The 226,750-nt window shown below is 73.6% G+C and carries 202 protein-coding genes and 12 pseudogenes; 107 read left to right on the forward strand and 107 right to left on the reverse strand.

Going from position 1 to position 226,750, the window contains the following annotated elements:
* The 6 genes from IF01_RS0132355 to IF01_RS0132380 all read left to right on the forward strand — a co-directional run.
* Positions 1-3,529 (forward strand): type I polyketide synthase (locus IF01_RS0132355; protein ID WP_037781999.1); only part of this gene is annotated, 3,529 nt, incomplete at its 5' end.
* A 31-nt stretch (positions 3,530-3,560) separates the two neighbouring features.
* Positions 3,561-10,010, forward strand: coding sequence for a type I polyketide synthase (locus tag IF01_RS0132360; protein ID WP_030397159.1), 6,450 nt, complete (start codon positions 3,561-3,563; stop codon positions 10,008-10,010).
* A 17-nt stretch (positions 10,011-10,027) separates the two neighbouring features.
* Positions 10,028-10,897 carry a 3-hydroxyacyl-CoA dehydrogenase family protein gene (locus IF01_RS0132365; protein ID WP_030397160.1) on the forward strand — a complete coding sequence of 290 codons (870 nt, stop codon included), beginning with the start codon at positions 10,028-10,030 and terminating at the stop codon, positions 10,895-10,897.
* Positions 10,898-10,950: 53 nt separating this feature from the next.
* Positions 10,951-11,232, forward strand: a complete 282-nt coding sequence (locus IF01_RS0132370; RefSeq protein WP_030397161.1) for an acyl carrier protein — start codon at positions 10,951-10,953, stop codon at positions 11,230-11,232.
* Positions 11,225-12,340, forward strand: coding sequence for an acyl-CoA dehydrogenase family protein (locus IF01_RS0132375; RefSeq protein WP_030397162.1), 1,116 nt, complete (start codon positions 11,225-11,227; stop codon positions 12,338-12,340). Before IF01_RS0132370 ends, IF01_RS0132375 begins: the two co-directional genes overlap by 8 nt.
* Positions 12,341-12,375: 35 nt before the next feature.
* The gene (locus tag IF01_RS0132380) at positions 12,376-13,506 is read left to right on the forward strand and encodes an HAD-IIIC family phosphatase (protein WP_051756633.1); all 1,131 of its coding nucleotides are present in this window, start codon (positions 12,376-12,378) and stop codon (positions 13,504-13,506) included.
* Positions 13,507-13,582: 76 nt separating this feature from the next.
* Here the strand turns inward: IF01_RS0132380 and IF01_RS0132385 are convergent, their stop codons facing one another.
* Entirely contained in the window at positions 13,583-14,245 is a 663-nt protein-coding gene (locus tag IF01_RS0132385; RefSeq protein ID WP_030397164.1) for a class I SAM-dependent methyltransferase, read from the reverse strand.
* Between the two features lie 137 nt (positions 14,246-14,382).
* Positions 14,383-16,296 (reverse strand): AfsR/SARP family transcriptional regulator, encoded by a 1,914-nt coding sequence (locus IF01_RS0132390; RefSeq protein WP_279617282.1) that lies wholly within the window; start codon positions 16,294-16,296, stop codon positions 14,383-14,385.
* Between the two features lie 515 nt (positions 16,297-16,811).
* Between IF01_RS0132390 and IF01_RS0132395 the strand changes: the two genes are divergently transcribed.
* From IF01_RS0132395 to nadE, 7 genes and pseudogenes are all read left to right on the forward strand, one after another.
* The gene (locus IF01_RS0132395; RefSeq protein ID WP_030397166.1) at positions 16,812-17,573 is read left to right on the forward strand and encodes a thioesterase II family protein; all 762 of its coding nucleotides are present in this window, start codon (positions 16,812-16,814) and stop codon (positions 17,571-17,573) included.
* 32 nt (positions 17,574-17,605) lie between these two features.
* Positions 17,606-17,986, forward strand: coding sequence for a helix-turn-helix transcriptional regulator (locus tag IF01_RS0132400; protein WP_030397167.1), 381 nt, complete (start codon positions 17,606-17,608; stop codon positions 17,984-17,986).
* 559 nt (positions 17,987-18,545) lie between these two features.
* On the forward strand, positions 18,546-19,838 hold the full coding sequence (locus IF01_RS0132405; protein WP_051756635.1) for a class I SAM-dependent methyltransferase: 1,293 nt from the start codon (positions 18,546-18,548) through the stop codon (positions 19,836-19,838).
* Positions 19,839-19,925: 87 nt separating this feature from the next.
* Positions 19,926-21,110, forward strand: coding sequence for a macrolide family glycosyltransferase (locus tag IF01_RS0132410; protein WP_030397169.1), 1,185 nt, complete (start codon positions 19,926-19,928; stop codon positions 21,108-21,110).
* A 90-nt stretch (positions 21,111-21,200) separates the two neighbouring features.
* Positions 21,201-21,329 (forward strand): annotated as a pseudogene (locus IF01_RS50400) (VOC family protein); the annotation flags it as partial.
* Positions 21,330-21,385: 56 nt separating this feature from the next.
* Positions 21,386-21,916: a chloramphenicol phosphotransferase CPT gene (gene cpt / locus IF01_RS0132415; RefSeq protein WP_030397170.1), complete on the forward strand. Its 531-nt coding sequence runs from the start codon at positions 21,386-21,388 to the stop codon at positions 21,914-21,916.
* Positions 21,917-22,010: 94 nt separating this feature from the next.
* Positions 22,011-22,835, forward strand: a complete 825-nt coding sequence (nadE, locus tag IF01_RS0132420) for an NAD(+) synthase (protein WP_030397171.1) — start codon at positions 22,011-22,013, stop codon at positions 22,833-22,835.
* A gap of 45 nt (positions 22,836-22,880) precedes the next feature.
* Here nadE and IF01_RS0132425 read toward each other — a convergent pair whose 3' ends face one another.
* Both IF01_RS0132425 and IF01_RS0132430 read right to left on the reverse strand, forming a co-directional pair.
* Positions 22,881-23,522, reverse strand: a complete 642-nt coding sequence (locus IF01_RS0132425; RefSeq protein WP_233290374.1) for a response regulator — start codon at positions 23,520-23,522, stop codon at positions 22,881-22,883.
* 5 nt (positions 23,523-23,527) lie between these two features.
* Entirely contained in the window at positions 23,528-24,772 is a 1,245-nt protein-coding gene (locus tag IF01_RS0132430; RefSeq protein ID WP_030397173.1) for a sensor histidine kinase, read from the reverse strand.
* Between the two features lie 174 nt (positions 24,773-24,946).
* Between IF01_RS0132430 and IF01_RS51195 the strand changes: the two genes are divergently transcribed.
* The 3 genes from IF01_RS51195 (at position 24,947) to IF01_RS0132440 (ending at position 28,257) form a co-directional block, all read left to right on the forward strand.
* Positions 24,947-25,081 carry a hypothetical protein gene (locus IF01_RS51195; protein ID WP_279617283.1) on the forward strand — a complete coding sequence of 45 codons (135 nt, stop codon included), beginning with the start codon at positions 24,947-24,949 and terminating at the stop codon, positions 25,079-25,081.
* Positions 25,078-27,321: an MMPL family transporter gene (locus tag IF01_RS0132435; protein ID WP_063764349.1), complete on the forward strand. Its 2,244-nt coding sequence runs from the start codon at positions 25,078-25,080 to the stop codon at positions 27,319-27,321. The genes IF01_RS51195 and IF01_RS0132435 overlap by 4 nt, the downstream gene beginning before the upstream one ends.
* A 78-nt stretch (positions 27,322-27,399) precedes the next feature.
* Entirely contained in the window at positions 27,400-28,257 is an 858-nt protein-coding gene (locus tag IF01_RS0132440) for an S-methyl-5'-thioadenosine phosphorylase (RefSeq protein WP_030397175.1), read from the forward strand.
* Here the strand turns inward: IF01_RS0132440 and IF01_RS0132445 are convergent.
* Both IF01_RS0132445 and IF01_RS0132450 read right to left on the reverse strand, forming a co-directional pair.
* Positions 28,223-28,699: a hypothetical protein gene (locus tag IF01_RS0132445; protein ID WP_063764350.1), complete on the reverse strand. Its 477-nt coding sequence runs from the start codon at positions 28,697-28,699 to the stop codon at positions 28,223-28,225. The genes IF01_RS0132440 and IF01_RS0132445 overlap by 35 nt on opposite strands.
* Positions 28,696-29,832 carry a molybdopterin-dependent oxidoreductase gene (locus tag IF01_RS0132450; RefSeq protein WP_078880523.1) on the reverse strand — a complete coding sequence of 379 codons (1,137 nt, stop codon included), beginning with the start codon at positions 29,830-29,832 and terminating at the stop codon, positions 28,696-28,698. Before IF01_RS0132450 ends, IF01_RS0132445 begins: the two co-directional genes overlap by 4 nt.
* A 174-nt stretch (positions 29,833-30,006) precedes the next feature.
* Between IF01_RS0132450 and IF01_RS47825 the strand changes: the two genes are divergently transcribed.
* From IF01_RS47825 to IF01_RS0132465, 3 genes are read left to right on the forward strand one after another with little or no spacing between them, the layout of a single operon-like run.
* Positions 30,007-31,371, forward strand: a complete 1,365-nt coding sequence (locus tag IF01_RS47825) for a glycosyltransferase 87 family protein (RefSeq protein WP_106981254.1) — start codon at positions 30,007-30,009, stop codon at positions 31,369-31,371.
* 53 nt (positions 31,372-31,424) lie between these two features.
* Positions 31,425-32,138 carry a molybdopterin-dependent oxidoreductase gene (locus IF01_RS0132460; RefSeq protein ID WP_167349787.1) on the forward strand — a complete coding sequence of 238 codons (714 nt, stop codon included), beginning with the start codon at positions 31,425-31,427 and terminating at the stop codon, positions 32,136-32,138.
* A complete protein-coding gene (locus IF01_RS0132465) occupies positions 32,122-32,802 on the forward strand; it encodes a cytochrome b/b6 domain-containing protein (protein ID WP_063764352.1) in 681 nt (226 codons plus the stop codon). Before IF01_RS0132460 ends, IF01_RS0132465 begins: the two co-directional genes overlap by 17 nt.
* 40 nt (positions 32,803-32,842) lie before the next feature.
* On the opposite strand, the gene IF01_RS0132470 is transcribed toward IF01_RS0132465, so the two are convergent.
* From IF01_RS0132470 to IF01_RS49410, 3 genes and pseudogenes are all read right to left on the reverse strand, one after another.
* Entirely contained in the window at positions 32,843-33,517 is a 675-nt protein-coding gene (locus IF01_RS0132470) for a class I SAM-dependent methyltransferase (RefSeq protein WP_037782003.1), read from the reverse strand.
* Positions 33,514-34,134: a TIGR04282 family arsenosugar biosynthesis glycosyltransferase gene (locus IF01_RS49405; RefSeq protein WP_375341013.1), complete on the reverse strand. Its 621-nt coding sequence runs from the start codon at positions 34,132-34,134 to the stop codon at positions 33,514-33,516. Before IF01_RS49405 ends, IF01_RS0132470 begins: the two co-directional genes overlap by 4 nt.
* 6 nt (positions 34,135-34,140) lie before the next feature.
* A pseudogene (locus tag IF01_RS49410) lies at positions 34,141-34,869 on the reverse strand (glycosyltransferase family 2 protein); the annotation flags it as partial.
* Between the two features lie 169 nt (positions 34,870-35,038).
* On the opposite strand from IF01_RS49410, the gene IF01_RS0132480 reads away from it, so the two are divergent.
* Positions 35,039-35,797, forward strand: coding sequence for a response regulator transcription factor (locus IF01_RS0132480; RefSeq protein ID WP_037782006.1), 759 nt, complete (start codon positions 35,039-35,041; stop codon positions 35,795-35,797).
* Complete coding sequence (locus tag IF01_RS0132485; protein WP_030397184.1) at positions 35,794-36,924, forward strand: sensor histidine kinase; 1,131 nt, start codon at positions 35,794-35,796, stop codon at positions 36,922-36,924. Before IF01_RS0132480 ends, IF01_RS0132485 begins: the two co-directional genes overlap by 4 nt.
* Before the next feature lie 2 nt (positions 36,925-36,926).
* On the opposite strand, the gene IF01_RS0132490 is transcribed toward IF01_RS0132485, so the two are convergent.
* The gene (locus IF01_RS0132490) at positions 36,927-37,982 is read right to left on the reverse strand and encodes an NAD-dependent epimerase/dehydratase family protein (RefSeq protein ID WP_030397185.1); all 1,056 of its coding nucleotides are present in this window, start codon (positions 37,980-37,982) and stop codon (positions 36,927-36,929) included.
* 264 nt (positions 37,983-38,246) lie between these two features.
* On the opposite strand from IF01_RS0132490, the gene IF01_RS0132495 reads away from it, so the two are divergent.
* The gene (locus tag IF01_RS0132495) at positions 38,247-38,618 is read left to right on the forward strand and encodes a hypothetical protein (RefSeq protein ID WP_157855406.1); all 372 of its coding nucleotides are present in this window, start codon (positions 38,247-38,249) and stop codon (positions 38,616-38,618) included.
* A 103-nt stretch (positions 38,619-38,721) separates the two neighbouring features.
* Here IF01_RS0132495 and IF01_RS0132500 read toward each other — a convergent pair whose 3' ends face one another.
* Together IF01_RS0132500 and IF01_RS0132505 are read right to left on the reverse strand one after the other, a co-directional pair.
* Entirely contained in the window at positions 38,722-39,636 is a 915-nt protein-coding gene (locus IF01_RS0132500) for a LysR family transcriptional regulator (protein WP_030397187.1), read from the reverse strand.
* A 120-nt stretch (positions 39,637-39,756) separates the two neighbouring features.
* Positions 39,757-40,746 (reverse strand): aldo/keto reductase, encoded by a 990-nt coding sequence (locus IF01_RS0132505; protein WP_030397188.1) that lies wholly within the window; start codon positions 40,744-40,746, stop codon positions 39,757-39,759.
* A gap of 224 nt (positions 40,747-40,970) precedes the next feature.
* Here IF01_RS0132505 and IF01_RS0132510 point away from each other — a divergent pair, with 224 nt between their 5' ends.
* On the forward strand, positions 40,971-42,503 hold the full coding sequence (locus IF01_RS0132510) for an AMP-binding protein (RefSeq protein ID WP_030397189.1): 1,533 nt from the start codon (positions 40,971-40,973) through the stop codon (positions 42,501-42,503).
* A gap of 34 nt (positions 42,504-42,537) precedes the next feature.
* Here the strand turns inward: IF01_RS0132510 and IF01_RS0132515 are convergent, their stop codons facing one another.
* On the reverse strand, positions 42,538-42,912 hold the full coding sequence (locus IF01_RS0132515) for a hypothetical protein (RefSeq protein WP_030397190.1): 375 nt from the start codon (positions 42,910-42,912) through the stop codon (positions 42,538-42,540).
* Positions 42,913-43,221: 309 nt separating this feature from the next.
* Between IF01_RS0132515 and IF01_RS0132520 the strand changes: the two genes are divergently transcribed.
* Complete coding sequence (locus tag IF01_RS0132520) at positions 43,222-43,707, forward strand: hypothetical protein (RefSeq protein WP_030397191.1); 486 nt, start codon at positions 43,222-43,224, stop codon at positions 43,705-43,707.
* A gap of 77 nt (positions 43,708-43,784) precedes the next feature.
* Here the strand turns inward: IF01_RS0132520 and IF01_RS0132525 are convergent, their stop codons facing one another.
* Complete coding sequence (locus IF01_RS0132525) at positions 43,785-44,279, reverse strand: DUF1269 domain-containing protein (RefSeq protein WP_233290373.1); 495 nt, start codon at positions 44,277-44,279, stop codon at positions 43,785-43,787.
* Between the two features lie 276 nt (positions 44,280-44,555).
* Between IF01_RS0132525 and IF01_RS0132530 the strand changes: the two genes are divergently transcribed.
* Both IF01_RS0132530 and IF01_RS0132535 read left to right on the forward strand, forming a co-directional pair.
* The gene (locus IF01_RS0132530; protein WP_030397193.1) at positions 44,556-45,458 is read left to right on the forward strand and encodes a polyphosphate kinase 2 family protein; all 903 of its coding nucleotides are present in this window, start codon (positions 44,556-44,558) and stop codon (positions 45,456-45,458) included.
* Between the two features lie 153 nt (positions 45,459-45,611).
* Positions 45,612-48,335, forward strand: a complete 2,724-nt coding sequence (locus IF01_RS0132535; protein ID WP_030397194.1) for a cation-translocating P-type ATPase — start codon at positions 45,612-45,614, stop codon at positions 48,333-48,335.
* 30 nt (positions 48,336-48,365) lie between these two features.
* On the opposite strand, the gene IF01_RS0132540 is transcribed toward IF01_RS0132535, so the two are convergent.
* On the reverse strand, positions 48,366-48,605 hold the full coding sequence (locus IF01_RS0132540; protein WP_037782009.1) for an amphi-Trp domain-containing protein: 240 nt from the start codon (positions 48,603-48,605) through the stop codon (positions 48,366-48,368).
* 423 nt (positions 48,606-49,028) lie between these two features.
* Here IF01_RS0132540 and IF01_RS0132545 point away from each other — a divergent pair, with 423 nt between their 5' ends.
* Both IF01_RS0132545 and IF01_RS42660 read left to right on the forward strand, forming a co-directional pair.
* On the forward strand, positions 49,029-51,626 hold the full coding sequence (locus tag IF01_RS0132545) for a collagenase (RefSeq protein ID WP_244215697.1): 2,598 nt from the start codon (positions 49,029-49,031) through the stop codon (positions 51,624-51,626).
* Positions 51,627-51,976: 350 nt separating this feature from the next.
* Positions 51,977-52,321 (forward strand): 5-carboxymethyl-2-hydroxymuconate Delta-isomerase, encoded by a 345-nt coding sequence (locus IF01_RS42660; RefSeq protein ID WP_037782013.1) that lies wholly within the window; start codon positions 51,977-51,979, stop codon positions 52,319-52,321.
* A gap of 43 nt (positions 52,322-52,364) precedes the next feature.
* On the opposite strand, the gene IF01_RS0132560 is transcribed toward IF01_RS42660, so the two are convergent.
* Positions 52,365-52,619, reverse strand: coding sequence for a hypothetical protein (locus tag IF01_RS0132560; RefSeq protein ID WP_030397199.1), 255 nt, complete (start codon positions 52,617-52,619; stop codon positions 52,365-52,367).
* Positions 52,620-53,370: 751 nt separating this feature from the next.
* Between IF01_RS0132560 and IF01_RS0132570 the strand changes: the two genes are divergently transcribed.
* Both IF01_RS0132570 and IF01_RS0132575 read left to right on the forward strand, forming a co-directional pair.
* Positions 53,371-54,588, forward strand: coding sequence for a hypothetical protein (locus IF01_RS0132570; protein WP_208624379.1), 1,218 nt, complete (start codon positions 53,371-53,373; stop codon positions 54,586-54,588).
* A 145-nt stretch (positions 54,589-54,733) separates the two neighbouring features.
* Complete coding sequence (locus IF01_RS0132575; protein ID WP_063764353.1) at positions 54,734-56,944, forward strand: tetratricopeptide repeat protein; 2,211 nt, start codon at positions 54,734-54,736, stop codon at positions 56,942-56,944.
* Between the two features lie 97 nt (positions 56,945-57,041).
* On the opposite strand, the gene IF01_RS0132580 is transcribed toward IF01_RS0132575, so the two are convergent.
* The 4 genes from IF01_RS0132580 to IF01_RS0132595 form a co-directional block, all read right to left on the reverse strand.
* Complete coding sequence (locus IF01_RS0132580) at positions 57,042-57,551, reverse strand: DUF6545 domain-containing protein (protein WP_149030554.1); 510 nt, start codon at positions 57,549-57,551, stop codon at positions 57,042-57,044.
* Positions 57,544-58,095, reverse strand: coding sequence for an ImmA/IrrE family metallo-endopeptidase (locus IF01_RS42665; protein ID WP_030397203.1), 552 nt, complete (start codon positions 58,093-58,095; stop codon positions 57,544-57,546). Before IF01_RS42665 ends, IF01_RS0132580 begins: the two co-directional genes overlap by 8 nt.
* A gap of 91 nt (positions 58,096-58,186) precedes the next feature.
* Entirely contained in the window at positions 58,187-58,654 is a 468-nt protein-coding gene (locus IF01_RS0132590; RefSeq protein ID WP_051756639.1) for a helix-turn-helix domain-containing protein, read from the reverse strand.
* A gap of 151 nt (positions 58,655-58,805) precedes the next feature.
* Complete coding sequence (locus tag IF01_RS0132595; protein WP_030397205.1) at positions 58,806-59,513, reverse strand: SDR family NAD(P)-dependent oxidoreductase; 708 nt, start codon at positions 59,511-59,513, stop codon at positions 58,806-58,808.
* 259 nt (positions 59,514-59,772) lie between these two features.
* Here IF01_RS0132595 and IF01_RS0132600 point away from each other — a divergent pair, with 259 nt between their 5' ends.
* The gene (locus IF01_RS0132600) at positions 59,773-60,255 is read left to right on the forward strand and encodes a GNAT family N-acetyltransferase (RefSeq protein WP_030397206.1); all 483 of its coding nucleotides are present in this window, start codon (positions 59,773-59,775) and stop codon (positions 60,253-60,255) included.
* 27 nt (positions 60,256-60,282) lie between these two features.
* On the opposite strand, the gene IF01_RS0132605 is transcribed toward IF01_RS0132600, so the two are convergent.
* The 3 genes from IF01_RS0132605 to IF01_RS0132615 form a co-directional block, all read right to left on the reverse strand.
* Positions 60,283-60,654 (reverse strand): hypothetical protein, encoded by a 372-nt coding sequence (locus IF01_RS0132605; RefSeq protein WP_030397207.1) that lies wholly within the window; start codon positions 60,652-60,654, stop codon positions 60,283-60,285.
* Positions 60,651-60,902, reverse strand: coding sequence for a plasmid mobilization protein (locus IF01_RS0132610; protein WP_030397208.1), 252 nt, complete (start codon positions 60,900-60,902; stop codon positions 60,651-60,653). The genes IF01_RS0132605 and IF01_RS0132610 overlap by 4 nt, the downstream gene beginning before the upstream one ends.
* 68 nt (positions 60,903-60,970) lie before the next feature.
* Entirely contained in the window at positions 60,971-62,206 is a 1,236-nt protein-coding gene (locus IF01_RS0132615) for an FAD-dependent monooxygenase (protein WP_063764354.1), read from the reverse strand.
* A gap of 134 nt (positions 62,207-62,340) precedes the next feature.
* Here IF01_RS0132615 and IF01_RS0132620 point away from each other — a divergent pair, with 134 nt between their 5' ends.
* A complete protein-coding gene (locus tag IF01_RS0132620; protein ID WP_037782016.1) occupies positions 62,341-62,937 on the forward strand; it encodes a TetR/AcrR family transcriptional regulator in 597 nt (198 codons plus the stop codon).
* Between the two features lie 120 nt (positions 62,938-63,057).
* Here IF01_RS0132620 and IF01_RS0132625 read toward each other — a convergent pair whose 3' ends face one another.
* On the reverse strand, positions 63,058-64,539 hold the full coding sequence (locus tag IF01_RS0132625) for a purine-cytosine permease family protein (protein WP_030397211.1): 1,482 nt from the start codon (positions 64,537-64,539) through the stop codon (positions 63,058-63,060).
* A 262-nt stretch (positions 64,540-64,801) separates the two neighbouring features.
* On the opposite strand from IF01_RS0132625, the gene IF01_RS0132630 reads away from it, so the two are divergent.
* On the forward strand, positions 64,802-65,539 hold the full coding sequence (locus IF01_RS0132630) for a VOC family protein (protein WP_030397212.1): 738 nt from the start codon (positions 64,802-64,804) through the stop codon (positions 65,537-65,539).
* 45 nt (positions 65,540-65,584) lie between these two features.
* Here IF01_RS0132630 and IF01_RS0132635 read toward each other — a convergent pair whose 3' ends face one another.
* Positions 65,585-66,799, reverse strand: a complete 1,215-nt coding sequence (locus IF01_RS0132635; protein ID WP_030397213.1) for a saccharopine dehydrogenase family protein — start codon at positions 66,797-66,799, stop codon at positions 65,585-65,587.
* Between the two features lie 300 nt (positions 66,800-67,099).
* Between IF01_RS0132635 and IF01_RS47830 the strand changes: the two genes are divergently transcribed.
* The 5 genes from IF01_RS47830 (at position 67,100) to IF01_RS44515 (ending at position 71,437) form a co-directional block, all read left to right on the forward strand.
* Positions 67,100-68,485 carry an NAD(P)/FAD-dependent oxidoreductase gene (locus IF01_RS47830; protein ID WP_063764355.1) on the forward strand — a complete coding sequence of 462 codons (1,386 nt, stop codon included), beginning with the start codon at positions 67,100-67,102 and terminating at the stop codon, positions 68,483-68,485.
* A gap of 5 nt (positions 68,486-68,490) precedes the next feature.
* Positions 68,491-69,015, forward strand: coding sequence for a nuclear transport factor 2 family protein (locus IF01_RS47835; RefSeq protein WP_030397215.1), 525 nt, complete (start codon positions 68,491-68,493; stop codon positions 69,013-69,015).
* 309 nt (positions 69,016-69,324) lie between these two features.
* The gene (locus tag IF01_RS0132650; RefSeq protein ID WP_030397216.1) at positions 69,325-69,885 is read left to right on the forward strand and encodes a dihydrofolate reductase family protein; all 561 of its coding nucleotides are present in this window, start codon (positions 69,325-69,327) and stop codon (positions 69,883-69,885) included.
* Between the two features lie 227 nt (positions 69,886-70,112).
* Positions 70,113-70,355: a DUF397 domain-containing protein gene (locus IF01_RS0132655; RefSeq protein ID WP_369826281.1), complete on the forward strand. Its 243-nt coding sequence runs from the start codon at positions 70,113-70,115 to the stop codon at positions 70,353-70,355.
* Between the two features lie 122 nt (positions 70,356-70,477).
* On the forward strand, positions 70,478-71,437 hold the full coding sequence (locus IF01_RS44515) for a Scr1 family TA system antitoxin-like transcriptional regulator (RefSeq protein WP_030397218.1): 960 nt from the start codon (positions 70,478-70,480) through the stop codon (positions 71,435-71,437).
* A gap of 27 nt (positions 71,438-71,464) precedes the next feature.
* Here IF01_RS44515 and IF01_RS0132665 read toward each other — a convergent pair whose 3' ends face one another.
* Positions 71,465-72,292: an SAM-dependent methyltransferase gene (locus tag IF01_RS0132665; protein ID WP_030397219.1), complete on the reverse strand. Its 828-nt coding sequence runs from the start codon at positions 72,290-72,292 to the stop codon at positions 71,465-71,467.
* 211 nt (positions 72,293-72,503) lie between these two features.
* Positions 72,504-72,950, reverse strand: a complete 447-nt coding sequence (locus IF01_RS48635; RefSeq protein WP_157855407.1) for a hypothetical protein — start codon at positions 72,948-72,950, stop codon at positions 72,504-72,506.
* 823 nt (positions 72,951-73,773) lie between these two features.
* Here IF01_RS48635 and thpR point away from each other — a divergent pair.
* Complete coding sequence (thpR, locus tag IF01_RS0132675) at positions 73,774-74,391, forward strand: RNA 2',3'-cyclic phosphodiesterase (protein ID WP_051742387.1); 618 nt, start codon at positions 73,774-73,776, stop codon at positions 74,389-74,391.
* Positions 74,392-74,622: 231 nt separating this feature from the next.
* A complete protein-coding gene (locus tag IF01_RS0132680; protein ID WP_078880526.1) occupies positions 74,623-75,696 on the forward strand; it encodes a zinc-dependent alcohol dehydrogenase family protein in 1,074 nt (357 codons plus the stop codon).
* A 67-nt stretch (positions 75,697-75,763) separates the two neighbouring features.
* Here the strand turns inward: IF01_RS0132680 and IF01_RS0132685 are convergent, their stop codons facing one another.
* Together IF01_RS0132685 and IF01_RS0132690 are read right to left on the reverse strand one after the other, a co-directional pair.
* On the reverse strand, positions 75,764-77,149 hold the full coding sequence (locus tag IF01_RS0132685) for an amidase family protein (RefSeq protein WP_051742382.1): 1,386 nt from the start codon (positions 77,147-77,149) through the stop codon (positions 75,764-75,766).
* 126 nt (positions 77,150-77,275) lie between these two features.
* Positions 77,276-77,635 (reverse strand): hypothetical protein, encoded by a 360-nt coding sequence (locus IF01_RS0132690; RefSeq protein WP_244215698.1) that lies wholly within the window; start codon positions 77,633-77,635, stop codon positions 77,276-77,278.
* Positions 77,636-77,959: 324 nt separating this feature from the next.
* On the opposite strand from IF01_RS0132690, the gene IF01_RS0132695 reads away from it, so the two are divergent.
* Positions 77,960-79,435: a glutamate synthase subunit beta gene (locus IF01_RS0132695; RefSeq protein WP_030397225.1), complete on the forward strand. Its 1,476-nt coding sequence runs from the start codon at positions 77,960-77,962 to the stop codon at positions 79,433-79,435.
* Here IF01_RS0132695 and IF01_RS0132700 read toward each other — a convergent pair.
* Positions 79,425-80,021, reverse strand: a complete 597-nt coding sequence (locus tag IF01_RS0132700) for a TetR/AcrR family transcriptional regulator (protein WP_051756643.1) — start codon at positions 80,019-80,021, stop codon at positions 79,425-79,427. The two genes, IF01_RS0132695 and IF01_RS0132700, sit on opposite strands and share 11 nt — an antisense overlap.
* Positions 80,022-80,126: 105 nt before the next feature.
* Here IF01_RS0132700 and IF01_RS0132705 point away from each other — a divergent pair, with 105 nt between their 5' ends.
* Positions 80,127-80,597, forward strand: a complete 471-nt coding sequence (locus tag IF01_RS0132705; RefSeq protein WP_030397227.1) for a nuclear transport factor 2 family protein — start codon at positions 80,127-80,129, stop codon at positions 80,595-80,597.
* Positions 80,598-80,615: 18 nt separating this feature from the next.
* Here the strand turns inward: IF01_RS0132705 and IF01_RS0132710 are convergent, their stop codons facing one another.
* The 3 genes from IF01_RS0132710 to IF01_RS0132720 all read right to left on the reverse strand — a co-directional run bounded on the left by IF01_RS0132710 (position 80,616) and on the right by IF01_RS0132720 (position 83,775).
* Positions 80,616-81,047 (reverse strand): hypothetical protein, encoded by a 432-nt coding sequence (locus IF01_RS0132710; protein ID WP_030397228.1) that lies wholly within the window; start codon positions 81,045-81,047, stop codon positions 80,616-80,618.
* Between the two features lie 182 nt (positions 81,048-81,229).
* Positions 81,230-81,970: a class I SAM-dependent methyltransferase gene (locus IF01_RS0132715; RefSeq protein ID WP_030397229.1), complete on the reverse strand. Its 741-nt coding sequence runs from the start codon at positions 81,968-81,970 to the stop codon at positions 81,230-81,232.
* 221 nt (positions 81,971-82,191) lie between these two features.
* Complete coding sequence (locus IF01_RS0132720; RefSeq protein WP_030397230.1) at positions 82,192-83,775, reverse strand: FAD-binding oxidoreductase; 1,584 nt, start codon at positions 83,773-83,775, stop codon at positions 82,192-82,194.
* 66 nt (positions 83,776-83,841) lie between these two features.
* On the opposite strand from IF01_RS0132720, the gene IF01_RS0132725 reads away from it, so the two are divergent.
* Positions 83,842-84,465, forward strand: a complete 624-nt coding sequence (locus IF01_RS0132725; RefSeq protein ID WP_030397231.1) for a TetR/AcrR family transcriptional regulator — start codon at positions 83,842-83,844, stop codon at positions 84,463-84,465.
* A 107-nt stretch (positions 84,466-84,572) separates the two neighbouring features.
* Here the strand turns inward: IF01_RS0132725 and IF01_RS0132730 are convergent, their stop codons facing one another.
* From IF01_RS0132730 to IF01_RS0132745, 5 genes and pseudogenes are all read right to left on the reverse strand, one after another.
* Entirely contained in the window at positions 84,573-89,303 is a 4,731-nt protein-coding gene (locus IF01_RS0132730; protein WP_030397232.1) for a DUF7927 domain-containing protein, read from the reverse strand.
* A gap of 100 nt (positions 89,304-89,403) precedes the next feature.
* Positions 89,404-89,559, reverse strand: a pseudogene (locus tag IF01_RS51625) (hypothetical protein); the annotation flags it as partial.
* Between the two features lie 52 nt (positions 89,560-89,611).
* Positions 89,612-98,131: pseudogene (locus tag IF01_RS47080) on the reverse strand (hypothetical protein); the annotation flags it as partial.
* 257 nt (positions 98,132-98,388) lie between these two features.
* Positions 98,389-98,988 carry a fasciclin domain-containing protein gene (locus IF01_RS0132740; RefSeq protein ID WP_051742378.1) on the reverse strand — a complete coding sequence of 200 codons (600 nt, stop codon included), beginning with the start codon at positions 98,986-98,988 and terminating at the stop codon, positions 98,389-98,391.
* Between the two features lie 162 nt (positions 98,989-99,150).
* The gene (locus tag IF01_RS0132745) at positions 99,151-100,668 is read right to left on the reverse strand and encodes an MFS transporter (RefSeq protein ID WP_078880506.1); all 1,518 of its coding nucleotides are present in this window, start codon (positions 100,666-100,668) and stop codon (positions 99,151-99,153) included.
* A gap of 804 nt (positions 100,669-101,472) precedes the next feature.
* On the opposite strand from IF01_RS0132745, the gene IF01_RS0132755 reads away from it, so the two are divergent.
* From IF01_RS0132755 to IF01_RS0132775, 6 genes are all read left to right on the forward strand, one after another.
* Positions 101,473-102,651 (forward strand): serine hydrolase domain-containing protein, encoded by a 1,179-nt coding sequence (locus IF01_RS0132755; RefSeq protein ID WP_051756646.1) that lies wholly within the window; start codon positions 101,473-101,475, stop codon positions 102,649-102,651.
* 1 nt (position 102,652) lies between these two features.
* Positions 102,653-103,222 (forward strand): hypothetical protein, encoded by a 570-nt coding sequence (locus IF01_RS50405; RefSeq protein ID WP_279617284.1) that lies wholly within the window; start codon positions 102,653-102,655, stop codon positions 103,220-103,222.
* Positions 103,179-103,577 carry a DoxX family protein gene (locus tag IF01_RS46210; protein ID WP_078880507.1) on the forward strand — a complete coding sequence of 133 codons (399 nt, stop codon included), beginning with the start codon at positions 103,179-103,181 and terminating at the stop codon, positions 103,575-103,577. Before IF01_RS50405 ends, IF01_RS46210 begins: the two co-directional genes overlap by 44 nt.
* Before the next feature lie 100 nt (positions 103,578-103,677).
* Positions 103,678-103,875, forward strand: a complete 198-nt coding sequence (locus tag IF01_RS0132765; RefSeq protein WP_030397238.1) for a hypothetical protein — start codon at positions 103,678-103,680, stop codon at positions 103,873-103,875.
* A 65-nt stretch (positions 103,876-103,940) separates the two neighbouring features.
* Positions 103,941-104,447: a hypothetical protein gene (locus IF01_RS0132770; protein ID WP_030397239.1), complete on the forward strand. Its 507-nt coding sequence runs from the start codon at positions 103,941-103,943 to the stop codon at positions 104,445-104,447.
* A gap of 18 nt (positions 104,448-104,465) precedes the next feature.
* Positions 104,466-105,020, forward strand: coding sequence for a MepB family protein (locus IF01_RS0132775; protein ID WP_030397240.1), 555 nt, complete (start codon positions 104,466-104,468; stop codon positions 105,018-105,020).
* Positions 105,021-105,260: 240 nt separating this feature from the next.
* Here IF01_RS0132775 and IF01_RS44520 read toward each other — a convergent pair whose 3' ends face one another.
* The 8 genes and pseudogenes from IF01_RS44520 to IF01_RS0132805 all read right to left on the reverse strand — a co-directional run bounded on the left by IF01_RS44520 (position 105,261) and on the right by IF01_RS0132805 (position 110,858).
* Complete coding sequence (locus IF01_RS44520; protein ID WP_030397241.1) at positions 105,261-105,893, reverse strand: hypothetical protein; 633 nt, start codon at positions 105,891-105,893, stop codon at positions 105,261-105,263.
* Between the two features lie 248 nt (positions 105,894-106,141).
* Positions 106,142-106,280, reverse strand: a pseudogene (locus tag IF01_RS50410) (IS630 family transposase); the annotation flags it as partial.
* A 45-nt stretch (positions 106,281-106,325) separates the two neighbouring features.
* A pseudogene (locus IF01_RS51410) lies at positions 106,326-106,379 on the reverse strand (hypothetical protein); the annotation flags it as partial.
* 188 nt (positions 106,380-106,567) lie between these two features.
* Positions 106,568-106,825 (reverse strand): hypothetical protein, encoded by a 258-nt coding sequence (locus tag IF01_RS0132785; protein ID WP_149030551.1) that lies wholly within the window; start codon positions 106,823-106,825, stop codon positions 106,568-106,570.
* Between the two features lie 87 nt (positions 106,826-106,912).
* Entirely contained in the window at positions 106,913-107,815 is a 903-nt protein-coding gene (locus tag IF01_RS0132790; protein ID WP_051756649.1) for an alpha/beta fold hydrolase, read from the reverse strand.
* A 6-nt stretch (positions 107,816-107,821) separates the two neighbouring features.
* The gene (locus IF01_RS0132795; protein ID WP_051756651.1) at positions 107,822-108,511 is read right to left on the reverse strand and encodes a dihydrofolate reductase family protein; all 690 of its coding nucleotides are present in this window, start codon (positions 108,509-108,511) and stop codon (positions 107,822-107,824) included.
* Between the two features lie 143 nt (positions 108,512-108,654).
* Complete coding sequence (locus IF01_RS0132800; protein ID WP_030397245.1) at positions 108,655-109,650, reverse strand: alpha/beta hydrolase; 996 nt, start codon at positions 109,648-109,650, stop codon at positions 108,655-108,657.
* Positions 109,651-109,790: 140 nt separating this feature from the next.
* Complete coding sequence (locus IF01_RS0132805) at positions 109,791-110,858, reverse strand: alcohol dehydrogenase catalytic domain-containing protein (protein WP_030397246.1); 1,068 nt, start codon at positions 110,856-110,858, stop codon at positions 109,791-109,793.
* A gap of 134 nt (positions 110,859-110,992) precedes the next feature.
* Between IF01_RS0132805 and IF01_RS0132815 the strand changes: the two genes are divergently transcribed.
* Positions 110,993-111,691, forward strand: a complete 699-nt coding sequence (locus IF01_RS0132815; RefSeq protein ID WP_051756653.1) for a CGNR zinc finger domain-containing protein — start codon at positions 110,993-110,995, stop codon at positions 111,689-111,691.
* Between the two features lie 22 nt (positions 111,692-111,713).
* On the opposite strand, the gene IF01_RS42685 is transcribed toward IF01_RS0132815, so the two are convergent.
* The 3 genes from IF01_RS42685 to IF01_RS0132825 all read right to left on the reverse strand — a co-directional run bounded on the left by IF01_RS42685 (position 111,714) and on the right by IF01_RS0132825 (position 113,464).
* Positions 111,714-112,586: a Fic family protein gene (locus tag IF01_RS42685; protein ID WP_244215700.1), complete on the reverse strand. Its 873-nt coding sequence runs from the start codon at positions 112,584-112,586 to the stop codon at positions 111,714-111,716.
* An 8-nt stretch (positions 112,587-112,594) separates the two neighbouring features.
* Positions 112,595-112,891: a hypothetical protein gene (locus tag IF01_RS50420; protein WP_244215701.1), complete on the reverse strand. Its 297-nt coding sequence runs from the start codon at positions 112,889-112,891 to the stop codon at positions 112,595-112,597.
* Between the two features lie 108 nt (positions 112,892-112,999).
* Positions 113,000-113,464, reverse strand: coding sequence for a hypothetical protein (locus tag IF01_RS0132825; RefSeq protein ID WP_030397248.1), 465 nt, complete (start codon positions 113,462-113,464; stop codon positions 113,000-113,002).
* A gap of 453 nt (positions 113,465-113,917) precedes the next feature.
* On the opposite strand from IF01_RS0132825, the gene IF01_RS0132830 reads away from it, so the two are divergent.
* Positions 113,918-114,670 (forward strand): DUF4232 domain-containing protein, encoded by a 753-nt coding sequence (locus IF01_RS0132830; protein ID WP_030397249.1) that lies wholly within the window; start codon positions 113,918-113,920, stop codon positions 114,668-114,670.
* Positions 114,671-114,694: 24 nt separating this feature from the next.
* Here IF01_RS0132830 and IF01_RS49415 read toward each other — a convergent pair whose 3' ends face one another.
* On the reverse strand, positions 114,695-115,444 hold the full coding sequence (locus tag IF01_RS49415; RefSeq protein ID WP_030397250.1) for a hypothetical protein: 750 nt from the start codon (positions 115,442-115,444) through the stop codon (positions 114,695-114,697).
* Between the two features lie 555 nt (positions 115,445-115,999).
* Between IF01_RS49415 and IF01_RS51415 the strand changes: the two genes are divergently transcribed.
* Positions 116,000-116,131: a hypothetical protein gene (locus tag IF01_RS51415; protein WP_341845514.1), complete on the forward strand. Its 132-nt coding sequence runs from the start codon at positions 116,000-116,002 to the stop codon at positions 116,129-116,131.
* A 40-nt stretch (positions 116,132-116,171) separates the two neighbouring features.
* Here the strand turns inward: IF01_RS51415 and IF01_RS0132845 are convergent, their stop codons facing one another.
* Positions 116,172-116,909, reverse strand: a complete 738-nt coding sequence (locus IF01_RS0132845; protein WP_157855408.1) for a hypothetical protein — start codon at positions 116,907-116,909, stop codon at positions 116,172-116,174.
* Between the two features lie 719 nt (positions 116,910-117,628).
* Here IF01_RS0132845 and IF01_RS0132850 point away from each other — a divergent pair.
* Complete coding sequence (locus IF01_RS0132850) at positions 117,629-119,995, forward strand: FdhF/YdeP family oxidoreductase (RefSeq protein ID WP_030397252.1); 2,367 nt, start codon at positions 117,629-117,631, stop codon at positions 119,993-119,995.
* 87 nt (positions 119,996-120,082) lie between these two features.
* A pseudogene (locus tag IF01_RS46225) lies at positions 120,083-120,271 on the forward strand (ISAs1 family transposase); the annotation flags it as partial.
* Between the two features lie 291 nt (positions 120,272-120,562).
* Here IF01_RS46225 and IF01_RS0132860 read toward each other — a convergent pair.
* Positions 120,563-121,645 (reverse strand): RICIN domain-containing protein, encoded by a 1,083-nt coding sequence (locus IF01_RS0132860; RefSeq protein ID WP_157855409.1) that lies wholly within the window; start codon positions 121,643-121,645, stop codon positions 120,563-120,565.
* Positions 121,646-121,735: 90 nt separating this feature from the next.
* Positions 121,736-122,014 carry a DDE transposase family protein gene (locus IF01_RS0132865; RefSeq protein ID WP_051756655.1) on the reverse strand — a complete coding sequence of 93 codons (279 nt, stop codon included), beginning with the start codon at positions 122,012-122,014 and terminating at the stop codon, positions 121,736-121,738.
* A 493-nt stretch (positions 122,015-122,507) separates the two neighbouring features.
* On the opposite strand from IF01_RS0132865, the gene IF01_RS0132870 reads away from it, so the two are divergent.
* From IF01_RS0132870 to IF01_RS0132880, 3 genes are all read left to right on the forward strand, one after another.
* Entirely contained in the window at positions 122,508-122,909 is a 402-nt protein-coding gene (locus tag IF01_RS0132870) for a hypothetical protein (RefSeq protein WP_157855410.1), read from the forward strand.
* 63 nt (positions 122,910-122,972) lie between these two features.
* The gene (locus IF01_RS0132875) at positions 122,973-123,362 is read left to right on the forward strand and encodes a hypothetical protein (RefSeq protein ID WP_030397256.1); all 390 of its coding nucleotides are present in this window, start codon (positions 122,973-122,975) and stop codon (positions 123,360-123,362) included.
* 62 nt (positions 123,363-123,424) lie between these two features.
* Positions 123,425-123,736, forward strand: coding sequence for a hypothetical protein (locus IF01_RS0132880; protein ID WP_157855411.1), 312 nt, complete (start codon positions 123,425-123,427; stop codon positions 123,734-123,736).
* A 14-nt stretch (positions 123,737-123,750) separates the two neighbouring features.
* Here IF01_RS0132880 and IF01_RS0132885 read toward each other — a convergent pair whose 3' ends face one another.
* Both IF01_RS0132885 and IF01_RS0132890 read right to left on the reverse strand, forming a co-directional pair.
* Entirely contained in the window at positions 123,751-124,635 is an 885-nt protein-coding gene (locus IF01_RS0132885) for a DMT family transporter (RefSeq protein ID WP_030397258.1), read from the reverse strand.
* A 50-nt stretch (positions 124,636-124,685) separates the two neighbouring features.
* Complete coding sequence (locus IF01_RS0132890) at positions 124,686-125,492, reverse strand: alpha/beta fold hydrolase (RefSeq protein ID WP_030397259.1); 807 nt, start codon at positions 125,490-125,492, stop codon at positions 124,686-124,688.
* A gap of 391 nt (positions 125,493-125,883) precedes the next feature.
* Here IF01_RS0132890 and IF01_RS0132895 point away from each other — a divergent pair, with 391 nt between their 5' ends.
* Positions 125,884-126,939, forward strand: coding sequence for a serine protein kinase RIO (locus tag IF01_RS0132895; RefSeq protein ID WP_030397260.1), 1,056 nt, complete (start codon positions 125,884-125,886; stop codon positions 126,937-126,939).
* Positions 126,940-127,042: 103 nt separating this feature from the next.
* Here the strand turns inward: IF01_RS0132895 and IF01_RS0132900 are convergent, their stop codons facing one another.
* From IF01_RS0132900 to IF01_RS0132955, 12 genes are all read right to left on the reverse strand, one after another.
* A complete protein-coding gene (locus IF01_RS0132900; protein WP_030397261.1) occupies positions 127,043-128,143 on the reverse strand; it encodes an LLM class flavin-dependent oxidoreductase in 1,101 nt (366 codons plus the stop codon).
* Between the two features lie 6 nt (positions 128,144-128,149).
* Positions 128,150-128,722, reverse strand: a complete 573-nt coding sequence (locus tag IF01_RS0132905; protein ID WP_078880509.1) for a flavin reductase family protein — start codon at positions 128,720-128,722, stop codon at positions 128,150-128,152.
* Positions 128,719-129,561 (reverse strand): alpha/beta hydrolase, encoded by an 843-nt coding sequence (locus IF01_RS0132910; RefSeq protein ID WP_051756665.1) that lies wholly within the window; start codon positions 129,559-129,561, stop codon positions 128,719-128,721. Before IF01_RS0132910 ends, IF01_RS0132905 begins: the two co-directional genes overlap by 4 nt.
* Positions 129,558-130,733 carry an LLM class flavin-dependent oxidoreductase gene (locus IF01_RS0132915; RefSeq protein WP_030397264.1) on the reverse strand — a complete coding sequence of 392 codons (1,176 nt, stop codon included), beginning with the start codon at positions 130,731-130,733 and terminating at the stop codon, positions 129,558-129,560. Before IF01_RS0132915 ends, IF01_RS0132910 begins: the two co-directional genes overlap by 4 nt.
* Before the next feature lie 119 nt (positions 130,734-130,852).
* On the reverse strand, positions 130,853-132,061 hold the full coding sequence (locus IF01_RS0132920; protein ID WP_030397265.1) for an acyl-CoA dehydrogenase family protein: 1,209 nt from the start codon (positions 132,059-132,061) through the stop codon (positions 130,853-130,855).
* Entirely contained in the window at positions 132,058-133,119 is a 1,062-nt protein-coding gene (locus tag IF01_RS42690) for an ABC transporter ATP-binding protein (RefSeq protein WP_078880510.1), read from the reverse strand. The genes IF01_RS0132920 and IF01_RS42690 overlap by 4 nt, the downstream gene beginning before the upstream one ends.
* Positions 133,116-134,261 (reverse strand): ABC transporter ATP-binding protein, encoded by a 1,146-nt coding sequence (locus IF01_RS0132930; protein WP_051756667.1) that lies wholly within the window; start codon positions 134,259-134,261, stop codon positions 133,116-133,118. The genes IF01_RS42690 and IF01_RS0132930 overlap by 4 nt, the downstream gene beginning before the upstream one ends.
* Positions 134,242-135,294, reverse strand: coding sequence for an ABC transporter permease (locus IF01_RS51200; protein ID WP_030397268.1), 1,053 nt, complete (start codon positions 135,292-135,294; stop codon positions 134,242-134,244). Before IF01_RS51200 ends, IF01_RS0132930 begins: the two co-directional genes overlap by 20 nt.
* Entirely contained in the window at positions 135,291-136,364 is a 1,074-nt protein-coding gene (locus tag IF01_RS0132940; protein ID WP_030397269.1) for an ABC transporter permease, read from the reverse strand. Before IF01_RS0132940 ends, IF01_RS51200 begins: the two co-directional genes overlap by 4 nt.
* Entirely contained in the window at positions 136,361-137,911 is a 1,551-nt protein-coding gene (locus IF01_RS0132945) for an ABC transporter substrate-binding protein (protein ID WP_030397270.1), read from the reverse strand. Before IF01_RS0132945 ends, IF01_RS0132940 begins: the two co-directional genes overlap by 4 nt.
* A gap of 677 nt (positions 137,912-138,588) precedes the next feature.
* Positions 138,589-139,452 carry a DsbA family oxidoreductase gene (locus IF01_RS0132950; protein ID WP_051756708.1) on the reverse strand — a complete coding sequence of 288 codons (864 nt, stop codon included), beginning with the start codon at positions 139,450-139,452 and terminating at the stop codon, positions 138,589-138,591.
* A 110-nt stretch (positions 139,453-139,562) separates the two neighbouring features.
* Positions 139,563-139,982 (reverse strand): RrF2 family transcriptional regulator, encoded by a 420-nt coding sequence (locus IF01_RS0132955; protein ID WP_030397272.1) that lies wholly within the window; start codon positions 139,980-139,982, stop codon positions 139,563-139,565.
* Positions 139,983-140,214: 232 nt separating this feature from the next.
* Between IF01_RS0132955 and IF01_RS0132960 the strand changes: the two genes are divergently transcribed.
* Positions 140,215-140,775: a cupin domain-containing protein gene (locus IF01_RS0132960; protein WP_051756669.1), complete on the forward strand. Its 561-nt coding sequence runs from the start codon at positions 140,215-140,217 to the stop codon at positions 140,773-140,775.
* Between the two features lie 19 nt (positions 140,776-140,794).
* On the opposite strand, the gene IF01_RS0132965 is transcribed toward IF01_RS0132960, so the two are convergent.
* Entirely contained in the window at positions 140,795-141,673 is an 879-nt protein-coding gene (locus tag IF01_RS0132965) for a TauD/TfdA family dioxygenase (protein ID WP_030397274.1), read from the reverse strand.
* A 215-nt stretch (positions 141,674-141,888) separates the two neighbouring features.
* Between IF01_RS0132965 and IF01_RS0132970 the strand changes: the two genes are divergently transcribed.
* Both IF01_RS0132970 and IF01_RS0132975 read left to right on the forward strand, forming a co-directional pair.
* A complete protein-coding gene (locus IF01_RS0132970; RefSeq protein ID WP_030397275.1) occupies positions 141,889-142,473 on the forward strand; it encodes a DinB family protein in 585 nt (194 codons plus the stop codon).
* A 140-nt stretch (positions 142,474-142,613) separates the two neighbouring features.
* The gene (locus IF01_RS0132975; protein ID WP_051742360.1) at positions 142,614-142,919 is read left to right on the forward strand and encodes a UBP-type zinc finger domain-containing protein; all 306 of its coding nucleotides are present in this window, start codon (positions 142,614-142,616) and stop codon (positions 142,917-142,919) included.
* A gap of 22 nt (positions 142,920-142,941) precedes the next feature.
* On the opposite strand, the gene IF01_RS0132980 is transcribed toward IF01_RS0132975, so the two are convergent.
* Genes IF01_RS0132980 through IF01_RS51205 form a run of 5 tightly spaced genes read right to left on the reverse strand, consistent with a single transcriptional unit; the run spans position 142,942 to position 146,765 of the window.
* On the reverse strand, positions 142,942-143,460 hold the full coding sequence (locus IF01_RS0132980; RefSeq protein ID WP_030397277.1) for a dihydrofolate reductase: 519 nt from the start codon (positions 143,458-143,460) through the stop codon (positions 142,942-142,944).
* Positions 143,457-144,254 (reverse strand): thymidylate synthase, encoded by a 798-nt coding sequence (locus IF01_RS0132985; RefSeq protein ID WP_030397278.1) that lies wholly within the window; start codon positions 144,252-144,254, stop codon positions 143,457-143,459. The genes IF01_RS0132980 and IF01_RS0132985 overlap by 4 nt, the downstream gene beginning before the upstream one ends.
* A gap of 48 nt (positions 144,255-144,302) precedes the next feature.
* Positions 144,303-146,120: a hypothetical protein gene (locus IF01_RS0132990; protein ID WP_030397279.1), complete on the reverse strand. Its 1,818-nt coding sequence runs from the start codon at positions 146,118-146,120 to the stop codon at positions 144,303-144,305.
* A gap of 46 nt (positions 146,121-146,166) precedes the next feature.
* Positions 146,167-146,640 (reverse strand): hypothetical protein, encoded by a 474-nt coding sequence (locus IF01_RS0132995; RefSeq protein ID WP_208624380.1) that lies wholly within the window; start codon positions 146,638-146,640, stop codon positions 146,167-146,169.
* Positions 146,637-146,765: a hypothetical protein gene (locus IF01_RS51205; RefSeq protein WP_255360276.1), complete on the reverse strand. Its 129-nt coding sequence runs from the start codon at positions 146,763-146,765 to the stop codon at positions 146,637-146,639. Before IF01_RS51205 ends, IF01_RS0132995 begins: the two co-directional genes overlap by 4 nt.
* A gap of 1 nt (position 146,766) precedes the next feature.
* On the opposite strand from IF01_RS51205, the gene rho reads away from it, so the two are divergent.
* The 6 genes from rho to IF01_RS42705 all read left to right on the forward strand — a co-directional run bounded on the left by rho (position 146,767) and on the right by IF01_RS42705 (position 151,742).
* The gene (rho, locus tag IF01_RS0133005; protein WP_167349788.1) at positions 146,767-148,758 is read left to right on the forward strand and encodes a transcription termination factor Rho; all 1,992 of its coding nucleotides are present in this window, start codon (positions 146,767-146,769) and stop codon (positions 148,756-148,758) included.
* A 112-nt stretch (positions 148,759-148,870) separates the two neighbouring features.
* Entirely contained in the window at positions 148,871-149,719 is an 849-nt protein-coding gene (locus tag IF01_RS44525) for a hypothetical protein (RefSeq protein WP_244215702.1), read from the forward strand.
* A 132-nt stretch (positions 149,720-149,851) separates the two neighbouring features.
* Entirely contained in the window at positions 149,852-150,658 is an 807-nt protein-coding gene (locus IF01_RS42695) for an LD-carboxypeptidase (RefSeq protein ID WP_244215703.1), read from the forward strand.
* Positions 150,555-150,800 carry a hypothetical protein gene (locus IF01_RS50430; protein WP_244215709.1) on the forward strand — a complete coding sequence of 82 codons (246 nt, stop codon included), beginning with the start codon at positions 150,555-150,557 and terminating at the stop codon, positions 150,798-150,800. The genes IF01_RS42695 and IF01_RS50430 overlap by 104 nt, the downstream gene beginning before the upstream one ends.
* Positions 150,801-150,938: 138 nt before the next feature.
* The gene (locus tag IF01_RS42700; protein WP_094745699.1) at positions 150,939-151,265 is read left to right on the forward strand and encodes a hypothetical protein; all 327 of its coding nucleotides are present in this window, start codon (positions 150,939-150,941) and stop codon (positions 151,263-151,265) included.
* 183 nt (positions 151,266-151,448) lie between these two features.
* The gene (locus IF01_RS42705; protein WP_037782026.1) at positions 151,449-151,742 is read left to right on the forward strand and encodes a hypothetical protein; all 294 of its coding nucleotides are present in this window, start codon (positions 151,449-151,451) and stop codon (positions 151,740-151,742) included.
* Between the two features lie 160 nt (positions 151,743-151,902).
* On the opposite strand, the gene IF01_RS0133030 is transcribed toward IF01_RS42705, so the two are convergent.
* On the reverse strand, positions 151,903-152,388 hold the full coding sequence (locus IF01_RS0133030; protein WP_030397285.1) for a hypothetical protein: 486 nt from the start codon (positions 152,386-152,388) through the stop codon (positions 151,903-151,905).
* Positions 152,389-152,678: 290 nt separating this feature from the next.
* On the opposite strand from IF01_RS0133030, the gene IF01_RS0133035 reads away from it, so the two are divergent.
* From IF01_RS0133035 to IF01_RS44530, 5 genes and pseudogenes are all read left to right on the forward strand, one after another.
* On the forward strand, positions 152,679-153,287 hold the full coding sequence (locus IF01_RS0133035; protein WP_030397286.1) for a VOC family protein: 609 nt from the start codon (positions 152,679-152,681) through the stop codon (positions 153,285-153,287).
* Between the two features lie 73 nt (positions 153,288-153,360).
* A pseudogene (locus IF01_RS51800) lies at positions 153,361-153,852 on the forward strand (ATP-binding protein); the annotation flags it as partial.
* Positions 153,853-154,020: 168 nt separating this feature from the next.
* Positions 154,021-154,248: pseudogene (locus tag IF01_RS51805) on the forward strand (response regulator transcription factor); the annotation flags it as partial.
* Positions 154,245-155,315, forward strand: coding sequence for an alpha/beta fold hydrolase (locus IF01_RS0133045; RefSeq protein WP_030397288.1), 1,071 nt, complete (start codon positions 154,245-154,247; stop codon positions 155,313-155,315). The pseudogene IF01_RS51805 and the gene IF01_RS0133045, both read left to right, overlap by 4 nt.
* A gap of 153 nt (positions 155,316-155,468) precedes the next feature.
* On the forward strand, positions 155,469-156,500 hold the full coding sequence (locus tag IF01_RS44530) for a polyprenyl synthetase family protein (protein WP_078880513.1): 1,032 nt from the start codon (positions 155,469-155,471) through the stop codon (positions 156,498-156,500).
* A 43-nt stretch (positions 156,501-156,543) separates the two neighbouring features.
* On the opposite strand, the gene IF01_RS0133055 is transcribed toward IF01_RS44530, so the two are convergent.
* The 3 genes from IF01_RS0133055 to IF01_RS0133065 all read right to left on the reverse strand — a co-directional run bounded on the left by IF01_RS0133055 (position 156,544) and on the right by IF01_RS0133065 (position 160,875).
* Complete coding sequence (locus IF01_RS0133055) at positions 156,544-159,324, reverse strand: helix-turn-helix transcriptional regulator (RefSeq protein WP_030397290.1); 2,781 nt, start codon at positions 159,322-159,324, stop codon at positions 156,544-156,546.
* A gap of 122 nt (positions 159,325-159,446) precedes the next feature.
* Positions 159,447-160,211 carry a DUF8817 family protein gene (locus IF01_RS0133060; protein ID WP_051756678.1) on the reverse strand — a complete coding sequence of 255 codons (765 nt, stop codon included), beginning with the start codon at positions 160,209-160,211 and terminating at the stop codon, positions 159,447-159,449.
* A gap of 199 nt (positions 160,212-160,410) precedes the next feature.
* On the reverse strand, positions 160,411-160,875 hold the full coding sequence (locus IF01_RS0133065) for a hypothetical protein (RefSeq protein ID WP_030397292.1): 465 nt from the start codon (positions 160,873-160,875) through the stop codon (positions 160,411-160,413).
* Positions 160,876-161,196: 321 nt separating this feature from the next.
* Here IF01_RS0133065 and IF01_RS0133070 point away from each other — a divergent pair, with 321 nt between their 5' ends.
* A complete protein-coding gene (locus tag IF01_RS0133070) occupies positions 161,197-162,600 on the forward strand; it encodes a CLIPPER-2 domain-containing protein (RefSeq protein ID WP_030397293.1) in 1,404 nt (467 codons plus the stop codon).
* Between the two features lie 80 nt (positions 162,601-162,680).
* Here IF01_RS0133070 and IF01_RS0133075 read toward each other — a convergent pair whose 3' ends face one another.
* Both IF01_RS0133075 and IF01_RS44535 read right to left on the reverse strand, forming a co-directional pair.
* Positions 162,681-163,322 (reverse strand): hypothetical protein, encoded by a 642-nt coding sequence (locus IF01_RS0133075; RefSeq protein WP_051756679.1) that lies wholly within the window; start codon positions 163,320-163,322, stop codon positions 162,681-162,683.
* A 301-nt stretch (positions 163,323-163,623) separates the two neighbouring features.
* Positions 163,624-165,102, reverse strand: coding sequence for an insulinase family protein (locus IF01_RS44535; RefSeq protein WP_030397295.1), 1,479 nt, complete (start codon positions 165,100-165,102; stop codon positions 163,624-163,626).
* Between the two features lie 143 nt (positions 165,103-165,245).
* On the opposite strand from IF01_RS44535, the gene IF01_RS0133085 reads away from it, so the two are divergent.
* Together IF01_RS0133085 and IF01_RS47090 are read left to right on the forward strand one after the other, a co-directional pair.
* Positions 165,246-169,313: an NAD-glutamate dehydrogenase gene (locus IF01_RS0133085; protein WP_030397296.1), complete on the forward strand. Its 4,068-nt coding sequence runs from the start codon at positions 165,246-165,248 to the stop codon at positions 169,311-169,313.
* Between the two features lie 146 nt (positions 169,314-169,459).
* Positions 169,460-170,374 (forward strand): LolA-like protein, encoded by a 915-nt coding sequence (locus tag IF01_RS47090; RefSeq protein WP_030397297.1) that lies wholly within the window; start codon positions 169,460-169,462, stop codon positions 170,372-170,374.
* An 83-nt stretch (positions 170,375-170,457) separates the two neighbouring features.
* On the opposite strand, the gene IF01_RS0133095 is transcribed toward IF01_RS47090, so the two are convergent.
* Positions 170,458-171,228 carry a hypothetical protein gene (locus IF01_RS0133095; protein WP_030397298.1) on the reverse strand — a complete coding sequence of 257 codons (771 nt, stop codon included), beginning with the start codon at positions 171,226-171,228 and terminating at the stop codon, positions 170,458-170,460.
* Positions 171,212-172,453, reverse strand: a complete 1,242-nt coding sequence (locus tag IF01_RS0133100) for a hypothetical protein (protein WP_030397299.1) — start codon at positions 172,451-172,453, stop codon at positions 171,212-171,214. The genes IF01_RS0133095 and IF01_RS0133100 overlap by 17 nt, the downstream gene beginning before the upstream one ends.
* 420 nt (positions 172,454-172,873) lie before the next feature.
* Here IF01_RS0133100 and IF01_RS0133105 point away from each other — a divergent pair, with 420 nt between their 5' ends.
* Positions 172,874-173,371 carry a phosphoribosyltransferase gene (locus IF01_RS0133105; protein ID WP_030397300.1) on the forward strand — a complete coding sequence of 166 codons (498 nt, stop codon included), beginning with the start codon at positions 172,874-172,876 and terminating at the stop codon, positions 173,369-173,371.
* Between the two features lie 78 nt (positions 173,372-173,449).
* On the opposite strand, the gene IF01_RS0133110 is transcribed toward IF01_RS0133105, so the two are convergent.
* Both IF01_RS0133110 and IF01_RS0133115 read right to left on the reverse strand, forming a co-directional pair.
* Complete coding sequence (locus IF01_RS0133110) at positions 173,450-174,400, reverse strand: CU044_5270 family protein (RefSeq protein ID WP_157855412.1); 951 nt, start codon at positions 174,398-174,400, stop codon at positions 173,450-173,452.
* The gene (locus IF01_RS0133115; RefSeq protein ID WP_051756683.1) at positions 174,397-174,981 is read right to left on the reverse strand and encodes an RNA polymerase sigma factor; all 585 of its coding nucleotides are present in this window, start codon (positions 174,979-174,981) and stop codon (positions 174,397-174,399) included. The genes IF01_RS0133110 and IF01_RS0133115 overlap by 4 nt, the downstream gene beginning before the upstream one ends.
* A gap of 347 nt (positions 174,982-175,328) precedes the next feature.
* Between IF01_RS0133115 and IF01_RS0133120 the strand changes: the two genes are divergently transcribed.
* Positions 175,329-175,544: a DUF6243 family protein gene (locus IF01_RS0133120; protein ID WP_030397303.1), complete on the forward strand. Its 216-nt coding sequence runs from the start codon at positions 175,329-175,331 to the stop codon at positions 175,542-175,544.
* A 356-nt stretch (positions 175,545-175,900) separates the two neighbouring features.
* On the opposite strand, the gene IF01_RS0133125 is transcribed toward IF01_RS0133120, so the two are convergent.
* Positions 175,901-176,836 (reverse strand): helix-turn-helix domain-containing protein, encoded by a 936-nt coding sequence (locus tag IF01_RS0133125; protein WP_030397304.1) that lies wholly within the window; start codon positions 176,834-176,836, stop codon positions 175,901-175,903.
* 129 nt (positions 176,837-176,965) lie between these two features.
* Here IF01_RS0133125 and IF01_RS0133130 point away from each other — a divergent pair, with 129 nt between their 5' ends.
* Positions 176,966-178,009: a saccharopine dehydrogenase family protein gene (locus IF01_RS0133130; RefSeq protein WP_030397305.1), complete on the forward strand. Its 1,044-nt coding sequence runs from the start codon at positions 176,966-176,968 to the stop codon at positions 178,007-178,009.
* 25 nt (positions 178,010-178,034) lie between these two features.
* Here the strand turns inward: IF01_RS0133130 and IF01_RS0133135 are convergent, their stop codons facing one another.
* On the reverse strand, positions 178,035-179,660 hold the full coding sequence (locus IF01_RS0133135; RefSeq protein WP_063764358.1) for an SMI1/KNR4 family protein: 1,626 nt from the start codon (positions 179,658-179,660) through the stop codon (positions 178,035-178,037).
* Between the two features lie 345 nt (positions 179,661-180,005).
* Between IF01_RS0133135 and IF01_RS47095 the strand changes: the two genes are divergently transcribed.
* Together IF01_RS47095 and IF01_RS0133145 are read left to right on the forward strand one after the other, a co-directional pair.
* Positions 180,006-181,499 carry a hypothetical protein gene (locus IF01_RS47095; protein ID WP_030397307.1) on the forward strand — a complete coding sequence of 498 codons (1,494 nt, stop codon included), beginning with the start codon at positions 180,006-180,008 and terminating at the stop codon, positions 181,497-181,499.
* Positions 181,500-182,305: 806 nt separating this feature from the next.
* Positions 182,306-183,124: a hypothetical protein gene (locus tag IF01_RS0133145; protein ID WP_063764359.1), complete on the forward strand. Its 819-nt coding sequence runs from the start codon at positions 182,306-182,308 to the stop codon at positions 183,122-183,124.
* Positions 183,125-183,222: 98 nt separating this feature from the next.
* On the opposite strand, the gene IF01_RS0133150 is transcribed toward IF01_RS0133145, so the two are convergent.
* Entirely contained in the window at positions 183,223-183,576 is a 354-nt protein-coding gene (locus IF01_RS0133150) for a hypothetical protein (RefSeq protein WP_244215704.1), read from the reverse strand.
* Between IF01_RS0133150 and IF01_RS0133155 the strand changes: the two genes are divergently transcribed.
* Complete coding sequence (locus IF01_RS0133155; RefSeq protein WP_037782124.1) at positions 183,575-184,132, forward strand: hypothetical protein; 558 nt, start codon at positions 183,575-183,577, stop codon at positions 184,130-184,132. The two genes, IF01_RS0133150 and IF01_RS0133155, sit on opposite strands and share 2 nt — an antisense overlap.
* 867 nt (positions 184,133-184,999) lie before the next feature.
* On the opposite strand, the gene IF01_RS0133160 is transcribed toward IF01_RS0133155, so the two are convergent.
* Positions 185,000-186,193, reverse strand: coding sequence for a hypothetical protein (locus IF01_RS0133160; protein ID WP_157855413.1), 1,194 nt, complete (start codon positions 186,191-186,193; stop codon positions 185,000-185,002).
* A gap of 244 nt (positions 186,194-186,437) precedes the next feature.
* Here IF01_RS0133160 and IF01_RS51210 point away from each other — a divergent pair, with 244 nt between their 5' ends.
* Positions 186,438-186,563, forward strand: coding sequence for a hypothetical protein (locus IF01_RS51210; protein WP_279617285.1), 126 nt, complete (start codon positions 186,438-186,440; stop codon positions 186,561-186,563).
* Positions 186,564-186,605: 42 nt separating this feature from the next.
* On the opposite strand, the gene IF01_RS0133170 is transcribed toward IF01_RS51210, so the two are convergent.
* Entirely contained in the window at positions 186,606-187,190 is a 585-nt protein-coding gene (locus IF01_RS0133170) for a winged helix-turn-helix transcriptional regulator (protein WP_341845515.1), read from the reverse strand.
* A 93-nt stretch (positions 187,191-187,283) separates the two neighbouring features.
* On the opposite strand from IF01_RS0133170, the gene IF01_RS0133175 reads away from it, so the two are divergent.
* The 5 genes and pseudogenes from IF01_RS0133175 to IF01_RS0133195 all read left to right on the forward strand — a co-directional run bounded on the left by IF01_RS0133175 (position 187,284) and on the right by IF01_RS0133195 (position 191,738).
* Entirely contained in the window at positions 187,284-188,678 is a 1,395-nt protein-coding gene (locus IF01_RS0133175) for an MFS transporter (protein WP_157855414.1), read from the forward strand.
* Positions 188,679-188,959: 281 nt separating this feature from the next.
* Positions 188,960-189,142, forward strand: coding sequence for a hypothetical protein (locus tag IF01_RS48645; RefSeq protein WP_157855415.1), 183 nt, complete (start codon positions 188,960-188,962; stop codon positions 189,140-189,142).
* Positions 189,118-189,366 (forward strand): annotated as a pseudogene (locus IF01_RS0133180) (transposase); the annotation flags it as partial. The gene IF01_RS48645 and the pseudogene IF01_RS0133180, both read left to right, overlap by 25 nt.
* 825 nt (positions 189,367-190,191) lie before the next feature.
* Complete coding sequence (locus tag IF01_RS0133190; RefSeq protein ID WP_030397316.1) at positions 190,192-190,665, forward strand: hypothetical protein; 474 nt, start codon at positions 190,192-190,194, stop codon at positions 190,663-190,665.
* Positions 190,666-190,841: 176 nt separating this feature from the next.
* Positions 190,842-191,738, forward strand: coding sequence for a hypothetical protein (locus IF01_RS0133195; RefSeq protein ID WP_030397317.1), 897 nt, complete (start codon positions 190,842-190,844; stop codon positions 191,736-191,738).
* Between the two features lie 187 nt (positions 191,739-191,925).
* Here the strand turns inward: IF01_RS0133195 and IF01_RS0133200 are convergent, their stop codons facing one another.
* The gene (locus IF01_RS0133200; protein WP_030397318.1) at positions 191,926-192,255 is read right to left on the reverse strand and encodes a putative quinol monooxygenase; all 330 of its coding nucleotides are present in this window, start codon (positions 192,253-192,255) and stop codon (positions 191,926-191,928) included.
* A 58-nt stretch (positions 192,256-192,313) separates the two neighbouring features.
* Here IF01_RS0133200 and IF01_RS0133205 point away from each other — a divergent pair, with 58 nt between their 5' ends.
* Complete coding sequence (locus IF01_RS0133205) at positions 192,314-192,673, forward strand: MerR family transcriptional regulator (protein ID WP_030397319.1); 360 nt, start codon at positions 192,314-192,316, stop codon at positions 192,671-192,673.
* On the opposite strand, the gene IF01_RS50435 is transcribed toward IF01_RS0133205, so the two are convergent.
* The 5 genes from IF01_RS50435 to IF01_RS0133235 form a co-directional block, all read right to left on the reverse strand.
* Complete coding sequence (locus IF01_RS50435; protein ID WP_078880519.1) at positions 192,670-192,915, reverse strand: restriction endonuclease; 246 nt, start codon at positions 192,913-192,915, stop codon at positions 192,670-192,672. The genes IF01_RS0133205 and IF01_RS50435 overlap by 4 nt on opposite strands.
* Before the next feature lie 263 nt (positions 192,916-193,178).
* Positions 193,179-193,646 (reverse strand): hypothetical protein, encoded by a 468-nt coding sequence (locus tag IF01_RS0133220; RefSeq protein ID WP_030397322.1) that lies wholly within the window; start codon positions 193,644-193,646, stop codon positions 193,179-193,181.
* Between the two features lie 663 nt (positions 193,647-194,309).
* A complete protein-coding gene (locus IF01_RS0133225; RefSeq protein ID WP_051756687.1) occupies positions 194,310-195,407 on the reverse strand; it encodes a hypothetical protein in 1,098 nt (365 codons plus the stop codon).
* Between the two features lie 65 nt (positions 195,408-195,472).
* Positions 195,473-197,110 carry a M48 family metalloprotease gene (locus IF01_RS0133230; RefSeq protein ID WP_063764365.1) on the reverse strand — a complete coding sequence of 546 codons (1,638 nt, stop codon included), beginning with the start codon at positions 197,108-197,110 and terminating at the stop codon, positions 195,473-195,475.
* 585 nt (positions 197,111-197,695) lie between these two features.
* Positions 197,696-198,178: an RrF2 family transcriptional regulator gene (locus IF01_RS0133235; RefSeq protein WP_030397325.1), complete on the reverse strand. Its 483-nt coding sequence runs from the start codon at positions 198,176-198,178 to the stop codon at positions 197,696-197,698.
* Positions 198,179-198,286: 108 nt separating this feature from the next.
* On the opposite strand from IF01_RS0133235, the gene IF01_RS0133240 reads away from it, so the two are divergent.
* Both IF01_RS0133240 and IF01_RS0133245 read left to right on the forward strand, forming a co-directional pair.
* Positions 198,287-199,024, forward strand: a complete 738-nt coding sequence (locus tag IF01_RS0133240) for an SDR family oxidoreductase (protein WP_030397326.1) — start codon at positions 198,287-198,289, stop codon at positions 199,022-199,024.
* 332 nt (positions 199,025-199,356) lie between these two features.
* A complete protein-coding gene (locus tag IF01_RS0133245) occupies positions 199,357-199,869 on the forward strand; it encodes an SMI1/KNR4 family protein (RefSeq protein WP_341845516.1) in 513 nt (170 codons plus the stop codon).
* A 473-nt stretch (positions 199,870-200,342) separates the two neighbouring features.
* Here the strand turns inward: IF01_RS0133245 and IF01_RS0133250 are convergent, their stop codons facing one another.
* On the reverse strand, positions 200,343-200,777 hold the full coding sequence (locus tag IF01_RS0133250) for an Hsp20/alpha crystallin family protein (protein ID WP_030397328.1): 435 nt from the start codon (positions 200,775-200,777) through the stop codon (positions 200,343-200,345).
* Between the two features lie 109 nt (positions 200,778-200,886).
* Here IF01_RS0133250 and IF01_RS0133255 point away from each other — a divergent pair, with 109 nt between their 5' ends.
* The 3 genes and pseudogenes from IF01_RS0133255 (at position 200,887) to IF01_RS0133260 (ending at position 202,815) form a co-directional block, all read left to right on the forward strand.
* Entirely contained in the window at positions 200,887-201,570 is a 684-nt protein-coding gene (locus tag IF01_RS0133255) for a hypothetical protein (protein ID WP_030397329.1), read from the forward strand.
* Positions 201,571-201,606: 36 nt separating this feature from the next.
* A pseudogene (locus IF01_RS51810) lies at positions 201,607-201,774 on the forward strand (IS256 family transposase); the annotation flags it as partial.
* 3 nt (positions 201,775-201,777) lie between these two features.
* Positions 201,778-202,815 carry a GNAT family N-acetyltransferase gene (locus IF01_RS0133260; protein WP_051756691.1) on the forward strand — a complete coding sequence of 346 codons (1,038 nt, stop codon included), beginning with the start codon at positions 201,778-201,780 and terminating at the stop codon, positions 202,813-202,815.
* Between the two features lie 30 nt (positions 202,816-202,845).
* On the opposite strand, the gene IF01_RS42720 is transcribed toward IF01_RS0133260, so the two are convergent.
* From IF01_RS42720 to IF01_RS0133290, 6 genes are all read right to left on the reverse strand, one after another.
* Positions 202,846-203,601 carry an oxygenase MpaB family protein gene (locus IF01_RS42720; protein ID WP_157855417.1) on the reverse strand — a complete coding sequence of 252 codons (756 nt, stop codon included), beginning with the start codon at positions 203,599-203,601 and terminating at the stop codon, positions 202,846-202,848.
* Between the two features lie 59 nt (positions 203,602-203,660).
* Complete coding sequence (locus IF01_RS0133270) at positions 203,661-204,383, reverse strand: DUF2071 domain-containing protein (protein WP_051756693.1); 723 nt, start codon at positions 204,381-204,383, stop codon at positions 203,661-203,663.
* Between the two features lie 245 nt (positions 204,384-204,628).
* Positions 204,629-204,916: a hypothetical protein gene (locus IF01_RS0133275; RefSeq protein WP_051756695.1), complete on the reverse strand. Its 288-nt coding sequence runs from the start codon at positions 204,914-204,916 to the stop codon at positions 204,629-204,631.
* Between the two features lie 142 nt (positions 204,917-205,058).
* A complete protein-coding gene (locus IF01_RS0133280) occupies positions 205,059-205,361 on the reverse strand; it encodes a DUF3040 domain-containing protein (RefSeq protein WP_030397333.1) in 303 nt (100 codons plus the stop codon).
* A 115-nt stretch (positions 205,362-205,476) separates the two neighbouring features.
* Complete coding sequence (locus IF01_RS0133285) at positions 205,477-206,991, reverse strand: cryptochrome/photolyase family protein (protein WP_030397334.1); 1,515 nt, start codon at positions 206,989-206,991, stop codon at positions 205,477-205,479.
* Positions 206,988-207,521, reverse strand: coding sequence for a DUF4383 domain-containing protein (locus tag IF01_RS0133290; RefSeq protein WP_030397335.1), 534 nt, complete (start codon positions 207,519-207,521; stop codon positions 206,988-206,990). Before IF01_RS0133290 ends, IF01_RS0133285 begins: the two co-directional genes overlap by 4 nt.
* A 332-nt stretch (positions 207,522-207,853) precedes the next feature.
* Between IF01_RS0133290 and IF01_RS0133295 the strand changes: the two genes are divergently transcribed.
* The 10 genes and pseudogenes from IF01_RS0133295 (at position 207,854) to IF01_RS0133335 (ending at position 217,062) form a co-directional block, all read left to right on the forward strand.
* Positions 207,854-208,072, forward strand: a complete 219-nt coding sequence (locus IF01_RS0133295; protein WP_030397336.1) for a DUF6480 family protein — start codon at positions 207,854-207,856, stop codon at positions 208,070-208,072.
* Complete coding sequence (locus tag IF01_RS0133300; protein ID WP_030397337.1) at positions 208,066-209,115, forward strand: MerR family transcriptional regulator; 1,050 nt, start codon at positions 208,066-208,068, stop codon at positions 209,113-209,115. Before IF01_RS0133295 ends, IF01_RS0133300 begins: the two co-directional genes overlap by 7 nt.
* Positions 209,116-209,224: 109 nt before the next feature.
* Positions 209,225-209,490: pseudogene (locus tag IF01_RS50445) on the forward strand (sigma factor); the annotation flags it as partial.
* A 7-nt stretch (positions 209,491-209,497) separates the two neighbouring features.
* A complete protein-coding gene (locus IF01_RS0133305) occupies positions 209,498-210,187 on the forward strand; it encodes an anti-sigma factor (RefSeq protein WP_051756717.1) in 690 nt (229 codons plus the stop codon).
* Between the two features lie 339 nt (positions 210,188-210,526).
* Complete coding sequence (locus IF01_RS0133310) at positions 210,527-211,861, forward strand: NAD(P)/FAD-dependent oxidoreductase (RefSeq protein ID WP_051756697.1); 1,335 nt, start codon at positions 210,527-210,529, stop codon at positions 211,859-211,861.
* A gap of 362 nt (positions 211,862-212,223) precedes the next feature.
* Positions 212,224-213,513, forward strand: a complete 1,290-nt coding sequence (locus IF01_RS0133315) for a class I SAM-dependent methyltransferase (RefSeq protein WP_030397340.1) — start codon at positions 212,224-212,226, stop codon at positions 213,511-213,513.
* Complete coding sequence (locus IF01_RS0133320) at positions 213,510-214,778, forward strand: class I SAM-dependent methyltransferase (protein WP_030397341.1); 1,269 nt, start codon at positions 213,510-213,512, stop codon at positions 214,776-214,778. The genes IF01_RS0133315 and IF01_RS0133320 overlap by 4 nt, the downstream gene beginning before the upstream one ends.
* Positions 214,775-215,584: a DUF1295 domain-containing protein gene (locus tag IF01_RS0133325; protein ID WP_030397342.1), complete on the forward strand. Its 810-nt coding sequence runs from the start codon at positions 214,775-214,777 to the stop codon at positions 215,582-215,584. Before IF01_RS0133320 ends, IF01_RS0133325 begins: the two co-directional genes overlap by 4 nt.
* Positions 215,585-215,664: 80 nt before the next feature.
* Positions 215,665-216,309 carry an alpha/beta fold hydrolase gene (locus tag IF01_RS0133330; protein WP_051756698.1) on the forward strand — a complete coding sequence of 215 codons (645 nt, stop codon included), beginning with the start codon at positions 215,665-215,667 and terminating at the stop codon, positions 216,307-216,309.
* A gap of 390 nt (positions 216,310-216,699) precedes the next feature.
* Positions 216,700-217,062 (forward strand): sigma factor, encoded by a 363-nt coding sequence (locus IF01_RS0133335; RefSeq protein WP_051756700.1) that lies wholly within the window; start codon positions 216,700-216,702, stop codon positions 217,060-217,062.
* An 80-nt stretch (positions 217,063-217,142) separates the two neighbouring features.
* Here IF01_RS0133335 and ppnP read toward each other — a convergent pair whose 3' ends face one another.
* Positions 217,143-217,427, reverse strand: a complete 285-nt coding sequence (ppnP, locus tag IF01_RS0133340; RefSeq protein ID WP_030397345.1) for a pyrimidine/purine nucleoside phosphorylase — start codon at positions 217,425-217,427, stop codon at positions 217,143-217,145.
* 718 nt (positions 217,428-218,145) lie between these two features.
* On the opposite strand from ppnP, the gene IF01_RS0133345 reads away from it, so the two are divergent.
* Positions 218,146-219,348, forward strand: a complete 1,203-nt coding sequence (locus IF01_RS0133345) for an IS110 family RNA-guided transposase (protein ID WP_030397346.1) — start codon at positions 218,146-218,148, stop codon at positions 219,346-219,348.
* 300 nt (positions 219,349-219,648) lie between these two features.
* Here IF01_RS0133345 and IF01_RS0133350 read toward each other — a convergent pair whose 3' ends face one another.
* Entirely contained in the window at positions 219,649-220,410 is a 762-nt protein-coding gene (locus IF01_RS0133350; protein ID WP_030397347.1) for a class I SAM-dependent methyltransferase, read from the reverse strand.
* A 284-nt stretch (positions 220,411-220,694) separates the two neighbouring features.
* Positions 220,695-221,894: a hypothetical protein gene (locus tag IF01_RS0133355; protein ID WP_244215706.1), complete on the reverse strand. Its 1,200-nt coding sequence runs from the start codon at positions 221,892-221,894 to the stop codon at positions 220,695-220,697.
* Positions 221,895-222,229: 335 nt separating this feature from the next.
* On the opposite strand from IF01_RS0133355, the gene IF01_RS49425 reads away from it, so the two are divergent.
* Positions 222,230-222,412, forward strand: a complete 183-nt coding sequence (locus IF01_RS49425; RefSeq protein ID WP_030397349.1) for a hypothetical protein — start codon at positions 222,230-222,232, stop codon at positions 222,410-222,412.
* Positions 222,413-222,631: 219 nt separating this feature from the next.
* On the opposite strand, the gene IF01_RS0133365 is transcribed toward IF01_RS49425, so the two are convergent.
* Both IF01_RS0133365 and IF01_RS0133370 read right to left on the reverse strand, forming a co-directional pair.
* Positions 222,632-223,402, reverse strand: coding sequence for an MBL fold metallo-hydrolase (locus IF01_RS0133365; protein ID WP_030397350.1), 771 nt, complete (start codon positions 223,400-223,402; stop codon positions 222,632-222,634).
* 95 nt (positions 223,403-223,497) lie between these two features.
* Positions 223,498-224,475, reverse strand: a complete 978-nt coding sequence (locus IF01_RS0133370; RefSeq protein WP_030397351.1) for a GlxA family transcriptional regulator — start codon at positions 224,473-224,475, stop codon at positions 223,498-223,500.
* 291 nt (positions 224,476-224,766) lie between these two features.
* Between IF01_RS0133370 and IF01_RS50450 the strand changes: the two genes are divergently transcribed.
* Entirely contained in the window at positions 224,767-225,048 is a 282-nt protein-coding gene (locus IF01_RS50450) for a hypothetical protein (protein WP_244215707.1), read from the forward strand.
* A 143-nt stretch (positions 225,049-225,191) separates the two neighbouring features.
* Here IF01_RS50450 and IF01_RS0133380 read toward each other — a convergent pair whose 3' ends face one another.
* On the reverse strand, positions 225,192-225,830 hold the full coding sequence (locus tag IF01_RS0133380; protein ID WP_030397352.1) for an endonuclease: 639 nt from the start codon (positions 225,828-225,830) through the stop codon (positions 225,192-225,194).
* Between the two features lie 129 nt (positions 225,831-225,959).
* Between IF01_RS0133380 and IF01_RS0133385 the strand changes: the two genes are divergently transcribed.
* A complete protein-coding gene (locus IF01_RS0133385; protein ID WP_030397353.1) occupies positions 225,960-226,565 on the forward strand; it encodes a DNA polymerase ligase N-terminal domain-containing protein in 606 nt (201 codons plus the stop codon).
* Positions 226,566-226,750 lie beyond the last annotated feature (185 nt).

Genomic DNA, 226,750 nt, shown 5'->3' on the forward strand with positions numbered 1-226,750 from the left:
GCTCGCCTTGTGGGCGGGGCGGTTGTCGGTGGCGGCGGTGAACGGTCCGTCGTCGACGGTGGTGTCGGGCGACGCGGACGCGGTCACGGCACTCGTGGACGCCCTGGTCGGCGAGGGTGTGCGGGCGCGGCTGATCGAGGTGGACTACGCCTCGCACTCCGCGCACGTGGAGGAGATCCGCGAGCGCCTGCTGTCCGACCTGGAGGGAATCGCTCCGGTCTCGGGTTCGGTGCCGTTCTTCTCGACGGTGACGGGCGACTGGTTGGACACGAGGGTGTTGGACGCCGGGTACTGGTACCGGAACCTGCGGGAGACGGTGGAGTTCGGGCGGGCCACGGAGTCGTTGTTGGGGGAGGGTTTTCGGTTCTTCGTGGAGCCGAGTCCGCATGCGGTGCTGGGCGTGGCGGTGGGGGAGTCGGTGGATGCCGCGGGCGTGGATGCGGCGGTGCTGGGGACCTTGCGGCGTGGGGAGGGCGGCCCGGAGCAGGTGCTGCGTGCGGTGGGCCGTGCGTGGGAGCGGGGGTTGGGGGTGGACTGGTCGGGTGCGTTCCCGGGGGCGCGGCGGGTGGACCTGCCGACGTACGCCTTCCAACGCACCCGCTACTGGCCCGAGCCGGCGCCCACCGCGGCGGCCGATGTGGGATCGGCCGGGCTCGACCCGACCGACCACCCCGTCCTCGGAGCGGCCGTCGAGCTGGCCGACACGGGTGAACTGCTGCTCAGCGGAAGGCTGTCGCTGCGTACCCACCCCTGGCTCGCCGACCACGCCGTGGCCGGTACGGTCCTGCTGCCCGGCGCGGCCTTCGCGGAGCTCGCGGTACGCGCCGCGGACGAGGCCGGATGCCGCACGGTGGAGGAACTGACGCTCCAGTCACCGCTGTTGATACCCGTCGACACCGCCGTCCGCCTGCAGGTGCGGGTCGGCGCGGCGGACGCGCACGGCAGCCGCTCCCTGGACGTGTTCTCCTGCCGCGAGGACGCGGCGACCCCGACCTGGACCGCGCACGCGACCGGCGCACTCACCACCGACGCCACGACCCGCGAGCCGTCGCCCGCACCCGGACCGGACGACGCCGGCTCCTGGCCCCCGCCCGGCGCCGTCCCGATCCCCGTCGACGACCTGTACGAGCGGTTCCACACCGCCGGCTACGGCTACGGCCCCGCCTTCCGCGGGCTCACCACCGCCTGGCGCCGGGGCGAGGAGATCTTCACCGAGGTACGCCTGCCCGAGGACCAGCACCGGTCCGCCTCCGCCTTCGGTGTGCACCCCGCCCTCCTGGACGCCGCCCTCCAGGGGCTGTTCCTGCGCGCCCGGCCGGAGACCGGACCGGACCCGGACCCGGACTCGGACCGACCGTCCGCCGGGCTGCCGTTCTCCTGGGGCGGGGTCAGGCTGCACGCCTCCGGAGCCACCGCGCTCAGGGTGCGGCTCGGCTTCGGGCCGGACGGATCGACGTCGATCCACGCGACCGACCCGAACGGCCTCCCGGTCGCGTCGGTCGAGGCGCTCGCCGTCCGCCCGATCGACCTCGATGCCCTCCGCCCGGGCGGCGGCCCGGAATCCCTCTACCGGGTGCGGTGGTCGGCGGCGCCCACCACCGCACCTGCCGAGCCCCTCGGGCACGTCGCTGTGCTCGGGGGCGGGGAGCTCTTCCCGGACAGCCGTCCGGACCTGGCCGCGCTCGGTGCCGCGCTGGAGGCGGGGGCGCCGCCGCCCGCCGCGGTGCTGGCCTGGTGCGGCCGCACCCCGGACCTCCCGTCCCCGCCCGACGCCGCATCCGTGCACACCGCACTGGACGACGCCCTGCGGCTCGTCCAGGACTGGCTGGCCGACCCGCGGTGGGACGACGGCACCCGGCTCGTCCTCGTCACCCGGGGCGCGGTCTCCACGGCAGCCGGTGAGGAGGTCACCGACCTCGTCGGCGCCGCGGTCCGCGGCCTCGTCCGCTCCGCCCAGTCCGAGCACCCGGACCGCTTCCTGCTGATCGACACCGACGACCCGGCCGCCGTGACCGGCCTGCTGCCCCGGGCACTGGCCGGAACGGAACCCCAACTGGCGATACGCGCCGGACGACTTCTCGCCGCCCGCCTCACCAGGGCCACCGTCGCCACGGACCCGACCCCGACCCCGACCCCGGGCACGGACACGCTCGCGGGCCAGGCCCCGGCCGCCGCACCGTCCGGCATCGCCGCGGCCGGGGGGACCGTCCTGGTCACCGGCGCCGGCGGCGCGCTCGGCGGCCTGGTCGCACAGCACCTCGTGACCGCGCACGGCGTACGGAACCTGCTGCTCGTCGGCCGGCGCGGCGCGGACGCCCCGGGCCTGGCCGACCTCGCCGCCGAACTGCGCGGACTCGGCGCCCGGGTGGACGTGGAGGCCTGTGACGTCGCCGAGCGGGACGCGCTCGCCGCCCTGCTCGCCGGCATCCCCGCCGACCGTCCGCTGAGCGCGGTCGTCCACGCGGCCGGCGTCCTGGACGACGGGACGGTCGAGTCGCTGACCCCCGCGCGGATGCGGCACGTACTGCGGCCCAAGGTCGACGCGGCCCTCAACCTGCACGCCCTCACCCGCGACCTGCCGCTGTCGGCCTTCGTCCTGTTCTCCTCCGCGTCCGCCACGGTCGGCAACGCCGGGCAGGGCAACTACGCGGCCGCCAACGCCTTCCTCGACGCGCTCGCCCAGCACCGCCGGGCCCTGGAACTGCCCGCCCAGTCGCTCGCCTGGGGCCTGTGGGCACGCCGCAGCACCATGACCGGCACGCTCACCGCCGCCGACCTGCGGCGCATGTCCCGGGGAGGCACCGCGGCCATCGGCAGCGAAGAGGGCCTGGCCCTGTTCGACGCGGCGCTCACCCTGGACGAACCGCTGCTCGTCCCGGTCAGGATCGATCTCGGCCGACTCCGGGCGGCGGCCCGGACCGCACCCGTCCCGGCCCTGCTCTCCGCCCTGGTCCCCGGCACCGCACGCCGCCCCGCCTCCGGGGCGGACGCCGCCGAAGCGGACTCGCTGCGCCGCCGGCTGACCGGCCTCACCCCGGAGGAACGCGTCGCCACCCTGCTGGACCTGGTCCGGAGCCGGAGCGCCGACGTCCTCGGCCACGGCGGGGCCGGGGCCGTCGACCCGGACCAGGCGTTCAAGGACCTCGGCTTCGACTCGCTCACCTCCGTCGAACTCCGCAACCGGCTCAGCGCCGCCACCGGCCGCCGGCTGCCCGCGACCCTGGTCTTCGACCACCCCACCCCGGCCGCCGTCGCCGCCCACCTCACCAGGCTCCTGGTGCCCGACGGGCCGGGCGGCCCCGCCGCCACCGGGAAGGCCGCCGGGACGCCGGGCCGGACGGACCGGGAGGACCACGAGATCAGCTCCCTGCTCGCCGCGATCCCGCCCGCCGCACTGCGCCGGGCCGGTCTCCTCGACGCGCTCCTGGACCTCGCCGACCGGCCTGGGACACCGGCTCCCGCCGCCGACATCCATGACATGGCGGTCGACGAACTCGTCCGGATGGCCCTGGGCGGCGAACGTGACTGACCGACAGCCGCAGAAGGAGAAGGCCAACCCCATGCCCACCGACACGGACCAGGTGGTCGCCGCCCTGCGTGCCTCGCTGCTGGACAACCAGCGCCTGCGGCAGGAGAACCGGCGGCTCCGCGACGACTCCGCCGAGCCCATCGCCATCGTGGGAATGAGCTGCCGCTACCCCGGCGGTGTGCGCACCCCGGAAGACCTGTGGGACCTGCTGGTCGAGGAACGCGACGCGGTCTCGCCGTTCCCCACCGACCGCGGCTGGGACGTCGAGGGCGGCTTCGACGCCGACCCCGACGCCCCAGGCACGTTCTACGTCCGTGAAGGCGGCTTCCTGCACGACGCGACGGGCTTCGACCCGGGCTTCTTCGGCATCTCCCCGCGCGAGGCCCTGGCCATGGACCCGCAGCAGCGGCTGTTGCTGGAGGCGTCCTGGGAAGCGGTGGAACGCGCGGGCATCGACCCGACGACCCTGCGCGGCAGCCGCACCGGCGTCTACACCGGAGTGATCTACAGCGAGTACGGGTCCCGGCTCGGCCGGGTTCCCGACGAGCTGGAGGGCTTCCTCGGCACCGGCACCATCCCCAGCGTCGCCTCGGGCCGGATCGCCTACACCCTCGGCCTGGAAGGCCCGGCGGTCACCCTGGACACCGCCTGTTCGTCCTCCCTGGTCGCCGTCCACCTCGCCTGCCAGGGGCTGCGCTCCGGGGACACCACCCTCGCCCTGGCCGGCGGGGTGACCGTGATGTCCACCCCCGGCCTGTACGTCGGGTTCAGCCGCCAGCGCGGCCTGGCACCCGACGGGCGCAGCAAGTCCTTCTCGTCCACCGCGGACGGTGCCGGGTTCGGGGAGGGTCTGGGCCTGCTCCTGCTGGAACGGCTCTCGGACGCCCGGCGCGCGGGGCATCCCGTCCTGGCCGTCGTCCGGGGTTCGGCCGTCAACCAGGACGGCGCCAGCAACGGGCTGACCGCCCCGAACGGGCCCGCGCAGCAGCGCGTCATCGGCGAGGCGCTCGCCCGTGCCGGACTCGCCCCGTCCGAGGTGGACATGGTGGAGGCGCACGGCACCGGCACCGTGCTCGGCGACCCGATCGAGGCCCAGGCGCTGCTGGCCACGTACGGTCAGGACCGGCCCGCCGGGCGTCCGTTGCGGCTGGGGTCGTTGAAGTCCAACCTGTCCCACACCCAGGCCGCCGCGGGCGTCGGCGGGGTGATCAAGTCGGTGCTGGCGATGCGGCACGGCGTGATGCCGCGCACTCTGCACGTCGACCGCCCCTCGCCCCGTGTCGACTGGAGCGAGGGAGCTGTCTCCCTGCTCGCCGAGGCCGCCCCCTGGCCGGAGACGGGACGGCCGCGCCGGGTCGGGGTGTCCTCCTTCGGTGCCAGCGGGACCAATGCCCACGTGATCCTCGAACAGGCCGTCGCCGGGCCGGTCGACGCGACCGCGCCGACCTTGACTGCGCCGACCGACGCGACGGCCGCCACCGACAAGCCGGTCGACCGGCCCGCCACGTCGGAACCTGCGCTCGCCACCGTCCCCTGGATCCTGTCGGCGCGCACGCCGGACGCGCTGCGCGCCCAGGCGGCGGCGCTGCACGAGCGAGTGGTGGCGGAACCGGGCCTGAGCGTGCTGGACGTCGGTCATTCGCTGGCGGTCGGACGTTCGCGGTTCGCGGAGCGTGCGGTGGTGGTGGGGGCGGACCGGGACGAACTGCTGGCCGGTGTCGCCGCCCTGTCGCGGGGCGTGGGCTCGAAGAGCGTGGCCGTCGGCAGTGGGCTGCTCCCGGGCCGTTCGGTGCTGGTGTTCCCGGGTCAGGGTTCGCAGTGGGTGGGGATGGCCCTGGGGCTGCTGTCCGGGTCGGAGGTTTTTGCGGAGCGGATGGCGGAGTGCGAACGGGCTCTGGCGCCTTACGTCGACTGGTCGTTGGCGGAGGCGCTGGGTTCGGAGGCGCTGTTGGCGCGGGTCGACGTGGTGCAGCCGGTGCTCTGGGCGGTGATGGTGTCGCTGGCGGAGGTGTGGCGTTCCTTCGGCGTCGTCCCGGACGCCGTGGTCGGCCATTCCCAGGGCGAGATCGCTGCCGCCTGCGTGGCCGGCGGCCTGAGTCTCGACGACGGGGCCCGGGTGGCCGCGCTCCGGTCCCGTGCGGTGGGGGTGCTGGCGGGCCGTGGCGGTATGGCTTCGGTGCCGCTGCCGGTGGACGCCGCGCGGGAGCGGATCGCCCCGTGGGGGGAGCGGCTGTCGGTCGCGGCGGTCAACGGTCCGTCGTCGACCGTGGTGTCGGGCGACGCGGACGCCGTCACGGCGCTGGTGGAGTTACTCCTGGAGGAAGGAGTGTGGGCGAGTCGCATCGAAGTCGACTTCGCGTCGCACTCCTCGCAGGTGGAGGAGATCCGCGAGCGGTTGCTCTCGGATCTGGACGGCATCATCCCCCGCTCGGGTTCGGTGCCCTACTACTCCGGCGTGACCGGCGACCTGCTGGACACGAAGGCCCTGGACGCCGAGTACTGGTACCGCAACATCCGGCAGGGCGTCGAGTTCGAGCGGGCGACCCGCTCGCTCCTCGCGGCCGGGCACCGCGTGTTCATCGAGGCCGGTCCCCAGCCCGCCCTGATGTACGCGATCGAGGACACGGCCGCCGACGCGGGCGCCCCGGAGACGCTGGTGCTCGACACCCTGCGGCGCGGGGCCGGAGGGCTCCGCCGGCTACAGCTCGCCCTCGCCGAGGCACACGTCCGGGGCCTGCGCGTCGACTGGGAGCGGCTGTTCGCGGGAACCGGCGCCCGGCGCGTGGACCTGCCCACGTACGCCTTCCAGCGACGCCGCTACTGGCTCGACGCCCTGCCGGCGGACCACGATCAGGCGTCTGTCGGCCAGTCCGCCGTGGACCACCCGCTGCTCGGCGCCGCGGTCGAACTGCCCGACGACGCGGGCACCCTGTTCACCGGCCGGCTCTCCCTGACTACTCACCCCTGGCTCGTCGACCACGCCGTGGCCGGAGCCGTGATCCTGCCCGGCGCGGCCCTCGTGGAGTTGGCCGCGCACGTGGGCCGCCGCCTCGGCTGCGCTCTCGTGGAGGAACTGACCCTCGCCGCCCCGCTGCTGCTGCCCGGCGACGCCGCCGACGACCACGCCGTACAACTGCGGGTACGGGTGGGTGCCGAGGACGGCACGGGGCGGCGTCCGGTGGAGTTCCACTCCCGGCCCGAGGCCACCCCCGGTGCCGCGGACCGGCCCTGGACCCGGCACGCGACCGGCACGGTCGGCCCGCTGGACCCCTCGGCCGACCGGGACGACACGGCCGACCGGAATGCCACGGCCGACCGGAACGCCACGGACGACACAGCCGATCCGGCCGAGACGGCCGGTACGTGGCCCCCGTCCGACGCCGTCCCCCTGGACGTGGAGGAACTGTACGGGCTGCTCGAAGCCCGCGGCGTCGCCTACGGCCCGGCGTTCCGGGGCCTGCGCGCCGCGTGGCGCACCCCGGACGCGATCCACGCCGAAGTGGCCCGGCCCGACGGCCTCCCCGGCACCGGAGCGGACGGCTTCGGAGTGCACCCGGCCCTCCTGGACGCCGCCCTCCAGACGACCGGTCTGCGCGAAGGCGCCGCGACCGCGGAGTCCGCCGACGGCGTCCCCCTGCCGTTCTCCTGGCAGCGCGTCGCGATCGGGGCCTCCGACGCGCCGGTTCTGCGCGTCCGGCTGCGCCCCGACGGTCCCGATGCCGTCACGGCGCGGATCACCGATCCCTCGGGGCGCACCGTGGCGACGGTCGGCTCGCTCACCCTGCGCACGGCGTCCACCGCCGCACTGCGGGCGTCCGCCGGCTCCGTCTTCCACGTCGGCTGGACGCCGGTCACCGCCGGGCCCGGCCCGCGCCCGGTCACCCGCTGGGGCCTGCTCGGCCCGCGGGACGAGCGGCTGCTGCCGGCCGGCTTCCCCGCCGATCCGCTGTCCGCGACCCCCGACGCGCTGCTGATGACCTGCCCCCCGTCCACCGGCACCGTGACCGGGGACGCGGACCCCGCAGTGGTGCACGCGGTCGCGGCCGAGGTCCTGGACCGTCTCCAGGCCCACCTGGCCGACGACAGCACCGCCCGTACGCCCCTGGTGGTGCTCACCCGGGGGGCGACCGGCCCGCTCGGTGCGCAGCCGCAGCCGGCCGACCTCGGCGGTGCGGCCGTCTGGGGCCTGCTGAGGGCCGCTCAGCTGGAACACCCCGACCGGTTCGTGCTGCTGGACACCGAAGGGCCGGGCCCGGACGGTCTCGGCGACGCGCTCACCGACCTCCTCGCCACGGGCGAGCCGCAGGCGACCCTGCGCGGCGGCGTCCTGTACGCGCCCCGACTGGTACGGCCGCCGGCCACCACTGCTGCGACCGTCGCACCCCCTTCCACGACCCGGCCGGCCGGCCCGTTCGGGCCCGCCGAGGGGACGGTACTGGTGAGCGGCGGCGGCTCCCTCGCGGCCGTCCTGGCGCGCCACCTGGTCGCCGCGCACGGGGTACGCCACCTCCTCGTGCTGAGCCGCCGCGGCGCCGAGGCCCCCGGCATACCGGAGCTGACGGCGGAGCTGGCCGAGGCCGGTGCCGAACTGACGTCCTTCAGCTGCGATGTGTCCGACCGTCAGGCCCTGGCCGCCGCCCTGGCGGCCGTCCCCGAAAGCCGTCCCCTGTGTGCTGTGGTCCACACCGCCGGAGTACTCGACGACGGTCTGCTGGACGGGCTGACGGGGGAGCGGATGGCCGCCGTCCTGCAGCCCAAGTTCGACGCCGCCCGCCACCTCGACGAGCTGACGCGCGGAGCGGACCTCTCCGCGTTCGTCGTGTTCTCCTCCGCCGCGGGCGTGCTGGGCAGCCCCGGCCAGGCGGCCTACTCGGCCGCCAACGCCGCGCTCGACGCCCTGGTCGCGGAACGCCGACGGCTCGGACTCCCCGGCCTGTCCCTGGCCTGGGGCCCCTGGGAGCGGGTGAGCGGGATGACGGCGGAGCTCGACGGCCCCGACCGGCGGCGCATCGACCGGCGCGGCGCCCGCGGCCTCTCCGACGAGGAGGCCATGGCCCTGCTGGACGCCGTGTGCGCCGCGGACGCCGCCCCGCCGGGGGACGGGAGCCCCGTGGTGCTGGCCCACCTCGACCTCACCGCGCGCGGCGACGACCCGGTGCACCCGATGCTGCGCTCCCTGGTCCGGCGCAGCCCGGTCGCGACGACCGGAGCGCAGAGCACGCCGACCGCCGCCGCAGCGCTGCGGCGCCGGCTGGCTGCCGCCGCCGACGACCAGGAACGCGAACTCGTCCTGCGCGAACTCGTCCTCGCCCAGGCCGCCGAGGTCCTCGGCCACACCGACTCCGGGGCGCTGTCCGCGACGGTGCCCTTCCTCTCCGTCGGGTTCGACTCGTTGACCGCGGTCGAGCTCCGCAACCGGCTGGCCGCCGCCACCGGACTGCGGTTGCGGCCCTCCGCCGTCTTCGACAGCGGCACCCCCGCCGCGCTCGCGACGCGCCTCGCCACCGAGGCCCGGACGGAGGACACCCCCCGGCCCGGAACGGCACCCGCACCCGGAGCCGACGCACCCGCAGCCGCCGTCCCCGGCAGCGACGCCGACACCGCCGACACCGACCCGGTGAGCGTGCTGTTCCGCCGGGCCTGCGTGCTCGGGCGGATCGACGAGGGCATCGCCCTGCTCAAGAACGCCTCCGCCCTGCGCCCGGCCTTCCACAGCGGCGGCGACCTCGCGGCTGCCGGCACCGGCCCGCGGCTGCTGCGCCTCAACGAGCGCGCCGACGCCCCCGTGCTCGTCTGCTTCGGCTCCATCGTGGCTCTCGGCGGCGCCCACCAGTACGCCCGCTTCGCCTCCCGCTTCCGGGACCGTTACGCGGTCGCTGCCCTGGACGCCCCCGGATTCACCCCCGAGGAGGAACTGCCCGCCGACATGGCGGCCCTGCTGGACTTCCAGGCGACGACACTGCTCCGGGAACTGCCCGGACGGACGCTCGTCCTGGCCGGCTCCTCCTCCGGCGGCACGCTCGCCCACGGGGTGGCCGCCGAGCTGGAGCGGCGCGGCGAGGGCCCGGCGGCCGTGGTGCTGCTGGACACCTACCTCTCCGACAACCGGGGCATCACCCAGTTCAACGACGTCCTGCTGGGCGGCATGTTCGCCCGCGAGGACCGGGCGGCCCCGATGGACGGCGCCCGGCTGACCGCGATGGGCGGCTACTTCCGTCTGCTCGACGACTGGAAACCCCCGGCGGTCGCTGCCCCGCTGCTGCTGGTCCGCGCCTCCACCCCGCTCGGCCGCCCGTCCGCCGAGGCCGGTGACTGGCGCTCGACCTGGGACGGCGCCGACACCGTCGTCGACGTTCCCGGCGACCACTTCTCGATCATGGAAGAGCATGTCGCGACCACCGGCGACGCCGTCGCCGACTGGCTCGGCAGCACCCTCCGCACCGCCCTCCGCACCACCCTCCGTACCCCCGACGACCTGTGAAGACGAAGGAGAACCCGTTGACCGCGGCCCCGTACGACGATCCCCCCGCACGACCCGCCCTCACCGTGCTGGGAGCCGGGGTGATGGGCGTCGGAATCACCGTCCTCGCCCTCGGACACGGCCTGCCGGTCCACCTGGTCGACATCGACCGGGAACGGCTCGACCGGGCCTCGGGCCTGATCGACGGCGAACTCCGGCTGGCCGAGCTGATGGGCGCCCTGCCCGCCGGGACGGCCCTCGGCACCCTGGCCACCGGCACCTCGCTCAAGGCCGCCGCCGGAGCCACCGCCGTGGTGGAGGCGGTCACCGAGAACGCCGCGATCAAGGCCGCGGTGCTGTCCGAGGTCTCCGGACTGGTCCGGCCCGGAACCCTGCTGATCACCAACACCTCCTCCATCCCCGTCGACGAACTGGCCGGGGCCCTGGAGCGGCCGGAGGAACTGGTCGGCACCCACTTCATGAACCCGCCCTACCTGATCGGCACCGCCGAAGTGGTTCGCGGCGCCCGGACCGGGGACGCCGCGATGGCCGCCGTGGCGGCCCTGCTGACGACCCTGCGGCGGCGCGCGGTGGTCGTCCGGGACGCACCCGGCTTCGTGACCAGCCGCATCCTGCACCCGATGATCAACGACGCGGCCCGGGTCGTGGAGGAGGGCACGGCGACCGCCGAGGACGTCGACGCCCTGATGCAGGGCTGCCTGGGACACCCCACCGGCCCGCTGCGCACCGCGGACCTGATCGGCATCGACAACCTTGTCGACTCCCTCACCGTCCTCCACGAACGCACCGGCGACGACGGCTGCCGCCCCGCCGAACTGCTGCTCCGGCTGGTCAGCGAGGGGCGGCTGGGCCGCAAGTCCGGGCGCGGCTTCTACGACTACGGCTGAGCACCGTGCCCGAGCCGAGCACCGCACCCGATCACCCCGACGAGGAGAAGGCCATGACCACAGCGAACACGCCCAACACCCACGACCTGGAGAAGGAGCTGCTGGGCTTCCTGGAGGCGCGCACCGGAACCGCCTGGGACGCCGACACCGACCTGTTCGACGCCGGCGGCCTGTCGTCCCTGTTCGCCATGCAGGTGGTGGTGCACCTGGAGCAGACCTACGCCATCGCCGTCCGCGGCGCGGACCTGCGGCTGGACAACTTCCGCACCGTCCGGCGGATGGCGGAGCTGGTGGACCGGCTCCGGGTGCCCGCCGCCGGGGGCCTGAATGGGTGAGGACCTGCGCGGTGCCATGACCTCCGTCACCCTGCGGGCCGGCGACCTGGCGGGGGAGTGGGACCGGAGCGGCCTGATCCCGCGGGCCCTGCTCCGCGAACTCGGCGCCGAGGGCCGGTTGTGCGCCGAAGTCCCGGAGCAGTACGGCGGCTGGGGGCTCAGCAGCACGGACAGCGGCGCGTACACCGCCCATGTGGGCGGGCTGTGCAGCTCGCTGCGCAGCGTGATGACCTCCCAGGGCATGGCGGCCTGGACCATCCAGCGCCTGGGCACCGCCGAGCAGGCGGCCGCCCACCTTCCCCGGCTGACCGGCGGCGCACTGGCGGCGGTCGGCTTCAGCGAGCCCGGTGCCGGCAGCGACCTCTCGGCGATGACGACGACCGTCCGCCGGGACGGCGACGCGGTCGTCGTCGACGGGCACAAGAAGTGGGTGACCGCCGCCCACTACGCCGACCTGCTGGTCGTCGTCGGCCGCTACGAGGACGGCGCGGTGGCCGTCGTGGTGCCCGCCGACACGCCCGGCGTCCGGATCGAGCGGATCGCCGACCCGCTCGGCTGCCGCGCGGCCGGGCACGCCGACGTCCACCTCGACGGGGTGCGGCTGCCGGCCGACAGCGTCCTGGGCGGTCACGGGCTGCCGCCCGCCCTGCTGGTGACGACCGCGCTGGCCTACGGGCGGATGTCCGTCGCCTGGGGGTGCGTGGGCATCCTGCGGGCCTGTCTGGCGGCGGCCACCGCACACGCCGCCGGACGGGAGCAGTTCGGCCGGCCGCTCGCGGAGCACCAGCTCGTCGCCGGACACCTCGCCGACCTCTACACGGCGGAGCAGGTGGCCACGCGGGCCTGCGAGCACGCCAGCCGCTGCTGGGACGAGGGGTCGCCGGACCAGGTGGTGGCGACCGTACTGGCCAAGCACGTGGGTGCGACCCAGGCCGCGCGGGGCGCGGCGACGGCCGTCCAGGTACTGGCCTCGGCCGGCTCCCGGGACGGGCACACGGTGGCCCGGGCGTACCGGGACGCCAAGCTGATGGAGATCATCGAGGGCAGCAACGAGCTGTGCCGGCTGATGCTGGCGCAGCACGCCCTCGCCAGCGCGGGGGCACCGTGAGCGGGCCCGCGGCCGAGAGGACGAGGAAGGACGACATGGCCGACACCGTCAAGTGCCTGGTCTGGGACCTGGACGACACCCTCTGGCAGGGCACGCTGCTGGAGGACGGCGAGGTGCACCTGCCGGACGAGGTGCGCAAGGTGGTGATGGAGCTCGACTCCCGGGGCATCCTGCAGTCCGTCGCCAGCCGCAACGACCACGAGCACGCCTGGGCCCGGCTGGAGGCGTTCGGCCTGGCCGAGTACTTCGTGCTGCCGGAGATCGGGTGGGGCGCCAAGTCCGAGTCGGTGCGCCGGATCGCCGACCGGCTGAACTTCGCGCTCACGACCGTCGCCTTCGTCGACGACCGGCCCGCCGAGCGCGCCGAGGTAACCTTCCACCTGCCCGACGTCCGGTGCTACCCGGCCGAGGAGGTCCTCGCCCTCCCCGGACTCGCCGAGTTCACCCCCGCGACGAGCACCGTCGACTCCCGGCGGCGCCGCGAGATGTACCAGGCGGGCTTCCTCCGTGACGCCGAGCGGGCGGCCGCCCCCGGCCCCGACGAGGAGTTCCTGCGCTCCTTGGACCTGCGGATGCGCATCGGCCGGGCCACCGGCGAGGAGCTGTCCCGGGTCGAGGAACTCACCCTGCGCACCAGCCAGATGAACGCGACCGGGGTCCACTACCCGGACGCGGTGCTGCGCGGCCTGATCACCGACCCCCGGCACGAGGTCCTGGTGGTCACCCTCACCGACCGGTTCGGCCCGCACGGTGCGGTCGGCGTCCTGCTGCTGGAGCGGCACCCGGGTCTGTGGCACCTCAAGCTGCTCGCCACCTCCTGCCGGGTCGTCGCCTACGGCGCCGGCGCGACCCTGCTGAACTGGCTGGCCGACTCCGCCGCCCGGTCCGGAGTCCACCTGGTCGCCGACTTCCGGGAGACCGAACGCAACCGGATGATGGAGATCGCCTATCGGTTCGCGGGCTTCGAGGGCCTGGACGAAGCCCCGTGCCCGTGTGCCGCCGTCCTCGCACCGGCTCCGGAGGACTCCGGGCTCCAGCGTCTGCACCTGGTCCCCGGCCCGCGTGTGGTGTCCACCGTCGTCACCGTGGACGCGGTCGACCTGGGCGTGCCGGACCTGGGCGTGCCGGACCTGGATGTGCCGGACCCGGGCGTGCCGGGGAGCTGAACGTGCCGGAAAGGAGCCCGGGAACGTCGTTGACCGCCGCGGCGGTCCGGCGCTCCCGGGCTCCGGCCAGCCGCCCTCAGCGCTTGCGGACGAGTGTGATCCCGTCGGCCATCACCAGCAGCGACAGCTCCACCCGGGGGTCCTGGTGCAGCAGTCGGTTCAGGGCCCGGACCCCGGCGGTGTCCGGGTCCGTCGCGGCCGGATCGGCGACCCGGCCGAAGAAGAGGGTGTTGTCGACGACGATCAGGCCGCCGGAGCGCAGCAGTGCCAGCGAACTCTCGTAGTAGGAGACGTAGTTGGTCTTGTCCGCGTCGACGAACACCAGGTCGAAGCTCGCCGGCCCGCGTTCGGCCAGCAGCGCGTCCAGGGTGGCGGAGGCGTCGCCGATCCGCAGGTCGATCCGGGAGTCGACCCCGTCGCGCTTCCAGAAGTCGGCGCCGATGGCCGGCCACCGGTCCTCGATGTCGCAGGACACCAGCACTCCGTCGGCGGGGAGCGCGCGGGCCATGCACAGGGTGCTGTAGCCGGTGAAGGTGCCGATCTCCAGCACCGCCCGTGCCCCCGTCAACCCGACCAGCAGGGCCAGCAGTTGGCCCTCCTCCGCCATCACCTGCATGGCGGTCCCGCCGGGCAGGTCCGCGGTGGTCTCCCGCAGCTCCCTCAGCAGGTCGTCGTCACGGAGGGAGACTTCCCGGACGTAGGCGAGCAGGTCGTCGGTGGCTGTTGTCTGGTCGGCCATGGCGAGGGGGTCCTCTCGAAGGGGATCGGAGCGAAGCGGATCGGGGCGGAAAGAATCGGCGTGAAAGTGGTCAGCGGGAGAGTGCCCGGGCGATGGGGGCCGGGCCCCGGGCGCCCGTCGCCGGGCCGCCGGCGCGGTCACCCGGCGCGCCTGTACGGGTGGTCGTGCCGGCCCACGGCGGCCGCCTGCGCCTGCTCGAGGGCGTACGCCTGCAGCAGCGCGTCCAGCCGGTAGCGCCCCTCCGCCGGCGCACCCAGCAGGTTCGCCTCGACCAGGGCGTCCAGGGCCTCCTCGGCCTGCGCCTCGGGACAGCCGAGCATCACCGCGACCCGGCTGCTGGAGACCGAACGCGCTCCGGCGGCCCCCAGCGCGGTGAACACCTCGGCCGGGTCGACCGCCGCCGGGCCGGCCTCGGCCGGAGCCGTCCGCCGGAGCCCGCCATGGTCGGCGTCGAGGGAGGGCCGGACACCGAGGTCGCCCGCGAACAGTTCGTCCAGCAGCCGCGGGGCCTCCGTGAGCCGGCGGGCGAAGTGCCCGATGCTCCAGTGCGGGCGCTCCAGCAGCCGGGTCCCGGCGATCCGGATCGCCAGCGGCAGGCCCGCGCAGACCGTCAGCACCGAACGGGCCGCCCGCGGTTCGGCGCCGATCCTGGCCGGGCCGACGATGTTGCCCAGCAGTTCCAGCGACCCGGCGTCGTCCAGCGGGTCGAGCAGAAGGGTGCGCGCCCCCTCCAGATCGGCCAGCCGCCGTCGGCTGGTCACCAGCAGCCTGCTGCCCCCGCTGCCGGGTATCAGCGGCCGCACCTGCGCGGTGCTGGAGGCGTTGTCGAGGACCACCAGCAGCCGGCGGCCCGCGGTGAGCGAGCGGTAGAGGCTCGCCCGTTCCGACTCCTCCTCGGGTATCTCGTCCCGGGGCACACCGAGGTCCGCCAGGAACCGCGGCAGCACCGCCCGGGCGGTCAGCGGCCGCGCGGCTCCGCCGAGGTCCGCGTAGAGCTGGCCGTGCACCGAGGAGCCGCGCACGGCGTGCGCCGCGTGCAGGGCCAGCGCGCTCTTGCCGACACCGCCCCGGCCGGTCACCACAGCCGTCGCCACCATGCCCGCCGGCATCGTGCCGGCCGTGAGGAAGTGCTGCAGCCGCGCCAGCGCACCGGAACGGGCCGCCAGCGGCAGCGGGACCGAGGGGAGCTGCGCCGGACTCGGCCAGCAGGACCTTTCCCAGGCGGTGGGCGGCACCGTCGCGACGGCCGCCTCCGGGGCCGTCGCGGGCTGCGTCAGCGGGTCGGGCGTACGGGGCCGGTCGTGGGCCGCGAGGATGCTCCGGTGGACCGCCCGCAGTTCGGCGCCCGGCTCGGCGCCGAGCTGCTCGACGAGCAGCACCCGGGTGCGCCGGTAGAGGTCCAGGGCCTCCGACTGCCGTCCCGAGCGGAACAGCGCCAGCATCAGTTTGCCCACCAGGGCTTCCCGCAGGGGGTGCTTGCGCACCAGCCGCGTCAGCTCCGGCACGACCTCGGCGTGCCGCAGCAGCGACAGCTCCGCGTCGAACCGCAGCTCCGTGGTCTGCAGGCGGAGCTCCTGGAGGTAGCGGCCCTCCACATCGCGCAGCGTCCGCGACGGGATGTCGACCAGCGGCTCCTCGCGCCACAGGGCGAGCGCCTCGGCCAGCTCGGCGGAGGAGCCCTCCAGGTCTCCGCGCTCGGCCAGCTCCGCGGCGCGCCGGCGGTGGGCCGTGAACTGTCCGAGATCGCTCTCGTGCTCGCCGAGTTCGAGGAGGTAACCGGGCGCCCGGGTGAGGATCCGGGCGGAGGCGTGCTCGCCCAGGGACTGCCGCAGGCGCATCACATAGGTGCGGACGGTCGCGGCGGCACTCGGCGGCGGGGCGTCGTCCCAGACGTACTCGGCGATCCGGTCCACCGAGATCACCCGGTTGGCGTTGAGCAGGAGCGCCGCCATGACCACGCGCTGCCTCGGCGCCGACACGTGCACCTCACGTGCGTCCAACCGGACCGAAAGCGGGCCCAGCAACAGGAAGTTCAAGGGAGTCCTCTTCATCGCACGATCGGTGGGCAAGACTGCCACCAGCGTCTTGGGTGGCCTTGTGCGGGTCAACGCGGTCCTGTCGTGTCTAGGTGTATTCCTAGAGCACAGGTCTTGCGCTCATGCCGGGTTTACGCTGCGCGGCACCGTCACGGCAGTCGGGACAGGCCGGCGCCCGGCGCCGCCGCTCTCCGGACGGGGAGCCCTGGCGCAGCACCTGATCGGGCTTGCTCCACTGTTCCACCGGGTACCCGTGCTCCGCACCACAACGTTCCCACCATTCGCTGGCGAAACAGCCGGAATCGAACCGGACATGAGCGGTCGGGTGCGGTCCGATGCGTACTTGCTGATATTCCGATGGACATGGCAGGCTGTCATATGCCGCGCTCGTGACTCGCCGAGCGCCGTCGATCGGAGATTCCCGTATCAGCAAGTACCAGTCGGCCACCGTTGCCGAGGGTGCCCCACGTGGTCACCACACCCCGCCCGCAGGCACCGCGCGGATTTCTCGAAAGGAATGAAAGGCCGACATGACCTCCCTCTCCTTGGGCAGCGACCTGTGGTGCCGCCGCTTCCATCCCTCGCCGACAGCCACGCGCCGACTGGTCTGCTTTCCGCACGCCGGCGGCTCGGCGAGTTTCTACTTCCCGGTGTCCGCCGCGTTGTGCGGCCCGGTCGACCTCCTGGCCGTGCAGTACCCCGGCAGGCAGGACCGCCGGGAGGAACCCGGGGTCCAGGACCTGCACCGCACGGCCGACGAAGTGGCCGAAGCGCTGCGCCGCTGGGACGACCTCCCCCTGACTCTCTTCGGGCACAGCATGGGTGCGCTGGTCGCCTTCGAGGTGGCGCGGCGGATCGAGCGCGCGGGCGGTCGGATCGACCACCTCTTCGTCTCCGGTCGGAAGGGGCCGTCCGCGGACGGGCCCGAGCTCGCCCACCCGCTCGACGACGAGGGCATCGTGGCCGAAGTCAGAGCGATGAGCGGCACCGACGCCCGGCTCCTGGAGGACGAGGAGTTGCTGGGGATGGTGCTGCCCGCGCTGCGCGGCGACTACCGGGCCCTGGGGGCCTACCGGGCCGACCGCGACGCCGCGGTCGACTGCCCGGTCACCGCCGTGGTCGGGGACCGGGACCGCTGGACCCCGGTCCCCGAGGCCGGGCGCTGGCGCGACCGCACGACGGCGGCCTTCGACCTCAAGGTCTTCCCCGGCGGGCACTTCTACCTCAGCGACCGGGCGGACGAGGTGACCAACATGCTCCGCGAGCACCTCGCCGGCACGCTTCGGGCCTGAGACCACGGACGACAGGAAAGGAAGACCGAGGAGTGACACCGGCAGCGACCTCCGAGGAGATCAAGCCCGCGCCGCGGCCGACGCGGTCCGAGCCCGCCGACGACGCCGGTCCGACGGGCGGGCACCTTGCCGGCGGTGCGGACGTCCGGCGGCTGACCGCCGTGGACGTCCGCATTCTGGAAGGCGTCGCGATCGGCACCTCGACCGCACGGCTGGCGGCATCGCTCTATCTGAGCCGGCAGGGCATCGAGTACCGCATCGGGCTGATGATGCGCCATTTCCAGGCCGCGAACCGGCCCGCCCTGGTCTCCCGGGCGCACTCCCTCGGTGTGCTGAGCGTCGGGGCATGGCCGCCCCGCGTTCTCCCGGAATTCCACGAGTCCGAGAAGAAGGTGGCGCGCACTGTTCCCTGAACTTCCCCGTGGGCCCCGCCCGGGCGGACAGGCCGAAATCAAATCATTTCCGAGGGCGGACAATGCATGCCGATGGTGTGCTATCGGCCATTTTTTCAGACCCGGATAGCGTATCGATATCGCGTCACGAGACAGGTTCCCGAACCTCCGGTCGAACGCCGTATTCTGCGTACTGTCCTGTCGTGCCCACTTCTGCCGCACCACGCACGGTCCGCACCACCAACCCCTCCTTCACACCGCGGCACAGGAGCTGTCAGGAGTTCGGGGTACCTGTTTCGGCGGCGGCGTCGGGGCCGAGCCGCACGGCCTGGAGCTGTACCGGACCTCCCGGTCCGTGCAGGGGTGGTTCGAACAAGTCTCCGTGCAAACCCGGTCCGGTGGTCAGTCGGAGATCCTGACCACCGCCTAGGGCCTCGGCATCGACCTCTCCGGCGCCCCGGCCCTGTTGTGACCGCCGCCACTGCGCCGACTCCGGCGATGACCGACGGCGTCACCCCGGCCCGGAAGAAGCCCCGATCCGTTCCCCGTCCTCTCGACTCCCTCGTGGAAAGGCTCACGCATGACCGCCCTCACCGGACAGCACGAGAACGGACAGCACGAGAACGGCCCGTCGGACCACGACTCGGACCCGCACGAGACCGGCCTGCGCCGGATCCGCGCCCTGATCCTGGCGGCGGACGGGCCCGAGGCGCAGCTTGCGGCGGTGATCAGGTCGGCGGGCGCCGAGCAGACGGCCGCCGACCTGGTGGACGAACTGGCCGACCGGGCCGACCTGAGCGAGCAACTCGCGGCCGCAGCCGCGGTGGTGGAGTTCGCGCTCGCCTTCGACGGCCAGGTGCTCCGGCACCACCTGCTGACCGGCCCCAAGGCCGAGCACCGCACCGGGCCGGCCGACGAGCCCAGCGCCACCGTCGAGCTGGACCTGCTCGACCTGGCCCGCGCCGTCTTCGGCGCCCGGCACACCGCAGGCAACCGCACGCCCAGGATCACCTGGCACGGCATCGAGGACCCGGCTCGGCTGATGCACGTACTGCCGGCCTTCCCGGTCGTCCAGCAACTGCTCCGCGGCCTGGTGGAACAGCCGCTCGACCTGGCCGAGTTGTCGCTGCGCCACGGGTCGGACAAGTGGGGGCTGCACTACTACACCGAGCACTACGCCCGGCACTTCGCCCCGCTGCGGGACCGGCCGCTCACCGTCCTGGAGCTGGGGATCGGCGGTTACGCCGATCCGGCGGCGGGCGGTGGCTCGCTGCGGATGTGGAAGCGGTTCTTCCGGCGGGGTCTCGTCTACGGGGTCGACGTCTACGACAAGACGGCGCTGCGCGAGCAGCGGATCCACACCGTCCAGGGCGACCAGGCGGACCCGGCCTTCCTCACCGCGCTGGCCGAGCGGATCGGACCGATCGACATCGTCATCGACGACGGCAGCCACTACTGCCCGGACGTCATCGCCGCCTTCGGCGCGCTCTTCCCACACGTGGTTCCGGGCGGGCTCTATGTGATCGAGGACCTGCAGACCTCGTACTGGCCGGGCTACGGCGGCAGTTCGGAGCGGCTCGGCGACCCGACCACCAGCATGGGATTCCTCAAGCAACTGCTCGACGGCCTCAACCACGAGGAGCACGAGCCGCCGACCGCGTACCGCCCGAGCGGGACCGACCGGACGCTGGCCGGCGCGCACTTCTACCACAACCTGGCGATCCTCGACAAAGGCCGCAACGAGGAGGGCACCGTTCCCGCCTGGATCCCGCGACGGCAGCTGAGCGCCGAGGAGATCGCGGGCGCCCAGTGGGTCGCCGAGCAGCAGTCCGCGCAGCAGTCCGAGGCCGGCCCGGGCCAGGACCCCAGTTGAGCCGCGCGGCCTGCCGCGCCCCTTCCCCCTTCCCGCATCGCGCTTGCCTCTTCCTTCTTCCCTCCTCCCGACACCGACGGAGTAGCAGTGAGCCACATCCTGATGGTCAACATCCCGGCCCACGGCCATGTCTTCCCCACTCTGGCGGTCGTCGGTGAACTGGTACGCCGCGGGCACCGGGTCACCTACGTGGCCGTCGACGAGTTCGCCGAGGCACTGGCCGAGGTCGGCGCCGAACACCTGCGCTACGACTCCACCCAGCCGCTGGACAGCGTGGGCGGTCCCGAGAACGGGCGCACCCCGCTGATCTTCCTGGACGAGAACATCGCCATCCTGCGCGCGGTCCAGGAACGGTTCGGCGACGCCAGGCCCGACGCGGTGGTCTACGACGCCGTGGCCTTCCAGTCCGGCCGGGTGCTGGCCCACACCTGGGGGATCCCGGCCGTCCAGTCGACGCCGTTCTTCGCCTCCAACGACACCTACTCCTTCGTGCAGCAGATGATGGAGGCGGACGGCGCAGTCCCGCTCACCGAGGAGGTGATGGTCGAATTCGGCGTCCGGATGGCCGAGTTGCTGGCCTCGTACGGCGTCGACGAGCCGGTGCACGAGTTCATGATGCGCACCGAGAGCCTCAACCTCGTCCACGTGCCGCGGTTCTTCCAGCCGTACGGCGAGAGCTTCGACGAGCGCTTCGCCTTCGTCGGGCCGTGCCTCACGGAGCGCGCCTTCCTGGGGGAGTGGCAGCCCCCGGCGAGCGGCCTGCCGGTGGCGCTGGTCTCGATGGGGACCGTGCACAACAAGCATCCGGAGTTCTTCCGGCTGTGCGTGGACGCCTTCGCCGAGTTGCCCTGGCACGCCGTCGTCTCGGTGGGCAGGGGGATGGACCCGGCCGACCTCGGTCCGCTGCCGGACAACGTCGAGGTCCACCGTTGGGTCTCGCACCTGGAAGTGCTCCGGCACGCCCGGCTGGTGATCACCCACGGCGGCATGGGCGGCGTGCTGGAGTCCCTGGACGCCGGCTGCCCGATACTCGGAGTGCCGTCCTGGCCGGACGTCGCGGCCAACACCGCGCGGGTGGCCGAACTGGGCCTCGGCCGGGTACTGCTGCCGGCGGAGGTCGACGTGAGCCTGCTGCGGGCCGCGATCACCGAGGTGGCCGCCGACGCGGCCGTGCGGGAGCGGGGAACCGAGGCGCAGCGGCTCATCCGGGAAGCGGGCGGTGCCACCCGCGCCGCCGACGAGATCGAGGGCTACCTGAAGCGCACGACCTGACCACACCGCAGGGCCTCCCCGACGAGAAGCGGAACGACCGACGGCCGCCCGGGGGACCCGGTGTGCGGTGCGCGCCGCCATGGCGGGCCGATGTCATCGATCAAGCAGTTCCAGGTCACCTTCGACTGTGCGGTACCCGAGCGCCTCGCCCGTTTCCGGTGCGAGGCGCTCGGGTACGTCGTGCCGCCGCCACCGGAGGGGTTCGCCACGTGGGAGGATCCGCCCGCCAGGAGTCCAAGCTCGCCGGGCCGCTCTCCCACCGTAGGCTGCGCCCTGTGCGCACACAGGTGATCGTCCTCAACGGGGGCTCCAGCTCCGGCAAGACCACCCTCGCCCGGACCCTCCAGAACCTCCTGCCCGGCCCATGGCTCGCCTTCAGCGTCGACACCCTCGTCGACGCCCTGCCGGCCAGGCTGCGCGACGGGGCCGAGGGCATCGCCGTCGACACCGAGGCCGTCACCGTCGGGGACACCTTCCGGCTGCTCGACACCGCCTGGGCCCACGGCATCGCCGCCATGGCCCGGGCCGGCGCCCGTGTCGTCGTCGACGACGTCTTCCTCGGCGGCCCGGCCTCCCAGCAGCGCTGGCGCGAGGCCCTCGACGGCCTGGAGGTGCTCTGGGTCGGTGTCCACTGCGCCCCGGAGACCGCCGCCGCCCGCGAAGCAGCCCGTGGCGACCGCGCGGCGGGCATGGCCGCCGCGCAGGCGGTCGCCGTCCACCGGGGTATCGGATACGACCTGACGGTCGACACCGGCACGCACCCGGCCGAGCGGTGCGCGGTACTCGTGGCGGCCCGGGTGGAGTGAGCGTCGGGGGCGGCCGTGGGCGGCCGGGGGGCTCCTCTAGAGTTGGGGGCCGGTCCGGTGAACGGGGGCCGGTGGGCAAAGTGAGGAGCAGGTCGTGAGCGACGTGGCGGCTGTGCAGCAGGAGATCGCGCGGGAACTCCAGGTGGGGTCGGAGTTCGACGCGGCGGTGGAGATCGAGCGGCGGGTGGCGTTCCTGGCGGAGCGGCTGACCTCGACCGGCCTGCGGTCGCTGGTGCTGGGGATCAGCGGCGGCGTGGACTCGACGACCGCCGGCCGGCTGTGCCAGCTGGCGGTGGAGCGGGTGCGGGCGGCCGGGCACGAGGCGACGTTCTACGCGATGCGCCTGCCGTACGGCACCCAGGCGGACGAGGCGGACGCCCAGCTCGCGCTGGAGTTCATCCGCGCGGACCGGGTGCTCACGGTCGACGTGAAGGCGGCGAGCGACGCGGCGCTGGCCGCGGTACGGGCCGGTGGGACGCAGTTCCGGGACGCGCACCACGAGGACTTCGTGCAGGGCAACATCAAAGCCCGGCAGCGGATGGTCGCGCAGTACGCGGTGGCCGGCGCGTACGACGGCCTGGTGGTGGGCACCGACCACGCGGCGGAGGCCGTGTCGGGCTTCTTCACCAAGTTCGGCGACGGCGCGGCCGACGTGGTGCCGCTGACCGGGCTGACCAAGCGCCGGGTGCGCGCCGTGTCGGAGGCGCTGGGCGCGCCGGCCGCGCTGGTCTGGAAGACGCCGACCGCCGACCTGGAGACGCTGAAGCCGGGCCTGCCGGACGAGGACGCGCTCGGTGTGACCTACGACGAGATCGACGACTTCCTGGAGGGCAAGCCGGTGTCGGAGGAGGCGTTCGCCGCGATCGTCCGCCGCTACCGGCTCACCGAGCACAAGCGGCAGCTGCCGATCGCGCCCTGACGGCTCGGCGGCCCGGCCCGCCCCTCCTCGGCGCGGGCCGGCCGGTCAGGGGGCGGTCAGGCCCCGCTGGATCGCCAGCACCGCCAGCCGTACCCGGTTCGGGCTGCCGGTCTTGGTCATCAGGTTGGACACATGGGTCTTCACCGTGGTGATCCCGATGTGCATCCGTTCGCCGATCTCGGTGTTGGAGAGTCCCTCCGCGACCAGTCGGAGGACCTCCTGCTCGCGGTCCGTGAAGTGCACCGCGTCGCGCCGCCGGTCGCCCTCGGTGTCCCAGGCCGAGGAGGCCCGGGACACCACCCTGCGCAGCACGCTCGGGCTGTACGGGCTCTCCCCCTGGGCCGCCCGGCGGATCGAGTCCAGCACCGACTCCGGGGACACGTCCTTCGCCAGGAAGCCGCAGGCGCCCGCGGCGAGCGCCGGGTAGAGCCGGTCGTCGTCGTCGAAGGTGGTCAGCACCACCACCCTGGTGGCGGGCCGGACCCGCAGGATCTGCCGGGTGGCCGTGATGCCGTCCGTCCCGGGCATGTGCAGGTCCATCAGGACCACGTCCGGGTCGAGCCGCTCGGCCAGCCGCAGTGCCTCGGCGCCGTTCACCGCCTCGCCGGCCACCGTGATGTCCGCCGTGGACTCGCAGAGCATCCGCACACCCGCCCGCACCAGCTGCTGGTCGTCGGCGATCAGCACGCTGATCACGGTCGGCCCCGGTCCGGTGCCGAGGCGGCCGAGGCGGGCAGGCTGGCGGTGAGGCGCCAGCCGCCGGGGACCTTCCCCACGTCGATGGCGCCTCCGACCAGCGCGACCCGTTCGCGCATGCCGAGCAACCCGTAGCCGGCGCCCTCGTACTGCGGCAGGCCCGCACCGTCCGGCCCGTTCAGCTCGTCCGATCCGTCCGGCCCGCGTCGTCGCGGCAGGTCGTTCTCCAGGTCCAGCTGCAAGGTCCCCTCCTCCATCCCCACCCGGAGCCGTACGGCGGCGTACGGCCCGGCGTGCTTGGTCACGTTCGCCAGCCCCTCCTGGACCAGCCGCAGCACGGTCAGGCTCCGGATCGCGTCCAGCTCCGAGATCCGCGGGCCGATCTCGGCCTCGATCCTCAGCCCGGCCTGCCGGGACCGCTCCACCACCCCCTGCACCGCGGCCGGCAGGCCGGCGGTCTCCGCGAGCAGCGGTGCCAGGTGCTGGGGCGGCAGGTCCTGGTCGGCGGGTTCCCGCAGTGCGGTGAGCAGCCGTCGCAGGTCGGTGAGCGCGGTGGTGGCGCTGGCGTGCACGTCGTCCAGTACCTCGGCGAGCCGCTGGTCGGTCCGTGGCAGGACGTGCCGCGCCACGCCCACCCGGAGCACCGTGGACGCCAGATGGTGCGCCACCATGTCGTGCAACTCCCGGGCGATCGCCGCCCGTTCGCCCATCCGGGCGCCCCACTCGGCGAGGTCCCGGCTGTGCTCGGCCTCGCGGGCGCGCTCCTGGGCGGTGCGGGCCGCCGACTCGGCCGAGCGGATGTAGCCGGCCAGCAGGACCGGGACGCTGACGATCACCGCCGCCCGGTAGAGGGCGGAGCCGATGCCGCCGGCGGTATGACCGGCGGAGACCAGCTGGGCGGCCAGCAGTGCCGCCGCTGCCACCGTCGTCGGTCGGCCCCACCGGCGCACCGCCAGTTCGAACAGCGCGGCGCTGGCGCCGACCTTGACCTCGACCAGCACGGTCGGCGCGTACAGCTCGGCCAGCGCCAGCATCCCGGCCTGGCCGAGTGCCACGGGCAGCAGCCGGAAGCCGCCGACCGAGGCCAGCACCAGTACGGCCAGGCCGATCGACCAGTCCGCCGCCCCCAGCTCGGCCGGCCTCCGCAGGAGCAGCAGATAGCCCAGGCCGAAGGCCACCAGTGCCAGCCGCATCGGCCCGAACCGGCGGTTGAGGAGACGTCTGATCCATTCCCGTGCCACAGACGGGACTGTACGGCGAGGGGCGCCTTTCATGATCCTCCCCGAGGGGGAGGGCGGCCTCCTCCTTCCGGCCACCCGGTCCGGCTCTTCGGGCCGTCGATCCGGCCCCTCCGGCCGCCTGTTCCGACCGGTCGCCCGAAGCCCACGCTCCTGCCCCGCCGGAAGGCTGGGTACATGACCAAGGCTCAAACTCCCGGCGCCCCCTCGAACGCGGCGCCGCCCCCGCCGCCGGCCCACGGCGGCCCGGCGCGCGCCCTCACCGCCCTCACCGCCCTCTCCTCCCCACTCCCCGAAGGAGCGCTCAAGTGATCGCGTCGATCGGGAGGTTCGCCGCCGCGAACCGGCGGTGGGTGCTGATCGCCGCGGCCCTGTTCACCCTGCTGGCCGGCGCCTGGGGCACCGGCGTGTTCGGTGCCATCACGGGCGGGGCCGGGTTCGACGACCCGGCCAGCCAGTCCGCCCGGGCCGACAAGGTGCTCGCCGGACCTCTCGGCCGGCAGGCCGACGATGTCGTGGTGATGTACCGCAGCGCCGACCGACCGGTCACCGACCCGTCCCTCGCCGGACCGATCCGGGCCGCGGTGGCGGCGGTGCCCCGAACCGATCTGGCCCGGGTGGACACCTACTGGTCCACCGGCGGCAACCCGGACTTCCTCAGCAAGGACGGCCGAGCCACCTATGTGGCGCTGCAGTTCAAGTCCTCGGACGACCAGGAGCGGGTCAAGGCGCTGAAGGCCGTCGAAGGCAGCTTCGAGGTCCCGGGGACGGAGGTCCGGTTCGGCGGCGTCACCGCGATGACGGCGCAGGTCAACGGACTGACGGGGAAGGACATCGGACGGGCCGAGATGCTCTCGGTGCCGTTGCTGCTGGTGCTGCTCGTGCTCGTCTTCCGCAGTGCCGTCGCCGCCTCCCTCCCACTGGCCGTCGGCGCGGTGGTGGCGCTCGGGTCCTTCGCGGTCCTGCGCGTGCTCACCCTCTTCGTCGCCGTCTCCAGCAGCGTGATCAACGTGATCACCATCCTCGGGCTCGGGCTCGCCATCGACTACGCGCTGATCATGGTCAACCGGTTCCGTGAGGAGCTCGCCGCCGGAGCGTCGGTGGACGCCGCCGTCGAGCGCACCAGCGCCACCGCGGGCCGCACGGTGGCCTTCTCCGGTCTCGCGGTCGCCATCTCCTTCGCCGGTCTGACGCTCTTCCCGTCCCGCTTCCTGAGCTCGATGGGCTATGCGGCCGTCTCCGTGGTCGCGTTCGCGGTGATCGGCTCGCTGACCCTGCTCCCCGCGCTGCTCCGGGGCACCGGCCACCGGATCGACTCCTGGCGGGTGCCGATGCCGTGGGACGGACGGGGCACGGCGCCCCGGCCGGAGAGCCGGGGCCGGTGGTACCGCACGGCGAAGGCCGTGATGCGCCGTCCGCTGCTGACCACGCTCGCGGTGGTCGCCCTGCTGGTCGGCCTGGGGGCGCCGATCCTGGGCGCCAACTGGGCGCGCCCCGGCGACTGGGTGCTGCCCGCCGGTGCGGACGCCCGGGTCGTCACCCGGGAGTTCGCCACGGACTTCCGGCAGGACCCGACCAGGACCGTCACCGCCGTCGTCACGCTCCCCGGCGCCGCGAGCGCCGAGACCGGACCGCTCGGCGAGTACGCCGCCCGGTTGAACTCGGTGCCCGGTGTACGGGGCGCCGCGGTGACCAACACCCACGAGAACCTGGCCCGGATCACCGCGTACTACTCGATGGACCCGATGTCGGTGGAAGCCCGCGCCATGGTGGACGGCCTGCGGGCCCAGGCGCCGCCGGCGGCCGCCACCACCCGGTTCACCGGAATGCCCGCCTCCCGGGTGGACATCGTCGACATGATCGCTTCCCGGGCGCCGTGGATGGCCCTGTTCGTCGCGGTGGTCTCCGCCCTGGTGCTCTTCCTGGCCTTCGGCTCGGTGGCCATTGCGCTCAAGTCGGTGCTGCTGAACCTGCTGTCGCTCTCGGCGGCGTTCGGCGCGATCAAGCTGATCTTCCAGGACGGCTGTCTGCACGAACTGTTCGGCTTCACCCCGATCGGCGCGATCGACGCCGACTTCCCGGTACTGATCGTGGCGATCGCCTTCGGACTGGCGATGGACTACGAGGTCTTCCTGCTCTCCCGGATCAAGGAGGCCTACGACCGCACCGGCGATCCGGGCGAGTCCGTCGCGCTCGGCCTGCAACGGACCGGAAGGATCATCACAAGTGCCGCTCTCCTGATGGTGGTTGTCGTCTGCGGATTCCTGGTCTCGTCCATCGCCTTCATGCAGATGATCGGCGTCGGCCTGGTGATCGCCGTCGTGGTGGACGCGACCCTGGTCCGGGCCGTGCTCGTGCCGTCGACGATGAAACTGCTGGGACACCGGGCCTGGTGGGCGCCGACTCCACTGCGGCGGCTCCGGCGGCGCCTGGGCCTCCCGGACGGCGAGCGGCGGGAGCGGGGCCCGGCACCGGGGATCCGGGCGGAGCGCGACGCGGGCGGCGAGCTCCTGCTCCTCGCCCGCCGCACGGGGGACGTTCGCGATTCGTAAGGACCGGCGGCCCGGATCCGGCACGGTCCGTTCCTACAGTGGCCCGGAGGCTGTTCCCGAGGAGAGAGGCGGACCGCGATGACGGTCGACCAGGACGTCCTGCCCACCGCCGAGGTGGGCGTGATCGGCGGATCCGGGCTCTACGAGCTGCTGGACGACGTGACCGAGGTGCGGGTGGACACCCCCTACGGTGAGCCGAGCGACGCGCTGTTCGTGGGCGAGGTGGCCGGCCGCCGGGTCGCGTTCCTGCCGCGGCACGGACGGGGCCACCGGCTCCCCCCGCACCGGATCAACTACCGGGCGAACCTGTGGGCGCTGCACACCCTGGGCGTGCGCCAGGTGCTGGCGCCCTGCGCGGTCGGCGGGCTGCGGCCGGAGTACGGGCCGGGCACCCTGCTGGTGCCCGACCAGTTCGTCGACCGGACCTCGGGGCGCCCGCAGACCTACTACGACGGCCTGCCGCTGCCGGACGGCACGGTGCCGCAGGTGGTGCACGTGTCGACGGCGGACCCGTACTGCCCGGCCGGGCGGCGGGCGGCGACGGAGGCCGCCCGGGAGGCGGCCTGGGAGCCGGTCGACGGCGGCACCCTGGTGGTGATCGAGGGCCCGCGCTTCTCCACCCGCGCGGAGTCCCGCTGGTTCACCGCCAACGGCTGGTCGGTGGTCGGCATGACCGGGCACCCGGAGGCTGTCCTCGCCCGTGAACTCGGGCTCTGCTACACCTCGGTGGCCCTGGTCACCGACCTCGACGCGGGCGTGGAGAGCGGTGCGGGCGTCACCCACGGCGAGGTGCTGCAGGAGTTCGCCCGCAACGTCGACCGGCTGCGCACCGTGCTGTTCAAGGCGGTGGAGCGCCTCCCGGTGGTGCGCGACTGCCCGTGCCCGCACGCCCTGGACGGCCTCACGACCGGTCTCCCCGGGGTGCCCGGCGCCTGACGGCCCGATCGCGGAACCCGACGGCCCGGGCCCGGCGCCCGACGGCAGGATCCCGGCGCCGCCACCGCCCGACCAGCGCGACCAGCAGCGCGAGTCCGGCGGTGGCGGCCAGCACCAGCAGCCAGTTGCGCAGGTACGGCAGCGGCAGCACGGACGGGTTGCCGCCGTCGTCCCCGGCGCGCAGCACGGCCGGCAGGCCGACGGCGGTGACGGCCGCCGCGACCACCAGCCAGCCGCGCAGTACCGGCCCGCGCACCAGGAACGCGCCCAGCAGGCACAGCAGCGGCACCCACAGGCCGTCGTGGAGCACCAGCCCCCCGAACCCCCAGACCAGGACGTCCACCGGGTCGGTGATGTACGGGTCGCCGAGCAGCCCGTACAGGCCGTAGCCGATCAGGCCGAGGCCGGCCGCCAGCAGCAGACCGCGGAGCGCGGTGCTCATGCGACCACCTCGATCCGGGCGACCCACTTGGTCTGCAGGACACCGGGCCGGTTCGGGGCGACGATCCGCGCCGGGAACCCGTGGTCCGCCGTCAGCACCTCGCCGTTGACCCGCAGGGCCAGCAGACTGAGCGGATCGTCCGCGTACTGCGCGGGCATCTCCATCACCCGGTAGGGCCCCTCGGCCTCCAGGGAGGTGACCCGGGCGTCGGATCCGGTCGGGGCCCCGGCCCGCGCCAGCAGGTCGGAGACCCGCACCCCGCCCCACTGGGCGGTGGCGCTCCAGCCCTCCACGCACGCGATGGGCAACTCCACCTCGTACTGGGGGAGTTCGCCGAGCTCGGCGAGGGTGAGTTCGTACGGCCTGGGCCCGTCGACGACGAGGCGCCAGCCGGCCGGCACCGTGAGCGTGCCGGCCTGGGCGGCGGTGCGGTTCACCGGCAGGCCCTGGGCGCCGAGGTCGGGGCGCCGCGGTGCCAGCAGGTCCAGGGCGCGCAGCCAGGGCACGGTCTGTCCGGCCGTGACCAGGGTGACCGCGCCGGTGGCGGCGAACACCGAGGTGAGGAACGCCCGGCGCCCGGCCGGCACGGGCGCCGCCCGGCGCCACCAGTTCGCCGCGATCAGCGGCGCCTTGACCGCCAGGTGGACCAGCAGCCCGCCGGTGGCCAGCCAGCCCAGCCAGAAGTGGGTCTGCCGGAACGGGAACGGCCACGGGTACCACTGCAGGGTGTTCAGCAGACCGGTGAACAGCTCCAGCAGGACGGCCGCGACCAGGACGGCGATGCCGAGCCGCTCCAGGGCGTGCAGCACACTGCGCGCCGGGGGCCACTCGAACAGCCGGGGGTAGACCGCCCACAGCTTCGCGCCGACCAGCGGGATCGCGGCCAGACCGGCGATCACGTGCAGGCCCTGGGTGACGCGGTAGCCGTTCACCGGGCGCGCGGGCAGGTGGGGGGCGAGCCAGGCGGGCGGGTCCTGGAGCAGATGGCTGACGAGGCCGGTCAGGAAGCACAGCAGCAGGGCCGCGCCCAGCCACCGTCCCACCACGACCACCGTCCGCGGCTCGTGCAGCGGCGAGGTGAACGCGTTCGCGCGGAACGGCCCGCGCCGGAGGAACGACGGGGGAGCGGGCAGCGGCGGGTCGTAGCGGCGGCGGGCGGCCGGAGTGCCGGAGTCGGCGGGTTCGGATTCCACGTGTCCATCGAAGCGCCCGGACGGGCCCGACCGGTGCTCCGACGTGCTTACGGAATCCGAACGGCGGCCCCGCCGCCCGGCCCGCCGGCCCCCGGCGGTGGGAGGGTGGCCGACGTGATCCCCCGTACCTCGCTGCGCTGCCTCCTCGCCCTTGCCGCCCTGGTCACCGCCCTGGCGCTGACCGTCGCCCAGGCCGGCGCCCTCCCGCGCCACGGCTGGTACCTCCTCGACGTCGCGCTCTTCGCCCTCGCGGTACTGCTGCTGCGCAGGGTGCCCGGCCGGCAGGTGGTGCCACTGGTCCTGGCGGGCAGCGTCGCGGTGGCCGCCGTCGGACTCCTGGCCCCGCCGCGGACCAGCGACGACGCCTACCGCTACGTCTGGGACGGGCGGGTCCAGGCCGCCGGGATCTCGCCCTACGCGCACACCCCGGACGACCCGGCGCTGGCCCGGCTGCGCGATCCCGGGCTGTTCCCGGAGGGCGCCGGCTGCACCGGCTGGGACGAGCGGCGGACCGCGGCCGGGGACTGCACCCGCATCAACCGGCCGGCCGTGCACACCGTCTACCCGCCCGTCGCACAGGCCTGGTTCCTCGCCGTGCACCCCTTCGGGGGCGGGGTGCGCGGGGTCCAGGCCGCCGGGGCACTGCTGGCGGTGGCGACCACCGGGCTCCTGCTGGGAACGGGGCGGGCGCCGTGGCGCGCCGCGCTGTGGGGGTGGTTCCCCGGCGTGACCGTGTGGGCGGTCAACGACGCGCACGTGGACACGCTCGGCGCGCTGCTCACCGTCGCCGGGCTCGGCTGCGCGGCCCGGGGCCGAGCCGTTCGCGGGGGACTCCTCCTTGGTGGCGCGACCGCCACCAAACTGCTGCCCGCGCTCGCCCTCCCCGGGGCGCTGTCCGGCCTGCTGGCCCGCCGCCCGACCCGCCGCGACGTCCTGCTCCTCGGCTCCGCGCTGGGCGCGTTCGCCCTCTCCTACCTGCCGTACGTCGCCGCCTCCGGCACCTCCGTCCTGGGCTACCTGCCGGGCTACCTGCGCGAGGAGGGCTACGAGCAGGGGCACATCGACCGGTTCGGGCTGCTGCGCCTGGTCCTGTCGGACCGCCTCGCACCGTGGGCGGCGGGGCTGGTGCTGGCGATCGTGGTGGTCCGGGTGCTCCTTCGGGGCGACCGGGAGCGGCCCTGGGAGGGCGCGCTGCTCGTGACGGGCACCGCGCTGCTGCTGGTCGCGCCCGGTTACCCGTGGTACGGGCTGCTGGTGGTCGCACTGGTCGCCCTCGACGGCCGCTGGGAGTGGCTGGCCGTCCCGGCCGCCGGGCAGGCGCTCTACCTGACCGGAGGGCAGAGCGCGCAGCAGCTCTCCTACGGGACCGCGCTGTGCGTCGTCCTCCTGGTCCCGCTGCTGCGGCAGTACGTCGAGGGGCGGGCAGCCGTGGCGGAGGGAAGCCGTGGCGGCGGGCGGCCGGAAATGACGAAAGTCTGACGGGTGGGGGCGGACTCTGGCCCCTCGGCCCGCCGGCTGGTCGGATCGGCAGTGTGAGCGAACAGAACGAAGAGGGCCGGGGCACTCCGGTCGGCCGCCGCGTGGTGCTCGGCCTGCTCGGGCTCGGCGCGGCGGGAGTCGCGGCCGGCCCGTACCTCCTGCGCGCCCAGGAGGCGGTGGCCGGCCGGGACCCGACGGGCCTCACCGGCCTGCTGCCGGGAGGAGGCGGCTTCCGGTACTACTCGGTGGTCGCCTCGGTGCCGACCCGCGACGCGGACACGTACACCCTGACCGTGGACGGGCTGGTGGAACGGCCCGGCCGCTACCGACTGGCCGACCTGCGGGCGATGCCGCAGCGCCGGATCGTGCGGGACGTGCAGTGCGTGACCGGCTGGCGGGTGCCGGACACCCCCTTCGAGGGTGTGCCGCTGGCCCACCTGCTCGACGCCGCCGGCGTCACGGCGGGCGCCCGGGCGGTGCGGTTCAGCTGCTTCGACGGCGAGTACACCGAGAGCCTCACCCTGGAGCAGGCCCGGCGGGACGACGTCCTGGTCGCGCTCAAGCTCCGGGACGCCCCGATCTCCCACGCCCACGGCGGCCCGGTGCGGCTGTACGTGGCCCCGATGTACTTCTACAAGTCGGCCAAGTGGCTCTCCGGGATCACCGTCACCGACACGGTGCGGCCGGGCTACTGGGAGGAACTCGGCTACGACACCGACGCCTGGGTCGGCCGCTCGAACGGACGTGACGATGCGCCGACCGCCTGACCTGCTGCTCCGTTTCACCCGGGCCGAGCGCCTGGTGCACCGCGCCACCGCCGCGCTGATGCTGACCTGCCTGGCCACCGCCGGCTGCCTCTACCTGCCGCCACTGGCCGAACTGGTCGGCCGCCGGAGGCTGGTGGTCACCGTGCACGTGTGGTGCGGCCTCGCGCTGCCGGTGCCGCTGCTGCTCGGACTGGCCTTCCGCGCGGTGCGTGCGGACGTGTCCGGGCTGAGCCGGTTCGTTCCCGCGGACCGGGCGTGGCTGCGGGCCGTACGGGCGCGTGCGTCGCGCCGTCCGGCGGGGAAGTTCAACGCCGGGCAGAAGCTGTACGCCCAGTGGACGCTCGGGTCGATGCTGGTGATCGTCGGGACGGGGCTGGTGATGTGGCTCGTCCGTCTGACGCCGCCGGCCTGGCGGACCGGCGCGACCTTCGTCCACGACTGGTTCGCGGCGGCGATCGCCGTGGTGATCGCCGGGCACGTGCGGATGGCGGTCCGCGATCCCGAGGCCCGGCGCGGGATGCGGACCGGGCTGGTGGACCGGCGCTGGGCCGAGCGCGAGCACCCGCAGTGGGTGCCCGCGCCGGCCCCGGACCAGGAGCAGCCGACCCAGGAGCAGCCGGTCCGGGAGCAGCCGGTCCGGGGCGGCGGCGCGCCCCGCCCGTGAGGCGCCGGCCGAGGGGTGTACCCCGGTAGGTCGGACGGCCTCAGCGGGCGGGTGCGCCGCCGCACCTGCGCAGGGCGAGGAAGCGCCGGCCGTGGGAGGTCCACCGCTCCGCCTCGACCAGCCCGGCGCCGCGGGCCCGCCGGACGGCGGCCCCGGCGCCGAGGCGCGCCCAGGCGAACGGCGGCCCGAGCCGGCCGTCCGGGCCCTCGACCCGGACGGTGACGCGCTCGTCGACCTCCTGCGGTTCCACCTCCACCAGCAGCAGCCCGTCCGGCGCGATCAGTTCGGCGGCCCGCCGCAGCAGGGCCTGCGGGTTCCCGCCGATGCCGAGGTTGCCGTCCGCCAGCAGGGCCGCGCCCCAGCGGCCCTCGGCCGGCAGCCGGTCGAACACCGACCGGCAGAGCGCCGCCCCGCCGAGGCCCGTGGTGCGGCTGACGGCCGCCGGGGTGACGTCGACACCGAGGGCCGGGACCCCGAGGGCGAGCAGCGCGGCGACCAGCCGGCCGGGCCCGCAGCCGAGGTCCACGACCGGCGCGGTCAGGTCGAGGCAGCGCAGCAGCAGGCTGTGGTCGCCGCCGGCGGCGGGCGCGCACCAGCGCTCGATGTCCAGCGGGATCCGGTGGCCGTCGTCGCCCCGCAGCCACAGCGGACCGCGTCCGGTGCGGACGGCGTCGGCGAACGGGTCGTCGATCCAGGCCGTCGCGGTGCCGCTCAACCCGCCACCTCGGGGGCGGTGCGGAACGAGTGCAGGCGGGCGGCGAACCGGCTGCGCGGTGCCTGGGCGGCGACCAGCCGGGCGTCCTCGACGGTGTCGACGTCGGTGGCCTCGGGCAGCAGGCGGACCGCCAGGCCGGCCACCGCGAGCCGGTCGAGGAGCATCCGCCCGGTGTCCGGGGTCGACATCGGCACCCCCAGGAGGAGCCGGCGGGCGAGGTCCTCGGTCGGCCGGGCCAGGCCGAGGGCCCAGAAGCCGCCGTCGGACGCGGGCCCGTACCAGGCGTCGGCCCCGGCCCGGCGCACCGGTGAGAGCGGCTCGGCCAGGGTGGCCGCGTCCACCTGCGGGGTGTCCATGCCGACCAGCAGCGCGGGCGCGTGCGGGGCGAGCCGGGCCGCGTGGCCGAAGGCCGCCGCCAGCCGGGCGTCCAGGCCGCCGCCGCTCTGCGGGACCACCTGCCACCCCGGTGGCAGCCAGCGGCCCGGCTCGCCGTCCAGGACCAGCAGGCGTCGCCCGGCCGGTACGGTCGCCAGGGTGTGCAAGGTGTCCACCAGCGCGGCCTCGGCCAGCGCCGCCGCCTGCTCGGGCGTGCAGGCCGGGGTGAGCCGGGTCTTCACCCGCCCGGGCGCGGGAGCCTTGGCGATGACCAGCAGGGTGGGCGGCGGTGCGGCCAGGACGGCCCGCATGTCGCGGATCGCCTGCCGGGTGCCGCGCAGTGTGCCGGTGACCTTCGACCGGCCGGCGCGCGGCAGGTAGTCGACGGAGGTCTCGGCGATCCGCATGCCGGCGGCCGAGGCGGCGAGCACCATCTCCAGCGGATAGCCGGAGCGGCGGTCGCCCAGCCCGAGCGCGAGCAGGCGCTCGCGCCGCGCGGCCCGCATCGGCCCCAGGTCGTGCAGCGGGGCGCCGGTGCGGGCCCGCAGACGGTGGGCCAGCACGGTGTTGGCGAGCCGGGCGTGCAGGGGCCAGGCGTTCACGGTCGCAGGCCGGCGGCGGCCGAGCACGAGGTCGGCGCTGCCGTCGGCCACCGGAGCGGTCACCCGGGGCAGTTGGGCGGGATCGAGGGAGCCGTCGCAGTCCATGAAGCAGACCAACTCGGCGGTGGCGGCGAGGAGTCCGGCGTGGCAGGCGGCGCCGAATCCGCGCCGGGACTCCTCGACCACGGTCGCCCCGAGCGATCGGGCCAGCTCGGCCGAGCCGTCGCGCGAACCGTTGTCCACGACGATCGCCCGCCAGCCCGGCGGGATCCGCCCGAGCACCCAGGACAGGGCCGCCGCCTCGTCGAGGCAGGGCAGCACGACGTCGACACCGGAGGAAGGAAGAAGAGGGGTAACGGAGGTCACGCCGGTCACGCTAGGGGCCGTTCGGCCCCGCGCGGCGGCGCCGCAGCCTTACGGAAGTCGAACGTCGCGCCGACGGCCCACCGGGGCGCCGTCGCGGCAGCTCCCCGGATCTTACGGAGGTCGAACGGAAGCCGGCCGCGGCGTCCGCACCGGTGCGGGGGCACCTATCCTCGGCGGGGTGAACGAGCCCTCCGCCACCACCGGACCCCCGGCCGCCGGCCGCGTCCTGGTGATCGACGACGACCCGACTGTGGCCGAGGTCGTCGCCGGTTACCTCGCCCGAGCCGGCCACCAGGTCGACCACGCCGCCGACGGCCCGCAGGGGCTCGCCCTCGCCCGCGCCCACCGCCCCGACCTGGTGGTCCTGGACCTGATGCTCCCGGGCATCGACGGCCTGGAGGTGCTGCGGCGCCTGCGCGACCAGGACACCGGTGCGCAGCTGCCGGTCGTCATGCTCACCGCCAGGGGCGACGAGGCCGACCGCATCCTCGGCCTGGAACTGGGCGCCGACGACTACGTCACCAAGCCGTTCAGCCCGCGCGAGCTCGTCCTGCGGGTCCAGTCGGTGCTGCGGCGCGCGCGGGCGGGGGCGCCGGCACCCGGTACCCCGGCCGGGCCCGTCCGCTCCGGGGACATCACCCTCGACGGACCGGCCCGTCGCGCCCACCGGGCGGGGAACGAACTATCGCTCACCGCACGGGAGTTCGACCTGCTGGCGTTCCTGCTGCGGCACCCCGGGACGGTGTTCTCCCGGCAGGAGCTGATGGCCCGCGTCTGGGGCTGGGACTTCGGCGACCTCTCCACCGTCACCGTCCATGTCCGGCGCCTGCGCGAGAAGATCGAGGACGACCCCGCCGCGCCGCGGCTGATCAGCACGGTGTGGGGCGTCGGCTACCGCTACGACCCGGCGCAGCGCGCCGAGGAGGACCGCTCGTGAAGGACCTGCTGCTGATCGCGCTGTTCGCCGCCCTCGGCGCCGGCGGCGCGGGCCTGCTCGGCTGGCCCGTCGTCCGGCTGCTGCGCCGGCGCTCGATGGCGCTCTCGCTGTTCTGCGTCGCCGTCGTCACCGTGCTCGCCGTCACCTCCGGGACCTTCACCGTCGCGCAGGCCATGTTCCTCTCCGCCCACGACCTCGGCGTCGTGATAACGGTGCTCGCCATGGCCGCCGTCGTGTCCCTGTGCACGGCCGCGCTGCTGGGGCGGCAGGTGGTCGCCGGCAGCCGGGCGCTGACCGAGGCCGCCAGGACCGTCGGCAGCGACACCGGCTTCACCGCGCCCGCCCACCCGCTGGGCCGCGAACTGGCCCAGCTCAGCGGGGAGCTCGCCGCCACCAGCGCCCGGCTCGCCGAGTCCCGGGCCCGCGAACAGGCCCTCGAACAGTCCCGGCGCGAGCTGGTCGCCTGGATCTCGCACGACCTGCGCACCCCGCTCGCCGGACTGCGGGCGATGGCCGAGGCACTGGAGGACGGCGTCGCCGAGGAGCCCGAGCGCTACCTCCGGCGGATCCGCACCGAGGTCGAGCGGCTCACCGGCATGGTGGACGACCTGTTCGAACTCTCCCGGATCCAGGCCGGCAGCCTGTCCCTCTCGCTCTCCCGGGTCTCCGCCTACGACCTGGTCGACGACGCCCTGGCCGGCGCCCACGCGCTGGCGCGCCAGCGGGGCGTCCGGCTGGAGGGCCGGCAGGTGGAGCCGGAACCGGTCGAGGTCGACAGCCGCGAGATCACCCGGGTGCTGGGCAACCTGCTGGTCAACGCGATCCGCTCGACCCCCCAGGACGGGGTGGTCGCGGTGTCCGCGCGGCGGGAGGCCGACGAGGTGGTGCTCTCCGTCACCGACGGCTGCGGCGGCATCCCCGCCCAGGACCTGCCCCGGGTCTTCGAGACCGGCTGGCGCGGCACCGCGGCCCGCACGCCCAGGCCGGCCGAGGCCGGCGGCAGCGGCGCGGGCCTCGGCCTCGCCATCGTCCGCGGCATCGTCGAGGCCCACGCCGGGCGCGCCCGCGTCCACAACGTCGCCGGCGGCTGCTGCTTCGAGATCGCCCTGCCGTCCGCCCGCGGCTGACCTCAGACCCGCAGCGGCGCCGCGGCGAACTCCGCCATGCCCCGGTCGAAGGACACTCGCGGCAGCCAGCCCAGCTCGGTGCGCAGCCGGGCCGAGTCGGCGGTGACATGGCGCACGTCGCCGAGCCGGTACTCGCCCGTCACCACCGGCGCCGGGCCGCCGTGGGCCGCGGCCAGCGCGGCCGCCATCCCGCCGACGGTGCGCACCTCGCCGCTGCCCACGTTGTAAGCCCGGGCGCTGCCCGGCGGCCGGTCGCCCACGGCCGCCAGCGCCGCGAGGTTGGCGGCGGCGACGTCCTCGACGTGGACGAAGTCCCGGCGCTGGCCGCCGTCCTCGAAGACCCGGGGCGCCTCGCCCCGGGCGAGGGCCGACCGGAAGAGCGAGGCCACCCCCGCGTACGGGGTGTCGCGCGGCATCCCCGGGCCGTACACATTGTGGTAGCGCAGCGTCAGCACGGCCCCGCCGCAGGCACGCGCCCAGGCCGCGGCCAGGTGTTCCTGGGCGAGCTTGGTCACCGCGTAGACGTTGCGGGGGTCGGCGGGCGCGCTCTCCGCGACCAGGTCCGGCCGCAGCGGAGCGTCGCAGACCGGGCAGGGCGGCTCGAACCGCCCGGCGTCCAGATCGGCCGGCCGCCTCGGCCCCGGTGCCACCTCGCCGTGCCGCGCACAGCGGTAGCGCCCCTCCCCGTAGACCACCATGGACCCGGCCAGCACCAGCCGCCGGACACCGGTCCGCGCCATCGCGGCCAGCACCACCGCCGTGCCGAGGTCGTTGCAGCCGACGTACTGCGGCGCGTCGTCCAGGTCCAGCCCCAGCCCGACCATCGCCGCCTGGTGACAGACCGCGTCCACCCCGGCCAGCGCCCCCTCGACGGCGGCCGCGTCCCGGACGTCCCCGCGCCGGAAGTCGACACCCGGGGGCAGCACGGGCGCCCTCCCGGCCGGATGGACGGCCGGCAGCAGGGCGTCCAGCACCCGCACCTCGTGCCCGGCCGCGACCAGGGCTCGTACCACGGACACGCCGATGAAACCGGCACCGCCGGTGACCAGGATTCTCATGCCGCCGACGCTAGCGGCCGCCCGGACCCGCGGCGCCCCGACACGGGGCGGCGTCAGGGAACGGTAAGACGCGGGCGGGTGCCACGACGGTCGGGCGGAACGCCTGGCGCAGGTGTTGCGACCGACCGGGGTGGACGCCGCGCCCGCCCCGGTCGGCGGTCAGCGGCTCGGCTCGGCGGGCCGGCCTGGAAGAACGGGAACCGAAGGCGACTTCATGATCGTCTCCAGTTCCGGTACGAACGGACGATCGAGCGGGGGACGGGCATGGCGAGGACGACGGGCGTGGTGCCCTGCTTGCTGGCGGCGGGTGCGGTCTGGCTGCTCGGCATGATGTCCGGCATCGAGACCCGGCCGACGCGGGCCTGCGTCACCGAGCTCTACGGATGGGACCCGGCGGAGTACCGGGAACCCGAGCACAGGGACATCCGGATCGAGGAGTCGTTCTTCCCGCCCTCGCACGTCTGCCGCTGGCCGGACGGCCGCTCCGTCGATCTGGTGCCCTGGTGGAACGCCCCGCTCCTGTTCGGCGCGCTGGGCGGCGCCGTCCTGCTGCCGGCGTACCCGCTGGCCCGGCGCGCGGTCGCCCGGCGGCGGGGTCGCAGCACGCCGTCGCGGGCCGTTCGCACCGAGAGGTAGACCGACAGGTCGACGGACGGCGGCGGCCGGACCGCCGGCACGGCCTGCCTCCGGGTGCGGCGGCCTCGTCCGGCGTCACCCGCCACACCGAAGCGAGGGGCCGTCAGGGGGCGGTCGGCGCCGCGAAGAGTGGCCGGATGGTCTCGGTGGCGAGCTTGCGCAGCCAGGTGTGGGCGCGGTCGTCGTCGTAGCGCTGGTGCCACAGCAGGTGCAGCGGGACCTCGGGCAGTGGGAGCGGCAGGGGCAGGGTGACCAGGCCGAGCCGTTTCCGGGCCGTGCGGGTGACCGCGTCGGGGAGGGTGACCACCAGGTCGCTGTCGAGGGCGAGTTGCAGCGCGAAGGCGGCGGTGGGTCCGGCGGCGACGACGTGGCGTTCGAGGCCGCGGTGGGCCAGGGCGTCGTCGATCGGGGAGTGCAGGCTCCCGCGTCGCGAGACCGTGAGGTGTTCGGCGGCGGCGTAGCGCTCGACGGTCAGCGGCTCCTCGGTGAGGGGGTGGCCCGGGCGGACGGCGACGGTCAGCCGGTCCGTGCCGATCAGGTGGTGGCGGATGTCGGGGAGGGTCGGAGTGCCGGAGCCGGATTCGAGGTCGACCTCGCCCCGGCGCAGCTCGGTGTCGTCCGTGCCGGGCTCGGCGGACAGGCGCAGCCGGACGCCGGGTGCCTGGCGGCGGACGGCGGTGATCAGTGCGCTGCCGCAGGCGGCGGTCAGGGTGTCGTGCCAGCGCACGGTGAACACCCGTTCCAGTGAGGCGAGTTCGATCTCCTGCTGGGCCGACAGCAGCTGCTGGGCCTGCTGCACGAGGGTGTGGACCTGGGCGCGCATGGCGAGCGCGCGGGTGGTGGGCACCATGCTGCGGCCGGTGCGGACCAGGATCTGGTCGCCGGTGGCCTTGCGGATCCGGCCGAGCGAGCGGCTCATCGCCGGGGCGGTGACGTGCAGGCGGGCCGCGGCGCCGGCGACGCTGCCTTCCTCCAGCAAGGCGTCCAGGGCGGTGAGGAGGTTCAGATCCAGTTGCATGACAGTCACTCTACAAGTGCACAGAATGCACTCGTTGTTAATGGCTGAGGGCCCTGCCTGCGAAGCGCGGGCGCCCATCACGGCACGGGCACCTGTGCCGGTGCCGTGATGAGCGGTGGTTCAGCGGTTCACCGCGCGCATCCCGTCCTCGTCGTAGCGCTCGCCCTCGACCGCGGGCAGCTCGGCCTCGATGCGGGCCAGGTCCTCGGCGGTCAGCTCGACGTCGACCGCACCGGCGTTCTGCTCCAGGTAGCTGCGGCGCTTGGTGCCCGGGATCGGCACGAGGTCCTCGCCGCGGGACAGCACCCAGGCGATCGCCAGTTGGGCCGGAGTGATGTCCTTCTCCGCGGCGATCTCCTTCACCTTCCCGGCGAGCCGGAGGTTGGCCGCCAGATTGGCCTCGGTGAAGCGCGGGTTGGTGCGGCGGAAGTCGTCCTTGTCGAGCTCGTCCGGGGAGCTGAAGCGGCCCGCGAGGAAGCCGCGGCCCAGCGGGGAGTACGGCACGAAGCCGATTCCGAGCTCCCGGCAGGTGGGGAGCACCTCGGCCTCCACGTCCCGGGTCCAGAGCGAGTACTCGGTCTGGACGGCGGTGACCGGGTGGACGGCGTGGGCGCGGCGGATGGTCTCCGCGCTCGCCTCGCTCAGCCCGATGTGGCGCACCTTGCCCTCGGCGACCAGTTCGGCGAGCGCGCCGACGGTCTCCTCGATGGGCACGGTCGGGTCGACCCGGTGCTGGTAGTACAGGTCGATGCGGTCGGTCCCGAGCCGCGCCAGCGAACCGTGGACGGAGCTGCGGACGTGCTCGGCCGAGCCGTCCTGGCGGCCCACGGTCGACATGTCGCCCGGAACGGCTTCGTCCATGCGGTAGTTGAACTTCGTGGCGATCACGTACTCGTCACGGTGCCCCCGGACGGCCTCGCCGACCAGGGACTCGTTGGTGAGCGGCCCGTAGACCTGCGCCGTGTCGAGAAAGGTGATGCCGAGGTCCAGGGCACGTCGGACGGTCGCGACGCCCTCGTCCTGGTCGGCGGTGCCGTAGAAGGCGGACATCCCCATGCAGCCGAGGCCGATGGCCGAAACCTGGAGATCCCGCAGAGTGCGCTGTCGCATGTGGCGACCCGGCCCTTCGTCTCGTTCTTGCCGTTGGTTCCTGGTGAGGCCCCGACGCCGGCACCGTTCCGGGGCCCGGTCCGGCGACCGCTCGGCCACGTCTCCTCGGAGAGGACCCTACGGTGCGCCCCGCTCCGGGGAACTGACCTGGCGTCGGTTCGGCGTGCCGCCCGGTGCGCGGTTAGCCTGGGTCCGTGGTTGCTGCCTACCAGGAAGAAGTGGCCATGAGCGTAGCGGAGTTCATCAGCGCACCCGCCCTCGTCCTGAGGTCCCTCGCCCGGGACCCCGACCGGCCGGCCGTCACCACCGCCGACGGCACCACCCTCACCGCCGGAGAGTTGGCCGCCACCGCCTACCGCCTCGGCCACGAACTCGTCGCCCGCGGCGTCACCCGGGGCGACACCGTCGCCCTGCTCACCGGCAACACCCCCGAAGCGCTCGCCGCCCGCTACGCCGCCGGGGTCGCGGGTGCCCGGGTGGTCAGCTTGTACGAGGGCATGAGCACCGCCGTCCTCGCCGGGATCGTCGCCAGTGTCGACACCGCCGTCCTCCTCGTCGACGCCGAACGGTACGCGGAAGCAGTGGAGTTGACCGCACTGACCGACGTGCCGACGGTGCTCGCCCTGGGCCCGGGCCCGGCCGCGGTCGGTGAGGACGCGATCGCCGCCGCCGCCCACCGTCCCTCCGAGCCCCCGGCCGTGCGGATCGGCCCGGAGGACCACCTGGGCATCCGCCACACCGGCGGCACCACCGGCATCCCCAAGGGCATCCTCAGCCTGCACGGCCCCTACCGCCGGGTGTTCGACATCCCCTTCGGCCCGGACGGGAAGGCGCCCCGCTTCCTCGCGGCCACCTCGCTCGCCCATCTGGCCGGAGTGCTCTCCGATCTGACGCTCCATCACGGTGGATCGGTCTTCCTCCAGCGCTCCTTCGACCCCGGCGAGGTGCTGGCCGCCGTCGAACGCGAGCGCATCACCGACCTGTGGGTCCTGCCGCCGCTGCTCCACCGGCTGCTTGACCACCCCTCGATCACCGGCACCGACCTCTCCAGCCTGCACCGCGTCAGCTACGGCGGCTGCGTGGCCTCCCCGACCCGGGTCCGCGAGGCCATCGAGGTGTTCGGGCCGATCCTGACCAGTGGCTACGGGATGTCGGAGGCGCAGAACATCGCCGTCCTCACCCCGCAGGACCACGACCGGACCGGGCCTGACGGACAGCTCTCCGTCGGCCGCCCGCTCCCGGGCGTCGAGGTGGTGATCCGCTCCGCCGACGGCGCCCCGCTGCCGGCCGGCGAGCAGGGCGAGATCCACGTCCGCTCGCACTCCCTCATGGCGGGGTACTGGAAGCGCCCGGAGCTGACCGCGGAGGTGCTGCGCGACGGCTGGCTGCGCACCGGGGACATCGGCCACCTCGACCAGGACGGCTACCTCTACCTGGCCGACCGGCGCACGGACCGGATCATCGTGGTCGGCGGCCACGTCTACCCGTCGGAGGTGGAGGAACTGCTGCTCACCCACCCGGACGTGGCCCAGTGCGCCGTCCTCGGCGTGCGCGACGCGCAGCAGACCGAGCACGTCCACGCCGTGGTGGTCCCCGCGCCCGGGCGGCACCCGGAACTGGAAGACGTCCGCGCCTTCGTCACCACCCGCAAGGGCCGGATCTACGCGCCGGACGCGCTGCACCTGGTGCCGGAGATCCCGCTCACCTCCGCCGGCAAGCCGGACAAGAAGCACCTGCGCGCGACCCTCGCGGGCTGACCCCGGGCCGGGGGCCGACCCCCGGTCGGCCGCCTCACAGGAGCGTGAGCACATCCTGGTGCGCCCCGTCGAGGACGAGGCCGTTGTCCCACCGGACCCGGACCGTCACCCGCTTCCCCCGCTCGCGGTGGGCGGTCCACTCCGGTTCCAGTTCGGCGATCTCCGCCTCCAGCCGCTCCCGGCTGCCCGCCGGCATGGTGTGCCCGTAGTCCTCGAACAGTGCCTTGAGCCGCTGGTACTCGCGGACCTCGTGGCTCTCCGGGAGCTCCCCGTCCACCCGCTCGACGGTGCCCTCGATGCCGGCGCCCAGTGCGAGGAACCCGACCGCGGCCCCGGGCTCCCCGGCGAAGGCCTCGCCGATCCCGAGGTCCTCCGCCAACCGGACCCGCCGGCCTTCCTCCAGGGTCATCCGTCCGCTGCCTCTCCGTCGATCCGTCGTGGTTCCGCCGTTGTTCCGCTGCCGCCGCCGACCCGGCGGGCCCGCGACCAGGCCATTATCCGCGCTGCCGACCCTGCCCCTGGCCGGGGCCCGCACCGGGCGGTACTGCGTACGGCCGGCCGTCACGCGAAATTCACAAACCGGCATCTACTCGCATAGACCGACGGTGGGTCATCCTGGTGCGGCATTCGCGGGCGAGTCCGAGGTCCACCACACCCTCACCTGGAGAAGCCGATGAAGCTCATGAAGCTGACGAGGCCCATGACGCCGATGAAGCCGATGAAGCCACGTACCGCAGCAACCGCAGCCACCGTCGTCGCCCTGGCCCTGGCCGGCCTCGCCGTCTCGGCGCCCACGGCCGGCGCCAGCGGCACCAAGCTGTCGCAGGCGACGGCGGCCGGCCAGTTCCGGAGCGCCGGCATCACCTGGAGCTCCAGCGGCGGCTGCACCACCCGCTCCAACTCCACCTGCACCTCGTTCGAGCAGATCAACTCGGGCACGGTGAGCACGATCATCACCCTCAAGCAGTCCAGCGGCTGCGCCATCAACATCACGGGCGGGACCGAGGTGGGCCACGCCTCCGGTACCTACAGCCACTACAACGGCTACAAGGTCGACATCTCCCGCAGCTCCTGCATCGACGGCTACATCCAGAACAGCTTCACCTACATCGGCCTGCGCGGCGACGGCTACCCGCAGTGGAAGGCAGCCTCCGGCAACCTGTACTGCAACGAGGGCAGCCACTGGGACATCCTGGTCTACTGACGCCGGTCCACCGGGGGGCCGGCCGCTCCGGCCGGCCCCCGTTGGCCCCGGCCGCGCTCACTCGCTCTCGCCGGCGCTCACTCGCCCTCGGTGAACGCCTCCCGCAGCCGGGCCTCCTCCTCCGCCGAGAGGTTCGTCTCCAGGAGCTCGGCGTGCCGGCCGGTGAACTCCGTCCTGACCCGGTCGACCACGGCGTCCGAGCTGAGCACGAACAGCGCCGAGGTGCCCGGGGTGACCTTCTCCCGCACCTGGCGCACGAAGTCGTCGTCGATGCCGACGTGCGCGAGGTGCCCGCCGAGCGCACCCCCGGCCGCGCCCAGCGCCGCGCCGAGCAGGGGCACGAAGAAGATCAGCCCGAGGATGAAGCCCCAGAAGGCGCCACCGACGGCGCCCATCCCGACGAGGTCGCCCAGATGACGGGTCCTGGGCTTCCTGGCACCGTCCGGCCAGCTGACCACGGCGCCGTCCTCGACCTTGATCAGTTCCTGCCGCTGGAGCTTCTGCAGGGTGTCGAGGGCTTCGTCCGCCCCGGTCGCGGTGGGGAAACGCCAGACCGTCAGGGTCGCCATCATGGTCTCCGATCGCAGGGGAATGCCCGAAGCCCCATCGTCGTCCCGGGCCCGGGCCGCCGCCACGCACGGCCGTCGGACGGGCGACCGGGGTGACCCCTGGCTGCTCGTGGGCCCCACCCCCGGACGGGCGAAGACGGATTGACGCCGCCACCGGGCGGCCACAGCGTGGCAGATGGCACTCCCTCCGCAGACCCGCCCGGCCCCGCCGGCTGTCCAGGTCCACCCGACCGCGCGGACGGAGCGACCGGCGGGCTGCGAAAGGAACCGGTGCGCGCGATGTCGGACGGACGGGCGGCCCAACGCGTCGCGAAGTTCATCAAGCCGCTGCGGGTGAAGCCGGGGTCGACGGTGGACCTCACGGAGGACTTCGATCCCCGGTACAAGGCGGGCATGAAGAAGAGTGAAGGCGTCGAGCTGCTGCGCACCGGGGTCTCGCTGCTGGCCGACCTCCAGGCGCGGCTGGCCGCCCAGGACACCTACGGCGTGCTGTTCTGCCTCCAGGCGATCGACGCCGGCGGCAAGGACGGGACGATCCGCCACGTCATGAGCGGGGTGAACCCGCAGGGTGTCCGGGTGAGCAGTTTCAAGGTGCCGTCCGCCGAGGAACTCGACCACGACTACCTGTGGCGGTACGCGCAGCGGCTCCCGTCGCGCGGCGAGATCGGCATCTTCAACCGCTCGCACTACGAGGAGGTGCTCGTGGTGCGGGTCCACCCGGAGAACCTCGACCGGCAGAAGCTGCCCGAGGAGGCGAAGGGCCCGGACGTCTGGCGCCGCCGCTACCGGGAGATCAACGACTGGGAGCGCTACCTCACCGACAACGGGATCAAGGTGGTGAAGGTCTTCCTGAACCTCTCCAAGGAGGAGCAGCGCCTGCGCTTCCTGAAGCGGATCGACCGACCGGAGAAGAACTGGAAGTTCTCCGCGGCCGACGTCCACGAGCGGGAGTACTGGGACGACTACCAGGAGGCGTTCTCCGAGATGCTGTCGGCCACCAGTACGCCGTGGGCGCCCTGGTACGTGGTGCCGGCCGACCGCAAGTGGTTCGCCCGGATCTGCGCGGCCGGGGTGCTCGCGCACACGCTGTTCGGGATCGACCCGCAGTACCCCACGCTCGACGGGAAGGCGCGCAAGGAACTCCTCGCCGCCCGGCGCGGGCTGGAGTCGGAGGCGCCCTGACCGGGGCGCCGGGTCGGTCCGACACGTGCCCGGACCGACGGACAGGTCCCCGGTCCGTCCGGCGCGTCCCCGGACCGGCCCGAGCGTCCCGACCGTCCCGAGCATTCCGACCGTCCTGAGCGTCCCGACCGTCCCGATCGTTGAGGAGTGAAGATGGCGGAGCAGCCCGGCGGGTCCGGACCGCAGGAGGCCTGGCACACCCTGACGCCGGAGCAGGTCGCCGCCCGGCTGGGCGTCGACCCGGCGGTCGGGCTCGGCGCCGCCCGGGCGGCCGAACTGCTGGCCGCCGACGGCCCGAACACCCTCCCCGAGGAGAAGCGGAAGCCGGACTGGCTGCGCTTCCTCGACCAGTACCGCAGCTACATGCAGATCATCCTGGTCGCCGCGGCGGTGGTCTCGATGGCCATCGGGGAGTGGACCACGGCGATCCTGCTGATCGTCCTGACCCTGCTCAACGCGCTGGTGGGCCTGCGCCAGGAGGGCAAGGCCGAGAGCGCGATGAACGCGCTGAAGTCGATGATGGAGGCGACGGCGCGGGTCCGGCGGGACGGCGCCGAGGCCGAGATCCCGGCCGAACAGCTGGTGGTCGGCGACATCGTGCTCCTCGCGGCGGGGGACGAGGTCCCGGCGGACGGGCGGATCGTCGTGGCCGGTTCGCTGCAGATCGACGAGTCCGCGCTGACGGGGGAGAGCGTCCCGGCCGCCAAGGACGTGGGCACCCTGACGGAGGCGGACCTGGGGCCGGGGGACCGGACCAACATGGCGTTCATGAACACCCCGGTCACCCACGGCAGCGGACTGCTCGTCGTCACCGCGACCGGCGCCGGGACGGAACTGGGCCGGATCTCCCGGATGCTGTCGGCGACCAGGAAGGAGCAGTCGCCGCTGACCCGCGAGCTCAACACCCTGACGCTGTGGATCGCGGCGGCCGCCGGCCTGACCATGGTGGTGATGTTCGCCCTCGGCCGCAGCCGCGACCAGGCGTGGGACACGCTGTTCGTCAGCGCGGTCTCGCTGGCGATCGCGGCCATCCCGGAGGCGCTGCCGACGGTCAGCCAGGTGATCCTCTCCGTCGGCAGCCTCAAGCTGGCCGAGCGCAACGCGATCGTCAAGGAGCTGCCGTCGGTCGAGACCCTCGGCTTCACCTCGGCCGTCAACTCCGACAAGACCGGCACGCTGACCATGAACCAGATGACGGTGGTGGAGGTGGTCAGTCCCACCGACCGCTACACCGTGTCCGGCACCGGCTACCGCCTGGAGGGGCGGATCCACCACGCCGCCGGATCCTCCCCGAGTATCGAGGACGCAGTGCTGCCCTACCTGGTCGCCAACGACGCCGAACTGGTCGACGGAGCGGTGGTCGGCGACCCGACCGAGGGCGCGCTGCTCGTCCTCGGCCACAAGGCGGGCCTGGACATCGCGGCCACCCGGGAGCGCTTCCCCCGGCTGGCGGTGCTGCCGTTCGACCCCGGCTACAAGCTGATGGCCAGCTTCAACGAGGCGAAGGACGCCGACGGCCGGCCGGTGGTGCGGTGCTTCGTCAAGGGCGCGGCCCCGGCGGTGACCGCCCGCGCCGCCACCGCGCTCGCGGACGGCGCGGGCATCCCGTGGGACGAGGAGCTCGCCGGCCGGGCCCGGGCGCAGAACGAGCGGATGGGCGCCGAGGGCCTGCGGGTGATGGCCGCCGCCTACCGCGATCTGGACCCGGCGGACTTCGACCCGGCGGGTGACCTGCTCGGGTACGTCACCGAGCTGCGGATGACCAGCCTGGTGGGCATGGTCGACCCGCCGCGCGAGGAGTCCAGGGCCGCGATCGCCGACGCGCAGGCCGCCCACATCCGGGTGCGGATGGTGACGGGGGACGACGTCACGACCGGCGCCGCCATCGCCCGCCAGCTCGGCATCGGCGGCGAGGCGGTGCTCGGCGCCGAGTTCGCGGCCTGGTCGGAGCAGGAGCGGCTGGACCGGATCGACGGCATCGGCGTGGTCGGCCGGGTCGCGCCCGAGCACAAGGTGCTGCTCGCGGCCACCCTCAAGCAGAAGGGCGACGTCGTCGCGATGACCGGCGACGGGGTGAACGACGCCCCGGCCATCAAGGCCGCCGACATCGGCATCGCGATGGGCAGCGGCACCGAGGTGGCGAAGAACGCGAGCCGGATGGTCCTCGCCGACGACAACTTCGCCACCATCGTCTACGCGGTGGAGGAGGGCCGGAAGCTCTACGACAACCTCACCAAGTACATCCGCTTCGTGCTGGTGCTGCTGGTGACCTTCGTGCTGACCTTCCTCGGCGCCGCCGTCCTGAACATCGCGGCCGGCGAGCCGTTCACCCCGCCGCAGGTGCTGTGGATCCACTTCGTCGTCAACGCCCCCTTTGGCTTCGCGCTCGGTTTCGACCGGGCGAGCCCGGGCCTGATGCGGCGCACCCCGCGCCCGCGCGGCGAGTCCGTACTGACCGGGCCCGTCCTGATCACCGTCGGACTCGCCGGACTCGCCGTCACCGCCGCCCTGCTCGGCCTGATCAAGCTCGGTGAGCGGCACTACGACAGCCTGCCGATCGGCAACTCGATGGCGTTCACCGCCTTCGCGCTCTGCCTGGTCGTGGCGGCCTACGAATGCCGCAGCGAGCGCGGCTCGGCGCTCGGCGTCAGCACCTTCGACAGCAAGCAGATGAACCGGGCCGCCCTCGGTGAACTCGTCCTGGCCGTCCTGGTCACCCAGATGGACGTCTTCCACCGCATCCTCGGCACCACCGACCTCGACGCCCGGCAGTTCGGCTGGGCCCTGCTCGCCGCCGTGACCCTCCTCGCCCTCTGGGAACTCGGAAAGCTCCTCGCCCGCGCCCTCTCCGGCCACCACCCGTCACCCGCCGGGTGACGCGCGGCTCCCCGGCCGGGGCGGGGGGCGTCAGCGGTCGGTGGGTTCGGTGTGCCAGGTCAGCTCGACCTCCAGCTCGATCTTGCCGTCCTCCAGCTCGACCTCGATCTCGGTGGAGAGCTCGTCGGGGATCCGCAGGGTCAGCCGTCCCGGTCCGAGTTCCAGCTCGGCCTGGCCGCCGCGTCTGAGCGCGGCCGCGAGGGCTTCCAGCTGAGCGGCGGCCTCGGTGCGCGACAGGGTGCGCTTCTGGGTGAACTCAAGATCCTTCACGGGTGCCTCCCGCTCCCAGGAGAATCAGCGGCATCCCCCCATTCTGGTTCCGTTTCCTCCGGTCGGCCCGCCGGGGCGGCGGGACGCCGACCGGGCAGCGGGGCGGGGACATGTCCACGGGCTGGGACGGGCGGCGAGTACTTTTCGTGTTCCGCCGGTCGCGCTCGGGAAAGCCGTACACATGCCTTCGGGTGCGGAGCTGCGGCGCTCGCGGGGGCGGTCCGGGCCCGGTGTCACGGTGCGCCGGAAGTCGAGGACCTGGTTCCGTTCCACGTCTTCCACGGCAATGTGAAGTATGCAATTGTACATGCCACACTTCACCGAACCGATGGTGTGCCGATCCCCGCGGCCTGCCCTTCGACGGTCCCCACCCACGCCCGGTCGTGACCCCACGACGCCCGGGTACAGCTCGGAGGCCCCCACTTGAGTCCCACCCGGATACCCGGCCTGCCGCAACTGGCAAGGCTGCTGACCCTCGTTCTGGCGCTGTGCACCGTGCTCGCCGTGTTCGCCCCCGGCAGCCACGCCGCCCCGACGGCCGCCCCCACGGCCCCGGCCGGCACCGGCACCCTGGCACCGCAGCCCGCCGCCGGAACCTCCCCGTACACCGGGGAGGCCGACCGGGGCACGCCCGTCCCGGCCAGGAACCGGGCACCGTTCAACGCCCCGCTGGACGCGGTGGCTTCCGCCCAGTCCCTGGGTCTGAACACCAGCACCATCGGCCGGGCCCCGTCCGCCGGGAGCGCCGCGAAGTCCCTCGGCAGTGCGGCTCCCTCGGCCGCCGCGGCCGCCGAAGCCGCCTGCAACGTCTCGGACTTCACCTCCCGCACCGGTGACGCCCTGGTCCAGCAGGTCAAGGCCGCCACCAGCGACTGCGTCAACCAGCTGTTCAACCTCACCGGGAACGACGCCTACTGGGCGTTCCGCGAGGCCCAGATGGTGAGCGTCGCCGACGCGCTGCGCTCCTCGGCCTCGGTCTACCCGGGCGACAACAGCACCTCGGTCGCGCAGTTGGTGCTCTTCCTGCGGGCCGGCTACTTCGTGCAGTGGTACCACGCGTCCGACGTCGGCACCTACGGCACCGCCCTGCAGAACTCGATCCGCGGGGCGCTCGACTCCTTCTTCAACAGCGCCCGTTCGCGCGACCTGACCGCCGCCAACGCCGCGATCCTCGGCGAGACGGTCACCCTGATCGACAGCGCCCAGGAGAACAGCCGCTACCTGCCGGTGATCAAGCGGCTCCTGACCGACTACAACCCCGCCACCCACAACGGCGTCAAGGGCATGGCCGGAGCGGTCAACAACGTCTTCAGCGTGCTGTTCCGCGGCCACCAGCTCGCGGGCTTCCCGGCCGCCGTCGCCGCCGACCCTTCGCTGCTCGACACCCTCTACAACTTCGCCGCCGTCAACGGCTCCCTCTACGGCACCGACTTCGGCTACCTGCCCTACAACGCGACCCGTGAACTCGGCCGCTTCGTCCAGTACACCGCGCTGCAGCCCAAGGTCCGCCCGCTGCTCAAGGGCCTGGCCCAGCAGAGCTCCCCGAGCGGACGGACGGCCTACCAGTGGGCCGCCGTCGCGGAGATGGCCACCGAGTACGACGCCGCGAACAGCGCCTACTACGGCACCACCGACGCGGCCGCGCGCCTGCGCACCGGCCTGCTGGCGACCAACTTCACCTGCTCGTCGAGCATCCGGATCATCGCCCAGCAGGCGACCTCCGACAACCTGAACGCCGCCTGCCGCAGCCTCACCTCCCAGGACGCCTACTTCCACACGGTGGCCAAGGACAACGGCGCGGTCGCGGACGACCGCAACACCACCATCGAGGTCGTCGTCTTCGACAGCCCCTTCGACTACCAGGTGTTCGCCGCCTCGATCTACGGCATCAACACCGACAACGGCGGGATGTACCTGGAGGGCAAGCCGAACGCGGCCGGCAACCAGCCGCGTTTCCTCGCCTACGAGGCGCCCTTCGCCAAGCCCGCGTTCGAGGTGTGGAACCTCAACCACGAGTACACCCACTACCTCGACGGCCGCTTCGACATGTACGGCGACTTCGACGCCGGCGTGACCACCCCGACCATCTGGTGGATCGAGGGCTTCGCCGAGTACGTCTCCTACTCCTACCGCAAGGTCAACTACGACGCGGCGATCTCCGCCGCTGGCCTGCACACCTACAAGCTCTCCACCCTCTTCGACACCACCTACGAGAACACCAACACCGAGCGCACCTACCGCTGGGGCTACCTCGCCGTGCGCTACATGCTGGAGCAGCACCGCAACGACGTCGACGCCGTGCTCGCCAAGTACCGCACCGGTGACTGGAACGGCGCCCGCGCCGTGCTCAAGACCACCATCGGCACCCGCTACGACGCCGACTTCGACACCTGGCTCACCGCCTGCGCCGCCGGCGCCTGCGCCAACACCACCCCGCCCGCCAACCGGCCCCCCACCGCGGCCTTCACCGCCTCGGTCAACGGCAGCAGCGTCAACCTGACCGACCTGTCCACCGACCCGGACGGCACCGTCGTCGGCCGGACCTGGAGCTTCGGCGACGGCACCGGCTCCACCGCCGCCAACCCCTACAAGACCTACCAGAGCCCCGGCACCTACACCGTCACCCTGACCGTCGTCGACGACAAGGGCGCCAAGGCCACCACCAGCCGCAGCCTGGTGATCACCGCCGCGAGCGAGTGCGCCAACCCGGACGTCCGCGTCCTCGACCGCAACTGCGCCCGCAGCAACGTCTCCGCGACCACCGGGAACTACGCCCACTTCTACCTCTACGTGCCGGCCGGCACGCAGAACATCACCGTCAGCACCAGCGGCGGCACCGGCAACGCCGACCTCTACTACGACTGGGGCAGCTGGGCGACCAAGAACAGCTACGTCACCCGCTCGGCCAAGGCCGGCAACACCGAGTCCCTGACCATCACCAACCCCCCGACCGGCTACGTCTACTTCAGTCTCCTCGCGGAGGAGGGCTTCAACGGAGTGACCGTCACCTCTCGCTACTGAGCCCCGGCCCCCTGACGCCGGCCCCCTGACGCCGGCCCCGTGACCCGGGCCACGCAGGTCCACCCTTTCCCCGGCAGGCGGCCGGGGAACGGGCCCCCGGGACACCACCGGCCGCCCGCCCCCTCCCCGGGGCCGGGCGGCCGGTGCCGTCCGCGCCCGGGCGCGGGCCGTCAGGCGCGGGCGGCGAGGATCGCGACCCGCACGTGTTCGGTGAACGTCTCCTGGCCGGCCGGCAGGCACCGCCGGACGTACTCGGCGAACGCGGGGCGGTCCGCGGGCGCGGGCGTGGGGCGGTAGCGTCGCGGGCACCGCCCGCCGGGCCCCGGCGGGTCCTGTCTCCGGAGGTTCCCTTGCCGCAGATCCTGGTCGACCACTCGGCCGAGCTCGACTTCGACCGTGCCGTCTTCGCAGAGGAGGTGCACCGGGCGATCACCGAGGTGATCGACACCACCGTGCCGGACTGCAAGACCGTCTTCCGCCCGGCCGCGCGGTACGTGGTCGGTGACGGGACGACGGGGGAGGCGGTGGTGCTGGTGGAGATCAAGATCCTGGCAGGCCGCAGCGTGGAGCAGCGCGCGGAGCTGACCGCCCGGGTGCTCGCCGTGCTGGAGTCCTGCGTCACCGTGCCGGCCGCGATCGGGGTCGAGGTCACCGAACTGGACCGTGCCACCTACCGCTTCGTCCACCACCGGTAGTGGGTCCGGCGCCCCGCCGGGCGGGGCGCCGTGCGAGGTCCGGTCAGCTCACGCAGGTGAGGATGACCTCCCAGTAGCCGGGGGCGATCACCTCGACCTCCGAGCTGCACTGGGCGTCGGTGTAGCCCGCGGCGTGCGCGGCGGCCCAGGCCCGGTTGGTGGCGGCGGACGGGTTGGGGCCGTAGGCCCTGAAGAGCTTGGTCGCGGTGACCGATGCCTCGGCGGCGGTGCCCGCGGCGCCGAGCAGGGCCACGGTGGCGAGGGTCACGGCGGCGATGCGGCGAGGAAGCGAACCCATGGCTGTTCTCCACTGTCCTGGATGGATGGTGCGGGAAACGGCACGTGCGCTGTCGTTGCAAGCAGGGACTGTAGCAATCGATGTGACGGTCCGACAGACGCCGGACGGTCGGGATCGATCGAGGGCGGAGGGCGTCCTCGCCCCGGGGTCCAGGAGCGCGTCGGCCGCCGGGTGTAATTCATTTCAGTTTATATTCTGGCGCGGCATCGAAGCCCGCCCGGCGGCCGCAAGCGGACTTCGTCGCCCCCGGCCGGCCCCGTGGAAGTCGGCCCTGACCTGCGCGCTCGACCTCGTCTTGCCCGGGGGTTTGCCAATCGCCGGTGTGCCGTTCTCTTGACGCGGGTGACGGGGGTTCATCACTCTTGGCCTCGGCCAGCTGGTGTGGCTGAGATGGAGAACCACATTCATCTCAGCTCATGCCTCCTCATGGCCTCGACCACTAGTCGTGGAAGGAGGTGTCCGTCATGAAGAAGATCGTCGTCCGCAAGGCCGGCCCGGTCCGCCTGACCAGCACGGCGCGTGCGCTGTACCTGCCGTGGGACTGCATGGTGCAGGTCTGATCCGACCCCGAGGGCAGGGGACGGCGGTGCCGGTCGGGCGCATCACGACCGGCACCGCTCCCTCCGACCGCTCAACCGGTCGAACCGCTCCACCCGTTCACACCGTTCACCCCGTTCCACCCCGTTCCACCCGTTCACCCGCTCCATCCGTCCGTTCCCTCCGCCCGCCCCACCTCCCGCAAGGAGGCCCCGTGCACTCCCCGGTGGACAGCAACTCCGACGCCCCGGGCCTCGACCTGGACCGACCGCTGCCCCTGCGCCGGCTCGTCTACCTGGAGGAGGCCGACGAAGTCACCATCGGCAGCCCGGAGACCGACACCTACGCCGTCTTCCCGGCCGACGGCGCGGAACTGGTCCGGATGCTGGCCGACGGCCTCACCCCGCGCGAGGCGGCCGAGCGCTACCGGACCGCGCACGGCGAGAGCGTGGACATCGCCGACCTGGTCGAAGTGCTCGCGGACCTCGACCTCCTCCGCCCCGCCGACGCGCCGACGGTCGAGACCGCGCCGGTGCGCTGGCAGCGCCTGGGCGGAATCGTGTTCGGCCGCCCGGCGCTGGTGGGTTACGCACTCGTGACGGCCCTCGCCGCGGTCGAGATGGTCCGGGTGCCCGCCCTGGTCCCGCGCACCGACAACCTGTTCTTCACCACGTCCTACACCCTCGTCGTCCTGCTCCTGTTCTTCGGCCAGGCGCCGCTGCTGGCGCTGCACGAGGCGTTCCACGCGCTGGCCGGGCGCCGGCTGGGACTGCGCTCACGGCTCTCGGTCGGGCACCGCCTGGTGTACCTGGTGCTGGAGACCTCGCTCGACGGCCTGGTGAGCGTGCCGCGCCGACAGCGCTACCTGCCCATCCTGGCGGGCATGCTGGCCGACGTGCTGGCGATCGCCGTCCTCACCCTGGTCGCCGACGCGACGCGCGGGGGCGCCGCCACCGTCGCCCGGCTCTGCCTCGCGATCGCCTACGCCACGGTGCTGCGGCTGGCCTGGCAGGGCTTCTTCTACCTGCGCACCGACCTCTATGTGCTGCTCAGCACCGCGCTCGGCTGCGTGAACCTGCACGCCGCCGCGGTCGACGTGCTCCGCAACACCGTGGGGCGGGTCACCGGGCGGCCGCCGGTGGACCTGGAGGTCCACCATCCCGTCGACCGGCGGGCCGCCCGCTGGTACTCCTGGCTGATGGTCGTGGGCTACGCGTTCACCCTGACGATGTTCGCCGGCGTCGTCGTACCGACGGCGTACCGGCTGCTGCACGACGTGTGGCTGCGGATGACCGGCCAGGGGTCGACGGCCGCCCGGCTGGACTCGATCGTCCTGCTGCTGCTGAGCCTCGCCCAGACCGCCGCCGTCGTGGTCCTCGCCGTCCGGGAGCGCCGCGCTGCCCGGCGCCCCGCCCCCGCCCGGTCGGCCTGACACGGACGGCCTCGCCCCGGACGGCCCGACACGGACCGCCTCACCCCGGGACGGCCTCGCCCCGGACGACCCGCCCCACCGTTCGCGTCACCACCCGCGACCACCTGCCCCACCTCCCCGTCACCGCACGAAAGGCAGCTGTGCCATGGCCGAACACCGCCACCACTGGGTCCGCGCCGCCGGGCGCCCCGCCCGCGCCGCCGCCCGCGCGACGCTCGACCTGCCGCCCGTGCTCGCCGTGGTGAACGCGGACCGCCGCCTGCGCGGGCCCTACACCGCCGTCGGGTCGATCCTGCGGGCGACCCTCCCCGACGCGCTCGCGCGCTGCCCCGAAGCCGTCGCCGGGCACGACATCGAGCTCCTCTCGACCACCCCCGAACTGCGGGACCTGGTGCCCGCCACCCGCGAGACACTCACCTCGCTCGCCGTGCCCAAGGAACGCACCCGCTTCTACTCCGCGCTGCGCACCCTGCGGATCGCCCACGGCCTGGTCGAGTTCCTGGAGGCGTACCTGCGCGCCCTCGGCACCGGCCCGCACACCCTGCTCGTCGAGGACGCGCACCGGGCCGATCCGACCGACGGCGAATTCCTCGCCGTCCTGCTGCGACGGATCGACCCGGCACTGCTGACCGTGGTCGTGACCACCGGCACCGAGCCGCTGGAGCGCCCGGACGGTCCGGGCCGCGAGACGCTGCCCGACGCGCTCGCCGCCCACTGCGCGGCGCACGACCAGGACGATCCGGTACTCGACCGGGCCGACCCGGGGCCCGCGACGCGCGGGCAGGCCGAACTCGGCCGCGCCCACATCGCCGCCGACGGCATCGGTGACGACGCCGACGTGCTCGCCGCCTACCTGGCACTCCCGGCCGACGAACGCGCCCGGCTGCACGACCTGCGGCGCGCCGAACTGGAGACGGCCGGCGAGTCCTCGCTGCGGCTGGGAGCGATCGCCTGGCACGCGGAGCACGGCAGCGACCCCGCCGGCATCGGGGCGGACGTCCTGCGCCACGCCCTCGACCACTGCATGGACCTCGGCTACTACCACGCCGTGGTGGACCTCGGCGAGCGCGGCCGCCGGCTGGTGACGCACGAGAGCAACCCGAACCACTGGTGGGCCTTCACCACCAAGATGACCACCTCCTACGCCGCGCTCGGCCTGGCGGAGCGGGCCCTGCCGCTGTACGACGAGGCCCGTGCGCTCAGCGCCTCGCCCGAGGTCCACATGCAGGCCGCGTACGCCACCGCGATGCTGCACACCCGGCACTTCGAGGCCGGGCGCCGCGACCACCAGCTGGCCCGAGCCTGGGTCAACCAGGCGATCGCCTTCGCCCGTTGGCACCCGGACCCGAAGGAGCGGGAGGCGCGGGTCGTGTTCAACCGCAACGGGCTCGCGCTGATCGAGGTCCACCAGGGGCGCCCGGCCGCGGCGCTGGAACTGCTGGACGCCTGCATCGCCCGGCTGGACGAGACCCTGGAACCCGACGAGCACGCGCTGCACCGCTCGGTGCTGCTCTACAACCGGGCCCAGGTGCACGCGGCACTCGGCCACCACACCGAGGCCGTCGCCGACTACACCGCGGTGATCGAGTGCGACCCCAACTACGCCGAGTACCACTTCGACCGGGGCATGCTCTGGCGCGACCTCGGTGAGCCGGAGCGGGCCCTGGCCGATTACGAGCACGCCATCCGGCTCTCCCCGCCGTTCCCCGAGGCCTACTTCAACCGGGCGGACGTGCTGGCCGAGCTGGGCGAGACCGAGGCCGCGGCGGCGGACTTCGGCTATGTGCTCCAGCTCGACCCGGAGTTCGACGAGGCCCGGATCAACCGGGCCGCTCTGCTGATCGAGACCGGCTCCCACGACCTCGCCCGGGCGGACATCGGCGCCGGGCTGGAGCGGAACCCGAAGAACGCCCGACTCCTCTGCCTGAAGGGGCAGTTGCTGGCCGCGGAGGAGGACCTCGCGGCGGCGGCCGGGGCCTACGCGGAGGCCGTCGACGTCGACCCCGGCTCCGCCGAGGCATGGGCGCTGCTCGGCGAACTCCGTTATCAGGAAGGTGACTTGGACGGCGCGGGCAGCCACCTGGCGCGCGCGGTCGAGCTGTCGGCGGAGCCTGGCATCCGGTTCAACCTGGCCGTGGTCCACCACGACGCCGGCCGGTACGGGGAGGCCGTCCGGCTGCTGGACGAGGTGGTCGAGGCGACCGAGGACGTCGACGCGCGCCTTCAGCGGGCCCGTTGTCTGCTCGGGCTGGACCGTCCCGAGGCGGCCAAGGCCGATCTGCTCGCCTGCCTGGAGGCCGATGCCGGGGCGGCGGAACAGGTGTACGGGCTGATGCCCGAGCTGGCCCGAGGCTGAACCAGCCCTCCCGACAGCACCGTTGGAGTACGCCGCACCAACCGCCCCGCCGCCCCGTCGCACGTCCGGCGGGGCGGCCGGGTCGGCGCGTCGGACGTCACCGCGCCGTCGCGACCCCGGCCAGCTCCGCCCGCACCCGGCGCCGGACATGGGCCATCACCGGTGAACGGCGATAGGCGGCGGCCACCTCGACCAGCCACGCCGCCTCCTCGCGCAGACCGGCCGTGAGCTGGTGCGGCACCCACCCCTCGGCGGGGCCGACGGGGAAGCGGTGCCCGGCGCGGGCCGCCTCCAGGGCGGCGGCGATCGCGGCGGCCTCGACCACGATCGCGAACTCCTCCGTCCCGATCGGGCGGACCACCTCGCCCACCCAGAACGGCACCCGGGGGTGCAGATACGGGCGCAGCGACAGCTGGCCGTCGCGGATCTCGATGATCCGCCGGAACAGCGCGAACCGGACGCCCCCGCGCCGACCGCCCCCGGGTCCGAACCACGGCTCGGGGGTGACGAGTTCGATCTCCGGACGCTCCGCCCGCAGCGCCGACCAGAGGGGACCGAGCCGGTGGAGGTCGGCCCAGTCCCGGACCGGTCCGCCCCCCTCACCCATGCCGCGCCGTTCCACGCGCCCGCGTTCCGCCGCGTCCGGCTCCCAGCCGGAGGACGCCCTCGGCCAGCTGCCCGACCACCGAGGACCGTTGACGCCGCAGCACCCGGTGCAGGGCCAGCGAGGCGACGAGCTCCGCCTCCTGCTCCTGCCGCTGGGTGTACGCCGACCGTCCGAGCACCCGGCGGACCAGCTCGTCCGACAACCGGGGCGTCAACGCCTCCCGGACGTCCTCGCCGAGCACGGCGCCGTCCCCGGTGTGCCGGCAGAGGAGGTGGCCGATCTCGTGCAGCACGATGTGCTGCTGGTGCAGCGCGGTGGTGTCGACGGCGTAACCGATGTAGTCCGCGCGGTCGGTGCTGATCAGCACACCGCAGGGCGAGTGCGCGGGGCCGGAGAGCGGGACCAGTTCGATGGGTCTGCCCCGCAGCCGGGCCAGCGAGTCCGTCAGCGCCCGGATGTCGAAGGGCTCCGGGAGCGGTATCGAGTCCGCGACGCCGCGACATCGACGCCAGAGCCCGCGCTCGACCCCATCCGGATGCCCCACGTCCGTACCCCCTGCTGCTCCACCGCCCGAGTCGGGAGGCGATCCTACGGACGGGGGCGCCCGGGGAGAACCGCTTCGACAACGATTGCCGCTACCTGCCGCCGGCCCCGCCACCGACCCCGCCACCGGCCCCGGCGTCGGGCCTGCCGGCGGCCTCGCGGCGGGCGATCGCCTCGATCATGTCGCTGATCGTGCCCAGCCCCTCGGGCGACAGGGCCACCGCGCGCAGCGCCACGTCCCGCACCCCGGCGTCCCGCAGCGCGCCGAGCAGCGCCAGCTCCTCGGTGATCCGCACGCTCTGCCGGTCGTCGAAGAAGTACGCGGGCGGCACCTGGAAGAACTGGGCCAGCGCCTCCAGATGGCGCTTCGTCGGATTGTCCCGGCGGCCGGTGCGGAGCTGCCACAGATAGGTCGCCGAGAAGGTCTCGCCGGTCGCCTCCCGGCAGGCCCGGGCGACCTCCTCGTGGCTGTACGGCTCGCGGTCGGGACGGCGGACCACGTCGAACAACCGGTCCAGCTTCGCGGCGAGCGTGGACGCACCGGAGTCTGCTTCGGGCACGGCGCACCTCTTCCCTCACCCCGCGGACACGCCCCGTGCGTGTGCGGAACCACCACTCGCGACCGATCACCCATTCTAGGGGCCGCCGTCAAACCCCCTGTCCGTGGGACGGCGACGGTGCATACCCCAACTCCCCGGCCGGGCGGGCCGCCTACCAGTCCAGCGGCTTCCCGTCGCGGAAGAACCCGCCGGTCGGGCCGGAGTCGGGCAGGGTCGCGGCCCAGACGACGCCGGCGGCGCCCCGGTCGACGGGCGCGCCGCCGGGGCCGCCCATGTCAGTGGCGATCCAGCCGGGGCAGACGGCGTTGACGAGGATCCGGTCGGCGCGCAGCTCGGCCGCGAGCTTGCGGGTCAGCGCGTTGAGGGCGGCCTTCGAGACCCCGTAGGCGGGCGTCCCGCCCGACATGTGGGTCAGCGATCCGGACTCGCTGGACACGTTGACCAGGCGCGGGTGCGCCGACCGGCGCAGCAGCGGGAGGAACGCCTGCGCGGTGCGCCAGGCGCCGAACAGGTTGGTCTCCAGGGTGCGGGCGACCTCGTCGAGGTCGACGTCGGTGGCGCGTCGCCCGGTGTCGTAGTTGACGGCGGCGTTGTTGACGAGCACGTCGAGGCGGCCGAACCGCCCGTCGACGGTGCGGGCCAGCGCGTCGACGCCCTCGGCGTCGGTGACGTCCAGCCGGTACGGCAGCAGTGTGCCGGGGACGCCGGGCGCCAGTTCGGCCGCGGCCCGTTCGGCGTCGGCGGCCCGGCGGGCGCACAGCAGGACGGTGTGGCCGAGCCCGGCGAGCTGACGCGCGGTCTCCCGGCCGATGCCCCGGTTGGCGCCCGTGGCCAGCGATACCGGCGGGGTGGTGCTCATGCGCGCTCCTCGGCAGGACGATCGGGACCGGAGGCACGACGTCCGTCCCCCGGCGGCCACCGCAGTGTTCCACGCCGGGCGTACCGAAGGGCCTGCGACCCCCGTGGCCGGCGGTCGTGGCGTGATCTTGGCGGTCCCGGGCGTTCACGCCACTCGTGCGAGCCGGACCGGGGACCGCAGGATGGGGTCCTGGCCGACCGGGGAGTCCGGCGCGGCCCGCCGGATCCCGCCCCGACCAGCAGGAACACGAGGTCACCCGATGCCCGCCACCACCCCCGCCACCACTACCGCCAGGGCCGGCGCGATCCGCCCGGCCGTGCCCGCCGACCTGCGCGCGATCGCGCGGCTCTGCGCTGCCCACGCCGCCTTCGAGGACGCCGGACCGGTGCCCGCCGACCTCGCCTCCCGGCTGGAGCCGGCACTGTTCGGGCCCGACCCGAGGGCCTGGTGCCTGGTGGTCGACCGCGGCGGCGAACTGCTCGGCTACGCCTCCTGGTCCCGGGAGTTCTCCACCTGGCAGGCTGCCGAACACGTTCACCTGGACTGCCTGTTCGTCACCGAGCCGCACCGGGGCGAGGGCTGGGGGCGCGCCCTGCTTGACGCGGTGAAGGACGCGGCTCAGGCCCAGGGCACCGCCGAGGTGCAGTGGCAGACCCCCGACTGGAATACCGACGCCGTCCGCTTCTACCACCGCGCGGGCGCGCTGGGGCGGCCCAAGGTCAGGTTCTCGCTCGCGCTCTGACCGCCGACAGGCCCGGCCCGGCCCGGTTCAGCGGTACCAGGCGCGGATGGCGGTGGCGGTCTCGCGGACGTCGGCCCGGCCGTCGCGGATCCGCGCGGCGAGGTCGACGGCCGCCTTGGGCTCGGCGGTCACGATGACCCCGGAGGCGCTGAGGTAGGACGCGGCGACGACGGCCGCGAAGTGCTCGTTGGCGAACTCCAGCGCGGGGACGCGGATGAGCTGGTGCATGAGGGCGGCCGCGCGCTGGTGCACGGCGCCGTACACCGCCACGTCCATCACCTCGTCGACATGGCGGGCCACCGCCGCGGCGAGGGTGCCGTAGTCCGTGACATCGGGATCGGCACGCAGGAACTGCTGGGCGACCTCCAGCAGCCAGGTGCGGTCGACGCGCAGGATCACGCCGCGTCCGCCGTTCCGGACCGGTGCCCGGCCCCGCCCTGCGGGTAGGGGCCGAACTCGGCCTCGAACGCCGGCGCCCACACCTGGGAGAAGTGCGCGGCGGCGGTGAGGAACCGCTCGCGCCGCTCGTCGGCCTCCTCGGCCAGGACCTTGCGGGCGTAGTCCGGCAGGCTCATACCGGCCGCCTCCGCCCGCTGCTCCAGGGCCTCGTGGGTTTCCTCGTCGATGCGCAGGTTCAGTTGCTTCACGCGTGGCAGCGTAGCGGCGCGTACATCTGGCTACAAGACGAGCGTGCCCGGGCGGGAGCCCGACCCCCTCAGGCCGAGGCGTCGAGGGCCGACGTGCCGAGGGCCGGGACGTCGAGGGCCGACCCACCGAGCGCCGGGGGCCGCCAGTCGTACGTCGGGCCGGAGCGGCCGAGCAGGGCGCGCGCGGGCAGCAGGCCGGCGAGGGCCAGGGCGGTGTCGCGCAGGAAGGCGGCGGTGGGGGTCCGGAGGGCGACGAGGTCGCCGACGCGCCGGGAGCCGGCGACGATGCCGGTGGTGCGCGGCAGGCGGGCGGCGGTGTAGCCGGGGAGGGTGGCGGCCGGGTCCGTGGACGGCGTGAGCGGGGCGGCGAGGACGACGGCGTCCTCGATCGCCTGGCAGGCGCCCTGGCCCTGGAACGGGCACATCGCGTGGGCGGCGTCGCCGAGCAGGGCGACCCGGCCGAGGTGGTGGGCGGGCAGGGGATCGGCGAGGTCCCAGACGTCGTGGCGCAGGACGCGCCCGGGTTCGGCGAGCGCCAGTAGCTGGGGCACGGGCGCGCACCAGGTGCCGAACCGGCGCAGGAGTTCGGCCTTCTCGTCGCCGTCGGCGGCCCGGGCGCCGGCCGGGGCGAGCGCCGCGCCGTACACGTAGACCCTGCCGTCAGCGAGCGGTACGACGCCGGCGAGCTGCCCGCGTCCCCAGATCTCGCCGGCCGCCTCCGGCCGGCGGGCGGGGGTCACAATGGTGCGCCAGCTGGTGAAGCCGCTGTAGCGGGGGCCCGGGTGCCCGGGGAAGAGCAGGTCCCGGCTCGCGGACCGGATGCCGTCGGCGGCGACGACCAGCGCGGCGGACTGGTCCCCGTCGCCGGTGCGGACGACGGCGGGTTCGGTGTCGCTCCCCGGGGTGACGAGGGCGGCGGGCGAGTCGGTGCGGACAGTGCCCTCGGGAAGGGCGTCGACCAGGGCGGCGACGACCTCGGCGCGGGCGACGGCGGCGACGGTGTCGCCGAAGCGGGCCTCGAAGGTCGCCGTGTCGATGCGGGCGAGCCAGCGGCCGGAGGGGCGGCGCAGGCCGATCGCCGGATGCGGGGCGGCCAGGGCGCGCAGGCGCTCGCCGACGCCGAGCCGGTCGAGGGCGCGCAGGGCGTTGGGGGCGAGGGCCAGTCCGGCCCCGACGGGTTCGAGCGATGTCGCGCGCTCGTGGACGGTCACCGGGATGCCCTGCCGGTGCAGGGCGAGGGCGGCCGCGAGCCCGCCGATCCCGCCGCCGATGACGATCGCCGGGCGCGCGTCCGTGGTGAACATGGTGAGCCCCTTCTCCCCGCCACTACGGCTGTAGTGGCCTCTGGGCAGTACCGTACTACACCTGTAGTGGACGTGGACTACTCTTGTAGTGAGAACATTTCGAGCCCCGGTCGGGGCAGCCCGAGGGAGGGGCCATGATCGGATCCATGACGCCGCACCGCCCGACACTGATCGCCGACACCGCCATCGCCCTGATCGCCGAACGCGGCCTGCGCGGGCTGACCCACCGCGCCGTGGACGAGGAGGCCGGACTGCCCGCCGGCTCGACCTCCAACCTCGCCCGGACCAGGGCGGCCCTGCTCGACCTCGCCCTCGCCCGCATCGTCGAACGGGAGACCGAGGGGAGCCCGGTCACGGCCGGCGAGCTCCCCGACGGCGCCGAGGCCCGGGAACTGCTGGTCCAGGGCGGAGCGGACCTGCTGCACCGGGCGCTCACGGTCGGCCGCACGCTCACCCTGGCCCGGCTCGAACTCGCCCTGGAAGCCACCCGCCGCCCCGAGCTGCGCACCGGCTACGACCGGCTGGGCGCCCGCTTCACCGACCTCGCCACCGCCCTGCTGGCGCGGTGCGGCTCCGCCGATCCGGCGGGCGACGCCCGGCGGCTGATCCGCTGGTGCGACGGGGTGCTGTTCAACTCGACTGCCGGCAGCGGGCACGACCGCGTCCCGACGGCGGAGGAACTGCGCGACGAGGCTGCGCGGTACCTGGCCGTGCTGCTCGACCACGGCTGAGCGGCCGCCCCGGCGCCCCGCCCCGGACACGCAGGACCGCCCCGGACACGCAGGACCGCCCCGGCCGAAGCGGCCGGGGCGGTCGGAGCCGAAGGGCTCGGGGGTGGCAGGAGCCGGGGGTCAGACGGCGACCCGTTCGGGCCGCTCCTCCGCCGCCGCTTCGGCGGGCCGCTCCGCGTCGACGGGCGTGTTCTCCCGGGGGACGGGCAGAACGGCCATGATCACGCCGGAGACCACGATGGTCGCCGCCCAGGCGAGGCCGTACCGGCCGACGGGGGTGTCGGACAGCGGCCCGGCGAACCAGTCGCACTTGGTGAAGGCCAGCCCGACCAGCAGCGCCAGCACCCACGACACCATCGCCTGCCAGCAGAAGCCGCCGACGTACCAGTACCGGCTGCTCCGGCCGGTGTCCATCAGCGCGGCGGCGTCGTAGCGCACCGCGCGCGAGCGGCGGCGGAACATGTCCACCGCGTAGACGCCGATCCAGGCCGAGAAGGAGACCGCGAGCAGGATCAGGAAGGTGATGAAGGAGCCCAGGAAGCTGGTGGCGACCAGCATCAGCAGCAGGCCGCCGACCAGCGAGATCACGGCGTTGATGCTGACGGCCATGGCGCGCGGCAGCTTGACGCCCATGGTCTGGGCGGTGAAGCCGGCCGAGTACATGGAGAGGCTGTTGATCAGCAGCATGCCCACGATCGCGGTCAGCAGGTACGGCACGGCCAGCCAGGTCGGCAGCAGGTCGCCGAGGAAGGAGACCGGGTCCGCGGCCTCGGCCAGGCCGGGGGAGGCCACCGCCATCACGGCGCCCATCAGCACCATCGGCACCATCACCAGGCCGGCGCCGGAGACCGTCACGCCGACGATCTTCCGGCCGGAGGCCGAGTGCGGCAGGTAGCGGGCGAAGTCGGGGCCGGTGGGGACCCAGCTGATGCCGCCGGCGGCGATGGTCCCGATGCCGGCGACCATCATCGCCGTGGTGCCCGCGGGCTTGGCGAAGACCTCGCTCCAGTCCATGGTCGCGACCAGGTAGCCGAGCACCAGGACGCTGAAGACGCCGAAGAGGTAGGTCGACCAGGTGTTGCAGACGTTCAGCGCCTTCCGGCCCAGGCCGGAGACCAGGAAGGTGCAGGCGACGAAGAGGAAGAGCGTGACGACGATCAGCGCGGTGTTGCTCCTGACACCGAGGAGCAGGTCGAGCACGGTCAGCACCGCGTAGGCGCCGGTGACGGCGTTGATCGTCTCCCAGCCGAACCGGGCGATCCAGAGGATCGCGCCGGGGAAGAGGTTGCCCCGCACGCCGAAGGTGGCCCGGGAGAGCGTGGCACCCGGGGCCCCGCCCCACTTCCCGGAGACCGAGAGCAGCCCGACCATGCCGAAGGAGGCGAGCGCGGCGCACGCGGCGACGATCAGGACCTGCCAGAAGTTCAGCTGGTTGAACACCACCAGGGCTGCCCCCATGGTGAGCAGCAGGACGCTGATGTTCGCCGCGACCCAGGTCGGGAAGAGCTCGCGCACTCTGCCCCGGCGCTCGTGGTCCGGGACGGGTTCGATACCGCGGGTCTCCATCGCGCCGTCGGTGTCGGCGGTGGACGGGTTGTCCATGAGGGTGGCTCCGTGCGTGTGAAGCGGGAGATTAATCGGTCAAAGTCGAACATTTATGGAAGTCTTCGCGCGTAGCGCGAAGGTTGGGTCATCCTACTTTGCCCGCTACGACCTGGAACGCGGCCCCACGTCCGGGCCCCACCTCCGGCCCCGGCCCCGGCCCCGGCTCCAATCCCGCCCCGCCCCGGGGTCCGTTCCCGACTCCTGCACCGCCCCGGAATCGCCGTCGACGGATCCGGGGACCGCTCATATGATCTTGGTCATGGCAACACGACTTGTGCAGATCAACATGAAGGCCCAGGACGACACCGCGCTGGGCCGGTTCTGGGCGGAGGCGCTCGGCTGGGGGATCGAGAGCGAGGGCCCCGGGGTGACCAACCTCGAACCGGTGGGGCTGCCCTACCCGGACCCGTCGGTGCTCTTCATCGACCTCGTCGCCCGTCCGGAGCCCAAGCTCGGGAAGAACCGGGTGCACCTCGATCTGGCCACCACCTCGGCCGCCCACCAGGCCGAGCTGGTCGCACGCCTGAAGGACCTCGGCGCGACCCTCGCCGACGTGGGCCAGGGCGACGTCCCCTGGACGGTCATGGCGGACCCGGAGGGCAACGAGTTCTGCGTCCTGGAGCCCCGCCCGGTCTACGGGGACACCGGGCCGGTCGCGGCGGTGGTGGTCGACTGCGCCGACCCGCGCGAGATGGCCCGCTTCTGGGGCGAGGCGACGGACTGGACGGTGCACGAGGTCGCCGACGACCACGCGAGCCTGCGCTCCGCCCAGGGCGTCGGCCCGTACCTGGAGTTCGTCCGCACCCCCGACGCCAAGACCGGGTGGAACCGCGTCCACCTCGACGTCCGCCCCTACCCGGGTGGCGACGTGGAGGTGGAGGCGGCCCGGCTGCGCGCCCTGGGAGCCACCGATCCGGGGTTCGACCGGTCCGCGATCTCGTGGACGGTCCTGGCCGACCCGGAGGGCAACGAGTTCTGCCTCCTCAGCCCCAAGTGAGACCGGGGGGCGCCCCCGACGGACCTCGACGGACCCCGGCGGCCCTCAGCGCCCGGGCGCGCCCGTCGGCGGGGCGTCCAGGACCCGGAACGAGAGCCCGGCCGAGGCCAGCCGGTCGATCAGCGGACGTCCCATCGCCACGGCCGTGGTCAGCTGCCCGGCCGTGGACGGCAGGTCGTCGTAGGCGAGGCAGAGCGCTGACTCGGCGAGCATGACCGCGGTCTCCTGGTAGCCGGGATCGCCCCCGGACACCTCGGTGACCAGCGGCCGGCCGAGGCCCGTCCGGGCCACGAACCGCACGGTGAACCAGGACCCGGCCCGCTGCCGCTCGCCCGGGCCCTCGCCGGGCTTGCGCAGCCCCTCCAGCGCGCGGCGCAGCGGCCGCAGCTGGGCGGCGAGGGCGAGCGCCGCGACCGCGACGACGCCGCCGACCGCGATCGGCAGCCGCCGCACCGCGGCGTAGTGGGTGTAGCCGAAGTCCGGGCCGTAGGCGTCCAGTGCGGCGGCCGAGCGCCCCACCACCTGCGGGTCGATGGTGGGCAGCGGCAGCGCCCAGGCCCGGGCCGCCCGGGAGCGGTGCGGGCGGCCGGCCGGTGTGCGGACGCGCCGTCCCGCGGGCCGCGGATCGGCCGCGCGGCGTTCCCGGGCGGCCCGCGCCATCGCGCGCGGCCTGGAGAAGGCGGTCATCGCCGAGGCCAGCGTTCCGCCGGAGACGGTTCCGGCGACGCGGACGAAGCCCTCGACCGAGATCCGCTCCGGCTGCGCGCCGCGGCGCAGCAGTTCCTCGACGGTGAACAGCACGCCGAGGTCGTGCGGCACCGAGTCGAAGCCGCAGGCGTGGACCAGCCGCGCGCCGGTGGCCACCGCCCGCTCGTGGTGGCGCAGATACATCCGGTCGACGAACTCCGGCTCGCCGGTGAGGTCCACGTAGTCGGTGCCGCTGTCCGCGCAGGCGGCCACCAGCGGCTCGCCGTGGCGCAGGTAGGGGCCGACCGTGGAGACCACCACCCGGGCCGAGGCGGCCACCTTCCGCAGGGCCTCGCGGTCCCCGGCGTCGGCGACCAGCAGCGGCAGCCCGGCGCAGCGCGGATCGATCGCGGCCAGCGCGGCGCGGACGGCGGCGAGCCGGTCCGCGTCCCGGCCGGCCAGCGCCCAGCGGCAGCCCTCGGGCGCGGCCCGGGCCAGGTACTCGGCGGTGAGCCGGCCGGTGAACCCGGTGGCGCCGAACAGGACGAGGTCGTACGGGCGCGCTGCGGCCATCAACAGTCCCTACTCGTGGGTAATCGCCCGCGCCACGCTAGGAGCCCGCCGCGGCACTGTCAACGAGGCGGCCTCGGGCGGCATGCGTCCGGTGCCTCGGTCCCACGGCGGGCCGCGTCCGTCCGGGCCGGGCCGATCGGCCGTCGCAATGCCGTCGCATGCCGTCACCCGCCCCGGCCGAGCGACCGTCGTCCACCGCCGTCACCCGGACGCGCGGGTGCCCGAGGGTGTGGGCCGGGTGCGGAACGGGAAGGTGGGACCGCGCGCCCGACGGCAGGAAACCAGCGATCGGAGCCGACCGTGAAGCCAGCGCCCGTCCGCAGCCGCAGGGGAACGAACCACGCGATCGTGCTCGGTGCGGGCATCGGTGGCCTGTGCGCCGCCCAGGCCCTGTCGGGGGCCTTCGAGCGGGTCACCGTCGTCGAACGGGACACCTTCCCGGCCGTCCCCGAGGTCCGGCGCGGAGTGCCGCAGGGGGCGCACGTCCATTCGCTCACACCCGGTGGCGCCGAAGTCCTGGAGGAGTCCTTCCCCGGCTTCGTCGAGGAGCTGGCGGCCGCGGGCGGTACCCTCGCCGGAGCCCTGGACGAGCTCGACATCGTGTTCTTCGGCTCGCGCCTGCGACAGGTGCCGCTCGGCCGGGTGCTCCAGGTGAGCCGGCCCTTCCTGGAGGAGCGGCTGCGCGCCAGGGTCCGGGCCCTTCCGAACGTCGACCTGCGGACCGGACTCGAGGCCACGGCTCCCGTCGCCGCCGGCTCCGCCGGCGTGACCGGCGTCCGGCTGGCCCGCCCGGCGGAGGCCGGCTCCGTCGAGACCGTCGACGCGGACCTCGTGGTGGACGCGACGGGGCGCGCCGGAAGGGGCGCCGTCTGGCACCGGGCCCTGGGCTACCAGGAGCCCGTGACGCGGCGTCTCCACGTCGGCGTCGCCTACGCCAGCCGCCGCTACCGGGTGCCGCCGGGCGCACTGGGCGCTGCCAAGGGCGTCCTGATCGGCGCCACCCAGGCCCGCCCGCGGGGCGCCGTCCTCACCCAGCAGGAGAACGACGCCTGGGTCCTCTCCCTCTACGGATTCGGCAAGGACAACCACCCACCGGGCACGCCGGAGGAGTTCCTCGGCTTCGCCGCAGGACTGCTCGCCGCCGACACCCGGGCCGCCCTGCGCGCCGCCGAGCCCCTCTCCGGGGTCTCCTCGTTCCGCTACCCGGCCTCGGTCCGCCGGGACTTCCACCGGCTGCGCCGGCTCCCCGAGGGACTGCTCTCGGTCGGCGACGCGGTGTGCAGCCTCAACCCGATCTACGGGGCGGGCATGACCGTCGCCGCCCTGGAGGCGAAGGCCCTGCGGACCTGCCTCGACGACGGCGGCGTCGACGGCCTTCCCCGGCGCTTCTACCGCGAGGCCGCCCGCGCCGTGCGGCTCCCGTGGCTGTTCTCGACCATGGCCGACCGGTCCATGCCGCAGGTCCCGGGCACCCACCCCGTGCTGGCCCGCCTGCTGGCGCACTCCTTCCGGGCGACCATGCGCGCCGCGGCCGCCGACGCCGGGGTGGCCGCCGCAGTCTGGAACGCCGTCAGCCTCACCGGCTCCCCGGCGGAGCTGGCGCGGCCGAGGGTGCTGGCCTCGGTGCTGCGCCACTGGTCACCGCCCCGCACCACGACCGTCGGCGCCCTTCCCGGAGAGGACTGATCCCCGTGCCGGAATTCGACGTGCCGGAATTCGACGTGCCGGAATTCGACGAGAGCGAGCGGAAGGCGTTCGTGGAACGCTGGGTGGCGATGTGGGAGTCCCCGACGGCACCCGCCGACGCCCTGGCGTACTACACGGAGGACGCCGTCATCGAGGACATGGCGTTCGGCCACACCTACCGGGGGCACCGGGAGTTGCACGAGTACTTCGCCCGGGCCGGCACGCTGTTCTCCGACATCCGGTCCGTCAGCGCGGGCGTGCTGGTCGGCCGGTCGCACGCGGTGGCGCACGTGCGGTACGGCGCCACGATCAGGGAGCCGTTCCTCTGCCTTCCGCAGTCCAGCCGGGGGAAGAGCTTCTCGCTGTACGTGATGAGCCAGCTCGAATTCGCCGAGGACGGGCGGATCGTCAGGTCGGTGGACGCGTACGACTGCACCGCGGTGCTCCAGCAGCTCGGCGCCCTCCCCGCCACCCTGCTCGCCCCGGCCGAGGTCCGCACCCCCTTCTCCGGTACCGCACCCTCCGCCTGAGCGTTCAGCGTCGGACCATTGCAATGGCTGGACCCCTTTTCGTTGCATTGAATTCAGGCCCGTTGCAATGATCATGGAGCCATTGACCTGCGGAAATGCTTGATATGTGGCGCATGTGCGTTGTGAAAGTTGGAAAAGCAACCTAGCTTCTGCGTTGTCAGAACGCGGGCGGCGGCCGCCGGGCACGGGGGTGCGGCGGCCCCGCGCGTGCTCCGGAAGAACTTTTTCCGCCGGGACCGATGAGTTCCGCCCCGCCGGCCGGTCTGACCGTATGAAAGCAAGCAACCCCCAAGACACAGGGAGATCCTGATGCGCAAGCTCACCGCAGGTCTGTTCATCGCCGCCGACGGCGTGGTGGAGAGCCCGGAGCAGTGGCACTTCCCCTACTTCGACGCGGAGATGGGCGCGGCGGTCGGTGCCCGGCTGGCGGAGGCGAACACCGTGCTGCTCGGCCGCGCCACCTACGACACCTTCGCCGCGACCTGGCCGCACCGTGAGGACGCGGGCGGCGAGGAGGGCGGGATGGCCAAGGCGCTCGGGGACGCGCGCAAGGTCGTCGTCTCCCGCTCGGAGCTGGAGCTGACCTGGCGCAACTCCGAGCAGCTGAAGGGCGGGCTGGTCGAGGGCGTCACCGCGCTGAAGCAGGAGGAGGGCGGCCCGATCGGGATGTCCGGCTCGGTCTCGGTGGTGCGGGCGCTGCTGGCCGCCGGGCTGATCGACGAGCTGCACCTGCTCGTCCACCCGATCGCGGTCGGGCGCGGCATCCGCCTGTTCGAGGAGGGCGTCGACCCGATCCGGCTGAAGCTCCTGAGCAGCACGGCCTTCGCCAGCGGTGTCCTGAACACCGTCTACGGCCCGGCGGACCGGTAGCACGCGGTCCGTCCGACAGTGCTATCAGCCGCTGACAATAGGTATGCATAAAGCGATCCGCATTCACCCTATTAGGGGGTGGCGCTGTTCGATTGTCGAGGTGAATGATTCAAGTCGCCCGGCGTGCGCAATCCCGCACGGGATTGCGCAGGAGTCCCACCAGGGCACTTCTCCGTGCCGTATGAAGATCGGAGGAGCGGGCGCCCATCGGACAGTGGAGATGGCTGATCGTGATCGACTACTTCAACGGCATGCCGGCCGACGTCATCGAGGCGACGGACGGCTGGCAGAAGGCCCGGGCCAGCCAGGGCACGGGCGCCTGCGTGGAGCTGCGGAAACTGGACGACGGCCAAGTGGCCCTGCGCAACAGCCGCTTCCCGAGCGGTCCGGCCCTGGTCCTCACCGCGCCGGAGATCGCGGCACTTCTCAGCGGCGTGAAGAACGGTGAATTCGACCGTCTGGCGGTTTGAGTTCGTAGTACCGGCACCCGGGTCCAGCGGTCCGGCGTGACGACGGAGCCCCCCTTGTGTGAAGCTGAACCCGACCGTTCGGGGTGAGCTTCGAGATTGTGCCCAAGGGGGGCCCTTTGCCCATGGAGGACCGTGCAGTTCCGTTCGGGCGTCCCGCGCCCGACCCGCCGGGGTCCTGGGGCGTTCCCGCCCTGCTCCTGGGTGCGGAGCTGAAGATCGAACGCGGCACCCTGACCCAGCGGCAGGTGCTGCAGCGGACCAGGGTCAAGGTCTCCACGTCGGTCTACAGCCGGATCGAGAACGGCGAGATGCGGATCGACAAGCCGGCCGTGGTCGAGGTCCTCCTGGACGCCCTCGGGGTCCGGCCCGGGCCCCGGCGCGCACAGTTGCTCCAACTCGCCCACGACGCCTCGGCGGAGGGGTGGGCCAACTCGGTGCGGACCCGCTCCCGCGCCGCCTACCGCGAGGCCGTGCCGGACTCCATGCTGCGGCTCACCAGCCTGGAGGAGTGGGCCGCGCGGCAGGTCATCATCGACACCAATGTGATCCCCGGGGTGCTCCAGATCCCGCGGTACCGCGAGGTGGTGACGGGCCGGACCCTGCTCGCCAGCCAGCGCAGGCTCGCCGACCGGATCATCGAGGTCCGGGGCCTGCGCGCCGACCGCTTCGCGCGCCGGCTCCCGAGGTCGACCTTCTTCGTCCAGCGCGGCGCCCTCTACGCCGACTTCGGCGAGCCCCGGATGATGGTCGACCAGCTGTCGGTGCTGCTGCGGCACGTGGACGAGGAGCGTTCGCCGGTCGCGGTCAGGGTGATCGCGGCGGAGAACCCCCTCGCGCTCCAGGTGACTTCGCTGATCCGGCTCAGCTTCGAACGGGGCTCGTTCGCGGCCCCGGACGTCATCTACACCGAGGCCGGGGGGCGGGCCGAGTTCCACCGGGGCCCGATCGCCGGCGAGGCGGCGGACAGCGACTACCTCGACTACCAGGACCTCAGCGACAGCGTCATCCGTCAGGCTCCCGGGCCGGTGCCGAGCCGTGAACTGGTCGCCGAGGCGCTCGACTGGCACCGCGCCCGCCTCTGACGCCGCCACCGCGACCGGCCGGGGGCCTCAGTGGACGGTGGCCAGGCCTCCGTACTCGATCCACTCCTGGGTGGCCTGGCGCCGGACCAGCTCGGTGTCCGGCCGCCAGTCCGTGACGTCGAGCAGGCCGACCTCCTCCTCGATCCGGAGCCGGGGGACGGTGAAGAGCTCGGCCACCTCGGCCTTGGTCCGCACCCGGCCCCAGCGGCCGCCGGTCTGCTCCCGCATCAGCTCGGTGACCGCGTCCCGGATCCTGGCGTCCTCGCTGACCAGCTGGCAGATCACCACGACACTGCCGGGGGCCAGCAGCCGCACGGTGTCCTCGACCATCCTGCGCGGGTTCCCCCGGTCGTCGTCGGGGACGCAGTGCAGCACCGACACGAACAGCGCGGCCACCGGCCGGCGGAAGTCGATGATCCGCGCCGCGTCGGCCGCGATGGCCGCGGTCTCCCGCATGTCCGAGGGCAGGATGAGCACGTTCCGGTTCTCCTCCAGGAACGCGCGTCCGTAGCCGAGGACCAGCGGGTCGTTGTCGATGTAGACCACCTTGCTGTCCGGATCGACGCTCTGGGCGACCTGGTGCACATTGTTCTGGGTGGGCAGGCCCGAGCCGTGGTCCAGGAACTGCCTGATCCCGTAGCGCCGGGCGATGTGGCGCACCACCCGCTCCAGGAAGGCCCGGTTGTTGAGCGCCAGCTCCCGGGTGCTGGGGGCGGTCACCAGCAGTTGGTCGCAGGCCTCGCGGTCGCACGGGTAGTTGTAGTGCCCGCCCAGGAGGTAGTCGTACATCCGCGCCGCGCTGGGCGTGTCCGCGTCAACGTAGTGCTCCCGCGATTCGGCCCTCGCGTCGTTCACGGTACCCCCTTGGGTGTGCCGAAGTTCCTTGTCGACAAGCCATTGTGATGACACGTCATCCTAGGTCGGCCCGATCGCGGTTGAAACAACCCGGGTGGGTGAACTGTGGCGGGGCATGGCGATGCCGTGGCGCACCGGCGTCCGCGGGGGAGCGGTCGGGCGTGCCACGGTGGGGCGGCGTCTTCGAGGGGCGTCTTCGAGGGGTGTCCGGTCAGGCGCCCCCGTTCCGGCCGCCGGGGTCGAGTTCGGCCAGGATCCGGCGGGCGGCCCGGAGTTGGACCTGCAACTCGGGTTCGCCCAGGCCCATCAGGGCGGCGGCGGCCTTGGGCGCGAGGCCCAGGCGCTCGTGCAGGAGCGCGGCGTCGGCCGGCCGGTCGGGCAGCGCCCGGTGCAGGTCGTCCGCCGGCGCGTCGGCGGCCTCGGCCCGGGCCGAGGTGACGCTCTCCCTCAGCACGTCCCAGGTGAAGGCGGCGGGGTCCCCGCGGAGTGCCGCGCTCCAGTCCAGCTCGGCCCGACGCAGGACCCGCGCGACGACCGTCGCCGCCAGCGAGCGGTCGCCCAGGCGGGCGCGGGCGTACTGCTCGTAGCTGTGGCGGTGGAGCTGGACGAAGGCCGCGTAGCCGGCCGGGCCGGTCGCGGGCCTGTGCGGACTGGGCACCGTGCCTCCGATCGGGGTCGGGTCGCAGGTGTGCGGGGGCAGTCGGGTGGCTCGGAAGGTGCGCGTGGTGCGCGGGGCGCGCGCCGGGGCCGGAGTTCCGGGGCGGGGGCGCGTGCCGTCCGGCCTCCGCCAGGAGGGGGCCGGATGCTCTTCGTTCGGCGGTGGCGGGTCCGGCGGGTCGGTCGCGGCCCGGGTCCGGGCGGTCCGACCCGCCCTCAGCAGGCCGGGGACCGTCGCGAGGTGTTCCCGCACGGCCGCGCCGCCGGCGTACGCCGCCCGGTCGGTCGCGAACAGGACGGGCGGCCGGTCGAGTCGGCCCCGCCAGGGGTGGCGCGCAGGCTGCGAAATCCCGTGGCCGCGCTGCCGCCCCTGCTAGCGTGGGAGATCACCGGGGGCAGGTCCGCCCGCCCCCGGGAGGGTCGGTCATACACAGGTGTGCCTCATCTTCCTTGATCGGCCCGTGCGCCCCACTCGGTGTGCTACCACTGGGTGGGGCAACCCCATTACGGGGAAAGGCCGTTGAGCAGAACCGTACCGTCCGTGCGGGCGCGTTCCGGCCGTTCCGGACCGCGCGGGATCCCCCGGTCGGATCCGGTCGCGACCCGGTCGAATCCGGGCTGGCGTCGGCCCCGACCGCCCCCTCCCGACCAGGTACGATCGCCCGCCGTTCCCCCTCGGGGACGACAGCACCCCCGCGGCGCCCGCGCCCCGCCCCTCCTGCGCCGGCACCTTGTTCCTCCGGCGGCCGCACTCCGCCCTTGCGGCGCCCGCACCCCGGGCACCGGTGGGCCGGGCCGCTCCGGCCTGGGCTAACCTCCCCTTCGTGAACGATCACCCCGAGCCCTCGACCCTGCGCGTGTTCGTGGCCCTGGCCCCGCCCGACGACGCCAAGGACGAACTGGCCCGGGCCCTGCGCCCCGCCTACGAGACCTTCCCGGGACTGCGCTGGAACCGGATCGAGGACTGGCACATCACCCTGGCCTTCCTCGGCGAACTGCCCTCCACGGCGGTGCCCCCGCTGCGCGCGGCCCTGGCCGCCCCGGCGGCCTCGCGCCCCGCCCTGGACCTGCGCCTGCGCGGCGGCGGCCACTTCGACGAGCGCCTCCTGTGGAGCGGGATCGACGGCGACCTGGAGGGGCTGCACGCCCTCGCCGCCGACGTCCGCGCGGTGGTCGGCTCCTGCGGCATCACGTTCAGGGACCGCCCGCTGCGCCCCCATCTGACCCTGGCCCGCTCCCGCCGCGACGACGCCACCAGCGTCCCGCTGGCCGCCGCCGGGCTCACCGGCTTCGAGGGCCGGCCGTGGCCGACCGAACGGCTGCACCTCGTCGGCAGCAACATCGGCCGGGGCCCCGGGCCGATCCGCTACCGCGACATCGAGGCATGGCGGTTCGGCTCCGCCGTCCCGAGCGGCGGCGAGGGAGCCCCCACCGCCCGGTAGCCGGGAGGACACGCACCCCACCGCCCCGGCGGCAGGGACGGTCAGGGCAGTCTGCCGGGTCGCGGGGCGACGGCCGCGCATTGTCACCCGAACGGGCGAAGCGCCCGGGGGAGGGCCGCGGGCCGATCGGGGAGGTGCCGGTCGTCATTCCCGGCCGGGAATTGAGCGGAGACCGGGGTCGGCGGCACGGTGGAGGCACACAGCGAACACCTCACCACCGGGGGAACGACCATGACCACCACCGCGCCCGCCGCGACCACCGCCGTCCCGACAATCGCCGCCGCGTTCCCCTCCACGGTGCGCAGCTACCACCTCGGCGAGGGCGGCGGCCTCGACCGGCTGTCGCTGCGCACGGCCCGGCCGAGGACCCCGGGGCCGGGCGAGGTCGCGGTCGCGGTCCGCGCGGTCTCGCTGAGCTTCCGGGAACTGCTGGTGCTGCGCGGCCAGTACGTGCTGCCGGTCAAGCCGGACCTCGTCCCGGTCTCCGACGGCGCGGGCGAGGTCGTCGCCGTCGGACCGGGCGTCCGGTGGGCGCGCCCGGGGGACCGCGTCACCGCCACCCTGTTCCCGCACTGGCGGGACGGCCGGCTGGCGGCGGACCTGCTGCCGCAGCTCGGCGGCTCGCTGGACGGGATGCTGACCGAGCTGGCCGTCCTCCCCGAGCAGGCCCTGCTGCCGGTCCCCGCCCACCTCTCCTACCAGGAGGCGGCCACCCTGCCCTGCGTCGGCCTCACCGCCTGGAACGCGCTGACCGGCGACGGCCGCGGCGTGCGCCCCGGGGAGACCGTGCTGACCACCGGCTCCGGGGGAGTGTCCCTGTTCGCGCTCCAGTACGCCCACGCCCTCGGCGCGCGGGTGATCGCCACCACCGGCAGCCCGGCGAAGGAGCGGCGACTGCGCGAACTGGGCGCCGACGAGGTGGTGAACTACCGGGACCGGCCCGACTGGCACACCGCGGTCCGGGAGCTGACCGGCGGACGCGGCGTCGACCGGGTCGTCGACACCGCCGGTTCGCTGGAGCAGTCACTGAAGTCGCTCGCCGTCGACGGCCACCTCGCCCTGGTCGGCTCCGTCTCCGGCGACTGGCCGCCGCTCGACCCGCGCCTGCTCTTCGGCGTCGCCGCGACCGTCCGCGCGGTGGCGGTCGGCAGCCACGCCCAGTTCGCGGCCATGAACGACTTCGTCGCCGAGCACGCCCTGCGCCCGGTCGTCGACCGGGTCTTCCCGTTCGAGGAGGCCGCGGCGGCCTACGAGTACTACGAGCGGGCCAACCCGCTGGGCAAGGTCGTCATCGCCGTCGGCTGACCGGCACCCCGTCCCGACCGGCCACGGGGGTGCCGGTCGGGACGCGGGCCGCGACCGCCCCACCCCGTCACGGGCGAGCGTCCCCGGGCTCCCCCCGTCGCAGCAGGGCGTCGATCCGGGCGGCCACGGCCAGCAGCCCCCGGTCGCCGCCGCGCGGACCGACCAACTGGAGGCCGACCGGCGGTGAGCCGTCGACCGGCAGCGGCACCGTGACCGAGGGCAGCCCCGCGGTGGCCGAGGGGGAGGTGTTGCGGATCAGCGTGGGGAAGGTGGGCACCTCCCGGCCGTTGAGGCGCAGCGACGCCTCGTGCCGGTGCAGCGGCCGGGCGCACACCGGCACGGTGGGGCAGAGGATCGCGTCCACGCCGCTCACCGCGAAGAGTTCGGCGTAGGCGGCCTGCATCGCGCGGCGCTCCACGACCGCCCCGCGCAGCGCGGCCGGTCCCGGGTACGCCGGGCCGGTGGGCAGGGCGGCGGCCCCGAGCAGCTCCGCCACGGCCGGGTCGGCGGCCGCCCCGACCACCTCGGCGGTGCTGCGCCCGATCCGGTGCCCGGCCAGGTAGCGGTCGAAGGCGGCGGCGAACTCCCCGAGCACGAGATGCATCCCGGCCCGGGCGTCGAACTCCACCAGGTGCCCGGTGTCCACCGGGACCCAGACGGCCCGCGCCGTGCCGAGCCGCTCCACGGCCGCCTCCCACGCCACCCGGACCGGGGCCTCCAGGTCCTCGGTGAACACATGCCTCGGCAGGCCGAGCCGGAGCGTGCGGTCCGGGGGCAGCGCCGCCCCGGCGCGGCCGGTGAGGAAGCGGCCGGTGACGAAGGCGTCCAGCGCGGCGAGCCGGTCCAGGGTGCGCGCCATCGGCCCGGGGGTGTCCCGGGTGACCGACAGGGGCGTGACACCGCCCGAGGGGTAGCGCCCGGCGCTGGGGCGCAGGCCGTAGATCCCGTTCAGCGCGGCCGGGATGCCGACGGACCCGCCGGTGTCGGTGCCGAGCCCGGCGTCCACGATGCCCGAGGCCACCGCGGCGGCCGTACCGCCGCTGCTGCCGCCCGCGAACAGGGCCGGGTCGGCGCCGTTGCCGACCGCGCCGAAGGTGGGGTTGCCGGAGGTGACCCCCAGCGCCAGTTCGTGCATGTTGGTCTTGCCCAGGACGATCGCGCCGGCCGCGCGCAGCGCCGCGACGACGGGCGCGTCGGCGGCGGGGACGAACCCGGCGAGCCCGGGGGTCCCCGCCGTGTTGGGCAGGCCCGCGACATGGACGTTGTCCTTGACGGCGAGGCACCAGCGGCGGGCGCCGCCGCCGCGCCGGTCGTGACGGGCCGCCTCCGCCGCGGCCCCCTCGCCGTCGAGGGTGATGAAGGCGTTGAGGTGCGCGACGGCGGCGGCGCGCTCCAGGGCCGCCGCCACCGCCTCCTGCGCGGGCCCGCGGCCCGCCGCTCCCTGCCCGACCATGCGCGGCTCCCTCCGAACGACCGGTGCGCGTGCGGCACGACCGCGCACCAGTCTGACGGGAGGACGGGCCAGGCGCGGCCCGCTCCGGGTGGAGCCGCCCCGGACGGACGCCGCCCGGGGGCACCGTCAGGCCGGGACCACCCGGTAGCTCCGCGCCGCGGCCGGAAGGTCGGACTGCACCAGGGATCCGGTGGCCCACGGGTGGGCGCCGGTGCAGCCGGCACCGGGGTAGAGCAGGACGGACGCCGAGCCGGAGGCGACCTGGACCGACCGGGCGGGCGCCGCCAGGGTGTGGCAGGTGCCGAGGTCGGACAGGTCTACCGAGGTGACCGTCCCGGTGCCGGCGGTGCCGGAGTACAGGTACCCGCCGTCCTGCAACGGAGGCCAGCCGGCGGCGTGGGCGGCCCCGGTCCCGACGGTGGCCAGGGCGGCGGCAGCGGCGGCGGCCGTGAGCGTGCCGCGCAATGTCGTCATCAGGGTGGCCAAGCAACTCACCTCGTCCTCGGTCGGTGGCGCGGTGGCGCGGTGGCTCCCGGGGCGTCCGGCGCGGAGCACGCGACGGACGCGGCGGGGGCACCGCTCCGGCCGGACCCGGCCGGCCGCAACCGAGCCTGGCACGGCCGATCATGGGCCCGGGAGTGCAGAACCGGTCAAACCCGGGCGTCGCCCCGCGCCGCGGCACGAGGCCCGGGGAGGCCGGCTCCCGGCCACCGCTTCCCGCGAGCCGTTCGTGGGCGTACCGTGGCCACACGGTGGCGCGTCCGCCGGGGTGCCGCCGACCCGTGTCGGCACGCCCTGCCGGAGGCCGCGATGGCAGCAGACCGGATGGCCTTCCTCACCACCCCGCGCGCGGAGCGCGTGCGACGGGACGCGCGGGAGCGGGTCGAGGACTGGCGGGAGGTGTACCGCCCCGGGTCCCTGCTGCCGATCGTCGGCGGGCAGGCCGCCCGCTGCATGGACTGCGGGCTGCCGTTCTGCCACAGCGCCTGCCCGCTCGGCAACCTCGTCCCGGACTGGAACCGGCTGGTGGCCCTGGACGGCTGGCGGGCCGCGGCGGTGCGCCTGCTGGCGACGAACAACTTCCCCGAGTTCACCGGGCGGCTCTGTCCGGCCCCCTGCGAGAGCGCCTGCGTGCTGGCCGTCGACGGCGGGGCGCCCGTCACGATCAAGAACATCGAACTCGCCCTCGCCGACCGCGCCTGGGAGGAGGGCTGGGACCTCCCGCAGCCGCCCGTCGGCACCACCGGCCGGCGGGTGGCCGTGGTCGGCTCCGGCCCGGCGGGCCTCGCCGCCGCCCAGCAGCTGACCCGGGCCGGCCACACCACCACGGTGTACGAGCGGGCCGACCGCCCCGGCGGGCTGCTGCGCTACGGCATCCCGCCGTTCCGGCTGGAGAAGCACCGGCTGGACCGCCGGCTCGACCAGATGCGGGCCGAGGGCACCACGTTCCGCACCGGCCTGTGCGTCGGCCGGGACCTCGCGGCCGACGAACTGCGGGCCGAGTGCGACGCATTGGTGGTCGCCGTCGGCGCGGGCCTGCGCCGCGAACTGCCGGTGCCCGGGGGCCGCCTCCCGGGCGTCCATCAGGCGATGGCCTTCCTGACCGGCGCGAACCGGGTCGACGAGGGGGAACTCCCGGCCGCGCCGGTGTCCGCCGAGGGCCTCCGGGTGGTCATCGTCGGCGGTGGCGACACCGCGGCGGACTGCCTCGGCACCGCGCTGCGGCAGCGGGCGGCGGCCGTCACCCAGCTCGACATCAACCCGCGCCCGCCCGCGCGCCGGGCCCCCGGACAGCCCTGGCCGGTCCACCCCAAGGTCCACCGGGAGACCACCTCGCACGAGGAGGCCGACGCCACCGGGAGCGGGGTCCGGGTGTTCGCCGCCAGCACGGTCGCCTTCGAGTCCGGCCCGGACGGACGCCTCGCCGCGGTCCGCTTCGCCGACGCCGAATCGCCCGACCGCACCCCCCGGGCGGGCACCGAGCGCAGCGTCCCGGCCGAACTGGCCCTGCTCGCGCTCGGCTTCACCGGCCCCGAGCCGGAGCCCTGGCTGAGTGCCCGGCTCGGGCTCACGGCCGGCCCGGACGGCGCCTTCGCCCGCGACGACGGCTTCGCCGCCGGGACGGCCGGCGTCTTCGTCGCGGGCGACGCGGGGCGCGGTCAGTCGCTGATCGTGTGGGCGATCGCCGAGGGCCGCTCGGCCGCCGCCGCCGTGGACCGCTACCTGCGCGGCGGCACCGAACTCCCGGACCCGATCCGCGCCTCCGCCCGCCGGCTCACCCTGTGACGCCGGCGCTCGCACCGGCAGTGGCGCCGGCACCGGCGTTCGCGAGCAGCAGCCGGGCGACCTCCCGGGCCTCGGCGGCGGGGGCCGGGGTGCGGGTCAGGGCGGCGAGGGTGATCGCCCCCTCGGCGAGCAGGGCCAGGCGGACCCCGGTGCCGGCCGGGGCACCGGCGTCCTCGGCGAGCCCGGTCAGGTAGTCGCGCAGCGCCTCCTTGTGCCGGCGCGCGACGGCGGCGACACCGGGCGCGGTGGCGCCCAGTTCGCCGTAGGAGTTGACGAAGGCGCAGCCCCGGAAGCCGGGCCGGGCGAACCAGTCGGCGAGCCAGTCGTACACGGCGAGCACCCGCTCGGCCGGGGTGCCGGCGACCGCGTCCACATGCTCGGCGAGCTCGGCGAGCCACCGCCGGTCGCGGCGCTCCAGATAGGCCTCGACGAGGTCGTCCTTGGACGGGAAGAGCTGGTAGAGGCGGCGCAGGGTGACGCCGGCGGTGGTGCGGACGGCGTCCATGCCGACCGACTGGACGCCCTGGGCGTAGAACAGCTCCTCGGCCGCGTCGAGGATCCGGGTACGTGCGCCGTCGGTGTCCATCAGCCCTGTCCTTTACACGAGAACCATCGTTCTCATAGGGTAGCGGACGCGGTGAGAACGACCGTTCTCACTCGACTCCGGAGTCGTCCGCAGAAGGAGACCGGCATGTCCGAGCAGCGCCCGCCCCTGCCCCCGTTCACCGAGGAGACCGCCCGCGTGAAGGTCCGCGCCGCCGAGGACGGCTGGAACACCCGCGACCCGCAGCGGGTCTCCCTCGCCTACACCCCGGACAGCCGCTGGCGGAACCGCGCCGAGTTCGTCACCGGGCGCGAGGAGATCGCGGCCTTCCTCACCCGCAAGTGGCGGCGCGAGCACGAGTACCGGCTGATCAAGGAACTCTGGGCGCACACCGCCGACCGCATCGCGGTCCGCTTCGCCTACGAGTGGCACGACGACTCGGGCCAGTGGTACCGCTCCTACGGCAACGAGAACTGGGCGTTCGACCGGGACGGCCTGATGGCGCACCGGCACGCGTCGATCAACGACCTGCCGATCACCGAGGCGGAGCGGCTGTTCCACTGGCCGCTCGGCCGCCGCCCCGACGACCACCCGGGGCTGACCGAACTCGGGCTCTGAGCCCGGCGCTCACGTCGCTCAGGTGATCGAGTAGGACAGCTTGACCCGGTCGAAGCTGTCGCTGATCCTCAGTCGGAGGTAGTAGACGAACTCGCTGTCGTTGCCGTCGGGATGGGTGGACAGCGTGCAGGCGTCGGAGAGCGTCGCGGTCAACGGGGTGGCTTCGGGTGATCCGGCCGGTCCGATCCTGCCGACCGTCTGCTGCGTGATGTCGGAGTCCGACAGGTCGCAGCACTGGCGCACGGTGACGCCCACCGTCCCGTTGCCGGGGATTCCATTGGGGTCGTCCAGTTCGGCCAGCAGCTGAACGTTGATCGTGGTGCCTGCGGAAGCGTGGAACGGGGGCGAGAACAGGGTCGCCGTCGTGGTGGCGGTGAACGACTCGCTGATCGGCAGGGCACGGGAACCGCTGCAGGACTTGTCCGTCCTCAGGTCGAGTTCGTCGGACACGGCTGCGTCCTCTCGTGAGGTCGAGAAAAATGCCGAATGTCGAGGAAATACCGATACTTTCAGCATCGCCGCAACGCGCCCGGGCCGCATCTCTGTCGGTCCGGAGCGAGCCCGGTCCTCCCTCGGCCGCCCGACGGCCGAGGGAGGACCGGAACGGGGTGCGGCCCGCCGCCTGCGCCGGTTCAGGCGCGGCAGCGCAGCATCGTCAGCGGGGGATTGGCGGCGTAGTCGTCCCAGAACTCCTCGCCGTACTCCCGCACACCGGCCGCCGAGATCTCCAGCGGGACCCAGGTGGTCCCGGTGAACCCGGCCGCCCGCAGGCTCCGCTCCCAGACCTCGCGGCCGGGCGGGTTCGCGACGAAGGAGATCGGCGGATCGAGGAGCGCGGTGATCCTCACCCTGGGCCCGATCTCGGTGTGCTCACCGAGCGATTCGCAGAGGAAGCCGTACTTGGCCAGGGACGGCCCGTCGAAGCGGAAGTCCGGGTGCTGCCCGAAGGCGAAGAACTCGGACCCGGCTGCAAGGCTCCGGTGGATGTTGCGGCACATCCGCTCGATGGTGGCGACGTCCTCGGCGTAGTTGAACAGCTGGACGGCGACCGCGATGTCGAAGGGTTCCTCGAACGCGCGCAGTTCGGCGACGTCGCCGAGCTCGTAGCGCACACCCAGCGGCTCGTCCTCCTCCCGGGCCCGGGCCGCCTCGACCATCGCGGAGGAGATGTCGACGCCGAGCACGCGGGAGGCCCTGCGGCGCTTGAACTCCCGGCTGTAGAAGCCGGTTCCGGAGGCGAGGTCGAGGACCGACCTGCCCTCGACGTCGCCGACCAGGCCGAGGAAGCCGGGCACCTCCCCGTAGCGGGCGAGCGGAAGGTTCTTGAAGCCCTCGAACGCCTCGCCGATCCCGTCGTACAGCTGACCGCTCATCGCGTCGGCCCCCCTCTGTTCGGTCCCTGGCGGCGGCCTTCGGAGCGGGCCGCCGCCCCTGGCGGGAAGTCTCCCTCCCGCCCGCCGGGCCGGCGAACTGGTGGAAACCCCGAACCTGGTGAGGTCACGGGCGGTTCGGTTCTCGTGTTCGTCCCGACCGGAGCCGAGCGGTCGCCGGTACGTCCGCACACCGACGGCCCACCAGTGTCGGCCGGTACCGGTCAGTCGAGCAGCACACCGGGGTTGAGGATGCCGTGCGGGTCGAGGGCGCCCTTGGCGGCGCGCAGGGCCAGGGCGAACGGCTCCGGACGCTGGCGGTCGTAGCCGGGGCGGTGGTCGCGCCCGACGGCGTGGTGGTGGGTGACCGTGGCGCGGTGGCGGTGCAGGACGTCGGTGGCGGCGGCCTTGATCTCGTCCCAGACGGCGACCTCCTCGCCGGGGCGTCCGGCCACGGCGACGGTGAAGTACGGCGCGGCGCCGTCCGGGTAGACGTGCGTGAGGCGGCAGTTGACGGTGGCCGGCTGCCCGGTGGCCGCGTGCGCGGCGGCGCCGACCTCGGCGCGGACGGCCTCGATCAGGGCGGGGATCCGGTCCCAGGTGGCGGCGGTCTCGAAGGTCTCCACGACGGCGCCCATCCGGGCCAGCCCGTCGCGCAGGTAGGGCATCCGCAGGAACGCCGAACGCCAGGCGCCCACGGCGCCGCCGCCCGCGGTGTCGGCCGCGACCCGTCCGCCGTGGTCGCGGGCCAGGTCGACGGCGGCGGCGAGCCGGTCGTCGACGGGCCCGGTGGCGGACTCGAAGCCCAGGACCAGGACGCTCGAACCGTCCTTCGACGCACCGGAGAACAGCGCCTCGCCGGGGTCGAGCAGCCGGCAGTTGGCCGGGGCGAGATCGGTCTGCGCGACGGCGCGCACGGCGTCCAGCGCGCGCTGGAAATCGGTGAACTCCAGTGCGGCGGAAGCCTTGTGACGGGGGCGCTCCTGCACCCGCATCCAGGCTTCGGTGATGACCCCGAGGGTACCCTCGGAGCCGAGGAAGAGCCGGTCGGGCGAGGGCCCGGCGCCGGACGACGGCAGCCGCCAGGAACTGCTGGTCCCGGCCGGGGTGACCACGCGCAGCGCCTGCGTGAAGTCGTCGATCCGGGTGTGCCCGGTGGCGTAGTGGCCGCCGGCCCGGGTGGCCAGCCAGCCGCCGAGGGTGGAGAACTCGAAGCTCTGCGGGAAGTGGCGTAGGGTCAGGCCGTGGGGCCGCAACTGGTCCTCCAGTACCGGACCGAGGGCCCCGGCCTGGATGCGCGCGGAGCGGCCGGTCGGGTCGACCTCCAGGACGCGGTCCATCGAGGTCAGGTCGAGCGACAGCACGGCGCGGTGGGCGTCGCCGCGGTACTCCACCCCGCCGACCACGGAGGAGCCGCCGCCGAACGGAACGACGGCCACCCCGTGCGAACCGGCCCAGTCGAGCAGGTCGGCCACCGCCCGGTCGCCGGTCGGACGGGCGACCAGGTCCGGGATCCGGCCCGGGCGGCCGCGCAGGGCGCGGGCGACGTCCCGGTAGGCCTTGCCCATGGCGTGGGCGGCACGGTCGCCGGGGTCGGCGCCGACGAGGTGTGCCAGGGAGGGCGGTGGCGTCACGGCGGGCCGGCCGACGGCGAGGTCGGCGACCCGGGGGACCGGCAGCGGGCGGGCCAGGGTGCCCGGCAGCAGGGCGCCCAGCGCGAGGCACTCGGCGTCGTCGGGCTGGGCGTCCTGATAGCCCCAGCCCCACCAGGACCGGAGGCGGGGGACGGTCTCGGCGGCAGGCGTCATGAGGCAGCTCCGGGGGATCCGATGAACTTACCGGTCAGTAAATTACCCTAAGGTAAGATCAGTTCTATGACAATGCTTCCCACCAGGGCCGGCACCAAGGGCATGCCCAGGGCCGAGCGCGAACGACAGGTTCTCGCCGCGGCCACCGAGGAGTTCGGCCGACGCGGCTACGAGGCCACCACCATGGCCACCGTCGCCGCCCGGGTGGGCGTCACCAAGCCCCTGCTGCACCAGTACTTCGGCAGCAAGCAGGACCTCTTCCTCGGCTGCCTCGAACCCGTCGGCGACCGGCTGCTGACCGCCGTCCGGACCGCCATGGCCGACCACGACAACGGCGCACCCCCCACCCCCCTGCGCGTGCTGCGCGCCCTCTTCGACGCCCTCGACGGGCAGCGCGAGGCATGGTTCGTCCTCTACGACCCCTCGCTGCCGCCCGGCAGCGAGGCGGCCCACCGCGCCGCCCACTACCGCGACGCCATCGACGAACTCGCCGCCACCGGCACCGCCGAACTCCTGCGCAGCACCGGGTCCGACGACCCCCTCGACGCCGACGCCCTCAAGTACGCCTGGCGCGGCCTGTGCACCACCCTGGTCCGCTGGTGGATCGAGCACCCCGACCAGAGCCCCGAGGCGATGGCAGGACGCTGCGCCCGGATCTTCGCCACCGCCCGGGCCGTCGATCCTGGCTGAGGGTCCGGCCACACACCACCGTCGGTCAGCGTTCTCCGTCAGCACCGCCGCGAACCGCCGTCGGGCGGCCGACAGAGCCGACCGCCCGACGGTGATCGCTGGGACGCTCAGCGACGGGAGCGCCGCGCCGCCACCAGCAGGCCACCGAGAGCGAGGAGCAGAACGGCGACCAGCAGCGCCGGCTTCGGGCTGCCGCTCCCGGTGGGCGGCAGCGGAGGCCGGGTCGTCGGGCTGGGGCTCGGGCTCGGCAGCCTGCGGACCGTGGTGGTGGTCGAGCAGTTGCCGCTCGTGCTCACCGCCGCCGCCCGCCGCGCGCCGGTCCCGCCCCCGCTGCCACTCCCGTTGGCGCCGCCGGAGCAGTTGGACCCGTCGGCGGTGAGCCGGTTGACGAGCGTCGCGCCACCCGCCCCGGGCTTCACGGTGACGGTGTAGCTCAGCGTCGCCGTCGCTCCGGGCCGGAGGTCCAGCGTCCAGGTCAGGCGAGGCGCCGCGTAGGCCGTCCGCCCGGTGTCGGCGCGGGCGTCGAGACCGTAGACCGCGCCGTCCAGGACCCCGGAGAGGTCGTCGGTGACGACGGCGCCGACGTACGTGCCACCGGCCCGGTTGGTCGCGGTGACGGTGTACGTGACCCGGTCACCGGGCTTGGGGTCGGTCGGCGTCGCGCGCTTGGTGAGCAGCAGGTCGTGCCGCACGGTGATCGGAACGGTCGGGGTGGCCACCGCGGTGCGGTCGCTCGCGTCCGGGTCCGGCCCGCCGGTCACCACCACCGTGTTGACCGGGACGGCCGTGGCGTCCGCGTCCAGCGTGCCGGTGAGCGTCCAGCCCGCCGTCCCGCCGACCGGGATCTCGACGGCCGGGCAGGTCGCCGTGCCGTCCGCGATCGGGCAGGCGGTGCCGTCGTCCGCCGCCATCGTGGCGCCGTTCACCCCCGCGGGCACCCGGTCGGTGACGACGACGTTCCGCGCCTGCGAGGGCCCGTGGTTGGTGACCGTCACCCGCCACTGGATCCGCTGCCCGGCGACCACCGGGTCGGTCAGCAGCACCTTGGCGACGCTCAGCCGCGCCTGCGCCGACGGCGACTCCGAGGGCGAGGCGACCGCCGTGTGCGTGGGCGTGGCCGGGTCGGGGCCGCCCGTGACGGTCGCCGTGTTGGTCGGCGTGACGGTCGCGCCCGGGTCGAGCGTCCCCTTCACCGTCCAGGCGAGCGTCCGGCCGACCGGGATCTCGACGGCGGGGCAGGTCGCCGTGCCGTCCGTGATCGGGCAGGCGGTGCCGTCCTGCGCGGTCATCGAGGCGTTCAGCACCCCGGCCGGGATCCGGTCCGTGACGACGACGCCCCGCGCCAGCGAGGGCCCGTCGTTCGTCACGGTCACCCGCCACTCGACCGGGGAACCCGGCACGACCGGGTTGGTCACCAGCACCTTGGCGACGGTCAGGTGCGCCTGAAGCACCGGCTCGACGGAGGGGCTGGCGACGGCGGTGTGCGTCGGCGTGGCCGGGTCCGGCCCGCCGGTGACCGTCACGGTGTTGGCCGGTGTGACGGTGGCGGCGGCGTCCAGCGTGCCGGTCAGGGTCCAGGTCCGGGTCGCCCCGACCGGGATCCCGACCGCCGGGCAGACGGCCGTCCCGCCGGTGATCGCGCAGGCGGTGCCGTCGTCCGCCGCCATCGTGGCGCTGTTCACCCCGGCGGGCACCCGGTCCGTGACCACCACGTCACGGGCCACGGACGGGCCCCGGTTGGTCACCGAGACCTGCCACTGGATCCGCTGCCCGGGCACGACCGGATCGGTCAGCAGCGCCTTGGCGACGCTCAGGCGTGCCTCCTGCACCGGCTCGACGGACGGGCTGGCGACGGCGGTGTGCGTCGGCGTGGCCGGGTCCGGCCCGCCGGTGACCGTCACCGTGTTGGTCGGCGTGACGGTGGCGCCGGCGTGGAGCGTGCCGGTCAGGGTCCAGGTCCGCGTCCCTCCGGCCGCGATCTCCACGGCGGGGCAGGTGGCGGTCCCGTCCGCGATCGTGCAGGCGGTGCCGTCGTCCGCCGCCATCGTGGCGTCGTCGACCCCGGCCGGCACCCGATCGGTGACGACGACGTTCCGTGCCCGCGAGGGGCCGTTGTTGGTGACGGTGACCCGCCACTGGATCTGCTGGCCGGGGACCACCGGGTCGGTGACCAGGATCTTCGCGACGACGAGGTTGGCCTGCGGCTCCGGGCTACCGGTCGGTGAGGCGACCGCCGTGTGCGTCGGTGTGGCCGGGTCCGGCCCGCCGGTCACGGTCACCGTGTTGGCCGGCGTGACGACGGCATCGGGGTCGAGCGTGCCGGTCAGGGTCCAGGCCAGGGTCTCGCCGGCCGCGATCTCCACGGCCGGGCAGGTCGCCGTCCCACCGGCGACGGCACACGCGGTACCGTCCTGCGCCGCCATCGAAGCGTTGGTCACCCCTGCGGGCACCCGGTCGGTGACGACGACGTTCCGCGCCCGCGAGGGCCCGTGGTTGGTGACCGTCACCCGCCACTGGATCTGCTGCCCCGGTACGACCGGGTCGGTGACCAGGATCTTCGCGACGACGAGGTTGGCCTGCGGCTCCGGGCTACCGGTCGGCGAGGCGACGGCGGTGTGCGTCGGCGTGGCCGGGTCCGGGCCGCCGGTGACCACCACCGTGTTGGTCGGCGTGACCGTGGCGTCCTGCGCCAGCGTGCCGCTCAACGTGTACGAGGCGGTCTCCCCGACCTCCAGGTCGATCGCCGGGCACGTGGCGGTGCCGCTCGCGACCGGACAGGCGGTGCCGTCCTCGTCCGAGGCCATGGCGGCGCCCGACACCCCGTCCGGCACCCGGTCCGTGATGACGACGTTCCGGGCCCGCGACGGACCGTTGTTGACCACGGTGACCCGCCACTGCACCGTCCGACCGGGCACCACCGGATCGGTCACCAGCACCTTGGAGACCGTCAGTTTCGCCTGCGGTGCCGGGGAACCGGTGGGCGAGGCGACGGCGGTGTGCGTCGGCGTGGCCGGGTCCGGGCCGCCGGTGACCACCACCGTGTTGGTCGGCGTGACTGTGGCGTCCTGCGCCAGCATCCCGCTCAACGTGTACGTGACGGTCCCGCCGACCGGGATCTCGACCGGTGGGCAGACGGCCGTGCCGCCCGTGACCGGACAGGCCGCCCGCGTCGTGTCCGGCGAGAGCGAGGCACCGACGACACCGTCCGGGATCCGGTCGCTCACCACGACGTCGCGGGCCAGGCTCGGCCCGTTGTTGGTCACGCTGATCCGCCAGGCGATCGACTCGCCGGGCACGACCGGGTCGGTGACCAGTGCCTTCGACACGGTGAGGATCGCCCGCGGCTCGACCGTCTCGCTGGCGGTCGCGGTCGCCGTGTGGGCGGTCGCCGTCGGATCGGGCCCGCCGGTGACGACGGCCACGTTGACCGGAGTGCCGGTCGCCGCCGGGTCGAGCGTCCCCCCGACGGTGTAGGAGACGCTGCCGCCGGCCGGGATCTCCACGGCGGGGCAGGTCGCCGTCCCACCGGTGATCGGGCAGGCGGAACCATCGGCGTCCGAGACCATGCTCGCGCCGTCGACCTGGGCCGGGACGCTGTCGGTGACGACCACGTTCCGGGCCCGCGACGGGCCGTTGTTGGTCACCGTGACCCGCCACTCGATCCGCTGTCCGGGGACGACCGGGTTGGTCACGAGCACCTTGGCGATGCTGAGGTTCGCCTGCGGAGTGGGCACGGCGGTGGGCGAGGCGACGGCGGTGTGCGTGGGTGTGGCCGGATCGGGGCCGCCCGTGACGGTCACCGTGTTGGTCGGCGTCACGGTCGCGTCCGGGGCGAGCGTCGCGGTCAGCGTGTAGGAGGCGGTCTGTCCGACCTCCAGCTCGATCGCCGAGCAGACCGCCGCACCGTCGGTGATCGGGCAGGCGGAGGCGTCGGCGTCCGACTGGAGGACGGCGTCGGAGACCCCGGCCGGGATCCGATCGGTGATCACGACATTGCGCGCCTTGGAGGGACCGTTGTTGGTCACCGTGACCCGCCACTGGACGACTTCACCCGGCACGACCGGGTCGGTCAGCAGCGCCTTGGCGACGGTCAGGCTCGCCTGCGGCGCCGGCGAGTCGGTGGGCGAGGCGACGGCGGTGTGCGTGGGTGTCGCCGGGTCGGGCCCGCCGGTGACCACCGCCGTGTTGGTGGGCGTCACCGTCGCGTCCTGCATCAGTGTGCCGCTCAGTGCGTAGGAGACCGTCTGCCCGACCTCCAGCTCGACGGCCGGGCAGACAGCCGTCCCGTCCGTGATCGGACACACGGTGCCGTCGGCGGCCGTCATGCTCGGCCCGCTCACCCCGTCCGGCACCCGGTCGGTGACCACGACGTTCCGGGCGCGGGAGGGTCCGTTGTTGGTGACGCTGACGCGCCACTGGATCTGTTGCCCGGGCACGACGGGGTTGGTGAGCAGCACCTTCGACACCGTCAGGTTGGCCTGCGGCGCGGGGGAGTTGGTCGGCGTGGCGACGGCGGTGTGGGTCGGTGTGGCGGGGTCGGGGCCGCCGGTGACCGTGGCGGTGTTGGTCGGTGTGACCGTGGCGTCCTGGGCCAGTGTGGCGGTGAGCGTCCAGGTCAGGGTCTGGCCGACGGGGATCTCGACGGCGGGGCAGGTTGCCGTGCCGTTGCTGATCGGGCAGGGCGTGTTGTCGGCGTCGGCCTTCATGCTCGCACCGGTCACACCTGGCGGGACGGTGTCGGTGACGACGACGTTCCGGGCGCGGGTGGGTCCGTTGTTGGTGACGCTGACGCGCCACTGGATCTGCTGGCCGGGGACGACCGGGTTGGTCAGCAGCACCTTCGAGGCGGTCAGGTTGGCCTGTGCCGTGGGCGTGTTGCTGCTGTCCGACCAGGATCTCGACGGCGGGGCAGGTCGCCGTTCCGCCGTTGATCGGGCAGTTGGTGCCGTCGGCGGCCGTCACGGCCGGGTTGTTGACCCCGGCTGGGACGGTGTCGGTGACGACGACGTCCCGGGCGCGGGAGGGTCCGTTGTTCGTCACGCTGACGCGCCACTGGATCTGCTGGCCGGGGACGACCGGGTTGGTCAGCAGCACCTTCGAGGCGGTCAGGTTGGCCTGTGCCGTGGGCGTGTTGCTGGATCTCCACGGCGGGGCAGGTGGCTGTGCCGTTGTTGATCGGGCAGTTGGTTCCGTCGCCGGCCGTCATCGTCGCGTTGCTGACGCCGGCCGGTACCTGATCGGTGACGACGACATCCCGGGCGCGCGAGGGTCCGTTGTTGGTAACACTCACCTGCCACTGGATCTGCTGCCCGGGGACGACGGGGTTGGTGAGCAAGGCCTTGGAGACGGTGAGGTTGGCCTGCGTCGAAGGCGTGTTGGTCGGCGTGGCGACGGCGGTGTGGGTGGGCGTCGCGGGGTCGGGGCCGCCGGTGACGGTCACGGTGTTGGTGGGCGTGACGGTCGCGTTGGCGTCGAGGGTTCCGGTGAGCGTCCAGGTCAGGGTCTGTCCGACCGGGATCTCTACTGCCGGGCAGGTCGCCGTTCCGTTGCTGATCGGACAGGTGGTTCCGTCGGCCGCTGTCATCGCGGCGTTGTTGACCCCGGTGGGAAGGGTGTCGGTGACGACGACGTCCCGGGCCCGGGAGGGTCCGTTGTTCGTCACGCCGACCTGCCACTGGATCTGCTGCCCGGGGACGACCGGATCGGTCAGCAGCACTTTCGACACGGTCAGATTCGCCTGCGTCGAAGGCGTGTTGGTCGGTGAGGCGACCGCGGTGTGCGTCGGTGTGGCGGGGTCGGGGCCGCCCGTAACTGTGACCGTGTTGGTCGGTGTGACTGTGGCGTCCTGGGACAGCGCGCCGGTGAGCGTCCAGGTGAGGGTCTGTCCGACCGGGATCTCTACTGCCGGGCAGGTCGCCGTGCCGCCGTTGATCGGACAGGTGGTTCCGTCGGCCGCTGTCATGGCCGGGTTGTTGACTCCGGCTGGGACGGTGTCGGTGACGACGACATCCCGGGCACGGGAGGGTCCATTGTTGGTGACACTCACCTGCCACTGGATCTGCTGGCCGGGTACGACCGGGTTGGTGAGGAGGACCTTCGACACGGTCAGATCGGCCTGTGCCGTGGGCGAGTTGCTGGGGCTGGCGACAGCCGTGTGGGTCGGGGTCGCTGGGTCGGGTCCGCCGGTGACCGTGGCGGTGTTGGTCGGCGTCACGGTCGCGTTGGCATCGAGGGTTCCGGTGAGCGTCCACATCGCGGAGGAGCCGGCCGGGATCTCGACGGCGGGGCAGGTTGCTGTGCCGCCGTTGATCGGGCAGTTGGTGCCGTCGGCGGCTGCCATGGCCGGGTTGTTGACCCCGGCTGGGACGGTGTCGGTGACGATGACGTCCCGGGCCCGCGAGGGTCCGTTGTTGGTGACGGTCACGCGCCACTGGATCTGCTGGCCGGGGACGACGGGGTTGGTGAGCAGCGTCTTGGACACGGTGAGGTTGGCTTGCGGCGAGGGGCTGGCGGTCGGTGAGGCGACGGCGGTGTGAGTCGGGGTGGCCGGGTCGGGGCCGCCGGTGACTGTGGCCGTGTTCGTCGGTGTGGTGGTCGCGTTGGCGTCGAGGGTTCCGGTGAGCGTCCACGTCATCGAGGACCCGGCTGGGATCTCGACGGCGGGGCAGGTCGCCGTGCCATTACTGATGGGGCAAGGCATGTTGTCGGCGTCCGCCTTCATGCTCGCACCGGTGACACCCGTCGGAACGGTGTCGGTGACGACGACGTCCCGGGCGCGGGAGGGTCCGTTGTTGGTGACGGTCACGCGCCACTGGATCTGCTGCCCGGGCACCACGGGGTTGGTGAGCAGCGCCTTGGAGACGGTGAGGTCGGCCTGCGTCGAAGGCGTGTTGGTCGGTGAGGCGACGGCGGTGTGGGTCGGGGTTGCGGGGTCCGGTCCGCCGGTGACGGTCACGGTGTTGGTCGGAGTGACGGTCGCGTTGGCGTCGAGGGTTCCGGTGAGCGTCCACATCATCGAGGAGCCGGCCGGGATCTCGACGGTGGGGCAGGTCGCCGTGCTACCGCTGATTGGGCAGTTGGTTCCGTCGGACGCTGTCATCGCGGCGTTGTTGACCCCGGCCGCAACGGTGTCGGTGACGACCACGTTCCGGGCGCGGGAGGGTCCGTTGTTGGTGACGGTCACGCGCCACTGGATCTGCTGGCCGGGCACTACCGGATCGGTGAGCAGTGCCTTGGAGACGGTGAGGTTGGCCTGGGCCGAAGGCGTGTTGGTGGGGCTGGCGACGGCGGTGTGCGTTGGTGTGGCCGGGTCGGGTCCGCCGGTGACCGTGGCGGTGTTGGCCGGAGTTGTCGTCGCGTTGGCGTCGAGCGTGCCGGTCAGTGTCCAGGCGACCGAGGAGCCGGCCGGGATCTCGACGGCCGGGCAGGTCGCCGTGCCACCGCTGATTGGGCAGTTGGTCCCGTCGGCGGCCGTCATCGCGGCGTTGTTGACCCCGGCCGGAACGGTGTCGGTGACGATGACGTCCCGGGCCCGCGAGGGTCCGTTGTTGGTGACGGTCACGCGCCACTGGATCTGCTGGCCGGGTACGACCGGGTTGGTGAGCAGAGCCTTCGACACGGTGAGGTTGGCCTGCGGAGTGGGCGAGTTCGTCGGCGAGGCCACCGCTGTGTGTGTGGGCACCGACGGGTCGGGTCCGCCGGTGACCGTGGCGGTGTTGGCCGGCGTGGCCGTGGCGTCCTGGGCCAGCGTGCCGGTGAGCGTCCAGGTCAGCGTCTGTCCTACCGGCATCTCCACCGCCGGACAGGTCGCAAGACCGTTGCTGATCGGGCAGTTGGCTCCGTCGGCGTCCGCCTTCATCGTGGCGTTGTTGACCCCGGCCGGTACCTGGTCGGTGACCACGACGTCCCGGGCGCGGGAGGGGCCGTTGTTGGTCACGCTGACTCGCCACTGGATCTGCTGTCCCGGCACGACGGGGTTGGTGAGAAGGACCTTCGACGTGGTCAGATTCGCCTGCGGAGTGGGCGAGTTCGTCGGCGAGGCCACCGCTGTGTGTGTGGGCACCGACGGGTCGGGTCCGCCGGTGACCGTCGCGGTGTTCGTCGGCGTGGCCGTGGCGTCCTGGGCCAGTGTTCCGGTGAGCGTCCAGGTGAGGGTCTGCCCGACGGGGATCTCGACGGCGGGGCAGGTTGCCGTGCCGCTGTTGATCGGGCAGGGCGTGTTGTCGGCGTCCGCCTTCATGCTCGCGCCGGTGACACCCGTCGGAACGGTGTCGGTGACGACGACGTCCCGGGCGCGGGAGGGTCCGTTGTTGGTGACGGTGACGCGCCACTGGATCTGCTGCCCCGGCACCACGGGGTTGGTGAGCAGGGTCTTGGAGACGGTGAGGTTGGCCCGCGTCGCGGGCGTGTTGGTCGGCGTGGCGACGGCGGTGTGGGTCGGGGTTGCGGGGTCGGGTCCGCCGGTGACGGTCGCGGTGTTGGTGGGCGTGACGGTCGCGTTGGCGTCGAGCGTGCCGGTGAGCGTCCAGGTCAGGGTCTGTCCGACCAGGATCTCGACGGCGGGGCAGGTAGCCGTACCGCCGCTGATGGGACACGGAGTGCCGTCGGCCGCCGCCATCGAGGCATTGCCGACCCCGGCGGGTACCTGGTCGGTGACGACCACGTTCCGCGCGCGGGAGGGTCCGTTGTTGGTGACGGTGACGCGCCACTGGATCTGCTGCCCGGGCACGACGGGGTTGGTGAGCAGCACCTTCGACACCGTCAGGTTCGCCTGCGGCGCGGGCGTGTTGGTCGGTGAGGCGACGGCCGTGTGGGTCGGTGTGGCCGGGTCCGGGCCGCCGGTGACCGTGGCCGTGTTCGTCGGCGTGGTGGTCGCGTTGGCGTCCAGCGTGCCGCCGAGCGTCCAGGTGAGGGTCTGCCCCGCGGGGATCTCGACCGCCGGGCAGGTGGCGACCCCGCTGCTGATCGGACAGTTGGCCCCACCCGTATCGGCGGTCATCGTCGCGCCGGTGATGCCCGTCGGCACCTGGTCCGTCACCACGACGTCCCGGGCGCGGGAGGGTCCGTTGTTGGTGACGCTGACGCGCCACTGGATCTGCTGGCCCGGTACGACGGGGTTGGTGAGCAGCACCTTCGACACCGTCAGGTTGGCCTGCGGCGCGGGCGTGTTGGTGGGTGAGGCGACGGCGGTGTGTGTCGGTGTGGCCGGGTCGGGGCCGCCGGTGACCGTGGCCGTGTTCGTGGGCGTGGTGGTGGCGTTGGCGTCCAGGGTCCCGGTGAGGGTCCAGCTCAGCGACGAACCCGCCGGGATCTCCACCGCCGGGCAGGTGGCGACCCCGCCGCTGATCGGACAGTTGGCCCCACCCGTATCGGCGGTCATCGACGCGCCGCTGACTCCGGCCGGCACCTGGTCCCGCACCACCACGTCGCGCGCCCGCGACGGTCCGTTGTTGGTGACGCTGACGCGCCACTGGATCTGATGTCCCGGCACGACGGGGTTGGTGAGCAGCGACTTCGACACCGTCAGGTTCGCCTGCGGGGAGGGGTTGGTGGTCGGCGAGGCGACCGCCGTCCGGGTGGATGCCGACGGGTCCGGGCCGCCACTGACCGTCACCGAGTTCACGGGCGTCGAGGTCGCGTTGGCGTCGAGCGTGCCGGTCAGGGTCCAGGTCTGCGAGGAGCCGGCCGGGATCTCGACCGCCGGGCAGGTGGCGGTGCCGCCGTTGATCGGGCAGCCGGTCCCGTCCGAGGCGGTCATCACGGGGGTGTTGACCCCGGCCGGTACCTGGTCGGTGACGACCACGTTCCGGGCGCGGGACGGTCCGTTGTTGGTGACGGTGACCCGCCACTGGATCTGGCGGCCGGGAACCACCGGGTCGGTGAGCAGGACCTTGGAGACGGTGAGGTTGGCCTGCGGCGAGGGCGAGCCCGAGGGTGATGCCACGGCCGTGTGGGTGGACGCCGTGGGATCGGGGCCGCCGGTGACCGTCACCGTATTGGCCGGCGTGGTGGTCGCGTTGGCGTCGAGGGTCCCGGTCAGGGTCCAGGTCTGGGAGGAGCCGGCCGGGATCTCGACCGCGGGGCAGGTGGCGGTGCCGCCGTTGATCGGGCAGCCGGTCCCGTCCGAGGCGGTCATCACGGCGCCGTTGACCCCGGCGGGAATCTGGTCCCGCACCACCACGTCGCGGGCCCGCGAGGGTCCGTTGTTGGTGACGGTGACCCGCCACTGGATCTGCTGGCCCGGTACGACGGGGTTGGTCAGCAGCGACTTCGACACCGTCAGGTTCGCCTGCGGCGACGGCGAGCCCGAAGGCGAAGCCACCGCCGTGTGGGTGGATGCCGTCGGGTCCGGGCCGCCGGTGACCGTCACCGTGTTCGTCGGAGTCGCCGTCGCGTTCGGGTCCAGCGTGCCGGTCAGCGTCCAGTTCAGCGCCTGTCCGGCCGGGATCTCGACCACGGGGCAGGTGGCGGTGCCGCCGCTGATCGGGCAGGTGCTGCCGTCCGGAGCCGTCATCACGGGGTTGTTCACCCCGGCCGGGACGGTGTCGGTGACGACCACGTTCCGGGCCCGCGACGGACCGGCGTTGAAGATGTTGACCCGCCACTCGATCCGCTGTCCGGGCACCACCGGGTTGGTCACCAGGGACTTGCTGACCTTGAGGTTGGCCTGCGGCGACGGCGAGCCCGAAGGTGTTGCCACGGCCGTGTGGGAGGAGGCCGCCGGGTCCGGACCGCCGGTGACCGTCACTGTGTTCGTGGGCGTGGTGGTGGCGTTGGCGTCCAGGGTCCCGGTGAGGGTCCAGCTCAGCGACGAACCCGCCGGGATCTCGACCGCCGGGCAGGTGGCGACCCCGCCGCTGATCGGGCAGTTGGCGCCGCCGGTGTCGGCGGTCATCGACGCGCCGCTGACCCCGGCCGGCACCTGGTCGGTCACGACGACGTTCCGGGCCCGGGACGGTCCGTTGTTGGTCACGGTCACCCGCCACTGGACCGGCTGACCCGGCACGACCGGGCTGGTGAGCAGCGACTTGGAGACGGTGAGGTTGGCCTGCGGCGAGGGGCTCGCGGTCGGGGAGGCGACGGCGGTTCGGGCGGTGGCCCCCGGGTCGGGACCGCCGGTGACCACCGCCGTGTTGGTGGGTGTCACGGTGGCGTTCGGGTCCAGGGTGCCCGTGAGGGTCCAGGTCTGCGAGGAGCCGGCCGGGATCTCGACCGCGGGGCAGGTGGCGGTGCCGCCGCTGATCGGGCAGTTCGCCCCGTCGACACCCTGGCGCATGGAGGCGCCGGTGACGCCCGCGGGCACCTGGTCGGTCACGACGACGTTCCGGGCCCGGGACGGCCCGTTGTTGGTCACCGTCACCCGCCACTGGATCTGCGCGCCGGGGACGACCGGGTTGGTCAGCAGCGTCTTCGAGATGGTGAGGTTGGCCTGCGGCGAGGGGCTCGTGGTCGGGGAGGCGACGGCGGTGCGGGTCGAGGCCGAGGGGTCGGGGCCGCCGGTGACCAGTGCCGTGTTGGTCGGCGTGGCGGTCGCGTTGGGGTCGAGCGTGCCGGTGAGGGTCCAGCTGGCGGTGCCGTTCACCGCGATCTCGACGGCGGGGCAGGTGGCGGTGCCGCCGCTGATCGGGCAGGCGGTGCCGTCCTGGTCGTTGGCCATGCTCGCGGCGGTCACACCGGCCGGGACCTGGTCCGTCACCACGACGTTGCGGGCGCGGGACGGGCCGTTGTTGGTGACCTTGACCTGCCACTTGACCTGCTGGCCGGGTACCACGGGGCTGGTCAGCAGCGTCTTGGAGACGACCAGGTTGGCCTGGTTGGCGGGCGGGACGGGGTTGGCGGTGCTGGTGCAGCTGGGGGAGCAGTTCGGATCGGTGGTGCCGCCCGGCGGGGTGACGGTCGCCCGGTTGTCGAGGGAGCCGGTGGCGTCCGCCGGGACGGTGCCGGTGAGGCGGTAGGTGACCTGGCCGCCCGCCGGGAGGTCGACGGTGGTGTTGATGTCGCCGGTGCCGGAGGCGGGGGTGCCGCAGCTGCCGCCCCCGGCGGCCGTGCAGGTCCAGGTGAAGTTCCGGATCGTGGTGGGCAGGGTGTCCTTGACCGAGGTGCCGACGGCGTCCGAGGGGCCGTCGTTCTTGACCACGATGGTGTAGGTGAGCGGCTGGCCGGGCACGTACGGGTTCTTGTCGGGGGTCTTGGTGACCGACAGGCCGGTGGTGACGCGTCCGGGGGTGTCGACGGTGCTGGAGCAGGTCGGGCCGCAGTTGGGGTCGGTGCTGGCGGCCGGTCGGGTCACGGTCGCGGTGTTCGACAGGGTGCCGGTGGTGGAGGAGGGGACGGTGCCCGTGACCGTGTAGGTCACGGAGCTGTTGGCCGCGATCGTGGCCGTCGTGTCCAGGTTGCCGGTGCCGCTCGCGGCGCCGCAGCTGCTGCCGGTGCCGCCGGACGCGCAGGTCCAGGTGAACCCGGACAGCGCGGACGGCAGCGCGTCGCGGACGGCGGCGTTGACGGCCGGCGCGGGTCCGGCGTTGCTCACCACGAAGGTGTAGGTGAGCCGCTGTCCCGGGACGTAGGTGGTGGGGGAGGCGGTCTTCCTCACGGACAGGCCGACCTGGGTGACCCATTCGAGGACGATCTCGCCGTTGCCGCCGTCGGTGTAGCCGCCGCCGTCGCCGATTCCGCTGCCGCTGGTGTACTGGGCGTCGCTGCGGCCGCCCGAGGTGCCGCCGACGCCGTTGCCGCTGCTGTTGGTGCCGTTGGAGGTCTGCGTGTTGGTGACGCCGGTGCCGCGGTTGTAGCCGGAGCCGCCGCCGCCCATGCCGTTGGCGTCGAGCGTGCCGCCGCGCTGGCAGGCGCCGCCGCCACCGCCGTAGTAGCCGCCGCCGCCTCCGCCGCCGCCCTCGTTCTGCGGACTGGAGGCGCCGCGGCCGCCCTGGTACTGGGCTCCGGCGGTGGGGGCCGCGCACGCCGTCTGGGTGGCGGCGGCGCCGCCCGCGCTCTGGGTGCCGCCCCGGCCGGAGGCGGTGGGCTGGTTGTCCTGGCCGCCGTTGCTGCCACCGCCGCCGCCCGCCGCCGGGGTGGTGGCGTCGGCGCCGGGGGAGGAGCCGCCGCCGCCACCGGCCACCACCAGCGGGTTGGTGCCGGAGGCGCCGTTCCACACGGCGCTCATGCCGCCGCCGCTGCCGCCGGTCGCGCTGGATCCGTTGGCGGCCGTGAAGCCCTGACCGCCGGCGCCGCCGCCGCCGTACGAGGAGGTGGTGCTGTTCATCCGGCCGCCCTGGCCGACGGTGAGGGTGAGCGCCTGACCGGGCGTCACCGCCAGGGTGCCGGTGGTGTAGCCGCCACCGCCGCCGCCGTACTGGCCGGTGTAGTAGGCGCGGGGGGAGCCGGCGCCGCCGGCGCCGAACACCCGGGCGTAGACGGCGGTCACGCCGGCCGGCACGGTGAAGGTCTGGTCGCCGCCGCTGTAGGTGACGCGGGTGCAGTTGGTGAAGCTGCCGGTCGGTGTGCACGCGGTCAGCGCGCGCTCCTCCCGGGGCAGGCCCTGCGGACCGTAGGCGGGCGGGGCGGCGGCGAGCGCCAGTCCGCCCTGGGGGACCAGGCACAGGAGCGCGAGCGCGCCGCGCATCGTGGTCCGGAACCGAGCGCCGAGCAACGACCTCACCGGGGCCATCCGGCGTCTCCTCTCGCGACCGTGCACGCACGGGCACAGCTGGGCGGACAACACGACAAATCAGGCGAATGCCCGCAGATGAGATCAGAGACTGCCGAGAGGGAGCGCCCATTGGGACGACCTGATGACGTGTCAGTCAGCTTTTGTGTCGGAATCCGCGCTTTCGGCCCATCCCGGTCACCGTTCGGCGCAATCGGGTGGAGCGTGCCCCGGGGCGGGGCGGGGCCGCCCTTCCCCGGGGCACATGTGGCGGAGCGTCAGCCGAAGACCGGCACGGTGTCCAGGATCGCGAGCCGCGCGTTGGCCGTCCTGATGCTGCCGCAGAGCACCTGCGCGCCGCCGACGCGGTAGTCCTCGCCGCTGCCGGTGGCCTTGATCGCGGCGCCCTGGAGCGAGGTGTACTGCTTGTCCTGGAGGTCGTCCTTGCGCAGGTCGCGGACGACGATGAGCTTGCGCACCAGGTCGCCGGCGCCCTGCTGGGTGGCGAGGGCCTTCTTCTGGTCCTCGCTCAGCTTGGCGAAGGCCGCGTCGTTCGGCGCGAAGACGGTGACGTTCTCCATCGAGTCGAAGATGTCCTTCGCCTTGGCCGTCTTGACCAGGGCGGACAACTGGGAGAGGTCCTTGGTCTGGTCGATCGCGCCCAGCACCGGCAGACGGCCCATCGCGTCCAGGCTGCCGGCGCCGTCGCCGGGCATCGCCGCGCAGGCCTGGCCGAAGGCCTTCTCGGGCGGCGGGGGCGCGACGGCCACCGGGCCGGGCCCGCCGGTCCCGGCGTCGACGCCGCCGCAACCGGCGAGCGGGGCGACGGCGAGCACCAGGGCCGTGAGGAGGACGGGGCGGTGGGTACGGCGGCTCATACGGGGATCCTCCAGGGGGAACCGGTCGAATCGTGCCGGATACGCCCCAGATGGTGACACCGCGCCGAGCCGCCGCCCGGGAGATCGGGCCCGCACCGCCCCGCCCGTCACCCGTGCGGAGCCGTCCCCGGACGGGTGACGGCTCCGCACGGGCCCACGTCGCTAGGTGGTCCGGGTGGGTTCGACGGCGCCGAGCGGGGCGGCAAGCGACTCCAGGCTGCGCCGTTCCGCCTTGACGCCGATCACCGCCTCGACCAGTCCGGCGAGGGTCATCAGGGTCGCGCCGATGCAGAACGCCAGCGTGGTGTCGGAGACCTTCCCGCTGCTCACCAGGCCGTTGAACAGCAGGGGGCCGCTGATGCCGCCGACGGCGGTCCCGACGGCGTAGAAGAAGGCGATGCACATCGCCCTGGTCTCCAGCGGGAAGATCTCGCTGACCGTCAGGTAGGCGGAGCTGGCGCCGGCGGAGGCCAGGAACAGCACGGCCGTCCAACAGGCGGTCATGGTGACGGCGGACAGCGAGCCCTGCTGGAACAGCAGCGCCGTGCCGAACAGCAGCACACCGGAGCCGATGTAGGTGCCGGCGATCATCGGTTTGCGTCCGACGGAGTCGAACAGGCCGCCCAGCAGCAGCGGTCCGAGGAAGTTGCCGACCGCGATCACCGCGAAGTAGTAGCCGGTGTCGCCCTCCGGGACGGCGAAGTACTTGGTGAGGATCACCGCGTAGCCGAAGGTCACCGCGTTGTAGAGGAAGGCCTGCCCGATGAACAGGGCCAGGCCGAGCACGGTGCGGCGCGGATAGCGGGTGATGACCGTGCGGGCGATGGTGCCGAAGCCGAGCGGGCCGCGCTCGCGGATGAGGATCGGCTCGCCCTCGACGGGCGGCAGTTCCCGGCCGTACTCCTCCCGCACGATCCGCTCGGCCTCGGCCACCACCTCCTCGGCCTCCCCGGCCCGGCCGTGGGTGAACAGCCAGCGCGGACTCTCCGGGACGTGCCGGCGCACCAGCAGGATGACCAGGCCGAGGACCACGCCGATGCCGAAGGCCAGCCGCCAGCCCACGTCGGTCGCGAACAGGGCGGTGTTCAGCAGGGCGATCGAGGCGAAGGCGCCGATCGCCGCGCCGATCCAGAAGCTGCCGTTGATCACCAGATCGATCCGGCCGCGCACCCGGGCCGGGATCAGTTCGTCGATCGCGGAGTTGATCGCCGCGTACTCGCCGCCGATGCCGAATCCGGTGAAGAAGCGGCAGAGGAAGAAGAACCAGGCCGTCCAGGAGAACGCGGTGACGGCGGTGGCCGCCAGGTAGACCGCCAGGGTGATCATGAAGAGCTTCTTGCGGCCCAGCCGGTCGGTCAGCCAGCCGAAGAACAGCGCGCCGCTGCACGCCCCCGCGACGTACACGGCGGCCGCGATCGTGGTGACCTGGGTCGTCGTGATGGAGATCCCGCTGCCGCTCTGGGCGAGCCGGGCCGCCATGTTGCCGACGATCGTGACCTCCAGACCGTCGAGGATCCAGACCGTCCCCAGCCCGATCACGATCCGCCAGTGCCAGCGGGACCACGGCAGCCGGTCCAGCCGCGCGGGGACGTCCGTCTCGACGACCCCGTCACCGGGGCGGTCCTGGGCGGGTGCCGGTTGCGGCACCTCCCGCTCCGTGCCCTTCGCCGGGTCGGCCATGCTGAACCCCTTCCCTCGCGCCGGTAGGACCCCCGGCGTCTGCCCGGATCCCGCAGGAGCACACCACACCACACCGCCGCGCCCGTCCTGCGCATCCCGCCCGCCCCGCCGCGCCGTGGCCGGTGGGCGGGCGGCGGTGCCCGCCCACCGGTGTCCATTTGCGGCAACTCGGCTGCCGGCTCTGGTGGTCGGGGGCACGTCGGGACATGCTGGCGGCGGCGGTGCGGCTCACCCGATCGGCCCAGGGGAGCGCCGTGCCGACCGGGCCCCGCACTCGAACCCCCTACTCGGATCCGTACGGAGGAAAGGCCTGTTCCTCATGGACGGGACGCTGGATCGGTTCCTGCCCGTCCACGGGCACCGAACGGTGCACGGGATCACTCCGGCGGCGTCACCTGAGCAGGCGCGGGCGGCGCTGCAGAAGGTGACCCCGGCCGACCTCCCGCCGCCCCGGACGCTGCTCGTGCTCTTGGTCCGCCCGGGTGTCGGCCTGATCCGGCGCAGCGCCCTCGCCGCTGTCGGCCGCCACTGCGAGGGGTCCCGAGAGGGCGTTCGACAGGGGTTTCCCCTCGACTGTCCGGCTGCGATCGATGCAGAACGGACACCCTCGGCCGGATCCCGGTCCTGTTCGGCACCACCGGGACCACCGCTCGGCGAGGCCTCTCCGTGCCCGGAGGTGACGGACGGTCCGGGCGTGGGGCAAACCCCCGTACCGGCCGGGGTGTCAGCGGGATGGGCCACCGGCGCCCCGGCCCGGCAGGCTGGGTACGAACCAGCACGGCACCGGAAGTCAGGGGAAGTTCGATGAGGACACGTACGGGGATCGCGGCACTGTGGGCGGGGCTGTGCACGGTGGCGGTGACGGGGCTCCTCCCGGCCTCGGCCCTCGCGGAGCGGGCACCCGCTCCGCCGCCCGCCGGCCTCACGGAGAGCATCGAACAGGCGGTCGCGGACGGATTCCCGGGCGTCGTGGCCTACGCCAGGAACGGGGAGCGGGAGTCACGGGTGGCCGCCGGGGTCGCGGACACGGCGACCGGCGAGCGGGCCCGGCCGGACCAGCGGTTTCGGATCGCCAGCAACACCAAGTCGTTCGTGTCCACGGTGCTTCTCCAACTCGAGGGCGAAGGACGGCTCTCGCTGGGCGACAGCGTGGAGAAGTGGCTGCCCGGTGTGGTCCAGGGGAACGGCAACGACGGCCGGACCATCACCCTCCGGCAGCTGCTCGACCACACCTCCGGCATCTACGACCCCACCACCGAGCCGGAGTTCTTCGCCCCCTACCTGGAGCACCACGACCGGGACCACCTCTACACCCCGCGGGAGGTGGTCGCCCGCGCCGTCCGCCACGCACCGGCGTTCACCGCGCCCGACCACGGCTGGGAGTACTCCAACACCAACTACCTGCTCGCCGGTCTGGTGATCGAGGCGGTCACCCACCGCAGCGCGTCCGCCGAGATCCGCCGGCGGATCCTCGACCCGCTCGGCCTCAAGGACACCTCCTTCCCGCTGACCGACCCGGTCGTCCGCGGCCCCCATCTGCACGGGTACGACCTCAAGGGACAGGACGTCACACGGTTCAGCCCGTCCTACGACTGGACCGCCGGCGCCATGATCTCCACCGTCGACGACCTGGCCCGCTTCCACCGGGCCCTGTTCGGCGGCAAGCTGCTGCGCCCCGCCCAGCAGCGCGAACTCCTGACCACGGTGCAGCCCGCCGACACGCCGGTGGCGTACGGACTCGGGGTGCAGCGCATGGACCTGCCGTGCGGCTCGGGGCCGGACGGCAAGCCGCCGGTCGGCGTCTGGCTGACCGACGGTGGCGGCCCCGGCTACACCAGCTACTCGCTCACCACCGTCGACGGTGAGCGACAGTTGGTCATCGCCGCCAACGTCTACGACCTCGGGGCCGACCTCAAGCACCAGGCGCCCTTCCCGCTGAGCAAGGGGATCCTGAAGGCGCAGACCGCGGCCCTGTGCGGCTGATGTGCCGCCGGGCCACCGCGGACGGGGCCCAGGAGGCCGGGCCCCGGTCGGGCCTGGAGGTCGTCGCGGCACGCGGCATCGGATCGCGGCGATGGTGGTCGGTGTCCCGCACCGGCTCACCGCCCCCGGGTGCGCGCAGGGGACGCCGGAGCTGCGCGAGGTGGTCCTCGACGTCCTGGGCGGCCGCGATCTCCCTGTGCTCGGCCAGGTCGACATCGGCCACGCCGGCCCGAATCTCCTGCTGCCGCTGGGCGTCCGCGCGGAGGACGACGCCACCGCGCGGACCTTGACCCTCCTGGAGGCCGCCGTCACGGTCCGACCGTCGGGAACGCTCCGGACCGGTAACCGCTCGACACCGCCACGAGATCATGGAACCGAGTCCGTGCCGCATCGGGCCCCACCACGAGCGCGGCACGCCGTACTCGACCAGCGGCTGGGTCACGAACTCCGCCCGGCGCGCGAGCGAGACGCCGGAGAAGCCGACCCACAGGGCACTGACAACGGCGAGGACGACGTAGGCGACGGACATGGCGGATACCACAGCCGGACAGGTGAGAGGAACCCCTGTTGAACGCCCTCTGAGAAATTCCTCTGCGGGGCTGTCACATCCGTCGCGGGCGGCGGGTCAGTGGAGTGTTCGAGCAGCTGCGGCGGGGCGGGCCGGGATCGGTCCGCCACGTCGCACCTCCTCACCCGCCATCCGAAACAGGGGTCCGCTGGCACTGGCGAAGCTCGCCGGCGCCGCCGGCCTGCTGGTCGGCCTCGCCGTCCCGGCCCTCGGCGTCGCGGCGGCGACCGGCCTGATCCTCTACTTCCTCGGCGCCGTCATCACCTGCCTGCGGGCCCGCTCCTACAAGACCGTGGCCTTCCCGCTCCTCTACCTCGCCCCCGTCGCCGTCACCCTCGGCCTGAGCTTCGCCGCCTGATCGGGTACGCCCGCACCCCCGTCGGAGCGCCCGGCCGGTCCGCACCGGCCGGGTGCCGCCCGGCGGATCCTGGCAGGTCACGCCGCAGTACGCTGGGGCGATGCTGCTCCCCACCGCCCCGCGCGTCCGCCTGCGGTCCGCCGTCGAACCGTACATCGACACGCCGTTCGGCCCGCTGGCCTTCGCCACGACGATCGGGAGCACCGTCCTTCCGCAGCTGCCCGACGAACTGTTCGAGCTGCCGGGCGACCGCACGCTGGCCCGCTGGGTGACACCCGGGCCACCGTCGAGCTGCTGACGACCCCGTACGATCCCGAGCTCGACCCCGACACCTGGGGACCGCTGACCGGCTGCCGCGCGGCGGTGTGGCGGATCGACGCGACCGCGCCGCTCGGGCGGGTGCGGTTCGCGGCGGAGCTTCCGGCGCGGCTTCCGGAGGGTGTCGAAGCGGGGTGGGACGGCGGGCAGGCGCTGGCCGCTGTCACGTTGGAGGACGACACGACCCGGCTCACCGTGGGAGGCAACGACGAGGAGGCGATCTGCGGGGCCGCCCTCGTGGGAGAGGCGCCCCGGCGATGGGCGGCGTTGAGCGACGAGGTGTACGACCGTTCGTTCAGCACCTGGGGTGTGGACTTCGGCCACCACCACGGCATGACCTGGACGCTGCCGCCACTGGAGGCCGGCGACCACTGCGAACTTCCCGTCGTGGCGGCCTGGGCCCCGGCCGCCGACGAGAGCGAGAACACCTGGTACGCCGTCATGCCGTCGCCGACGGTGCTGCTGCGTCGGGTCACGGCCGAGCTGGGGACGCGGGCCGACGCTTCGAACGCGGGCCGACCGGCCGTGGCGGCTTCGTCGAACCACCCGTGACAGAGTGGGCGGATGACCATGGACCGCGAGCACCCGGCCGATCTCCGCCCGGAACCCTGGCCGGGCACCGCCCCGGTCCACGAAGATCTCGTCGCGGCGAAGGCGCTCGTCTACGACCGCTGCGGATTCGCCTGCTCGCAGCCGGTCCCCGAGGCCGAGAGCGCCGAGTACGCCGCCCACGGGTTCACCCTCGACGGCCTCGCCGTCCGGTTCCGCGCCGCCAGGACGACCCCCACCAAGGCCGGCCAGTTCGTCACCGTCTGGAAGAGGTCCCCGGCCGGGCCCATCCAGCCCTTCGACGTGACGGACCCCGTCGATCTCTTTGTCATCAGCACCCGTGACGGCGACAACTTCGGTCAGTTCGTCTTTCCCAAGGACGCGCTCCGCCGGCACGGCGTCGTATCGGAGAACGGTTCGGGTGGGAAGCGGGCCTTTCGCATCTACCCGCCCTGGGTGGCCCCTACCAGCCGCCAGGCCGGCAGCACGCAAGCGTGGCAGCTGGGCTTCTTCCTGCACCTGAACCAGGACGGACCCGTCGACCTGGCCCGCGCCCAGGAGCTCTACCACCCGTAGGGACGGTGCCGGCATCGGCCGGCCGTCGCTCCACCCCCTGAGCGCCTACGACTGCTGATCGTTCGGAATGACTCGTCCGAAAGGGGGATCAAAGAGCGTTTCAACCTGGCAGATGCGTTGCGGCCACGCCGCCCGGCTCCACAGCCCCGCCGGGAGCGGCGGCGGCCACGTGCTCGATCCGACCGCGGCCCGCCGCGCCGCCCCGGCCGGGACCCACGGCGAGGGGTCGGCGGCGGGTGCTCAGTACAGCTTCTTCACCGCGGTGTTCAGGGTGTTCTTCCACGGGATCACCGGCGGATCGCCCCAGTAGCTCTGCCACAGGACCAGCGTCACCGTGTCGCCGTCGCGGCCCACGCCCCACAGGTAGTTGTAGTCGGGGCGCTCGGTGGCGTTGGAGTCGAAGGTGTGCATCCCCTGAAGGGTGGCGCCCTCCTCGACGTTGATCACCCCGTGGTCGAGGTAGGTCGCGGTCACGCCGGGCCGCTGCGGGGCGTGCGCGCAGGCGATGTAGTCCTGCCGGGCCTTGTCCGCGAAGGCGACGGCTTCGGCCTCCGTGTCGAAGACCGCCACCTTCTGCTGGGCGAACGCGGTCTCCGCGGTGGTGAAGTCCCGGTGCCATACGTTGACTTCGGCCGGCTCGGCGGGCCAGCCCACCGGACAGTCGAAATCGGTGCCCCACCCCCGGGCGGTCGGGCTGGCGCGCCACGACTCGGTCTTCGGCAGGTCGGAGATGTACAGGGTCCCCGGCTGCGGCCGCCACTGGTCGGCAGCCGCCGCCCGGCCCGGAGCCGCCCCGGCCCCCAGGGCCCCGATCGCCAGTACCGCGGCCCCCACCGCGACCGCGCCCCCGCGCAGCCGTGCACGTACCCCCATGGCTTCCCTTCCTTCGTGCGCTTCGATCACCCCGTTCCGCCCCGGAGCGGGGCAGATTCCCTTCCACGGTAGGGTGTCAGCCCCCGTGCGGCATGGCCTTTCGGTCGGAATGACCGAGAAGTCCACCGCTGTTGACCGAGAACATGGCCAGTGGTAGGCCGCGACTTGTCGAGGATCTCGTCGGCGCTCTTCGTCCGGACAAACGGTCCGGGGTGCTCGTTCCAGTCGGTGAGCGGGCCGAGCCTCACGAGGAACCCCTTGAACTCCGCCGCCCGGTGGCGGCGGTGCAGGGAGCCGGTCGCCGGTGGCGACCTCGAGGGCGGCGAAGAGAGTGGTCGTGCCGGCCCGGACGTAGTCGTGGCTGTGGCGTTCGGGAACACCGGGCACCGGGTCGTCACACAGGCCGTCCGGACCCCGCTCGACGAACCGGCGCCGCCAGGTGCGGACCGTGTCCGGAGCGACCCGCAGCCGGCGGGACACCTCCATGGTCGAGTGGCCCTCGGCGCACTCCAGCACGATCCGCGACCGCTGGCCTGAGCTGTCGTGCGGCGACGCAACCAGCCCTGCAACACAGCCCGCTGGGCATCAGTGACCGACAACGGCGGAATCCTCGGCGGAACCCTCGGACCCGCGCGACTCGTGCCCGACTGACGATGAATCTCCGACTCAGGTCACTAGCGGTCGGGGGCGGCGTCCTCGATGGCGGCGAGCAGGAGTGCGTGGACGGTGGCGGCCGCCTCCTGGGTGGCCGGGTCGGGGTCCGTGAGCTGGGGGGTGATCAGTTCGGCGGCCGCGGCGAGGAGGGGGACCGGCACGGTGGCCTCGCGCAGGTGGAGGAGCTGGGAGGCGGCGCGCTCGCCGGGGGTGGCGCGGGTGCGGGCGTCCGGGATCAGGGAGGTGAGGCCCCGGGGGAGGGGCGGGGTGCTGGTCACGCGGTCCATTCTTCCGCGTCCGGGGCGCCGGCGATCACCACGACCGGTCGGCGGGTCCCCCTCCTCGTGCTTCCCCCGGGGCGCGGATCAGGCCGGATCGGTGGACGGCTCCTTCCGTACGGGGTTCGGCGGGTCGGCCGGGGTCGGCCGGCCGAGGGCGAGCATCGCCTCGGCGACCGCGTCCGCCGCGTCGTCGGGGATCCCGATGGCGGCGTGTTCGAGCACGAGGAGCCGTGCGCCGGGGATCTCGCGGGCCAGGGCTTCGCCGTTGCCGAGGGGGAAGAGCGGGTCGTGGCGGCCGTGGACGACGAGTGCGGGGAGGTCGACCGTGGGCAGGCGTTCGCGCCAGCGGGGTCGGCAGTCGAGCCGGGCGAACACGGTGCCCAGCTGGTTGGCCAGCTGGACCGGGGGCGCGGTGCCGGGGGTGCGGTCCCAGATGCGCGCGGCCCGCTCGCGCGCGGTGGCGGGGTCGTCGCCGCGGATGCTCGCGCCGGTGGCGGCGTACTCCGCGACCGCCTCACGGTCGGTCCAGTCCGGCATTGGTCGGGCGAACAACAGCCCCATGGTCGCCTGCTCGTGGTCGGGGAGGTCCTCGTCGGGCGGGCCGGGGGCGACGGGGCGGGTGCCGGCCAGGGTGAGGGCGGAGAACGCGTCGGCGTGGTCGAGAGCCGCGACCTGGGCGACCATCCCGCCGACGCCGGTACCCGCGAGGTGCGCGGGCGCACCGCCCAGTGCATGGGCCAGGGCGGCGGCGTCGGCGGCGAGGTCGCGCAGGGTGTAGGCGGGCGCCTGCGGGTCCACCGTCGCCGACTCCCCGCTGTCGCGCAGGTCGTAGCGCACCACCCGGCGCCCGCCGGCGGCGAGGCGTTCGCAGAGCGCGTCGGGCCAGGAGAGCATGGTCGGCCCGCCCGCGAGCAGGACGAGCGGTGCGTCGTGGTCGCCGAAGGACTCGATGCCCAGGACGGTGCCGCGGACGGCGACGGTGGCCATCTCGGCTCACCGGCCGCCGCTGCCGCTGCCGCTGCCGCCGCTGCCGTTGCCGCTGCCGCCGGAACTGTCGCGGCCGAGGCCGCGGTCCGGCGCACTCATGTCGCCGGTCGCGGGGGTGCCGTCGGTGCGGGCGTAGCGCAGGTACACGGTGCCCTCCGGACCGGCGGTCGGCGGTTCGAGGAGGGCGAGGTTCGTGGGCACGGCGCCGCCGTCGAAGACCTTCTTCCCGACGCCGAGCACGATCGGGTGCACCCACAGGTCGAGGCGGTCGAAGAGCCTCTCCCGCAGCAGCGTCTGCACCAGGTCCAGGCTGCCGACGACCTTCACGTTCTCGTGCCGGTCGCGGATCTCGCGGACGGCGGCGGCCAGGTCCGGCCCGAGCTGCGTGGAGCCGTCCCAGGGGAGCTCCGGCTTGCCGCGCGAGGCCACGTACTTCGGGACGCGGTTGAACAGCTCGGCGATCTCGCCGTCCTTCTGGTGGGGCCAGTACGCGGCGAAGATGTCGTACGTCCGCCGGCCGAGCAGCAGGGCGTCCGTGCCCTCGTACGCGGCGAGGATCTGCGCCCCGGTGACCTCGTTCAGCAGGGGCGCCTGCCAGCCCCCGAACGGGAACCCCGCCGGGTCCTCGTCCGGTCCGCCGGGTGCCTGCGCGACGAGGTCGAGGGTGGCGAACAGTTCGATCTGGACGATTCCCATGTCTCTACTCCCGGGGTGCGTGGTTGTCCCTTCGAGATGTAGACCGGCCGGGGCCGGAAAACTCATCGCCACGCCGGTACCCGTTTTTCCGGACCCGCCGGCCGGGGGCCGTGCGCGGTGGCCCCCGGCGCGCGGTCGCGGTGTCAGGCCGCGACCGGTGCGGCGTCGAACCGGCGGGCGAGGTAGTCGAACCAGGTCCGGTGGAAGGCGGTGGCCAGCCGCGATTCGGGGGCGATGAGGTCGAACGCGTGGTAGGCGCCGGGGTAGAGGTGGAGCTCGACCGGGACGCCCTGGGCACGCAGCCGGGTCGCGTAGTCGAGGTCCTCGTCCCGGAAGCAGTCGAGGTCGCCGACGGTGATGAACGTGGGCGGCAGGTCGGCGAGGTCGGCGGCGCGGGCGGGGGCCGCGTACGGGCAGACGTCCTCGGTGCCTGCGCGGTCGCCCAGGATCGCCTGCCAGGCCAGCAGGTTGGTCGAGCGGTCCCAGATCCCGATGTCGGTGATCTCGTGACTCGACGCGGTCCGGTTGCGGTCGTCGAGCATGGGATACGTCAGGGACTGGAACAGCGGTGCCACGCCGCCGCGGTCGCGGACCAGCAGGGCCGTGGCCGCCGCGATTCCGCCGCCGCCGCTCTGGCCGGCGATGCCGATGCGGGTGCCGTCCAGCCCCAGGGCGTCCGCCTCCCGGCAGAGCCACTGGTAGGCGGTGAAGCCGTCCTCGGCGGCGCCGGGGGCGGGCGTCTCCGGGGCGAGCCGGTAGTCGACCGCGGCGACGGCGCAGCCGAGGCTCGCCGCCAGCCTGGTGAGCCACGGCTCGTCCTGGGCGGCGAAGCCGAGCACCTGGCCGCCGCCGTGGAACCAGAGCAGTACCGGCAGCGGTCCGGTCGCGGTGGTGGGGCGCAGCAGGCGGACCGGCACCTGCACCTCGTGGTTGTCCGGGCCGTCTACCTGGCTCCGTCCGTCCGCTCGGCTCGCGAGGTGCTCCTCGACGGTGACCGACGGGTCGGCGGGCGAGCTGTCGGCGGCGGATTCGGCCTGGGCGCGGAAGGCCGCGCGCGTGGTGGCCAGGTCGGTGAGGTCGAACGCGCCGTTCGGGGTCATGGGGACCGCGTCGAGGGCCACGCTCAGCTCCCGGTCCATCAGCCGACGGGAATCGGGCTTGCAAGTACCGGGTGTGCGGCTGTCGGGCGTGCGGGCATCAGGGATACGGGAATCAGCGATGCGCGAATCGGCCATGGTCGTGCCTGCTTTCGGGGAGGGGGTTCTTCGGGGGAGACGGATCAGGCGCGGAACGAGTCGATGACGACGACACCGGTGGGCCCGTACGTCTCCAGGGACTCCAGGACCTCGCTCGCCTCGTGGAGGCCGACGGTGCGCGAGACGATCCGGCCGGGGCTGAGCCGGCCGGCGGCGATCATGTTCAACATGGTGCCGAAGCGCTGGCCCTGCATGCCGAAGGCGCTCTGGAACTCCAGCTCCTTGACCATCATGACGTCGATCGGCAGGGCGACGTCGCCCTGCTCCGCGGCGGTGGTGTGCCCGAGCTGGAGGTGGCGGCCGCGGGTGCGCAGGGACAGCACCGAGTTGCGGCAGGCGGCGGCGATGCCCACGGCGTCGACCGACACATGGGCGCCGCCGCCGGTCAGGGTCTTCACGGCCTCGACGGGGTCGGTGGCGGCGGCGTTCACGGTGTGGACCGCGCCGAGCGCGCGGGCGGCGTCCAGCTTGTCGTCCGTGATGTCGATCGCGATGACGTTGGCGCCCGTCGCCGCGGCGATCTCCACCGTCGACAGACCCGTGCCGCCTCCGGCGCCGTAGACCGCGACCCACTCGCCGCCGCGGACCCGCGCCTGGTCGACGACCCCGTGGAAGGCCGTCATGTACCGGCAGGCCAGCGCGGCGACGTCGGTGAAGCCCACGCCCTCGGGCACCTCGACCAGGTTGACGTCGGCGAAGCGGACCATGACGTACTCGGCGAAGGCGCCCCAGTAGGAGACCCCGGGCACCAGGGAGTCCACGTGCTCGCAGACGTGCTGGTTGCCGCTGCGGCAGAACTCGCAGGAGCCCTCGCCGGGGTTCATCGGGAAGATGACGCGGGCGCCCTCCTTCCACCCCCGAACGTCGCGGCCGACCTCCACCACGGTGCCGGCGAACTCGTGTCCGAGCACGAACGGGGCCTCGACCCGCGGTCCGCCGGTCCAGAACTGCCCGGCCCACAGGGCCCAGTCGGTCCGGCAGATGCCGTTCGCCCCGACCCGCACGATCGCCCCGTCCGGCGGGCAGACGGGGTCGGGCACGTCCTGGAGGACGAGCGGGCGGTGGAGTTCCTCGATGACTGCGGCGCGCATGGCGCGGCCTCCTCGTGCTGCGGGGTGAAGACGCGTGGAGCAGGGAGCCGTCACGCGAAGTCCACCGGTTCAAGTGGTGGACCTGGAAGCTAGCCGCTTGTTCGGAACGATGTCAACCGCATAGAGTGGTGGACATGAAGGGTGACCTGAAGGACGAAGCACCGGTCGGCGCGGACGGTGCGGACACGGGCAGTACCGGCGGTACCGACGGCACGGGAGGTACGGGCGGCACGGGCATTGCGGACGGAACCCGGGAGGGACGTCAGCGCGCCAAGGCCGACTTCCGCTTCGACGACGCGCGGCTGTGCTTCGCCTTCGCCGGCACCCTGGCCGACCGCGGCACCGGCACGCCCTTCGAACGGCTGGCCCGGCCCGAGGACTTGAGCCGCTGGGCGGTGGAGAGCGGCTGCACCGCGGCCGCACCGCCCTGCACCGCGGCCGACCTGGAGCGGGCCCGACACCTCCGCGAGGCGATCCACCGCACCGGCCGGGCTCTGGCGGACGCCGTCCCGCCCGCCCCGGAGGACATCGCGCTGGTCAACCGCGCCGCCGCCGAGCCGCCCTCGACACCCGAACTGGCCCCCGACGCCACCACCGTGCGCTGGCGCGGCGACGGGATCGCGGCGGCACTGTCCATGGTCGCCCGGGACTTGATCGCGCTCTGCGCCTCGGAGCACCGCGCCCACGTCCGCCTCTGCGGGAACCCCGACTGCGGAGTCCCCTTCGTCGACACCTCCCGCGCGAGCGCCCGCCGCTGGTGCTCGATGAAGACCTGCGGCGCCCTCGCCAAGAAGCGCGCCTACCGCGCGAGGAAGCAGACACCGGAGCGTTGAGGCGGTCCCGGCGCCCCGGTGGTCACCGGGCGCCGGCGCGGCTCTGCCCGATGTGGTGCTCGACGGAACCGCACAGGCCCAGCGCGTCCTGCGGATCGTCGGCCCGGTGCCCGAACCGGCGGATCAGCACCACCGAATCGAGGGTGATCTCTGCGCGGGCCAGCACGAACAGCAGGGTGAGCAGGGCGGCGCGGGCGTTGCCGTCGTCGAACGGGTGGTAGAAGCAGACGTCGAGATGGGCCCGGGCCGCCCTCGCGGCCAGGGAGAGCCGGCCGTCGGCCGCCTGCGCCAGGCAGGCGTCGAGCCGGGCGCGGGTGTCGGGGCCGATGCCGTAGCGCTCGTCGCCGCCCTTGGCGAAGGCGGGGAGGGTGCGCAGCGGCGGCGGCCCGGGAGTGCCCAGGACGTGCTGCTGCCAGCCGCGCAGCAGCTCGAAGTCGAGGACCGCTCCGCGTGCCGCGTCGGCCCGCACCAGCTCCAGTGCGGCGAGCAGGCCGGCGCCGCGAGCGGGGTCCACGACGGCGTCGAAGGAGCGGAAGTCCTCCGCGGCCCCGTCGCGGGCGGGAGTCACCGGTCCACCGTCGTCACTGCCGTCGTTCTCCGGCCACGGCACGCTGTTGCGCACGGCGATCCAGCGCTCCAGGTGGTCCGGGAGCGGGCCGGGGTCCGGCGGCGACCAGCGGGTGTCCTGCGGGCGCAGCGGGCCGACCAGTTTCTCGGCGATGTCCTCCGCCAGGACGGTGTCCGGCGAGGTCCAGCTCTCGAACCGGCCGCCGACCGCCTGCCGCACCATGCGCGCGGCCGGCTCGGGCGCGACGCCCCAGTAGCCGAGGAACCAGCCCAGGACCTGCAGGCAGTGCCGGTACCAGCCGCTCTCGGCGCCCGAGCGGTCGGCCACCCGCAGGATCAGGTTCCGGGCGGCCCCCCGTCGACGTCCCCCTCGCCGAGCGACCAGCGCCACCCCGCCGCCCACCGGCCGTAGTGCTGCACCAGCATGTGCGTCATGGCATCGGACCACGGCTTGGCCACGTCCCAGGCCCAGTTGACCCGGGTCGGATCGAAATCGGGGTCCAGTCGGGAGGGCACCTGCCGCGCCGGGCCGAGGGAGCGGACCACCCGCGCCACCGAGGCGGGATCGAAGGGACGGTCGGCCGGGTCGACCTCGTCCCAGGTGAGCTCTGCGGGGTGGAACGTCTTCGACACCCGGTCAGCGTGCCACGCGGACCGGGTGTACGCGCAACGGCGTTTCCGCCCGGGGCCGTCCGGCTCGGGGCGGGTTCCTGGTGCGGCGCGGGCCGTCCTGGGCGGGGGTCAGTAGAGGATCCGACCCTGCAGCTCCGTCGGGTTGAAGGGGCCGCCGTGGCGGTAGAGGAACGAACCGGTGGGGGTGCGGTCGTACTCGTAGTAGATATACGGGTTCCAGCCGGTAGACACGATCTCTCCCGGGGTGGGCGAGGACGCGGGGAGGGCCTGCACGGTGAGCGTCACCGACCGGCTGTCGCCGGGGGCGATGGGGACGCGGGGGTGGAACTTGGCGGTCAGTCCCGAGACGGTGCAGTCGGCGACGTCGCCGCCGCAACCGGTGACCGTGATCCTGTTGGTGGTCGTGTTGAGGGGCCACAGGGGTTCGACGTACTCGTAGACGAACGAGATGTCCGTGGTCTCGGAGTTGGTCAGGGTCATCGTGATGGTGAAGGTCTCACCGGGTCGGATCGTGCTCCGGTCGGCGGAGTAGGTGTCCCAGCGTTCGGCGGCGGACGCCGGGGAGGTCGTCATGGCGGACCCAACTCCGAGGAGGAGGGCGATGGTTGTCGTGATTCTCTTCATCCGCAAGGTCACCATGGTGGAGAGGGTACGAGTACCCGGGCTCTTTGTCTGCATGGCCACGACATCCGGCCGGGTGCAAACGTTCCCCCTCCGCCCGGAGGTCGGTCGGCCCGGCACCGCAACAGGTGCCGGACGGGCACTTCCGGGGCGCGGGACGGGCAGAACGGCGGGGCGGACGGGGCAGAGCAGTAGGTCGGACGGTGCCGGGAGACCCCGCCCGGCCGCGTCGCGGGGAGGCGTTCTCGCAGGTCGGGCGGGGTGGCGTCGGCTCCGGCGGGCCGGATCGCGAGTGCAGGTTGGTTTGGCGGGGCGGGGAAGCGGGCCGCAGTACTGTCCGGCGGGGTTCCGACGGCGCTGCCGGGCGACCCCGCTCATCCGTATTCCGTCCTCGGGGGATCTGCCATGTCGGCTCGCCGTACTCTGCTCGTTCCGGCCGCGCTCGTCGGCGTCCTCCTCGCCGTGAGCGGCTGCGGACCCGACGACCCCAGCGGCCCGGGACCGGCGCAGGCCGCGACCGGAACACCGGCGGCCGCCCCGACCGCCGGTCCGGCCAGCGCCTCGGCCACTGCTCCGAGCGGCGCCGCTACCGCCGCGACCACCGCGCCCGGTGCGGCCGCGCCGAAGGCCACGGCGCCCGCGACGCCCACCGCGGCCGCGCCCGGAGGCGGAGGTGCCGACGATGCCTACGCCTACACCCACCCCTGTGACCCCAAGGACCTCACGCTGCGGGTGACCGCCCGCCCCGAGGCGCCGACCCAGCGGGTGATCGAGGTGCACAACCAGGGCGCGCACTCCTGCGGCCTGAGCTACTTCCCGCTGGTCAGTGTGGGCGACTCGCACTCCGCCGACCGCGCCAAGGACATCAGGCCGCTGGTCCCGGGCGGGCTGGGCGGCCCGCCCGCCTACCCGGTCGGTGCCGGGCGGACGGCGTTCGCCGTGATCGACCTCAACCCCGGCGGCGGATCCGCCGCGTCCGCGGCCGGGGTCGACGAGCTGAACGTGGTGGCCGACGGCGACCACATGCCGGCCGCCGAGACCCGGAACTTCCCGCTCGGCCCCGGCGCGAAGGCCCGGGCGCCCAAGCTGGGCCTCTACCGGCCCACCGTCGCCGACGCGGTCGCGAGCGCCGCGACCGCGGACCAGCGGCAGGGGTAGCGGCAGGGGCGGCGGCCGCCGCGCTCAGCCGAGCCGAAGGGCCTTGACACCGGAGAGGAGCGGGACGAGCCGGAAGTTGCCGTCCCCGGCGCCGCAGGAGGGCTGGGTGTCGGGGGTGTTCGAGATGTTGGTCCCGGCCTTGAACCGCCCGTCCCTGCTCGGCGCGAAGGTGGTGAAGTGGTCGCGGAAGCCCTCGTAGTAGTACATGCACTGGTGCAGGTTCAGGTACCGGCCGGCGGTCAGGTCCAGCGGAGTGGCGCTCGACAGCAACGGGACGGGGTGGTCCGTGCCCCCGCCGCCGCAGAAGACCTCGGTGTCACGGGTGTTGGAGACGTTGGTCCCGGCGACGAACTTCACGTCGGTGGTCCCGACCACCGTGGTGAGGTGGTCCTGGTCGTAGTCGCTCCAGAAGACGCACTGGTGCATATTGAGGTAGCGCCCGGTGGTCAGGTCGTAGCCCTCGGCGGCCGTGTAGACGCTGGGCTCGTAGGTCCCGTCGCCCGGTCCGCACACGGCCGCGGGGACGGGGGTGTCGGAGATGTCCGTGCCGGCGCTGAACCGGCCGTCCCGGCTGGGGACGAGGGTGGTCACGAGGTCGAAACTGTTCGGCAGGAACGGGCCGTGGTACACGCACTGGTGCAGGTTCAGGTACCGGCCCGCCGGCGGTGGCGGTGCGGCGGAGCTGTCGGCGGTGGCGGCGGGCACGGGGCCGGCCAGGGCGGCCACGGACACGGCGGCGGCCGCGAGGGCGGCGGGGCGTGGGAGCACGCGCATGGGGGACTCTCCTCGGTGCGGCGCGGCGGCTCGGGACGAGCGGCCGTCACGCACGAGGCTTCCCGCTGCCTCCGGAGGCCCCGGCCGCCGGGCGGGAACTTCACCTGAACGACCGGCCGCCCGTACGGGCCGCAGCACCCGGCGTTCTCCGCCGCGCTGCTCGCCGTGCTTCCGGCACGCCCCGGGCCGATCGTTCGTCCACGGGCCTATGGTGCTGGGTGCTCCCGCCCAGACCCTCCCGGAGGACACCATGGCCGTTGCCGCGCTGGACCATTCGACGACTCGTTACTCCCTTCACCACGCCTACTGGATGGCGCGCGCGGCGGGCCTGGCGCCGCTGGAGCGCGAGGCCATCGAGGAACAGGCGCGGGCGTGGGGCTTCGAGGAGGTCAGACACTTCGAGTCCAAGCACGCCATGCCGTTCCCGATCGAGGACACCCAGGCCTACGTCATGGCCGGTGACCGCATGATCGTCGTCGGGTTCCGTTCTTCACGCACGTCGAGACACTGCGCTACTTCGACGCGGACGGCCGCCTCCACGAGTCCATGCCGCTCGTGGCAGGGCTCAAGGACCGGGCCAAGGGCTTCGTCACCGACCGGCCGGCCCCCGAGACGGACGCCATCAGGGACCACCACCTGCCCAACTACCTGGCCGCGTTCGAGAAGAGTCTCGCCGCAACCGGCTGAACGCCGAACGACGCCTCCGCCTCCCCGCCGGGCCCCGCCGTCACCTTCGCAGGCCTCTCCACCGTCGCCGCCGTCGCCGCAGTCGGTGTCCGGCGGGGGTCGCGTCCTCGGGTGGCCGGGGCCTTCGGAATGGGGCGGTTTCGAGCAGGCCGGTGAGGTGCGCGCCCAGGCCGAGGGAGCCCACCGCGACAGCCGCCAGTCCGGCGTTGCGCGCGGTGGCGTCGGGAGGCCCGGGAGACGGGCCCAGGCGGGACCGGGCCGGTCCCGAGAGGTCCACCGTGACGACGGTCTGCTCGCCGGTACGCGGCATCCAGTCGCCCAACTCCACATTCCGGTACTCGCTGCCGTCGGCGAGGCGTACCTCGACGGTGGTGGAGGAGTGCTCGTCGCCCTCCCGCACCTTGACGACCACGGCGGGGACGGTCGTGCCCCGGTCGTGGAGCGCCTGCTGGTCGGCCATCACCACGCAGCACTCCTCGAAGACCAGCCAGCCGGCCGCGAACACGAAGAGCGACGCCATGGACACCTTCCACCACGCGGGCCGGTACTGTGCGCCGGCCGCCAGCCCGAGAAGCAGGGCGGCGGCAGCCGCCAGCATGACGACGACCTCGACCACATAGAGGAACACCCAGTGGTAGACCACCCACATCGACAGCCACCCCAGGCCGGCGACCACGCCCGTCATGACCGCGCCGAGGCCCACCGCCGACGCGCCGCGCACCACAGCCCGGCCCAGCACCGGCACCCCGCGCCCGTCCGCCCCCGTCGCCACTCCCACCCCCGGTCCGCCGAACGCCGGCCCCTCGCACCAGCGTGCGGGGTCGGACCGCCCGGCGGCAAGGGCCGTGCCGCCGCGACCGGAGCAGGCCACCCGACCCGGCGTCCCGAACGCCAGGCGAACGTCAACCTGCCGTCATGGAGGTTCCGTTCCCGGGCGCCGAGGATTGGGGGACAACGGCAGGGCGAGACCAGGGACCGTCCGGTACCCCTGCGTCCGACCGCCGGTTCCCAGCAGCTCGGACGCAGGGGTACCGGCCGACCGTACGGGGGTCCCAGCCCACGCGACCAGTGTGCTGGCAACGGTCGGCCGACGCCCGGGGCGCCCGGCCCTGGTCTGTGCCGTCGCGAACAGCCGTTCGCGACGGCACAGACCCTCGTCGTCCCGGTCCGCGCTGGCAGCCGCCCCGTGACGGGACCGGTCAGGCCTGGAACCAGGTCTGCTCCTCCCTCCGGTGCACTCCCACTGGACCACAGCCGCCCGGAGTCATGGCCCGGCCACACACTCCGGGGCCGGGCCCGGCTCCTCATCCGTTACCGGGTGCGGTGACCCGACGGCTCCGCCGACCGTGTGTCACCGGATGCGCGATGCCGCCGTAGCTGGCTTCCTTGAATGGGGCGGAAGGCCGTGGGCCCCCGACCGGACGCCATGACCGGCGGCGTCCGTCGCCCGCCGCCCGCCGCCCGCCGTTCGATGTCCGACTGCGGAAGGTGAGTGCCGTGAACGCTGCTGACGACCGGGGGTCCGGCCAGGACGGCGCCGACCCGGCGGCGGAGCGGGAACCGAGCGTCGGCGCGGAGCCGTCGCGGCGGCCGGAGGCCGCGCCCTACCACCATCCGGCGGCGGGCTGGGGCGCGGCACGGAGCGTGACCGAGTTCCTGGTCCGCGAGCGGACCCTGCTGGACGGCCCGCGAGCGATCCTGCGGATGAACCACGAGAACGGCGGCTTCGACTGCCCGGGCTGCGCCTGGCCGGACGACACCAAGGGCCTGCACCTGGACATCTGCGAGAACGGCATCAAGCACGTCACCTGGGAGATGACCCGCAAGCGGGTCGGCCGGGAGTTCTTCGCCGCGCACACCGTCACCGAACTGTCGGAGTGGAGCGACTTCGCGCTGGAGGACCAAGGCCGCCTCACCGAGCCGATGGTGTACGACGAGGCCACGGACCGGTACGTGCCGATCGACTGGCAGCACGCCTTCGACCTGTTCGGGGAGAGCGTACGCGCCCTGGACGACCCGAACCGGGCCGCGTTCTACACCTCGGGGCGGCTCGGCAACGAGGCCACCTTCCTGTACCAGCTGATGGCCCGCGAGCTCGGCACCAACAACCTCCCCGACTGCTCGAACATGTGCCACGAGGCATCCGGCCGGGCCCTGCAGGCCGCCCTCGGCACCGGCAAGGGCACCGCCGACCTCAAGGACTGGGAGGCGGCGGACGCGCTGTTCATCCTGGGCGTCAACGCAGCGTCCAACGCGCCCCGGATGCTCACCGCGCTGGCCGACGCGACCCGTCGCGGCGCGCGGATCGTGCACGTCAACCCGCTGGTGGAGGCGGCCGCGACCCGCACCATCGTGCCGCACGAGTTCCTCGACATGGCCCTGTTCAAGGCGACGCCGACCAGCACCCTCAACCTCCAGGTCCGCATCGGCGGCGACATGGCCCTGCTGCGCGGCATCGCCAAGGCCGTCCTGGAGCAGTCCGCGCAGGACCCGAAAGCGCTGGACCAGCAGTTCGTCGACCGGCACACCACCGGCTTCGCCGCCTACCGCGACCTGTGCGAGCGGACGCCCTGGGAGGAACTGGAGCGGCAGAGCGGCCTGAGCCGCGAGCAGATCCTGCACGCCGCCCGCATCTACCGGGAGGCGGACCGGTCCATCTTCTCCTGGTGCCTCGGCGTCACCCAGCACGAGCACGGTGTCGACGCGATCCGGGAGATCGTCAACGTCCTGCTGCTGCGGGGCAACATCGGCCGCGAGGGCGCCGGCCCGTCCCCGGTCCGCGGGCACTCCAACGTCCAGGGCAACCGCACCTGCGGCATCGACCACCGGCCCGCGCCCGGGTTCCTGGACCGCCTCTCCGCCGTCTGCGGCATCGACGCGCCGCGCGAGCACGGCAAGGACACGGTCGCGACCATCGAGGCGATGGCCCGCGGCGAGGTGAAGGTCTTCGTCGGCATGGGCGGCAACTTCGCCCTCGCCGCACCCGACACCGACTACACCTACCGCGCGCTGCGCCGCTGCGAGCTGACGGTCCACGTCTCCACCAAGCTGAACCGCAGCCACCTGGTGCACGGACGGCGGGCGCTGATCCTGCCGTGCCTGGGTCGCACCGAGCAGGACCACCAGCGCGGCGGCCTCCAGGCCACCTCGGTGGAGGACTCCATGAGCATGGTCCACCTCTCCGTCGGGATGAAGAAGAAGCCGGCCTCCCGCCACCTGCTCTCCGAGCCGGCCGTCATCGCCGGCCTCGCCCGGGCCGCGCTGCCGGACAGCGCCACCCCGTGGGAGTGGTACGTGGAGGACTACGACCGGATCCGCGACACCATGGCCGAGGTCCTGGACGGCTTCGAGGACTTCAACCGGCGGGTGCGGCTCCCGCTCGGCTTCCGGATCAAGCAGCCCGCCCGCGAACTCGTCTTCCTCACCCCGTCCGGCCTCGCCGAGTTCTCCACCGCCCCGCTCCCCGACGTCCTGCCCGCGCCCGGCACGCTGGTGCTCGGCACCATGCGCTCGCACGACCAGTGGAACACCACCATCTACTCCGACAACGACCGCTACCGCGGCGTCAAGAACCTGCGCACGCTCATTTTCATGAACCCCGACGACATACGGGCACGCCACCTCGCCGAGTTCGACCCGGTCGACATCACCGCCACCGCCCGCGACGGCTCCACCCGCTCCCTGCACGGCTACCTCGCCGTCCCCCACGACCTGCCCCGAGGCTGCGCGGCCGGCTACATGCCGGAGATGAACGTCCTGTGCGCGATCGGCGACTACTCCACCCAGAGCGACCAGCCGATCATGAAGCACCTCAACGTCACGGTGGTCCCCGCCGCCCAGGAGACCGCCCGCCGCCCGGAGTGACGCGCGGTCGAGGCTCTGTGGCCGGGTGCTGGTTGTCGAGACCCATGAGAACCGAGCGAGACCGTGCCTGCCCGAACATCATCGCCCATGCCCGCCGGGCTGGGACACCTGACCCTCCAGAATCGCGCTGTCACCCGACAGGATGCCGCTGACCTGCGGCGCTTCCTGATCTGGGTGCCCGACCCACGCAGTCGGCGGGGGCGGCGGTATCCGGTGCTCCCCCTGTTGTGCGCGGCAGCTTCGGCCGTGCTGGCCGGTGCCCGTTCCCTCATCGCGATCGGGGAGTGGACAACGGACGCCCCGCAGTCGGCCCTGGAGGTCCTCGACTTCCCGGCCGAGCCGCTCACCGGTTGTCCATCCCGTCCCTCACCCGGCGACCGTCCGGCGCCTGCTCCAGCGGCTGGACGGCGACGCTCTGGACGCTTGCGGACTCCACTCCACTGGAGTCCGCTTCGGAATAGACTCCAGTGGAGTCCGGTTCGCTCCTGCAGAAGAGTCCATAGGGCCCCTCCTACGGAGTCTTCTCCACTCCGCAGAGGACTCCATAGGAGGGGTCAACCGATCCCGCTACACGCACTTGCGGATGGTCACCCGGCCACCGTTCTTGGTCATCTCACTGGAATGCGGCGCGAGACAGAGCCCCGTCCACTGGTTGGCGAAGGTGTAGGTACCGCTGATCTTGGTCGGGTTGACCGACCAGAGCTGGTTGCCCGAGTCCCAGCGGGTCTCGCAGCCCCACCACATGAGCTGGGTGTTCTGGCCGGGCGGGGTGCCGTTGTTGTAGGGGACTGTGAGGCAGTGGCCGTTGTTGTTGCGGATGGTGAAATAGCCGTTGCTCGCCTTGACGGCGTTCCATTTCTGCGCGGCCCCGCCGTCGCAGGTACGCTGCACCACGAGCCCGCCGTTGGGGACGGTGGGGCCGATGGCCAGGCACTTGCCGCTCAGCAGGTTCTTGTAGGGAGCCTTGCCGCCGGCCGACCACATGTCGTAGGTCTTGGTGGTCGGCGGGTCCTGCCCGCAGATGTCCCTCAGCTCCGCGTCGGTCATCTTGCGGCTCTGGTACAACCAGGCGAAGGACCGGCTGGTGTCCGGCACCCGGACGACCGCGTTCTTGACGAGCTCGTTCTTGTTGCCGTCGTAGCGGGCATCGATGTCGACGACCGCCTCGATCAGCGGCTCCCTGACCTCGATCCAGCCGACGCTGCCCAGGGGGACCGTGGCGGTGTGCGTGTGGGTGTCGCTGGTGCTCCAGGTCCAGCTCCAACCGAGCTTGGGCCCGACGGAGGCCTCCCAGTCACCGAACTTCTTCTTCCCGCCGATGTCGAGGCCGAAGGAGAAGCTGGTGGAGGAGCTCTTGGTTCCGGCGACGCTCACGCTGCCGCTACTGGTGCAGCCGTAGGCGATGGGGCTCTTCCCACTGCCGAGCTTGTCGGGCATGGTGGCCTCGCCCCATACTTGCTTGCTGCTTTTGAAGGTGAGGTAGCACTCGGGGTCCCAGTAGATGATGTCCCCGGCCTGCGTGGGCCTCGGGTCGGCGCAGTCCTCGGCTACCTGCGCGGGCGACTTGGCCGCCGCGAACGCCGTCGGGGTCAGCGGGAAGTAGCTCATTATCAAGGCGAGCAACACGATCGTCCTCTTCACGTTCTTCACGAGGCGCGAGCTTAGGGATCATGAATGGCCGCTGAGGGAACGCCGTATGTATCCCAGGGGCATTGCATGGTTGCGGTCTGTCCGGATTGATCACGTGAGGCCGAGGATTCGCAGGGGTCGGGTGTGGTCGCGGCCGGTGTGGCGGAGGGCAGCGGCGATGTTGGTGTGGCCGTTCTGGCGGAAGATGCCGATGGCGAGGTTGCGCAGGCCGGCCATGGTGCGGGGCAGGTGGCCGGTGCGGACTTTGGAGTCGTCCTCGCGGAAGGTCCGGTCTCGGACGTGGTGCAGGAGGTTCTCGATGCCCCAGTGGCCCCTGATCCAGGTGGCGAGCTGGACGGCGGTGGTCAGGTGTCCCAGCCCGGCGGGCATGGGCGATGATGTTCGGGCAGGCACGGTCTCGCTCGGTTCTCATGGGTCTCGACAACCACATGATCACCGGCACGGTGCCTGCACCGCGTTCCGGGGAGCAACCATCCCCAGAACGAGACATGACATCACATCACAAGACCGGCGAACCGGACCGATCGCGAACATGCAATGCCCCTGGGGTCCCTCGGGTCATCCAGTCCCGAGGAATCCCTTTTGCATAGTAGATTATTTGTTTGCAAATCGGTGTGAACCTGGCTCTGCAGGAGCCCTAGTCGAGGGCGAGTCAGGACGCGCGTGGCCCGAGGGCGCGAGGTGCGGCGACGAGCGTGAAGCCATCGAGTTGGTCGACGGGTCTCGAATGTGCCGGGCGTCGAGGAGAACAGGCGAGGCTGACACCCAGTCATTCTCGCGGTAATGCGAGGACGGGTTCCAGGGCCACGGTCGCACTGTGTCATGGTGAAGAGTTCCACGGGTTCTGAAGAAGAGAGGAAAGATGAAGGCTCGATTCAGTGGGGTGAAGCCGTGGGAAGCTCCGGGCGACTACTCCGATCTCGATCTCCCGGAGGGCGATTTCCTCGATCTCCACAATGACTTCGGTCTGCTTGGGGTCACCCTGGCCGGCCACCCGAAGGCGGTGCTGCGGCTGGAGTTCGGGCACCCGAGGCGTGGGCGTTTCGCCTTGGAGTTCCACGATGTCGGTGAGCTCGTCATGCAGCAGACCGTCGTGAGTTCCGACGGTTGGCACGGTGAGCCCGAGGTCGATCCGGACGGGATCGACTCGATCACCTACTACGAGTACGGCGCCGAGCTGCCGCCGGTGTTCGAGGTCCAGTCCTCGTCGCTCCGGCTGAAGTTCCGTGCCTGGGAGGTAACGCTGCGCCCGCTTGCGGCATAGCGTCCTTGTGGTGGGCGGCAGTGAAGTTCAGCGTAGAGAGCAATGCTCCGAAGTAGGCCGATAGTGGACCGGAGTGCCACGGTCGAGCAGGTGGTGTACCCGTGCATCCTGCTGGACGATGACGACTGGTTGATCCCCTGCGCCGGGAGTGATGAGGTCCGGCAGGCGTCCGAGCCGGACTTTCTGAGCGACATCAGGGAAGCGTTCGACGCGGAAGGGAAGCCCTTGCGGCTTTTTGTCGTGGGCCGGAAGGGTGACGGTGTCGACTTCGAGGTGGCCGGACCGCCGCGGCCGGAGTTGCTCAGGCGATGCGTGGAGTCGTATTTCCACTCCTGGACCGATGCTGAGCCTCCGGCATTCAGTGCTGACACGGTGAGCTACACCCTTGCCGTTGCGCAGACGGCGGCGAGGGTCCCGGTCAGGAAGAAGAAGAGACGGGATCCGAAGGCGTAGCGGCCCTCGCAGGCAGGGGGGTGCGGATTGGCGGGAGGGGATCAGTGGCGCATCATCGCGGCATGATCTCTTGGATTCGCCGTCGGCGTCGTGACAAGCAGCGGGCCCGGGAAGCTTCGTGGGTGAAGGAGCGGGTGGTGCTGACGGCGGACTCCGCCGGGTACCTGGCCGTGGTCTTCGAGCCGATGGGGGCGGTCTACGAGATCCAGCCGGGGGAGGGTCTGGTCATCGTGTTCGAGGGGCCGGCGACCCATCCCGGTGGTGTGGAGTACCGGGCGGACTATGTCTCGGTCTCGCCGGGTCTTGTGGGGCGCATGAGCGCGTTCGACTCGGCGGGGGACGAGATCGACCTCGAAACCGCGGTGCCTCTCTAGAGCGGGAGGCCCGGTCAGGTGCGGCGGGTGACGGCGACGCCGGCCAGGCAGAGGGCGCCGCCGGCCAGGGTCAACAGGGCTGGGGTTTCGCCGAGGAGGAGCCAGGCCATGGCGACGACGAGGGCGGGGACGGAGTAGGTGGTGGCGCCCATGCGGGCGGCGGTGGTGCGGGAGAGCGCGTAGGCCCAGGCGGTGAAGGCCAGGGCGGTGGGGAACAGGCCGAGGTAGACGACGTTGAGGGTCGCGGACACGGGTGCGGCGGAGAGGTCCGACAGCAGTTGGGGGGTGAAGGGCAGGCAGGCGACCGCGCCGATCAGGCAGCCGAAGGTCGTCACCTGGAGCGCGGTGCCGTGGCGCAGGGCCGGCTTCTGGGCCACCACGCCCGCCGCGTAGGTCACGGCCGCGAGCACGCACAGGCCGATGCCGAGCAGTGAACTGCTGTCGCCGCCCGACATGGAGAGGCCCACCACGACCACGCCGGTCAGGGAGACGGCCATCCCGGCGAGCAGCTTGGACGGGAGGCCCTCGCGCAGCAGCCAGCCGCCCAGCAGGGCGATCAGGACGGGGCCGATGCCGACCAGCATCGCCGCCGTGCCCGCGTCGACCTCCTTCTCGCCCCAGTTCAGGGCGACCATGTAGAGGCCGAACCAGAGCAGGCCCGAGACGGCGATGCCGGGCCAGGCGGCTCGTGGGGGCAGGCCCTCCCGGCGGTAGGCCAGCAGGCCGAGCAGGGCGACCGTTCCCACCAGCAGGCGGCCGAGGGCCAGCGATCCGGGCCCGAAGTGCTCGCTCGCGCTCCGGATCGCCACGAACGCGGATGCCCACAGCACCACCGCCGTCGAGGCCGCCGCCAGTGCCTTGCCGTCCCTCGGGACCACGCCCGCCGCTGAGATGCTCATGCGGGAGAACCTATGGTGTCGAGGTTTCGGTCCGCACCGAAATAACGGCCTCAGCCGCCGTCGAGGACGACGTCGGCGACCAGGCGGGCCACCGCCTCGGGCTGCTCCACCATCACCATGTGCCCGCTGTCGGGGACCTCCACCAGGGTGACGGAGGGGCAGGCTTCGAGGGCGGCGCGCTCGGTGTCGGTGAGCCCCACTTCGTCCCGGTCGCCGCGCACCACCCAGGCGCGGGCGCCGGACTCGCACAGGCGGGGTACCAGTTGGCCGTGGCGGTCCAGGTAGGCGAAGTACTCGGCGATGGCGCGGTTGCAGAACGCCGGGGAGTTCCGCTTCAGATCGGCGACGAGTTCCTCCCGGCGCCGTTCCGGGAAGCCCTCGGACAGGACCTTCGGCGTCAGCCACAGCATGACCGGCCAGACCACGGCACCCAGCCCCGGCACCCGCCCGAGTGCCGTGGCGACCGCGAGCGCCTTGGACTCGTCCGGCCGCGAGAACGTGGGGGAGAGCAGCACCACCGGTCCGGAGAAGTGTCCGCCGGCCACCATCTCCAGCGCGATGTTGGCGCCGATGCTGTGGCCCACGACGGCCGTGCAGCCGTGTTCGGCCGCGAAGGTGCCGGTGATCGCCGCGTAGTTCTCGATCGACACGTCCACGGGCGCGATCGTCCCGGCGTGGCCGGGGACGGTCGCCGCGATCAGGCGGATCGGTGCGTCGGCGAGTGCGGCGGCGGCCGTCATGTCGGCGAAGAAGTTCGCGCTGCACATCCCGCCGGGCAGGAGCAGCACCCGGTGCGGGGCGTCGGGCGGTCCGGACTCCCGGACGTCCCAGGCGTGGAACTGCGCGGCACCGACCATGGTTCGTCCCTCCGGGCTCGTACGACGACCCGCATTCTTGCGTGCCGCGCCGCGACGGTCGGTGACCTTGGGCCGGGCGTGGCATGTCGGCCGTGCGGTCACGGGTAGTGCGGCCGCGAGCAGTGCGAGGACGGGCAGTGCGAGGGCGGGCGGGAAATTCGGTTGCGCCGATCTTGGAAGTCGCTAAGCTCTGACTCGTTCGCGCCGCGGGGCTGCCCGTGGCGTGGGGACTGACGTGGAGAAGCAGAGGAGGTGCGTTTCGATGGTCGCCGCCGTCTCGCGGCGCGCCTTGGTGTGCGCGCCATACGCCTCTTCCTCTCGTCTTTCGCCCACCGGCTGACGACGCCTCGCAACTGGCGCATCGGTGGGCTGTTCCCCAGGAGCCACCACAGTGCGTGAGCGCTTTTCCAGCACCGACACCGATTCCTTCTCCCGTATCCGCGCCAAGGGCGCACCCCGTCGCGGCCGCCGGTCCGAGCGGTTCGACGACAACGAGCCCGAGGTCGTGTTCCGGTTCGACGACCACGAGGCCTATGCCGTCGCCGGTGACGAGTACGCCGACTTCGACGGCGGGCACGAGAACCACGAGAACTACGACGACGACAGCTACAACGACGACGGCTACGACGACGACAGCTACGACGACAACCCCGACGGCGCCCCGGCCGGGGCCGACCGCTGGTCGACCTGGGACCAGTCCACCCCCACCGAGAAGGGGCCCGAGCCGCGCCCTGCCTGGGTGGTGACCGAACTCGCGGCCGTGGACACCGAACTCGGGCTGGTGAAGACCGGCAAGGAGGCGGACGTGTTCCTCCTGGAGCGCGGGGTGCCGGGCACGGACCGCCGCACGCTGATGGCGGCCAAGCGCTACCGCGACTCCCAGCACCGGATGTTCCACCGCGACTCCGGGTACTTGGAGGGGCGTCGGCACAAGGAGTCCCGGATCGCCCGGGCGATGGCCAAGCGGACGGCGTTCGGCAAGGAGGCCATCGCCGCGCAGTGGGCCGGTGCCGAGTTCACCGCGCTGTGCCGGCTCTGGTCGGCCGGGGTGGCCGTCCCCTACCCGGTGCAGATCACGGGTACGGAGATCCTGATGGAGTTCGTCGGCGACGAGAGCGGCACCGCCGCGCCCCGGCTCGCGCAGCTGAGGGCGGAGGAGGTGGACGTCGAGGACCTGTGGGAGCAGCTCGGCCGGAGCCTGTCGCTGCTGGCCGGTGACGGGTACGCGCACGGGGACCTGTCGGCGTACAACATCCTGGTCCACGAGGGGCGGCTGGTGATCATCGATGTGCCGCAGATCGTGGACGTGGTGGCGAATCCGCGCGGGCGGGCGTTCCTGGAGCGGGACGTGCGCAACGTCGGCGCCTGGTTCGTCTCCCGGGGCCTGCCGGAGCACCGGGTCGGCGAGCTCGTCGGGGCGCTGGAGTTCGACGCGCGACTGGGGTGACGAGGACCTGGGGGGAGGGGCCGGTCGGGCGGAGGGGCCGGTCGGGCGGAGGGGCCGGTCGGGCGACGGGGACACACCCCGTCGCCCCGACCGGCCACCCCCGTCAGGCCTCGCGCTTCCAGAGCCCCCGCCCGGCCAGGATCGGCAGCACGTTCTCCCCGACCCAGTACGCCTCCTCCAGGTGCGGGGCGCCGGAGAGGATGAACTCGTCCACGCCCAGCCGGTGGTACTCCTCGATCCGGTCGGCCACCTCGTGGTGGTCCCCGACGAGGGCGGTGCCCGCGCCGCCGCGCACCAGGCCGATCCCGGCCCACAGGTTGGGCGAGACCTCCAGCCGGTCGGTCGAGCCGCCGTGCAGCAGGCGCATCCGCCGCTGGCCCTCGGACTCGCTGCGGGCCAGCGCTGCCTGGGTCTCGGCGATCCGCGCCGGGTCCATGCCGGCGAGCAGGCGGTCGGCCTCCGCCCACGCGGCCTGCGCGGTGTCGCGGGTGATGACGTGCAGCCGGATGCCGAACCGCGGCGTGCGGCCGTGCCGGGCGGCGAGCTCGCGGACGTGCCGGATCTTCTCGGCGACCATGGCGGGCGGCTCGCCCCAGGTGAGGTAGACGTCGGCGTGCCGGGCGGCGACCTCGGCGGCCTCCGGCGAGGAGCCGCCGAAGTACACCTCGGGCACCGGTTCCGGCAGCCGGGTCAGCCGGGCGGCCTCCACCCGGAGGTGGGCGCCGCGGTGGTCGACCTGCTCGCCGCGCCAGAGCCGGCCGGTGATGGACAGGAACTCCCCGGTGCGGGCGTAGCGGCCGGCCTTGTCGAGGAAGTCCCCGTACGCGCGCTGCTCGGCGGACTCGCCGCCGGTGACGACGTTGAGCAGCAGCCGGCCGCCCGACTGGTTCTGGTAGCTGGTGGCCATCTGGGCGGCCAGCGTCGGGCTGAGCTGACCGGGCCGGAAGGCCACCAGGTACTTCAGCCGCTCGGTCTCCCGGGTGAGCATCGCGGTGGTCAGCCAGGCATCCTCGCACCAGGCGCCGGTCGGCGTCAGTGCCCCGGTGAAGCCGAGCTGTTCCGCACTGCGTGCGATCTGGCCGAGGTAGGCGATGCTCGGCGGGCGGTCGGTGCCGACGGTGCCGGGTGTCGAGCCGTGGCCGCCGCCGACGACGTGCCGGCTGTCCCCGGTGGTCGGCAGGAACCAGTGGGCGGTCAGCGTCATGGCGGCTCAGCCCTCCCGGACCGGGGTGAACCCGCCGTAGCCGCCGTCGTGGTGGACCAGCGGCGGGCCGTCGGTGGTGTCGACGGCCAGGACCTCGCCGACGACCAGCAGGTGGTCGCCGACCGGCTGGAGCAGGAACGGGCGGGCCGTGAGCCGGGCGGCGGCGCCTGCGAGGACGGGCGTGCCGTACGGGCCGGTGTGCCAGTCCGTACCGGCGAAGCGGTCGATCCCGCTGCGGGCGAAGCGGTTCGCGAGCTCCTGCTGGTCGTCGCGCAGGATGTGCACGTTGAAGGCCTCGGCCTCCCGTACCGCTGGCGCGGCCGAGGCGGTGGTCGACAGGTAGAAGGACACCAGGGCGGGGTCCAGGCTCACCGAGGTGAACGAGGTGGCGGTGAAGCCGACCGGGCCGGCGGGCCCGGCCGCGGTGATCACCGTGACGCCGGCCGCGTGCCGGCGCAGGGCGCGGCGGAGCAGGTCGGCGCCGTGGGCTCCGGCGAGCGCGGACGGCTGGGTGAGTGCGGACGGCTGGGCAAGCGCGGTCGGCTGGGCGAGGACGGGTCGTTCGTCGAGGGTGGTCATACGGGGTTTCCTTCCGGGGCGCGCGGGTCGGGGGTGCGTCCGCCCGCGTCGGTGGTGACGATCTGGGCGGGCAGGTGCGGGCCGCCCCGCAGGCGTTCCAGCCACTGGACGACGGCGGCGGCGACGCTGCGGTGGGCGGCGTCGTTGAGCGCGTCGTGCCGCCCGTCGGCGACCAGGACGAGATCGGCGGCGAGGCGCTCGGCGAACCGCCGCGAGGTGGCGGGCGGCGAGACCGGGTCGGCGGACCCGTGCACCACGAGCACCGGCACCTCGAAGACCGGCACGCCGTCGGCGGCCGCCTCCTCGGCCGCCCGGGCGAGGTCGGCGGGGACGTCCTCGGCGAGTGCGCCGGGCCGGAAGTCCGGATCGGCGGCCAGCAGGCCCCGGTGCGCCGGGCAGGACGTCCGGGCACCGAGCTCGTCCGTCCAGGCCTCGGCGGTGTCCGAGGCTTCGGGCGCGGCCACTGTGACGGGCAGGCCGACGAGCAGCAGCCCGTCGGGGGCGGCCTGCCGGGCGGCGGCCAGCGCGAGCAGGGCGCCGGTGTCCGAGCCGGCCAGCACCACGGGAGCGCCGGGCGGTGCGGTTTCGCGGGCCTCGGCGACCGGACCGGCCAGGTCCACCCCGTCCAGCGGGACGGACCCCGCGGCCGGCACCCCCGGGACGACCACGCGGTAGCCGTCGAAGGCCAGCCGCCGGCCGAAGCGGGCGTACACACCCGGGTGCTCGCCCCGGCCGGGCAGCAGCAGGACGGTGCCGCGCACGGTGACCTCGGCGGCGGGCTCCCAGACGGCGGAGGACCGGCCGGTCAGTGGCACGGGGGAAGCGGCGGTGGTGGTCATCGGGCCGCACCGGACACCGCGACGGCGGCCTGCCTGGCCTCGGATGCGCGAGCCGCGTCGGATTCCCGCGCCGCCAGGGCGTCCCGACGGGCGACCTCCTGGCGCACCAGCGGGATGAGCTCCTTGCCGTAGTCGAGCGCATCGTCCAGCGGGTCGTAGCCGCGGATCAGCAGCGTGGTCGCGCCGAGGTCGACGTAGTCCAGCAGCGCCTGGGCGACCGTCTCCGGCGTGCCGACCAGGGCGGTCGAGTTCCCGGCGGCGCCGGTCGCCGCGGCCGGGGCCGTCCACAGCGCGCGGTCGTGCCGGTCGCCCTTGGCGGCGGCGGCCAGCAGGCGCTGGGAGCCGACGTTCTGCGGCGCGGCCCCGGGGCCGGTCGGCAGGATCGGGCGGCGTCCGCCGAAGACGTCGTTGCGCTCCTTGATGGTGGCCAGGATGCGGTGGGCGCGCTCCCAGGCCTCCTCCTCGGTGCGGCCGAGGATCGGACGGAAGGACACGCTGATGCCCTGGACGTCGGTGCGCCCGGCGGCGGTGGCGGCGGCGCGGACGGAGGCAATCTGCTGGGCGGTCTCGGCGAGCGGCTCGCCCCACAGCGCGAAGGTGTCGGCGTGCTTGCCGCCGACCCGGTAGGCGGCCTCGGAGGAGCCGCCGAAGAACAGCGGGATGCGCGGCCGCTGGACCGGCAGCACCTCGGACTTGAAGTCGGCGAGGCGGTAGTACGGGCCCTCGTGGTCGAACGGCTTCTCGGCGGTCCAGGCCTTGGTGAGCACGGTCAGGTAGTCGTCGGTGCGGGCGTAGCGCTCGTCCTTGGTGAGGTAGTCGCCGTCGCGGCGCTGCTCGGCGTCGTGGCCGCCGGTGATGATGTGGACGGCGACCCGGCCGCCGGAGAACTGGTCCAGGGTCGCGAAGGTGCGGGCGGCGACGGTGGGCGCGATGAAGCCGGGGCGGTGCGCGATCAGCAGGCCCAGCCGCTCGGTGTTCGCGGCGGCGAACGCGGCGACCTGGTTGGGGTCGGGGCTGGCCGAGGAGTGGGCGATCAGGATGCGGTCGAAGCCGGCCTCCTCGTGGGCCCGGGCGAACCGGCGGGTGTAGTCGGGGTCGACCACCGGGCCGTGCGCGGGGCGGGTCTCGGAGACGTCGTGGGTGGAGATCATGCCGATGAACTCGACGGGCATGGTGGTCTGCCTTTCTTGGCAAGGGGCTCGGCAAGGGTCTTGAGGAGGGGGATCGGGAGGATCGGGAGGGGCGTCGCGGGCGGGGCGGGCCCGGTGGAGAAGGGGAAGGCGGGAGCCGGTCAGGCGACCGGCGGGCGGTGCAGGGCGGCCCGGCCCCGGGCGAGCAGGACGGTGTCGTCCTGCGGGGTGTGCACCCGGGCGCACAGCACGTCGCGCAGGTGCCGCTGGAGCGGGTGGTGCCGGGTCAGGCCGTGGTTGCCGACCAGGGCGACGGCCCGCTGGACGGATTCCACGGCGGCGCGGGTGCCGAGCAGCTTCGCCCCGGGCGCCTCGTCGACGGCCGTCGGCTCGCCCGCGTCGACGGCCGCGGCCAGGGCGGCCACCAGCCGCTCGGCGCCGCCGAGTTCGACGTCGATCAGGCCGAGTTCGCTCTGGAAGCGGGGCAGGCTGGCCAGGGGCGCGCCCAGGGCGCTCGGGGTCCGCTCGTGCAGGAAGGCGGTGAGCCAGGACTGCGCGGCACGGGCGACGCCCAGGTAGAGGGCGGCCAGGCCGAGCGAGTTCCAGGCGGCGCCGACCGGGTCCCGGCCGCCCTCCGGGGAGGGGGCGGCGAGGCGTGCGGTGTGGTCGAGCGGGACTCGTACGGCGTCCAGCAGTACGTCGTCGCTGCGGCTGGCCCGCAGGCCGAGGTGGTCCCAGGTCGGCTCGACGGTGATGCCGGGCAGGTCGCCGCGGACCAGGAACGAGCCGACCCGGGGTTCGGGTTCCTCGGTGCGGGCCCACACCAGCAGCCAGCGCAGCGCGGGCGCGCCGGTGGAGAAGATCTTGCGTCCGGTCAGCTCCCACTCGTCGCCGCGCCGTACGGCCACCGTCGCCGGCAGGCCGCCGCGCACGGGGGTGCCGAGCTCCGGCTCCACCCGGACGTGGTTGACCAGGGTGGGACGCTCGGCCGACTCGGCGAGCAGCTGCGCCAGCGGACCGGCCGGCCAGTGGGCCTCGCGCGCCTCGGCGGCGTGGACGAACAGGGTCATCGCGGTGACCAGGGCGACCGCCGGGTCGCCCGCACCGAGCGCGCGCAGGATCCGGACGGTGTCGGCGAGCCCTCGGCCGGGGCCGCCGTGCCGTTCGGCGACGGTCGCGGTGAGCAGACCGGCCCGGTGGACGAGCGCGATGCCCCCGGTGGGGAAGGTGGCGTCCCGGTCGTGCTCGGCGGCCCGCTCCGCGAGGGCGGCGGTCAGGGCGGGCAGCCCGTCGAGGTCGGGCGGTGGGAGAGCGGGTCGGGCGGGGGCCGTCGGCGGGGGTGCGGGTCGGGCGGTCGGTGCCGGTGTCATCGGGGTTGCTCCGAAAGAGAGGTGGCGTTGTCCGGGTGGAGCCGGGCCCGCCAGTCCGGGCTGTGGTGGCAGGCGGCGGCGTGCGCCTCCGGACCGGTGGCGGGGACCGCGAGGCCCGGCCCGAGCTCCGGGACCGCCGCGCAGGCCGCGTCCGCGAACGGGCACCGGTGCGCGAACCCGCAGCCCCCGCCCGGGACGGCGGCCCCGGCCGGCGCCCGCAGCAGCCGCAGAACCGTCCGCCGCGCGGGGTCCGGTCCCGGCGCCGAGGCGGCCAGCAGCGCGCTGTACGGGTGCAGCGGCCGGTCCAGCACCGCCTCCGCCGGGCCCTGCTCGACGATCCGGCCCCGGTAGAGCACGGCGATCCGGTCGGCGATCCCGGCCAGCGAGTCGAGGTCGTGCGAGATCACCACGACGGCCAGGCCCAGTTCGTGGCGGAGCCGGTCCAGCAGGCGCAGCACGTGGTTGCGGTTGGAGACGTCCAGGGCGCTGACCGGTTCGTCGGCCAGCAGCAGCCGGGGCCGTCCGACGATCGCCCGGGCCAGGGCGACCCGCTGGCGCTGGCCGCCCGACAGCGCGCCGGGGGTGCGGGAGGCCAGCGCGGCGTCCAGGCCGACCCGGTCGAGCGCCTCCCGCACCCTCGGCCCGCGCTCGGCGCGGGGGACGCCGGCCACGGCGAGCGGTTCGCCGACGAGGCGGGCCACCGTCAGATCCGGGTCGAGGGAGCGCAGCGGGTCCTGGAACATGTACTGGACGGTCCCGGAACGCCGCGCCGTCCGCAGCGAGCGGCCGCGCAGGGTGGCGCGGTCCCCGCCGTCGACCGTGATCCGGCCGCCGGTGACGGGGGCGAGCCCCGCCACGGCCCGGGCGAGGGTGGTCTTCCCGGATCCGGTCTCGCCGATGAGGCCCAGGATCTCCCCGGAGCGTGCCTCCAGGTCGACACCGCCGAGCACGGTGGTGCGGCCGTAGCGGACCTCCAGGCGCTCGATCCGCAGGGCGGGGGAGCCGACGGCGGGCGTCGGCCCGTCCGTGATCGCCGAGGCGATGGCGGTGATGCTCATACCGGGACCTCCGTTCGTTCCGGGACGTCCGTCCGTTCGCGGACGCCGCTGAGGGTCAGTTCGGCGCTGCGCAGGCAGCGCACGGCCCGGGGGCCGCTCCCGCTGTCCGTGTCGGTCCCGGGGACGGGGACGGGCGTGAGCGGGACGGCCTGCTCGGCGCAGGCGGCGGTGGCGTACTCGCAGCGCAGGGCGAAGCGGCAGCCGGCCCCGGCGGTGCCGGGCTCGGGCGGCCGGCCGGGGATGACGGCCAGCTCCCGGCGGTTGCGGCGGCCCAGGGCGGCGACCCGCAGCAGCGCCTCGGTGTACGGGTGGGCCGGGGCGGCGACCACCTCGGCGGTCGGGCCCTCCTCGACGACCTCGCCCGCGTAGAGCACGAGGACCCGGTCGCACACCTCGGCGACCACCGCCAGGTCGTGGCTGACCAGCAGCAGGGCCAGCCCGTGCCGGTCGCGCAGCCCGCCCAGCAGGTCCAGCACCTCGGCCTGGACGACCGTGTCCAGCGCGGTGGTGGCCTCGTCGGCGACCAGCAGCTGCGGGTCGCCGGAGATCGCGACCGCGATCAGGACCCGCTGGAGCATGCCGCCGGAGAGTTCGTGCGGGTAGCTGTCGTGGACCCGCTCCGGGTCGTGCAGGCCGACGGCCTCGAAGAGTTCCACCGCCCGTCGGCGGGCCAGGGCCCGGCTGAGTCCGCGCCGACGCAGTGGCTCGCCGAGCTGGCGTCCGACGGTGAGGCTGGGGTTGAGGTACGAGCCCGGGTCCTGGAAGACGGCGCCGATCCGGGTGCCGCGCACCTGCTGCCACTGGCGGTCGGTCAGGCCGACGAGATCCGTGTGGTCGCTGTCGTCGCTGTCGTCGCTGTCGTCGCTGTCGTCCGCCGTGCCGCCGAGGACGATCCGTCCGGCGGAGACGGCGACCCCGGGTGCCGGCAGGCCGAGCACCGAGCGGCAGGTGAGCGTCTTGCCGCTGCCGGACTCGCCGACCAGTCCGACGGCCTCGCCGGGGAGGAGGTCGAACGAGACGTCGCGGACGGCCTCCGTGCGGCCGTGGCCGACGGTCACGTGCAGCCCCTCGACCCGCAGGGCGGCGGCGCGGTCGGCGGACGCGGGACGGTCGGGACCGGGCTCAGGCGGGGTGGGGGACATGGTCGTGCTCCTTCCGGTCCGGCACGGACGGGGCTGGCCCGGTCGAGTCCGCGCCCGGCGCGGACGGCACGCCCTGCACGGACGGCACGCCCTGCACGGACGGCACGCCCCGCACGGACGGGCCGCTCTGCCCAGACGGGCCGCCCTGCACGGACGGCCCACCCGACGCGGCACGCCTCCCGGCGACCCGGCGGGCGCGGGCGGTGGCCGGAGCGGCGCCCGTCCGGTCGCTGTCGGCGAGGACGTCGGCCAGCAGGTTCAGCGCCCCGACGGTGAGCATGATCAGCACGGCGGGCGGGATCGGCGCCCACGGCTGCTGGGCGAGGAAGCCGAGGTCGCTGGCGAGCATGCCGCCCCAGGTCGGCGCGGGCGGCTGCACGCCGATCCCGAGGAAGGTGAGGGAGGAGACCGTGAGCAGACCGGTGGCCAGCGCGTGCGCGGTGGTGACGGCGACGGTCGGCAGTACCTTGCGCCAGATGTGCACCCGCAGGATCCAGGACCGGGAGGCGCCCATCAGCTCGGCGGCCTCGACGTACTGGGCGCGGTCCAGGCCGAGCGCGGCGGCCCGGGTGACGCGGAAGAACAGCGGCGCGAGCAGGACGCCGAGCGCCAGCATCGCCTGGTGCAGCCCGTTGCCGAGCAGGCCGACGGCGGCGATCGCGAAGAGCGTGAACGGCAGCGTCATCAGGGAGTCCACGGCGCGCAGGGCCAGCCAGGACCCGGCCGGGCCGAACCGTACCGACAGCAGTCCGGGAACGACCCCGAGCAGGGCGGCGACGGCCACCGCCTCGACGGCGGCGAGCACGGACAGCCCGGTGCCGGCCAGCAGTCGGCTCAGCACGTCGCGGCCCAGGTAGTCGGTGCCCAGCAGGTGGTCCGCCGAGGGCCCGCCCAGGATGTGGGCGGTGTCCTGGGCGAGCGGGTCCGCCGGGGCGATCCGTCCGCCGAGCAGGGCGAGCAGCAGGACGAGGGCCAGGACGGCCAGCGCCGCGCGGGCGACGGGCACCCGCAGCGAGGCGCGCAGCGTGTTCACCTGTTCCCTCCCACAGCCAGTGCCGGCCCGGTCCGCTTCGTCGCGCGCCCCTCCGGCCGAGGCCCGCGCCGGGCGACCGGGTTGAGGGCGAACAGCACGGCGTCGACGGCCAGATTGGCGACGAGCACCACCGCGACGGTGACCAGCAGGGTGCCCTGGATCACCGGCACGTCGTGCTGCTCGGCCGCCCGGAGCGAGAGTTGGGCGATCCCCGGCAGGTTGAAGATCCGCTCGGTGACCACGGCGCCGCCGATGAGCACCGGCACGCTCATGCCGAGCACGGTGAAGGCCGGACCGGCCGCGTTCCGCAGCGCGTGGCCGAACAGCACCCGGCGTCCGGACAGTCCGCGCATCAGGGCGCCGGTCGCGTAGTTCCGGCGCAGCTCCGCGACCAGCGACGTCCGCAGTTGGCGGGCGATGCCGGCGGCGGCGTCCAGGCTGAGGGCGAGGGCCGGCAGCAGGGCGAACCGCAGCCACTCGCCCGGCTGTTGGGAGAACGGCACATACCCGCCGGAGGGCAGCAGCCGCAGCTGGACGGCGACCAGGGTGATCAGGCCGATCGCGATCACGAAGGCGGGCAGGGTGCCGAGGAGGGTGCAGACGGCGGTGACCGTGCGGTCCAGCCGGCCGCCGTTGCTCAGTGCCGCCGCGACACCGGCCGCGCCGCCCAGGAGGACGGCGAGCAGCAGGGCGAGGCCGGCGATGGAGAGGTCGACCGGGAGCGCGGTGGTGATCGAGTCGGCGACCGGCACGGTGGTGAACCAGGAGGTCCCGAGGTCGCCGCCGACCGCGTCGAGCAGCCAGTCGCCGTACTGCGCGGCCAGCGGCCGGTCCAGGCCGAACTCGTGGTCCAGCCGGGCGATGTCGGCCGCGGTGGCGGTCTCGCCGAGGACGGCGGCGGCCGGGTTGGCGTCCGAGACGGCGCCGAGGCCGAAGGTGAGCAGCGAGGAGAGCAGGAAGACGGTGACCGTGCTCCCGAGCACCCGCCCCAGCGGGCGCGGGGCGCGCGCCGCCCGGCGGGCGAGGGGCCCCGCGCGCCAGGCGCCCGCGCGGGGCAGGACGGCGCTCACGACGCGGTCACCCCCTCGAACCGCTGCACCGCCGTGAAGGCCGGGATCGGCGAGACGGACTTCCGCCGGGCCAGCAGCCGGGGGACGCTGTACAGGAAGGTGTTGGGCATCGTGCGCACCGCGAGCGCGGTCGCCGCCCGGAGCGCCTTCGGGTACTCCGGCGAGTCCAGCGGGGTGCGCGAGACCTGCTCGACGGCGGCGGCCAGCTCCGGCGGGGTGCGCCGGCCCGGGTTCATCAGGCCCTGCTCGCCGAAGAGCACCTGGAAGGCCTGCGCGGCGGAGTCGCGGCCCGCGAACTGGTCGGTGAACAGGGCCTTGGCGTGCTGGATGTAGACGATCTGGGTGGCCTGCGCCGCCGGGACCACGTCGATGGTGGCCCGGATGCCGACCTCCTTCAGCTGCGCCTGGAGCTGCTCGGGCAGTCCCTGCGCGGCCGTGGTGGTCAGGGTGAGGTCGACGCCGTCTGGGTGGCCGGCCTCGGTGAGCAGCGCGCGCGCCTTCGCCGGGTCGTACCGGTAGAGGTCGGCCGAGGCGGGGTCGTAACCGACGTAACCCTTGGGGAACGGCTGGTGGTTGACCTCGCCGTAGCCGAACAGCTGGGTCTTGAGCAGGGCCTCCCGGTCGATCGCGAACTTGAGCGCCTCGACCACCTTGGGGTTGTCGAACGGCGTCTTCTCGATGTTGACGTCCAGCACCGCCACCACCAGGGACGGGATCACCTGGACCTCCAGGCCCGCCGCCTTGGCCGCGGCGACCTGGCTGCCCGGGATCTGGGCCACGTCGAACTGTCCGGACTGGAGCCCGGCGACCACGGTGGCGGCGTCCGGCAGCGGATAGAGCTCGAAGTTCTCCAGCTTGATGGCGGTCGCGTCCCAGTAGGCGGGGTTGCGCCGCAGCACGGCCTTGGCGTTCTGGGTGTAGGAGGTGAGGGTGAACGGCCCGGCGCCGGCCGGGCGGGTGGCCAGCCCGGCGGCGTCCGACTCGAAGGCCTTCGGGTTGACGACCATGCCGGTCTTGCCGGCCAGCAGGTTGGGTATCTGGTAGTCGGGCCGGGAGAGTTCGAGCAGCACGGTCTGCGCGTCGGGGGCGGACACCTCGCGGATGCTGGTGAGCTGCGGGGCGACCAGGGACTTGGCTTCGGTGCGGCCGCGGTCCAGGCTCTTCTTGACGGCCGAGGCGTCCAGCGGGGTGCCGTCGGAGAAGGTCAGCCCGGGGCGCAGGGTGAAGGTGACCGAGGTGCCGTCGGCGCTGAACTTCCAGGCCGAGGCCAGGGCCGGTACGGCGGTGCCCTGTTCGTCGAGCTTGGTGAGGCCCGCGTAGACCAGCGACAGGGAGTGGACGTCCCAGCCCGCCGAGGAGAACACCGGGTCCCACGAAGTCGGCAGCGCCCAGCCCCACTTGAGGGTGCCGCCGGCGGTGGACCCGCCCGTCCCGGCCTGCCCGGGGTCGCCGCACGCGGCGAGGGCGAACGAGGCGCCGAGGCCCAGGCCGAGGCCGAGCAGGGAACGTCTGCCGAGCAGCGGGCGGTCGCTGGAGGAGCTGGTCATGACGGTCGGTCACCTTTCGGAGGGTGCGCGGCAGTTCCGGCTGCAGGCACGGCGCGGGAACGGGTACGGTCGCGGGCCGGAGCGCGGGATCGGGGCAGGGCGGTGGGTGGAGCGACGGCGCGCGGGGAGGCGGCGCCGGGAAGGCACGGTGGGCGGCGCGGACGGGCCGACGGGCGGCGCCGAGGGCCGGGAGCGCGTGGGAGACGCAGGGGGGTGGCGGTCGGCCGGGGGAGAGGGCCGGTCGGCCGGGAACCCGGGGCCCGGGCGCCGGGTTCAGGGCCCGAAGCGCCGGGGGTCAGGGTTCGTACGAGCGGTTCGCCCGGGCGGGCCGGGGCTCGGCGGCGTCTTGGCCGCCAGGTCCGGACGCGGTCAACAACTGTGGGTGCTGCTGGTGCGTCGGTGACTCGTCCAGCGGCGCACCGGGAGGGGGTGCGTGGAGGTCATGGACTCATCCTGGCCAGGTCAGCGGCCTGCTGTCAATGGACACCAAAAGGTGTCCCTTTGCTTCGGGGGGTGCCGCAACACGCCCTCAATGTGCCGTTCACGCGGCACCGTTGCGACGTCCACGGAGCGCCGTTGCGGCGGCGGGATCCGGCCGCCGCGCCGAGCGCGGGGCGGCGCCGTGTGACGTCTTCGTCCCGTTCGGCGGCGCGGGCCCTCGGTCGGTGGCGGGGAGGTCAGCGGGCGGCGGGGGAGCGGTGGGCCGCCACGACGGCCGGGCCGGAACGCTCCTGCGGGTGGAGGACGACGTCCCCGTTCGCGGTCGGCACGCGCCGGGCGCCGGCCGGCAGCCCTCCGGCCGCTCCGGCCAGCTCGGGACCGGTCAGGCTCCGGTACCGCTCCAACAGCTCCTCCGCGGTGGGGACGCGGTCCGCCGGCGGCAGCGGCGCGGGGGAGACCGCGGCCAGCGCGCTCCGGTACTCGTCCGCGCTCCGCCACCCCGGCACCACCCGGCGCCCGCCCGGCCCGGTGAACACCACGGTCGGCAGCGCGTACCGGTGGCCGCCGTCCTCGGTCTCCTTCGCCGCTCCCGGGTGGGGTCCGTCCCCGCGCAGTCCGATCACCTCCGGCAGCGGCCGCCGGGCCTCGGCACGGTCGCGCAGCACCCGCTCGCGGACGGCCGCGGAGGCCAGGTCGGCCCGCAGCCGCGGCTCGTCGAGGCCGGGTACCCCGGCCACCGCCGCGAGCACCCGCTCGGGGGTGTCGGCCGGCTCGCCGAGGACGAACACGCTCTCCCGCAGCCGGCGCAGCACCCGGTCGGCGACCAGCGGACCCTGCGCCTCGGCGGCGGCCGCCGCCAGCGAGGACGGCCAGCTGCTCGCCGCCACCCAGCCCAGCCGGGCGGCCCTCGGCGCGCCCGCGTGGTCGGTGATCCGCTGGACGTACCCGGCGTACCAGGCCGTCTCGGCGGCCGGGTCCGGCGCGGGCTCCTCGTCCTCGTCGAACAGGACCCCGAAGACCCTGCGGTGCCGGCAGCGGCCCTCCGCCTCGCGCAGCAGCGCCCGCAGTCTCGGCTCGGCCGCCCAGGACCACGGGCACATCGGGTCGGTGTACTCCACGACCTCGACCTCGACCGCGACCGTAGCGACCTCGCCCGCAGTGGCCGCGGCCGTGCCCCAGGCTTCGACCCCGGCTTCGCCCTCGTCCCCGCTCACGCGGTCGCCACCCGGACGCCGGAACGCACCAGTTGGGCCACCGTCGTGCCCGAGAGGATCTCCACGGCGCGCTCCTCGACGCTGCGCCAGACCGACGGCAGTCCGCGCGCGGGGCCTGGGTAGTCGAGTCCGGCCAGCGGTTCGCCGCGCAGCGTGATCACCTCGCCGTCCACCGCGCGCACCACGTCCAGCAGGGTGATCTCCTCGGCCGTCCGGCCGAGCCAGTAGCCGCCCTCGCAGCCGCGCTGGCTGCGGACCAGCCCGGCCCGCCGCAGTTCGCCCACCACGGACTTGAGGAACCGGAACGGGATGCCCTGGGAGGCGGCGATGGCCTCGCAGGTGAGTGGGCGCGACGTGTCGCAGGCGAGCTCGACCAGAGCCCGGGCGGCGTAGTCGGCCTTGGCGGATATGTGCATGCACCCGAGTATCCCCCGGGCGGAGCGGTGCTCAAGTCCCTTGTCCGCCAAGGGCGGGCCCGGTCGGCGGGAAAAGACACCTCTTGACATCCTTTTGCCGCCGGGCCTAGCGTCCGGTGACATCCCGGGGCGTGGGGCGCGGCCGGGAGAGGCACGGGAGACGCCGGGAGGCACCGGGAGACGCCGCCCCTACTGTCCTGCCGCCCAACTGCCCGCCCGACCCAGGAGCACCATGTCCGCCGAACGCCACTCCCATTCCCACCCCCGCACCCCCGCGCCCGTCGCCGAGGACGCGGCCGTCGTCACCGAGGCCGGCACCGGCTTCCACCCGCACCTGCACGCCACGGACGCCCCCGCCGGCACCGCCCTGCGGGCCCGGCTGCACCACATCCGCGCGGGTGAACTCGACGACGGCACCGCCCAGACCGGAGGGATGCGGCGCTTCGCCGCGATCAGCGGACGGACGGTCGGCTCGGAGAAGCTCTGGATGGGCCAGACCCACGTCGCCCCCGCGACCGCCTCCTCCGACCACCACCACGGCGAGTCCGAGACCGCGATCCACGTGGTCAGCGGACACCCCGAGTTCGTCTTCGTCGACGACTCGTCCGGCACGCCCGAGGAGATCCGCCTGCGCACGGGCCCGGGCGACTACATCTTCGTCCCGCCGTTCGTCCCGCACCGGGAGGAGAACCCGGACCCGGACGAGGAGGCGGTGGTCGTCATCGCCCGCAGCACCCAGGAAGCCATCGTGGTCAACCTCCCCGGCCTCTACGCGCTCGGCGACGGCGGCTGACCCCGCCCGGCCCCGTTCCTCACCGGTCGGCGGGCCGGTCCGCCCAGACCCGGGCCAGACAGCGCCGCTCTCCCGGACCGGCGTGATCGACGAACCCGGTCCGCCCGTGCAGGACGGCCGTGTTGTCCAGGACCAGGAGGTCGCCCCGCCGCAACGGGACGCGCAGCACCGTCCCGGGGTCGGTGAGCACCCCGTGGAGGGTGTCCAGCGCCGCCTGCCGGCCCGGCGGGAACGGCCGGCCGGCCTCCTGCTGGCCGCGCTCGATCCAGTAGCGGTTGTACTGGACGTGCAGGCCGTGGCGGCGCTGCCGGAAGACCGGGGAGACGCGGTCGAAGTCCGGTCCGCGCCCGAAGTGGAAGTCCTGGTACAGGTGGTGCAGCGCGGACGGGTCCTGCTCCGCGAGCCGGTCGTGGACGGCGCGGGCGCTGACCAGCAGCGACTCACCACCGGTCCGGGCGGGGCGGATGCACAGCAGGCCCAGCAGCCACGGCGACTCGGGGCCGTACGAGCGGTCGGTGTGCGGGTCGAGCGTCCTGGCGTCCCCCTCCCGCTGCCTGGCACGGTCGGCGGCCGAGAGCTCGACCGCCGGCGCGGTCTCGGCGGTGAGCAGGTCGTCCGCCGCCGGGCCCGCCGGGAGCGGCACCACCGTGCCCAGCCGCGCCGCGAAGCGCCGGCACAGCTCGGCGCACTCCGGATCGCCGAGCCCGTCCAGCTCCAGGCCGCGCACCAGGGCCAGCCCCGGCCCGTGGCGCAGGGCGTGGGCGACGCGGGAGACGCTGCCGACCGGATCGGCCGTGCCGTCCGGTCCGCCCGGCGGCCACGGAACGACCCAGTCCTGCTCGTCCAGAGTGTCGGGGGCCCAGGCCCGGGGCCCCGGCCCCTCGGCACGTCCCGTCATCGGTGCTCCCCTTCTCCGCCGGGTGGCGCGCGCGGTCCGAGCGGGCTGCCGTCCGGACAGTCAGGCCGTGTCCACCAGCCGCACGAGCGGGAGTCCCGAGACGTTCTTCCCCGCCCCCCGAGGCGAAAACCCCGCCCCGACTGTCGCCGGGCGGTCCTTGCGGACCACGTACGGGATTTTGAGACCACGAGCAGCCCATGGCAGGCTCATGCCGCATGATCGACGAATTCGCGAAGGACAACCTTCACGGGCGACTGCGGCGCGACCGCAAGGCGCTGCTCTGGAAACTCGACGGCCTGTCCGAGTACGACGCCCGCCGACCCCTGGTGGCGACCGGGACCAACCTCCTCGGTTTGGTCAAACATGTGGCCACCGTCGAGGCCAGGTACTTCGGCGAGGTCTTCGACCGCCCTTCCCCGGAACCGTTGCCCCGGTGGCAGGACCACAGCGGCAGCGACCTGTGGGCGACCGAGGACGAGACGCTCGATCAGATCATCGGGTTCTACCGGCGCACCTGGGAACACTCGGACGCGACGATCAACGAGCTGACCCTCGACGCCCCCGGCCACGTGCCGTGGTGGCCCGAGCCCGGTCCCAACACGAACCTGTTCGCAGTCCTGGTCCATGTCCTCGGCGAGAGCAACCGGCATGCCGGCCACGCCGACATCCTGCGCGAGGGCCTCGACGGCCGGACCGGGGTGCGCCCCGAACACGAGAAGCAGATCGACGAGGACGCCCGTGCGGCCCACTGGGCGAAGCTCGAGCAGCTCGCCAGGTCGGCCGCACCGGTGGAGGCTTAGAAGTTGCCTCATGCCCTGATCACACCCTGGGCAGTCCGATCAGGTGCCGACGGTCACCACCACCGGACAGCAGGTCCGTCCTGCGTCGCCCGGTCCGGCCTCGTAGGGTGTGCCCTGTGAACGAGCGGTACGAATGGCGGGTGGCGCCAGATCCCGGCCGGGCCGTCCAACCGACCTGCGACCATTTCGACGGCCTGCACGAGGTGCCCGCGAACGCGGCCCCCGGCTGCGAGGACTGCCTGCGGGAGGGGCGCACCTGGGTGAACCTGCTGGCCTGTCTGAGCTGCGGGCACATCGGCTGCTGCGACAGCTCCCCGGGCCAGCACGCCTACCACCACGCCCGCGCCCACCACGCCCACCACCTCGCCCGTTCGCTCCGGCCGGGCGAGGACTGGGCCTGGTGCTACACCGACGAGGTCTACCTGCGCCCCGCGCGCCCGGCGTGACCGCGGCGGTGGGTCCGGAAGATCAGTCCGAGTCGCCGCGGCGTACGTAGGTGCGGATCCGGTAGCGCACACCGGACGCCGAGGTCTGCGGTCCGCCGTCCTCGGCCACCGTCCAGGCGGGGCCGACGGCGGGGGCGTAGGTGTCGCCCGGCACCGACAGGTCGACCTCGGTGACCGACAGGGTCGCGGCCCGGTCGATGACCTGGCGGTAGAGCTGCCCGCCGCCGATCACCCACGTCTCGGCCGCGGTACCCGTCCCGGGTTCCGCGGCCGCGAGCTCCAGCGCCTCGTCGAGGGATCCGGCACGGTCCGCGCCGTCCGCCGACCACTGCGGATTGCGGGTCACCACGATGTTCCGCCGCCCGGGCAGTGGGCGGAACCGCGGCGGGAGCGACTCCCAGGTGCGGCGGCCCATCACCACGGGGCGCCCGAGGGTGGTCGCCTTGAAATGCGCGAGGTCCTCGGGCAGGTGCCACGGCATCGTGTTGTCCGCGCCGATCACACCGTCCGGCGTCTGGGCCCAGATCAGTCCGATCCTCATACCGCGACCGGTGCCTTGATGGCGGGGTGGTGCTTGTAGTCCACCATCTCCACGTCGCCGAACGCGTAGTCGAACAGCGAGTCGGCCTGCCGCAGCCGCAGCTCGGGGAAGTCGAACGGCGTCCGCGAGAGCTGCTCGGTCACCTGCTCCACGTGGTTGTCGTAGATGTGGCAGTCACCGCCGGTCCAGATGAAGTCCCCGGGCTCCAGGCCCACCTGCTGCGCGACCATGTGGGTGAGCAGCGCGTAACTGGCGATGTTGAACGGGACCCCGAGGAACAGGTCCGCGCTGCGCTGGTAGAGCTGGCAGGAGAGCCGGCCGTCGGCCACGTAGAACTGGAACAGGGCGTGGCACGGGGCGAGCGCCATGGCGTCCAGCTCACCCACGTTCCAGGCCGACACGATCATGCGGCGCGAGTCCGGATCGTTGCGCAGCGTGTCGAGGACCTGGCTGATCTGGTCGATGTGCCGCCCGTCGGGGGTGGGCCAGCTGCGCCACTGGACGCCGTAGACGGGGCCGAGGTCGCCCTCGTGGTCGGCCCACTCGTCCCAGATGGTGACGCCGTGCTCACGCAGCCACTTCACATTGGACTCGCCGCGCAGGAACCACAGCAGCTCGTACACCACGGACTTCAGGTGCACCTTCTTGGTGGTGACCAGCGGAAACCCCTGCGAGAGGTCGTAGCGCAGCTGGTGTCCGAACACGCTCCGGGTACCGGTGCCCGTCCGGTCGGCCTTGGCCGTCCCGGCGGTGAGCGTGTGCTTCAACAGGTCTTCGTACTGGGTGTCCACCACGAGGGGAAAGTGTACGTGCCCGCTCGGTCCGCCTTGATCCGCGGCGGGTCAGACGATCGGCCGTGGCGCGTCGCCGCCCGCCACGTCCGGCGGGTCGAGCAGCCAGGTCACCGGTCGGGCGGGGTCCGGGTCGTAACGGCAGGAGGCGCCGGTGTGGACCGTGTCGCGCAGCAGCCCGGCGAGCGTGCTGTCCCGCGCGGCGACGCGGTCGAGCGCGGACACGACGGCCTTGCGCACGGCGACCCTGGCGCGTTCGTCGGTGGAGCTGAAGCGGCGCGGCCTGCCGCCGAGACCGGTGGCCGCGCGCAGCTCGTGGAGCAGTGCTTCGCGTTCCAGCCGCAGCCGGTCGGTCCGGCCCCGGTCGGCCCAGGAAGCGGCGTCGTCCAGTTCGGCGTCGATGTCCCGCAGCCGGGCCCGGTAGGCGGCCAGGGCCTGCCGGTCGGCGATCTCCGCGGTCTCGGAGTCGACGACGGCGCCCATGACGGCGGTGCCGGCCCGGCCCGGGGCCGCCGCGGACAGTTCGAGCGCGCTCACCTCGACGCCGGGCCGGCCGAGCAGCGTGCGCAGGTGGTCCAGGCCCCTCAGACGGGGGAGCAGGAACGCCGAGCCCTCGTCGCCGACGAGCCAGCCGGACTCGTCGGCGGGGTGCAGATGGACGGTACGGGCCCGGGGCGCCGGTGTCGGAGCGGGTACGGCGAGCCGGTTCAGCCACCAGGTGGCGCCGATCCGCCGGTAGGCGGCCGCTGCGGCGCGGCGCGCGTCGGCCGCGCCGGGGAGGGCCAGGGCGGTCCCCACGAGGTGGAGGTAGTCGTCGACCACGCCGTGGAAGGTGACCGCGCCGCCGTTGAGCACGGCCCGGCCGGCGAACGGCGCCAGCAGGCGGGCGCCGTCGTCGGCGAGCTCGTCGCAGCGCAGCGCCGCCGCGACCTCGGTGAGGCAGGCGACGGTGAGCAGGAAGTCGACGTCACGCGTCACCGTCCCGAAGCCCGTACCGGCGAGCCGGTCGAGCAGCTGCCGCGCCCGCCCCTCCGCACCGGCGGCCAGCCAGAGCACGGAAGCCTCGGCCGACACGGACGGTACGCCCTCGGCGGCCCCGAACTCCTCGAAGGCCGCTGCCTCCCGGCGCAGCGCCGCGGTGTCCCCCGCGCGGCGGGCACGGGCGGCGCGGAGGTCGTGGACGACCGCCTCCAGGTCGGGTTCGGCGGCCCGGGCACCGAGCTCGCGGGTCCGGGCGAGGAGCCGGTCGGCCAGCTCGGTGTCGCCCTGGACGAGGGCGAGCGCGGCACGGCGCGAGGCGGCGAAGAAGGCGTGGCGCGGCCGCCCGGACTCCTCGGCGAGCGTGTCGAGCGCCCGCAGCTGGCGCTGCACGGCGACGAGGTCCAGGCACTCCCAGGCCGTGGTCAGCTGCCACAGGTGGCCGGTCAGCCGCGCCTCGGGATCCGTGAGGTGGGCCGTGGTGTCGGCCAGCCGGGCGGAGAGCGCGAGGCGCTCGGCGAAGTCGTCGGGCCCCCAGCGCGCGACCAGCGCGGCGTCCAGCGCCTCGGCGAGGACCTCGGGGTCGTCGAGGCCGTCCGCCAGGGCCACCGCCTCCTGGGCGAAGGCCGTCGCCCGGCGCGCGTTGCCGCCGTACACCCAGGCCCGGGCCAGGGCGGCGGCCAGCCGGCAGCGGCTCACCGGGGTGACGGCGGCCGCGTACGCCTCGTGGATCAGCGCCGGGACCCGCCCCGGATGGACGCCGAAGCGCTGGCCGGACGGCAGGTCGAGCGCGGCCGCGGCCATCAGCTCGGCGTCGCCCGTCTCCCGCGCCCGCTCGTAGGCCGCCGGCAGACCGCTCCGGGCCGCCGCCGGCGCCGGTTCGGCCTCCATACGCCGATCGTACGGCGGGAGCGTCGGCGGGCGCCGTTCGCGGTGTTCAGGCGCGCAGCAGCTCGACGCTCCGGGCGTGCTCGGCCACCCGGGCGCGGTCCCAGTCGCCGGTGCAGTAGACCGACAGCTCGCGGATCGATCCGTCCCGGACGTCGGCACGGAACAGCTCCCGGCAGTACCAGGGCTGCCCGTCCTGCTCCCACCGCTCCTCGACCTCCAGGACGAAGCCCGTCGTGGTGGCGTCGAACCGCGACCGCGGGACCCGGCCGGGGGCGGGGTGCCCGGCGCGCCGCAGGGCGAGCACGTCGTCGACGCCCCGGGCCTGCAGGCGCCAGCGGGGCATCGTGAAGTCGCAGAAGACGTCGGACGCGAACAGGCCGGCGGGCGGGACGCCGGTCTCCAGGAAGGCGACGAAGTCCTCGGCCAGGTCCCGTGCCCGGGCGGCGGTACCGGCGGTACCGGCGGTACCGGCGGTACCGGTGATGCCGGTGGTGCCGGCGGTGACGGGTGCCGTGCTCATCGCGCGCCTCCCTCGGCGGGGAAGGTCTCGAAGGAGACCGTCCAGTCGTCCAGTTCGACGTACCGGCCCTGGACCACCGGTGCGTCGACGAGCAGCGGAGCCTCGTCCTTGCGGGTGCGCGGCATGATGACCTCCGGTTTCTCGAAGCGGTCACCCCGAAGGCGTGAGATCCCGCCGTCACAATGTGACCTCACCGACGTGCCCGGCGTGCCGGTGGGCCCGGCACGGCGGGCGGCCCACCGGGCCGACGCCGGGTCGCATTCGCGAATTCCGGGACGCCGCGGCCACCCATGGTGCTACCCTGCATACAGGCGATGCTGGAAGCCCACCCCTCGAGGTGCGGGAACCAGGCGCCACTGCACAGCCGAGCCCCTTGTCGTGGCCGGCCAGGACACCGGCAGATCGAAGCAGCTCCAACGCTCCGTTCCCGGCACATCCGCAGCAGCTGAGAGCGCTCGCCCCGGGCATTCTCCGGGCGCACCCGCGCCGACGCGACAGCGACCGCCGACGCCACCTGCACCGACCGTTCCACGGTCGTGCCGAGGCCGATTCGCCCGCCGTCCCGCGCACCCCGACCGGTTGCCGGCCGAACCGCGATCCCGCTCCGCGCACCTGACCGGCCACCCACGGCCGCCGCGCCACCGCACCCTCCGCACCACATTCTTCGCACCACACCCTTACACCGCACAGGAGTACCTGCTCGTGACGACCACCACCGAACCGACCACCACCACCACCACGCTGGACGGCCTGCTGAAGGCCGACCTGCACCAACTCGCCTCCGCCCTGGGCATCCAGGGCGCCGCCCGCCTGCGCAAGAGCGAACTCGTCGAGGTGATCACCTCCACGCGCTCCACCGTCCCCCCGCCGGCCGAAGTGGCCCGGCCCGCACAGCGGGCGCGCGCCCGCTCCGACGGACCGGCGCAGCCGGACACCGCCGCCGCGACCGACCTCCTCCCCGTCGCCGGAGTGCTGGACATCCGCGAGGGCAACGCCGTGCTGCGGACCTCCGGTTACCTCCCCGGTCCCACCGACGTGCACCTGCCCGCCGGCCAGGTGCGAGCGCTCGGCCTGCGGACCGGCGATGTCCTGACCGGCGCGGTCCGCCCCGGCGTCAACCGCTCCGGCGAGGCCCGCTCCGGCGCCACCCGACCCCGCGCGGGCGCCGCCCGCCCGCAGCTGGCCCGGGTCGACACGGTCAACGGCAACCCCGCCGAGGAGTCCCGGCCCCGCCCGGCGTTCCACGAACTGACCCCGCTGTACCCGCACCGGCAGCTGCGCCTGGAGACCGAGAGCGACCCGCGGCAGCTGACGGGCCGTGTCATCGACCTGGTGGCGCCGATCGGCAAGGGTCAGCGCGGCCTGATCGTCGCGCCGCCCAAGGCGGGCAAGACCCTCGTCCTGCAGTCGATCGCGGAGGCGATCGCCCGCAACCACCCCGAGGCGCACCTGATGGTCGTCCTGGTCGACGAGCGCCCGGAGGAGGTCACCGACATGCGCCGCTCGGTCAAGGGCGAGGTCATCGCCTCCACCTTCGACCGGCCCGCCCGCGAGCACATCGCGCTGGCCGAACTCGCCATCGAGCGGGCCAAGCGCCTGGTCGAACTCGGCCACGACGTGGTCGTCCTGCTCGACTCCCTCACCCGCCTCGCCCGCGCCCACAACGCCACAGCCCCCGCCAACGGGCGGACCCTCAGCGGCGGCCTCGACGCGAGCGTCCTGCAGCACCCGAAGCGGCTCTTCGGCGCGGCGCGCAGCATCGAGAACGGCGGCTCGCTGACCATCCTGGCCACCGCCCTCGTCGACACCGGCTCCCGGATGGACGACCTGATCTTCGAAGAGTTCAAGAGCACCGGCAACATGGAGCTCCGCCTCGACCGCCGCCTCGCCGACCGGCGCGTCTTCCCGGCCGTCGACGTCAGGGCCTCCGGCACCCGCCGCGAGGAACTCCTCCTCGGCCCCGCCCGCACCCCCGCGACCTGGGCGCTGCGCCGGGCCCTGGGCGGCCTCGACACCCAGCAGGCCACGGAACTCCTCCTGGACCGCGTGAAGCGCACCCGCGGCAACGCCGACCTCCTGCGCCAGGTGGTCACCAACTCCCCGTCCCACCAGGTCTGATCCGGAGCACGGCCGCTTTCCGCCGCCGCCCGCTCCGGTCCGCCGAGTCGGGTCCTGGACGGATCTTCGTCACCGTGTCACTGCGCCGCGGCTGTACGGGTACCCTGCCGGAATGCCGTACGAGCTCAACGCCGTCATCGGACCTTTCGACCTGCTCAGGAGCCGGACCGCCGGGATCCGGGAAGCAGTGGTCGCCCCGCTCCGGCAGTCCATGGGGCTGGTGCCCGTCACCGAGGAACTCCTCGCGGAACTGACCGGCCCACCCACGGGCCTGGACGGCACCGGGCCCGAGTGCCGACCCCTCGGGGCGCTGTTCCCGGCCTTCGGACGCATCCCGAGCCGGACGTCGAGCGGGACCTTGGACGGCTGGGCCCCGGAGAGGTCGATCGCCCACGTGGAGGCCGACTTCCACGGCGGACACGGACACCAGGCCGCGGTCGTGTACGGTCCCGGGGCGAAGGTGTGGGGGCCGCTCCGCGACGCGGACTTCACCGGTCCACGGGAGGAGTGGCCGATCAATGCCGCGCTCGCGCTGCTCGGTGTCGTTCCGGACGGTGCGGGCGGTGCGGAGGAAGCGGACCATCAGGACCTGTTCCTGGCGGTGGGGCTCGGCCGGGAACAGGACACGGCCGGTTGGCACTCGCTCGGCCTGAGCGCACGCTGGGCGGCGAGCTACGAGGAGTGGTACGGGGAGCAGGCGGCAGAGACCGCGAGAACCGCCCGTGCCGCTGCGGAGTTCGAGAGACGTCGGCGGCTCCCGGACGTCCCGGCAGCGCTGGACGGCAAGGAGATCATGGACCTGCTGGGCCTGCCTCCGGGGCCGCGGATCGGCGCGGCAACGCGCCACCTGCAGAACCTTCATCTCGAACGCGGCCCGCTGGCAAGGGAGGAGGCCGTGACTCTGCTGCGGGACTGGGCCCTGCGTCAGGTGGTCACCGACTCCCCGTCCCGTCGCGCCTGAAGACCGAGAGCCTTCGCCCGCAGCCGACGAAACCCGGGTGACTCCGACCGGGCCCCGGGCAACACTGACGCCATGACTGATTCCGCACCGGCGCGACTGCTCCGACCGCGTGCGCTGAAGCCCGGAGACCTCGTGGTCATCGCCTCGCTGTCCGGTCCGTTGCCCGCCGCCCACGAGCCCAACGTCGAGCGGACGGTGGCCGTGTTCGAGCGGATGGGATTCCGGGTGCGCCGGGCTCCGCTGCTCGAAGCAGGGCGCCGCCACTGGTGGAGCGCGGCCACGCCGGCGGAGATCGCGGGGGAGCTCAACGGTCTGCTGCGCGATCCCGAGGTGCGCGCGATCGTCGCGAGTGACGGCGGCCAGACGGTGTTCGGCTACCTCGACCTGATCGACATCGGGGCGATCAGGGCCGACCCCAAGCCGATCCTCGGCTACAGCGACATCTCGCTGCTGCACCTGGCGCTCCACGCGCGCACGGGTCTGGTCGGGTTCCACGCCGACATGGCCGTCCCCGGCTTCGGCGGGCACTGGCAGTCCGCCCCGGCGGCGCGTCGGGCCGAACTCGAAGCCCTCTACTCCAGGTTGCTGACCGGCACCGAGGCGATCGGTGCGCTGCCGGCGAGCCCGTCGTGGGAGTGCTGGCGCCCCGGCCGGGCCGAGGGCCCGCTGATCGGCGGAGTGATCAATCGCATCGTGCTGGCGCAGGCGACGCCTTTCGCGCTGCCGCTCGAACGCTTCGACGGCGCCGTGCTGTTCTGGGAGGAGATGGGCGGCCTGGCCTCGTACGTGTGGACGCTACCTCCAGGTGATGCGGCACTCCGGCATCCTCGACCGGATCGCCGGCATGGTCGTCGGCGTCCCGCGCGAGATCGGCGGACTCGAACCCGGAGCGTCCCCCACCCTGCCCGAAATCGTGCTCGACGCCCTCGGCGACCGTGACATCCCGGTCCTGGGCAACGTCGAGTTCGGTCACGCCGGCCCCAACCTGCCGCTGCCGCTGGGCATCCGCGTCGGCCTCGACGCGCGGCGGCGGACGTTGTCGCTGCTCGAACCGGCGGTGGCGCCGCACACGACGGCGTGACCGGGTGAAATCGTTCGAGAAGCATTCGTCGTCGTGCGAGCATGGGCCGCATGACGACGAACCGAGGCCATGCCGCGTAGACGGCCGGCGGTCCTCCGAACCAGCCCCCCGCCGCACCGGACAGGGGCTTCGAGGCCCGTGATCGACGGTGTCTCCTCGCGGGCGCTCCTTGAGGTCGACCGCCTCGAACGCACCCGGAACTACCTGCAGCCGGGGGACGTCACCGCTGCCGTGCGTGTATGGAGGGAGCACGTCCACCGCTCCGAGCGCCAGCTGCGGCACGACTACGAGTGGGGCAACGTGCACTGGTACTGCTGCGGCAACCCCTTGGAGGCTCGCGCTCTCCTCGAAACGGCGATGAATGCGATGTCGCCCCGGGCGGCCCGCGAACTCCGGGAGATCATCGACAAGCTCGACGCCGTCCACCGCATCCCCCTGCCGCCGTACGGCAGCGACGCAGGTTGAACCACAGGCCGAGGCCGACCACGGTGCCGTGAAGCCACGAAGGGGCTGAGGCGTGCTGACCACCGCGCACCCGCCGTAGGTGCCTCCGGAGAGTCCGGAGGGCCCCACGGAGGGCTTTCGATGTCCCGAACTGTCCGCACGACTCCCGACCGACTCCGCGTCCGGAAGGGTGCAGGGGAGTCCATGTCCCTGTACGACCTGCGTTACTCGCACGCGGAGCTGGCCCGGGCCGCCCGTGAGGGGCGCCGCCCTGCCCCGGCGAGGACGCTGCGCCGGACCACCACCTGGCAGTGGATCATGCTTCACTGCAGGGGAGACTCGTTCTCCGTCGAGATCGCCACGGCCGAGGGCCGCGCCCGGCTCCGGGGTCGGCTCGCCGCCCAGCGGATCTGCGGACTCCACCGCGCCGGCCACGAGGTCGAGGGCGAGGACATGGCGCCGGTCCGTCACCGTCATGGTGTGCTCTGGAACGCCTGACAGCGGGGCGGAACCCCAGGACGGACCCGAACGGTGGGCCTCCTGCCGCGCCGGGTCCTGCCTGGCCGGTACCCCCGGCCAGGCGCCGGGGCGTTCCCCGGGCCCGCCGTCCGGCCGAGGGCGCGCCGGGTGTCGGTCCGGGCGTCGGTGCGGAGGTTGGTCAGCGGGTGTGCCGGGTGGTGGGTTCGGGCCGGTCGTGGGGCGGGACCGAGCGGGCCTCGACGGCCTTCACCGTGATCCTCAGCGCCTTCGCCAGCACACCCTTGCCCACACTGCCCAGGAGCAGGCCGGTGAGGCGTCCCCGGAGGTTCTTGCCTTCGCGCACCACCACGGCGTCCAGCCGCGTCGTGCCGTCCGGCAGGGGCGTGAAGGTGTACGTGTGCCCGGAGGCGCCGCCCCAGATGTTGGAGTCGACGGTGGTCATCACCACCCGGTGCGGGTCGGACCAGTCGTAGTGCAGCCGCTCCCAGATACCGCCCGAGCCCTCGGTGACGTCGGCGCGGTCGGTGCCCCTCGTGTGGACCTTCAGGTACTCGTCCGCGCTGTTGCCGAACAGTTCCGGGCGGCCCGGACCGAAGTCGGTGAGGCAGGCCACGAACTGTTCCGGTGTCGCGTGCGTCCGCTCGGTGAGGTGGATGGTGGCCATGGTGTGTTCTCGTGCTCCTCGGGTCGGGGCGGGTCGATTCGGACCGCGTCGATTCGGGCCGGGTCGGACCGGGTCGGGCCGGTGATCGCTGGACCCAGGTTGCCGGGCGGTGCCCTCCCGTCGAGCCCGTGTCGAACCCTGGTCCACCTGCCCCGGGGCCCTGGCCGGGGACCCGGGGGACACGGGCCAGGGTCCCCACCAGGGTCCGTCCCTGGGGCGACGGGCCGGGTGCTCCCGGGATCGTTGTCGGCGGGTGCCGGGCGGCACCCGCCGATGCGAAGGAGCAGCAGATGACGGTGGATCTCAGGATCGAGGTCGTGGTCGTGCCGGTCTCGGACGTGGACCGGGCCAAGGAGTTCTGGACGCGGATCGGCTTCCGCGAGGACGTCGACTTCTCCGGTCCCGGGGGCTTCCGGGTCGTGCACCTGACGCCGCCCGGCTCGGCCGCGTCGATCGTCGTCGGCAGCGGCGTCACCGACGCGGAGCCGGGGTCGGAACGGGGCGTGCACCTGGTCGTGGACGACGTCGTGGCGGCCCGCGCCGAGCTCCTCGCCCGCGGCGTCGACGTCGGCGAGGTGTTCCACGACGCCGGCGGTGTCTTCCACCACGCCGGCACCGCCGGCCGGGTACCGGGGCCGCATCCGACCCGGCAGTCCTACGGCTCCTTCGCCACCTTCGCCGACCCGGACGGCAACACCTTCGTCCTCCAGGAGGTGACGGCCCGACGGCCCGGTCGGATCACCCAGGTGGTGTACCGCTCGGTGGCGGAGGTCGAGCAGGCGTTGCGCGACGCGGCGCTCGCCCACGGCGAGTACGAGGAGCGGCTCGGCCACCACGATCCGGACTGGCCGTCGTGGTACGCCGCGCACATGGCCCGTGCCGCCGGTCTGGGCGGCTGACACCCCGTGGCGGAGCCCGGTCGGCGGGCCGGGCGCGCGGGATCCGATCGACGGCGGACGGCGGAGGAGACCGGTGCCGAAGGAGAAGGAGAACGAGAAGAAGGCCGCGGGTGCCCGGCCGGCGGGGCGGGAGCGTGCGCACGCCGAGCTCGCGGCGCTGGCGCGGAGCACGGCGGGTCGGGCCCTGGTGCTCCGCGGGGTGCCGGGCGTCGGCCGGACCTCCCTCCTGGGTCGTGCCGCCGCGGTGGCGGAGCGGGAGGGGCACCGCGTCGTGCGGGTGAGCGGGGTCGAGGCGGAGTCCGGGCTGCCCCACGCCGGACTGCACCAGCTGCTCCATCCGCTGCTCGGCGAGGCCGCACGGTTGGACGAGGTGACCCGCGCCGTGTTCGACGCCGTCTTCGGCCGGGCCGAGGGCGACCGGCCCTCGGTCGTGCGACTGGGCATCGCGGTACTCCGGCTGCTGTCGCGGACGGCGGTGCGGCAGCCGCTGCTGCTGGTCGTGGACGACGGGCAGTGGCTGGACGACTCCAGCGCCGACGTCCTCGGCTTCGTGGGGCGGCGCCTGGCCGGCAGCCGGGTGCGGCTGCTGGTCGCGGTCCGGGCCGACGTGGCGTCACGGTTCGACACCGCCGCACTGCCCGGGTGGACCGTCGCCGCCCGCCGGGGCACCGTCCTCGCCGACGCGGACGCCACGTACCCGCCGGACCACGCCGCGGTGCCCGTCGCCACCCCGTTGACCTGGCAGGAGCGGCGGGTCGCGGACCTGGCGGCCGGAGGCCTGACCAACAAGGAGATCGGCCGGCGCATGCACCTGTCGCCGCGCACCGTCGGCTCGCACCTCTACCGCGTCTTCCCGAAGCTGGGCATCACCAGCCGGGCGGCGCTGCGCGACGCCCTGAACCGGACCACGACCGTCGGGGCACACCAGCAGGTTCCAGTTCCTAGGAAGGATCGAACATGATCAACAGGCGTACGTTCTCCAAGGCGGTCGGTCTCGGCATGGGCGCCGCAGCCGTGCCCACCGGCGCCGTCGCCGCCGACCGCTCCGGACGCCCGGCCGCCCCGGCCGAGGTGCCGGTCCTGACCGAAGTACCCACCCCGACCGAAGTACCCGCCCCGGCCCGCACGTTCGGCAGGCTGAAGCAGGTCCGCGCGGGTGTGCTCGACATCGGCTACGCCGAGGCGGGTCCGGCGCACGGCCCCGTGGCGGTCTGCCTGCACGGCTGGCCGTACGACATCCACAGCTACGTCGACGTGGCCCCGCTGCTGGCCGAGGCCGGCTACCGGGTGATCGTCCCGTACCTGCGGGGCCACGGCACCACCACCTTCCGCTCGCCGACCGAGGTCCGCAACGCGCAGCAGTCCGCGGTCGCGCTCGACGTCGTCGCCCTGCTGGACGCGCTGGGGATCCGCAGGGCGGTCCTGGCCGGGTTCGACTGGGGCTCGCGGACGGCCGACATCGTCGCGGCGCTGTGGCCGGAGCGGGTCAGGGCCCTGGTGTCGGTGAGCGGGTACCTCGTCACCGACGTCCGGGCGCAGCAGAACCCCCTGCCGCCGAAGGCCGAGCACACCTGGTGGTACCAGTACTACTTCGCCACCGACCGCGGCCGCCGGGCCCTGGAGAACCCGCAGTACCGCCGCGAGCTGGCCCGGGCGGTCTGGGCGGAGGCTTCGCCGACCTGGGCGTTCGACGACGCGACCTTCGAACGCACCGCCGCCGCCTTCGACAACCCCGACTACGCCGCGATCGTCACCCACAACTACCGCTGGCGGCTGGGGCTGGCCGCCGGCGAACCCCGCTACGACCGCTACGAGCAACGGCTCGCGGACCGGCCCACCATCGGCGTGCCGACCATCACGCTGGACCCCGGGCTCGATCCCTTCCTGGCCTCCACCGACGGCCTCGGGTACCGGAAGTTCTTCACCGGCGCGTACGAGCACCGGGTGCTCGACGGCGTCGGGCACAACGCACCCCAGGAGGCTCCGGCGGCGTTCGCCCGCGCCGTGCTGGACGCCGACCGGCTGTGACGGGACCTCGGACATGTGCCCACCCGTGAACAGCCCGGCGAGAGAACCCAATAACCGTCACGGCAAGCACCGTTGCGGTAATAGTGTCTCCGTACCTTGATCTTCGAATCTTCGAACGAATTCAAGAGCCCGGGCATTCACACGGAGGACACCATGACGGCAAGCGCACCCAGTTGGAGTTCGGACGCCGTGCTGCGGCGGCTGCGCGGCACGGGCGTGGGGCTGATCGGCTCGGACGGTCCCGGCGCGGCCGCCGACCGTGCGATGGGACGGGCCCTGACCGGCTTCCTGGACCGGATCGCCGGGCGCGGCTCGGGGCCGGCGGTGGACGGAATCGTCGCGCTGCCGTTCCTGGTGCACGGGACGCACTCCGGCGACCCGGTGCCGGCCGAGCCGGCGGCGGTGGCGCACGTGCTGTGGTGGGTCTCGGCGCGCTACGTGGACGACCTGTCCGACGCCGGGCCCCGGTCGTCCGCCGCGGCCGACACGGGCAGTGCGGACCAGGATCTGCTCGCCGTGATCGGGATCGCCTGCCACCTGGCGGCCGAGGTGCTCGACGAGGGGTGCCGCGACGACCCGGAGCGGGCGCTGCGGCTGCGCCAGGAGCTGTCGCGCGCCTGGCACCGGGGGATAGCCGGGCAGCTCGTGGACCTCACGGCGACCGCGGCGACGGCGACCGCCGACGAGGTCATGGCCGGCTACCTGGGCAAGACCGGTGCCCCGTACGCGATGGCCGCGGCGATGGGTGCGGTGCTGGCCGGGTGCGACGGGGCGCGCGTGGACGCGTGGCGGGACTTCGGCGCGCGTTTCGGCGTGCTGCGGCAACTGGTCAACGACCAGCGGGACATCTCCTCGGGACGGTACGAGGACCTTCGCAACGGGACTGCCACCTTCATGGTGGTGCAGTACCTGCAGTCGCTGTCCGAGCCGGAGCGCACGGCGGCGGAGAAGCTGCTCGTCGGGTGCGCGGACTCCCCGGCGGCCCGGGAGGAGTTCGCGGCGCAGCTGACCGAGCCGAGCCGGCTGCGGGCATTCGCAGCGGTGGTCAGGCCGCTGATCGACGGGCTGCACACGAGTATCGACGAGGCCGGAGGGGTGGGCGAGTACGTCGCTGGGCTGCACGGCCTGGTCGATCAGACGGTGAACCTGTACCCGGAGTACCTGCTGGGTGCCCGGGACCGATAGCCGGGACCGGGGCGGCCGTAGGACCTGCCGGGCCGGAGCGTGGTCACCGCCCGCCCGACAGCGCCCCGTCGAGCTCGCGGCGGGAGGCGATCCCCAGCCTGACGAAGACCTTGCGCAGGTGCCACTCGACCGTCCGGGGGCTGATGAACAACTGGGCCCCGATCTCCGCGTTCGAGTGCCCGGCGACCACGAGCCGGGCGATCTGGGTCTCCTGCGGCGTCAGCGCCGGTGCGTCGACGGCCCGGCGGCGGACGGTCTCGCCGGTGGCGAGCAGTTCCCGCCGGGCCCGCTCCGCGAACGCCTCCATGCCCATCGCCGCGGTGGCCCCGTGCGCCGTCCGCAGCTCGGTACGGGCCTCGGCCCGCCGGTTGCGGCGGCGCAGCCACTCGCCGTACAGGAGCCGGGTCCGGGCCTCGAACACCCGGAGCCCGCCCCGGTCGTAGTGCTCGATCGCGTCCCGGTAGCGGTCCTCGGCGTGCTCCTCGGGACCGGTCAGGGCGTCGGCGACCGCCGCCGCGCCGCGTGCCCAGGGGGTGCCGGCCAGGCTCCGGTCGGCCAGCCGCTCCCGTGCCTCGCGCGCCTGTGCCTGCGCGTCGGGGCCGCCGACGCGGGTCGCCGCCTCGACCAGTTCCAGGCAGGTCCAGTGGTGCACGGCGAGGTCCTGGTACTCCAGGCCCCGCTGTGCGGCCTCCAGCGCGAGCGGATAGTTGCCCAGGCCGTTGTGGAGCACCGCCTGCGCGTACGCGGCCACGGCGATCGACCGGCCCAGACCGCGCCGCTCGCCCTCCCGTTCCAGCGTCTCCAGCGCCTCCAGGGCCGACCGCTCCCGCCCCCGACAGGCGCTGAGCAGCCCCGTCGCGGCCAGGCGCGTCGCCGCCCCCGTCGGCTCCTCGGTGTTCGCCCCCTCGGCCAGCAGGTCCCGGGCTTCGGAGAAGCGACCCGCGAGACCCAGCGCGGTCGCCCGGTGGGGGAGTGCCGTGGAGAGGACCGACAGGGCTCCCGTCGTCCGGGCGTACCGCACCGCCCGGTCCGTGACGTCCAGCCACGACGCCAGGTCGCCCAGCTCCCCGGCCGCGTCCACGGCCGGACCCAGGAGCGCCAGGACCGCCGGGTCCTCCCCGTCGGTGACGGCGCGCAGCGCCCGCGCCAGCAGGGGGAAGGCCCTGACCGGTCCGTCCTCGGTCCAGACGGCCAGGGCGTGCAGGAGCGCCCCGGCCGCCTCGTCGCCGGCCGCCTTGTCCCCGGGCGTCGCCGCACCGGCCGTCGCCGCCCCGGGCGGAAGCCCGCGGGCGGCCTCCGCCACCCGCCGCAGCCCGTCCCCGTCGAGCCGTCCGGCCCGGACGGCCGCGCCGAACGCCGCGAGGCAGGTCTCGCGCGCGGCGGCCGGGTCGAGCTCCCCGAGCGTCACCGCCGCCGCGAGCAGTGGCCGTATCGCACCCGGTCCGGGGTCGGTCAGGGCCGCGGCCCCCGCCCGCAGTCTGTCGGCCCCGGCCTGCTGCAACCGGTCCAGCGGCCCGAGTTCGGCGGCGGCGAGCAGGTCCGGGACCCGGTCCGCCGTGCCCGCCGCCAGATGTGCCGCGGCCGAGGCCAGCGCCCGCCGGGCCCGCTGCGCCGGGTCGGGGCTGAGCGCGGCGGCGCGCTCCAGGAACGAGGCGGCGGCCGCCCGGCCGCCGCGTGCCAGGGCCCGGTCCGCCGACCGCTCCAACGCGGCGGCGACCGGTTCGTTCGGGCCGACCGCCGCGTGGGCGAGGTGCCAGGCGCGGCGGTCGGGGTCGCGTTCGGCGTCGGTCGCGTCGGCGAGGGCGCCGTGCACCGCCCGCAGGTCCGCGGGCTCGGCGCTTCGCCAGACCGCCGAGCGCACCAGCGGGTGCCGGAACCGCACCGGGGCGCCCAGCTTGAGCAGTCCGGCGGCCTCGGCGGGCGCGGCGGCCTCGGGCCCGATGCCCAGCGGGCCGAGCGCGCGCCACAGCAGCAGCTCGTCGCCGACCGGCTCGACCGCCGCGAGCAGCAGCAGGGCACGGGTGTCGGCGGGCAGCGCGTCGACCCGCCGCCGGAACCCGTCCTCGACCCGGGTCGCCACGGGGGTGACGCCGTGTCCGCCGAAGCCGAAGGCCAGTTCCGCCGCCGACAGCCCCTGCGGCAGTTCGAGCAGGGCGAGCGGGTTCCCGCCGGTCTCGGCGACGATCCGGTCCCGCACCCGAGGGTCCACCGGACCGGGCAGCACCGAGCCGAGCAGGGTCCGGGCGTCCGGGTCGGCCAGCCCCCGCAGCGGCAGGCCCGGCAGATCGGCGAGCTCGCCCTCCCCGTCGGCGAGCCGCTCGGCGAAGACCAGCGCCACCGATTCGGCGCCCAGCCGCCGCCCGACGAACCCCAGGATCCGCAGCGACATCAGGTCCAGCCACTGCGCGTCGTCGACCAGGCACACCAGCGGGCTCCCGGCCGCCGCCTCGGCGAACAGTCCGAGCACCGCCATCCCGACCAGCAGCAGCTCGGGCGCGTGCCCGCCGCTCAGGCCGAACGCCACCCGCAGCGCGTCCTGCTGGACCGGCGGCAGCCCGTCCAGGTGCGTCAGCAGCGGGGCGCAGAGCCGCTGCAGGCCCGAGTACGCGAACTCCGACTCGGCCTCGACGCCCTCCGTGCGGACCACCCGCATCCCCGCCGCCCCGGCGGCCACGTGGTCGAGCAGCACGGACTTGCCGATCCCCGCCTCACCGCGCAGCACCACCACCCGGCTCCGCCCGTCGCGCACCTCGCGCAGCAGCCGCTCCAGCGTCTCCGCCTCCCGCTGCCGCCCGAGCAACCGGCGCGTCGCGTCCTGCTCCATCACGCATCCTCCGCCGCGTATCCCCTGGCAGAGCCCCTTCCCCAGGAGCCTCGCCCCCATCCTACGAACCCGCGCGGGGCCCGGCCCGGCCCGGTGGGCGGCCGACCCCGCGCGCGGGAACGTCAGGGTGTGCCGACGGTTCCCGCGCCCGCGCCGCCGCGCCGCAGCCGGAGCGCCTCGGCGTCGCGGAGCCCGGCGGTGGCCCGGTGACGTTCGGCCTCGGTGAGGTCGAGCGCGTTCAGCCGACGGCGCCACTCGTCGACACTGTCGGTCTCCTCCATCGCGGTGGCGAGCTCGACCAGGGTGGCAAGCGTCCGGGCGACCTCCAACGGCGCGGCGGTGTCCCCGTGCCGGCGCAGGGCCGTGACCAGGACCCGCAGCGCGGCACGGTCGTCGTTCTTGAACTCGCTGAGGACGCGGGCGTTGTCGAGCGCCTTGGCCAGTCCGGTGAGGTCCTTCGAGCCGCCGTACTCCAGTTCCGCGGGCTCGTCCCGCTGGATGAAGATGATCGAGTTCCCGGACGGGTCGACGAGGGTGAAGCGGCTGGCCCCCGGCCTGAACCGGGTGATGCGCGGCCGGCCGGTGGACAGCGTCCGCCCGTAGGCGGCGCGCAGGGCCCGGGTGAACTCGGCGTGGTACGGCGCGACTTCGTCCACCAGGACCAGGCAGGCCCCGCCGTCCTCGTGGCTCGGCTCCAGGTTCTTGGGCGGAGTCCCGAAGTGCAGCGCGAACCCGCTCCACTCCAGTGCCAGGTAGACGTAGGGCCGGGTCTGCTTGTAGGTGACCTCGAACCCGAGCGCCTGGTAGAACTCCAGCGTCTCGTCGACCGACACGCACGGCAGCACCGGCACCGTGGTCTCGTTCGCGCGCACCGTCGGTCCTGTCATCCTCGCCACCTCTTCGCCTCCCGCTCGGACCCGAGCCTCGGGCCCGGAGCTCGGACCCGAATCTCCGAGCCTGCCGCAGAACCCGCCCCGGCGCCCATGAGTTGTCCCGCGAGGCTGCGGCCGCAACGGCGTCCCGCCCGATGCCGGACCGGCCCGGCACGCCGTGTGCCGGGCCGGTCCGGGGTCGGGGCCCCGGAGGTCAGCCGCGGGGGACGGCCTTGGTCCACCAGCCGCCCCAGTTGCCGCCGGCGTCCCGGTCGCGGAAGAGGTCCGCGCCGATGGTGAAGGAGCGCGAGCCGATGCTGAAGGCGTTGCCCTTCTTGTTCACGATCTTGACCTTGTTGGCGAAGTCGTGGTCGCCGCCCAGGGACATCCACGCGGCCTGCGCGCCCTTCGGCGGGAACCAGGTCGTCCACACGTTGAAGTCGGTGCCGATCACGAACAGCTGCTTGGTGCCGTCGGAGAGGGTGACGTAGGTCTTGCCGTCGCCGTAGTCGCCGCCGCAGAAGAAGGTGCCGCCGCTCGCGTTGCAGGTTTTGGGCCGGGGCGCCGGCTGGGCCTGGCCCCGGTCGTCGCCCTGGCTCTGGGCGAGGGCGGGGGACGAGGCCAGTCCGAGGGTGGCCACGGCGGCGAGGGCCACGACGGCGGTCCTGATCCTGTTCATCACTGCTCCTGGGGAGTGCTGGTGCTGCACGGGAGGTGCGGGCCGGTGCGGCCCGCGGCCAGCCTCGGCCAGCTCTTGACGGAGCGTCAACGAAATTCGGGGCCGGTGCCCCCGGCGCTGGTCGGCGCTGCCTCTGTGGGCAGGAACCGCCGGAACGGTGAACCGCGCGGCGGCCGCGGCGGGGCGGGGCGCGATCCGGGGCGGTTCGCGCCCACGCGTGCTCCGGGAGCCGCTGCCCGCGCTCTCGTCCGTACAAGAACCATTGCCGCACCCTGAAGGCGGATGCCACCGGATCCCGGCACCGGAACAAAGGGGAAGAACGTGACCACTCCCGCCCCGTCCCGCATCACTCTCGTGAACGGCAGCTTCGAGCAGCCCGCCGTCGCCGCGGGCAGCAACGCGCTGCTGCCCGACGCCTCCCAGACCCAGAGCCCGAACCGCGTCCCGGGCTGGCTGACCACCGCCACCGACCACCTCATCGAGCTCTGGCACGACGGCTTCAACGGCGTCCCCTCCGCCGACGGCGCCCAGTTCGCCGAGCTCAACGCCAACCAGGTCTCCACCCTCTACCAGGACCTGCCCACCACCCCGGGCGCCACGCTGTACTGGCGGCTCTACCACCGGGGGCGGCTCGGCCAGGACACCATGGCCCTGGACATCGGCCGGCCCGCCGCGGTCGTCCAGCAGCGCCAGTTCACCGACGGCACCACCGCCTGGGGCTTCTACTCCGGCACCTACACCGTGCCGGCCGGGCAGACCGTCACCCGCTTCGCCTTCCGCTCGGTCGCCTCCGCCGGCGGCAACCAGTCGGTGGGGAACTTCCTCGACGGCATCTTCTTCGGCACCGCCCCCGCCGTCACCCTCACCAAGTCCGCGATCCCCGACGGTCCCCTCCAGGTGGGCGACACCATCACCTACCGGATCGTCGCCAGGAACGAGGGCGGTGGCAACGCCGAGGCCCTCGTCCTGACCGACACCGTCCCGGACGGCACCACCTACCTGCCCGGGACCCTGCGCATCGTCAACGGCCCCAACGCCGGGGCGAAGACCGACCGGCCGGGTGACGACCAGGCCTCCTACGACCCGGTGGCCAACCGGGTGACGTTCAACCTCGGCAACGGCGCCACCGCCGGGCACGGCGGCAGCCTGCCCAACACCGACACCCTGCCGAACGGCACCACGGTGGAGTACCGGGTCACCATCGACGAGGACAGCGCCGGCGGGCACCTCACCAACACCGCCACCGCCACCTACGAGAACCGGCTCGGCGCCACCCCCGAACCCCTCACCGCCACCTCCGGCCCCGCCGACACCGAGGTCCTCCCGGCGGCCGACCTGAGCGTCGCCAAGTCCGCCGACGAGACCACCGTCACCGTCGGCCAGACCGTCACCTACCGGGTCACCGTCCGCAACGCCGGACCCAACACGGCCACCGGCGTCACGGTCACCGACCCCCTCCCGGCCGGCCTGGCCTTCCTCTCCGCCGAGACGGGAAGCGGCAGTTACGCCCCCGGCACCGGCGTGTGGAGCGTCGGGACGCTGGCCGCGGGCGCCTCCGCCACCCTCACCCTCCGGGCCAAGGCCACCGCCCCGGGCGCCGTCACCAACACCGCGACGGCGCACGCCACCGAGACCGACCTCCACCGCGCCGACAACACCGACTCCGTCACCGTCTGCGTCAAGCCCGCCCCCGCCTGCCCGCCCCCCGGCTGCGGCCCCTGCTGACCCGGCCGACCCGCTGTCCGGCCCCGGCCCGTCCGAGCCGGGGCCGGACCCGCGAACCCCGCCTCAGCGCAGGATGTCGATCACTGCAGGATGTTGATCGCGCGGGCGATCACCAGCGTCGCCACGATCAGGGAGGTCGCGGCCTCGACCATCATCAGCAGCTTGGCCCACCGCCTGATCGCGGAGACATCGGTCGGGCTGAACGCGGTCGCGGTCCAGAAGGACAGCGACAGGTAGTCGGCGAAGACCGGCACCCAGCCGGTCGGTGCGTACGCCGTGTGCTGCATCTCGGGGAACACGAACGCCGGTCCGGTGGCGGGCCGGTGGGCACGGGCCGCGGCGCCACCGCGGTCCAGGTCCCAGTACCAGAGCGCGAAGGCGATCACGTTCGTCACCCAGGTCACGCCACCGGTCGCCAGCAGGCCGGTGGCGTTGTCGGCGAACAGCTTGTTGTCGGTCAGGATGTCCGACACCAGGTGGATCCCGGCGTACAGGTTCGAGGCGGTGATGAAGGCGATCACGGTCTCGGTGACCACCCGCAGCCAGGCCTTCTGCCGGTCGATCCGCCCCGGATCGCCGACGACCAGCACCACCAGCAGGGTGAACAGCACCACCGGCACCACCCACACCGGGTCCACCCGGTACGACGCGGGCAGCGCCACGTGCAGCAGCCCGGCACTCACCACCGCCACCGACACCGGCCACCAGTGCTCCCCCCGCACAGCGGCCCCACCTGGTCCCACCGACGACGGACCGACCGGACCGGGGCTTGCGCGCATGCCTCATTCTGACCCCGCCGGTGGACGCCCCCCACCCGATCCACCGCGCGACACGCGGCGGGCCCGCACCATCGGCAGAACCGGAGGTGGAAGCGGCCGGTCGGTGCGGGACCCAGCCTCCTCGGCCGGCTCGAACAGGCTGAGGGTCATCTCCCGTGTGCGGCGGCCGGCGCGCAGGCGGTGCGCCGCATCCCGGGGAGGACGAACGCCGGTTCCGTGGCGGGGCGGTGGACGCCGGCTCCGGTCACCCGGTGGCGCGCAGGGTCGAGAGCGGGTACCGCAGGGTTTCCGGGACGGCAGTGTCGATGGCGGCGAGGGCGGGGCCGAGTCCGGCGAAGAGCTCGGGGGTCACCGGGACGAAGCAGTTTCCGAGGCCGTGCAGGATGCGGCCGCCGTCGTGGACCTCGACACCCACCACCTCGGTGTACGGGAAGCCGTGGACCTGGCCCTCCTCGTCCTGCCACCACGCGCCGTCGGCGTTCACCACGAGGCGGACCTTACGGGCCGCGCCGAACCGTGCCCGGGCGAGCAGCGGCGGCCGGTACTGCGGCCCGGCGGGCAGCGCGGTGCGCTCGGAGCAGTCGGCGGCGGGCAAGGCCGAGCGGTCGGGCCGGCCGAGTGTCAGCTGCTCCACCTGGTGGGGCACGAGCAGCAGCGCCGTCTCCATCGCCGCCGCGAAAGCCTCCCGCACCTGCGCCGGGGTCACCTCGGCCTGCTGCGCGAGCTTGGTCGCGGCGTCCAGATGGGTCTCGTCGAGCAGCAGGTCCGCCGCGCGCTCGGCAACCTCCATGTCGAGCGTGCGGGGGTCGGTCAGGAACTCCCGGGCGGCCTGCCGCTCCTCGGCCAGTTCGGCCTCGGTGGGCTCCTCCTCGGCGAGGCGCAGTGCCTCCTGCCAGAGCAGTTCGGCGACGCGCTTCTCCTGGCCCTCGCGGACGTCCAACTGGACGCTGCGCTCGCCGCGGCCGGGGCCGACGTATACGGCGGTGCCGCCGACGTCGTAGCTCAGGCCGTGCTCGTGGCGGACGGTGTCGGTCAGGCGCTGGGAGAGGACGTGGGTGGCGAGCAGCATCGCCTGGTCGTTGAGGTCGCAGGAGAGCAGCAGACCGGGACCGGGAACGTCGGCCCGGTGCCAGGACGGGTCGGTGCGGCGCGGGGCCGGGTGCGGCGCGCGGGCGGTGCGGGCGCCGGGGGGCAGCGGGAGGCGCAGGCCCTGCGGCGGAGGGCCGGTCAGGGCGAGGACGGCGTTGCCGGCGTGGAAGTGGCGGGCGACGGTCTCCCGGACAGCGTCGAGCGGGATCCGGTCCGCGCCGGGTCCGCCGAAGGAGGCCAGCCCGAGGCCCTGGGTGCCGTAACGGATCGACAGCAGTTCGCCGGTGACCGGGTCGGCCACGCCGCTGCCCTCGGCGGCGAGCACTCCGGCCTCCTTCTCGATCCGCTCCAGGGGCAGTTCGGTGAGGGCGGTGCAGACGCGGGCGAGGAAGTCGACGACCTGTTCCGGGCGGCCGGTGCAGGTGAAGTCGGTGATCGAGAGGCTGACGGAGGCATTGTGCTCGAAGTGCAGCCGGGGGAGCGTGCTCATCGCCAGGTGCTCGACCAGGTGCGTCACCCCGAGGGTGCGGAAGGTCTCGTCCTGGACCCCGCAGCCGAACATCAGGGTGGCTTCGAGCGGGCCGGGCGTCTCGGTCCAGATGACGGGGACGCCGTCGATGACATCGTGGTGCATCGGATGATCATACATTCATCGCTTTGTCGACCTTGAACACCGATGCAGGAGCGACGTCGCCCTGTCGGAGGTGATCGCTAGGCTGCCGGAGCGGCCGGACGATCACTGCCCGGCCGCCGAACAGCACGGGGGAGTGGCGGGTCATGGTCGGGGAGATCGGTGCGCAGGGTTACGTCGCGCGGCTGGAGGACGCGAAGCTCGTCTTCCGCAACGAACGCGGGCGGGTCCTGAAGAAGGTGCCGCCCGCGCTGGCGGGACATCCCGGCCTGTCAGGGCTGGTCGCGCTCGCCGCCGGTGCCGAGGCGCACCGCAGGAGGTGCGAGCAGGAAGCCGAACGGCTGGTCCGCGAGGGCGTCGCGGTGCCGGACCGGGCGGTGGACCTGCTCTCGGCGGACGCCGCCTGGGCGGAGGCCCTGGCGCGGGCCGGACTCAATCCCTCCGTAGGGGAGCCCGAGGGCGACAGCGGGCTGCTCGCCCGCCGCTACCGGCACTCCGCCCTGCCCGACGCGGAGCGCGTACTGCTCACCACCGTCGACGCCGCACGCCACCGCGACCGCCTGATGGCGCACCAGGGCTGGGAGCCGGTCGGCGCCCTGGCGGCGACCGGGCTGCCGGCCGACGCGGCGATGCCGTTCCCCGAGTCCGCGCTCGCCGGGCATCCTGCCCGCGAGCAGGAGGTGCTGCGGTACGTCGAGCGCCTGGAGGAGGCCACCTCGGCGTGGCGGGTGTGGGTGAAGCGCGACGTCGACGCCGTACTGAAGGCGATCGCCGCCGCCGAGCCGGCGCTCTCGCGCTGCTTCCTGGACGGCGTCGCCGACCTGTGCCTGCGCCACGGCGGGGAGCGGGCCGACGCGGCGGCGTGGTTCGCCCGCGCGAGGACGGCGGAGCGCACCGCGGGCGAGCAGGTCGACCAGGAGTGGCTGGACGCCCGCTACGCCGCCGCGGACGCGGCCGGCGCACTCACGGAGACGGCGCTGCGCGAACGCCTCCGGCAGGTCACCGCGCGCGGCGCCGACCGCGACGCGGCCCGCCGCACGCTCGCCCTGCTCGGCGACCGCACGCTCCGCGAGGGCCCCCGCCCCGGACTCGCCACCGACCTCGTGCGCACCGCCCGCGCCGCGGGCCTCGACCCGGCCCGCGAGCTCGCCCGACTGGCCGGCCGGCTGCTGCCGGCCCGCGACCTGTGGCACACGGCCGCCCGCGAGTTCTGGGCCGCGCTGCTCGCCGACCCCGCCTGGGAACTGGTCCTGGCCGAACGTCCGCACCTCGCCCGGGAGGTGGTCGCGGCGGGGCCGCAGCCCGGGATGCCGGACGCGGACCTGACCCTCGACTACCTGGAGCGGACCGGCGCGCTGGCGCACCTCACCGCCGCCTCCGCCGACGCGGGCGGCGCCGCACCCGGCACCGCCGCCGACTGGCTGCGCGCCCTCGTCCTCCTGGCCGACCGCTCGCCCCGCTCGGGGGCCAGGCCGGTCGTGCACCGGATCGCCGCGCTGCTGGCGCCCCGGATCGCGGCCGACGGCGTGCCCATCGATCTGCCGTACCCGAGCCGGTGGGACCGGCGGGTGTCGGGGAGCCCGGTCCTGCGGCTGGGTGTGCTGGACCTGCTGCTGGCCGCGGGCGTGCCGGTGGCCGACCCGCCGCCGCGGCTCGCCGACCCGCACCTCTACCGCGTCGAGACCGCGCCGCGCCCCGGGCTGTCCTCGCTGTGCGCCGATCCGAGGTTCGCCCGCGAGCTGCGGGCCCTGCTGCGGGCCGAGTTCGAGCTGACCAACGGCGGCGACGCGGACAACCTCTGGTACCAGCCGCACGACCCCAAGGGGTGGGCGAAGGTCCCCACCCTGGTGGACACCGAACCGGGACGCGCCGTGCTGGCGCAGTGGTGCGACGAGGAACTCGCCGAGCTGCCGGTGCTCGACCTGGACGGGGCAGCGCTGACGCTCGCCCGCTTCCAGCACATCGGCGCCGCCGCCGTACTGCTCGCCGACCCGGACCGGGCCCGGCGGCTGGCCGCCGTCGACGTCGCGGCCCTGCTGCTCGACGCGGTGCGGGCCGAGGCCCCGGAGCCCGCGCTCGACCGGGCGGGCGCCGAGCTGCTGCTCGGCGCGGTCGAGGCGCGCTCCGTGTTCCGCGACGCCGCCGCCGGCCCGGTGCGCCAACGGATCGGGCGGCTCCTGGGGATCGAGGAGGAGCGGGTCGGCCGCGAGTTCGCCCGCCTGGTGCAGATCGCCGCGAACTGCCGGGACGGACTGGCGCACCTGGTGCCGCTGCTCACCCCCGCAGCCGCGGTGCCCGCCGACCCTCCCACTCCCGCTCCTCCCGCGCCGGCCGACCCTCCCGCCGACCCGGCCTCCGCCCCCGCCACCCCGGCACGGGTGCGTGTCGGCCGCCTGCTGCGTGAGGCGGCCACGAGCAGTCCCCTCTGGGGCGGCGACCTCGACCGTCCCAGCACGATCGTCCCCGGCGTGTCCGCCGCCTTCCCCTACCTGGTCGTCGACTGGCAGACCGAGCTGCTCCGCGGTGACGCCACGAGCCCCGGGCGGCTGCGCGAGTACGCCGACCTGCCGTTCGTGGCGGAGCGGGGCCCGGGCCGCTGGCGCACCGTCAACGTCGCGCGCCCGGACCGCCGGCCCACCCCGCCGGCAGGCCACCTCTTCCGGACCGCGCTGTCGACCACGCTGGTCCTCCACAGCAGCTTCCACCAGGCCGTGCTGCTGGAGTACGCCCCCGGCGGCACCTTCCCCGAGGACGGTCCGGCGGCCGCCGCCGGCTGCGAGGTCCGTACCGGCGTTGATCTGGCCCAGCAGATCGACCCCGACCTGCTGCACGCCTATCTGGAGCTGTTCGCCGAGCGCGGCCCGCTGCCCACCCACCCCGGAACGGTCGAGCGCCTGGCCGAACGGCTCGCCCTGACCCCGGCCGAGGCGGGCGCCCTGCTCGCCGTCCGCACCCACCACCGGGACTCCCGGAGCGCCGCCGAGAAGGAGATCGTCCGACGGATCGGGGCCGACGCCGTCCGGGAGTTCCGCACCCGGCTGGTGCCCACCGAGCCGGAGCGCCTGTGGACGCACGGGCCGGACGTCGACCGCGCGGTGGCCTGGTGGCACGAGCGGTACGGCGCGCCGCCGGTCGAGGCCGAGCTTCTCGCCCTGGCCCGGCGCGAGATCCGCTTCCCCACCGGCGAATGGGCACCGACGGGCCCCGGACCGGCCGTCGACCCGGTCCCGCCGGGCCTGCGCAGGCGCTGCCGCCGCCCGGAGGCCCTGCTCGCCGCCGCCCTCGCAACCAACGGCGGTCCCGACAGCGATTCCGACCGCGACCCCGACCCCGACTTCGCACCCGCGCCGTACGCCTCGCCGTACGCGATGGCCTGGCTCGCCTACCGCACGCCCGCCGGCCACCCGCTGCGCCCCGCACTCGCTGCGGCCGCACTGCGCGTCACCTCCGAGCACACCTCCGACCGGGCAGAACCCCGAGCAGCGTGGCGGCTCTTCTCCGTCGACCGCCGCAGCGCCACCGGCAGGCCGTCACCCCCGCCGGCCGACCTGCCCGGCGTGGAGGTGGTGGACGAACCGGCCACCGGCCAGTGGCACGTCCTGGTCCGCCCCGGCCTGCTCACGGGCGCCGACGACCCGGTCCTGGACGCGCTCGACGACTACTACGACCGGCTGAAGCCCTCACAGGCCCGGCCGGCCGGCTCCGGCCTGCCCGCCCTCGCCGATCTGCGCATCCTGCTGTCCGGCGACCTGGCTGCCCTCGGCCACCACCTCGCCGCCGACGCCCACCGCACCCCCGGCTGGGAACAGGACCCGCGCCGCAGCGCGCCGGACGTCGTCGCCGCCTGCGCGAGCGCCCTCGACCTGCCCACGGACGCCGCCGCGCTCTACCTGATGCTGCTCGCCCTGCCCGACCCCACCGACCGCCAGGTCCGCCGGTGGACGGGCTGGACCCCGGCCACGCTGAAGGCCGCCCAGCAGCGGCTGTGCGCCACCGGCCTGGTGCTCACCGCCCGTCGCCCCCGCGCCGGCCGCACCCTCTTCCTCCCCGGCCCCTGGCTGGACCTGAAAGCCCCCCGACTCCCCGTCGAGACCGCGAAACTCGCCCACCTCACCCTCGCCCCCGAACGCGCCGGCACCGCCCACGCCGTCCTCGTCCCCACCGGCCCCCTTCCCACCCTCTTCGCCACCGCCTGGCGCACCGCCCACCCCTGACAGTGCCTCGCGCGGCTCCGACGCCGCCCGACCGTCGCCGACTCCGTAGCGAGCTCGCGGTGGCACGGGCGCGTCGGAAACCCGTCGAATGATGGGTGGGTTTCGTGAAAGTGTTCTCCTGTTGATCCACCCGACCGGAGACCTTTGTGACGATCCGCCGTACCACCCTGACCGCCGCCGCCACGCTGCTCGCCCTCTCCGCAGTCGCCGCCTGCAATGACGGAGACGCGCAGTCCGCGCCGACGGCCGCCGGCGCCCCGGCCACCGCGAGCCCCACCACGAGCGCGACGCCCACCGCGACCGCGAGCGCCACGCCGACACCTGTCCCGACCCCGACCCCGACGTCGACGCCTACCCCGACGCCGACCGCGTCCGCGACTCCCACCGGCGCCCCGGTCGACGCCACGGGGGCGTTCGACCCCGCCGTCGCCCTGGCCAACGCCGACCGGACGCCGTACGCCGCCACCGAGACCATGAAGACCACCGCGACGGCGGGCGGCCAGGTGGGATCCGTGCTCGCCGGTACCGGCCGGGTCAACTACAACACGCCGACCCGTGAGGGCCGGACCGAGACGAAGATGACGCTCGCCGACAGCGACGAGCCGGCCCTCTGGATGGAGACGGTCAACACCGGCACGACGATCTTCATGCGTGACAGGACCAAGCCGGGCAGCGCCTGGCGCGCCGAGGAGCGCGGCGACAAGGCCCGGGCCGACGACCTGACCGTCTACGTCAAGGCCCTCGTCGAGGCCGGTCCTGCGGCCCGCAAGGGCATGGAGCAGAAGAACGGCGTCCCCGCCTACCACCTCGGCGCTCGCCTGACGGCAGCCCAGGTCAAGGCCATCGACCCCACGGAGTACCAGAAGATGGTCGAGAAGGGCGTCGACGGCGGCAAGCAGATCGACGTCTGGATCGACCGGGCCGGCCGCGTCCTGGCCCAGACGCAGTCCATGAAGATGACCACCGGTGGCACGGCCGTCACCAGCACCATCGCGTTGACCTACACCGACTTCGGCCCTCGCGAGACCTTCAGCGCGCCGACCACCGCTGCCGCCGGCTGATCCCTCCCGGCCGGCGCGCTCCCGTCGATGCCGACGGCCCGTCCGCCCCCGGAAACCGCCGGGGGCGGACGGGCCCCTCGGCGTCAGACGGGCGGCAGCAGATCGCCCTCACTGATGGTGTACGTCAGCAGCGGTTGGACGAAGTCCGCCTCACGGTTCTCGCGCCGCCGCAGCCGGAAGAACTCCTGCCGCTGCTCCTCGTCCGCCGCGACCAGGGGTTCGCCCTGCGGCAGGTAAGGAAGCCCGTCACGGAACCGGAGCAGCGTCCTCGACGTCCGGAAGGTCACGCCCAGCCACTGGTTGTCGGCGGTCCGGGCGGGCGCGTCCAGGACGATCCGGTGCCTGAGCCGCCGATTCGACTCGACGGAGAACACGACCGCACCGTGGTGGAGCAGCGGGATCCCGAACGCCTCGCCACCGGACCCCTTCGGTTCCACGATCAGCCTCCGCGGCGGGTCCGTTTCGGGGTGCCGGTAGCAGGAGAACACGGCGATGAACGAGTCGTCGGCCAGGTCGAGGGCCTGGTCGGAATGGCTGCCCATGGTGGTGTACGCGTTCGTGTACGTCTCGATGAGCGCGTTGTTGAAGCCGACCGCGAGCCCGGCACGCTCCTGGATCCGCCGCGCCAGCCGCTCGTGCACCGCCCGGAAGCGCTGCACCGGGCCGCCGTAGCGGGTGGTGGTGCGCACGAGCGGCACACCGTCCGTCCCGTCGATCCGGGTGAGTGTGGCGCCCTGCCGGCCCTTGCCCGTGTCCTCCAGGCGGGCCGACGCGGAGAGCTCCGCGAAGAGGTTCCCGTCGGTCGGCAGATCGTACGAGCGGACCTGGTCCGGGATGCTAGGGGTGGGGGGCAAGGTAGTCTCCCGTGTTCATGCTGAAACGGAATCCGTCGCCGTAGTCGATGAAGGACGAGGACCTGTTCTCCTCGGCGTACAGCCGGCGCAGTTCGTCCATGCCGGCGGGTGTGGGCGGCTCCAGCGGGACCGGATCCCCGGCGGTCTTGAGGAACGTGCGGCCGTCCCGGTGCACGGCCTCGGCACTCGAACAGCGCACCACGTACCCCAGGCGGGTCGGGAGCAGTTCTGCGTCCAAGGACGAGGGCCGGATCTCGTGCGTGTAGAGGCGGTTGGTGGACAGCGGCATGAGGAACACGGACCCGGGGTGGAGGGTCAGTGTGAACTGCGGCGGCAGCGCGGTCCCGTCGGGCACGGCCGCCTGGTCCTTGAGGTGGAAGCGGAGCCTGGTCAGCCCACTGACACCGTTCACCCCGAGGTCGAAGGGATCCTGGGCCAGCGGCCGCAGCCCGTCGAGCCGGTCGTAGAAGGTGCAGAAGGCCATGATGCCGTTGACGGGCATGTCCTTGGTCTTGTCGGCATGGGCCGAGATCCTCGCCTTGGACTGCTTGCGCCCGTCCGTGGCCCCGGTGTTGTGGTAGATCTGGGCGAGGACGTGGTTCAGCGGCGCCTGGCCGCGGAACACGGCGGCGGCCTCGCGGTTCAGCGCCTCGACGACACCCGCGTCGGTCGGGCCGAAGCCCTCGGTCGGTCCCGACAGGTTCGTGGAGCACCGCAGCAGTCGGAAATGCAGCTCGTCACCGTCCCGCGTGACCGGCGTGAGATAGATCCCGCTGCGACGGGCCGTCCCGGGCTTGGTGGACTCGGTCAGCGACTGGAACGCGTGCTCCGCACTGATCCGCCCGAAGTGGTCGGCGTCGGGTTCGAAGAACTGCGGGTAGTACACGCCGACACCGTGCACCCGGACGGGAAGCCGGCCGAGCCCGACGACATTCCACAACGCGTCGACGCCCTCGCCCCCGTCCCCGCCGTAGCCGTGCGACAGCTCCCGCACCACGAACACCCGCGCGGCCGCCCGCAGCGGGAGGCCACTGATCGCGGAGATGTCGCCGCACAGGTAGACGGTCTTCCGCGCGAGCTCGACCGCACCGGAGGCAAGCTCCTCCGGCGTGACGACCGACCCGAGGAACCGCGTCACCACGTCATGGCCCCGCACCGCCGAAGGCGCGACCAGGACACTGCCCGCGTCCTCGACGCGGGCCTGCGCCGACTCCGTCGCGTCCATCAGAAACCCCCGCCATTCGCAGACATCGGTGAATCGCCCCTACGACCCGTTGACCGCCGATGCTCTCACGGGGGTCTGACAGCGGGTAACGCCTGCCCTGCGGCCGACTCCGAAGGCCCCCTCGCGCTGAGCGTGGCTGCGGCGGGACAATGGATCCGTGTCCGAGGAACCGCGTCCGTTGTCAGACCTGTGGCCCCTCGGCCGGGCGACTGGCTGTTCGACTCGACGCCGTCACCGTCACCACCGGGGGCGGTCTGGGCCGCGCCGGGCACCCGGGCTCTGGCTGGCGGCGCCTGCCCTGGGCGACCTGAGGACGAACCGCCCGGCTCGCCCGCGACGCCCGCGCGGACGGCTCCTCCGTGGACCTGCCCGGCGTGCCGGTGTGCGGTGCCGGGCCGACTGCCGAGGAGACTGGGCGCTGTGACTGATGTGCGAGAGAACCTGACCTATCAGAAGTTCGGCCTGGCGGTGCGTGACCTTGCCCGGACGATCGCCGACGACGGGTACGAGCCCGACCTCATCCTGAGCATCGCTCGCGGTGGTGTGTTCGTGGCGGGCGGCCTGGCGTACGCGCTGGACTGCAAGAACATCCACCTGGTGAACGTGGAGTTCTACACGGGTGTGGGCACCACCCTGGAGATGCCCGTCATGCTGGCGCCCGTCCCCGCGGCGATCGACTTCACCGACAAGAAGGTCCTGATCGCCGACGACGTCGCCGACACCGGCAAGACCCTGAAGCTGGTGCACGACTTCTGCCTCGGCCACGTCGCCGAGGTGCGGTCCGCCGTCATCTACGAGAAGTCGCACTCCCTCGTGAAGTGCGAGTACGTGTGGAAGCGTACGGACGACTGGATCAACTTCCCGTGGTCGGTGGAACCGCCGCTCGTCCGGCGCGAGGGCCAGGCACTCGACGCCTGATCGGAGCCTGCCGTCACGGTCAGCGCCGCGGGGGTGGCGGGCGACGGGTCTCGTCCGTCACCCGCCATGTCCGGGTGTTCAGCGGGCACTGCCGAGGTAGACGGTGTAGCCGGTCACCGAGGGAATGGGGATGTTGAGCATGCCCGCGGTCTCGGTGAGGGTTGCTTCCTGGGCCAGCACGCTGCCGGTGGCCGGATCGATGATGAAGGTGTAGCGGGTGGGCAGGCCGCTCTCCCGCGAGGTCGCGGAGTAGGCGATGCCCGGTCGGCCGGCCCGGTCGGTCACCGTCCCGGTGGCCTCGATACCCGGCAGCGAGGCGATCAGCTCCAGCACCGCCGCGCGCTGCCCGGCGCTAAGCGCGCGTTCGACGAGCAGGTCGTGCACCGCCTGCGAGGCCCCCAGCGGCTCGTCCACGCCAGGGGTGCGCCTGCGCAGCCAGTGCTTGAGCGCCTGGCCGTCCTGCGGCGTGCTGATGTCCTGGAGTGTGGGGTGGAAGAGGTCCTTGCGGGTCTTCTCCGACCCGCCGAGGCTGCGTCGTTCGCGGACGGGGCCGGCCGGGCTGTCGAGGATCCTGTAGTCGTACGGGACGACGCGGGAGGAGATGTTCCCGTGGTCGTCCCTGGTGTTGAGCGACCACTCCTGCCAGTGCAGCCCGAGCGGAGTCGTGGGTGCCTCGGCGGCCGACCGGGCGGTGCGGGCGATCTCCAGGATCTGCGTACTCGCGTCGGTGGACGCCTGCTCCGGCGTCAGGTGGTACGCCAGCGGCGCTGGGGTGGCGGCCGAGGCGGAACCGCTGCCCCCCGGCAGCGCGAGCAGCGCCGCTGCCACCGCCGAGACGGCCCCGGCGGCGACCAGTGCGACAACCGGACGTCGTCGCGGGAAGGGCCTCGGTCGGACCTGTGCCGGTTCCGGGGCGGCGTTGGACAGGATCCTCACCAGGGCCGCCTCGGCGTCGCCCGGCAGCGGCAGCTCGCCGGCAGCCGGATCGCTGGACGCCATCATTTTCCTGACCCGCTTCGCGGTACTCACCGCACCACCCCCACCTTCGGTGTGTCTGCCGTTCCCGTCCACGGGGAACCGTTCTCGAGGTCGTCGAGGTCGTCGAGGTCGTCGAGGTCGTCCAGGGCCTTCCGCAGTCGTTGTCGAGCCCGCAGGAGACGCATCGAGAACACCGCGGTACTGCACTCCATGGCCCGGGCGGCGTCCCTGACCGGGAGCGCTTCCCAACCGATCAGGGCGAGCACCTCCCGGTCGGTCGCGGACAGACCCGACCACGCCCGGCGGACCGCGTCACGGGCCGCGACCTGATCCCCGACGTCGCGTGCCACCGCCACCGTCGCAGACTTGTCGACCGCCACCGCCACCGCCGCCGCCGACGCGGTTTCCTGCGCCCGGAGGTGGTTGGCCACGGTGTTCCGGGCAACGCCGTACAACCAGGGCAGCACCCTTTCGCGGGGAAGGTCACCGAAGCGCCGCCACACGGTGGTGAAGACCTCGGCCGTCACATCGGCGGCATCGTCCGCAAGCACCCGGCGACGGACGTAGCGGTAGACGGCCGTGTGGTGCCGGACGTAGACAGCCCGGAACTCATTCTCTTCCCCCAAGACCACTCCCCGGATCGGCTCCCGTCCTGTTTATGTCGGGACGACGACGGATCTAACACCCCACCCTCAGGGCAGTCCTTCGACCGGTCGGAACCGCTCGTCGGGCGGCGCGGTCGCGGCGCGTCCCCGCGGGGAGTGGCCGGCCCCGGGCGGCCGGCGAAGGCCCGCACGACGCCGCGGCAGCGAGAAGGTTGGTGTGCGGGGCGGGCGGAACCGGGTAACGTCCTTGTTGTTCCTCCAGACGCCGATCCACGAGTGAGAGCGTGACGGGCCTCTGCTGACATCCTTCGACGTCGCTGCCCGTCCCCCACCGATGAATCCGCAGATCACTTCACATCATCAACCGGAGACACTTGACCGTGAGCAAGAACATCAACAACCCCATTGGCATGGGCGGCGGCCAGCGCAAGAGGCTGTCCCGCGCCGAGCGGCAGAACAACGGTCCGCACCGCAACCTCGACCGCCAGGGCGCGGCCGACCAGAAGGCGGAGCTGGTGCGCAAGATGCGCGAGAAGGCGGGCGCAGCCGAAGAGGCCGGGCAGGCGGGCGACGACACCGCGAAGAGCTGACGCACCGCCGTCGCAGAAAAGCACAGGGCAGGGCCCGGACCGCGACGCGCGGTCCGGGCCCTTCTGTCGTACCGGGCGCCGACCCGGTCACCGCCGCCAGAGCTTGAACGCGCTCAAGCATCAGGGAAACGGACCCGATCCTCGTGACCCGGACCTGGACCCGGACCGTCGCCGGACCCTGACCTGCATCAATACCGGCCGGAGAAGGCCGGGCCCCTCACGCTCGTCGACGCGAGGGGCCCGGCCTCCAGCGTACGCCCGCAGCCACCCGGCCTTCCGGCCGGGCCGCACAAGCCTGAGCCCACGGGCCACCGGCGCCGCCACCGCCACCGCCGACCGGCGTCTCGGGCTGTGCTTCAGGGGCGGAAGGTGCGGCGGTAGGTGTCTGGCGGGACGCCGACACTGCGGTGGAAGTGGCGCCGCAGGGTGGTGGCGGTGCCCATGCCGGTGGTCGCGGCGATGGTGTCGACGGTGGCGTCGGTGGTCTCCAGGAGTTCCTGGGCGTGGCGGATGCGTTGGGTGTGGAGCCACTGCAGCGGCGTGGTGCCGGTGAGGTGCTTGAAGTGGCGGCCGAGGTGGCGCGAGCTCATGCGGGCCTGGCGGGCCAGGTCCTCCACGGTGAGCGGTTGGTCCAGTCGCTCCAGCGCCCACGGGAAGAGCTCGCCCAGGGGGTGGTTGCCCGGGTCGGGGACGGGGGTGGCGATGAACTGGGCCTGGCCGCCGTCGCGGTGCGGCGGGACGACCAGGCGTCGGGCGATCCTGTTGGCGACGGCCGAGCCGTGGTCGAGGCGGACCAGGTGCAGGCACAGGTCCATCGCGGCGGCCTTGCCCGCGGAGGTGAGGACATCGCCGTTGTCGACGTAGAGGACGTCCGGATCGACGACGGCCGCCGGGTGGCGCCGGGCGAGTTCCCGGGTGTGGGCCCAGTGTGTGGTGGCGCGCCTGCCGTCGAGCAGTCCCGCCGCGCCCAGGACGAAGGCGCCCGTGCACAGTGAGGCCACGCGGGCGCCGGCCGCGTGGGCGGCGCGCACCGCCTCGACCAGCTCGGTGGGCGGCTCACGGTCCGTGTCGGCCCAGCCGGGGACGATCACCGTGTCCGCGTGCGCGAGGTGGTCGAGTCCGTGGTCGGGCTCCAGGAGGAAGCGGCCGACCCGCACCGGAGCGCTCCCGCAGAGGGAGAAGTCGTACCAGGGGTCCACGAGGTGGGTCAGATCGGATCCGAAGACCTCGACGGCTACGGACAGTTCGTAGTGGAGCATGCCGTCGGTGACGGCCAGCGCGACAGCGGGCATGTCCGAAACTGTACGTGGCATGTCGTTTCCGACACTCGTGCGGGGTGCCGCCGCAAGGACAGGATGTGGGTGTCGGGCCGCAGCGGACCGGCATCGCAGCGGGTGTTCGAGTGGACGGGGAGCAGTCTCATGGGGTCAGGTCAGCTGGTGGCGGTGTTCGGCGCGTACGGTCGCACCGGACGGTTCGTGGTCGCGGAACTCGTCGCACGCGGGTTCGTCCCGGTGCTCTCCGGGCGCAACGCGCAGGCCTTGGCGGAACTGGCCGAGGAGCACGGGCTGGAGGCCCGGGCGGCGTCGGTCGAGGACCCCGCCTCGCTGGACCGGGCCCTGGCGGGGGCGGCGGCGGTCATCAACTGCGCCGGCCCGTTCGCCTCGACCACCGGCCCCGTGATCGAGGCCGCGCTGCGCGCGCGGATCCCGTACCTGGACGTGGCCGCCGAGCTGGAGGCCAACCTCGACACCTTCGCCCACTACCGCGAGCGGGCCCGGGACGCGGGAGCGGTGGTCGTCCCGGCCATGGCCTTCTTCGGCGGTCTCGGCGACCTGCTCGTCACCGCCGCGATGGGCGACTGGACCGGGGCCGACGAGGCGCACATCGCCTACGCGCTCAGCAGCTGGCACCCCACCGCCGGCACCCGGCTCTCGGGCGCGGTCTCCCGCGAGCGGCGCGGCGACCACCGCCTGCGCTACAGCGGCGGACAGTGGGAGCGCCGCAGCGACGCCGCGCCCACCCTGGAGTGGGCCTTCCCGGAGCCGATGGGGCCGCGGTCGGTGATCGGGGAGTTCACCATGGCGGACGTCGTCACCGTCCCGCAGCACCTGTCCATCCCCGAGGTGACCACCTACATGAACACCGAGGCGGTCCGCGACGTCGCCGCGCCCGACACGCCCGCCCCGACCGCCGCCGACGGGAGCGGGCGCTCGGACCAGACCTTCCTCGTCGACGTCGTCGTTCGCTCGGGCAAGGCCGAACGCCGGATCACGGCCGCCGGCCAGGACATCTACGCCATCACCGCGCCCCTGGTCGCCGAGGCCCTGGAACGCGTCCTGACCGGCGCCACCAGGACCACCGGCGTCGCCCCCGCCGGCGAGATCTTCGACGCCCCGGACTTCCTGCGCGCACTCGGCCCGCACCTCACGGTCGACCTGCACCCGGAGAAGCAGACCGCCTGACCTCGGCCGCCCCGGTGGCGCACGTCTACCGGGTGCGGCCGATCGCGCCGCCCGCAGCATCGTCCGCAGCGAAAGTCCCGGAGACGACGAACGGCGCCCCGACGGGCAGTCCGAGCCTTGCCGCCCAGGACAGCGCCTCGTCGCGGGACGCGTCGCGCTCGGCCAGTCGGGCGGCGGCCAACGAAGGTGGCACCTTGCCCTCGTTCAGCAGGACGGCCCACTGGTTGCCGGTGAGGGCCAGGTAGCGCAGGTGCGGGAAGTCCGCGAGCACGGTCAGGTCCTGGACCGCGGCCCGGGAGAGATCCAGGCCGCGCAGCTTCGGCGCCGTGCGCAACGGGGTGAGGTCGGTCGCAGTGGTGGTGGCGAGGTCCAGCGAGCCGAGGTGCCGGTGGCCCTGGAGCGGTGCGAGGTCGCCGCCGGGGAGGTCGACGGCCAGGGACTCGACGGGCAGGTCCCGGAGGGGGGACAGGTCGGTGACGGGGCAGCGCTCGAGTTCGAGTCTCCGCAGGTGGGGCGCGGTGGCGAGCGGGGCGAGATCCATCGGACTGGTAGGTGCGTTGACCTGGATCAGAACGGCCTGGACAGCGGGCGACACCTCATGAGGGATTCCCCGGGATCGCAGCTCCGGATCGGCCCAGGACTCGCACGAGTCGGAATCGTCCATGACGTCGATGTAGTCGATGCCGTCCCCCTCCACCTCGTAGGCGCCCCGGTCCAGCAGGTCCAGGTAGCGGGCGAGGAGCGAGGTGACGGAGTCGCAGACGTAGAGCGGACCGTCGTAGTAGTCGCGGCCGATCTGGATCACTTGTCCGGTCCGTCCGGCATGGGCGGGGGACATGTCGACCGCGAGGTAGTTGCCGTCGTCGGCGGTGGCGAACGGGAACCATGCGGGGTGCTCGCGGCAGCGCCGAACCGTACCGGGCGGGTCGGCGTCCAGGACGACCGCGTCCCAGTTGTTCTCCCAGCCGGTCCACACCGGTTCCCGCAGGCCGGCGTTGGCGGCGACCAGCCGGGCCAGCGGTACCCAGCCGAGGTTGCCGAACAGGCCGCAGGCGTCCTCCCCGCTGCCGTCCGCGAACAGGTACAGCGCCCGCAGGTCGGCGGGCAGCGGTCGGCCGAGGCGCCGCTCGGCGTCCGCGAGGGCCGCCTCGGTCACGGGCGGTGGGAGTGTCTCGGAGCGCCCCAGGATTTCGGCACGCCGCTCCAGGTAGGCGCGGAGCCGGACGAGGGCCAGGTCCGGGTCGCCTGCCGGGCCGGCCGTGCCCTCCTCCTGGGCGTACCCGGCCGGGGAGAGCCGGTAGTTGCGGTCCAGGACGGCCAGGAAGCCCGGACGTTCTCCGTGCAGGCGTGAGACGACATCGTGGGACGCGACCAGCGAGTACTCCCCGGACGGCCGGCACCGTATTTCCAGCCGCGTGCAGTCCCAGCCGCGAGCGGTACCCACTGCCGAAGCCACGTCACGCAGATCCTGGAGGTCGATGCTCGGATGGAACGACCGCGTCCTCGCGTCGGACAGCGTGCACTGGCCGGTGATGTTGAGACCGAAGAGGCCTTCGGTGCTGACCAGCACCGCCTCCGTCCATCCCACCGGTGCGTTCGCCGCGATTGCCCCGGCGGCCCGTGCGACGCCCTGCTCAATCAGCTCGGCCATGTTCTGTTCCGCTTCTGTCGACACGCCGGTGATCATCGCAGGGGGCCATGACAGAGACGGCCGGCAGGATCCCGGCCGAGGACTGCAGCAGGTTCCTCTGCGGGGCGCGATGACCGGCGGCGGGCGGATTCGCTGCCCGTCGAAGCCGCATTCGGCCGCAGTCGAATTCCATCGGCCCGACATGTGGATGGCCCGCTTCCGGGCTCTCCGGCGGCGGGGTCGTCCGCAGGGGAGTCGGCGGTGCCCGGCTCCGGTGCATAACGAATGAGTCACGGCGCAGGAGGGGATCCGCGCACCGCGGTCCCCCCTGTGCCACATCTCTTCAACGCAGGAGCGCCGAGCACCATGCAGTTCACCATCGCCCGGGCCGTGGCCGGGGCAGCCTCCTTCGCCCTACTGGCGTCCGTCGCCGTGACCGGGGCCGCACCGGCCGCCGCGGACGAGAGCCGCAGCAACCGCGTCCTGGTGGTCCTCGCCGACTTCGAGGACGTGCACCATGCCGAGGCCGGAACGGACAAGGCGGGCATCGCGCAGCGGTACTTCGGGGTCGATGACTCGCTCCAGAGTTACTACCGGGCCGTCTCCCGCGGCCGTCTCTCGTACGTTCCCGCGGTCCCGGACAAGGTCATCGGGCCCCTGGCCCTGCCGTGGCGCGCGAACTGCGACCCGCGTGCCGTCCGTCAGGAGATCGAACGTCAACTGCCCCAGCGAGGCCTGGCGAAGGGCAAGGACTACGACAGCCTGTCCATCGTGCTGCCCCGGACTCCCTGTGCCTGGGCGGGACTTGGACAGGTCGGCGGCCCGGTGAGCTGGCTGAGGGCCCCCAAGGGCCGGGTGGGGTTGACCGCTGTCGCCCACGAGTTCGGGCACAACCTCGGCCTGCCCCACCAGCCGCGCCGGGTCTGCGCAGGCGGCGACCTGGGCGCCTGCGGCGCTCCGGCGGAGATGGGAAGGAAGTCGCCCATGGGCGGCGGAGGTTCCTCCCTCGGCCTTTCGGCCACGCAGCTCATCCACGCCGGATGGCTCGCGTCCGGCGAGCACGTGCGGGTGACCGCCTCCGGCACCTTCGCCCTGCGTCCCCTGTACGGCAGCGACAAGGGCGTACGCGCCCTGGAAGTGCCCCTGGGCAAGGACCGGTTGGTCCTGGAGTACCGCCGGCCGGAAGGAACCCTGGACGGCCGTCTGAACGGTGTCTATGCCTACCGGGTGTCCGGCGACTCCTACCGGAGTGGCACCCCGGTCTCGGCGTCCGCGGGTGACCGCGACGGCGCGGTCACCACCCTCCACGACACCGCCGCCAAGCTGACCGTGACCGTCGGTGCGGTGGACGCGGACAAGGCCACGGTCACCGTCACGGTCGACGGCGTCACCGCGCCCACCGGTACGGCCACCGCGCCCGCCGTGGAGGTGCCCTCCGCGAGCCCCACCATGTCTGCCCCGGCGACCCCGGTTCCGGATCCGGACGGCGGGGACGAACCGGAGGACACCGACGATGTGACGGGCCCGGACGGCCCCACCGCCTCCGCCACGGCGGCCCAGGGGGGAGAGGCCACGGCCCGGGTGACGCCGGCCCCCACCTCCGCCACTCGGGGTGGCGGGGCCGCAACCCCCGCCACAACCCCCGTCACGACCTCTGTCCCTGCCTCTTCCCCCGCGGCCACCGTCACGGGCGGCCCCTCCGGTGAAGCCGACGCCGGTGCGAACCTCGCCCACACGGGCGGGAACGGTACTGTCCTGGCCCTGACCGCCACCGCCGGGCTCACCCTGACAGCGGCCGGGGCGATCCTCGTCCGACACCGGAACCGGGGCGGCAGCCACCGGGCACGCGTGCAACGCTGACCGACCACCGCGCCGGGAGGCGGTCGGCCGGGCAGCAGGGCAGCCGTACGCGCCGGTACGGGGACCCGGCAGGAGGCGGCACGGTCAGTCGCCGGGGAACCCCTCTCGGCAAGGCCTTCAGTGAACGGAGCAGCATGCAGCCACAGGCACACCACGGCCCGCCGTCCGACGGCCGCGACTCCGGGGCTGCACAGGGGACGGCTCGGCCCGGGGCCGAGCCGGTGGTGGGGGAGCGGGCGGGTGTCGGCCGGCATGCCGGTGCGGGCACGGCCGCGGCGGTGCGATGGGTCGGTCCTGTGGGGCGGGCTGCGGCCCGGGGCAAGGCCCCGGTGCGTGCGTGGCCTGCTCGTGGCCGGGTCGGCTGCGTCGCGGTGTGGGTGCCGCGCGGAGTCGTGCCACGTGACATATGCGATATACGAAATTAACGCCAGAGGTTGTGTTGCCGCCTCTCCCTCTCGGCGACCGGGTGTCCGCCGGAGGCTTCGCACTCCGGGGTTCGTGCGGCGTGGGCCGGGCCGTGCGCGGGTGTCGCGGAGTCCTGTGCCTGCTGGCGCAGGGCGGCGGGGATGGCATGCAAAGAAGTCGCGAAGAACCCTTGGTCAAGATGTCATATATCAGATACGTTACGGCGCGTCGCCGAACCTCCCGGCCTCCGCACCGTCACGGCCGCGGTCCCGCGCAGCAGGCCGGTGGTCAGGTGGGTCAGGTGGTGGCCCGGGGCAACCGGGAGTGGGGTGGTGAAGATGTGCCGATCATGTGACTGATACGTTCGTCAGTCCGATCACGGATCACTCGAAGGACCGCACGTGACCACCCAGGCCCCGCCGCCGGAGTCCACCGACCCCTGGCGCGCCCCGGCAACGGAGTCCGCCCCGGCACCGGCCCCCGCACTCCGGCCGCCGTACCCGCTGCCCGGCCCTGGGCCGCGGAACGGGATGGGCGTTGCGGCGATGGTGCTCGGCATCATCGGCATGGTGCTGGCCCTCACCCTGATCCTGTTCTGGTTCGCCTGGCTGCCCGCCCTGGTGGGCGTGGTGCTCGGAGTGCTCGGCCTGCGGCTGTGCCGCCGGGGTGCGGCCACCAACCGGGGCACGGCGCTGGCCGGGGTGATCCTCGGGGTGCTCGCGCTGCTGGTCTCGGGCGCAGTCGCCACCTTCGTAGGGATGGCGGTCTACCAGTCCGCCCAGGCGGAGAGGGCGGAGGAGCAGCGCCGGGCGGCCGACGAGAAGGCCCGCCGGCTGACCTTCGGCCAGAGCTACACCACCGCCGACGGCCTGAGGATCACCGTGGCCAAGCCGGAGACCCGGGCCCCGCGCCCGAACTCCGTTCCCGCCGAGCCGGGTCTGCAGGCCGTCGTGGCGGTGGTCACCGTGGTCAACACCACGGCCGAGCCGCGCACCATGCACCCGGGCCTGCTCTACCTGAAGGGCCCGCACGGCGACGCCGAGGACCTCTACGAGGGGTTCGGGAGCCACATGTCGATCGACGGCACCCTCAAGCCCGGCGAGCAGCTGGCCGGCCATCGCACCTTCGCGCTGCGGCCCGCCGACTTCGGCCAGGTACAGGTCACGTTCGTCCCGGACCGGGCCACCCTCCAGCCCGTCCGGTGGACCGGCACGCTCTGATCCGGCGTCAGCGGACGCCGCACCGCGCCGCACCGCACCGCGCCGCGCCCGCTTCGTTCCCGTTTCTGCTCGAGTCACATAGTGGGGCCCGGTCGGCCCTACAGCTGAAACAGCGTGCGCAGTGCGAGGTCGGCCACTTGGTGCAGTTGGTCGCGGGTACGGCCGCTCGCCGCCTGCACGGCGATGCCGTCGGTGACGGTGTGCACCAACTGGGCAAGGACACGCGGATCACAGTCCGCCGGCAGGTCGGCCGCCTGCTCGAAGCGCCGACGCAGCGCGGCCTCGCCGGCCATCCGCCGCGCGATCACCTCCTGGCGGACCGGTTCGGAGTCCGGAGCGCAGGCATGGACGGTGTTGACGCTCAGGCACCCGTGGGGCATGTCCGGTGCCCAGTCACTCGCCCGGAAACCCGGTACCGCGCGTGGGTACCGCTCGACCATGATGGTGGCCATGACGGAGGAGACGGGCCCCGAATCGCTGGGCCTCTGCGTGGTGGCCAACGTAGCGCGGGAGACCAGCCACGGGGACGGCGGACTGGAGATCCGTACTGGACTACGGCACTTCGCTCCCGGGGCCAAGATCTGGATCGCACCGCTGCGGTGGGACGGAGGCAACCCGAGCGTGCCTGTCGTCGGCCGGCGCCGGGGCAACAGCCGCCGGTACCACGCGATGGTGATCCCGCGCCGGTTTCTGGAGAACTTCCGGGTCCGCGCCGTCTACAGCTCAGCACTGCTGAGCGCGCTCGGTGGTGGCCCGCTCTGGACGGAAGAGCGTGCGGAGAGCTACGTGCGGTACTGGGGCACGCCGAGGCTGGAGACGCAGGTCGAGGTCGAGGGCACCGGCTGCACCCGCTGGGCCCCGCCGGTCACCGATCCTCCGCCTGTGGAGCTGGAGTTGGAGGGTACGACGTATCACCTGGCCCACTTCAACGCCAACCGCGCCCGCTACTCGCCCCTGCTGCCGCCCGTGGAGCCGTCCCCACCACCGGTCGGGCCGACCGGCTCCTGAGCTTGTTCTCCACGGCCTGCGCCGGAACGGGATCGCTCGTCCGGGAATCCGCCGGACGTGGACACGCCCTTCGTCCGACCATGTGCTCCAACCGGCGCCCCGGGAGCATCATCGAACGCGACCGGATCAGACCATAAAACAGGCATGCTTAATGGCTGTTACCGTTCCGATCTTGAGAAGTGCTGGTCGAACGGAATTCCGGATCGGGTGAGCTGGCCTGTGTGCCGTGGCCCATGCTTCCGAACCGCTGACCTGCCCCGACTGCGGGCAACCCCTGAGGAGCCCGGGCCTGGTTCTGTCTCTCCGTGACGAGGACCAGCAGCGTGGGTGCCGACATGCCTGGAAGTGCCCAGCGGGTCATACCTGGTGGCACTTGGCGGACCGGCCTGCAGAGCCTCTGGATTCCTGTCCCTGTCCCCAGCTCTTTCGGCGATGACTACTACCCGCTGGACCCGGCCCGCGACCTTGGACTCACGAGCTCAGTGGCCGGTGTCGGTCGGATCTTGAGGGCCGGTCGCACGGGAGCCTCGAGCGGATGAGGGCGGTGGCGTCGTCGTGCCCGAGGCGATACCTGGGCATAGAGGGCTCCATGACGGCCTCGAACCCGTCGGCGGTCCCTGGCCAGGCAGGAAGGACGAGCCGGGTGGGGGCGTGGTGGTGAGGTCGGTGACGTCGGCCTTGACAGGCCCGCTGCCGCGCGAGGATGTGAGGGTCGTGCCGCCCCGGCGGCCGAGGCGCCGGGGCGGTCGACGCCGCGCCCTGATCCCGATCGGGAGCGCCTCGCCGCGGTGGCGCGGTCCCCGGCCGCGCTCTGCCGCCGGTCGCCGGCGGACTGCCCGCGGTCGCGGGGTGGTCCCGGGCGGAGGGTCAGGGCTGGGTGATCCGGCTCCAGCTGAAGGGTCCGAACGAGGTGTCGGTCGTGGGGTGGTGGGCGCCCGGGATGACGGTGAGCTTCAGCCACTCCAGCGGCACGGTGCTGCCGTGGACGACGATGCGGTGGAAGTTCGGGACGCTGTAGCCGGGGTGGCTGTTCCAGGCATCGGAGGAGCAGACGTCCTGGTCGCCGGCGCAGGGCGCGCCCCGGCCCAGCGGGTTGTCCGAGCGGTACACGTGCGAGTCGCCCATCAGCAGGAGCACCGGCCTGCCGAACGCGGTGGTGTGCGAGGCGAGGCTCGCGACGATCGGCTCGTAGCCGGCGACGTGCGCGGCGGGCTTGCCGTCCAGGTCCCACATGTCGGCCTGGGTGGTGACCACGACGGACGAGATACCGCCGACGTGGGCGACGGTGAAGGCGGTGTCGAGCCACCGCAGGTCGGCGGCGGTGCGCCGGGCGGCCTCGTCGAGCTGCTCCTGGGAGGCGGTGGGCGCGCCGTACCAGGGGTCGGCGTCGTTGTTGGATCCGCCGGGGACGTTGATGGTGACGAACAGCGTGCCGTTCTTGATCCACAGCACGTTCTCGACGTACCGGGCGTCCTCGGGGTGTGCCCGGTTGGGGAGTTCGGCCTGGGACAGGACGCGCAGCGTGCCGCTGCCGAGGGTGTGGCCGGCCCGCGGGAAGAAGTTCTTGCGGACCAGGTCGAGGTTGGCGACCGGGTTGCCGGCGGCGTGGTCGACGGGCTGCCCGGTGGCCGGGTCGAGCACGGGGTCGATCTTTCCGGTGGCGGGGTTGTACTTGCCGCCGCCCTCGGCGGCCTTGTGGCAGTCGGCCCATTCGTTGTCGCCGGGGGTGTAGACCAGCGGGTCGGCGAAGGTCTTCCAGAGCGCGGCGACGGACTCGTCGTACGCGGCGGTGCAGTACTGCTTGCCGGAGTGGATGTCACCCACGTGGACGACCGTCCTGACGTCCGGGTCGGCGTTGACGTTCGCGATGAACGCCGGCGTGGCCAGGAACTCGCTGGTGTCGCTCGGCGAGGTGCCGTACGGGGCGTCGCCGTACACGGCGAGTGTGAACGGCGCGCGGGCGCCGCGGGTGGGGCCGCCCTGGCTCGCCGTCGCGGTGGTGGCCGGCACCACGCTCAGCGCGAGGGCGAGGCTCGCGGCCGCGTACATACGTCTGTTCATGTGCTGTCTCCCGGAGGGTGCGCCGTGCGGAGGCTGTGCGGGAAGCAGCGTGCACTGCTCCGGGAACGGCCGGGTGAACACAAGTTCAAGGGCTCGCCGCGGGAATGACGGCCTGCCGGGACGGCGTCCGTGAGCCGCCGCCGGGCGCTCACTTCCGGATACCGCTGTCCGGCGCGCCTGCGCGCCTGCCGTTGCGGGTGAGGGGCCGGGACGGCCCGGCCCCTCAGCACCCCAGGGGTGACCGATGATCGAGGCGCAGCGGCCGGTGAGGCGTTACGGGGAGAAGACGTGGGTCGACGGCCTGGACTTCACCGTCCGGCCGGGCACTGGTGCTGGTGTCGACGCCCTGACCACGTCGATCGGGGTGTGATCGCGCGGGAGTGCTGTGTCCTGTTGCGCCGCCGGCTGACCGTCACCCGGCGGTGGTGGGGCCGTGGCGGTCCCAGTCGGGGGAGCGGACCTCCAGAGTGAGGTCGGGGCTGCGCACCTCGATCCCGCAGGTGCGGCAGGTCCAGGCGGCGTCGAGCGGGTGGTCGGGGTGGTCCGGGTGGCCGGGATCGTCCGTGGCCTTCGGGTGGTGCGGGTGGTGGTGCAGGACCACCGGTGGCTCGGGTGACAGCCAGCGGTCCCCCCAGGCGAGCAGGGCCTGGGTGAGCGGGGCGAGGTCCCGGCCGGCCTCGGTGAGGTGGTACTCGTAGCGCGGCGGGCGCTCGCTGTAGGCGCGCCGTTCGACCACCCCCGCCTCCTCCAGGGCGCGCAGCCGGGCGGTGAGCCGGTCGCGGGGGGCGCCGGTGTTGCGGGCGATCCGGTCGAACCGGTGGTTGCCGTAGAAGAGCTCGCGCACGGCGAGCAGCGCCCACTTCTCGCCGAGGACCTGCAGCGCGGCGGCGATGGAGCAGGGGCGGCCCGGCAGTGCGGTGGCGGCGGAACGGGTGGCCGGGTGCTGCGTGGCTGTGGGCTGGGCGGCTGTGGGCTGGGCGGCGGTGTGCGGGGTCACCCCACCAGCCTGCCATGGCGGGTTGCATATTCAAACTCACTGCCGCTAGCGTTCCGGGCCATGAAGTCAGTTGGAATATCAAACCCAGTCGCCGTGCAGGCCGAGCCGGACCGCCCCCACCGCCGCGCCGCGTTCCTGGTGCTCGCCGCCGCGGTCTTCGTCTCGAACCTCGACCTGTTCATCGTCAACGTCGCCCTCCCGGCGATGCAGCAGCACTTCCGCGGCAGCAGCCTGGCCACCCTGTCGTGGGTGCTGAACGGCTACGCCATCGTCTTCGCCGCGCTGCTCGTGCCCGCCGGACGACTGGCCGACCGCATCGGCCACCGGAGCGTGTTCCTCGCCGGGCTGGCCGTCTTCACCACCGCCTCGGCACTGTGCGCGCTCGCCCCGACCGTCGGCTGGCTGGATGCGGCCCGGGTGCTCCAGGCGGCGGGCGCGGCCGCGCTGATGCCGACCTCACTGGCACTGCTGCTGGACGCCACTCCCGCGGCCGAGCGCCCCGGCGCCATCCGGGCCTGGGCCTCGATCGGCGGGATCGCCGCCGGACTCGGACCGGTCCTCGGCGGACTGCTGGTCGAGGCCGACTGGCGCTGGGTGTTCATCGCCAACGTCCCCGTCGGCATCGCCGCCATCGCCGTGGGCACCCGCGTCCTGCCCGGGCTGCGCGGCAAGGAGAACGGACCGCTGCCGGACCTGTTCGGAGCCGTCCTGCTCACCGCCGCCATCGCCGTCCTCACCGTCTCCCTGGTCAAGGCCGACGCATGGGGCTGGCTCTCGCCCCAGGTCCTCGGCGGCCTGCTCGCGAGCGCCCTGCTGACCGCCTGGTTCCTGCGCCGCTCGGCACGTCACCGCGCCCCCGTCGTCGAACTGCCGCTGCTGCGCGTGCCGGTCTTCGCCGCCGCCAACACCGCGGCCCTGCTGTTCACCCTCGCCTTCGCCGGCATGCTGCTGACCGCGGTCCTGTGGTGCCAGCAGGCCTGGGACTACTCGGCGCTGCGCACCGGACTCGCCATCGCCCCCGGACCGCTGCTGGTGCCGCCGGTCGCACTGGGCAGCGCCGCACTGGTGCGCAGGCTCGGCCCGGGACGGGTGGCCGCGCTCGGCGCCCTGCTGTTCGCTGCGGGCATCGGCTGGTGGACCGCCGCCGTCGGACTCCGGCCCGGCTACGCCGGCGAACTGCTGCCCGGCTTGCTGCTCACCGGCCTGGGCGTGGGACTGACCCTGCCCACCCTCGTCGGGTCCGCCGCGGCGGCACTGCCGCCCACGCGCTTCGCCACCGGCTCGGCGATCACCACGATGGCCCGCCAGATCGGCGCGGTGGTGGGCGTGGCACTGACGGTCGGCCTGATCGGCACCCCGCACGGGCCGCAGGCCGCACTGGACGGCTTCCGGCGCGGCTGGATCCTGCTGATCGCGGCAGCGCTGCTGGCCTGTACGGCCGCTCTGTGGCTCGCCGCCGTCCAGCGCCGTGCGGCGGGTTCGCGGTAACCGCCACCCGTCGGCTGCCGCCGCCCGCGGCCGGGTCGTGCTCCGTCCCTGTCCCCGGAGTCGTGGCCGGAGCACCGGCGGCCTCACCCCTGTCGACGAGGTGACCGCCACCTACCGCCACCGCCCGGCCCGGTCCCTCCTGAGGGGACGGGAGAAGGGCGGGCGGTCTGCCGCCGAGCGGTACGCGGCGGCAGACCGCCCGCTCGACCTGTGGACCGGACCGGAAGCGGTCGCCGGGGCCGGTCGGCGCTCGCTCGGGCGGTGGGACGATCACGGCATCGGTGGGTGACGTCCGCCCCGCCCGGGCGAGCGGCGTCATCGAGGGCAGCCGCCCGGTGTCGGGCGGAGGCGAGGACGACGGGAGGGGGCGGCCCAGCGGCCGGCCGGGGACCCCGCAGGCGCCGCCGACCACCGAGGAGGCGGCCCGGTGGGTGGAGGACGAACTCGACGGCGGAGCACGGTGATTCCGCAGCCCGCCGACCAGATCGCCAACCGCAGACGCAAAGGCCGCCACGGCGGCCGCCCGCCGGCCTTCGACCGCGAGGCCTACAAGCAACGCAACACCGTCGAACGGTGCATCAACCGACTGAAGAACTGGCGCGGCCTGGCCACCCGCTACGAGAAGACCGCCACCGTCTACCAGGCCGGACTTCACATCGCCGGCATCTTCATCTGGTCTGCCCGCTGATCCAAAAGAAACGACCTAGCCGGGGGCGGGGCAGGACCGGCGGGCCGTCATGCCGATGGGGCGACGTTTCCGGCTGGAGGCCGCGGCCGCCCGGTGGGTCGAGGCCGACCGCGGGCGGCCCGCGCGCCTGGGCCACGAGGAGATCTCGCAACCCCGGTGGGCGGGCGGCCTGCCGGTGTATGCCGCAGGCCGCCCGTACGCCATCCTGCGGTCGGCCGCCCACGGCGCGGGCCGGGACGAACCGGCCGGGCTGGTGGTGCTGACCGCCGGCGCCACCGAGCATCGTGCCGTCGTCGACCGGGCCCCGGCCGGAACCCGGGTCGTCGACCTGTCGGTCCGGCGCTCCGGCCCGACGACCCTGCGAGCGCCCCGGACCCCCCGCACTCGCCCGGGAGTCGGGCACCGACACCGCCGAACACCGACCGGCTCCCGCTCGCCCGCGGCCCCGGTGCCCGACTCGGACGGGAGACGTCCTCGGCGACCGGGCCCTGGTGGCCCGAAGCGGCTCGGGCCGGGAAACCCGGTGCTCGGCGGCGGCCGGTGCCGGCCGGTCCGGCAGTGCGTCGGGCCGGTCCCGGCCTGCCCAGGTGGCTGAGCCCGGCTGCGGCACAGTGAAGGTGATCATCCGCAGGTGTGGAACGGGAGGGTCGGGCAGGATCAAGAAGAAGCGACGCGAGCACCCACCGCTCACGGAAGCGGAGTGAGCGGTACCCGCAGACCCCGGCTCCGACACGCTCGCGCGCCCGCCTGCGGACACAGGTTGACGAAGCGTCTGGTCTATGATCCGCCTGTACGCGTCAATCGGGCGCAGCGGGAGGGGTCAGCATGCTGACGGAGGCTCTGGCGGCGTTGGCCGCAGCGGGGGGAGCGGCTGTGGTGCAGGCCGCCGCGACCGACGCCTGGGCAGGGACCAGGGAGAAGGTGGCTGGCTGGTTCGGGCGAAGGGATCCGTCCCGGCAGGCCGCCGAGCTGGAGCTTCTCGACGAGACCGCCCGGGTGATCGCCCAAGCGGAAGACGACCGGCGCCCCGATGTGATGGCCGCTCATGAAGCGTTCTGGCGATCCCGGATCGAGGGGGCGCTGGCCGCCGCGCCGGACGACCAACACCGGAACCAGGCGGCGCGGGAACTCGACGTGCTGCTCCAGGTGATCCGAGCCGCCGCGCCGAGCGGCAACGGAAGTCTGACGGTCGGCGGTGACCTCACGATCCGCAGCGCCCCGGGCTCGATCGCCGCCGGCGTGATCAACGGGGGCGCGGTGGTCAACTCCCCTTCCCGGCCGGAGCGGACAACGGGCTGAGCCGCTCCGGGACCCCCGGCCCCGTCACCATCAACGCCACTACCGTCCACGGCGGCATCCACCTCACCCCAGGTGGGGCCGGCGCCGGACAGCCGACCGCGATCCTCGGTGTCAACACCGAAACCCGCCCCGGCTACCCCATCCCCTACCGGCTCACCCGCACGGGGCGCGACACCTTGATCGAGCCCACCGACCCCTACCTCGCCGCTGTGCGCGCCGGCGAGCCGTTGCACGGCGGCCTTCTCGTGCACCGTTGGCCGGAGCTCGACGTCAAGGTGGTCAACAACACCGGCGAGACCGTGCTCCTCCACGAGGCCCTCCTCGATGTCACCTCCTCCGAACCCGACCTGCGCGCCCTGCCGTTCCTGACCTGCGATGAGACGGACATCGTCCTGTTCAACGGCGGCTGGGGCCCGCTGACGGAGGCCACCGTCACCTACTCCCTCTTCGACACCCCCGACGCGCCCGACCCCCTCGCAGGCCCCTACGTCCTGCGCACCCCCGAAGTGCGCAGCCGCGAGCGGCACTCGTGGTCGGTGGAGGACAAGCTCAGCCCCTTCGCCTTCCACGGTGCCGGCCGCCTCCTCCCGCGCCACGAGGTGGCCGTCCGCGGCGTGCTCGCCTTCACCCACACCGGTGCGGACGGCGCCGTGGTGCACTCGTCCAACCCCTTCACGGGGTGGCTGGTCCCGCGCCGCTCCACCAGTACGATCCCCCGGATCGGGTCATATCTGGGCCCGGGCCAGAAGTACTCCACCGCGCTCGCATCCGTCGGCACCGGCTACCGGGTGAGCGTGCCGCTCTCCCAGGTCGTGCAGGCCGGAGAAGCTGACCGCTTCTCCGTCACCATCGCCTCCGACCGGTCCGCCTTCCACTCCTTCTCCCTCGTACTCCGGTACAACGACGGCCAGGAGCTGGTGGTGGCGGACAGGATCCACCTGGCACTGTTCCTGTCGGTCACACAGGAGCGCCACGCACCTCTGCTCGTCCGCCCGGGCCTCGCGGTTCGGCCCCAATCCCGGACGCAGCCCCAGCCCCGACGGCGGTGGTGGCAGCGCTTCCGTCGACCTTGACCGCCGACGCGTCGACCGCCATCTCGCCGACCTGGCTCGGCCGGGCTGTCCGGCCGAGCCGGCCGGTGGGGGTGTGGTGGCGGTGCTGGTCCCGGAACCGCCGTGGGGCACGGCCCGGTAGCGGACCGGCGCAGCGGTCTGCCGATGGCCCCGTTCTCGTGAACAGAGCCAGCCGTGGATGTCCGCCTCAGGCGAGAACCGGTTCTGCCCCGGGGTACGGGCTGAGCATGGTGTCGAAGTAGCCTTCCGGGTCTTCCTCCAGGAAGGTCGACAGATTCTGAAGGAAGGCGCGCAGCGGGGGTGTTGCGTTGTGCTGGTCCAGGTCTGCCTGGGAGCGCCACACCTCGTACAGGAAGAAGCGGCCGTCCTCGTGCTCGTGGAGGTGGTACTGCATGTTGCCGGGTTCTCGCCGGGTGGGTTCCACGAAGGAGGAGAGAATCCGCCGGACCTCGTCCGCGCGCTCCGGCCTGGGGCGCAGGAAACCGTAGAGGGCTATGGGGCGTTCTGTGTTCGTCATGCCCTCACGCTAAGATCTCACATCAATGTGAGGTTCAAGGGGTTGTGAGGAGCGCCACATGAAGATCGGTGAGCTCGCCGCGACAACGGGCACCTCCGTCCGGCTGTTGCGCTACTACGAGGAGCAGGGCCTCCTTGAGTCCTACCGCCTCGACAGCGGCCACCGCCGCTACGACGACAACGCGCCCGTCGTAGTCCGGCGCATTCGCGGGCTGCTGGATGCCGGCCTGCCGACCCGCGTTATCCGCGACCTGCAGCCGTGCATTCGCCAGGACGGCACGGTCGCCGGATGCAGGCTGGAGACCCTCCAAGAACATCTCGACGGTCTGGACGACCGAATCTCCGCGCTGTCGGAAACCCGCGCATCCTTGGCCCGGCTCGTCTCCGACACCCAGGCCCGTGAACGGGTCCGCATTTAGGGCGACCCGTCGCCGGAGCCCGCGGTGGCCCTGACCGCGGGCGAGCCGACCAGGGGTCCGGGGCTGTAGCGCTCGGCCTGGATGAGGATGTGTCGCCCCGTCGGACCGGTGGCCAGGACGTCGGTGGCCAGGTTGCCGGCCCCGCCGACGACGGTCACCTTCGTGCAGCCGTCGCGCCGGCACAGGTCGGCGAGCGGGTGCTCGAAGGCCTTCGGGGTCATGGTCCTCGGGGTCATGGTCATGAACGCGCCGATGTGGCGCAGCTGTGCGGTGCGTGTGTGGAAGGTGCGGTGCTCGGGCGGCGCGGGTGCGTACGGCTGCGACGGTCGCGGGTGGGGCGATGGCGAGCAGGGTGAGGACGACGAGCAGGTGCGGGTGGCGCGGCTCCTGCCGCGCCACCCGCTGATCACATCGTGGCCGGGTCCTGCGGAACGGGCTCGGGGCTGATGCGGGACCGGCGGCCGGGGTCTGTCCGGCCGTCTTCGGGCCCGTGTCGCTCCGGGCATCAGCAGGGCACCACCACACTCGTGCTGATCGGGTGGGTGTACCAGCCGTCGGCGGAGACCGAGAGGGTCGCGGTAACGGTCGAGCCGCACGGGACGGTGCCGCCGTAGCCGGCGATCTCCAGCGTGGTGGCCCGGAAGAGCAGGGACTGCTGCACGGTGCCGAGCGACTCGCCGCCCTCGATGTCGGTGGTCAGGACCGCGTCGACCAGCTTCGTCCGCAGCGGCGGGCTGCCGGGGCTCGGCGGGCCGGCCAGGCCGATCCGGCCGGTGAACTGGACGCCGTCCTCGGTGGCCGTGTAGCAGAGCTTGGTCCAGAGGCCGGACTGCAGGCCGGAGGCGTCGCAGACCTCCGTGGCGGTCTCGGCGGTGGTGGCGGCGGTACCGGCAGCGACGGCCGGGGTCGCGCCGGCGAGAGCGAGTGCCAGGGCACCCGTAGCGGCGGCCGTCGTCAGCATCTTGCGAGTCATGAGGTGCTTCTCCTGTGTACAGAGCTCCTGGTCCGTCCAGCAGCACTGTTATGTGATATTGCACTATCTCTCTGTAGTCGAGACGTCGCTCATGTGAATGGAGTGAGTCCGGTTGGCGCGGATTTGGTACGTGGAATCCGGATGTTTGATTCGGTCCAGCGGGCGGTTTGATTCGCCCCTGCCGACGGCTACCGGCCCAGCGCTTGAGGAGGGCCCGGGATTCCCGGCTCGGGGCGGCCTGCACTTCGGTAGCTACGTGTGCCGAGCTCCGGCAGGCGCTCACCAGGTGCGGCCGGGCGAATGGTCCGTCGACCGCTCGTCGACCCGCTGCCGTCGACCGCTGCCTCCTCGACGGTGTCCTGCCCGCCCAGGACGCCGACTGCCCCTCGCCCCGACCGTAGCCCGGGTGCTCGGGAGCCGTGGTGGCTCGTCGGACCCGCCGGGCCGGTTGTCGAACGGGGTGTTTTGCGGTGGCGGATCGGGGTGAGAAGAGGGTGCGGTGGGCGAGAGCGCGGTCCGGACGGCGGGCATCCCCTCCTCGCCGTCCGGACCGGCCCACCGCGTTCGGAGCCCGGCCGCCGTGACTGCCGCACACCGGTGGCCGGGCGTGCCGGCGACCCGGCGTCCGGCGACCCCGCTGCCCGGGGCCGCCGGAACGTCGGGTCAGGCGGCCGGCTGCGGCTCCTTCGCGGCGAAGCGGGCCGCGACGGCCCGGATGTGGCAGTAGTAGGCGGCCGGATCCTCGGAGTAGCGCCAGGGGAGCGCGTCGACGTAGCCGTCGACGACCCGGAACTGGCCCAGGGCCTCGGCCGGCCGGTCCGTCATGGTGTAGCACCAGGCGAGCAGGTGACGGATCTCCGCGGCCCGGGCGTGCCCGGCCGGGGCGGCGTCCACGGCCCGGCGTGCCGCGTCCACGGCCGACCGCGCGTACGGGGTGGACCAGTAGGCGCTCTCGTTGTCGTCGGGCTCGTGCTCGAAGAGCGCGACCAGGCGCATGCCCGCGAGCAGGCTGCCCGCCGGGGCGTCGGTGGCGGCGCGGTCGGCGAAGGCGTTGGCCTCCTCCTCGGAGCCGTGCCACTTGGCGGACCAGTACTGCACGGCGGCGTAGTGCGCCGGGTACAGGTGCGGGTCACGGGCGGTCAGCCCGGCCCAGACCCGGTCGAACTCCGCCCGTGGGTAGTTGAGGCCGAGGGCGATCCAGAGCTCGGTGGTCCACGGCAGCGGGTCCTGCAGGTCGATCTCCTGCGCCTCGCGGGCGGCGGTCCGGGCCTCGGTGAGCAGCCGGTGGAAGCCGGCGGCCTGCTCGTCGCTGGTGTCCTCGGCGTACGCCGCGCCGCGCAGGCGCCAGGCGAGCTTCACCAGGGCTTCGGCGTGGACGACGGCGGCGTCCGGGTCCCCGGGCCGTTCGGCCCGCCAGGCCCGGAGCCAGTCGTCCTGCTCGGCGCCCGCGTCGGCCAGTTCCTCGACGAGGCGGTAGCGCCGGTCCGCGTCGGGTCCGGCCGCGGCGAGCTGTTCGGCGCAGGCGCGCCAGTCACCGCGGTCGGCGGCGGCGCGAAGCGCGTCGAGTTCGGGGGCGGCGCAGGCCCGGTCGGTGTTCTGCCGCTCCTCCGGCAGCAGGCCGTGCTCGGTGACGACGCGCTCGTGCCAGGAGTCGATTTCGGCCTGCTTGCTGGCGGTGTAGCGGTTGAGCGCCCAGGTGACGAGCTTGAGTACGCCGACGGTGACGACGCTGACGAGGATGACGACTACGGGGGCTGGCACGGTGAACCTTGTGGGTCGTGGATCGAGGATCGTGGCTTGCGGAAAGGGACGGCGCAGGGGCCGGATCAGGGGACGGTGACGGTCGGCGCCGCGGCGGTCGGGAGTCCGGCCTCACCGAGCAGGGCGCGGACGGCGGTGGTGTCCGGGGTGTCGGCGCAAGCCGCGTCGAGGGCGGTGGTGAGCCGCTCGCCCAGGTCGTCGGGCAGCCGCAGACGGGCCGGTCCGGACCAGGACAGCTCCCAGCCTGTCAGCCCGGCGTCGACCAGGGCGAGCACGGTGAGTTCGGAGAGCGCGCCGCGCAGGACCGGGCGGGCCAGCTCGCGGGCGGCCCGGCCGGTCGCCGCACGGGCCTCCGGGCTGAGCGGCAGCCGCTCGACGAGCTCCGGGGCACGGCCGGCGTCGATCGCGTCCAGCGCGGCGCCGACGGTGGGCGCCACGCCGAGGGCGGCCAGCGCGTCGCGCAGCGGGCGGGTGGACCGGCGGCAGTCTTCGAGCAGCGAGCGGTGCACCAGCGCCGGCCAGTCGACCCGCTCCTTGCGGGCGGCCTCGGGGACCAGGCTGACGACCTCCAGCGCTGCGAGGACCTGCTCGGCGTCGTGCAGCAGGCCGAGGGCGGGGGCGGTGCTGCCGGCGCCGCGGCCGTCGTCGGGCAGGGCCTCGACGGCGGCGACCCGGAGCTCGATCGGCGGGTGCGAGTCGTAGGGGTCGGTCTCGGTATCGGGCAGTTCGAGGGCCAGCGCGTCGAGTTCGGCGCGGCGCTCGGGGTCGGCGAGCAGGTGGGCGAGGCCGCCGTAGAACTGCCCGGGGGGCGGCAGGAGGCCGGCCTCCCAGCCGAGGGTGGCGTAGTGGCCGAGGTAGAAGTCCTGGGCCGCGTCGAGTGCGGGGATCCGGCGCAGCGCGGAGGCGGTGGCGTCGCGGCCGGCGAGCCGGGCGGCGACCAGGTCGGCGGCGTACTCCTGGCGGCGGCCGACCGCCTCGGAGACCCGGAAGTAGAGCTTGCCGTACTGGGTGAAGAGCTTGGCGAGCACCCGGTCGACGCCGCCCGAGGCCTCCTCGGCGGAAACCTTGCGGCCCTGGGCGAGGCGCTTGTCGGCCTTGGCCTGCAGCTTGGCGGCCTCCTTGGCCTGGTGGGCGTCGGCGCGCTCGTGCAGACCGCCGACGGTGCGCAGGAGGGCGGTGCGGCCGGCCAGGGTGAGCCCGGCCAGGCGGACGTCCTGGTTGCTGTAGTGCCCGAACTCGTGAGCCAGGACGGCCTCCAGCTCCGCCTCGGTGAGGCCGAGCAGCAGGGGGACGCCGATCACCAGGTGCCGCTTGCCGGGCATCAGGCCGAGGAACCTGGTCTCCTCGCGGACGCCCGCGTTGACCTCCGGAACCAGTCGGATCTCGGCCGGACCGCGGATGCCGGTGCGCTCGGAGATCCGGTCGACCGCGGCCCACAGCCGAGGCTGTTCCTCGCGGGTGACCGGCAGTCCGGGCAGCTCGCGGTCGTCGCGGCGGTGGCGGGTGAGGAAGACGACCCGGACGACGGGGTAGGCGATGACGGCGCTGACGGCCCAGATCTTCAGCAGGGCCGGGCGCAGTTCGCCGGAGGCCAGGTAGAGGCTGACGTCGAGGGCGACGAGTGCGGCGACGATGCCGAGGGCGAGCAGGTAGAAGCCGGCGAGCATGGCAACGGCCGTCAGGGCTCTGACGGAGGTGCTCATGGAGGAGGAGGGCCTGCCGACGGCAGGCTGGGACGTGCCCATGCGGGTCCTTCATCGGGGAGCGCGCCACGGGACGGTGGCGGCGGGGGACGGATGCGGTGCGGAACGTGTGTTCGGCAGGTGAGCATGGTAGCTGCCGGGACTGACGTTCTCCCACCCGTTTCCCGTCTGTGACCTGCGTTTTTCCGACGCTGCCGGGATTCGCGGAGGATGGCGGAACGGACACGGGACACCGGGCACAGGCCGCTGCCGGCCACCCCGGGCGGACGACCCACGACGCGGATACGGGCAGGGGCCGGTCGCCGTGTGGGCCCGTGTGCGCCCCGGCGCCGGTCGCCGTGTCGGCCCCGCGCCGGTGTCCGTGGCTCTCGCGCCCGCGACGGTCACCGCGATGAGGGGGCGTCCGGTCCGGCTCCTTCCGTTGTCTCCTCGACAGGTGCCCGGGCTCCTCGCCCGGTGCCCGGCTCGGGCTCCAGGGAGGGTGTGGCGCTTTTCGTAGGCCCACATCGCGATCTCGGCCCGGTTGCGGGCGCCGAGTCGGTCCGGCGACCCCGGACCGCCCCGGTCACCAGCCCGTCGTCCGGATCAGTCGGGGTCGCGCGCCAGCCAGGCGCCGACGGTGGGCAGTGCTTCGGGTCCGCTGCCGGCGGCCACGTTCGCGGCGAGGTCGGCGATCGTGACGGCGGCCAGGGAGGCGCGCCAGGCCGCGTCGGCGGCGCCCATCACCCTGGCGATGGGGCACGGCCCGGTGCACTTCTCGGGCGGGGTCCCCAGTGGGCCGCGTTGGCGGATCTCGGTGCAGACGAAGGCGGGGTCCGCCCCGTCGACGGCCTGCACCACGTCCAGCACGGATATCCCGGCGGGTTCCCGGCTGAGGACGTAGCCGCCGGTCTTGCCCTGCACCGAGTGCACCAGACCCGCGCGGGACAGGGCCTGGAGCTGTTTGGCCAGGTAGCTGGGCGACACGTCGTGCAGCGCGGCCAGTCGGGCGGCCGGCACCGGCTCCGCGGCCGCGGTCAGCACCACGCAGCAGTGCAGCGCCCACTCGACGCCACCCGACAGCTTCATTGCGCCTCCATTTGACTCGGACAAAGGATATCCGAGTAGTATCTCGGATAGAACTTGTCCGAGTTTGGGTCGGGTGTTCGCGCCCGGCCGGCGAAGGAAGGCACTTTCATGAAGATCACTGTCATCGGTACCGGCCTGATCGGATCCCAGCTCGCCGCCGAGCTCACCGCCCGGGGCCACGAGGTGACGACCGCCTCGCTCTCCTCCGGCGTCGACCTGCTGACCGGATCCGGTCTCGACGGGGCGCTCGCCGGTGCGGAGGCGGCCGTCAACGTCACCAACTCGCCCACTTTCGACGAGCAGTCGATCGCGTTCTTCCGGACCACGGTCGGCAACCTGCTGGCCGCAGGCGAGCGGGCCGGAGTGCGCCACCAGGTCGCACTCTCGATCGTCGGCGTCGACCTGGTCCCCGACCTCGCCTACTACCGCGCCAAGACGCTCCAGGAGGAGCTGCTGCGCGGCGGCGCGACGCCCTGGTCGATCGTGCGCGCCACCCAGTTCTTCGAGTTCATGGAACCGACGATGTCCTGGACCTCGGACGAGGACGCCGTGCGCCTGCCCGCCACCCCGATCCAGCCGATCGCGAGCGCCGACGTCGTCACCGCGCTCGCCGACGTGGCCACCGGGGCACCGCTCGGCGGCATCCTGGACGTGGCCGGCCCCGACCGGTTCACGCTCGACGAGATCGGTCGCCTCACCCTGGCCGCCCGCGGCGACCGCCGCCCCGTCCTGGTCGACGACCGGGCGGGCCTGTTCGCCGCCGTCCCCGGTGACGTCCTCACACCGGGCCCCGGCGCCCGGCTGGCCCCCACCCACTACCGCGACTGGCTGGCGGCGGCCCGCTGACCGCCGGCCGCCGCACCCGGAGCCCGCCGCACCCGGGCGGTCCGCCTCGGCGGTCGCCGGGGTGCCGGAGGTGCGGAGGGCCCGGGACCTGCCGTCGGGGAAAGGCGGACCGGAGGCGGACGCGCGGGAACGGGAGCGGTCCTCCCGGGTCCTGCGCTTCGGGGCGGAAGGTGATTGTGGGAGGGATGGAACGCATGCTCGAAGTACCATCCCTGCAAGGTTCTCCGGCCGGTACTTCCCGACCTCCGCGGTGGCGTAGTCGGACGGAGACATTCTGCAGAGAGGACCGGGGGCAGAGGGCGATGAGTGTGACTGAGAGTTGGTCGCGTGTGATGAGCCTTCTTCGGCAGCACGCGCCGGCCGATCACGCGGATCTGCCGGGGCCCGCTACGGAGCAGATGCTCGCGGCAGCCGAGGAACGGATGGGGGTCTCCCTGCACGGGAACCTGCGGACGTGGCTGTTGCAGAACAATCTGGATCTGCCGGAGGAAGACGTCGACGACGACGTGATGTGCTGCGGCTTCGACGGGTTCCCCGACGAGGGAAGCTTCTTGCTGGGCATCCGGGCGATGGAGAGGCTCTACGCGAATCACCCCTTGTCCGGTGGGAGTGAATGGCGCGAGGAGTGGATCCCGTTCCTGTCGGACCGGGACGGCTGGACGGGAAAGTTCATCGACGCGAGGGACGGACGTATCGGCAGATGGTTCGTGGGTGCGCCCACGGTCACCGGCGAGTACGCGTCACTGGCTCACTACTTCGACTCCGTGGCGGAGATGCTGACGAGGATCGGCGCGGGGGACTGTCCGGTCTGTTCCGTTGCCGAAGGTCGACTTGTCTGGTCGTGAGACGGTTCCCAACTCGACGACGGCCATGGCCAATCCGTCCTCGCCTTGGAACGGCAATGGGATTCATCAGCGTTGACGTTCCAAGGCGAGGACGGCTGCTGCTGGCGCTGCCGGGCGGCGAGGAGTGCTGCGGCTCGCCCACGCGCGGCTCCCGGCGAGGAACTGCTCCCCGATGCGGACCATCCCGCACTCCTGGCCCGCATGACAACCTGAGCACCGACCGGAAGCACGACCACTCGGCGCGGACGGTCGCGCGGCCACCTCGACAGCAGGTCGAGTGTGGCGTCAGGCCCAAGGCCCGTGAACTCCTTCCCGTCCTAGATGTCATGGAGCGGGCCGTCGCACACGGGGATGCACTTCGCGATCCGTACCGCTGGCCCGTCGGCTGACGCCGGCGGTAGGCGGTCCTTCCGGCCGCCCTTTCGATCGAGGGGGAGTGATCGGGGGCAGCGCGGAAGGGCATCGGGGGCCGGTCAGGCCTGGATCCGCTTGGGGTCGCCGGTGCGGTTGATCGCGATCTTGCGGGGCTTGGCCTTCTCGGCGACCGGGATGCGCAGGGTCAGTACGCCGGCGTCGTAGTCGGCGCTGATCCCGGCGGGGTCGAGGGTGTCGGAGAGCATCACCTGGCGGGAGAAGACGCCGAGCGGGCGTTCGGAGAGTTCCCACTTCACGTCCTCGCCCTGGTGGCGGGGGCGGCGTTCGGCTTTGACGGTCAGCATGTTCCGCTCGACGTCGATGTCGATCGCGTCCGGGTCCACGCCCGGCAGATCGAAGCAGATCACGTACTCGTCGCCCACCCGGCAGGCGTCCAGCGGCATCGGGGCCGGCCGGGACCACGTGCCGTTCGTGCCCAGGAACTGCTGGGTCAGGCGGTCCAGTTCGCGGAACGGGTCAGTGCGCATCAGCATCGCGAAACACCTCCACAGGTCGATGGGAGCCAGTGCGCTGCACCTGGCACCCTTTGTAGCGCGTCATCCGTCCGATGACAAGCCGGACTGTCGCCCGTAGAGTGACTTCATGAGTGAAAAGTCCCGACGCCCCGCCGCCGACGCCTCCCAGCCGGTCGAGCCCGCCTCGTTCCTGGCGGCCGCGGCGGCGCTGGCCGCCATCGACGACGCCGTCCGCACCGCCCAGAACCCCGCCTCCCAGCCTCCGGCCGCCCCCGGCGAGCAGGAAGGCCCCGCGCAGGCCCTGGCCGCCCTGATGCTGCTGCGCGAACTGCGCACCCAGCTCGCCGGCTGGGAAGCCGGCCTGGTGGAGAATGCCCGGGAAGCGGGCGCCACCTGGGCCGACCTGGCCCGGCCCATGGGCGTCGCCAGCCGCCAGGCCGCCGAGAACCGCTACCTGCGCCTCAAGCCCGGCGGCACGACACGGGCCGGCACCGGTGCGGAACGCGTCAAGGCCGTCCGCGACCGGCGGGCCGCCGACCGAAAGGTCACCACCTGGGCCCGCGACAACGCCGCCGAGCTGCGGATCCTGGCCGCCCGGATCACCGTGACCGCACTCGCCCCCGACGCCCGCCCCGCCCAGGCCGCCCTGACCGCCGCCCTCGGTGCCACCGACCCCGCGGACCTCGTAGAGCCCCTCACCGCCGTCCGCCCCCACCTCGGCCCCGACCAGGACGACCTCGCCACCCGCCTCGACACCCTCACCCACCGCACCACCCAGCTCCGCGACGACAGCGACCGACGCCGCGCCTGACCCCGTCACCGCCGCCGAAACGCGCCGGTATGTCCTAAGGCCGTCGAGTCCGCCCAGTCCCGCGGGCGAGCCGTGGATACGCCCCACGTCGTTGCGCTCGTCCGCGCCGGGGCCCGCTTCGAACGCGGGCAGCTCGTTGAACGGCCGCAGACGACCGCAGCGCGAACAGGGTGGCGGACCCGCCCCGAAGTCCGAGAACATTAGGTCATGTTGGACGGCACGGCAGGACAGGACCTCCCGGTCGGCTTCGGGTTCCGGCCGTACCGCGGCGACGAGGACCATGGCGCCATGGCCGCCGTGCGGCTGGGGTGTGTCGAACGGGACCGGGTCGATGTCCGTTCGGTCGTGGAAGGGCTGCCGACAGCGGCCGAGATCGCCGAAGCTTCTGCCGAGTCGGAGGAGCCGTCCAAGAACCAGATCCTGGTGGTGCTCGACGGGAGCGTCGTCGGCTACTCGACGATCCGGTGGTGGCAGGAGCGGGACGACACGTGGCTGTACCTGCACCGCGGCTACCTCTTGCCCGAGCACCGCGGCCAGGGCATCGGCTCAGCCATGCTGGGCTGGGCCGAAGAGCGGATCCGCCGGCTCGTCGAACAGCACGGAACGGCGCGGACGGCAGTGATCGGCGCGAACGCCACGGCCTCCGAGCAGGACGCCACGGCACTTCTGCGCGCAGCCGGCTACGGGCGTGTCTTCAGCCTGGTCGAGCTGGAGCTGGGCGATCTGCGGCAGGTGCCCGGGCCAGGCAGCGACCTGCCGGCCGGGATACGGACAGGGCCGATCGGGACGAGCCACTACCGTGCAGCCTGGAGGACGATCGTCGATTCGTACGCGGCCTCCGGTTTCACTCGGAGATGGCCTTTCCAGGACTTCGTCGACACCGCCGACCCGGCATGCTGGAGGGCTGCCTGGAACGGGCAGGACATGGTCGGTGTCGCCCTCTGCTCCATCCGCCGTCACGACCGCACCGTGGGCGAGGTGGAGGAGCTGAGTGTCCGGACGGACCGGCGACGCCTCGGAATCGGCCGGGCCCTGCTGCTGGACGGGCTGCGGAGCCTTCGCGAGCAGGGTGCAACGACCGCCCGGCTGTTCACGGGTACGGCAAATCCGCACCGGTCCTACGACCTCTACGAGAGTGTGGGGTTCCGGCGGCAGAACGAGTACGTCCGTTACCGCAAACCGCTCGCTCGATCGACCGGGCCTTCGGCGTTCTCACCGTTCGGCGTCCACAGGTCCGGGTCGTGACGCCGCCGGGCCGCGGACAGATGCGGCCCCTCACGCCAGGACCGGGGCACGCGCAGGGCAGCCCGCCGCAGCAGCCGGGCCTGAGCCGTCACCAGGGGGTCCGTGGCCGGGCAGCCGGGCAGCCGGGCAGCCGGGCAGGCCGTACAGCCGACGCGCCCACGGCGGCAACATGCCTACCGCGCAGCCGACCAGGCCTGCCCAGGCCGGACGCAGCGGACCGGCGAGCTGAGCCCAGCCGTGCAGGGGCGGCAGCACGGCGAACCTCAGCGCCTCCCGGGCCGCCGGGGTCACCCGCAGCAGCGGGCGCACCGCCACCATGTAGGCGTCCAGCTCCCTCACGGTGGTGGGAACCGGGAATTCCCTCGGAACGCCGACGAGGTGGGCCACCGTCGCCTGCTCGCCGAGATAGCGGTCCGCTTCGGCGTCGCTGAGGGCCAGCCCGCTGCGCCGGGCCGCGGTCAGGAACGAGTCGACCTCCGCGCAGTGGACCCAGGTCAGCAGTTCCGGGTCGTCGGCCCGGTAGGACCGGCCGGTTTCCGGGTCGGTCCCGCGCACGTGCTCATGGATCAGCCGAACCCGGTGGGCGGCTTCGCGGACCTCGCCGCCGGTGCCGTAGGTCACCGCGCCGACGAAGTGCGCGGTCCGGTAGAGCCGGCCCCACGGGTCCTCGCGGAACGCCGAGTGCTGCGCGACCGCGGCCATGGCGAGGGGGTGCAGTGCCTGCAGGAGCAGGGCCCGTAGGCCGCCCAGGACCATGGCCGGGTCGGCGTGCACGGTCCAGGACACCGAGTCGGGTGTGAAGAGTCCCGCTGCGGGGACCACGGGCGGCTCGGACGGCGCGCCGTTCATTGCGGGCCCGTCGGTGCTGTGCCCGGCCCGGGCCCTCGCCCCGGGCCGGTTACGGTGGTCCGGGCGCCGAAACGCACCGGTGCGCCCGTCGAACAGAGCACGCTCGTAGGCGGCCCGTCGACGTCCACGTCTGCCGCAGCGGTCAGGCCTTGCGACAGCCCGGTGAGCCGTGCCTCGTGCAGGGGCCGGCGCGGGTGGTCGGTCGGCGGACCGGCGGTGCGGCCCCGGACTCGGGTGTGCAGGCCCCGGCGGTCGGTCAGGTAGTCGGCCGGCGGCCCGGGAGGCTCCAGGTGCTCACCGGTGTGCGCGGTGAGCACGCAGATCGCGTCCGCACGGCCGGGCCGCCGGGCCCTTGTCGCGAGGGAACAGGTGCCCTCGCCGGCCGTGAGGCTCGTCTCGGACCACCGGTGGGGCAGGGCGAACAGGGCCCGTGCGGTGAGGACCGCGGCCGGCCGAGGACAGTCGAGCGGGCGGCGCACTGCACCGCGACGGCCCTGCCCATCGACGGAGTAGAGCCGTACGGTCACTTCGGGGAAGCTGCCCGGACAGCGGATGGCGGCCGAGATGCCGGAGCCCAGGCGTTCCATGGCGAAGGCCACCGGGCCGATCCAGCCGGTGGCGTTGAAGATGTCCGGTACGACTCCGGGTTGCCGTAGCGGCGAGACAGCGGCGGGCCGGACCGGCCGGGCCGGGTCCACCGTCACCGATTCGATGATCATCCGTACCTCCCCTGCTGGCGTTCCGGCCTCCGATGGTGCGCTCCTGGCCTCGGGCCGGGGAACTCGCAGCGTTGCTGCACCGGAAAGGGGGACTCCCAGCGTTGCGCCACCAGTCGGTGGAGCTGCCGGGGACGGGTACTGCGGCCGTCTGCGACCTGCTCCGCCGGGCCTACCAGGGTGATGAGTGAAGCGCTGCGGGCCCCGCAGGTGTCGTCCTGCGGGGCCCGGACGGCGGCTCGGGCCGGTCACCCGGTCTTGTCGCCCGGGTGGTCGAGCCACGCGCTGCGCCCACCCTTGGAGGTGACGGCGGGTGCCTCGCGTTCGTACCCGGCGAGTGCCAGCCCGAGCCCGAAGAAGGTGGGCGCCCACTCGCCCACGAAGATGCCCCACCGGTCGGCGCGTTCAACGCCGGCCTGTTCGGCCTTCATTGACGCGATCCAGCTCAGCAGGGACAGGCCGATGGATCCGAATGCCGCCGCGTAGGCGTGTTCGCTGGTGATTCCGGCTTCGTGGAGTCGTCGCACGATGGCCATGACTTCCCTCCAAATGCTCGAATCGGTCTTGAGCTTTCAGCCTGCGAGCAGGCTCGTTGGACCGGTAGTCGCATCGTTGGTGCATCGCCCGCCTCCCGCCGTCCGGCCCGGCGCGGTCCCTTCCCGCGACCACCCGTCGGCATCAGCCGGCGCGCAGTAGCGCCAGGCGCCGGAAGACGAGCGCGAGCACGAGCGCGGACCCGCCCGCGCCGGCTTCGGCAACGGGTGTGACGGCAGCACCTGAGCCCGCCAACAGCGCGCAGGCGGCAGTCAGGGCGGCCAGGGCCGAGGCTGCGGCGGCCAGGAAACGGGGCCGGTGCCACAGGCGCGTCCGCAGAGCCGGGGGAACCGCGAGCAGACGCTCCAGCGCCGGATCCTCCCGCCGGAGGTGGGACTCGATGTCGTCGAGCAGCCGCTGCTCGCGGCCGGTCAGGGGGGTGCTCATGGTGCGGCCAGTGCGGACGACCGGGCGACGCCTTCGGTCCGGGGCGCGCCGCCGTCGGGGAGGCGGGCGGCCCGGGAGGCGGGCGGCCCGGGAGGTGGCGGCGGATCCGGCGGCCTCACGGTGGTGACTGGCCGCGGGTGTGTTCGGCGGCCAGAACCTCGGACAGGCCGGTCAGCCGGTGCAGGCCGGCGGCGGCCCGGGCGGTGCGGTGGTTGGCGGCGAGAAGGTCCTGGTGGCGGTGGACGAAGGCCCAGTAGCCGGTGGTGAAGGGGCAGGCGCGGTCGCCGAGCCGTTCGGTGGGCTGGTAGCGGCAGGGACGGCAGTGGTCGCCCATGCGGTTCAGGTAGGCGCCGCCGGCCGCGTAGGGCTTGGTGGTGATCAGGCCGCCGTCGGCGAACTGGGACATGCCGACGACGTTGGCGCTCATCACCCAGTCGTAGCCGTCCACGAAACAGCGGTGGAACCAGTCGGTCAACTCCCGTGGGTCCCAGCCGTGCTGGAGGGCCCAGTTGCCGAGCACCATGAGCCGGGGGATGTGGTGGACCCAGCCGCGGTCGCGGACCTCGGCGAGGACGTGGGACAGGCAGCGGGCGGTGACGGCGTCGGCGTCCAGGTCGCGGAACCAGCTGGGAAGGGGTTCGTGGTGGCGGAGGCGGTTGGCGTCCCGGTATCCCTCGCCGAGGTGCCAGTACAGCTGCCAGACGTACTCGCGCCAACCGACGATCTGTCGTACGAAGCCCTCGGCACTGTTGAGCGGTACCCGGCCTGCCCGGTACGCGGTCTCGGCGGCACGCGCGCATTCGCGGGCGTCGAGCAGGCCGAGGTTGAGCGGGACGGACAGGCCGCTGTGGGCCAGCCACGGGTCCGCGTGGAGCATGGCGTCCTCGTAGCGGCCGAAGTCGGCCAGGCGGTGGGCGACGAAGTGCGCGAGCGCCTGCTCGGCCTCCGGCCGGGTCGCGGCGAAGCGGCGCGGGCCGTCCCGGCCGACGAAGGCGACCTCCCCGGCGCGCTCCCAACGGTCCAGGTCGGCTCGGACCTCCTCGTCGATGCCGTCCTCCTCGGGCTCGAACGGGGCCGGCAGCGGCAGGACGGTAGCTCCCCTCGGCGGCGGTTCGCGGTTGTCACGGTCGAGGTTCCAGCGGCCGCCGACCGGGCTGCCGTCCGGTTCGACCAGCAGGTGCTCGGCGCGGCGCACCCGGTGGTAGAAGTCCTCCATGAGCAGCCGCCGGTCGCCGGGCTCGCCCGCCCAGCGGCGGAAGTCGGCGAAGGGGACCAGGAAGCCGCGTGGCGGCAGTACCGTGACCCGGTCGAGGTCGCGCACCAGGCCGAGGGCAGCGCGCGAGGTCGGGTGGCAGACGGTGACCTGGCGACGGCCGACGGCCTTCCCCAGGCCCTCGCGGTAGGTGTCGGCCCGGACGTAGCGCACCCGGTCGCCGAGCGCCTCGGCGGCGTGGCGCATCGCCGACAGGACCAGATGCGCCTTGGCCCGGTGGAACCGCCGTCGGCGCAGCACCGAGCGGGCCTCGATCATGACCACCGGCGCGTCCGGGTCCGGGCCGCCCTCACCCGGGGCCAGGAAGTGCGGCCCGAGCTGGTCGCCGAACAGCCAGTGCGGGCGCGGGCCGCTCATACCGGCCGTCCGGGGAGTACCGGCTGCCGGGAGCCGAGGGGGAGGGCCGGCGCACTTTCCCCGTCGGCGGGTCGGGGGTGGCGCCGGCGCCAGTAGGGGTTGTCGAGGGGCAGCCTGCCGCTGACGCGGCCGTACATGCCGAAGGTGGCGATCACCAGGCCCATGACGAAGCTGAAGAGCACGTTCTGGATTCGGAAGGCCAGGATGTTGGCGGGCGAGTCCAGCAGGACGAGGTTGACGAAGCCGCTGAGGACGAACAGCGCGCCGACGGTGATGTTGACCGTGGAGGCCGCGTTGCCGCCGATCAGCGCGCCCGCGATCAGTACCCCGGCCGTCACCACCGAGACCAGGCTGAGCAGGCCGTTGCTGGACAGGCCGGCGATCTGCTCGCCGCTGGTGCTGAAGAACGCCAGGCCGTTCGTGAGCCCGAGGCAGCCGAAGACCAGTAGCGCCGCTCCGCACAGGCCCGCGCCCGCGCGGTAGATCTGCGAGAGGTGACTGTCGACCGGAAGTTCGTCGTGCAGCTTCATGGTCCGCTCCCGTTCCGAGTGAGTCCGTGGCCGCCGTGCGGCCCGTAGCTGAAGCGTCGGCTGCGGTGACTTCGCGCCACACTCGCACCGAAGGCGCAGCGTTTCACGGCAGGTGCGGCGGAGTGCGCGCCGGCCAGTGAGCACCCCGGCGGTACGGCCGGCCGCCGCCAGCAGCGGTGCGCAAACGGTGCGATTGGGCACGGCAGGTGGACAGGACCACCATTCAGCTCAGGACGCGGCGGCACACCCGCCGCGGCCGACCACCGCTTCGGCGGCACCCGAAAGTACAGCTCCCGGTACCCTCACCGGACTTCCGACATCGGGAGGACTCCATGACCTCCGAGCTACGGAGCATCACCGGCCAACGCGCTGTGCCCGCCAACCCTCCCACCGAGACACCCGAATGCGAGGCGTCGACGTGCTCGGGCATCTCGACCCCGGAGCCGGCCGAACTGCACAACGCCTGGCCCTCCTGGGTCCCGCTGCTGGTGATCGCCGTCATGGTGGTGTGCTGCGCGGGCTTCGCGGTAGGGAGAATCGCCGGATGGTGACATCGCCCGCCGCTCAGGATGCCCGGCCGCACGCCGGTCGCCCCACCGCCGCCGACCCCCTGGAGGAGGCAGGCCTGCCGACCGGGGGCGTAGCCCAGCGCCTCGGCGTGTCCCCCACCACGGTCCGCTCCTGGGAACGCCGCTACGGCCTCGGCCCCGCCCACCGCGAGAGCGGCCACCACCGGCGCTGGAGCCCCCAGGACATCGCCGTCCTGGAGACCATGTGCCGCCTGACCGCCCGCGGAGTGCCACCGAACGAAGCCGCCAGAGCCGCCTTGGCCGACCGCCCCGCCGCCGACCGCACCGGCACCTCGGGCCCTACGCCCCCCGAACAGGTCACGGGCCTCCAGGACGGAGCCCGCCGCGGCCCCGGCCCCGGAGGCAGCCGGGCCCTGCGGGTCGGCACGGTACGACCCGAGTGCCGCGGCCTCGCCCGAGCGGCGGTGCGCCTCGACGCACCGGAAGTCGTCGCAATCCTGCGCGAAGCCGTCGAGGAGCTCGGGGTGATCGACGCGTGGACCGAGGTGATCATGCCCGCGCTGCGCGCCGCGGGCCGCAAGTGGGCGGCGGACGGCGAGCAGTACGTCGAGGTGGAGCACCTGCTGTCCTGGAACGTCTCCAGCGTGCTGCGGGGCGTGGCGGTGGGGACGGCGGCGATGCGGCCCGTGCCGCCGGTGCTGCTGGCCGCCGCACCCGTGGAGCTGCACAGTCTGCCCCTGGAGGCTACGGCCGCGGCGCTGGCCGAGCGCGGGCTGCCGTTTCGCATGCTGGGCGCGGCGGTGCCGCCGCGGGCGCTGCTCGACGCGGTCCAGCGGATCGGCCCCAGGGCCGTGATGATCTGGTCCCAGGACCGGCACACGGCTGACCTCGAGCTCCTCGGCCGTGCCGCCGCGAGCGTGTGGGGTCCGCGCGGCTCCCGGGGCGGGGCGGTCGTCGTCGCTGCCGGCCCGGGCTGGGGCCGCGCCAGGCTGCCGGCCGGCACGGCCGCCCCCCGTACGCTCGCGGATGCCGTCGACCTGCTCGAGCAGACCGTCACGGGCTGACCTCCGGAGATCCCGTTGCCGGCGGGCGGTGCGGCCCGGATCGTCGAGGGGCTCGACCGCCGGGCTCCCGCTGCCTCCTCAGGCCCCCTGCGGGGCGAGACCCTCGCCGACCGAGGAGGTCGCCCAGGAGGTGATGTTCGAGCTGTGGCGCACGGCCGCCCGGTACGAGCCGGAGCGCGGTGAGGTGATGGCGTGGGTGCTGACGATGGCCCACCGGCGGGCGGTGGACCGGGTGCGGACGGCGCAGGCGGCCGCCGACCGGGAGCAGAAGCGTACTACCGGGGGTACACCTACCCCGAGGTCGCCGAGGTGCTGGGCACCCCGCTCGGCACCGTCAAGACCCGGATGCGGCACCCTCACCGGCGCTTACGCGACCCACGCGCTGCCCGAGGAGGAACGGGCCGCGTTCGAGCGGCACCTCGCCCGGTGCCCGGCCTGCGCGCAGGAGGTCGCCGAGTTCGAGGCCACCCTGTCCCGGCTCGGGACCGCCGAGTCGGGACGACCTTCGCCCGGGCTCAAGGCGGCGGTGATGGCGGGAATCGGTGACGTGCGCCAGCTCCCGCCCCTGACCGGTCCCGCCGAACGCGGGCGGCGGACCTCGTGGCCGGCCCGGCGGTGGCGCGAGCTGGCGCTCGCGGCGTGCCTGGCCCTGGCCACCGCGCTGGGAGCGGTCGCTGTGCAGCAGCACGACCAGGCCCAGCTGGCCCTGGCCCGGGCGGGCGCCCTGCGCGATCAGCAGGCCGCGGTCACGAGCCTGCTGACCGCCCCGGACGCGCGCACCACCACCGCGGCCTCAGGGACGGCCGTCGGCACGGTGGTCTGGTCGGCGGGCCGCGGGCAGGCGGCGTTCCTCGTCACCGGCATGCCCGTCCTGCCCCGGGGACAGACCTACGAGCTGTGGTTCAGCGACGGCGGCACGATGCGCCCGGCCGGCCTGCTGCCCGCCGACCACGGACAGCTGCTCCTCACCGGCGACATCAACGGCGCCGTGGGCGTGGGGGTGACACAGGAACCGTCCGGAGGTTCCGCCCAGCCCACGGGGCAGCCCCTCATGCTGCTGTCCCTGACCTGACCCGGCCACCGCCGGTCCGTTCCCGGGGCAGGGCCCGCTCGTGCCGGTCCCGGCCGCCGCCCCGGCCGGCGTTCGGCGCGCCGTCACCAGCGGCCGAGCCGGCCGAGTGCCTTCCGGTGGCCGACGAAGCTCGCGGCCGCCTCGGCCGGCTGCCGCAGGCTCCCGTCCTGGCCGCGCCCGCAGGGCTCCCGATGTCCCGCACGCCGCCCGCTCGTGCGGTGCCGGCAATCGGCCCGGACGGCTCGCCCACATCCGGAGCAATCCGCTGCCCCGAGCGCGCCGAACGTCGAGCAAGGGGAGGGCACGTGACGGCGCCCTTCCGTACAACAGGAGGGCACCATGGCTGGAACCACCCGGCAGACGACTGCGGACTCGTGGCGATACGGTCGCTCGGGGCGCGGCACAGTGGCCGTGGTCGGGGCCGGTGTCGCCGGCCTGACGGCCGCCTACCGGCTGCAGGGCGCGGGACTGGCCGTGGAGTTGTTCGAGGCCGACGGGCGGCTGGGCGGGCACGCGCACACCCAGCACGCGGTGGGCGCCGACGGTCGGGCGGTGGCGCTGGACACCGGGTTCCTGGTGCACAATGAGCGGACCTATCCGCACCTGGTGAGCCTGTTCCGCGAGCTCGGGGTGGCCACCCGCGACAGCGACATGACGATGTCGGTGCGCTGCGACGGGTGCGGCCTCGAGTACGCGGGCGCGCGCGGCCCGGCCGGGCTGGTCGCCCAGCCCGGCGCGCTGCTGCGCGGGCGGTACCTGCGGATGCTGGCCGAGGTGCCGCGCTTCCACCGCCGGGCCCGCGCGCTGCTGGCCGCCCCGGAGGCGGGCGATCCGACCCTCGGTGAGTTCCTGGCGGCCGGCGCCTTCTCCCGCTACTTCGTCGAGCACTTCATGACGCCGGTGGTGGCCGCGGTCTGGTCGTGCGCACCGGACCTGACGGGCGAGTACCCGGCGCGCTACCTGTTCGCCTTCCTGGCCAACCACGGCATGCTGTCCGTCACGGGATCACCGACCTGGCGCACCGTGGTGGGCGGCTCGCAGACCTACGTGGCGAGGATCGCCGAGCAACTGAGCACGGTGCACCGCGCGGTGCCGGTGCGGGCCGTGCAGCGCCACGACGACGGCGTCACGGTGACCACGCAGGACGGCCGGGGCACCGAGGCCGACGCCGTGGTGATCGCCACCCACGCGGACCAGGCCCTGCGGCTGCTGGCCGACGCCACCCCGGCCGAGCGCGAGGTCCTGGGCGCCTTCCGCTACTCCGTGAACCCCACCGTCCTGCACCGTGACGCCTCCCACCTGCCGCGAGCCGCCCGGGCCCGGGCCTCGTGGAACTACCGGACGGCGGGTTGCGGTGACAGTGCCGCGGGCGTGCGGGTCAGCTACCACCTCAACCGCCTGCTGGGCCTCGACACCGTGGAGCAGTACCTGGTGACGCTCAACGAGGACCCCGACCGGCCCGTCCCGGACGAGCACGTCGTCTCCCGCACCGTGTACGAACACCCGATCTACACCCGAGAGAGCGTCGCCGCCCAGACCCGGCTCCCCGAACTGAGCACCGGGCGCACCGCGTTCGCCGGGGCCTACCACGGCTGGGGATTCCACGAGGACGGCTGCCGCTCCGGCCTCGAGGCCGCCCACGCCCTGCTGGGGGCCGGGGTGAGCGCGCCATGACCGCGCCGCGCCCCTCCCGGCGCCACCGACGGCTCCCGCTCCACCGATGGCTCCCGCTCCACCCGCATCGTGGGGGCGCCGCCCGGTACGAGTGCCGCACGTCCCACCTGCGCACCGCTCCGGTATGCCACGCCTTCAGTTCCGCCCGTACCCGCGGCTGAAGGCGGTCGCCCGTCCGCGGCGACCGTGCGCGGAACCCGCCGGACCGCCCGCGGCACCACGCTGTTGCGGGCCGCCGTGACCCACCCGCTGTCCACGCTCGCGGTCAGCGCCCGCACCGCTACCAGGCCGTGCGGCTGCGGCCGCGCGCCCTGCTCGTCCACCCCCGCCCCGACCGCACCCCCGGAACAGGATCTACCGCCATGACCACGCACGTTGAAGCCCTCGCACCCGGCGCATTCGCGACGGCGGATCCGCAGCACTGGCCCGACGTGGCCCACGTCCCCCGCGCACCGTTCAAGGCTGCGGTGGCCCGAAGCCTCCTGCGACGCGTCGCCCGCAGGCGGGGCCTTCGGGTCGAACTTCCGCACGGACGGCTCCTCGGACCCGCCCCGGCCGCGGCGCCGGTGCTGCGCCTGCACCGGCCCGACGCGTTCTTCCACCGCGTGGGCGCGAGCGGGCTGATCGGCTTCGGGGAGTCCTACCAGGCCGGGGAGTGGGACTCGCCGGACCTGGTGGCGCTGCTCACCGAGCTGGCGACCGCCCCCGAGACGCTGGTGCCCACCGGCGCCCAGTGGCTGCGCCGCCTGTACGTCAAGCGGCCACCGGCCGGTGAGCTGAGTACGCCCGACAACGCGCGCACGAACATCCACCGGCACTACGACCTGTCCAACGAGCTGTTCGCGCTCTTCCTCGACCCCACTCTGTCCTACTCCTCCGCGGTCTTCCCGACCGACCCGGCCGGCGCACCCGTCGCCTCCTGGGCGAACCTCGCGGAGGCCCAGCACCGCAAGATCGACCGGCTGCTGGACCTGGCCCGGGTCGGCGTGGGCAGCCGGGTGCTGGAGATCGGCACCGGGTGGGGCGAGCTGGCGATCCGCGCGGCCGCGCGCGGCGCGCGGGTGGTCAGCCTGACCCTCTCCGAGGAGCAGCTGGCGCTGGCCCGGCGCCGGATCGCCGAGGCCGGTCTCGCGGATCGGGCCGAGGTGCGGCTGTGCGACTACCGCGCCGCCGAGGGCGAGTTCGACGCGGTGGTGAGTGTGGAGATGATCGAGGCGGTCGGCCGGCCGTTCTGGCCCGCCTACTTCGCCACCATCGACCGTGTCCTGGCCCCCGGCGGCCGGGCGGCACTGCAGGCCATCACCATGCCGCACGAGCGGATGCTGGCCAGCAGCGGCACCTACACCTGGATCCTCAAGTACATCTTCCCCGGGGGCCAGATCCCCTCCACGGAGGCCATCCGCCAGGCCACCGCGCGACACACCAGCCTGCGCGTCGCCGCCTGCGACTCCTTCGGCCCGCACTACGCCCAGACCCTCCGGCTGTGGTGCGAGCGCTTCACCGAACGGGCCGACGAGGTGGGCGCGCTCGGCTTCGACCAGGTGTTCCAGCGCATGTGGGAGCTGTACCTGGCCTACTCCGAGGCCGGGTTCGCCGCCGGCTACCTGGACGTCCACCAGATCCTCCTCACCCGTCCGGAGCCGACCCGATGACCCCGGCCGCCCGCCTCGCCGACCTGCTCACCGACCTGCTCGGCCGTCCGCTGCCGTTCCGGCTGAAGGCGTGGGACGGCTCGACCGCCGGCCCCACCGGGGCGCCGACAGTAGTGCTGCGCAGGCGGCGCGCTCTGCGCCGTCTGCTCTGGCAGCCCGGCGAACTCGGCCTGGCCGACGCCTTCATCAGCGGCGACCTCGACGTCGAAGGCGAACTGGGGCCCGCGCTGTCGCGGGTGCGGGCCGCGCTGGCCGGAGGCGCCCCGGTGCGCCCCGGCGTGCGGGACTGGCCGAAGCTGATCGCCGGCGCCGCGCGCCTGGGTGTCCTCGGTCCGCGACCCGTGTCGCCCGGCGGCCGTGCCCGGGTGCGGGGGACGCTGCACAGCCGGGCCCGCGACCGTGCGGTGATCAGCCACCACTACGACCTGTCGAACGAGTTCTACGCCCTGCTGCTCGGCCCGGCGATGGCCTACTCCTGCGGTTACTGGACGTCCGGGAGCGACACCCTGCAGAGCGCGCAGGAAGCGAAGTTCGACCTGATCTGCCGCAAGCTCGACCTGCGTCCCGGCAGCCGCCTGCTCGATGTCGGCTGTGGCTGGGGGGCACTGGCCGTGCACGCCGCCCGCGCCTTCGGCGCCCAGGTCACCGCCGTCACCCTCTCCGCGGAGCAGCACGCTTTCGCGACCGCTGCCGTCGAAGCTGCGGGCCTGGGCGAGCGGGTGAGTGTGAAGCTGTGCGACTACCGGGAGATTGCTGACGGCCGGTTCGACGCGATCAGCTGCGTCGAGATGGGCGAGCACGTCGGCGACCGGCTCTACCCCGCCTTCGCCCGCCGCCTGCGGGACCTGCTGCACCCGCACGGACGGCTGTTGGTGCAGCAGATGTCGCGTGGTGCGGTCGCGCCGGGCGGCGGAGCGTTCATCGAGAACTACATCACCCCCGACATGTCGATGCGCCCGGTCGGCCGGACCGTCGCACTGCTGGAGGAAGCGGGCCTGGAGGTGCGCAACGTCGAGGCGCTGCGCGAGCACTACGCCCGTACCATCGACGCCTGGCACGACAACCTGCGCGAACGCCGCGGCGAGTTCACGGCGCTGGTCGGCGAGGCGACGGTGCGTCTGTGGGAGCTGTACATGGCCGGCAGCTCGCTCGCGTTCGCCGAGCGGCGGATGGGCGTGGACCAGATCCTCGCCGTGCGGCCCGGCCAGGACGGGACGAGCGGGGTCCCCGCCACGCCGGCCGACTGGTACCAGGGGCAGCCGTGAACACCACAGCGTTCGCCGTCGGTCTCGCCGCCACGGCCGCGGCGGCGCCGGCCGTGCTGCTGGCCGCGTTCGCGGTGGGCGTGCGCACCGGCCGCCACCGCGGCGTCGACGTCGCCTGGGGCCTGGCCTTCACCGCCGTGGCCTGGACCGGCTATGTGCTGTCCGCCGGCCACGGCGACCCGGCACGACGCCTGCTCGTCACGGTCCTGGTCACGGTGTGGGGGCTGCGGCTGTCGGCCCACATCTGGTCGCGCTCGCGCGGCCACGGCGAGGACCCCCGGTACGACCGGATGCTCGCCAAGGCCGCGGGCGGGCGCCGCAACCTCTACGCACTGCGGATGGTCTACCTGCTGCAGGCCGCGATCGTCTGGTTCGTCTCGCTTCCGGTCCAGGCCGCCCAGTACCTGACCGCCGGGCTCGGCCCCTTCACCTTCGCCGCGGTGGTCCTGTGGGCGGTCGGGATGTTCTTCGAGACCGTGGGCGACTGGCAGTTGGCCCGGTTCAAGGCCGATGCGGCCAACCGCGGCAAGGTCATGGACCGCGGACTGTGGGCCTGGACCCGCCACCCCAACTACTTCGGCGACGCCTGCGTCTGGTGGGGCCTGTTCCTGCTCGCGGCGTCAGAGCCGGTCGGCTGGGCGTTCGTCCTCAGCCCGGTCCTGATGACCTACCTGCTCGCCTTCGGCAGCGGCAAGCCCCTGCTGGAGCGTCAGCTCGGCTCCACGAAGCCGGGCTGGGAGGCCTACGTCGCGCGCACCAGCAGCTTCCTGCCCCGGCCGCCCCGCCGGTCACGGGGCGCCCCGTGACCGGCACGGTGCCACCCGCCCCTCCAGGTCGTGCCGACCTCGGGTCCGGGGAAGTCCCACGGCCCGGGAGCCGGCTGCGTTTGCACCACACACCCGAGCGTCCCTCGGCCGCCGTGCTCCTGCTGCACGGCGGCCGGGCCCACAGTCTGCAACCGGTGCCCCGCCTCGCCCTGGCCAGGCTCCGCATGCACCCGTTCGCCTGGCGGATCGCCCGACGGCCGTGGGGCCGACAGACACTGGTCGCATCGGTTCGGTACCGCCACCGGGGCTGGAACGGCCCCCACGCCCATCCCGCCCAGGACGCGCTTCAGGCCCTTGGCGACCTGTCGGCACTGGCCCCGGGCGTGCCCGTGGTTCTGGTCGGGCACTCGATGGGCGCCCGGGCGGCACTGGCCGTCGCCGTCACCGGGACGGTTCGCGGGGTGGTCGCCCTGGCACCGTGGTGCCCGCCCGGCGAACCGGTGGCCCACCTGCGCGGCAGGGCCGCCGTCTTCCTGCACGACGAGGCCGACCGCGTCACCTCGGCCGCACAGACCTGGGACTTCGCGTACCGGGCAGCCGCGGCCGGAGCCGACGTCCAGTGCGTCCCGATGCCGTCCGGCGGGCACGCGATGCTCCGCGGTGCCCGCCGCTGGCACGAGCTGGTGGCCGATCACGTCGGCGCGGTCCTCGCCCGGACACCCGCCACGCACCCCGGCGGCCGGCCGCCGAAGGGGCAGGGCTGAGCGTTCACCGGGAACGTCTGGGCCCCCGCCACGGCAACCGCCTGCCTCGCGACGGCCGGGCCGGCACGCCCACGACCCGGGCACGGTCCTGGTTTGCCCCGTCCGGGTGGAAGCCGCCCACCGCGGCAATCCGGCGGGCGCGCGACCCCGAAGTCCGGGTGCGCGCCCAACCGGTCCGACTCCCCACCGGCACGGCGTCGTCGGGCGGGGCTTCGGAACTCAGGCCGAAGCCCCGCCGCCCACCCTCCGGCGCCCGGGTACCGCTCGGGCTCACCAGGCCTTCGGTGAGCGGGAGCCACGCCGGCGGGCCGACACCACCGAACCCGTGAGTACCCAGTGACCTCCCCGACATCGCCGGATCCCGCGCCTGACGCGATCGAGGATCTGGTCGTGCGTGTCGCCGCCGGTGACACGCACGCCTTCACCCTCCTGCACGACGCCGTGGGCGCCGCACTCGTCCTGATCGTGCTGCGCGTCGTTCGCGACCGCGGTCACACCCAGGACGTCGTCCAGGAGGTGCTCCTGGAGATCTGGGCCAAGGCCCACCAGTTCCGGCCGGACCGCGGGAGGGCGATGGCCTGGATCGCGACCATGGCCCACCGCCGTGCCGTCGACCGCGTGCGGACCGTGCGCGCCGCCGCGGACCGGGACCAACGCGCCGCCTTGCTGGACCACCGGATTCCTTGCACCGCCAAGTCCCGGGTGCGCGACGCACTGCTGCGCCTGCGGGCGTGCCTGGAAGACGACACCTGAGGCGCCCTGCGCCCGGTCTGCCGAACGTCCTCTCCCGGGGCACCTCCCTCCCGATCCGGAGGCCGGGGCGCTCCGCGACGTCAGTCGCGGTACTCGCAGAGGTAGGCGGTCTCGACCGCACTCGTGACCTGGAACCTGCTGTCGGCCGGGACGTCGAACCGGTCGCCGGCCGTGAAGGTCTCCCACTGCTCGGAGCCGGGCAGCCTGACGGTCAGTGCACCGCTGACCACGTGCATGGTCTCCCGCTTCGCGGTGCCGAACTCGTAGTCACCGGGCGCCATGACGCCGACGGTCGCCGGACCTTCCTCCGCCGTGAAGGCGATCGACTTGACCGCGCCGTCGAAGTACTCGTTGACCTTGAACATCGGCATCCTCTCGGGAGACGGGCAGACGAGGGACGCTCCGCCCGTCGCGGGCCGACCCTCGGCGAGGGAAGGCTACCGGTAGCCCTCACCGCCCTTCCGCGCAGGTCGGGTGTGCGATCGACCACCCGCCGCCGGACCCGGAGCCGGGCAGGTGTCGCACACCGTCCGGTCGTTGTCCGGGGCGTCGGCATGCGAGGTCCGCACGTCCCTCCACGTGGAGCGCCTCGGCTCCGAACCGTGCCACGTGCACGAGAGCGCCCGCGGACGCCTGCACCGTCCCGGCCCGGGGCCCCGCAGGTGGCGTCGTACCGCTCAGGGATCGCTCCGGGCCACCGCATCGACAGGACCTCGGCCGTCGCCGACAGCTCACGGCGGCTGATCCGTGCACTCCTGTCCAGCTCACCGGACTCGCTGACCGCCGCGCCAGGGCGGTGCGGAGGTCGGCGAGTCCGAGTCCGGGCCGTCCACGCGGGCCCGTTCTCTCCCCCGTTACCTTCTTCGTGGCCCCGCAACGGGGCTCCCGGCCTCCGGTCCGGCATGACTGTTCCCCCCTGTAGTTCGCATGATCCGGGGGGTGGTGTCACCGGGCCGGAGGCATCGGTAGACCGCTGATAGAGGCAGGACCACCAGCGTGCTGGGAGGCTCTTCGTAACGTGGATGCCGGCGACTGGTGCCACGCCAACGAGGCCGGGACAGCACGACCTCGTAAGGGATCAGCGTGATCGACACCGGCGATGTGGATGTCTTCCTCGGCCTGGACGTCGGCAAGGGCGAGCACCACGGCACCGCGGTGACCCGGTCGGGCAAGCGGGTCTTCGACAAGCGGCTGCCGAACAGCGAGCCCAAGATGCGGGCCGTGCTCGACAAGCTCACCGCCAAGCACGGCACCGTCCTGGTCGTCGTCGACCAGCCCGCCTCCATCGGCGCTCTGCCACTGGCGGTGGCCCGGGACGCCGGCTGCCGCGTCGCCTACCTGCCCGGCCTGACGATGCGCCGCATCGCCGACCTCTACCCCGGCGAGGCCAAGACCGACGCCCGCGACGCCTTCGTCATCGCGGACGCCGCCCGCACCATGCCACACACCCTGCGCGGCATCGAGCTCACCGACGAGACCATCGCCGAGCTGGAGATGATCGTCGGCTTCGACGACGACCTGGCCGGCGAGGCCACCCGCGTCGCCAACCGCCTGCGCGGACTGCTCACCCAGATCCACCCGCACCTGGAACGCGTGCTGGGACCGCGGATCGACCACCCGGCCGTCCTGGCCCTGCTGGAGCGGTTCGGCTCACCGGCCGCCCTACGCAAGGCCGGACGCCGCCGCCTGCAGAGCGTCGCCCGGCCGTTGGCCCCGCGCATGTTCGAGCGTGTCGTCGAGGACATCCTCACCGCACTCGACGAGCAGACCGTGATCGTCCCGGGCACCGAGGCGGCCGCACTGATCGTGCCGAGCCTGGCCGGCTCACTGCGGGCCGTCCTCGACCAGCGCAAGATCCTGGAGAAGCGGATCCAGGAACTGCTCGACGAACACCCGCTCTCGGAGATCCTCACCTCCATGCCCGGCGTCGGCACCCGGACCGGCGCCCGCGTCCTGATCGACGTCGGCGACGCGAGCGCGTTCCCGACCGCCGCCCACCTCGCCTCCTACGCCGGTCTCGCCCCCGCCACTCGCAGCTCCGGGTCCTCCATACGCGGCGAGCAACCCTCCCGCCGCGGCAACAAGCAGCTGAAACGAGCGTTCTTCCTGGCCGCGTTCGCCTCACTCAGCGACCCGGCCTCACGCGCCTACTACGACAAGAAGATCAACCAGGGCAAGCGGCACACCCAGGCCCTCCTCTGCCTGGCCAGACGCCGGGTCGACGTCCTGTTCGCCATGCTCCGCGACGGCACCCTCTACCAATCCCGGCCAGCCGGATCGGCCTGAATCACCGAGACTCCGGATCTCCACAAACCGGACAGTCGTACTCGTCGGCGGAGTCCACCGCGACCAGATGACCGCAGAAGTCACAAGGCCGCAGGCCCTCATCCGCAGGCACCAGAACAGTCCGCTCGTCTCCCATGCACACCAGGGTGTCAGATCACCCTCCCCGCAGTCACCGACCCCTTGACCAAACACATAGAGGCACCCCCCCGCGACTCGTGCATGGACGCGGCCGTCGACCGTTGCCTCCTCGACGGTGTCCTGGTGGGCCGGTTGCAGGCCGGCACCGGGCAGGGCCGCGGTTCAGGCCACGGCGCGGAAGACGAACGCCGTCATCGGGGCGGAGACCGGCCCCGGGCCCAGCCGGGCCGTCATCTCCTCGATGACGGTGGCGCGGACGGTCGGTCCGTCGCCGCGTTCCTCGACGGCCGCGCGCACCGGTGTTCCGGTGAGGTATCCGGCGGCGAGGTCGGCGGTTGACGCGGCCCGGCCCTGAAGTGTCAGTTCCTGCTCTTCCTCGACGGCGAACCCGGCGGCGGCCAGATCAGCGGCCACGACAGCGGGGTCGGCGTAGCCGTGCGGAACCGTCCGGAAGAACTGCGGCGGATCGACCGGAAAGGCCCGCTCCAGCCCGGCCTGCAGCGCGACTTCGAAGGCGTGCGCCCCGAGCGGGCCCCAGGTGTTGAACAGGAACCGGCCGCTCGGAGCGAGGACTCGGCGGACCTCGGTGAAGGCCCCGATGCGGTCAGGAAAGAACATCACACCGAACTGGCAGGCCACCAGGTCGAAGCCCCCGTCCGGGAACGGCAGCCGCTGCGCGTCGGCCTGCCGCCATACTGCGCCCGGGGATCGAGCGGACCCGAGAGCGACCATGGCCTCGTTGAGGTCGGTGGCCGTCACCTCGGCGGACGGCGCCGCCGCCAGCAGGGCAGACGTCAAGACTCCAGTCCCTGCGGCCAGTTCGAGGATCCGCCGAGGGCGGAGTGCCGCCGCCCTGGCAGCCAGGTCCCCGGCGAAAGGCTGGAAGACCACCGGCACGAGGTACTGCTCATAGGCCGCCGGCATGGACTCGGACCACCGTCGGTCGGCATTGCTTCCCGCCACCCTCGTAACAGTAGCGTCGCGTCAGGAAACCTCTTCCCGCCGCGCCGCCGTGCCCTGGAGCTTGCCCCGCCTGACGACCGGACAGGGCAAGGATCCTCTGACGCGGCACTGGCTCACAGCGCCGCCACCGCCACCGCCGGCCCCGTCCGCATCGGCTGCCGGGCCCCCGCGACCACGGAGGGCCGCCACCGGGAACAACCGGCGGCGGCCTCCGCCGTGCGGCCCGGACCCGCACGGCGCGGTGGTCAGGCCTTCGTGCCGGAATCCCCACCGGACGCGGGGGCGGTGGGCTTGGACGTGTCGGTCTTGCCGCCCTGGTTGAGCATCCCGCCGAGGGTGCTGAGGTTGCCGCCTCCGCCGGTCAGGGCCGGTGCCGCCTTTCCGGCCGCGTCGACCGCGATCTGCGCCATCTTCTGGAGGTGTTCGGTGGCGGTCTTCAGGGCTTCCTGGGCGCGTATGCCGGCTTCCTTGTCGTTGGTGGCCGCGGATTCGATGCCCTTGCTGAGCACCTGGCTCATGGTGTTGAGGCCGCTCATGTCGCGGAACAGGTTCGTGGTGGCGATGGCCTGCGCCGTGTGGAGGCCGACCGGGTCGGGCAGCACCACCGTCGGCGCGAACTTCGCCTGGGAGGTGCCCATGCCGGCCGCCGTGGTGTCGAGGTTCTGCGCGCGTGAGGCGGTGGACACCGGGGCGATGTCGGCCGGTGTGATCTGGATGGGCGAGTCCTTCCAGTTCCAGAAGCGGGTGAGGTCGATCTTCTCGGCCGAGTTGGACCGGCCGAGGACGGCCTCGGCGGAGACGCCGTTGGTGGCGATGGCGATGGTGTTGGTCGCCGGTGCCCCGAACGTGTTGTCGCCCGCCTTGCGGGAGTCGGTCCACTCCTGTCGTTCCTCCTCGCTGGCGAAGTTCCAGCGGAAGCCGAGGTAGTTGCCGGTGGCGGCGATCGGCTTCGGGTCCAGCAGGGTACCGAGCGGGACCGGAGCGGCGGTCGAACCCGCCGGGCTGTAGGAGTAGTTGGCGAGGATGCGGCTGAGCGTCAGCTCGTCGGCGTTGGCCCACACGGCCTGGCTGTAGTGCCGGCTGTTGTCGTTCAGGTGGTCCAGGACCGCCTGGGGCACGTTCCCGCCCCGCACGTGGAAGCCGGGCGACGCGACGTAGGTGCGGCTGCCGGACTTCACCGTCGAGCCGAACAGCCCGCAGATGGTCGAGGCGCCGCCGGCGTCCTCGGACAGGTCGGGCGTGACGGTGGTGGTCGCGGCGACACCGAAGTTCGCCACGCCCGAGGTCATCTTCAGGCGCAGCCCGGCGAGGCTGCCGCGGGCTGCCTTGCCGGACCAGGCTTCGAAGGAGAGCAGCTTGTCGGCGCCGCCGAAGGTGTAGGACGCCTGCTGCGCGCCGGAGCCGCCGATGCCGCCGCAGCCGAAGGTGTGGCTCGGGAAGACCACCTGGACGCCGCGGATGCCGTCGGTGTCGGACCAGACGTCGATCCGGGACGCGTAGGAGGAGTCCGCCTTCGGCCGGTCGTCGAAGGTATCTGCATGGGCTCCGTTGTCGTGGCGGGGATCGGTAGGTCCACGATCGCCGAGCCCGGCGGCGGGCGCCTCGGCCCGCGGACCGGAACTCGCCTGGCCGATGACACGGTCTCCCTTTCGTTCCTTCGGCCGATACGCCGATCCGCGAAGATCCCTGGGTTGGAGCCGTGGTCACTTTCCGGAGCTCCCTCTGGCACGAGCCGCGGCCTGTCGGCGCTCCACCCCTCGGTCGTCCCGACTGGCTGCTGGTGGGCGTCTTCACGGCCGCCGCCCTGGTCGAGGGCGCCGTCCGGCCGGATCTGGCCTGGCGACCCCTGGTGACGGTGCTCGCCCTGGCGCTGATGCCCGCCCTGCTCTGGCGGCGGAGCCGCCCCCTGATGGCCGCCCTGGTCGGCTGGGGGGCGCCGGGTTGCTCCTGGTCCTCCAACTGACTGCGCACACGGGGGACCTCGGCCTCTACGCCATGATGGCCGTCCTTCTCCCAGGGCTGCGCGCGGGCCTGCGCACTCCCGGTGACCTCCACCGGCTGGTGGCCGGGGACGAAGCTCAGCTGGCCCAGCTGCTGACCGGTCAGGACCGGACGATGGTTCTCGGCGACGGCAAGCTGGAACGGATCACCACAGGCGCCAGTTCCTGCGCGCCGCGCGCCCTCACCGGTGCGACCCCCTGCCCGTGTCCGGCGTGCGGCGGGAGAGGCGGCCCGCGGAGTCCAGCCGGGACAGGCGGTCGTGTTCGCGTTCCGCCCAGCGTCGTACCCGGTCGGGGTCCAGCGCGGTGCCGTGGCCGACGTGGAGTGCGCCGGGGCCGAGGGCGAGCATCGCGCGGAGGCTGGCGAGGTTCTGCCGGGGGTCGTCGTGGAAGGGCGGGTTCGCCGGCCTGCGGGGGATCAGGCCCATGAAGGAGTTGGCGATCAGGTCGCCGGCGACGAGGTCGCCGTCGTCCGTGAGGACGGACACCGATCCGGCGGTGTGCCCGGGGGTGGGCATGATGCGGCCGGCGATCCCGAAGTCCTCCAGGCTCGTCCTGCCGCTGACCAGTACGCCGGGCTCCACGGGCTCGGCCCGGACGTGCAGGTTCTTGTTGCGGTCCATCAGGCGTCCCATCGGGCCGGTGGGCAGGTACGGTTCGCGGACCCGGCCGGTGCGGTACGGTCCCAGGTCGGCGACGTGGCCGGCGACGGGCGCGCCGGTGAGGCGGTGCAGTTCGGCGGCGGAGCCGAAGTGGTCGATGTGGCCGTGGGTGAGGACGATCAGTGAGACGTCGGTGGGGTCGACGCCGTGCGCGGTGATCCGGTCGTAGATCTTCCGGCCGCTGCCGGGCGTCCCGGCGTCGACGATGACGGGCCGTCGGCCGAGCAGCAGGTAGGCGTTGACGGCGTGCCGGCCGAGGACCGGGATCGGGACGACCTTCGTGCGGGACATGGTGGGCTCCGGGCTGCTGGTTTCGGGCATGGTGGGGGTCCGCCGGGCGCGGCGGTGGGTGGGCGGGGGTTGCGGCGTCCGGCGGGCGCGGGTGGTCAGAAGCGGCGGCGGTACTCGGCCGGGGTGGTGCCCAGGCGTCGTCGGAAGGAGCGGTGCAGTGTGTCCACGGAGCCGAGGCCGCTGGAAGCGGCGATCTCCGGGAGGCTGAGGTGGCTCTCTTCCAGCAGCCGGCGGGCGGCCTCCAGTCGTGCGGACTCGACGTAGGCGGCCAACGTGGTGGAGGTGCGTTGTCGGAACAGGCGGGAGAAGTGGCGGACGCTCAGGTGCAGTCGTGCGGCGAGGGCTTCGGCCGAGAGGTCCTCGGTCAGGTGCTCGGCGATCCACACCCGCAGGTCGTCGATCCGGTCGCCGCTGTCGCTCTGGACGGAGAGCGGCACGCTGAACTGGCTCTGCCCGCCGGAGCGTTTGACGTACATGACCATCGCCCGGGCGGTGGCCAGGGCCAGCGCCTGGCCGCGGTCCTCGGCGACCATCGCGAGCGCCATGTCCATCCCCGAGGTGACACCGGCGCAGGTCCACACGCTGCCGGAGCGGACGAAGATCGGATCGGGGTCGACCGCGACCTCCGGATGCTCGGCCGCCAGGCGGGCCGCGGTGAGCCAGTGGGTGGTGGCGGACCGGCCGTCGAGCAGCCCCGCCGCGGCCAGCAGGTGCGCACCCGCGCAGATCGACCCGACCCGGCCGGCCCCGGGCGCCGCCGTGCGGAGCCAGTCGGTGACCGTCCGGTCGATCACCGGCTCCACCGTGTCGCCGACCAGGTCGATCGCGCCCGCCACGAGCAGGGTGTCCACCCGGCCGTGCACCGCGTCGAGGTTGAGGTCGGCCATCAGGCGCACGCCGCTGGAGGTCGTGACCGGTTCGCCGTCGGCGGTCGCGATCTGTACGACGTAGCCGGGCCGGCCAGGACCGGCGACCCGGGTGGCGACGGCGAACACCTCGGCCGGTCCCGTGACGTCCAGCAGCTCGACGCCGGGGAAGGCGGCGACGACGACTCGGTGGAGTGACTGGGGCATGCCCCGATCATGGTGCCCGGCCCGCGGTGGCCGCAATGACGAGATCGTCGCAGATCCGGCCACGGGGTCCCCGCCGGACGGCCGACGAGCGGTCCGGCGGGGCCCGGGAGTCGTAGGCTGGACATGTCCGAGGAGGGCATCGCTGCCGCACGCGCCGAGGCCGCCGAACTGGGACTGTCCAACGCTGAGTTCAGCAACGGCGACTGCGCCGAGCTGACCGGTTCCTAAGACCTGATCACGGCCTTCGACGTCGTCCACGACCTGGCCCGGCCGACGCGGACGCTCGCCGCGGTGGCCGGCGCGCTGACGGACGACGGGGTGTTCCTGATGGGCGACATCGCCGCCTCCAGCCGGCTGGAGGAGAACATCGACCACCCGCTGGGGCCGGCGCTCTACACCTTCTCGACGTTCTACTGCATGAGCGTCTCGCTCGGCGAGGGCGGCGAGGGCCTGGGGACGGTCTGGGGGGAGGAGACCGCTCGGCGGATGCTCGCCGAGGCCGGGTTCGGCCGGGTCGACACGCGGCGGGTGGAGGGCGACATCCTGAACGTCTACTACGTGGCGCGCCGTTGAGAGCCGTGCTCCCCGGCCCCGGACGTCTCCGGGGCCGGGGAGCACCTGTGGTCGGTCAGGAGAGGTGGCTGACGTCGTCCGACCCGACCGGCGTCCCCGCCGAGCGGCACCCCGGCGGGGGGCTCTCCTCCGGTGCGATGTCGTCAGGCGGCCTGGAGTTCCTTCGCCGCGCTCTTCGAGAGGCCGACCCGCACCAGGGCGGCGGCGAGCTTCGCGTGGTCGTCCGGCGGGACAAGGCCGCCGAGGTCGTGGGGCGTGTGCGGCAGACCGAGATCCTCCGCCGTCGCGCAGGCCCGCTCGTCGAAGAACGGGCGCAGCTGCGGCCAGACCGCCTGGGCCTCCCGGCAGAAGATGTCCGCGCCGACCGGGCCGATCCGCGGGACCTCCTGCAGCAGGTCGTGCAGCGCGTCCGCGCGGCCGTCGGCCGCCTCCCACATCCGGCGGAGGTCGCCGTGCCAGCGGTCGAGGACGAGTTGTGCCCCGTCGCCGAGGGCGGTGGCGGTGCTCTCGTCGTACCGCACGTAGTGGGCGCGGCCGAGCGCGTCCACGCGGTCCTGCCAGTCGGAGCGGGCCATCGCCCGGGGGGTTCGCAGGCCGGCCCGGAACAGCTCCCGTGCGGCGGCGGTGGCCGTGCCGGCCTTGATGCGGATCGAGCACAGCACCGTGAGTACCAGCAGCTGGTACAGCGGCGCGGGCTTGTCCCGCAACGTGATGCCGCCCTCCTCGGCGTACGTCCGGCCGTGTTCGGACAGCAGCCTGGAGGTGATCGTGTCGACTGTCATCGCCCTGACACCTCGCCTTCCGCAACCCCCGCGGTGCTGCGACTTCCCCGAATCCTCGCCCTCACGCCGAACGTGTCGGGCGACCTCGGCGGGGCAGGCGCTCGATCGGGGGCGGGAGGAGGACGAGCGATGCCCGGAGCGGACATATTGGCGGAGTACCGCCGGAAACGGGACTTCCACAAGTCCCGCGAGCCGAGCGGCGACGATGGCGCCGCCGTCGGCCCCGAGCTCGGTTTCGTGGTGCAGATCCATGACGCCAGCACCATGCACTTCGACTTCCGTCTGGAGGTCGACGGTGTTCTCAAGTCCTGGGCGGTTCCCAAGGGGCCGTCCGGTGATCCGCACGACAAGCGCCTGGCCATGCCGACCGAGGACCACCCTCTGGAGTATCGCGACTTCGAGGGGACCATCGCCAAGGGCGAGTACGGCGCCGGAACGGTGATCATCTGGGACGAGGGCAGCTATGTGAACCGCAGCACCGACAGGTGGGGACGCGAGATTCCGTTCGCCGAGGCGCTCGCCCACGGCCACGCCTCGTTCAGGCTGGACGGCCGCAAACTGCACGGTGACTGGGCACTGACCCGGTTCCTGGAGGGCGACGGGGAGCGGGAGTCGTGGCTGCTGGTCAGGCGCGGTCACCGCGCGGGACGTGGCGCCCCCGATCCCCGACGGGCCCGCTCGGCACGCAGCGGACGGACGCTCGGGCAGGTCGCCGCTGAGGAGGCCGACGGATGACCCTGCTGGGGCAGCGGCGTCCGAGGCGATGCTGCCGACGTCCCCGGGCGGTCTCACCTGCGGCGGTTTCAGTGCGGCTCCAGCGGTTACTGAGGTTTTCGTTCTGTTGTCGGTGGTGACAGGTAGTGATCCCTGCGGTATGCCGGTGGTATGCGGTATGCGCAGGGTGGGGGCCTGACCGCTGA

This window comes from Kitasatospora purpeofusca (assembly GCF_000718025.1).
Classification (GTDB): Bacteria; Actinomycetota; Actinomycetes; order Streptomycetales; family Streptomycetaceae; genus Kitasatospora; species Kitasatospora purpeofusca.

Excerpts from the sequence above, each read along its gene's own strand:
- IF01_RS0132360 (WP_030397159.1), top strand. The coding sequence starts at position 3,561 with ATGCCCACCGACACGGACCAGGTGGTCGCCGCCCTGCGTGCCTCGCTG.
- IF01_RS0132370 (WP_030397161.1), top strand. The coding sequence starts at position 10,951 with ATGACCACAGCGAACACGCCCAACACCCACGACCTGGAGAAGGAGCTG.
- IF01_RS0132375 (WP_030397162.1), top strand. The coding sequence starts at position 11,225 with ATGGGTGAGGACCTGCGCGGTGCCATGACCTCCGTCACCCTGCGGGCC.
- IF01_RS0132380 (WP_051756633.1), top strand. The coding sequence starts at position 12,376 with ATGGCCGACACCGTCAAGTGCCTGGTCTGGGACCTGGACGACACCCTC.
- IF01_RS0132385 (WP_030397164.1), bottom strand. The coding sequence starts at position 14,245 with ATGGCCGACCAGACAACAGCCACCGACGACCTGCTCGCCTACGTCCGG.
- IF01_RS0132390 (WP_279617282.1), bottom strand. The coding sequence starts at position 16,296 with ATGAAGAGGACTCCCTTGAACTTCCTGTTGCTGGGCCCGCTTTCGGTC.
- IF01_RS0132395 (WP_030397166.1), top strand. The coding sequence starts at position 16,812 with ATGACCTCCCTCTCCTTGGGCAGCGACCTGTGGTGCCGCCGCTTCCAT.
- IF01_RS0132405 (WP_051756635.1), top strand. The coding sequence starts at position 18,546 with ATGACCGCCCTCACCGGACAGCACGAGAACGGACAGCACGAGAACGGC.
- IF01_RS51195 (WP_279617283.1), top strand. The coding sequence starts at position 24,947 with ATGACCAAGGCTCAAACTCCCGGCGCCCCCTCGAACGCGGCGCCGCCC.
- IF01_RS0132440 (WP_030397175.1), top strand. The coding sequence starts at position 27,400 with ATGACGGTCGACCAGGACGTCCTGCCCACCGCCGAGGTGGGCGTGATC.
- IF01_RS0132445 (WP_063764350.1), bottom strand. The coding sequence starts at position 28,699 with ATGAGCACCGCGCTCCGCGGTCTGCTGCTGGCGGCCGGCCTCGGCCTG.
- IF01_RS0132465 (WP_063764352.1), top strand. The coding sequence starts at position 32,122 with ATGCGCCGACCGCCTGACCTGCTGCTCCGTTTCACCCGGGCCGAGCGC.
- IF01_RS0132490 (WP_030397185.1), bottom strand. The coding sequence starts at position 37,982 with ATGAGAATCCTGGTCACCGGCGGTGCCGGTTTCATCGGCGTGTCCGTG.
- IF01_RS0132495 (WP_157855406.1), top strand. The coding sequence starts at position 38,247 with ATGGCGAGGACGACGGGCGTGGTGCCCTGCTTGCTGGCGGCGGGTGCG.
- IF01_RS0132500 (WP_030397187.1), bottom strand. The coding sequence starts at position 39,636 with ATGCAACTGGATCTGAACCTCCTCACCGCCCTGGACGCCTTGCTGGAG.
- IF01_RS0132505 (WP_030397188.1), bottom strand. The coding sequence starts at position 40,746 with ATGCGACAGCGCACTCTGCGGGATCTCCAGGTTTCGGCCATCGGCCTC.
- IF01_RS0132510 (WP_030397189.1), top strand. The coding sequence starts at position 40,971 with ATGAGCGTAGCGGAGTTCATCAGCGCACCCGCCCTCGTCCTGAGGTCC.
- IF01_RS0132515 (WP_030397190.1), bottom strand. The coding sequence starts at position 42,912 with ATGACCCTGGAGGAAGGCCGGCGGGTCCGGTTGGCGGAGGACCTCGGG.
- IF01_RS0132520 (WP_030397191.1), top strand. The coding sequence starts at position 43,222 with ATGAAGCCACGTACCGCAGCAACCGCAGCCACCGTCGTCGCCCTGGCC.
- IF01_RS0132525 (WP_233290373.1), bottom strand. The coding sequence starts at position 44,279 with ATGATGGCGACCCTGACGGTCTGGCGTTTCCCCACCGCGACCGGGGCG.
- IF01_RS0132530 (WP_030397193.1), top strand. The coding sequence starts at position 44,556 with ATGTCGGACGGACGGGCGGCCCAACGCGTCGCGAAGTTCATCAAGCCG.
- IF01_RS0132535 (WP_030397194.1), top strand. The coding sequence starts at position 45,612 with ATGGCGGAGCAGCCCGGCGGGTCCGGACCGCAGGAGGCCTGGCACACC.
- IF01_RS0132560 (WP_030397199.1), bottom strand. The coding sequence starts at position 52,619 with ATGGGTTCGCTTCCTCGCCGCATCGCCGCCGTGACCCTCGCCACCGTG.
- IF01_RS0132575 (WP_063764353.1), top strand. The coding sequence starts at position 54,734 with ATGGCCGAACACCGCCACCACTGGGTCCGCGCCGCCGGGCGCCCCGCC.
- IF01_RS0132580 (WP_149030554.1), bottom strand. The coding sequence starts at position 57,551 with ATGGGTGAGGGGGGCGGACCGGTCCGGGACTGGGCCGACCTCCACCGG.
- IF01_RS0132595 (WP_030397205.1), bottom strand. The coding sequence starts at position 59,513 with ATGAGCACCACCCCGCCGGTATCGCTGGCCACGGGCGCCAACCGGGGC.
- IF01_RS0132600 (WP_030397206.1), top strand. The coding sequence starts at position 59,773 with ATGCCCGCCACCACCCCCGCCACCACTACCGCCAGGGCCGGCGCGATC.
- IF01_RS0132615 (WP_063764354.1), bottom strand. The coding sequence starts at position 62,206 with ATGTTCACCACGGACGCGCGCCCGGCGATCGTCATCGGCGGCGGGATC.
- IF01_RS0132620 (WP_037782016.1), top strand. The coding sequence starts at position 62,341 with ATGATCGGATCCATGACGCCGCACCGCCCGACACTGATCGCCGACACC.
- IF01_RS0132625 (WP_030397211.1), bottom strand. The coding sequence starts at position 64,539 with ATGGACAACCCGTCCACCGCCGACACCGACGGCGCGATGGAGACCCGC.
- IF01_RS0132630 (WP_030397212.1), top strand. The coding sequence starts at position 64,802 with ATGGCAACACGACTTGTGCAGATCAACATGAAGGCCCAGGACGACACC.
- IF01_RS0132635 (WP_030397213.1), bottom strand. The coding sequence starts at position 66,799 with ATGGCCGCAGCGCGCCCGTACGACCTCGTCCTGTTCGGCGCCACCGGG.
- IF01_RS0132650 (WP_030397216.1), top strand. The coding sequence starts at position 69,325 with ATGCGCAAGCTCACCGCAGGTCTGTTCATCGCCGCCGACGGCGTGGTG.
- IF01_RS44515 (WP_030397218.1), top strand. The coding sequence starts at position 70,478 with ATGGAGGACCGTGCAGTTCCGTTCGGGCGTCCCGCGCCCGACCCGCCG.
- IF01_RS0132680 (WP_078880526.1), top strand. The coding sequence starts at position 74,623 with ATGACCACCACCGCGCCCGCCGCGACCACCGCCGTCCCGACAATCGCC.
- IF01_RS0132685 (WP_051742382.1), bottom strand. The coding sequence starts at position 77,149 with ATGGTCGGGCAGGGAGCGGCGGGCCGCGGGCCCGCGCAGGAGGCGGTG.
- IF01_RS0132695 (WP_030397225.1), top strand. The coding sequence starts at position 77,960 with ATGGCAGCAGACCGGATGGCCTTCCTCACCACCCCGCGCGCGGAGCGC.
- IF01_RS0132700 (WP_051756643.1), bottom strand. The coding sequence starts at position 80,021 with ATGGACACCGACGGCGCACGTACCCGGATCCTCGACGCGGCCGAGGAG.
- IF01_RS0132705 (WP_030397227.1), top strand. The coding sequence starts at position 80,127 with ATGTCCGAGCAGCGCCCGCCCCTGCCCCCGTTCACCGAGGAGACCGCC.
- IF01_RS0132715 (WP_030397229.1), bottom strand. The coding sequence starts at position 81,970 with ATGAGCGGTCAGCTGTACGACGGGATCGGCGAGGCGTTCGAGGGCTTC.
- IF01_RS0132720 (WP_030397230.1), bottom strand. The coding sequence starts at position 83,775 with ATGACGCCTGCCGCCGAGACCGTCCCCCGCCTCCGGTCCTGGTGGGGC.
- IF01_RS0132725 (WP_030397231.1), top strand. The coding sequence starts at position 83,842 with ATGACAATGCTTCCCACCAGGGCCGGCACCAAGGGCATGCCCAGGGCC.
- IF01_RS0132740 (WP_051742378.1), bottom strand. The coding sequence starts at position 98,988 with ATGAGCCGCCGTACCCACCGCCCCGTCCTCCTCACGGCCCTGGTGCTC.
- IF01_RS0132745 (WP_078880506.1), bottom strand. The coding sequence starts at position 100,668 with ATGGCCGACCCGGCGAAGGGCACGGAGCGGGAGGTGCCGCAACCGGCA.
- IF01_RS0132755 (WP_051756646.1), top strand. The coding sequence starts at position 101,473 with ATGAGGACACGTACGGGGATCGCGGCACTGTGGGCGGGGCTGTGCACG.
- IF01_RS46210 (WP_078880507.1), top strand. The coding sequence starts at position 103,179 with ATGGCGGATACCACAGCCGGACAGGTGAGAGGAACCCCTGTTGAACGC.
- IF01_RS0132765 (WP_030397238.1), top strand. The coding sequence starts at position 103,678 with ATGCTGCTCCCCACCGCCCCGCGCGTCCGCCTGCGGTCCGCCGTCGAA.
- IF01_RS0132775 (WP_030397240.1), top strand. The coding sequence starts at position 104,466 with ATGGACCGCGAGCACCCGGCCGATCTCCGCCCGGAACCCTGGCCGGGC.
- IF01_RS44520 (WP_030397241.1), bottom strand. The coding sequence starts at position 105,893 with ATGGGGGTACGTGCACGGCTGCGCGGGGGCGCGGTCGCGGTGGGGGCC.
- IF01_RS0132790 (WP_051756649.1), bottom strand. The coding sequence starts at position 107,815 with ATGGCCACCGTCGCCGTCCGCGGCACCGTCCTGGGCATCGAGTCCTTC.
- IF01_RS0132795 (WP_051756651.1), bottom strand. The coding sequence starts at position 108,511 with ATGGGAATCGTCCAGATCGAACTGTTCGCCACCCTCGACCTCGTCGCG.
- IF01_RS0132800 (WP_030397245.1), bottom strand. The coding sequence starts at position 109,650 with ATGGACCGGGAGCTGAGCGTGGCCCTCGACGCGGTCCCCATGACCCCG.
- IF01_RS0132805 (WP_030397246.1), bottom strand. The coding sequence starts at position 110,858 with ATGCGCGCCGCAGTCATCGAGGAACTCCACCGCCCGCTCGTCCTCCAG.
- IF01_RS0132815 (WP_051756653.1), top strand. The coding sequence starts at position 110,993 with ATGAAGGGTGACCTGAAGGACGAAGCACCGGTCGGCGCGGACGGTGCG.
- IF01_RS0132825 (WP_030397248.1), bottom strand. The coding sequence starts at position 113,464 with ATGACGACCTCCCCGGCGTCCGCCGCCGAACGCTGGGACACCTACTCC.
- IF01_RS0132830 (WP_030397249.1), top strand. The coding sequence starts at position 113,918 with ATGTCGGCTCGCCGTACTCTGCTCGTTCCGGCCGCGCTCGTCGGCGTC.
- IF01_RS49415 (WP_030397250.1), bottom strand. The coding sequence starts at position 115,444 with ATGCGCGTGCTCCCACGCCCCGCCGCCCTCGCGGCCGCCGCCGTGTCC.
- IF01_RS0132865 (WP_051756655.1), bottom strand. The coding sequence starts at position 122,014 with ATGCCCGCCGGGCTGGGACACCTGACCACCGCCGTCCAGCTCGCCACC.
- IF01_RS0132870 (WP_157855410.1), top strand. The coding sequence starts at position 122,508 with ATGAAGGCTCGATTCAGTGGGGTGAAGCCGTGGGAAGCTCCGGGCGAC.
- IF01_RS0132880 (WP_157855411.1), top strand. The coding sequence starts at position 123,425 with ATGATCTCTTGGATTCGCCGTCGGCGTCGTGACAAGCAGCGGGCCCGG.
- IF01_RS0132885 (WP_030397258.1), bottom strand. The coding sequence starts at position 124,635 with ATGAGCATCTCAGCGGCGGGCGTGGTCCCGAGGGACGGCAAGGCACTG.
- IF01_RS0132890 (WP_030397259.1), bottom strand. The coding sequence starts at position 125,492 with ATGGTCGGTGCCGCGCAGTTCCACGCCTGGGACGTCCGGGAGTCCGGA.
- IF01_RS0132900 (WP_030397261.1), bottom strand. The coding sequence starts at position 128,143 with ATGACGCTGACCGCCCACTGGTTCCTGCCGACCACCGGGGACAGCCGG.
- IF01_RS0132905 (WP_078880509.1), bottom strand. The coding sequence starts at position 128,722 with ATGACCACCCTCGACGAACGACCCGTCCTCGCCCAGCCGACCGCGCTT.
- IF01_RS0132910 (WP_051756665.1), bottom strand. The coding sequence starts at position 129,561 with ATGACCACCACCGCCGCTTCCCCCGTGCCACTGACCGGCCGGTCCTCC.
- IF01_RS0132915 (WP_030397264.1), bottom strand. The coding sequence starts at position 130,733 with ATGCCCGTCGAGTTCATCGGCATGATCTCCACCCACGACGTCTCCGAG.
- IF01_RS0132920 (WP_030397265.1), bottom strand. The coding sequence starts at position 132,061 with ATGACACCGGCACCGACCGCCCGACCCGCACCCCCGCCGACGGCCCCC.
- IF01_RS42690 (WP_078880510.1), bottom strand. The coding sequence starts at position 133,119 with ATGAGCATCACCGCCATCGCCTCGGCGATCACGGACGGGCCGACGCCC.
- IF01_RS0132930 (WP_051756667.1), bottom strand. The coding sequence starts at position 134,261 with ATGTCCCCCACCCCGCCTGAGCCCGGTCCCGACCGTCCCGCGTCCGCC.
- IF01_RS0132945 (WP_030397270.1), bottom strand. The coding sequence starts at position 137,911 with ATGACCAGCTCCTCCAGCGACCGCCCGCTGCTCGGCAGACGTTCCCTG.
- IF01_RS0132950 (WP_051756708.1), bottom strand. The coding sequence starts at position 139,452 with ATGTGCCCGTGGTCCTGGGCGGCCGAGCCGAGACTGCGGGCGCTGCTG.
- IF01_RS0132955 (WP_030397272.1), bottom strand. The coding sequence starts at position 139,982 with ATGCACATATCCGCCAAGGCCGACTACGCCGCCCGGGCTCTGGTCGAG.
- IF01_RS0132960 (WP_051756669.1), top strand. The coding sequence starts at position 140,215 with ATGTCCGCCGAACGCCACTCCCATTCCCACCCCCGCACCCCCGCGCCC.
- IF01_RS0132965 (WP_030397274.1), bottom strand. The coding sequence starts at position 141,673 with ATGACGGGACGTGCCGAGGGGCCGGGGCCCCGGGCCTGGGCCCCCGAC.
- IF01_RS0132970 (WP_030397275.1), top strand. The coding sequence starts at position 141,889 with ATGATCGACGAATTCGCGAAGGACAACCTTCACGGGCGACTGCGGCGC.
- IF01_RS0132980 (WP_030397277.1), bottom strand. The coding sequence starts at position 143,460 with ATGAGGATCGGACTGATCTGGGCCCAGACGCCGGACGGTGTGATCGGC.
- IF01_RS0132990 (WP_030397279.1), bottom strand. The coding sequence starts at position 146,120 with ATGGAGGCCGAACCGGCGCCGGCGGCGGCCCGGAGCGGTCTGCCGGCG.
- IF01_RS0132995 (WP_208624380.1), bottom strand. The coding sequence starts at position 146,640 with ATGAGCACGGCACCCGTCACCGCCGGCACCACCGGCATCACCGGTACC.
- IF01_RS51205 (WP_255360276.1), bottom strand. The coding sequence starts at position 146,765 with ATGCCGCGCACCCGCAAGGACGAGGCTCCGCTGCTCGTCGACGCACCG.
- rho (WP_167349788.1), top strand. The coding sequence starts at position 146,767 with ATGACCTCCGGTTTCTCGAAGCGGTCACCCCGAAGGCGTGAGATCCCG.
- IF01_RS44525 (WP_244215702.1), top strand. The coding sequence starts at position 148,871 with ATGCCGTACGAGCTCAACGCCGTCATCGGACCTTTCGACCTGCTCAGG.
- IF01_RS42705 (WP_037782026.1), top strand. The coding sequence starts at position 151,449 with ATGTCCCTGTACGACCTGCGTTACTCGCACGCGGAGCTGGCCCGGGCC.
- IF01_RS0133030 (WP_030397285.1), bottom strand. The coding sequence starts at position 152,388 with ATGGCCACCATCCACCTCACCGAGCGGACGCACGCGACACCGGAACAG.
- IF01_RS0133035 (WP_030397286.1), top strand. The coding sequence starts at position 152,679 with ATGACGGTGGATCTCAGGATCGAGGTCGTGGTCGTGCCGGTCTCGGAC.
- IF01_RS0133045 (WP_030397288.1), top strand. The coding sequence starts at position 154,245 with ATGATCAACAGGCGTACGTTCTCCAAGGCGGTCGGTCTCGGCATGGGC.
- IF01_RS44530 (WP_078880513.1), top strand. The coding sequence starts at position 155,469 with ATGACGGCAAGCGCACCCAGTTGGAGTTCGGACGCCGTGCTGCGGCGG.
- IF01_RS0133055 (WP_030397290.1), bottom strand. The coding sequence starts at position 159,324 with ATGGAGCAGGACGCGACGCGCCGGTTGCTCGGGCGGCAGCGGGAGGCG.
- IF01_RS0133060 (WP_051756678.1), bottom strand. The coding sequence starts at position 160,211 with ATGACAGGACCGACGGTGCGCGCGAACGAGACCACGGTGCCGGTGCTG.
- IF01_RS0133065 (WP_030397292.1), bottom strand. The coding sequence starts at position 160,875 with ATGAACAGGATCAGGACCGCCGTCGTGGCCCTCGCCGCCGTGGCCACC.
- IF01_RS44535 (WP_030397295.1), bottom strand. The coding sequence starts at position 165,102 with ATGCACCACGATGTCATCGACGGCGTCCCCGTCATCTGGACCGAGACG.
- IF01_RS0133085 (WP_030397296.1), top strand. The coding sequence starts at position 165,246 with ATGGTCGGGGAGATCGGTGCGCAGGGTTACGTCGCGCGGCTGGAGGAC.
- IF01_RS0133100 (WP_030397299.1), bottom strand. The coding sequence starts at position 172,453 with ATGGACGCGACGGAGTCGGCGCAGGCCCGCGTCGAGGACGCGGGCAGT.
- IF01_RS0133125 (WP_030397304.1), bottom strand. The coding sequence starts at position 176,836 with ATGCCCGCTGTCGCGCTGGCCGTCACCGACGGCATGCTCCACTACGAA.
- IF01_RS0133130 (WP_030397305.1), top strand. The coding sequence starts at position 176,966 with ATGGGGTCAGGTCAGCTGGTGGCGGTGTTCGGCGCGTACGGTCGCACC.
- IF01_RS0133135 (WP_063764358.1), bottom strand. The coding sequence starts at position 179,660 with ATGGCCGAGCTGATTGAGCAGGGCGTCGCACGGGCCGCCGGGGCAATC.
- IF01_RS47095 (WP_030397307.1), top strand. The coding sequence starts at position 180,006 with ATGCAGTTCACCATCGCCCGGGCCGTGGCCGGGGCAGCCTCCTTCGCC.
- IF01_RS0133155 (WP_037782124.1), top strand. The coding sequence starts at position 183,575 with ATGACGGAGGAGACGGGCCCCGAATCGCTGGGCCTCTGCGTGGTGGCC.
- IF01_RS0133150 (WP_244215704.1), bottom strand. The coding sequence starts at position 183,576 with ATGGCCACCATCATGGTCGAGCGGTACCCACGCGCGGTACCGGGTTTC.
- IF01_RS0133160 (WP_157855413.1), bottom strand. The coding sequence starts at position 186,193 with ATGAACAGACGTATGTACGCGGCCGCGAGCCTCGCCCTCGCGCTGAGC.
- IF01_RS51210 (WP_279617285.1), top strand. The coding sequence starts at position 186,438 with ATGATCGAGGCGCAGCGGCCGGTGAGGCGTTACGGGGAGAAGACGTGG.
- IF01_RS0133190 (WP_030397316.1), top strand. The coding sequence starts at position 190,192 with ATGCTGACGGAGGCTCTGGCGGCGTTGGCCGCAGCGGGGGGAGCGGCT.
- IF01_RS0133200 (WP_030397318.1), bottom strand. The coding sequence starts at position 192,255 with ATGACGAACACAGAACGCCCCATAGCCCTCTACGGTTTCCTGCGCCCC.
- IF01_RS0133205 (WP_030397319.1), top strand. The coding sequence starts at position 192,314 with ATGAAGATCGGTGAGCTCGCCGCGACAACGGGCACCTCCGTCCGGCTG.
- IF01_RS50435 (WP_078880519.1), bottom strand. The coding sequence starts at position 192,915 with ATGACCATGACCCCGAGGACCATGACCCCGAAGGCCTTCGAGCACCCG.
- IF01_RS0133220 (WP_030397322.1), bottom strand. The coding sequence starts at position 193,646 with ATGACTCGCAAGATGCTGACGACGGCCGCCGCTACGGGTGCCCTGGCA.
- IF01_RS0133230 (WP_063764365.1), bottom strand. The coding sequence starts at position 197,110 with ATGAGCACCTCCGTCAGAGCCCTGACGGCCGTTGCCATGCTCGCCGGC.
- IF01_RS0133235 (WP_030397325.1), bottom strand. The coding sequence starts at position 198,178 with ATGAAGCTGTCGGGTGGCGTCGAGTGGGCGCTGCACTGCTGCGTGGTG.
- IF01_RS0133240 (WP_030397326.1), top strand. The coding sequence starts at position 198,287 with ATGAAGATCACTGTCATCGGTACCGGCCTGATCGGATCCCAGCTCGCC.
- IF01_RS0133245 (WP_341845516.1), top strand. The coding sequence starts at position 199,357 with ATGAGCCTTCTTCGGCAGCACGCGCCGGCCGATCACGCGGATCTGCCG.
- IF01_RS0133250 (WP_030397328.1), bottom strand. The coding sequence starts at position 200,777 with ATGCTGATGCGCACTGACCCGTTCCGCGAACTGGACCGCCTGACCCAG.
- IF01_RS0133255 (WP_030397329.1), top strand. The coding sequence starts at position 200,887 with ATGAGTGAAAAGTCCCGACGCCCCGCCGCCGACGCCTCCCAGCCGGTC.
- IF01_RS0133260 (WP_051756691.1), top strand. The coding sequence starts at position 201,778 with ATGTTGGACGGCACGGCAGGACAGGACCTCCCGGTCGGCTTCGGGTTC.
- IF01_RS0133270 (WP_051756693.1), bottom strand. The coding sequence starts at position 204,383 with ATGATCATCGAATCGGTGACGGTGGACCCGGCCCGGCCGGTCCGGCCC.
- IF01_RS0133275 (WP_051756695.1), bottom strand. The coding sequence starts at position 204,916 with ATGGCCATCGTGCGACGACTCCACGAAGCCGGAATCACCAGCGAACAC.
- IF01_RS0133280 (WP_030397333.1), bottom strand. The coding sequence starts at position 205,361 with ATGAGCACCCCCCTGACCGGCCGCGAGCAGCGGCTGCTCGACGACATC.
- IF01_RS0133285 (WP_030397334.1), bottom strand. The coding sequence starts at position 206,991 with ATGAGCGGCCCGCGCCCGCACTGGCTGTTCGGCGACCAGCTCGGGCCG.
- IF01_RS0133290 (WP_030397335.1), bottom strand. The coding sequence starts at position 207,521 with ATGAAGCTGCACGACGAACTTCCGGTCGACAGTCACCTCTCGCAGATC.
- IF01_RS0133295 (WP_030397336.1), top strand. The coding sequence starts at position 207,854 with ATGACCTCCGAGCTACGGAGCATCACCGGCCAACGCGCTGTGCCCGCC.
- IF01_RS0133300 (WP_030397337.1), top strand. The coding sequence starts at position 208,066 with ATGGTGACATCGCCCGCCGCTCAGGATGCCCGGCCGCACGCCGGTCGC.
- IF01_RS0133310 (WP_051756697.1), top strand. The coding sequence starts at position 210,527 with ATGGCTGGAACCACCCGGCAGACGACTGCGGACTCGTGGCGATACGGT.
- IF01_RS0133315 (WP_030397340.1), top strand. The coding sequence starts at position 212,224 with ATGACCACGCACGTTGAAGCCCTCGCACCCGGCGCATTCGCGACGGCG.
- IF01_RS0133320 (WP_030397341.1), top strand. The coding sequence starts at position 213,510 with ATGACCCCGGCCGCCCGCCTCGCCGACCTGCTCACCGACCTGCTCGGC.
- ppnP (WP_030397345.1), bottom strand. The coding sequence starts at position 217,427 with ATGTTCAAGGTCAACGAGTACTTCGACGGCGCGGTCAAGTCGATCGCC.
- IF01_RS0133350 (WP_030397347.1), bottom strand. The coding sequence starts at position 220,410 with ATGCCGGCGGCCTATGAGCAGTACCTCGTGCCGGTGGTCTTCCAGCCT.
- IF01_RS0133365 (WP_030397350.1), bottom strand. The coding sequence starts at position 223,402 with ATGTCCCGCACGAAGGTCGTCCCGATCCCGGTCCTCGGCCGGCACGCC.
- IF01_RS0133370 (WP_030397351.1), bottom strand. The coding sequence starts at position 224,475 with ATGCCCCAGTCACTCCACCGAGTCGTCGTCGCCGCCTTCCCCGGCGTC.
- IF01_RS0133380 (WP_030397352.1), bottom strand. The coding sequence starts at position 225,830 with ATGACAGTCGACACGATCACCTCCAGGCTGCTGTCCGAACACGGCCGG.
- IF01_RS0133385 (WP_030397353.1), top strand. The coding sequence starts at position 225,960 with ATGCCCGGAGCGGACATATTGGCGGAGTACCGCCGGAAACGGGACTTC.